Annotated in this window: 169 protein-coding genes and 1 tRNA gene (1 of these 170 only partly in view); 114 read left to right on the top strand and 56 right to left on the bottom strand. The window is 67.7% G+C overall.

All coding sequences use genetic code 11. The annotated features are described in order from the left end of the window. Positions 1–36 precede the first annotated feature (36 nt). From SL003B_RS21855 to mutM, 4 genes are all read right to left on the bottom strand, one after another. Entirely contained in the window at positions 37–477 is a 441-nt protein-coding gene (locus tag SL003B_RS21855; RefSeq protein WP_242390303.1) for a rhodanese-like domain-containing protein, read from the bottom strand. 653 nt (positions 478–1,130) lie between these two features. Continuing rightward, a complete protein-coding gene (rpsT, locus tag SL003B_RS21850; protein WP_013655048.1) occupies positions 1,131–1,397 on the bottom strand; it encodes a 30S ribosomal protein S20 in 267 nt (88 codons plus the stop codon). Positions 1,398–1,576: 179 nt separating this feature from the next. Beyond that, entirely contained in the window at positions 1,577–2,350 is a 774-nt protein-coding gene (locus tag SL003B_RS21845; RefSeq protein ID WP_013655047.1) for an enoyl-CoA hydratase, read from the bottom strand. 122 nt (positions 2,351–2,472) lie between these two features. Further along, positions 2,473–3,366, bottom strand: a complete 894-nt coding sequence (mutM, locus tag SL003B_RS21840; protein WP_041375693.1) for a bifunctional DNA-formamidopyrimidine glycosylase/DNA-(apurinic or apyrimidinic site) lyase — start codon at positions 3,364–3,366, stop codon at positions 2,473–2,475. Positions 3,367–3,534: 168 nt separating this feature from the next. Here mutM and ubiE point away from each other — a divergent pair, with 168 nt between their 5' ends. Continuing rightward, a complete protein-coding gene (gene ubiE / locus SL003B_RS21835) occupies positions 3,535–4,320 on the top strand; it encodes a bifunctional demethylmenaquinone methyltransferase/2-methoxy-6-polyprenyl-1,4-benzoquinol methylase UbiE (RefSeq protein ID WP_041376394.1) in 786 nt (261 codons plus the stop codon). A 4-nt stretch (positions 4,321–4,324) separates the two neighbouring features. Continuing rightward, the gene (gene ubiB, locus SL003B_RS21830) at positions 4,325–5,905 is read left to right on the top strand and encodes a 2-polyprenylphenol 6-hydroxylase (protein ID WP_013655044.1); all 1,581 of its coding nucleotides are present in this window, start codon (positions 4,325–4,327) and stop codon (positions 5,903–5,905) included. Between the two features lie 18 nt (positions 5,906–5,923). Here ubiB and SL003B_RS21825 read toward each other — a convergent pair whose 3' ends face one another. After that, positions 5,924–6,544: an alpha-ketoglutarate-dependent dioxygenase AlkB family protein gene (locus SL003B_RS21825; protein ID WP_013655043.1), complete on the bottom strand. Its 621-nt coding sequence runs from the start codon at positions 6,542–6,544 to the stop codon at positions 5,924–5,926. Between the two features lie 251 nt (positions 6,545–6,795). Here SL003B_RS21825 and dnaK point away from each other — a divergent pair, with 251 nt between their 5' ends. The 27 genes from dnaK (at position 6,796) to truB (ending at position 34,138) form a co-directional block, all read left to right on the top strand. Next, complete coding sequence (dnaK, locus tag SL003B_RS21820; RefSeq protein WP_013655042.1) at positions 6,796–8,709, top strand: molecular chaperone DnaK; 1,914 nt, start codon at positions 6,796–6,798, stop codon at positions 8,707–8,709. Between the two features lie 58 nt (positions 8,710–8,767). Continuing rightward, positions 8,768–9,634 carry an FkbM family methyltransferase gene (locus SL003B_RS21815; protein ID WP_013655041.1) on the top strand — a complete coding sequence of 289 codons (867 nt, stop codon included), beginning with the start codon at positions 8,768–8,770 and terminating at the stop codon, positions 9,632–9,634. A gap of 5 nt (positions 9,635–9,639) precedes the next feature. Then, positions 9,640–10,758 carry a molecular chaperone DnaJ gene (gene dnaJ, locus SL003B_RS21810; RefSeq protein ID WP_013655040.1) on the top strand — a complete coding sequence of 373 codons (1,119 nt, stop codon included), beginning with the start codon at positions 9,640–9,642 and terminating at the stop codon, positions 10,756–10,758. A gap of 70 nt (positions 10,759–10,828) precedes the next feature. Beyond that, positions 10,829–11,443, top strand: coding sequence for a class I SAM-dependent methyltransferase (locus SL003B_RS21805; protein ID WP_013655039.1), 615 nt, complete (start codon positions 10,829–10,831; stop codon positions 11,441–11,443). Positions 11,444–11,542: 99 nt separating this feature from the next. After that, positions 11,543–12,124 (top strand): NADPH-dependent FMN reductase, encoded by a 582-nt coding sequence (locus tag SL003B_RS21800; protein WP_013655038.1) that lies wholly within the window; start codon positions 11,543–11,545, stop codon positions 12,122–12,124. 135 nt (positions 12,125–12,259) lie between these two features. Continuing rightward, a complete protein-coding gene (gene hslV / locus SL003B_RS21795; protein ID WP_013655037.1) occupies positions 12,260–12,820 on the top strand; it encodes an ATP-dependent protease subunit HslV in 561 nt (186 codons plus the stop codon). Positions 12,821–12,872: 52 nt separating this feature from the next. Continuing rightward, positions 12,873–14,177, top strand: a complete 1,305-nt coding sequence (gene hslU, locus SL003B_RS21790; RefSeq protein ID WP_013655036.1) for an ATP-dependent protease ATPase subunit HslU — start codon at positions 12,873–12,875, stop codon at positions 14,175–14,177. Between the two features lie 78 nt (positions 14,178–14,255). Next, positions 14,256–14,750: a universal stress protein gene (locus tag SL003B_RS21785; protein WP_013655035.1), complete on the top strand. Its 495-nt coding sequence runs from the start codon at positions 14,256–14,258 to the stop codon at positions 14,748–14,750. 127 nt (positions 14,751–14,877) lie between these two features. Continuing rightward, entirely contained in the window at positions 14,878–15,435 is a 558-nt protein-coding gene (locus tag SL003B_RS21780) for a NifU family protein (RefSeq protein ID WP_013655034.1), read from the top strand. A 145-nt stretch (positions 15,436–15,580) separates the two neighbouring features. After that, positions 15,581–16,246: a tRNA (adenosine(37)-N6)-threonylcarbamoyltransferase complex dimerization subunit type 1 TsaB gene (gene tsaB, locus SL003B_RS21775; protein WP_013655033.1), complete on the top strand. Its 666-nt coding sequence runs from the start codon at positions 15,581–15,583 to the stop codon at positions 16,244–16,246. Further along, positions 16,243–16,731 (top strand): ribosomal protein S18-alanine N-acetyltransferase, encoded by a 489-nt coding sequence (gene rimI / locus SL003B_RS21770; protein WP_013655032.1) that lies wholly within the window; start codon positions 16,243–16,245, stop codon positions 16,729–16,731. Before tsaB ends, rimI begins: the two co-directional genes overlap by 4 nt. Before the next feature lie 44 nt (positions 16,732–16,775). Continuing rightward, positions 16,776–17,231, top strand: coding sequence for a Fur family transcriptional regulator (locus SL003B_RS21765; RefSeq protein WP_013655031.1), 456 nt, complete (start codon positions 16,776–16,778; stop codon positions 17,229–17,231). Continuing rightward, positions 17,218–18,039 (top strand): lyso-ornithine lipid O-acyltransferase, encoded by an 822-nt coding sequence (gene olsA, locus SL003B_RS21760; protein WP_041376393.1) that lies wholly within the window; start codon positions 17,218–17,220, stop codon positions 18,037–18,039. The genes SL003B_RS21765 and olsA overlap by 14 nt, the downstream gene beginning before the upstream one ends. A gap of 157 nt (positions 18,040–18,196) precedes the next feature. After that, positions 18,197–19,654 carry a tRNA (N6-isopentenyl adenosine(37)-C2)-methylthiotransferase MiaB gene (gene miaB, locus SL003B_RS21755; RefSeq protein WP_013655029.1) on the top strand — a complete coding sequence of 486 codons (1,458 nt, stop codon included), beginning with the start codon at positions 18,197–18,199 and terminating at the stop codon, positions 19,652–19,654. Positions 19,655–19,716: 62 nt separating this feature from the next. Further along, positions 19,717–20,733, top strand: coding sequence for a PhoH family protein (locus SL003B_RS21750; protein ID WP_013655028.1), 1,017 nt, complete (start codon positions 19,717–19,719; stop codon positions 20,731–20,733). Continuing rightward, complete coding sequence (gene ybeY, locus SL003B_RS21745; protein ID WP_013655027.1) at positions 20,730–21,266, top strand: rRNA maturation RNase YbeY; 537 nt, start codon at positions 20,730–20,732, stop codon at positions 21,264–21,266. Before SL003B_RS21750 ends, ybeY begins: the two co-directional genes overlap by 4 nt. 39 nt (positions 21,267–21,305) lie before the next feature. Beyond that, a complete protein-coding gene (locus SL003B_RS21740; protein ID WP_242390302.1) occupies positions 21,306–22,415 on the top strand; it encodes a transporter associated domain-containing protein in 1,110 nt (369 codons plus the stop codon). Between the two features lie 115 nt (positions 22,416–22,530). Beyond that, positions 22,531–24,150 (top strand): apolipoprotein N-acyltransferase, encoded by a 1,620-nt coding sequence (lnt, locus tag SL003B_RS21735; protein WP_013655025.1) that lies wholly within the window; start codon positions 22,531–22,533, stop codon positions 24,148–24,150. A 206-nt stretch (positions 24,151–24,356) separates the two neighbouring features. Continuing rightward, the gene (locus SL003B_RS21730; protein WP_041375692.1) at positions 24,357–24,764 is read left to right on the top strand and encodes a helix-turn-helix domain-containing protein; all 408 of its coding nucleotides are present in this window, start codon (positions 24,357–24,359) and stop codon (positions 24,762–24,764) included. Between the two features lie 91 nt (positions 24,765–24,855). Continuing rightward, positions 24,856–26,028: a methionine adenosyltransferase gene (gene metK, locus SL003B_RS21725; protein ID WP_013655023.1), complete on the top strand. Its 1,173-nt coding sequence runs from the start codon at positions 24,856–24,858 to the stop codon at positions 26,026–26,028. A 118-nt stretch (positions 26,029–26,146) separates the two neighbouring features. Then, positions 26,147–26,833 (top strand): tRNA (guanosine(46)-N7)-methyltransferase TrmB, encoded by a 687-nt coding sequence (gene trmB, locus SL003B_RS21720; protein WP_013655022.1) that lies wholly within the window; start codon positions 26,147–26,149, stop codon positions 26,831–26,833. A 180-nt stretch (positions 26,834–27,013) separates the two neighbouring features. Next, the gene (rimP, locus tag SL003B_RS21715; RefSeq protein ID WP_013655021.1) at positions 27,014–27,631 is read left to right on the top strand and encodes a ribosome maturation factor RimP; all 618 of its coding nucleotides are present in this window, start codon (positions 27,014–27,016) and stop codon (positions 27,629–27,631) included. Between the two features lie 74 nt (positions 27,632–27,705). Next, a complete protein-coding gene (gene nusA / locus SL003B_RS21710; protein WP_013655020.1) occupies positions 27,706–29,340 on the top strand; it encodes a transcription termination factor NusA in 1,635 nt (544 codons plus the stop codon). A 36-nt stretch (positions 29,341–29,376) separates the two neighbouring features. Next, on the top strand, positions 29,377–30,024 hold the full coding sequence (locus SL003B_RS21705) for an RNA-binding protein (RefSeq protein ID WP_013655019.1): 648 nt from the start codon (positions 29,377–29,379) through the stop codon (positions 30,022–30,024). Positions 30,025–30,031: 7 nt separating this feature from the next. Further along, on the top strand, positions 30,032–32,659 hold the full coding sequence (infB, locus tag SL003B_RS21700; protein ID WP_013655018.1) for a translation initiation factor IF-2: 2,628 nt from the start codon (positions 30,032–30,034) through the stop codon (positions 32,657–32,659). 111 nt (positions 32,660–32,770) lie between these two features. Further along, positions 32,771–33,172: a 30S ribosome-binding factor RbfA gene (gene rbfA / locus SL003B_RS21695; protein WP_041375691.1), complete on the top strand. Its 402-nt coding sequence runs from the start codon at positions 32,771–32,773 to the stop codon at positions 33,170–33,172. A gap of 36 nt (positions 33,173–33,208) precedes the next feature. After that, entirely contained in the window at positions 33,209–34,138 is a 930-nt protein-coding gene (gene truB / locus SL003B_RS21690; RefSeq protein WP_013655016.1) for a tRNA pseudouridine(55) synthase TruB, read from the top strand. Positions 34,139–34,172: 34 nt separating this feature from the next. On the opposite strand, the gene SL003B_RS23740 is transcribed toward truB, so the two are convergent. After that, the gene (locus SL003B_RS23740; protein ID WP_013655015.1) at positions 34,173–34,484 is read right to left on the bottom strand and encodes a hypothetical protein; all 312 of its coding nucleotides are present in this window, start codon (positions 34,482–34,484) and stop codon (positions 34,173–34,175) included. 360 nt (positions 34,485–34,844) lie between these two features. Between SL003B_RS23740 and rpsO the strand changes: the two genes are divergently transcribed. From rpsO to SL003B_RS21665, 4 genes are all read left to right on the top strand, one after another. Next, positions 34,845–35,114 carry a 30S ribosomal protein S15 gene (rpsO, locus tag SL003B_RS21680; RefSeq protein WP_013655014.1) on the top strand — a complete coding sequence of 90 codons (270 nt, stop codon included), beginning with the start codon at positions 34,845–34,847 and terminating at the stop codon, positions 35,112–35,114. A 248-nt stretch (positions 35,115–35,362) separates the two neighbouring features. After that, entirely contained in the window at positions 35,363–37,489 is a 2,127-nt protein-coding gene (gene pnp, locus SL003B_RS21675; protein ID WP_013655013.1) for a polyribonucleotide nucleotidyltransferase, read from the top strand. A gap of 147 nt (positions 37,490–37,636) precedes the next feature. After that, positions 37,637–38,449, top strand: coding sequence for a 4-hydroxy-tetrahydrodipicolinate reductase (gene dapB, locus SL003B_RS21670; protein ID WP_041375690.1), 813 nt, complete (start codon positions 37,637–37,639; stop codon positions 38,447–38,449). A gap of 36 nt (positions 38,450–38,485) precedes the next feature. Then, positions 38,486–39,106: a 2,3-bisphosphoglycerate-dependent phosphoglycerate mutase gene (locus SL003B_RS21665; protein WP_013655011.1), complete on the top strand. Its 621-nt coding sequence runs from the start codon at positions 38,486–38,488 to the stop codon at positions 39,104–39,106. Between the two features lie 81 nt (positions 39,107–39,187). Here SL003B_RS21665 and SL003B_RS21660 read toward each other — a convergent pair whose 3' ends face one another. Genes SL003B_RS21660 through SL003B_RS21650 form a run of 3 tightly spaced genes read right to left on the bottom strand, consistent with a single transcriptional unit; the run spans position 39,188 to position 41,991 of the window. Continuing rightward, on the bottom strand, positions 39,188–40,189 hold the full coding sequence (locus SL003B_RS21660) for an adenosine kinase (protein WP_013655010.1): 1,002 nt from the start codon (positions 40,187–40,189) through the stop codon (positions 39,188–39,190). A 22-nt stretch (positions 40,190–40,211) separates the two neighbouring features. Further along, positions 40,212–41,102, bottom strand: coding sequence for a prephenate dehydratase (locus tag SL003B_RS21655; RefSeq protein WP_013655009.1), 891 nt, complete (start codon positions 41,100–41,102; stop codon positions 40,212–40,214). A gap of 52 nt (positions 41,103–41,154) precedes the next feature. Then, positions 41,155–41,991, bottom strand: coding sequence for a 3-deoxy-manno-octulosonate cytidylyltransferase (locus tag SL003B_RS21650; RefSeq protein WP_013655008.1), 837 nt, complete (start codon positions 41,989–41,991; stop codon positions 41,155–41,157). 95 nt (positions 41,992–42,086) lie between these two features. Between SL003B_RS21650 and SL003B_RS21645 the strand changes: the two genes are divergently transcribed. The 7 genes from SL003B_RS21645 to SL003B_RS21615 all read left to right on the top strand — a co-directional run bounded on the left by SL003B_RS21645 (position 42,087) and on the right by SL003B_RS21615 (position 52,174). Further along, on the top strand, positions 42,087–42,632 hold the full coding sequence (locus tag SL003B_RS21645; RefSeq protein WP_013655007.1) for a c-type cytochrome: 546 nt from the start codon (positions 42,087–42,089) through the stop codon (positions 42,630–42,632). Between the two features lie 191 nt (positions 42,633–42,823). Continuing rightward, complete coding sequence (locus SL003B_RS21640) at positions 42,824–44,236, top strand: diguanylate cyclase domain-containing protein (protein ID WP_013655006.1); 1,413 nt, start codon at positions 42,824–42,826, stop codon at positions 44,234–44,236. A 201-nt stretch (positions 44,237–44,437) separates the two neighbouring features. Next, complete coding sequence (locus tag SL003B_RS21635; RefSeq protein ID WP_083812147.1) at positions 44,438–46,315, top strand: extracellular solute-binding protein; 1,878 nt, start codon at positions 44,438–44,440, stop codon at positions 46,313–46,315. Next, positions 46,312–48,189: an extracellular solute-binding protein gene (locus SL003B_RS21630; protein ID WP_041375689.1), complete on the top strand. Its 1,878-nt coding sequence runs from the start codon at positions 46,312–46,314 to the stop codon at positions 48,187–48,189. Before SL003B_RS21635 ends, SL003B_RS21630 begins: the two co-directional genes overlap by 4 nt. Positions 48,190–48,219: 30 nt before the next feature. Beyond that, a complete protein-coding gene (locus SL003B_RS21625) occupies positions 48,220–49,329 on the top strand; it encodes a microcin C ABC transporter permease YejB (protein WP_013655002.1) in 1,110 nt (369 codons plus the stop codon). A gap of 3 nt (positions 49,330–49,332) precedes the next feature. Continuing rightward, positions 49,333–50,520, top strand: coding sequence for an ABC transporter permease (locus tag SL003B_RS21620; protein WP_013655001.1), 1,188 nt, complete (start codon positions 49,333–49,335; stop codon positions 50,518–50,520). 10 nt (positions 50,521–50,530) lie between these two features. Beyond that, positions 50,531–52,174, top strand: coding sequence for an ABC transporter ATP-binding protein (locus tag SL003B_RS21615; protein ID WP_013655000.1), 1,644 nt, complete (start codon positions 50,531–50,533; stop codon positions 52,172–52,174). A gap of 65 nt (positions 52,175–52,239) precedes the next feature. Here the strand turns inward: SL003B_RS21615 and SL003B_RS21610 are convergent, their stop codons facing one another. From SL003B_RS21610 to SL003B_RS21600, 3 genes are all read right to left on the bottom strand, one after another. Next, a complete protein-coding gene (locus SL003B_RS21610; RefSeq protein WP_013654999.1) occupies positions 52,240–53,466 on the bottom strand; it encodes a lytic murein transglycosylase in 1,227 nt (408 codons plus the stop codon). Between the two features lie 142 nt (positions 53,467–53,608). After that, complete coding sequence (nudC, locus tag SL003B_RS21605; RefSeq protein ID WP_013654998.1) at positions 53,609–54,544, bottom strand: NAD(+) diphosphatase; 936 nt, start codon at positions 54,542–54,544, stop codon at positions 53,609–53,611. Positions 54,545–54,634: 90 nt separating this feature from the next. Further along, on the bottom strand, positions 54,635–55,045 hold the full coding sequence (locus SL003B_RS21600) for an HIT domain-containing protein (RefSeq protein WP_013654997.1): 411 nt from the start codon (positions 55,043–55,045) through the stop codon (positions 54,635–54,637). A 155-nt stretch (positions 55,046–55,200) separates the two neighbouring features. Between SL003B_RS21600 and SL003B_RS21595 the strand changes: the two genes are divergently transcribed. The 5 genes from SL003B_RS21595 (at position 55,201) to SL003B_RS21575 (ending at position 58,823) form a co-directional block, all read left to right on the top strand. Continuing rightward, a complete protein-coding gene (locus SL003B_RS21595) occupies positions 55,201–55,653 on the top strand; it encodes a methyltransferase family protein (protein ID WP_013654996.1) in 453 nt (150 codons plus the stop codon). Positions 55,654–55,740: 87 nt separating this feature from the next. Further along, the gene (locus SL003B_RS21590) at positions 55,741–56,619 is read left to right on the top strand and encodes a glycosyltransferase family 17 protein (RefSeq protein ID WP_013654995.1); all 879 of its coding nucleotides are present in this window, start codon (positions 55,741–55,743) and stop codon (positions 56,617–56,619) included. A gap of 137 nt (positions 56,620–56,756) precedes the next feature. Next, the gene (locus tag SL003B_RS21585; protein ID WP_013654994.1) at positions 56,757–57,248 is read left to right on the top strand and encodes an acyltransferase; all 492 of its coding nucleotides are present in this window, start codon (positions 56,757–56,759) and stop codon (positions 57,246–57,248) included. Then, complete coding sequence (locus tag SL003B_RS21580) at positions 57,238–58,059, top strand: NAD-dependent epimerase/dehydratase family protein (protein WP_013654993.1); 822 nt, start codon at positions 57,238–57,240, stop codon at positions 58,057–58,059. Before SL003B_RS21585 ends, SL003B_RS21580 begins: the two co-directional genes overlap by 11 nt. After that, positions 58,056–58,823 carry a cephalosporin hydroxylase family protein gene (locus SL003B_RS21575; protein ID WP_013654992.1) on the top strand — a complete coding sequence of 256 codons (768 nt, stop codon included), beginning with the start codon at positions 58,056–58,058 and terminating at the stop codon, positions 58,821–58,823. The genes SL003B_RS21580 and SL003B_RS21575 overlap by 4 nt, the downstream gene beginning before the upstream one ends. Here the strand turns inward: SL003B_RS21575 and SL003B_RS22540 are convergent. Next, positions 58,807–59,670, bottom strand: coding sequence for a glycosyltransferase family 2 protein (locus SL003B_RS22540; protein ID WP_013654991.1), 864 nt, complete (start codon positions 59,668–59,670; stop codon positions 58,807–58,809). The two genes, SL003B_RS21575 and SL003B_RS22540, sit on opposite strands and share 17 nt — an antisense overlap. A 140-nt stretch (positions 59,671–59,810) precedes the next feature. Here SL003B_RS22540 and rfbF point away from each other — a divergent pair, with 140 nt between their 5' ends. After that, the gene (rfbF, locus tag SL003B_RS21565) at positions 59,811–60,584 is read left to right on the top strand and encodes a glucose-1-phosphate cytidylyltransferase (RefSeq protein WP_013654990.1); all 774 of its coding nucleotides are present in this window, start codon (positions 59,811–59,813) and stop codon (positions 60,582–60,584) included. Further along, the gene (gene rfbG / locus SL003B_RS21560; RefSeq protein WP_013654989.1) at positions 60,581–61,660 is read left to right on the top strand and encodes a CDP-glucose 4,6-dehydratase; all 1,080 of its coding nucleotides are present in this window, start codon (positions 60,581–60,583) and stop codon (positions 61,658–61,660) included. Before rfbF ends, rfbG begins: the two co-directional genes overlap by 4 nt. A 21-nt stretch (positions 61,661–61,681) precedes the next feature. Here rfbG and SL003B_RS21555 read toward each other — a convergent pair whose 3' ends face one another. Beyond that, a complete protein-coding gene (locus SL003B_RS21555; protein ID WP_013654988.1) occupies positions 61,682–62,863 on the bottom strand; it encodes a pyridoxal-phosphate-dependent aminotransferase family protein in 1,182 nt (393 codons plus the stop codon). Between the two features lie 243 nt (positions 62,864–63,106). Between SL003B_RS21555 and SL003B_RS21550 the strand changes: the two genes are divergently transcribed. Beyond that, positions 63,107–63,958 carry an N-formylglutamate amidohydrolase gene (locus tag SL003B_RS21550; protein WP_339325433.1) on the top strand — a complete coding sequence of 284 codons (852 nt, stop codon included), beginning with the start codon at positions 63,107–63,109 and terminating at the stop codon, positions 63,956–63,958. A gap of 161 nt (positions 63,959–64,119) precedes the next feature. Here SL003B_RS21550 and SL003B_RS21545 read toward each other — a convergent pair whose 3' ends face one another. Next, positions 64,120–65,331 carry an acyl-CoA dehydrogenase gene (locus SL003B_RS21545; RefSeq protein WP_013654986.1) on the bottom strand — a complete coding sequence of 404 codons (1,212 nt, stop codon included), beginning with the start codon at positions 65,329–65,331 and terminating at the stop codon, positions 64,120–64,122. A 163-nt stretch (positions 65,332–65,494) separates the two neighbouring features. Between SL003B_RS21545 and SL003B_RS21540 the strand changes: the two genes are divergently transcribed. Genes SL003B_RS21540 through SL003B_RS21530 form a run of 3 tightly spaced genes read left to right on the top strand, consistent with a single transcriptional unit; the run spans position 65,495 to position 68,241 of the window. Then, positions 65,495–66,418, top strand: a complete 924-nt coding sequence (locus SL003B_RS21540) for a LysR substrate-binding domain-containing protein (RefSeq protein ID WP_041376383.1) — start codon at positions 65,495–65,497, stop codon at positions 66,416–66,418. Positions 66,419–66,437: 19 nt separating this feature from the next. After that, positions 66,438–67,397 carry a lipid kinase YegS gene (gene yegS / locus SL003B_RS21535; RefSeq protein WP_013654984.1) on the top strand — a complete coding sequence of 320 codons (960 nt, stop codon included), beginning with the start codon at positions 66,438–66,440 and terminating at the stop codon, positions 67,395–67,397. Positions 67,398–67,449: 52 nt separating this feature from the next. Next, on the top strand, positions 67,450–68,241 hold the full coding sequence (locus SL003B_RS21530; RefSeq protein ID WP_083812145.1) for an FkbM family methyltransferase: 792 nt from the start codon (positions 67,450–67,452) through the stop codon (positions 68,239–68,241). Between the two features lie 15 nt (positions 68,242–68,256). On the opposite strand, the gene rfbC is transcribed toward SL003B_RS21530, so the two are convergent. Further along, positions 68,257–68,796 (bottom strand): dTDP-4-dehydrorhamnose 3,5-epimerase, encoded by a 540-nt coding sequence (gene rfbC / locus SL003B_RS21525; RefSeq protein ID WP_013654982.1) that lies wholly within the window; start codon positions 68,794–68,796, stop codon positions 68,257–68,259. Between the two features lie 109 nt (positions 68,797–68,905). Here rfbC and SL003B_RS21520 point away from each other — a divergent pair, with 109 nt between their 5' ends. Further along, a complete protein-coding gene (locus SL003B_RS21520; RefSeq protein WP_148259360.1) occupies positions 68,906–69,655 on the top strand; it encodes a TylF/MycF/NovP-related O-methyltransferase in 750 nt (249 codons plus the stop codon). Between the two features lie 62 nt (positions 69,656–69,717). Here SL003B_RS21520 and pap read toward each other — a convergent pair whose 3' ends face one another. After that, positions 69,718–71,187, bottom strand: a complete 1,470-nt coding sequence (gene pap, locus SL003B_RS21515) for a polyphosphate:AMP phosphotransferase (RefSeq protein ID WP_013654980.1) — start codon at positions 71,185–71,187, stop codon at positions 69,718–69,720. Between the two features lie 178 nt (positions 71,188–71,365). On the opposite strand from pap, the gene SL003B_RS21510 reads away from it, so the two are divergent. The 8 genes from SL003B_RS21510 to SL003B_RS21475 all read left to right on the top strand — a co-directional run bounded on the left by SL003B_RS21510 (position 71,366) and on the right by SL003B_RS21475 (position 79,954). Continuing rightward, complete coding sequence (locus SL003B_RS21510) at positions 71,366–73,372, top strand: bifunctional DedA family/phosphatase PAP2 family protein (protein WP_013654979.1); 2,007 nt, start codon at positions 71,366–71,368, stop codon at positions 73,370–73,372. Positions 73,373–73,613: 241 nt separating this feature from the next. Then, complete coding sequence (locus tag SL003B_RS21505; RefSeq protein ID WP_013654978.1) at positions 73,614–74,045, top strand: YeeE/YedE family protein; 432 nt, start codon at positions 73,614–73,616, stop codon at positions 74,043–74,045. Positions 74,046–74,051: 6 nt separating this feature from the next. Next, a complete protein-coding gene (locus SL003B_RS21500; protein ID WP_013654977.1) occupies positions 74,052–74,495 on the top strand; it encodes a YeeE/YedE family protein in 444 nt (147 codons plus the stop codon). A gap of 79 nt (positions 74,496–74,574) precedes the next feature. Further along, positions 74,575–75,468, top strand: a complete 894-nt coding sequence (locus tag SL003B_RS21495; RefSeq protein ID WP_013654976.1) for an MBL fold metallo-hydrolase — start codon at positions 74,575–74,577, stop codon at positions 75,466–75,468. A 123-nt stretch (positions 75,469–75,591) separates the two neighbouring features. Further along, positions 75,592–76,044, top strand: a complete 453-nt coding sequence (locus SL003B_RS21490; protein ID WP_013654975.1) for a protein tyrosine phosphatase family protein — start codon at positions 75,592–75,594, stop codon at positions 76,042–76,044. Positions 76,045–76,232: 188 nt separating this feature from the next. Continuing rightward, positions 76,233–78,017: a SulP family inorganic anion transporter gene (locus SL003B_RS21485; protein WP_013654974.1), complete on the top strand. Its 1,785-nt coding sequence runs from the start codon at positions 76,233–76,235 to the stop codon at positions 78,015–78,017. A gap of 143 nt (positions 78,018–78,160) precedes the next feature. Continuing rightward, on the top strand, positions 78,161–79,228 hold the full coding sequence (locus SL003B_RS21480) for an alpha/beta hydrolase (protein ID WP_013654973.1): 1,068 nt from the start codon (positions 78,161–78,163) through the stop codon (positions 79,226–79,228). A 216-nt stretch (positions 79,229–79,444) separates the two neighbouring features. After that, positions 79,445–79,954 (top strand): MmcB family DNA repair protein, encoded by a 510-nt coding sequence (locus SL003B_RS21475; protein ID WP_013654972.1) that lies wholly within the window; start codon positions 79,445–79,447, stop codon positions 79,952–79,954. Positions 79,955–79,995: 41 nt separating this feature from the next. Here the strand turns inward: SL003B_RS21475 and polA are convergent, their stop codons facing one another. From polA to SL003B_RS21460, 3 genes are all read right to left on the bottom strand, one after another. Then, positions 79,996–82,968 carry a DNA polymerase I gene (gene polA, locus SL003B_RS21470; RefSeq protein ID WP_242390298.1) on the bottom strand — a complete coding sequence of 991 codons (2,973 nt, stop codon included), beginning with the start codon at positions 82,966–82,968 and terminating at the stop codon, positions 79,996–79,998. A gap of 76 nt (positions 82,969–83,044) precedes the next feature. Beyond that, positions 83,045–84,079: an acyltransferase family protein gene (locus tag SL003B_RS21465; RefSeq protein ID WP_013654970.1), complete on the bottom strand. Its 1,035-nt coding sequence runs from the start codon at positions 84,077–84,079 to the stop codon at positions 83,045–83,047. A 145-nt stretch (positions 84,080–84,224) separates the two neighbouring features. Next, positions 84,225–84,728 carry an FxsA family protein gene (locus SL003B_RS21460; RefSeq protein WP_013654969.1) on the bottom strand — a complete coding sequence of 168 codons (504 nt, stop codon included), beginning with the start codon at positions 84,726–84,728 and terminating at the stop codon, positions 84,225–84,227. Positions 84,729–84,975: 247 nt separating this feature from the next. On the opposite strand from SL003B_RS21460, the gene SL003B_RS21455 reads away from it, so the two are divergent. The 8 genes from SL003B_RS21455 to msrA all read left to right on the top strand — a co-directional run bounded on the left by SL003B_RS21455 (position 84,976) and on the right by msrA (position 94,330). Beyond that, entirely contained in the window at positions 84,976–85,704 is a 729-nt protein-coding gene (locus SL003B_RS21455; RefSeq protein WP_013654968.1) for a Tim44/TimA family putative adaptor protein, read from the top strand. After that, positions 85,701–86,882, top strand: a complete 1,182-nt coding sequence (mltA, locus tag SL003B_RS21450) for a murein transglycosylase A (protein WP_242390297.1) — start codon at positions 85,701–85,703, stop codon at positions 86,880–86,882. The genes SL003B_RS21455 and mltA overlap by 4 nt, the downstream gene beginning before the upstream one ends. Continuing rightward, positions 86,879–87,439, top strand: coding sequence for a Smr/MutS family protein (locus SL003B_RS21445; protein WP_013654966.1), 561 nt, complete (start codon positions 86,879–86,881; stop codon positions 87,437–87,439). The genes mltA and SL003B_RS21445 overlap by 4 nt, the downstream gene beginning before the upstream one ends. Before the next feature lie 4 nt (positions 87,440–87,443). After that, the gene (locus tag SL003B_RS21440) at positions 87,444–87,815 is read left to right on the top strand and encodes a helix-turn-helix domain-containing protein (protein WP_013654965.1); all 372 of its coding nucleotides are present in this window, start codon (positions 87,444–87,446) and stop codon (positions 87,813–87,815) included. A 158-nt stretch (positions 87,816–87,973) separates the two neighbouring features. Beyond that, positions 87,974–90,793: a [protein-PII] uridylyltransferase gene (locus SL003B_RS21435; RefSeq protein ID WP_041375688.1), complete on the top strand. Its 2,820-nt coding sequence runs from the start codon at positions 87,974–87,976 to the stop codon at positions 90,791–90,793. Between the two features lie 16 nt (positions 90,794–90,809). Further along, positions 90,810–92,387, top strand: coding sequence for a murein biosynthesis integral membrane protein MurJ (murJ, locus tag SL003B_RS21430; protein WP_013654963.1), 1,578 nt, complete (start codon positions 90,810–90,812; stop codon positions 92,385–92,387). Between the two features lie 106 nt (positions 92,388–92,493). Next, complete coding sequence (gene trpS / locus SL003B_RS21425; RefSeq protein ID WP_013654962.1) at positions 92,494–93,573, top strand: tryptophan--tRNA ligase; 1,080 nt, start codon at positions 92,494–92,496, stop codon at positions 93,571–93,573. Positions 93,574–93,688: 115 nt separating this feature from the next. Further along, a complete protein-coding gene (msrA, locus tag SL003B_RS21420) occupies positions 93,689–94,330 on the top strand; it encodes a peptide-methionine (S)-S-oxide reductase MsrA (RefSeq protein WP_013654961.1) in 642 nt (213 codons plus the stop codon). Between the two features lie 5 nt (positions 94,331–94,335). On the opposite strand, the gene recQ is transcribed toward msrA, so the two are convergent. The 3 genes from recQ to SL003B_RS21405 all read right to left on the bottom strand — a co-directional run bounded on the left by recQ (position 94,336) and on the right by SL003B_RS21405 (position 97,760). Beyond that, entirely contained in the window at positions 94,336–96,198 is a 1,863-nt protein-coding gene (recQ, locus tag SL003B_RS21415) for a DNA helicase RecQ (RefSeq protein WP_013654960.1), read from the bottom strand. A 165-nt stretch (positions 96,199–96,363) separates the two neighbouring features. Continuing rightward, a complete protein-coding gene (locus SL003B_RS21410) occupies positions 96,364–97,263 on the bottom strand; it encodes a GNAT family N-acetyltransferase (RefSeq protein WP_242390296.1) in 900 nt (299 codons plus the stop codon). Positions 97,264–97,382: 119 nt separating this feature from the next. Continuing rightward, the gene (locus SL003B_RS21405; RefSeq protein ID WP_013654958.1) at positions 97,383–97,760 is read right to left on the bottom strand and encodes an MAPEG family protein; all 378 of its coding nucleotides are present in this window, start codon (positions 97,758–97,760) and stop codon (positions 97,383–97,385) included. A 193-nt stretch (positions 97,761–97,953) separates the two neighbouring features. Here SL003B_RS21405 and SL003B_RS21400 point away from each other — a divergent pair, with 193 nt between their 5' ends. After that, a complete protein-coding gene (locus SL003B_RS21400) occupies positions 97,954–98,304 on the top strand; it encodes a carboxymuconolactone decarboxylase family protein (RefSeq protein WP_013654957.1) in 351 nt (116 codons plus the stop codon). Between the two features lie 19 nt (positions 98,305–98,323). Here SL003B_RS21400 and SL003B_RS21395 read toward each other — a convergent pair whose 3' ends face one another. Further along, the gene (locus tag SL003B_RS21395) at positions 98,324–98,701 is read right to left on the bottom strand and encodes a rhodanese-like domain-containing protein (RefSeq protein WP_013654956.1); all 378 of its coding nucleotides are present in this window, start codon (positions 98,699–98,701) and stop codon (positions 98,324–98,326) included. A gap of 214 nt (positions 98,702–98,915) precedes the next feature. Between SL003B_RS21395 and SL003B_RS21390 the strand changes: the two genes are divergently transcribed. Continuing rightward, positions 98,916–99,374 (top strand): arsenate-mycothiol transferase ArsC, encoded by a 459-nt coding sequence (locus tag SL003B_RS21390; RefSeq protein ID WP_013654955.1) that lies wholly within the window; start codon positions 98,916–98,918, stop codon positions 99,372–99,374. A gap of 7 nt (positions 99,375–99,381) precedes the next feature. Here SL003B_RS21390 and SL003B_RS21385 read toward each other — a convergent pair whose 3' ends face one another. Then, entirely contained in the window at positions 99,382–99,942 is a 561-nt protein-coding gene (locus tag SL003B_RS21385) for a GNAT family N-acetyltransferase (RefSeq protein WP_013654954.1), read from the bottom strand. Between the two features lie 191 nt (positions 99,943–100,133). On the opposite strand from SL003B_RS21385, the gene SL003B_RS21380 reads away from it, so the two are divergent. Both SL003B_RS21380 and SL003B_RS21375 read left to right on the top strand, forming a co-directional pair. Beyond that, a complete protein-coding gene (locus tag SL003B_RS21380) occupies positions 100,134–100,679 on the top strand; it encodes a protease inhibitor Inh/omp19 family protein (RefSeq protein WP_013654953.1) in 546 nt (181 codons plus the stop codon). Positions 100,680–100,756: 77 nt separating this feature from the next. After that, positions 100,757–101,533, top strand: a complete 777-nt coding sequence (locus SL003B_RS21375; protein WP_041375687.1) for a DUF7662 domain-containing protein — start codon at positions 100,757–100,759, stop codon at positions 101,531–101,533. Positions 101,534–101,552: 19 nt separating this feature from the next. On the opposite strand, the gene SL003B_RS21370 is transcribed toward SL003B_RS21375, so the two are convergent. After that, a complete protein-coding gene (locus SL003B_RS21370) occupies positions 101,553–101,954 on the bottom strand; it encodes a nuclear transport factor 2 family protein (RefSeq protein ID WP_013654951.1) in 402 nt (133 codons plus the stop codon). Between the two features lie 268 nt (positions 101,955–102,222). Here SL003B_RS21370 and zapE point away from each other — a divergent pair, with 268 nt between their 5' ends. The 7 genes from zapE to lpdA all read left to right on the top strand — a co-directional run bounded on the left by zapE (position 102,223) and on the right by lpdA (position 113,004). Next, positions 102,223–103,398 carry a cell division protein ZapE gene (gene zapE / locus SL003B_RS21365; protein ID WP_206772027.1) on the top strand — a complete coding sequence of 392 codons (1,176 nt, stop codon included), beginning with the start codon at positions 102,223–102,225 and terminating at the stop codon, positions 103,396–103,398. 159 nt (positions 103,399–103,557) lie between these two features. After that, on the top strand, positions 103,558–104,520 hold the full coding sequence (mdh, locus tag SL003B_RS21360; RefSeq protein ID WP_013654949.1) for a malate dehydrogenase: 963 nt from the start codon (positions 103,558–103,560) through the stop codon (positions 104,518–104,520). Positions 104,521–104,591: 71 nt separating this feature from the next. Continuing rightward, positions 104,592–105,791, top strand: a complete 1,200-nt coding sequence (sucC, locus tag SL003B_RS21355) for an ADP-forming succinate--CoA ligase subunit beta (RefSeq protein ID WP_013654948.1) — start codon at positions 104,592–104,594, stop codon at positions 105,789–105,791. Beyond that, positions 105,791–106,699: a succinate--CoA ligase subunit alpha gene (gene sucD, locus SL003B_RS21350; RefSeq protein ID WP_013654947.1), complete on the top strand. Its 909-nt coding sequence runs from the start codon at positions 105,791–105,793 to the stop codon at positions 106,697–106,699. The genes sucC and sucD overlap by 1 nt, the downstream gene beginning before the upstream one ends. Before the next feature lie 197 nt (positions 106,700–106,896). After that, entirely contained in the window at positions 106,897–109,884 is a 2,988-nt protein-coding gene (locus tag SL003B_RS21345) for a 2-oxoglutarate dehydrogenase E1 component (RefSeq protein WP_013654946.1), read from the top strand. A gap of 68 nt (positions 109,885–109,952) precedes the next feature. Further along, positions 109,953–111,479: a 2-oxoglutarate dehydrogenase complex dihydrolipoyllysine-residue succinyltransferase gene (odhB, locus tag SL003B_RS21340; RefSeq protein WP_013654945.1), complete on the top strand. Its 1,527-nt coding sequence runs from the start codon at positions 109,953–109,955 to the stop codon at positions 111,477–111,479. Between the two features lie 121 nt (positions 111,480–111,600). After that, on the top strand, positions 111,601–113,004 hold the full coding sequence (lpdA, locus tag SL003B_RS21335) for a dihydrolipoyl dehydrogenase (RefSeq protein ID WP_013654944.1): 1,404 nt from the start codon (positions 111,601–111,603) through the stop codon (positions 113,002–113,004). Between the two features lie 60 nt (positions 113,005–113,064). Here lpdA and SL003B_RS21330 read toward each other — a convergent pair whose 3' ends face one another. Continuing rightward, positions 113,065–113,484, bottom strand: coding sequence for a MerR family transcriptional regulator (locus SL003B_RS21330; protein WP_013654943.1), 420 nt, complete (start codon positions 113,482–113,484; stop codon positions 113,065–113,067). A gap of 101 nt (positions 113,485–113,585) precedes the next feature. Here SL003B_RS21330 and SL003B_RS21325 point away from each other — a divergent pair, with 101 nt between their 5' ends. Continuing rightward, complete coding sequence (locus SL003B_RS21325; RefSeq protein ID WP_013654942.1) at positions 113,586–114,242, top strand: cation efflux transmembrane domain-containing protein; 657 nt, start codon at positions 113,586–113,588, stop codon at positions 114,240–114,242. 286 nt (positions 114,243–114,528) lie between these two features. On the opposite strand, the gene SL003B_RS21320 is transcribed toward SL003B_RS21325, so the two are convergent. The 8 genes from SL003B_RS21320 to fsa form a co-directional block, all read right to left on the bottom strand. After that, positions 114,529–114,759 (bottom strand): hypothetical protein, encoded by a 231-nt coding sequence (locus tag SL003B_RS21320; protein ID WP_013654941.1) that lies wholly within the window; start codon positions 114,757–114,759, stop codon positions 114,529–114,531. Between the two features lie 173 nt (positions 114,760–114,932). After that, positions 114,933–115,343, bottom strand: a complete 411-nt coding sequence (locus tag SL003B_RS21315) for a hypothetical protein (RefSeq protein WP_013654940.1) — start codon at positions 115,341–115,343, stop codon at positions 114,933–114,935. A 195-nt stretch (positions 115,344–115,538) separates the two neighbouring features. Next, positions 115,539–115,787 carry a 30S ribosomal protein S21 gene (gene rpsU / locus SL003B_RS21310; RefSeq protein WP_041375686.1) on the bottom strand — a complete coding sequence of 83 codons (249 nt, stop codon included), beginning with the start codon at positions 115,785–115,787 and terminating at the stop codon, positions 115,539–115,541. A 179-nt stretch (positions 115,788–115,966) separates the two neighbouring features. Continuing rightward, positions 115,967–116,116, bottom strand: coding sequence for a hypothetical protein (locus SL003B_RS23645; RefSeq protein WP_169313688.1), 150 nt, complete (start codon positions 116,114–116,116; stop codon positions 115,967–115,969). Between the two features lie 19 nt (positions 116,117–116,135). Continuing rightward, complete coding sequence (locus SL003B_RS21305) at positions 116,136–116,360, bottom strand: hypothetical protein (RefSeq protein ID WP_013654938.1); 225 nt, start codon at positions 116,358–116,360, stop codon at positions 116,136–116,138. 141 nt (positions 116,361–116,501) lie between these two features. Continuing rightward, positions 116,502–116,708 (bottom strand): cold-shock protein, encoded by a 207-nt coding sequence (locus SL003B_RS21300; protein ID WP_013654937.1) that lies wholly within the window; start codon positions 116,706–116,708, stop codon positions 116,502–116,504. A 200-nt stretch (positions 116,709–116,908) separates the two neighbouring features. After that, entirely contained in the window at positions 116,909–117,859 is a 951-nt protein-coding gene (locus SL003B_RS21295) for a tyrosine recombinase XerC (protein ID WP_013654936.1), read from the bottom strand. A 181-nt stretch (positions 117,860–118,040) separates the two neighbouring features. Next, positions 118,041–118,694 (bottom strand): fructose-6-phosphate aldolase, encoded by a 654-nt coding sequence (gene fsa / locus SL003B_RS21290; RefSeq protein ID WP_013654935.1) that lies wholly within the window; start codon positions 118,692–118,694, stop codon positions 118,041–118,043. Between the two features lie 166 nt (positions 118,695–118,860). On the opposite strand from fsa, the gene SL003B_RS21285 reads away from it, so the two are divergent. The 6 genes from SL003B_RS21285 to SL003B_RS21260 all read left to right on the top strand — a co-directional run bounded on the left by SL003B_RS21285 (position 118,861) and on the right by SL003B_RS21260 (position 126,238). Continuing rightward, a complete protein-coding gene (locus SL003B_RS21285; RefSeq protein WP_013654934.1) occupies positions 118,861–121,056 on the top strand; it encodes a primosomal protein N' in 2,196 nt (731 codons plus the stop codon). 220 nt (positions 121,057–121,276) lie between these two features. Next, on the top strand, positions 121,277–121,837 hold the full coding sequence (locus tag SL003B_RS21280; protein ID WP_041376374.1) for a F0F1 ATP synthase subunit delta: 561 nt from the start codon (positions 121,277–121,279) through the stop codon (positions 121,835–121,837). Beyond that, on the top strand, positions 121,837–123,366 hold the full coding sequence (gene atpA / locus SL003B_RS21275) for a F0F1 ATP synthase subunit alpha (RefSeq protein ID WP_013654932.1): 1,530 nt from the start codon (positions 121,837–121,839) through the stop codon (positions 123,364–123,366). The genes SL003B_RS21280 and atpA overlap by 1 nt, the downstream gene beginning before the upstream one ends. Before the next feature lie 36 nt (positions 123,367–123,402). After that, the gene (locus tag SL003B_RS21270) at positions 123,403–124,287 is read left to right on the top strand and encodes a F0F1 ATP synthase subunit gamma (RefSeq protein ID WP_013654931.1); all 885 of its coding nucleotides are present in this window, start codon (positions 123,403–123,405) and stop codon (positions 124,285–124,287) included. Positions 124,288–124,310: 23 nt separating this feature from the next. After that, positions 124,311–125,735: a F0F1 ATP synthase subunit beta gene (gene atpD, locus SL003B_RS21265; protein ID WP_013654930.1), complete on the top strand. Its 1,425-nt coding sequence runs from the start codon at positions 124,311–124,313 to the stop codon at positions 125,733–125,735. Positions 125,736–125,830: 95 nt separating this feature from the next. Then, positions 125,831–126,238 (top strand): F0F1 ATP synthase subunit epsilon, encoded by a 408-nt coding sequence (locus SL003B_RS21260; protein WP_013654929.1) that lies wholly within the window; start codon positions 125,831–125,833, stop codon positions 126,236–126,238. Between the two features lie 344 nt (positions 126,239–126,582). Here SL003B_RS21260 and SL003B_RS21255 read toward each other — a convergent pair whose 3' ends face one another. The 6 genes from SL003B_RS21255 to SL003B_RS21230 all read right to left on the bottom strand — a co-directional run bounded on the left by SL003B_RS21255 (position 126,583) and on the right by SL003B_RS21230 (position 132,114). Beyond that, the gene (locus tag SL003B_RS21255) at positions 126,583–126,783 is read right to left on the bottom strand and encodes a hypothetical protein (protein ID WP_013654928.1); all 201 of its coding nucleotides are present in this window, start codon (positions 126,781–126,783) and stop codon (positions 126,583–126,585) included. Positions 126,784–127,066: 283 nt separating this feature from the next. Next, positions 127,067–128,689, bottom strand: a complete 1,623-nt coding sequence (locus tag SL003B_RS21250; protein ID WP_013654927.1) for an NTP transferase domain-containing protein — start codon at positions 128,687–128,689, stop codon at positions 127,067–127,069. Continuing rightward, the gene (locus tag SL003B_RS21245; RefSeq protein ID WP_013654926.1) at positions 128,689–129,384 is read right to left on the bottom strand and encodes an XdhC family protein; all 696 of its coding nucleotides are present in this window, start codon (positions 129,382–129,384) and stop codon (positions 128,689–128,691) included. The genes SL003B_RS21250 and SL003B_RS21245 overlap by 1 nt, the downstream gene beginning before the upstream one ends. A gap of 1 nt (position 129,385) precedes the next feature. After that, positions 129,386–130,015, bottom strand: coding sequence for a LysE family translocator (locus SL003B_RS21240; RefSeq protein WP_013654925.1), 630 nt, complete (start codon positions 130,013–130,015; stop codon positions 129,386–129,388). Further along, a complete protein-coding gene (locus SL003B_RS21235) occupies positions 130,015–130,371 on the bottom strand; it encodes an XdhC family protein (RefSeq protein WP_013654924.1) in 357 nt (118 codons plus the stop codon). Before SL003B_RS21235 ends, SL003B_RS21240 begins: the two co-directional genes overlap by 1 nt. A gap of 132 nt (positions 130,372–130,503) precedes the next feature. Then, positions 130,504–132,114, bottom strand: coding sequence for a phosphoenolpyruvate carboxykinase (locus tag SL003B_RS21230; RefSeq protein WP_013654923.1), 1,611 nt, complete (start codon positions 132,112–132,114; stop codon positions 130,504–130,506). A gap of 354 nt (positions 132,115–132,468) precedes the next feature. Here SL003B_RS21230 and SL003B_RS21225 point away from each other — a divergent pair, with 354 nt between their 5' ends. The 15 genes from SL003B_RS21225 to SL003B_RS21155 all read left to right on the top strand — a co-directional run bounded on the left by SL003B_RS21225 (position 132,469) and on the right by SL003B_RS21155 (position 153,081). Further along, positions 132,469–133,890: an MATE family efflux transporter gene (locus SL003B_RS21225; RefSeq protein ID WP_013654922.1), complete on the top strand. Its 1,422-nt coding sequence runs from the start codon at positions 132,469–132,471 to the stop codon at positions 133,888–133,890. Positions 133,891–133,995: 105 nt separating this feature from the next. Beyond that, complete coding sequence (locus SL003B_RS21220; RefSeq protein WP_013654921.1) at positions 133,996–134,694, top strand: response regulator transcription factor; 699 nt, start codon at positions 133,996–133,998, stop codon at positions 134,692–134,694. 11 nt (positions 134,695–134,705) lie between these two features. Continuing rightward, complete coding sequence (locus SL003B_RS21215) at positions 134,706–136,529, top strand: sensor histidine kinase (protein ID WP_013654920.1); 1,824 nt, start codon at positions 134,706–134,708, stop codon at positions 136,527–136,529. Then, on the top strand, positions 136,526–136,993 hold the full coding sequence (locus SL003B_RS21210) for an HPr kinase/phosphorylase (RefSeq protein ID WP_013654919.1): 468 nt from the start codon (positions 136,526–136,528) through the stop codon (positions 136,991–136,993). The genes SL003B_RS21215 and SL003B_RS21210 overlap by 4 nt, the downstream gene beginning before the upstream one ends. 112 nt (positions 136,994–137,105) lie before the next feature. Continuing rightward, positions 137,106–137,510: a PTS sugar transporter subunit IIA gene (locus SL003B_RS21205; protein ID WP_041375685.1), complete on the top strand. Its 405-nt coding sequence runs from the start codon at positions 137,106–137,108 to the stop codon at positions 137,508–137,510. 2 nt (positions 137,511–137,512) lie between these two features. Continuing rightward, positions 137,513–137,806, top strand: coding sequence for an HPr family phosphocarrier protein (locus tag SL003B_RS21200; protein WP_013654917.1), 294 nt, complete (start codon positions 137,513–137,515; stop codon positions 137,804–137,806). A gap of 290 nt (positions 137,807–138,096) precedes the next feature. Next, entirely contained in the window at positions 138,097–139,485 is a 1,389-nt protein-coding gene (ahcY, locus tag SL003B_RS21195) for an adenosylhomocysteinase (RefSeq protein ID WP_013654916.1), read from the top strand. 229 nt (positions 139,486–139,714) lie between these two features. Beyond that, positions 139,715–142,219, top strand: a complete 2,505-nt coding sequence (locus SL003B_RS21190) for a PAS domain-containing sensor histidine kinase (protein ID WP_083812144.1) — start codon at positions 139,715–139,717, stop codon at positions 142,217–142,219. 16 nt (positions 142,220–142,235) lie between these two features. Beyond that, positions 142,236–143,750 carry a bifunctional tRNA (adenosine(37)-N6)-threonylcarbamoyltransferase complex ATPase subunit type 1 TsaE/phosphotransferase gene (locus SL003B_RS21185; protein ID WP_013654914.1) on the top strand — a complete coding sequence of 505 codons (1,515 nt, stop codon included), beginning with the start codon at positions 142,236–142,238 and terminating at the stop codon, positions 143,748–143,750. A gap of 70 nt (positions 143,751–143,820) precedes the next feature. Then, on the top strand, positions 143,821–144,522 hold the full coding sequence (locus tag SL003B_RS21180) for a nucleotidyltransferase family protein (RefSeq protein WP_148259499.1): 702 nt from the start codon (positions 143,821–143,823) through the stop codon (positions 144,520–144,522). A 3-nt stretch (positions 144,523–144,525) separates the two neighbouring features. Beyond that, entirely contained in the window at positions 144,526–147,687 is a 3,162-nt protein-coding gene (gene addB / locus SL003B_RS21175) for a double-strand break repair protein AddB (RefSeq protein WP_013654912.1), read from the top strand. Next, positions 147,684–151,181 carry a double-strand break repair helicase AddA gene (addA, locus tag SL003B_RS21170; RefSeq protein WP_013654911.1) on the top strand — a complete coding sequence of 1,166 codons (3,498 nt, stop codon included), beginning with the start codon at positions 147,684–147,686 and terminating at the stop codon, positions 151,179–151,181. The genes addB and addA overlap by 4 nt, the downstream gene beginning before the upstream one ends. An 82-nt stretch (positions 151,182–151,263) precedes the next feature. Then, complete coding sequence (gene trxA / locus SL003B_RS21165; RefSeq protein ID WP_013654910.1) at positions 151,264–151,584, top strand: thioredoxin; 321 nt, start codon at positions 151,264–151,266, stop codon at positions 151,582–151,584. A 141-nt stretch (positions 151,585–151,725) separates the two neighbouring features. Beyond that, on the top strand, positions 151,726–152,346 hold the full coding sequence (gene grpE, locus SL003B_RS21160) for a nucleotide exchange factor GrpE (RefSeq protein ID WP_013654909.1): 621 nt from the start codon (positions 151,726–151,728) through the stop codon (positions 152,344–152,346). A gap of 117 nt (positions 152,347–152,463) precedes the next feature. Next, on the top strand, positions 152,464–153,081 hold the full coding sequence (locus tag SL003B_RS21155) for a trimeric intracellular cation channel family protein (RefSeq protein ID WP_013654908.1): 618 nt from the start codon (positions 152,464–152,466) through the stop codon (positions 153,079–153,081). Positions 153,082–153,175: 94 nt separating this feature from the next. Here the strand turns inward: SL003B_RS21155 and SL003B_RS21150 are convergent, their stop codons facing one another. From SL003B_RS21150 to sppA, 3 genes are read right to left on the bottom strand one after another with little or no spacing between them, the layout of a single operon-like run. Next, positions 153,176–153,523, bottom strand: coding sequence for a lipopolysaccharide assembly protein LapA domain-containing protein (locus tag SL003B_RS21150; RefSeq protein WP_013654907.1), 348 nt, complete (start codon positions 153,521–153,523; stop codon positions 153,176–153,178). Positions 153,524–153,551: 28 nt separating this feature from the next. Continuing rightward, on the bottom strand, positions 153,552–153,857 hold the full coding sequence (locus SL003B_RS21145; protein ID WP_013654906.1) for an integration host factor subunit beta: 306 nt from the start codon (positions 153,855–153,857) through the stop codon (positions 153,552–153,554). Then, positions 153,854–154,858 (bottom strand): signal peptide peptidase SppA, encoded by a 1,005-nt coding sequence (sppA, locus tag SL003B_RS21140; protein ID WP_013654905.1) that lies wholly within the window; start codon positions 154,856–154,858, stop codon positions 153,854–153,856. The genes SL003B_RS21145 and sppA overlap by 4 nt, the downstream gene beginning before the upstream one ends. 225 nt (positions 154,859–155,083) lie before the next feature. On the opposite strand from sppA, the gene panB reads away from it, so the two are divergent. Beyond that, positions 155,084–155,893: a 3-methyl-2-oxobutanoate hydroxymethyltransferase gene (gene panB, locus SL003B_RS21135; protein ID WP_041376371.1), complete on the top strand. Its 810-nt coding sequence runs from the start codon at positions 155,084–155,086 to the stop codon at positions 155,891–155,893. A gap of 21 nt (positions 155,894–155,914) precedes the next feature. Here panB and SL003B_RS21130 read toward each other — a convergent pair whose 3' ends face one another. The 5 genes from SL003B_RS21130 to aroA form a co-directional block, all read right to left on the bottom strand. Continuing rightward, positions 155,915–156,295 (bottom strand): hypothetical protein, encoded by a 381-nt coding sequence (locus tag SL003B_RS21130; RefSeq protein ID WP_013654903.1) that lies wholly within the window; start codon positions 156,293–156,295, stop codon positions 155,915–155,917. Between the two features lie 458 nt (positions 156,296–156,753). Then, complete coding sequence (locus SL003B_RS21125) at positions 156,754–157,887, bottom strand: 5-methyltetrahydropteroyltriglutamate--homocysteine S-methyltransferase (RefSeq protein ID WP_013654902.1); 1,134 nt, start codon at positions 157,885–157,887, stop codon at positions 156,754–156,756. A gap of 144 nt (positions 157,888–158,031) precedes the next feature. Further along, entirely contained in the window at positions 158,032–159,732 is a 1,701-nt protein-coding gene (rpsA, locus tag SL003B_RS21120; protein WP_013654901.1) for a 30S ribosomal protein S1, read from the bottom strand. Positions 159,733–160,015: 283 nt separating this feature from the next. After that, positions 160,016–160,642, bottom strand: coding sequence for a (d)CMP kinase (gene cmk, locus SL003B_RS21115; RefSeq protein ID WP_013654900.1), 627 nt, complete (start codon positions 160,640–160,642; stop codon positions 160,016–160,018). Beyond that, positions 160,639–161,994 carry a 3-phosphoshikimate 1-carboxyvinyltransferase gene (aroA, locus tag SL003B_RS21110; protein ID WP_013654899.1) on the bottom strand — a complete coding sequence of 452 codons (1,356 nt, stop codon included), beginning with the start codon at positions 161,992–161,994 and terminating at the stop codon, positions 160,639–160,641. The genes cmk and aroA overlap by 4 nt, the downstream gene beginning before the upstream one ends. A gap of 209 nt (positions 161,995–162,203) precedes the next feature. Here aroA and SL003B_RS21105 point away from each other — a divergent pair, with 209 nt between their 5' ends. The 7 genes from SL003B_RS21105 (at position 162,204) to SL003B_RS21075 (ending at position 167,891) form a co-directional block, all read left to right on the top strand. After that, the gene (locus SL003B_RS21105) at positions 162,204–162,578 is read left to right on the top strand and encodes a TIGR02300 family protein (protein ID WP_013654898.1); all 375 of its coding nucleotides are present in this window, start codon (positions 162,204–162,206) and stop codon (positions 162,576–162,578) included. Positions 162,579–162,726: 148 nt separating this feature from the next. Next, positions 162,727–162,802, top strand: a tRNA-Ala gene (locus SL003B_RS21100). 206 nt (positions 162,803–163,008) lie between these two features. After that, complete coding sequence (locus SL003B_RS21095) at positions 163,009–163,365, top strand: cupin domain-containing protein (protein WP_013654897.1); 357 nt, start codon at positions 163,009–163,011, stop codon at positions 163,363–163,365. Between the two features lie 237 nt (positions 163,366–163,602). Continuing rightward, positions 163,603–164,937 (top strand): sn-glycerol-3-phosphate ABC transporter substrate-binding protein UgpB, encoded by a 1,335-nt coding sequence (gene ugpB / locus SL003B_RS21090; protein WP_013654896.1) that lies wholly within the window; start codon positions 163,603–163,605, stop codon positions 164,935–164,937. Between the two features lie 124 nt (positions 164,938–165,061). Next, complete coding sequence (gene ugpA / locus SL003B_RS21085) at positions 165,062–165,946, top strand: sn-glycerol-3-phosphate ABC transporter permease UgpA (protein ID WP_013654895.1); 885 nt, start codon at positions 165,062–165,064, stop codon at positions 165,944–165,946. A 12-nt stretch (positions 165,947–165,958) separates the two neighbouring features. Then, on the top strand, positions 165,959–166,807 hold the full coding sequence (gene ugpE, locus SL003B_RS21080) for a sn-glycerol-3-phosphate ABC transporter permease UgpE (RefSeq protein ID WP_013654894.1): 849 nt from the start codon (positions 165,959–165,961) through the stop codon (positions 166,805–166,807). A 1-nt stretch (position 166,808) separates the two neighbouring features. Further along, positions 166,809–167,891, top strand: a complete 1,083-nt coding sequence (locus SL003B_RS21075) for a sn-glycerol-3-phosphate import ATP-binding protein UgpC (RefSeq protein WP_013654893.1) — start codon at positions 166,809–166,811, stop codon at positions 167,889–167,891. Between the two features lie 41 nt (positions 167,892–167,932). Here SL003B_RS21075 and SL003B_RS21070 read toward each other — a convergent pair whose 3' ends face one another. From SL003B_RS21070 to SL003B_RS21060, 3 genes are all read right to left on the bottom strand, one after another. After that, entirely contained in the window at positions 167,933–169,129 is a 1,197-nt protein-coding gene (locus tag SL003B_RS21070; RefSeq protein ID WP_013654892.1) for an MFS transporter, read from the bottom strand. Next, positions 169,129–169,494: an MmcQ/YjbR family DNA-binding protein gene (locus SL003B_RS21065; protein ID WP_013654891.1), complete on the bottom strand. Its 366-nt coding sequence runs from the start codon at positions 169,492–169,494 to the stop codon at positions 169,129–169,131. Before SL003B_RS21065 ends, SL003B_RS21070 begins: the two co-directional genes overlap by 1 nt. A gap of 70 nt (positions 169,495–169,564) precedes the next feature. After that, positions 169,565–170,422 (bottom strand): DMT family transporter, encoded by an 858-nt coding sequence (locus tag SL003B_RS21060; RefSeq protein WP_013654890.1) that lies wholly within the window; start codon positions 170,420–170,422, stop codon positions 169,565–169,567. Between the two features lie 445 nt (positions 170,423–170,867). On the opposite strand from SL003B_RS21060, the gene SL003B_RS21055 reads away from it, so the two are divergent. Together SL003B_RS21055 and SL003B_RS21050 are read left to right on the top strand one after the other, a co-directional pair. Beyond that, positions 170,868–171,296 (top strand): Hsp20 family protein, encoded by a 429-nt coding sequence (locus SL003B_RS21055; protein ID WP_041375684.1) that lies wholly within the window; start codon positions 170,868–170,870, stop codon positions 171,294–171,296. A gap of 43 nt (positions 171,297–171,339) precedes the next feature. Next, positions 171,340–171,612 (top strand): BQ00720 family protein, encoded by a 273-nt coding sequence (locus SL003B_RS21050; protein ID WP_013654888.1) that lies wholly within the window; start codon positions 171,340–171,342, stop codon positions 171,610–171,612. Positions 171,613–171,700: 88 nt separating this feature from the next. Here SL003B_RS21050 and SL003B_RS21045 read toward each other — a convergent pair whose 3' ends face one another. After that, on the bottom strand, positions 171,701–172,966 hold the full coding sequence (locus SL003B_RS21045) for an OpgC family protein (protein WP_013654887.1): 1,266 nt from the start codon (positions 172,964–172,966) through the stop codon (positions 171,701–171,703). A 64-nt stretch (positions 172,967–173,030) separates the two neighbouring features. Next, complete coding sequence (locus SL003B_RS21040; protein ID WP_013654886.1) at positions 173,031–174,416, bottom strand: tetratricopeptide repeat protein; 1,386 nt, start codon at positions 174,414–174,416, stop codon at positions 173,031–173,033. A 263-nt stretch (positions 174,417–174,679) separates the two neighbouring features. Here SL003B_RS21040 and SL003B_RS21035 point away from each other — a divergent pair, with 263 nt between their 5' ends. Continuing rightward, positions 174,680–175,834: a YeeE/YedE family protein gene (locus SL003B_RS21035; protein WP_013654885.1), complete on the top strand. Its 1,155-nt coding sequence runs from the start codon at positions 174,680–174,682 to the stop codon at positions 175,832–175,834. 296 nt (positions 175,835–176,130) lie between these two features. On the opposite strand, the gene SL003B_RS21030 is transcribed toward SL003B_RS21035, so the two are convergent. Together SL003B_RS21030 and SL003B_RS21025 are read right to left on the bottom strand one after the other, a co-directional pair. Then, positions 176,131–177,744, bottom strand: a complete 1,614-nt coding sequence (locus SL003B_RS21030; RefSeq protein WP_013654884.1) for a thiamine pyrophosphate-binding protein — start codon at positions 177,742–177,744, stop codon at positions 176,131–176,133. 123 nt (positions 177,745–177,867) lie between these two features. Further along, complete coding sequence (locus SL003B_RS21025) at positions 177,868–178,653, bottom strand: potassium channel family protein (protein WP_013654883.1); 786 nt, start codon at positions 178,651–178,653, stop codon at positions 177,868–177,870. 160 nt (positions 178,654–178,813) lie between these two features. On the opposite strand from SL003B_RS21025, the gene SL003B_RS21020 reads away from it, so the two are divergent. Together SL003B_RS21020 and SL003B_RS21015 are read left to right on the top strand one after the other, a co-directional pair. Then, entirely contained in the window at positions 178,814–179,302 is a 489-nt protein-coding gene (locus tag SL003B_RS21020) for a YciE/YciF ferroxidase family protein (protein WP_013654882.1), read from the top strand. Positions 179,303–179,557: 255 nt separating this feature from the next. Beyond that, on the top strand, positions 179,558–179,948 hold the beginning of the coding sequence (locus tag SL003B_RS21015) for a CHASE domain-containing protein (RefSeq protein ID WP_013654881.1). 1,253 nt of this gene lie beyond the right edge of the window; only the first 391 of its 1,644 coding nucleotides appear in the window; its start codon is at positions 179,558–179,560; its stop codon lies off the right edge, out of view.

The raw sequence follows: 179,948 nt of genomic DNA, 5'->3' as shown, positions 1-179,948 counted from the left end.
CCGCCCGAACACGCGTCCCGGAAGACCGAACCCTTGCTAACTCTGAACCCAGGGAAGGCCGACCGCCTTCCAGCCGCCGAGCCGGCCCCGATGACCCGCCTCGTCGAGAGGCCCCTCGAAACCGCCGGCGATGTTGTAACAGGCCCTATAGCCGGCCTCGGTCATGGCGACAGCCGCGTGCAGGCTGCGCACGCCGGACCGGCACAGGAAATAGATCGGCGTGTCGGGTCCGAGGCCGCGCGTGCCGAGTTGCTCCGACAGGGTCGCCACGAAGTCCGGCACCGGTGTGCCGGCCGGGAACCCTTGCCATTCGACCAGCAGAACGTCCTTGCCCTGGCCTCGAAGATCCGGAACGCCCACGAAGGACCACTCGGCGCGCGTGCGCACGTCGACGAGCATCGCGTCCTGTCGGTCCCTGAGCGCTTCAAACGCTTCTTCCGGGTCGACATCCCCGGCATAAGTCACAGAATTCGACAACAGACCCCCTTCGCAATAGTCACCTATCGCGTGTAGCCGAAATCCAAATCTTTGGAGAATTCGAGTTAGATGCTCAAGTTTACGCGGAGACGATCCTGTGCGGGACAATACTTCTTGAAGCACTGTGCGGGGCGTTGGCCGCCTGATTATTTGTCGTCACCGTGATCATTTGTCAGTCCATGCACAAAGATGTTTTCTTGATTAAGCAACTGTCTCCGTCGCCCATTGATCGGACCATACACAGGCGGGTTGGGGCGGGCAACAGCCAGTCGTTAACAAATTCCGAACCGCGCCATCCGCCCCTTACGTCATTCTTCCGCGCCCCTGCACCTGCTGCCCGACAAAGGCGTTTTGACTCAACGTTTTTTCGTCGCCCGCTTCGCGGCAGGTGCCGGAAAGCGGGTCCGGCAAAAAATTTTACGGCCGCCGTATTGACTCAAACCGAATCCGCCCCGGAGCGCAGGCGTCCGCCGGACATACCTATAAACTATTGTTTTTATTGATAAAAAAATGACACTCCGCGACCTCCGCATTTCTCGGGAGGAGTTGGCGGATTTAGCCGATTGACATCTCAGTCAATTTTTACGGCTAACAAAAAACCCGGCCGCATGGACCGGGTTTTTTGTTGTTCGAGAGGGCCCGAGACTCTGGAGTCAGGCCCCGAGAGCCTTAACCCGCGCGTTCAGACGCGACACCTTGCGCGAGGCGGTGTTGGCGTGGATGACGCCCTTGGAAGCGGCGCGCATGATTTCCGGCTGGGCGACCTTGAGCGCCTCGCTGGCAGCAGCCTGGTCGCCGGAAGCGATGGCTTCCTCGACCTTGCGCAGGAAGGTGCGCACGCGGCTCCGCCGTGCCTTGTTGGTGGCCGTCCGGCGGGCAATCTTGCGGGCCGCCTTCTTGGCCGAGGGAGTGTTGGCCATGGGCTCAATCCTGGTCCGAGTGTGAAACAAAGATCCGTTTGACGGCCGGGGCGCGGATGCCTGCAGGCGCGTGCTCCCGCGTCAAACGAATTCGGTGGCAGTTTGGCCGCCACCGATTGGGCGTGGCTTATAGTCCCGGCGGCGGGTCCCGTCAATGCCTGCCGGCCCGCGACGATGGATTATTTGTTGCGGAACTGCGGCGAACGCTTCTCGACGAAGGCGCCCATGCCCTCGCTCTGATCGTCGGTGGCGAAGCTGGCATGGAACATGCGCCGCTCGAAGCGGATGCCCTCGGCGAGCGTCGTCTCGTAGGCGCGGTTGACGCTTTCCTTGACCATCATGGTGACCGGCAGCGAGAAATCGGCGATCTTCTCGGCGACCTTCATTACCTCCTCCATGAGGTCGTCGAGCGGCACGATGCGACTGACCAGGCCGGCGCGCTCGGCCTCCTCGGCGTCCATCATGCGGCCGGTCAGGCACATCTCCATCGCCTTGGACTTGCCGACGAAACGGGTCAGGCGCTGGGTACCGCCGGCGCCCGGCACCACGCCGAGCGTGATCTCGGGCTGGCCGAAGCGGGCGTTGTCGGCGGCGATGATGAAGTCGCACATCATCGCCAACTCGCAACCGCCACCCAGCGCGTAGCCGGCGACCGCGGCGATGACCGGCTTTCGGTTGCGCGCCACGCGGTCCCAGGGCGTGATGAAGTCAGTCAGATAGGCCCGGGCGAAATCCAGCGGCTGCATTTCCTTGATGTCGGCGCCGGCGGCAAAGGCCTTCTCCGAACCGGTCAGCACCACGCAGCCGATCCGCTCGTCCTTCTCGAAGGCGTCGAGCGCCGTAGCGACCTCGGCCATCAGCGCAGAGCTTAGCGCGTTCAGTGCCTTGGGGCGGTTCAGGGTGATCAGGCCCACCTTGCCGCGTTTCTCCGTCAGGATGTTCTCGTAAGCCATGGATGTCCTCTGGTCCGTTGAGCTGGCCCCGCACGCGGCGCGCCGTGCATCAGCCGTACCCGCATGGCGGGCGAGGTGCAAGACCGGCCGGCCTCACCTTTTCGCGGGGCCGCGCGGCGCCGTCAGCGCTGGCAGCGGCGGCAGAAGAAGGTCGAACGGTTGCTCTGCACGATGCGTTCGACGGTGCCGGGGCAGCCGGGCGTCCGGCACGGCTCGCCCTCGCGGCCGTAGACGGCGAAGGTATGCTGGAAATAGCCGAGAGAGCCGTCCGTGCGGGCATGGTCCCTGAGCGACGAGCCGCCAGCCTCGATCGCTTCCTCCAGGACGTTACGGATGGCGTCGGCGAGTTTCTCGCAGCGCGCGCCGCCTCTGGGCGACCCGCCTGCAATTGAGCCCGCCTCGCGGGTCGGGCTAAGGCCGGCGCGCCACAGGGCCTCGCACACATAGATGTTGCCGAGGCCGGCGATCAGCCCCTGATCGAGCAGGGCGGCCTTGAGCGGCGCGCGCTTGCCGGCGAACAGTTGCGCCAGGACGGCGCCGTCGAGCGCGTTGCCGAGCGGTTCCAGGCCCATCCTGGCAAACAGCGGATGGTCGGCAAGGCCGGCACGCTCGGCCAGCAGCATGAAGCCGAAGCGGCGCGGATCGTTGTAGGTGATGCGAACCGCCGTTCCCTCCGACCTCTCGAGGTGGAACACGACGTGATCGTGCCTTGGATCCTTCGAGCGGGCATGGACGAAGTCGCCCGGCATGTCCGCGCCGGATCCGGCCTCGATGCGGAACGAACCGGACATGCCGAGGTGCATGACCAGCACCGTGCCGTCGTCGAGGTCGGCCAGCAGGTACTTCGCGCGCCGCGACAGGGCTGTGACGTTTCGTCCCGTCAGCCGCGCCTCGAAGTCCTCCGGGAAGGGAAACCGGAGGTCGGGGCGGTTGCGGTCGACGGCGCGGATCCGCGCGCCTTCCATGGCGGGGGCAAGTCCCCGGCGGACGGTTTCCACTTCGGGCAATTCAGGCATGGTTTCGCCTATCGGTTCCCTGCAAAAGCCTATATGGGAGGGGTGCGCGGCCACCATAGCGCCGCGCCGCCGCTTGTACTATGGTCCGCCGCAACCGCAACGGACCAGGACGCGACCGGACCGCGCCGGCGTCCGGACACGCAGAACTTCAAGGCGCGCGAGGCATCGATGGCACAGAGAACTTCGACCCGTGATCCGCAGGACATGCCGACCAGCTTCGGCTTCGCCACGGTGGCGCAAGGCGAGAAGCAGGCGCTGGTCGACGACGTGTTCCACAAGGTGGCGAGCCGCTATGACCTGATGAACGACCTGATGTCCGGCGGCATGCACCGGCTGTGGAAGGACGCCATGGTCTCGACGCTCGCCCCGCCGCGCTCGGCCGTCCGGCCCTGGATCGTGCTCGACGTCGCCGGCGGCACCGGCGACATCGCCACACGCATCGTCGAGCGCTCCGGCGGCACGGCCAAGGCCGTCGTGCTCGACATCAACGGCTCGATGCTGGCCGTCGGCCGCGACCGCGCGGCCAAGGCCGGCCACGCCGACGCGATCCGCTTCACGCAGGGAAATGCCGAAACCCTGCCGTTCCCCGACAGGAGCTTCGACGCCTACACGATCGCCTTCGGCATCCGCAACGTGCCGGACATCCCCAGGGCGCTGCGCGAGGCGCACCGCGTTCTGAAGCGCGGCGGCCGTTTCCTGTGCCTGGAATTTTCCGAGGTCGACGTGCCGATGCTCGACCGGGTCTACGACGCCTTCTCGTTCAACGCCATTCCGGCGATCGGCCAGGCGGTGACCGGCGACGGCGAGCCCTACCGCTACCTGGTCGAATCGATCCGCAAGTTTCCCAACCAGGCGCGCTTTGCCGAGATGATCCGCGAGGCCGGCTTCGAGCGCGTCACCTGGCGCAACTATTCCGGCGGCATCGCGGCGCTGCATTCGGGCTGGAAGCTCTAGCGCGATGGCCGCGATCATGCCGTTCCTGCGCCTTTTCAAGGCCGGTTTCGTGCTGGCGCGCGAGGGCGTCTTTGGCCTGGCGGTGCTGCCGGACCTGCCGGCGGGCCCGCGGCTCGCCATCCGCTGCGCCCGCCTGCTCGAACGCCGCTCGGTACGCACGAAAAGTGCGGAACGGCGGCTGTCGGACGCCATGAACCGGCTCGGACCGTCCTACGTCAAGCTCGGCCAGTTCCTCGCCACCCGTGCCGACGTGGTCGGCAAGGAGGCGGCGGCGGAACTCGCCCATCTGCAGGACCGGCTGCCCGCCTTCCCGCAGGCCGAGGCCGAGGCAAGCGTCGCCGAGCAGCTGATGCGGCCGGTCGGCAACCTGTTCGAGGTCTTCGGCGAGCCGGTCGCGGCCGCCTCGATCGCTCAGGTCCATCCGGCGACGGTGCGTCTTGCCGACGGCTCGACGCGCAAGGTGGCGGTCAAGGTGCTGCGGCCGGGCGTCGCCCGCCGTTTCCAGCGCGATCTGGAGAGCTTCTACCTCGCCGCCCGGCTGGCGGAACGCTTCCACGCCCCGTCGCGGCGCCTGCGCCCGGTCGCGGTGGTCGACACCCTCGCCCGCTCGGTGGCGTTGGAAATGGATTTCCGCCTGGAGGCGGCGGCTTTGTCCGAAATGGCGGAGAACACCGCCGGCGATCCCGGCTTCCGGGTGCCGGCGGTCGACTGGACACGCTCGGCCAAGGGCGTGCTGACCATGGAATGGATCGACGGGCGCAAGATGTCGGACGTCGAGGGGCTGCGCGCCGACGGCCACGACCTCGAGGCGCTCGGCGCCGCCGTGATCCAGAGCTTCCTGCGCCACACCCTGCGCGACGGCTTCTTCCATGCCGACATGCACCAGGGCAACCTGTTCGTCGAGCCGGACGGCACGCTGGTCGCTGTCGACTTCGGCATCACCGGCCGGCTCGGCCGCGCCGAGCGCCGGTTCCTGGCCGAGATCCTCTACGGCTTCATCACCCGCAACTACCGGCGCGTCGCGGAGGTCCATTTCGAGGCCGGCTACGTGCCGGCCGACCAGGACGTCGACGTCTTCGCCCAGGCAATCCGCGCCATCGGCGAGCCGATCCACGGCCACGACGCCAGCGAGATCTCCATGGCCCGGCTGCTGACCCAACTGTTCGAGGTCACCGAGCTGTTCGAGATGCGCACCCAGACCCAGCTGATCATGCTGCAGAAGACCATGGTGGTGGTCGAGGGCGTGGCGCGCACGCTCAACCCGCATCTCGACATGTGGAAGACCGCCGAGCCGGTTGTCGGCGGCTGGATCGCCCAGAACCTCGGTCCGGCGGCCAAGCTGGCCGACGTCGCCGGCGGCGCGTCGGCGCTGCTGCGGCTGGCCGCCGACCTGCCGCTCTATGCCGAACGGGCCGGCCGCCTGTCGGCGGAGGTCGAGCGCATGGCCGAAAAGGGCCTGCGCTTCGACGCCGCGACCGCCGAGGCGATCGGCCGCGCCGAGGCCCGCCACGGTCGCTCGGGCCGCGTGGCGCTGTGGGTGATCGCGGTCGCTGCGGTTGTTCTGGCGCTCGGGGCCTGGTCCTGACCGGCCGCGCCGCCGAGCCTATCCGGCTGTCACCCGGCGCAGCGTCAGGTTGATCCTGCCGCCGGCCTTGAGCAGGGTGGAGGTGCCGGCGAGGATGCGGTCGATGCCGTGGAAGGCGAGGCGGGCGGTGCTGGCGAGCACCGCGACGTCGCCCGAGGCGAGCCGGAGCGAGGCGGTCCGATCCTTGCGACTCAGACCGCCGATGCGGAACATCGCCGTGTCGCCGAGCGACACGGAGACGACCGGCGCGTCGAAGGTCTCCTCGTCGCGGTCCTGGTGCAGGCCCATGCGGGCGCCCGGCTCGTAGAAGTTGATCAGGCAGGCCTCGGGCAGCGGCGCGGCGGGCGCGACCTCCGCCCAGAGCCGGAGCAGGACCGGAGGGATGTCGGACCATCTCCGGCCGGTTTCCGGATGAAATTCCTGGTAGCGGTAGCCGGTGCGGTCCGACACCCAGCCGAGCGGTCCGCAGTTGCTCATGCGCACCGAAAAGGGCTTTCCCGTCCGAGGCATGACCGGACGGAACAGCGGCGCCTCGGCCAGCGCGGCGCGCAGCGCGTCGATCAGGTCCTCCTGCGCGGCGCGGTCGAGATAGCCGGGCAGCAGGCGGAACCCGGCAGGGACAGGCGACGTCTCGGTCATGGCGGCGGCTCCGGTCGATCGGACGTAAGGGTAACCGTTTTCCAACGAATCCGGGCGAAATGCTGATGCACGGGACTCGATCCGGCAAGCGCCTTGCGGCATAACTTGGCTCCACCTATATAGCGGACGAGCCACGCTTCCGGGCTAGGTGTCCGGAACCGATCCGGCGGCATCGGCCGGGGCCCTACGTGAAAAGGAGCCGGACTGACGCCGTCCCGGGTCTTTCCGGTTTGCTAGAAAGAGAGGAAAAAATGGCAAAGGTCATCGGTATCGACCTCGGCACGACGAACTCGTGTGTCGCCGTCATGGACGGCAAGGATGCGAAGGTGATCGAGAACGCCGAAGGCGCCCGCACCACGCCTTCGATGGTTGCCTTCTCGGACGACGGCGAGCGCCTCGTCGGCCAGCCGGCCAAGCGCCAGGCGGTTACCAACCCCACCAACACCCTGTTTGCCGTCAAGCGCCTGATCGGGCGTCGCTACGACGACCCGACCGTGGCCAAGGACAAGGGCCTGGTACCCTACGAGATCGTCAAGGCCGACAACGGCGACGCTTGGGTGCAGGCCAACGGCCAGAAGTACTCCCCCTCGCAGATTTCCGCCTTCATCCTGCAGAAGATGAAGGAAACCGCCGAGAGCTATCTCGGCGAGCCGGTGATCCAGGCGGTCATCACCGTGCCGGCCTACTTCAACGACGCCCAGCGCCAAGCCACCAAGGATGCCGGCAAGATCGCGGGTCTCGAGGTGCTGCGTATCATCAACGAGCCGACGGCTGCCGCGCTCGCCTACGGCCTCGACAAGAACGACGGCAAGACGATCGCGGTCTACGACCTCGGCGGCGGTACCTTCGACGTGTCGATCCTGGAGATCGGTGACGGCGTGTTCGAAGTGAAGTCGACCAACGGCGACACGTTCCTCGGCGGCGAGGACTTCGACATGCGCCTGGTCGACTACCTGGCGTCCGAATTCAAGAAGGACCAAGGCATCGACCTCAAGAACGACAAGCTGGCCCTGCAGCGCCTGAAGGAGGCCGCGGAAAAGGCCAAGATCGAGTTGTCGTCGGCGTCGCAGACCGAGATCAACCTGCCGTTCATCACCGCCGACGCCTCCGGGCCGAAGCATCTGACGATGAAGCTGACTCGCGCCAAGTTCGAATCGCTCGTCGACGATCTGGTCCAGCGCACCGTCGGCCCGTGCAAGGCCGCGCTCAAGGACGCCGGCCTGGTCGCCGGCCAGATCGACGAGGTGGTGCTGGTCGGCGGCATGACGCGCATGCCGAAGATCCAGGAAGTGGTGAAGCAGTTCTTCGGCAAGGAGCCTCACAAGGGCGTCAACCCGGATGAGGTCGTCGCAATGGGCGCGGCGATTCAGGCTGGCGTTCTGCAGGGCGACGTCAAGGACGTGCTCCTGCTCGACGTGACGCCGCTGTCGCTCGGCATCGAGACACTCGGCGGCGTGTTCACCCGCCTGATTGACCGCAACACGACGATCCCGACCAAGAAGAGTCAGGTGTTCTCGACCGCGGAAGACAACCAGACGGCCGTGACCATCCGGGTATTCCAGGGCGAGCGCGAGATGGCGGCCGACAACAAGATGCTCGGCCAGTTCGATCTGGTCGGCCTGCCGCCGGCACCGCGCGGCGTGCCTCAGATCGAGGTCGCCTTCGACATCGACGCCAATGGCATCGTCAATGTGTCGGCCAAGGACAAGGGCACCGGCAAGGAGCAGCAGATCCGTATCCAGGCTTCGGGCGGCCTTTCGGACGCCGACATCGAGAAGATGGTCAAGGATGCCGAACTGCATGCCGACGAGGACAAGAAGCGCAAGGAACTGGTCGAGGCCAAGAACCACGGCGAGGCTCTGGTCCACTCAACCGAGAAGTCGCTCAAGGACTACGGCGACAAGGTGAGCGCCGCCGACAAGGGTGCCATCGAGACTGCGCTGGAAAGCCTCAAGGGCGCCCTGACCGGCACCGACCTGGCCGACATCCAGGCCAAGACCCAGGCGCTGGCCGAGGCTTCGATGAAGCTCGGCGAGGCCATGTACAAGGCCGCCCAGGCGGAGACCGAGGCAGGCGAAGGCGGTGACGGCGGTGCGACGGCCGGTGATGACGTCGTCGACGCCGACTTCGAGGAAGTCAAGGACGACGACAAGAAGTCGGCCTGAAGACAATCCGGTCCGGCGCGGCTTTTGTGGCCGCGCCGGGCCCTGTTCCGGTCTGACGATGACCCCGCTCCCCCTCGAACCTCCCTTCGGCTCCCTGTCGCTGCCCAAGCCGCTGGAACGGCTGCGCGCGGCTGCCGAACGGTTTCCGGCGAATCGGTTCGGCCGGGTCCTGACATCGCTCGTGCGACGGCTGTGCCTCGCCGGACGACGGGACCCGCTCGACGTGTCCCCACTGCCGACCATCCATGCCCGGCTTTATCCGCGCACCAACCGCTGCGAGAAGCGGGCAATCGCCGGGCTGCAGTTCTTCGACCTGGAGGAACGCCAGGCGCTTTCGGGTACGCTGGCCGGGAGTCAGTCGGATCCGTTCGTGTTCCTCGACCTCGGCGCCAATGTCGGGCTCTACAGTCTGTGGATGGTCTCAGAGGCCCGGCGCCTGGGCAAGCATATCGCCGTCGTCGCCGTGGAACCGGACGAGGTCACCCGCGCGCGTCTTGCCGCCAATGTGGCCGCCTCGGCCGCGGCCGAGATCCGCATCGCGTCCTGCGCGGTCGGCGAACGCGCCGGGACGGGCATGATGGTCCGCAACGATCGAAATCGCGGCGAGAACACGGTTGCCGTCACCGGCAGTAGTGAGGGTTTCGAGGTTCTGCCCATTCATGAGATCTGCCGCCGGCACGACCTGACGCATATCGACGCCATGAAGATCGACATCGAGGGACACGACCATGCGGCGCTGGCGTCCCTGTTCCGCGACGGCGATCCGGCGCTGTGGCCGGACGTGATTGTCGTGGAGGCGGGCAAACGCGAGGCAGTGCCGCCGGTGATCGAACTTTGCTTAAGAAACGGCTATGAGTCGGTCCGGCGGACGCGCCTGAACATGATCCTGCGCCGGGCGCCGCGTCCGACGGCTCTTGATGAGTGAATCCGATGGCCAAGCGTGATTTTTACGAGGTTCTGGGCGTCCCGCGCGATGCCGACGAAAAGACGCTGAAGAGCGCCTATCGCAAGCTCGCAATGCAGTATCATCCGGACCGCAACCCGGACGATGCCGCGGCCGAGACGCAGTTCAAGGAAGTCAACGAAGCCTACGACACGCTGAAGGATGCCCAGAAGCGAGCGGCCTACGATCGCTTCGGTCATGCTGCTTTCGAGAACGGCGGCGGCTTTGGCGCCCATTCCCACGATTTCGCCTCGACCATGTCCGACATCTTCGAGGAATTCTTCGGCATGGGCGGTGGCCGCCGGTCCGGCGGTCGCGAACGCGGCGCGGACCTGCGCTACAACCTCGACATCACGCTCGAGGAGGCCTTTTCCGGCAAGACGGTCGAGATCGCGGTTCCGACCAGCGTGACCTGCACGGCTTGTTCGGGCTCCGGTGCCAAGCCCGGCACCAGTCCGACTGCCTGCCGCACCTGCGGGGGGGCGGGACGTGTTCGCGCGGCGCAGGGCTTCTTCACCCTTGAGCGCACCTGTCCGACTTGCCAGGGACGCGGCCAGGTCATCTCGGACCCTTGTACATCCTGCGGCGGCGCGGGCCGCACCACTCAGGAGCGCACGCTGTCGGTCAACATCCCGGCCGGCATCGAGGACGGCACCCGTATCCGGCTCGCTGGCGAAGGCGAGGCGGGCCTGCGAGGCGGCCCTCCGGGCGACCTCTACATCTTCTTGTCGATCAAGCCGCACGAGTTTTTCCAGCGCGACGGCGCGGACCTCTACTGTCGCGTTCCGATCTCCATGACCACGGCGGCTCTGGGCGGCCAGTTCGACGTGCCGACGGTCGACGGTGCGACCACGCGCGTGAAAGTGCCGGAGAGCACCCAGACCGGCAAGCAGTTCCGTCTCAAGGGCAAGGGCATGCCGGTGCTGCGTTCCAGCCAGTTCGGCGACATGTACATCCAGGTCACGGTCGAGACGCCGACCAACCTGACCAAACGCCAACGCGAACTCTTGGCCGAGTTCGAACGTGAGAGCTCGGGCGAGAACAACCCCGAATCGACAGGCTTCTTCGCCCGAGTGAAGGACTTCTTGGACAATCTTGGCGGTTGATGCCAAAGGCTGGGTTGAAACCTGCCCGGTCTTTTCCTTACATAAGTCGGACAGGAGGCGGAAAGACGACATGTCTGCCGAGAAAACGCTCAAGTCGAAGACGCTGCTGGACAAGATCCAGGATGAATTGCGGTTCTTTCGCGGTTGGGTCGACAGCCCGCTCACGATGGGCGCGATCAGCCCTTCGGGTCCCGAACTCGCCCGACGCATTGCGTCGTTCCTTCCGGTCCGGCCGGGTGGCAGATACCTAGAGCTCGGGCCGGGTACAGGCGTTGTAACCAAGGCGATATTCGACCGCGGCGTACGGCCCGAGGACTTGGTGACGATTGAATACAACGCAGATTTCTGCCGCCTGCTGCGCCAGCGCTATCCGGCCCTGACGACCATCCAGGGCGACGCCTACGCGTTGCGCAAGACCTTGGAACAGCTCGGGCCGGTCGAATCCGGGTCGCTCGCCGGTATCGTGTCGGGCCTGCCGCTGTTCACCCGACCGCCCGAGGTACGCCAGACCCTGATCGAGGAAGGCCTCGCCCTTCTCGAACCGGGCGCGCCGTTTATCCAGTTTTCCTATGCCTTCGTGCCGCCGGTCAAACCGGTGCCGGGCTGGCTGGAGTTGTCGCGTACCGATTGGATCTTCCGCAATCTGCCGCCTGCGCGGGTGTGGGTCTACCGCCGACCTGCCTGACGCGTCAGCGGACCGAGGCTCCGCCGCCCGGCGTTGGACTTTTCGCGCCGGTCCCCTTTATTTGCCTGTGCAAACCCGAAGGTCCTTTCAGGAGGTGGCATGCGTCAGCCGAGAATTCTCGTGTTCTCCGGATCGATCCGCGGCGGATCCTACAACACCCGGCTCGCCGCCCTGGCCGCCAAGCGCCTGTTGCTGGCGGATGCGGACGTTACCCGTATCTCCCTCGCTGACTATCCCATGCCGATCTACGACGGTGATCGGGAGCGGGAAAAAGGTGTGCCGGACAGCGCTCACAAGCTCAAGCGACAGATGCAGGAGCACGGCGGCGTGTTCATTGCCTGCCCGGAATACAACACCGCGGTAACGCCGCTGCTGAAGAACACTCTCGACTGGCTGAGCCGGCTGAACGATCCGGGCGAGCCGCCAGCGGCGGCTTTCAAGGATCGGGTCTTCGCCGTCGGCGCCGCCTCGACCGGCGCGCTCGGGGGCATGCGCGGCCTGATCGGCGTGCGGACCATCCTGGAAGTCGGCCTCGGCGCGCTCGTCCTGCCGGACATGGTCAGCGTTCCGAAGGCCAACGAAGCGTTCGATGATCACGGCGAACTCAGGGACGAGCGGGCCTCGGGGTTGCTCGACGTCCTGACGCGGCGGCTGATCCGTGAGGTCAGGGCGCGTGGCTGAGCGAGCGGCGCCGCAGCCGGACCGCCGACTTGGCTTTCCCCGCCTTGCCACCTAAATAGAGGGCGCGCCCGGCATACCGGGCGACGACCGTTCATTCCAGGCTATCGACAGGCCTGCTCAGCACGGGAACCGATCATGAGCGCAGAACACGGGCCTGCCGTCTGGCACGGCACGACGATCCTGATGGTACGCAAGGACGGCCGGGTGGTGATTGCCGGCGACGGTCAGGTTTCGCTCGGCCAGACCGTCATCAAGAACACCGCTCGCAAGGTCCGGCCTCTCGCCAAGGGCGAGGTGATAGGCGGCTTTGCCGGAGCGACCGCCGATGCCTTCACCCTGTTCGAGCGGCTGGAAGCCAAGCTGGAACAGTATCCGGGTCAGTTGATGCGCGCCTGCGTCGAGCTTGCCAAGGACTGGCGAACGGACCGCTACTTGCGTCGTCTGGAGGCGATGATGCTGGTCGCCGACAAATCCGTATCTCTTGTCCTCACCGGTACCGGCGACGTGCTGGAGCCGGAAGGCGGCGTGATGGGGATCGGTTCGGGCGGCAACTATGCGTTGGCGGCCGCCCGTGCACTTATCGACGGCGACCTTGACGCGGAGGCGATCGCGCGCAGGGCGATGACGATCGCCGCCGACATCTGTGTCTATACCAACGGCAACATCCTCGTTGAGAGCTTGGCGAGCGACGGTTGAGACCTCGCCGCACCGCTCCGGCCAGACCCCGAACAGACGGACCGACCCGACCATGACCACGTTTTCTCCGCGGGAAATCGTTTCCGAACTGGACCGCTTCATCGTCGGCCAGAAGGACGCCAAGCGCGCCGTGGCCATTGCGTTGCGCAACCGCTGGCGCCGCCAGCAGCTCGAAAGCCCGATGCGCGAGGAGGTCCTGCCTAAGAACATCCTCATGATCGGCCCGACCGGCGTCGGCAAGACCGAGATTTCGCGCAGGCTGGCCAGGCTCGCCAACGCGCCCTTCGTGAAGGTGGAGGCGACCAAGTTCACCGAGGTCGGCTATGTCGGCCGCGACGTGGAACAGATCGTGCGCGACCTGGTCGAGGCCGGCATCAGCCTGGTGCGCGAGGCCAGGCGGCAGGAGGTCAAGGCGAAGGCGCATGTGCTCGCAGAGGAACGCGTGCTCGACGCTCTGGTCGGCGCCAGCGCCAGCCCGGCGACGCGCGACAGCTTCCGCCGCAAGCTGCGCGACGGCGATCTCGACGCCAAGGAGATCGAGATCGAGGTGCGCGCCCAGCCGCAGATGCCGAGCTTCGAGCTGCCGGGCATGCCGGGCGCCAGCGTCGGCGTCATGAATGTCTCCGAACTGCTCGGCAAGGCCTTCGGCAGCCATACCCGGACGCGGCGCGTGTTGGTCAAGGACTCCTACGAGATCCTCATCAACGAGGAATCCGACAAGCTGCTCGACGAGGAGAAGATCGTTCAGGAAGCGATCGCCCTGGTCGAGAATGCCGGCATCGTGTTTCTCGACGAGATCGACAAGATCTGCGCCCGCGACGGCCGGGTCGGCGGCGACGTTTCGCGCGAGGGCGTGCAGCGCGACCTGCTGCCGCTGATCGAGGGCACGGTCGTATCGACCAAGCATGGGCCGGTGAAGACCGACCACGTCCTGTTCATCGCCTCGGGCGCATTCCATGTCGCCAAGCCCTCGGACCTGCTGCCGGAACTGCAGGGCCGCCTGCCGATCCGGGTCGAGCTGAAGCCCCTGACCCGCGACGATTTCCGGTCTATCCTGACCGAGCCTGAAGCGAGTCTGATCAAGCAATATGTTGCCCTGTTGAAGACAGAGGGCGTGGCGCTCGAATTCACCGACGATGCCATCGACGAGATCGCGACCATCGCGGTCGACCTCAATGCCACGGTCGAAAACATCGGCGCCCGACGTCTGCAGACGGTGATGGAGCGGATCCTGGACGAGGTGTCCTTCACGGCTCCCGACCACGACGGCAGGACCGTGACCATCGACGCCGCCTATGTCCGCGACAATGTTGGAGAACTCGCCAAGAACATCGACCTGTCCCGCTTCATCCTGTAGGCGGAAGGGGTCAACAGAAGCGGGGATGCGGCTTTCGCGCCGCTTGCCCCGCGCCCGGGTGGATGGCAGCATGCGCCCATGGTAGCCATCAGAAAGAGTTTCGAGGAAGGCCATCGGCGCAAGTTCCTCGTCGTCGTCGACGACACGCCCGAATGCGACCGGGCGATCGTCTATGCGGCCAAGCGCGCGGCGCGGACCGGTGGCGTCGTGACGCTGCTGTTCGTGATCGCGCCGGGCGATTTCCAGCACTGGATCGGCGTCGAGGACATCATGCGCGCTGAGGCCCGCGAGCAGGCGGAGGCGACGCTGGTCAAGGCGATGGACCGGGTGCGCGCGGTGGCCCGCACCGATCCGGAATCGGTCATCCTGGAAGGCAACAAGTCCGAGGAGATCGTGAAGCTGATCGAATCGGATGCCGACATCGCCATCCTTGTCCTAGCCGCCGGCATGGGATCGGAGGGGCCGGGCCCGCTGGTCACCTCCATCGCCGGAAAGGCTGCCGGGAACTTTCCCATTCCGGTGACCATCGTGCCCGGCAATCTGGACGACGAATCCATTGCGGCGCTGGCCTGACCGCCGGGTGCCGCCCCATCGGGCCTTGACCCGTGGCGAAAGCCCATTATCTGGTTTATAAGAATTCCAAACTGGGCCGAGGCCTTCCGCATGCACCCGACCCAGGCTTGCGACCGAGGATCCGATCATGTTCATCCAGACCGAGGCGACGCCGAACCCGGCGACCCTGAAATTCCTGCCCGGACGGGTCGTCCTTGCGGACGGCACCTATGATTTCCGCAGCTCCGACGAGGCCGGCGCGTCGCCGCTTGCCGAGAAGCTGTTCGCGGTGCCGGGGGTCGTGGCCGTGTTCTTCGGCCATGATTTCATCACGGTGACCAAGGACGACACCGACTGGCAGCACATGAAGCCCGCGATCCTCGGAGCGATCATGGAGCAGTTCATGTCTGGCACTCCGGTCATGCGCAGCGCTGCCGTCCAGGCCGGGGGGGAGGACGAGTTCTTCGACAGCGATGACGAAGAGACGGTGACGGTGATCAAGGACCTGCTCGAAACCCGCGTGCGCCCGGCAGTTGCGCAGGACGGCGGCGACATCACCTTCAAGGGCTTCAAGGAAGGTGTGGTCTATCTGTCGATGCGCGGCGCCTGCGCCGGCTGCCCGTCGTCGACGGCAACGCTCCAGCACGGCATCCAGAACCTGCTGCGCCACTTCGTGCCGGAAGTCGAGGAAGTCCGCGCGATCTGATCGCGTCCCGCCCCATGCGAAACGGCCCGGCATCGGTGCCGGGCCGTTTTCGTTCCTGCCGGCTGGACATGCGCAAGAGCTACCTTCGGGGTAAGTCGAAAGCTCCTCTCGACACGCCGTTCGGGCCGGACTAATCGAGAGCATCATGCGCGTCCTTGCGATCGACACCGCCCTAGCCAATTGCGCCGCAGCCGTCCTCGGCGGCAGCGCGCCTCTCGTCTCCCGCAGCGAGACGATCGGCCGCGGCCATGCCGAACGGCTGATGACGATGATCGGCGACGTCATGGCGGAATCCTCCACCGCCTTCTCGGACCTCGACCGGATCGTCGTCACCACCGGTCCAGGCAGCTTCACCGGCCTGCGGGTCGGCCTGTCGGTGGCGCGCGGCTTCGGCCTGGTGCTCGGGAAGCCGGTCATCGGCATCACCACACTGGCGGCGATCGCGGCCGGACTCGCCGCCGAGGCATACGGTCGGCCGCTCGTCGTCGCGTTGGAGGCGCGCAACGGCGAGGCCTATGTCCAGGCATTCAATGCAGCCGGACAGCCCGCGGACGAGCCGGCGGTGCGACAGATTGCGGACCTGGCCGCCAGCCTGCCGGACGGTGCCTGCCTCGCCGGTTCTGCAGCGCGGGACGTTGCGGTGTCGGCCGGCCTGTCGGACGACCGCGTGCTGTCCGACTGCGCCTTTGCGGACATCGGCGTCGTCGCCCGACTGGGCCAGGCCGCCGAGCCGGGCAGCGCGCCGGTACCACTCTATCTGCGTGCCCCGGATGCCAGGCCGCAGGTCAAGGGAAGGATCGAGCGACTATGAGCTTCTGGTGGTTCTGGTCCGCGCCGCCGGTCGTCGAGCCGGCGCTCGATGAAGACCTTCCGAGACTGGCGGAAATCCACGCGCGATCGTTCTCCCATCCCTGGGATGCGGACGAACTCGCGCGCCTGCGCGGACAGCGCGGCGCAAGCGTGCTCCTTGCCAGGCGTGCCAGTCCCTACGGCTCCCGCACGCCGCTCGGCCTGCTGATCCTGCGCATGGCGGCCGACGAGGCGGAGGTTCTGACGCTGGCCGTCGATCCGCGTCATCGCGGGCGCGGGATCGGCAAGCGGCTGATGCAGGAAGGCATGTTCCGCCTGTACGGCGACCGCTGCAAGAGCCTGTTCCTCGAGGTCGACGCCGCCAATGAGGCGGCTCTGCTGCTCTACCGCTCGCTCGGCTTCCAGCAGGTCGGCGAGCGCAAGGGATACTACCGGGCCAGCGAGGCGGAAGGCACCGCGCTTGTCATGCGGGTCGATCTTCGCTAATCGCTGCAGTCGAACAACGGTCACGAAGAACGGGCTACAGCGTTATGGCAGACGACCGGCAGTCGACGCTCGCGGACCTGTGCATCGCCAAAGGCATGCGCATGACCGAACAGCGGCGCATCATCGCCTCGGTCATCGAACAGGCCTCGGATCGCCACCCCGATGTCGAGGAGCTGTACCGGCGCGCCGCCGCCATCGACTCGCGCATCTCGATCTCGACCGTCTACCGAACCGTTAAGCTGTTCGAGGACGCCGGGATCATCGAGCGCCACGACTTCCGGGATGGTCGGTCGCGCTACGAGACCGTGCCGGACGAACATCACGACCACCTGATCGACCTGCGCACCGGCAAGGTGATCGAGTTCCGCAACGAGGACATCGAGGCGCTGCAGGAGTTGATCGCCAAGCGGCTCGGCTACCGGCTGGTCGACCACCGGCTCGAGCTCTACGGTGTGCCGCTCGCCGACGCGCGGCCGGATGCCGGCGATGATGCAGATTAGGGCCGTTCTGGTCATGCTCCTGCTGACCCTTGTGTCCCTGGTCCTCATCCCGGTCCAGTGGCTGGCGCTCAAGGCGGACTGGCCGATCAAGCGAGACCTTCCTCTGCTGTGGCACCGGATCGCGACGCGCCTGGTCGGCATCAGGATCCGGCAGATCGGCGCGCCGGCAACGAGCCGACCGTTGTTGATCGCCGCCAATCACGCCTCCTGGGTCGATATCGCCGTGCTCGGCTCCCTGATGCCGCTGTCCTTCATCGCTAAGTCGGAGGTCGCGAGTTGGCCGGTGTTCGGGCTGTTCGCCAAGCTGCAGCGATCGGTTTTCGTCGACCGCGCGCGACGCAACCACACCGGCAAGGTTGCAGACAAGATCGCTGAGCGGATCACCGACGGCGACGTCATGGTGCTGTTCGCCGAGGGCACCTCCAATGACGGCAACGGCGTGCTGCCGTTCCGCTCCGCCCTGCTCGGCGCGGCGACCAGAGCTTTGGCGGACGGCCACACGGTCTGCGTTCAGCCACTGTCGATCGCCTATACTGCTCTACAGGGCTTGCCCATGGGGCGCCAGTTCCGCCCGCATGTCGCCTGGTACGGCGACATGGAACTGGCCGGCCACCTGTGGGGCGTGTTCTGCGACGGTGCCCTTGACGTCACCGTCACCTGGGGCCATCCGGTCAGCGTCGACCCCGACCTCGACCGCAAGGCCCTGACCGGACGTCTGGAGCGGGAAGTGCGGGAAATGACCGTCGCCGCCCTGACCGGCCGGCCGTGGCCCGAACCGGAGCGGGCCCGCGAGCCGGAAGGGGCGTGAGCCTATTCTCAAGCAGCGAAAAAGCCGCTAAAGCTGGCGGATGCCCGGCGGGCCAGTCAAACTTGTGCCGGAAATCCGTCACATGTCGTGCGCTACACTACAATCCGCGGGCCCGCATTGGCGCCGTCGGGTCTGTGCAAGGCGCCGTGAGGAGTGAATGACGAGTCGTTCCACGAACAATAAGATCCTGCCGGCTGGCGAGATCGCCGGGGGGGCTGCTGGCCGGAAGGTGTTTGTACGCACCTATGGCTGCCAGATGAATGTCTATGACAGCGGTCGCATGGCCGAGGTGCTCGCGCCGCAGGGCTACAGCCAGACCGAGACTCTGGAAGATGCCGATCTCGTCATCCTCAACACCTGCCACATCCGAGAGAAGGCGGCGGAGAAGGTCTATTCCGAGCTCGGCCGCCTGCGCAAGATCAAGGACGAACGTGCCCGCGCCGGCAAGCCGACGTTGATCGGCGTCGCCGGCTGCGTCGCCCAGGCCGAGGGCGAGGAGATTTCCCGTCGCGCACCCGTGGTCGACCTGGTGTTCGGTCCGCAGAGCTATCATCGCCTGCCGGATCTCCTGGTCCGGGCGGCCGGCGGCGCCAAGGTGGTCGAGACCGAGTTCGACATCGACGAGAAGTTCGAACACCTGGCGGAACAGTCCAAGCGGATGCCGCTGGCGCGGGCGGCGTCGGCGTTCCTGACCGTGCAGGAAGGCTGTGACAAGTTCTGCACCTTCTGCGTCGTCCCCTACACCCGCGGCGCCGAGGTGTCCCGTCCGCTCGGCCAGATCCTGCAGGAAGCGGAAGGCCTGGCTGCCGCCGGCGTGCGCGAGATCACCCTGCTCGGCCAGAACGTCAACGCCTGGCACGGAGAGGGGCCGGACGGCAGGCCGTGGGGCCTCGGCCGCCTGCTGCGCCGGCTGGCCGAGGTCGACGGCCTCGACCGTCTTCGCTACACCACCAGCCATCCGCGCGACATGGACGACGAGTTGATCGCGGCCCATCGCGACATGCCCGAACTGATGCCCTACCTGCATCTGCCGGTGCAATCGGGGTCCGACCGCATTCTTGCCGCGATGAACCGCAAGCACGGCCGGGATGACTATTTCCGCCTGGTCGACCGCATCCGCGAGGCCTCGCCCGGGCTCGCCCTGTCGGGCGACTTCATCGTCGGCTTCCCCGGCGAGACGGATGCCGATTTCGCCGACACGATGGATCTGGTGCGGCGCGTCGGCTATGCCTCGTGCTTCTCGTTCAAGTACAGCCAGCGGCCCGGCACGCCGGGAGCAGCCATGGCGGACCAGCTGCCTGAGGCGGTCAAGAGCACGCGCCTCGCCGAACTGCAGACGCTGCTGTCGGACCAGCAGAGAGCCTTCAACGCCTCGCGTCTCGGCATCACCTGCGACGTGCTGCTGGAGAAGAAGGGCCGCCAGGCAGGCCAGCTGACCGGCAAGTCGCCCTGGCTGCAGGCGGTCCAGGTCGATGCGCCCGATGCCCTGATCGGCACCATCCAGCCGGTCGAAATTGTTGACATCGGTGCCAATTCGCTGTTCGGACGGCTCGCTGGCGGGCAGTATGGAAGCATATCTCCGGTTGATGGCTCCAGACAGGAGGCCGCCTTTTGACACGTGACAGCCACTCTTCGGTGCGCAGGACCCCGGATCGGGGCGCGGTTCCAGCCTCGGACATGACCCATCTCGTCCTTGCTTTCGAAGACAACCGGCTGATCGGCGACCTCTTCGGCCAGTTCGACCAGAACCTTGCCCTGATCGAGCAGAGGCTCGGCGTCGACGCCATGGCCCGCGGCAATCAGGTGACGCTGAAAGGCAAGCATCGTCAGTGCGAGCAGGCGCGCCACGCGCTGGAGGCGCTCTACCAGAGGCTGCAACAGGGTCACGAGATCCATCCGGCCGATGTCGATGGCGCCTTGCGCATGGCCGCCGCCGCCGAGGCGCAGCTGCCCCTGCCCACCCTCGAACCGCGCTCGCGCCTCGCCTTCGCCCAGATCGCGACCCGTCGCAAGACACTGGTCGCCCGGACCGCCGCGCAGGACGCCTATATCCGCTCCATGGACCGGGCGGACCTCGTGTTCGGCACCGGCCCGGCCGGCACCGGCAAGACCTTTCTCGCCGTTGCCTATGCGGCCGCGCTGCTGGAACGCGGCGACGCCGCCCGACTGATCCTGTCACGGCCGGCCGTCGAGGCCGGCGAAAGGCTCGGCTTCCTGCCCGGCGATATGAAGGAAAAGGTCGACCCGTACCTGCGCCCGCTCTATGACGGCCTCTACGAGATGATGTCGCCCGAGAAGGTCGACCGCGGTCTGCAGTCGGGCATGATCGAGGTCGCTCCGCTTGCCTTCATGCGCGGGCGAACGCTGTCCAACGCGGTGATTCTGCTCGACGAGGCGCAGAACACCACCACCATGCAGATGAAGATGTTCCTCACCCGGCTGGGTGAGAATTCCAAGATGATCGTCACGGGCGATCCGAGCCAGGTGGACCTGCCGCCGGGCCAGAAGTCCGGTCTGCGCGAGGCGCTTGGCCTGCTGCGCGAGATCGAGGGCGTCGCGCACGTTGAGTTCACCGAGGCCGATGTCGTGCGTCACGAACTGGTCGGGCGAATCGTCAAGGCTTATGACGACGCAAGCCGCGAGGCGCTGCAGGCGCGGGAGCGCCGACTGGAAGCATCAGGCGAGCCGGAATGATCGGGATCTCGGCCACGCCGGTGGGCGCCCTGCCGGAGGACCTGCAGATCGACCTGGCCGTCGAGGCCGGCGACTGGCCGGACGGAGCCCGGCTCGAGGACCTGACCCGGGCGGCGGTCGCAGCCGCATTCCGCAATGCGCCGCTGCGGACGCTGCCAGGGTCCGAGCTGTCCCTGGTGTTCCTGGACGACGACGGCATCCGCGCGCTGAACCGGTCCTGGCGCAACAAGGACAAGCCCACCAACGTCCTGTCGTTCTCCGGCGGCGATGCGGTCGGCGGTCGCTACGGTCCGATGCTCGGCGACATCGTGTTGTCGTCCGACACGCTGGCACGCGAGGCGAAAGAGCAGGGTATTTCCTTTTGTGATCATTTTTCGCATCTCGTTGTTCACGGACTTCTTCATCTTTTCGGTTATGATCACCAGATTGAGGCCGAAGCGGAGATCATGGAGGGGCTGGAAAGACGCATTCTGGCGGATCTGGGGATTGCAGATCCCTATGCCGGCGACCCCTTGACCGCGGACAAGGACTAGGATGCCCCGCGCCTTCCGGCGCAGCCCAAGAACGGACCAATGACGGTTTCTGAACCCCGAAGTAACGACACCCCCGTTCCCCAGGCCGAAGCAATGCCTGCCCAGGACACGGTGGAGCCCCGACAGCCCGAGCCCCAGTCGACGGGGCGATTGCGGACCTTTATCGACCGTCTGGCAAGGCTGCGTCGAAGCGGTGGTGGAAGTCTGCGGGAAAACCTCCAGGACGAATTGAGCCGGGATACCGGCGCCGACGCCGCCTTTTCCCCGGAAGAGCGCATGCTGCTCGGCAACATCCTGCGGCTGCGAGAACTGCGTGTCGACGACGTCATGATTCCGCGCGCGGACATCGACGCCGTCGACGACACGATCACGCTCGGCCGCCTGATGGAGGTGTTCCAGGACAACGGCCATTCGCGCATGCCGGTCTACCACGAGACCCTCGACGACCCGCGCGGCATGGTCCACATCAAGGACCTGATGGCGTTCATTGCGGCACGGGCACGGGCAAGCGGATCCGGCAACGGCGAGACCCGGCCGGAGGCCGCGGGTGCTGTGCGCAATGTCGCTCTCGACCTGTCCCAGGTCGACCTTACCCTGTCGCTTGCCCAGACCGACCTGCTCCGGCCGCTGCTGTTCGTGCCGCCGTCGATGCCGGCGACCGACCTGATGGCGAAGATGCAGGCGAGCCGCGTCCAGATGGCGCTGGTGATCGACGAATATGGCGGCACCGACGGCCTAGTGTCGCTGGAAGACCTCGTCGAGACCGTCGTCGGCGATATCGAAGACGAGCACGACGAGGACGAGGAGGCCATGCTGACGCCGGCCGGGGACGGCATCTGGATCGCCGATCCGCGCATGCCCCTGGAGGATCTCGAACAGGAACTGGGCGCGGGCTTGACCATCGGCGATGTCGCCGAGGAAGTCGATACGCTCGGCGGCCTTTTGTTCACCCTGGTCGGGCGAGTGCCTGTGCGCGGCGAGCTGATCGCCGCCAGGCAGGTGCCGGGCTACGAGTTCGAGGTTCTTGACGCCGACCCGCGACGCATCAAGCGGTTGCGGATCCGGCGGCGGCGTGCCGAGCCGCGCGCCGCCGATCAGCGCCGTCGCCCCAAACGACCAGGCGAAGCGGCTGACGAACATGTCTCCTAGACGGAGGCGGCCAGACCCGTGACGCGCCAATCTCGTTGCGCCGATCGGCCGCTTGACCCGTCCGGATACGGGTCGCATGTCTTACGTCGCTCGCCGACACGGGAACCGATTCGTCATGCTGTCGCGCTTTTCCACCTTGGGCAGCCTGCCCAACGTCTTTCTGCTCGCCTACGGCTGGCGCCGATGGGGGCTGGCCTTCGGTTCGGGCGCGGTGTCGGCTCTCGCCCTGCCGCCGTTCGGCTACCTGCCCCTGCTCCTGTTCACCTTGCCCGCCATCGTCTGGCTGCTCGACGGCGCCTGCGGTTCGGACGGGCTCGCCCAGCGACGCCGGCGGCTGTCGGCCGGCTTCGGGATCGGCTGGTGGTTCGGCTTCGGCTATTTCCTCGTCGGCCTATGGTGGATCGGCAGCGCGTTCCTGGTCGAGGCGGACAAGTTCGCCTGGATGATGCCCTTCGCGGTGACGCTGCTTCCGGCCGGCCTGGCCCTGTTCCACGGCACGGCGGTCGCACTCGCCGCCCGTTTCTGGCCCGAAGGCTGGAGCCGCGTCCTGCTGCTTGCCGGCAGCCTTTCCGTCGCCGACTGGCTGCGCGGCCATGTCCTGACCGGCTTTCCGTGGAACGCCTTCGGCTACGTTCTTTCAGACAGCCTTGTGCTGGTCCAGTCCGCCAGCCTGATTGGCATTTACGGGCTGGGGGCGGTAGTCCTGGCCGTGTTCGCGAGTCCCGCCGTCCTTGTCGACGGACGCCCCGGTACGGCGCGAGCCGTGCTTGGCGGCGCCGGGTTTGTCCTGGCAGCCATGGCCGCCTTCGGCACGTATCGGTTGCACGGCACGGCCGGCCTCGTGGATCCGACAACCAGCGTTCGGGTGATACAACCATCTATCGCGCAAAGCGAGAAATGGCGCCCCGAGAACAGGGTTTCCATATTCGGAAGCTATTTGGACCTGAGCGCCAGGAGCCGTCCGGAGACCGGCAGCGCCGCGTCACGAAAGGTGCTGGTGTGGCCTGAATCGGCGTTTCCCTTCTTGCTGACGCAGGAACCCGACGCTCTTTCTGCAATCGAAACCCTTCTTGAGCCGGATTCTACATTGATAACAGGGGCGATCCGCGCTGAAAGAAATCTCGATGGCGTTAATTACTATAACAGCATCTACGTCATTTCAGACGATGGCGTCATCCTCGATGCCTACGACAAGGTGCGGCTGGTCCCGTTCGGGGAGTATCTGCCCCTCAACGACCTGCTTAGCCGTATCGGCCTTGCGAGATTGGTAAATGCGCCGGGCGCGTTTCGCGCCGGTTACCGCCATATCCTGATGGAAACAGCAGGAATTCCCTCATTCCTGCCGCTCATTTGCTACGAGGTGATCTTTCCGCAGGTGCCGGGCCTTTTGCCGGAGCGGCCGAGCTGGATCCTCAACCTCACCAACGACGCGTGGTTCGGCGTTTCCTCCGGCCCCTACCAGCATGCGGCCCAGGCCCGCCTGCGCGCGATCGAGCAGGGATTGCCGTTGGTTCGTTCCGCAAATACCGGCATTTCGGTGGTTTTCGACAGTTTCGGGCGCACCGTTGCGGCGCTTCAGCCATTCGTTGTCGGCATTATCGATGCCCAGCTGCCGGCGGCCCTGCCGCCGACCCCTTACGCGACATTCGGCGACGTCCTATACTTCGGTATATTATGTATATTTATTATATTTTTAACTTTGGATCGCATGACGCAGCGTTCGCGCAATAATTGATGTTGAACGCAAGACTCCGCCATCATAGTGTGACACAACCGGATTTTCGAGAATGGGATCCGGAGTGGGCGAAACGACGGCAGGGGTGCCGGGTTGAACCTGGTCCTGGGCGTGCCGAATGGGCGTTCGGGAGCGTCGTTTCAGAACGTTCAAACCGCAGCGGCGGAGCAACCGCTCGTCGCGAGACCTAGAAAGAAGAGGGCCAAATGGCCAGTAAAAAGGCACCCAATCCCATCGATATCCATGTGGGCAGTCGCGTCCGGCTGCGCCGCATGATGCTGGGTATGAGCCAGGAGAAGCTCGGAGAAAGCCTCGGCATCACGTTCCAGCAAATCCAAAAATACGAAAAAGGCACCAATCGCATCGGCGCGAGTCGGTTGCAGCATATCGCGACCATTCTGAAGGTTCCGGTCGCCTTCTTTTTCGAGGACGCTCCGGGTTCTCCCGAGGAGGCGGAAGGTTTCGGGGAGGCGCAGCCGACATCCTATGTGGTCGACTTCCTGTCGTCCTCAGAAGGCCTGTCCCTCAACAAGGCCTTCGTGCGGATCGAAGACCCGAAGGTCCGCCGCCGGATCGTCGACCTAGTCCGCGCGCTGGCCGGCGACGACGCTTGACGTCGGGGGTTGCAATCTGGTTCATGACTGGATGAAGCGGCGGAGTGATCCGCCGCTTTGTTCATCTACTTTCCCAGAAGGACGCCAGGCCATGGCCCGTCAGGACTATCTCTTCACCTCCGAGTCCGTCTCGGAAGGGCACCCCGATAAGGTGTGCGACCGGATCTCCGATGCCGTCGTCGACGCCTATCTCAAGGAAATGCCCGAAGCCCGTGTCGCCTGCGAAACGCTGGCGACCACCAACCGGATCGTGATCGCGGGCGAAACCCGAGGACCGGCCACCATCACCAAGGACTACGTGGCGCATCTCGCGCGCCTCGCGGTGAAGGACATCGGCTACGAACAGGACGGCTTCCATTGGGAAAGGTGCGACATCGCCGTGCATCTGCACGGACAGTCGGAGCACATCGCCCAAGGTGTTGACGCCGCCGAGAACAAGGATGAAGGTGCGGGCGACCAGGGCATCATGTTCGGCTATGCCTGCCGCGAGACGCCGGACCTGATGCCGGCGCCCATCTTCTATGCCCACAAGATCCTGCGGGTGCTGGCCGATGCCCGCAAGTCAGGCCGCGAGCCGGCGCTGGGCCCCGACGCGAAGAGCCAGGTGACGGTCCGTTACAAGGACGGCAAGCCGGTCGGGGTGACCTCCATCGTTCTGTCGACCCAGCATCTCGACGCGTCCCTTACCTCCCACGACGTGCGCGCCATCGTGGAACCCTATATCCGCGCCGCGCTGCCGGCCGGCTGGGTCGACGCCGGCACCGACTGGCATGTCAATCCGACCGGCGCCTTTGTCATCGGCGGACCGGACGGTGACGCCGGTCTGACCGGGCGCAAGATCATCGTCGACACCTACGGTGGGGCCGCCCCGCACGGCGGCGGCGCCTTCTCCGGCAAGGACCCGACCAAGGTCGACCGGTCGGCCGCCTATGCCGCGCGCTACCTGGCCAAGAACGTGGTCGCCGCGGACCTTGCGGATCGCTGCACCATCCAACTTTCCTACGCCATCGGCGTGTCCGAACCGTTGTCGGTCTATGTCGACCTGCACGGCACCGGCCGCTGCGATGAGGCGAAGCTGGAGAAGGGCCTGCGCGAGGTCATGAACCTGACCCCGCGCGGCATCCGCCAGCACCTCAAGCTGAACGCGCCGATCTACGAGCGTACGTCGGCCTATGGCCATTTCGGCCGCGAGCCGGAAGCCGATGGAGGCTTCTCATGGGAGAAGATCGATCTTGTCCACGCGTTGCGTGACGTGGTCGCCTAGAGCGCTTGTCGATCAAGCGGAACCGCTTGATCGACAAGAATATGCTTTAGGTACCGGAACACGCATACTGTACGCAGACAGTCGCCGACCGGGTCCGGTCGGCGACGACGGATTTCGCATGACCGACCGCTATGAGGGCGCCTTCTTCGGGCGTCGCAAGGGAAAACCCCTGAGTCCGCGCCAGGTGCAGAGGATGGAAACGGTCCTGCCGCGTTTGGCGGTCGATCTGTCCCGTCCGGCGCCAGACCCGCTGTCGGACCTGTTCGACGGCGACGTCCGCGCGATCTGGCTCGAAATAGGCTTCGGCGGCGGTGAGCACCTGTTGCAGCGGGCACGCGAGACGCCGGACGTCGGGTTCATCGGTTGCGAACCCTTCGTCGGAAGCCTGGCCAAGGCGGTGAGCGAGATCGCCGACACGGGTCTTTCTAACGTCCGTCTGCACGATGACGATGCCACCGGCCTTCTGGACTGGTTGCCCGAAGCTTCGCTCGACCGGATCTTCCAGCTCTATCCCGACCCTTGGCCGAAGAAGCGCCACTGGAAACGGCGCTTCATCAACGCGGCCAACCTCGACCGCTTCGCCAGGGTGCTCAAACCGGGTGCCGAGGTCCGGTTCGCCAGCGACATCGACACCTATGTCGACTGGACGCTACGTCATTTCCGCGATCATCCGGGGTTCGAATGGACCGCGGAGCGGGCCGACGACTGGCGTCTGCCGTGGGTCAGCTGGCCGGGAACCCGTTACGAGGCAAAAGCGCTGCGCGAAGGGCGCGTGCCGCGTTATCTGACCTTCCGACGGCTCTAGCGGCAGCGCCCAGTCCTGTCGCCGGCCGTTTGCCCTTGCGTTTGCGGTCGGATCGCGTATATATCCCCTCATTCATCTTCTCTATCGGCTCTATCGGAGCAGTATGAGAGTGGGCCGGCGACGGACCCGCTCTTTTTTGTTATCCGGGGTTGCGGCGGATATCGGCAACAGGAGACTTGTTTGAGCCTTCATGAAGCACGCATCGTGATCGAACAGGGCCTCGAGGCCCGCGTGGCGGCGATCGTCGAGCCGGTGATCGAGGATCTCGGCTACCGCCTGGTGCGCGTCAAGATCAGCGCGGCCAATGGCTGCACGCTGCAGATCATGGCCGAACGCCCGGACGGCACGATGACCGTGGAGGATTGCGAGGAGGTTAGTCGCGCGGTGTCGCCGGCGCTGGACGTGGACGACCCGATCAACCGGGCCTACCATCTGGAAATCTCCTCGCCCGGAATCGACCGGCCGTTGGTGCGCGTCGGCGACTTCGACCGCTGGTCCGGCCATGTCGCCAAGGTCGAGATGTCCGTGATGCAGGACGGGCGCAAGCGGTTCCGCGGCATCCTGCTCGGGGCCGGCGACGGCACGGTCCGGCTGCGCCTCACCGATACGCCGAAGGATGTCGCCGACGAGGTGCGCCTGCCGCTCGCCGAGATCGCCGAGGCTCGTCTGGTGCTCACGGACGATCTGATCCGCGCCGCCCTGCAGGCGGAAAAGGCCACATTGTCCGACGATGTCGAGATCGAGTACGAAGACGACGCCGGCGACGGTGACGACACGGGCGGTTCCAGGACGAATTGATGGACGCAGGCCGCGGTCCGAAGGTTTATTCAGAAGACGCGTGAACACCAGGCGCGCAAGAGGAGTGGACGAACATGGCTATCAGCGCGAACCGGCTGGAGCTGCTGCAGATCGCCGATGCGGTCGCCAGGGAGAAGTCGATCGATCGGGGCATCGTCATCGCGGCGATGGAGGATGCGATCCAGAAGGCCGCGCGCTCGCGCTACGGCACGGAAACGGAGGTGCGCGCCGAGATCAACTCGAAAACGGGCGAGATCCGGCTGCAGCGCCTGCTTCAGGTGGTCGAGACGGTGGAGAACGTATCGACCGAGATCTCGCTTGCCGATGCCAAGGCCCGCAACCCCGAGGCAACCCTTGGCGATTTCATCGCCGAGCCTTTGCCGCCGCTCGACTTCGGCCGCATCGCTGCCCAGTCGGCCAAGCAGGTGATCGTGCAGAAGGTGCGCGAAGCCGAACGCGACCGCCAGTATGACGAGTTCAAGGATCGCATCGGCGAGATCGTCAATGGCGTCGTCAAACGCGCCGAGTACGGCAACGTCATCGTCGACCTCGGCCGCGGCGAAGGCATCGTGCGCCGCGACGAACTGATCCCGCGCGAGATTTTCCGTACCGGGGACCGCATCCGCGCCTATATCTACGACGTCCGCCGTGAACAGCGCGGACCGCAGATCTTCCTGTCGCGCACCCACCCGCAGTTCATGGCCAAGTTGTTCGCCCAGGAAGTGCCGGAGATCTACGACGGCGTCATCGAGATCAAGGCGGTCGCCCGCGATCCAGGGTCGCGCGCGAAGATCGCGGTGATCTCCAAGGACAGCTCCATCGATCCGGTCGGCGCCTGCGTCGGCATGCGCGGTAGCCGCGTCCAGGCGGTCGTCGGCGAACTACAGGGCGAGAAGATCGACATCATTCCGTGGAACCCGGACGCCGCGACCTTCATCGTCAACGCGCTGCAGCCGGCAGAAGTCGCCAAGGTTGTGCTCGACGAGGATGCCGAACGCATCGAGGTCGTCGTGCCGGACGAACAGCTGTCGCTGGCCATCGGCCGGCGCGGGCAGAACGTGCGCCTTGCCTCCCAGCTGACCGGCTGGGCGATCGACATCATGACGGAGCAGGAAGAGAGCGAGCGGCGTCAGAAGGAGTTCCAGGAACGTTCGACGCTGTTCATGGAGGCGCTTAACGTCGACGAGATGGTCGGCCAACTGCTTGCTACGGAAGGCTTCACCTCGGTCGAGGAAGTCGCCTATGTCGACCTTGAAGAGATCGCCATGATCGAGGGCTTCGACGAAGACACGGCCGAGGAGATCCAGGCCCGGGCGCGCGACTATCTCGCGGAGCTCGAAGCCAAGCTCGACGACGAGCGGCGCGAACTCGGCGTCCAGGACGAACTGCGCTCGATCGACGGCCTGACCACCGCCATGCTCGTCGCCCTCGGCAAGGACGGTGTCAAGACCATCGAGGACCTTGCCGGCTGCGCCACCGATGACCTGGTTGGCTGGACCGAACGCAAGGAAGGCGAAACGATTCGTCACGACGGCGCCCTCTCCGGGTTCGACGTCTCGCGTGCCGATGCCGAGGCGATGATCCTCGCCGCCCGCCTCGCGGCGGGCTGGATCACCGAGGAGGAACTCGCCAACCAGAACGACGAGATCGGGGACGCAGGCGAAGCGGCAGAAGAAGACCAGCCGGCCGGCACGATCCTGGAAGGCTGATCGGTCGGGCCGCAACGACAACCACGGAGGCCCTGGGTGCCGAGAAAGAACGAGCCGCTGGAACGGCAATGTGCCGTCACCCGGCAGGTTCTGCCGGTGTCCCGGCTGATCCGCTTCGTTGCGGATCCCGATGGGAAGATCGTTCCGGATCTGCGCCGCAAGCTGCCCGGACGCGGCGTCTGGGTGAGCGCCACGCGCGCGGCGGTCGACATGGCGGAACGCAAGCGCGTCTTCGGACGCGCGCTGAAATGCGAGGTCCGGGTCGAACCGGGCCTTGTCGACCGGGTCGAGGCGCTGATGACGAAGGCGGCGCTGTCGGCCCTGTCGCTGGCGCGCAAGGCCGGCGAAGTCGTCACCGGTTTCGCCAAGGTCGAGGCCGCTCTGCGGCGGGATCCGGTGATCGCGCTGATTCATGCCTCGGACGCGTCCGAGGACGGCATACGCAAGCTTGCGGCGGTGGCCGCAAGCCGGTTTGGAACCACAAACGGCGCTCCGGTCGTCCGTTTGTTCGATTCGACTCAATTGGATTTGGCATTGGGTCGGACTAATGTGATACATGCTGCACTGCTCGCGGGCCGGGCGAGCGAAGGCTTCCTTGCGCGGGTGCGCGAACTGGAGGCGTTCCGGGCAGAGTCCGCCGCGAAAGATCGCGGCGGCGCGGACGGTGCAGCAGCGCAGGACTGAAGGCAATATGAACGATACCAAGAATCCAGGCGACAAGACGATCAGCGTCGAGCGGAAGACCCTCGGCCTCAAGCGGGGCGGCGTGGAACAGGGAACTGTGCGCCAAAGTTTCTCGCATGGCCGGTCCAAGGCTGTCGTCGTGGAGAAGAAGAAGCGCCGCATCGTGGTGCCGGGACAGGAAGGCAGGGGCGACGCGGAAGCCGCGGCGCCGGCCCCGGTCGAACGGCCGCGCGAGCCCGCGCCCCAGCCGGCGGCCGACAGGCAGGACCGCCGCCCGGCCCAGCCGCAGAGGCCGCAGCAGCGCCCGGGCGGTGCCGTGTTGCGCACGCTGACCCAGGAAGAGGCTGCCGCCCGCGCCACTGCGCTCAAGCTCGCCCAGGAACGCGAGGTCGAGGAGCGCAAGCGCGCCGAGGAAGAGGCCAAGCGCCGCGCCGAGCAGGAAGCCATCCGCCGGGCGGAGGAAGAAGCGCGCCTCAAGGCCGAGGAAGAGGAACGGAAGCTCCGCGAGGCGGAGGAAAGCGTCGCCGCGGTCGAGAGGCCGACGGCTGAACCCGTCGCCGAAGCGCTGGCGCCCGCTGCCCCCGCAGCCAAGGCCGAGCCGGTGCAGCCCGCCATGGAACGGCCGCGCGTCACCGCCAAGCCGGAAGACGAGGAGGCCGAAGACGAAAGCCGCAAGTCGCTGCGCACGGTCAAGCGGCCGAAGGCGGCGCCTGCCCCGGTTCGCGCCCGCACCGGTGAAGACCGCCGTCGGTCGAAGCTGACCATCTCCGCCGCCACCGGCGGTTCGGACGAGCAGCGCTCTCGCTCGCTTGCCTCTCTGCGCCGCCGGCGCGAGAAGGAGAAGCGCGGCGGCATGCAGACCGTCCGCGAGAAGATCTCCCGAGATGTCGTGCTGCCGGAGGCGATCACCATCCAGGAACTCGCCAACCGCATGGCCGAGCGTGCGGTCGACGTCATCAAGCTGCTGATGAAGCAGGGCCAGATGATGAAGATCAACGACGTCATCGACGCCGACACCGCCGAACTGATCGCTGCCGAACTCGGCCACACGGTCAAGCGCGTGTCCGAATCGGACGTCGAGGAAGGCCTGTTTTCGGAAGCCGATGCTGAGGACACCCTGCTGCCGCGGCCGCCGGTGGTCACCATCATGGGCCACGTCGACCATGGCAAGACGTCGTTGCTCGACGCCATCCGCAACGCCAAGGTCGTGTCCGGCGAGGCCGGCGGCATCACGCAGCACATCGGCGCCTATCAGGTCGAGAAGGACGGCAACAAGATCACCTTCATCGACACGCCCGGTCACGCGGCCTTCACCCAGATGCGCGCCCGCGGCGCCAGGGCGACAGACATCGTCGTGCTGGTGGTGGCGGCAGACGACGGCGTCATGCCGCAGACCCGCGAGGCGATCTCGCATGCCCGCGCTGCAGGCGTGCCGATCATCGTGGCCATCAACAAGATCGACAAGCCGTCGGCCGACCCGAATCGGGTGCGCACCGAGCTGCTCAACGACGAGATCGTCGTGGAGTCCATGGGCGGGGACACCATCGAGGTCGAGGTCTCGGCCAAGACCGGCCAGAACCTCGACAGGCTGCTGGAAATGATCGTGCTGCAGGCCGAGGTGCTCGAACTCAAGGCCAATCCGAACCGCACCGCCGAGGGCCTCGTCATCGAAGCCCAGCTCGACAAGGGCCGCGGTCCGGTCGCCACCGTCCTGGTGCAGAAGGGTACCCTGCGGGTCGGCGACATTCTTGTCGCCGGCGCCGAATGGGGCCGCGTGCGCGCCATGCTGGACGAGAACGGACAGCAGGTGAAGGAGGCCGATCCGTCCAAGCCGGTCGAGGTGCTCGGCTTCCAGGGGACTCCGGAAGCCGGCGACATGGTCGCCGTGGTGGAGAACGAGGCGCGCGCCCGTGAGATTGTCGATTACCGCCAGCGCCAGAAGCGCGAGAAGGCCTCCGTGGTCCGCGCCGGATCGCGCGGCTCGCTCGAGCAGATGATGAACCGGCTCCAGGAGACCGGAAAGAAGGAGTTCCCGCTGGTCATCAAGGCCGACGTGCAGGGCTCCGCCGAAGCCATCGCGCATGCGGTGGAGAAACTGGGCACCGACGAGGTCGCCGCCCGAATCCTCCACTCTGGCGTCGGCGGCATCACGGAGAGCGACATCACGCTTGCTGCGGCCTCCAATGCGCCGATCATCGGCTTCAACGTGCGGGCCAACAAGCAGGCGCGCGAGGCGGCCGACCGCGAGGGCATCGAGATCCGCTACTACAATATCATCTATGATCTCGTCGACGATGTGAAAGCCGCCATGTCCGGACTGCTGTCGCCGGAGCGGCGCGAGACCTTCCTCGGCAATGCCGAGATCAAGGAGATCTTCCATATTTCCAAGGTCGGCAAGGTCGCGGGCTGCCTGGTTACCGAAGGGGTCGTCGAACGCGGTGCGGAAGTGCGCCTCATCCGCGACGATGTCGTCGTCCACGAAGGCAAACTCGGCACACTCAAGCGCTTCAAGGACGAGGTCAAGTCCGTCGAATCCGGCCAGGAATGCGGCATGAACTTCGTCAACTACCAGGACATGCGCCCGGGCGACATCATCGAATGCTTCCGGGTCGAGCAGATCGCACGAACCCTCTGAGGTTCGGCGTCTCGCTGCAGATCAGGCGCCGGCGCGATGCACACCGCGCCGGCGCCTTGCATTTTTGGAAGGACCGGATCTCGAGGTCCGGGATCGGATTGGACTGGTCGAATGGTTAGATCGCATGCAGACGGCGGGGGAATGCCCTCGCAGAGACAATTGCGGGTCGGGGAACTGGTCCGTAAGGAACTGTCCGACATTCTCACCCGCGGCCAGTTGGCCGATCCCGATCTGGACGGCGTGATCATCACCGTCCCCGAAGTGCGCATGACGCCGGATCTGCGTCTGGCGTCCTGTCTGGTCATGCCGCTCGGCGGCGCGCATGGCGAACGCATTGTCAAGGCGCTGAATCGGAGCGCGAAATACATCCGCGGTCAGGTCTCCCGGCGCCTCACGCTCAAGTACATGCCGGACCTGCGCTTCGTGTTGGACACCCGCTTCGACGACGACGATCGGATCGGACATCTGCTGCATTCGCCGGACGTGCAGCGCGACATCGAGTCCGACGACTGACCCCCTACACGCTCGACAGCTTGAGGAATACGAGAGATGGCGCGCCCGAAGGCCCGCAGGAACCGGAATCCCATCGACGGCTGGCTGGTGCTAGACAAGCCCTACGGCCTGACCTCCAACGACGCCCTGTCCCGGATCAAGCGGATCTTCCATCCCGAGAAAGTCGGCCATGCCGGCACGCTGGATCCGCGCGCCTCCGGTTGTCTGCCGCTCGCCTTCGGTGAGGCGACCAAGACGGTCTCTCTGGTCATGAACGGCCGCAAGGTCTACCGCTTCGAAGTCACCTGGGGCGCGGAAACTGATACCGACGACACCGAGGGCATGGTGATCGCCTCCTCGGAGCTGCGTCCCGGTCCCGACGAGATCCGTGCGGTACTGCCCGAGTTCACCGGCACGATCCTCCAGGTGCCGCCCAAGTTCTCCGCCATCAAGGTCGGCGGCGAGCGCGCCTACGACCTCGCCCGCGAAGGCGAGGTCGTCGAACTGGAGGCGCGGCCGATCGACGTGCACCGGCTCGACCTCGTCGAATGCCTCGACGCCGACCGGGCCGTGTTCGAAGCCGAATGCGGCAAGGGTACCTATGTGCGCGCGCTGGCCCGCGATCTCGGCCGCCGGCTGGGCACCCGCGGCCATGTGACCGAGCTGCGACGCCTGCTGGTCGGCCCGTTCGGCGAGGCCGACATGGTGGGCCTCGACGAGCTTGAGGGGGCGGCCGCGGAGGCGGCAGGGGTGGAGGACCTGCTCGATTTCGTGCTGCCGGTGCGCGAGGCGCTCGAAGGCTTGCCGGAGATCGAGGTCTCCGCGGATGACGCCGGCCGAATCCGTCAGGGCGTTGCGATCCTGCTGCGTGGACGCACGGCGCCACTGACCTGCGAGCAGGCCTTTGCCAGCCACGCCGGCGTACCAGTCGCCATCGGCAGCGTCGAGAAGGGGCGTTTCCAGCCGGCCCGCGTCCTGCATCTTTGAACCGTCCGTCCCGAATCCCCGGGTCTTCCGGCGGCTACCGTCTGTTGTCGCGGACGCAGTCGCCTTGGTCCGGCGGGCAGGCGACGCTCGGACTGCGCCCGCCGTACGGGTATGCGGTCCCTGGGCGATAGCCGGGGAACTCTCCGGGGCGATAGCCCGGGCGCTCGCCCGGACGGTAGCCGGGACGCACGTCGCGGCGGTCGTAGTGCCGCTGCTGCGCCGGCGCGCCTTCGACGTAGGGCGCGCCGGCGGGATCGTTGCGATAGACAGAATCCGCGCCCGCCGGCGTGGCGATCAGGCCGGCAACCAGCAGACCCACAACGGCTTTTGGCGATACCTTGGTCATCCGGCTGATATCGGTGCGCCGTGGTCGGGGCGCAAGGCGGACGGCGCCGATTCCGGCTACTTCCGCCGTCTCGCGGGATCGGCCGGAGAGGGTTCGACGCCGGGGAAACAAAAGACTGGAAAAATGGGCCGGTCTCCGTCATAGTCCCGCGCGATCGGGCCCGTGACGGGTCCGAACGCGTTTCGCCCGACCTTCGCTGGACGACATCCCGGCCCTGGCTGAACGGCAGAACGCTCATCCCACGGCGAAGCGACCGGACCTTTGCACCATTCGTATCGATTGCGGATGAGTATCGGCCCGGCCTCGTCACCGACCAAAGGTCCGCAGGCACGCCGCGGACCGAACCCGAAAGGACCACCGATGTCGATCACTGCCGAGCGCAAGGCCGAGCTGATCACGGAATACGCGACCAAGGAAGGCGATACCGGTTCTCCGGAAGTCCAGGTCGCAGTGCTGACGGAACGGATCAACAACCTGACCGAACACTTCAAGGGCCACAGCAAGGACAACCATTCCCGCCGGGGCCTACTGAAGATGGTCGCTCTGCGCCGTTCCCTGCTCGACTACCTGAACAAGAAGGACGAGAAGCGCTACAAGGATCTGATCCAGCGCCTCGGAATCCGTCGCTGATCAGGACGCAACGCAACGCGGTGGGTGGATTTGCCCGCCGCGTTTGCTTATAGGAAGTCGCATGACGGTCATGGGGCAGGATCGCCGGATGCTCTCCCGGTAGTGCCGAAGCGGCACGGGAGCGTCTCGCCGTCTTGCCCATGGCTCGTCCTGTCGGTAACCGGCCCATACGGGGCCGACCGATCCCCTGTCTGCGCGCGCCCTCCGTTTCCGTGAGCGCGCCAGGACGAAGCTGCTAAGGAATACCAATGTTCGATATTCATCGTGTGGAAGTCGAGTGGGGCGGACGTCCGCTGATCCTCGAAACGGGCAAGGTTGCCCGCCAGGCCGACGGCGCCGTGATGGCGACCTACGGCGAGACCAAGGTGCTGGCGACCGTCGTCTCCGCCAAGGAGCCGAAGCCCGGCCAGGACTTCTTCCCGCTCACCGTCAATTACCAGGAAAAGGCGTTCGCCGCCGGCAAGATCCCGGGCGGCTACTTCAAGCGTGAGGGCCGTCCGTCCGAGCACGAGACCCTGACCTCGCGCCTGATCGACCGGCCGATCCGGCCGCTGTTCGCCGAGGGCTACAAGAACGATACTCAGGTGATCGTCACCGTGCTGTCGCATGACATGGAGAACGCGCCGGACATCCTCGCTCTGGTCGCTTCCTCCGCCGCCCTGACCCTGTCCGGCGTGCCGTTCATGGGCCCGGTCGGCGGTGCGCGCGTCGGCTACATCAACGGTGAGTACGTGCTCAACCCGCTGATCGACGACATGCCGGAATCCAGCCTCGACCTCATCGTCGCCGGCACCGGCGACGCCGTGCTGATGGTGGAATCGGAAGCCAAGGAACTGCCCGAGGACGTCATGCTCGGCGCCGTGATGTTCGGCCACAGCGGCTTCCAGACCGTGATCGACGCGATCATCAAGCTCGCCGAGACCGCCGCCAAGGAGCCCCGTGGGCTGAACCTGCCGGACCATTCGGCCCTCTTCGCCCGCATCAAGGACATCGCCGCCGAGGACCTCAAGGCGGCCTACACGATCACCGGCAAGACCGAGCGGCGGAACGCCGTCGATGCCGCCAAGACAAAGGTCGTCGAGGCCGTGATCACCAATGCCGGCGACGCGGCTCCGGCCGCGACCGTGGTCGGCGACCTGTTCAAGAAGCTCGAGGCCGAAATCGTCCGCGGCGCCATCATCGAGACCGGCCACCGGATCGACGGCCGCGACCTGAAGACGGTCCGCCCGATCGTTTCGGAAGTCGGCATCCTGCCGCGTGCCCACGGTTCGGCCCTGTTCACCCGCGGCGAGACCCAGGGTCTGGTAGTCGCCACCCTCGGCACGGGCGAGGACGAGCAGTTCGTGGATGCTCTGGAGGGGACCTACAAGGCCCACTTCATGCTGCACTACAACTTCCCGCCCTATTCGGTCGGCGAGACCGGCCGCATGGGCTCGCCGGGACGCCGCGAGATCGGCCACGGCAAGCTCGCCTGGCGTGCCATCAACCCGATGCTGCCGGCCAAGCACGAGTTCCCCTACACCCTGCGCGTCGTGTCGGAGATCACCGAATCCAACGGCTCGTCGTCGATGGCCACCGTCTGCGGCACGTCGCTGGCCCTGATGGACGCCGGCGTGCCGCTCAAGGCGCCGGTCGCCGGCATCGCCATGGGCCTGATCAAGGAGGGCGACCGCTTCGCCGTCCTGTCCGACATCCTCGGTGACGAGGACCATCTTGGTGACATGGACTTCAAGGTCGCCGGCACCGCCGAGGGCATCACCTCGCTGCAGATGGACATCAAGATCCAGGGCATCACCGAGGAGATCATGAAGGTCGCCCTCGAGCAGGCCCGCGAAGGCCGCGTCCATATCCTCGGCGAGATGTCCAAGGCGATCACCGAAGCCCGTCCGGAACTGGGCGAGCACGCGCCGCGCATCGAGGTCATGAAGATCCCGGTCGACAAGATCCGCGAAGTCATCGGCTCCGGCGGCAAGGTCATCCGCGAGATCGTGGAGAAGACCGGCGCCAAGGTGAACATCGAGGACGATGGCACGGTCAAGATCGCCTCCGCTGACGGCAAGGCGATCAAGGCGGCGATCAACTGGATCAACTCTATCGCTGCCGAGCCGGAAGTCGGCATGATCTACGAAGGCACGGTCGTGAAGTGCGTCGAGTTCGGCGCCTTCGTGAACTTCTTCGGCGCCAAGGACGGCCTCGTCCACATCTCCCAGCTCGCTCCGCGCAAGGTCGCCAAGGTCACCGACGTGGTCAAGGAAGGCGACAAGGTCTGGGTCAAGCTGATGGGCTTCGACGAACGCGGCAAGGTGCGCCTGTCGATGAAGGTCGTCGACCAGGACACCGGCAAGGAAATCGAGAGGGAAAAGGACGAGGACTGATCCCCCCGTCTCTCCTGATTATCGACCGAAAGCCGGGGCCCAGCGCCCCGGCTTTTTGCTTGGCCGCGGCGCATTTCCCGCCTCGATCATCTTTCGCCGGCGCACCCCGCCTGTTATATCCCGCGCGAAGCAAGCAAGGGGAAAGCCATGAGCGATATGCGCCTTGTCGTGGTGGGAGCCGCAGGCAGGATGGGCCGTGCCCTCGTGCGCGCCCTCACCGAGATGGACGGCGTTGCGGTCTCCGCCGCCATCGAGCGGGAAGGCTCGTTGGATCTCGGCCGCGACGCCGGCGAACTCGCCGGCGTGGGGCCGATCGGCGTCCGGCTCACCGACGATCCGCTGACCGCCTTCGCCGCCGCCGAAGGCGTGCTCGACTTCACCGCACCGCGCGCGAGCCTCGCCTTTGCCGAACTGGCCGCCCAGGCGCGCATCGTCCATGTCATCGGCACCACCGGCTGGCAGGACGGCGACAGCGCGCCGCTTAAGGCGGCCGCACGTCATGCGCGCATCGTCAAGTCCGGCAACATGAGCCTTGGTATCAACCTGCTCGCCGCACTGGTCCGCAAGGCCGCGACAGCGCTTGACGAGGACTTCGACATCGAGATCGTCGAGATGCATCACCGGCACAAGGTCGACGCGCCGTCCGGCACCGCCCTGCTGCTCGGCGAGGCCGCAGCCCAGGGCCGCTGGATCCCGCTGGCCGAGCGCTCCGTGCGCGTGCGCGACGGCCACACCGGTCCGCGCCACAAGGGCGATATCGGCTTCGCCACGCTGCGTGGCGGCTCCGTCGTCGGCGACCACACCGTCATCCTGGCCGGTCAGGGCGAACGGATCGAACTGACTCACCGGGCCGAGGACCGCCAGATCTTCGCACGCGGCGCCGTCAAGGCCGCCCTGTGGGCCCGCGACAAGAAACCGGGACTTTATTCCATGGCCGACGTGCTCGGCCTTTCCGACTGACGACACGCAAGCCGCACGACGCGAGGAGTTTGCCGCATGGACCGTCTTCTGGTGCTCGTCCGCCACGGACAGAGCGATTGGAATCTCAAGAACGTCTTCACGGGCTGGAAGGATCCGGACCTGACCGAACTGGGCATCGCCGAGGCTAGGGCCGCCGGCGCCCAGTTGCGCGACCTGAAGCTCAGTTTCGACATCGCCTTCACCTCCGACCTGACGCGCGCCCAGCATACGCTCGAGCTGATCCTTGCCGAACTCGGCCAGGAGGGCCTAGAGACCATTCGCAACCAGGCGCTCAACGAGCGCGACTACGGCGACCTCACGGGCATGAATAAGGACGAGGCGCGCCAGCAGTTCGGCGAAGAGCAGGTCCACATCTGGCGCCGCTCCTTCGACGTGCCGCCGCCGGGCGGCGAAAGCCTCAAGATGACCGCCGAGCGGGTGCTTCCCTATTATCGCGCAGAGATCCTGCCGCGGGTGCTGGACGGCAACCGGGTGATCGTCGCCGCGCACGGCAATTCCCTGCGCGCCCTGATCATGGACCTTGAAAAGCTGACCCCGGAGCAGATCCTCAAGCGCGAGCTGGGCACAGGCACGCCGATCATCTACCGTCTCGACGAGGACGGCGAAGTGGTAAGCGTCGAGGACCTGGCCGACTGATCGGGCATCGCACCGGGGGGTAGAAGACATAAAAAAGGCGCCCTGCAAGGCGCCTTTTTCGTGTCTGCCTCGCGCCGTCCGTCAGAGTTCGAAACCGGCCTGGGCAGCGATGCCCTTGAGCGCTCTTTCAGGCCGGGCGCCGACGTGGCTGATCACCGAAGCCGCGCACAGGCAACCGAGCTCGGCCGCCGTGCCGAGATCGTAATCGCGCGCCAGCCCGAACAGGAAGCCGGAGGCGAACAGGTCGCCGGCGCCGGTCAGGTCGACGACCTCGGTCACCGTCTGCGCCGCGACGTGCCTGGTCTCGTCGCGGGTGATCGCCATGGCGCCCTTTTCGCCCATGGTCAGGGCGGTGAGGGAGCAGATCTGCCGCGCCGCATGGATCGCCGTGTCGAGGTCGGCCGTCTCGAACAGCGCCTTGAGCTCGTGTTCGTTGGCGAACATGACGTCGACCACGCCGTCGCGCAGCAGGCCGTGGAACTCGGAACGGTAGCGGTCGACACAGAACGAATCCGACAGGGTCAGGCCGACCTGGCGGCCGTTGTCGTGGGCGATCCGCGCCGCCCGGAGGAACGCGTCCTTGGCCGCCGGCGGATCCCACAGGTAGCCTTCCATGTAGGTGATCGCCGAAGCGGCAACGACGGCCGGATCGATGTCGGCCGGTCCGAGCTCGACGCAGGCGCCGAGATAGGTGTTCATGGTCCGCTCGCCGTCCGGCGTGATCAGGATCATGGAGCGCGCGGTCGGTGTGCCGTCGACGAGACGCGGCGTACCGAAATGGACCCCTGTGCCCTTCATGTCGTGGGCGTAGCTGTCGCCCAGTTCGTCCCTGGCGACCTTGCCGAAATAGGCTGGCTTGCCGCCGAGCGAGGCGATGCCGGCAGCAGTGTTGCCGGCGCTGCCGCCCGAGACGCGGACGGTCTGGCCCATCTTGTCATACAGGCGGATGGCCTCGGCGGTGTCGATCAGGCGCATCGAGCCCTTCACGAGGTTCTCGCGGACGAGGAAATCCTCCTCGACATGGGCGAAGACGTCGCAGATCGCGTTGCCGATGCACAGGGCATCGAAGGTAATCTCGGTCATGGTTCCTCTCGGAAGGTGGCGGTCAGATCCCGGGGGTGGGCCTGAGGGCGCGATTGGCTTCGGGCTCGCGGATCTTCTCGCGGAACGGGCTGGCCCGGTAGACGCCCAGGATCTTCAGCTCCGCGCAGAAGAATTCCAGTTCCTCGAGGGCGAGCGCGACCGACTTGTCGTCGGGATGGCCCTCGATGTCCGCGTAGAACATGGAGGCGAAGAATTGGCCTTCGAGCTGGTAGGATTCCAGCTTGGTCATGTTGACGCCGTTGGTCGCGAACCCGCCAAGGGCCTTGTAGAGCGCCGCCGGCACGTTGCGGACGCGGAAGATGAACGTGGTGATCACAGGCTGGCCGCTGTTCGCGGCGCGCATGTCCTCGCGGGACAGAATCAGGAAGCGCGTCGTGTTGTGCTCGGCGTCCTCGACGTCGCGGCGCAGGATGTCGAGGCCATAGGCCTCGGCCGCCATTTCCGGTGCGAGAGCGGCCGCAGTCAGGTCGCCGCGCTCGGCGATCTGGCGCGCCGAGCCGGCGGTGTCGGCGCCGACGATCGGATGAAGGCCGAGCTCACGGATGATCTTCCGGCACTGGCCGAGAGCCATGACGTGGCTCTGCACGGTCTTCAGGCCCTCGATGGTGGCGCCCTTGGGGGCGACCAGCTGAAAGCGGATCGGCAGGAAATACTCGCCGATAATGTGCAGGCTCGATCGCGGCAGCAGGTGGTGAATGTCCGCGACACGACCGGCCACCGAATTCTCGACCGGAATCATGCCGAAATCGGCTTCGCCGCTTTCCAGTGCGGAGAAACAGTCCTCGAAGGTCGCGCAGGGAACCGCGACGTAGTCAGGATAGACATTGCGGCAGGCCATATGGGAATTGGCGCCGACTTCGCCCTGGAACACGATCTTTTTACGGTCAGTCATCAGCGTTTCGGATTTCCTGGTTGAGGATGAGCGAGGCGGTTGCGTCCGCAGTCTACAGGGCTTCGAAAATTTTACGCACCCGTTCGAGGTCCTGCGGCGTGTTGACATCCATCGGCGCGCTGCCGACGAGGCTGACGTCGATGCGCATGCCGGCTTCGAGTGCGCGGAGTTGCTCCAGCTTTTCACGCAGTTCGAGCGGTGAGGGTGGCAGCGCGACGAAACGCTCGAGCGCGCGGCGCCGGTAGGCGTACACGCCGATATGCTGGTAGAGGGGCCCGTCGCCGGACGGGGCCGTGGCCCGGGTGAAATAGAGGGCGCGGTGGCGCGCTCCGCCGAGCGGTGTGGCGACGGCCTTGACATAGCTCGGATCGACGCGTCCCTCGGCCGTCCTGATCTCGGTCATGATGGTGCCGATGTCGACCGCCGGATCGCCTAGGGGATCGAACGCGGCGCGCAGCGCCGCAGGTTCGATCAGCGGCACGTCGCCCTGGAGATTCAGCACCACGCCGTGTCTGGCGTCGGGGTCGATGAGGGCGGCTGCCTCGAAGATCCGGTCGGAGCCGGATTCGTGGTCGGGACGGGTCATCACGGCGCTGCCGCCGTGATCGCGGACCGCCTCGGCGATGCGCGCGTCGTCGCAGGCGACCGTGACCGGACCGATGTCGGCGTTGCGGGCCTGCTCCAGGACGCGGACGATCATCGGTTTGCCGGCAATGTCGGCGAGGGGCTTTTCCGGCAGGCGGGTCGCGGCCATGCGCGCAGGGATGATGACGAGGGCGGACGTCAAGCGGTTCTCCGGATCGATCGGCGCCGACGAAAGCATTTCCGGCGCGGTCGGCGACGATTTTCGTTGCCTCGCGTCTTTTATACCTATGGACAGCGGCGTCAAAAAATTTGTAGGTTCCTGCCAAATTTGACGGAAGCAGATTATGGCGTGCGCTGTCTGGTGCGGGCCATGGACGCGTTAATCTGGAGCCTCACAGAATGGATGCCTTCGAGCTGAACAAGATCGCCGGTGCGGTTTTGATGGTCCTTCTCCTGACGATGGGCGTCGGTATCGTCTCTGACGTGATCTTCACGCCGACTATCCCGAGCAAGCCGGGCTATGAAATCGTGGTCGCCAGCGCGGAGGATGCGACGGCCGAGGGCGAAGCCGTTGCCGAAGAAATTCCGTTGGCCGAACGTCTTGCCGCGGCTTCCGTCGAAGGCGGCGAGAGGGCTGCGCGCAAGTGCGCCGCCTGTCACACGTTCGAACAGGGCGGCGCCAACAAGGTCGGTCCGAACCTGTGGGCCGTCGTCGGCCGCAAGCCCGCTTCGGTCTCCGGCTTCTCCTATTCTGCCGCCATGAACGCCTTCGCCGAAACCCACGATGCCTGGACGCTTGAGCAGCTCGATGCCTTCCTGACCAACCCGCGCGCTCACGTCCCGGGCACCTCGATGGGCTTCGCCGGCCTGAGAAGGACGGACGAGCGCAGCGACATGATCGTCTACATGAACGCCCAGTCGGACAACCCGGCACCGCTGGAGTAAGGGACATGGGCCCGCCGGACTGGCGGCGGGACATTGATGGGAAGTCGTCAGGCCGCGCCGAAAGGCGCGGCTTTTCTTTGTTGCGACAAGCCATTCTTTACAAAATTGCCGTACCGTAAAAATTGACGTGATCGGGACCGGAACCGTTGCGCCGGCAGTGCTGCAGCGTGCGGAACAACCGGGGAGAATTCGTGCAGATCAGCAACCAAGTCAATCGCCGAAAGGGCCTGTGGCCGGCCGTGGCGGTATCTCTTGCCATCTTCGCGACCGGGCTGATGCTGACAGGCTATATCGGCCACCTGATCCGCGACATCGCGATCGAGCGCCATCAGACGGCAGCTGCCGCACGTCTTTCGGAGGTTCGCGCAAGGCTCGTCGGTGCGGTCGGGGAAACCGTATCGTTGGCGCAGGGTCTGATGAGTTACGTCGCCATCCATCCGCAACCCACTGAAGTGGAGTTCCGGCGTTTTGCCGCGGAGATGTTCCTAGCCAATCGCAGCATCCGCAACGTCGCGCTTGCGCCCGGCAACATCGTGCGCCACGTCTTCCCCCTGGTTGGCAATGAAACGGCGATCGGCCTGTCTTATGCCGAGAACCGGGAGCAGTGGCCGGGCGTGCGGCGGGCAATGGAGACCCGTTCGATCGTGCTTTCCGGCCCGATGGCGCTGGTTCAGGGCGGCCGGGCTGTCATCGCGCGCATCCCGATCTTCACGTCGGGCGACCCTGCAGACTTCGGCTCGACGCGCAGCTATTGGGGCATGGGGTCGATCGTGATCGACGAGGCAGGCCTGCTCGCCGGCGCCGGTGTCGGCTCCGAAGTCGACGGCTACCGGATCGCCCTGCGCAATGCGACCGAAGGCGATCACCACGGCGAACCGATCCTGGGCGACCAGGAAATTTTCGGGCAGGATTCGGTCGAACTTGCGATCGATCTTCCGGGCGGGAGTTCGTGGCAGATCGCCGCCTATCCGCCCGGCGGCTGGCACAGGCTGTCGACCGAGGCATGGCTGGCGCTCGGCGCCGGCTACGGAGCGACTGTCCTGGTCGCCGCCATGGCCTTCCTGCTCGTCTACGAGATCTTCAAGGCCCGGCAGATGGCCCATCACGATCCGCTCACCGGTCTGCCCAACCGGCGTCTGCTGGAGGACCGCATGGAGCAACTCGCCGGACTCACCGACCGTTCCGGCATCGGCTTCCAGGTCTTCTTCGTCGATCTCAACGCTTTCAAGCCGATCAACGACCGCCATGGCCACGTGATCGGCGACATGCTGCTGATCGAGATCGGCCGGCGCCTGCGCACAGAGACGCGGCGCATGGACACGGTCGCTCGGATCGGCGGCGACGAATTCGTCGTGCTCACCCCCGGCATCATGCAGGAAAGCGATGCCGCGCTGTTTGTATCCCGTCTGGCGAAGCGGGTCGGCGAACCGCTGACGATCGGCGACGCCAGGGTCGAGGTGCGTGCCAGCGTAGGTCTTGCCTCCTACCCGCAGGACGCCTCCTCGATTCGCGAGCTTCTCGATCTGGCCGACACCCGCATGTACGCGCACAAGAGCGCGCGTATGGCCGGCCTTCCCCGCCCCGCCGTCGCCACCCTTACCTAGGCCACGATGATTTCGGGTCGGGAGCCGAGTGCAAAGCGCCCTCAACGGTCTTCCTCATCCCCTTCAGCGTCTTAAATTTCTGTCATCTTTCGCATTCGTCGGTGACGAGCGGTGGCCATCCCTCCTAAACTGAGGTCCAGATCGTCGCCGGGACCGCCGGTTCCGAAAGCCGAATGCGTTCCATATCCGGGAGAGCCGACCATGATCGCACGTCCAAGGCCGCGCAGGCGGACCGCGTGGGCCTTCGCCCTCGTCCTGGCCGTCTGCACAAGCGCGCTGGCCGGTCCGTCCCGTGCCGCCGACGAACCGGCCTGGCGTCACGCCACAGCGCTGACCGGCGAACCGAAATACGGTCCGGATGTGCCCCATTTCGACTACGTCGATCCGGACGCACCGAAGGGCGGCCTCGTCCGCCTGTCCGCGACCGGTGGTTTCGACACCTTCAACGTGCTCCTGCCCAAGGGCAACCCGGCGCCCGGGCTGGGCCTCATCTACGAAAGCCTGATGGAGTCGTCTTACGACGAGTTCGACATCAGCGCGCAATACGGCGTCATCGCGGAAGCAATGCGCTATCCGGACGACTTCTCCTGGGTGGAATATCGCCTCAACCCGGCCGCGCGCTGGCACGACGGCGCGCCGGTCACCACGGCCGACGTGCTCTGGTCCTACGAGAAGGCGGTAGAGATCAATCCGCAGCAGCGCTTCTACTATCACAACGTCGTGAAGGCGGAAGAGCGCCCCGGCGGGGTCGTCCGCTTCGAGTTCGACGCGTCCGGCAACCGCGAGCTGCCGCACATCATGGGCCAGCTCCTGATCCTGCCCAAGCACTGGTGGGAAGGCACCAACGCCGCGGGCGTGAAGCGCGACATCGCCAGCGGCACCCTCGAGCCGCCGCTCGGCTCGGGCCCCTACCGGATCAAGGACTTTGCCGCCAACCGTCAGATCGCCTACGAGCGCGTGCCCGAGTATTGGGGCAAGGACCTGCCTATCCGGGTCGGCACCAACAATTTCGGCGAGATCCGCTATGTCTCCTTCCTCGACCAGGCTGTCGAACTGGAAGCCTTCAAGGGCGACCAGTACGACTGGCGCGAGGAGCGCAGCGCCAGCCAGTGGTCGAAGGCCTACGACTTCCCGGCGGTCCGCGCCGGGCGCGTCGTGCTGGAGGAATTCCCCGACCGGGGCAGCGGCGTGATGCAGGCCTTCGTGCCCAACCTGCGGCTGGAGAAGTTTGCCGATCCGCGCGTGCGCCGGGCGCTCAACTACGCCTATGATTTCGAAACCACGAACGAGATCGTCTCGGCCAACCTGCTGAAGCGCATCGGCTCCTATTTCGCCGGCACCGATCTTGCCGCCACCGGACTGCCGCAGGGGCTGGAACTGGAGATCCTGGAGGAAGTCCGCAACCAGGTGCCGCCGGAGGTCTTTACGCAGGAATACAAGAACCCGGTCGGCGGCAATCCGCAAAACGTGCGCGCCAACCTGCGCGAGGCGGTGAAGCTTCTCCAGGAGGCCGGCTACCGGCTCGACGGCCGGCGCATGGTCGACGCCGGCGGACAGCAGCTGACCATCGAATTCATCTATGCCGACAAGAGCGCCGAGCGCTCCCTGCTGCCCTATTCGGAAAACCTGAAGAGCATCGGCATCCGCGCCGACCTGCGGCTGATCGACCTGCCGCAATACATCAACCGGATCCGCAGCCGCGATTTCGAGATGGCCACCCTGGTCTGGGGCCAGTCGCTGTCGCCGGGCAACGAGCAGCGCGACTACTGGGGCTCGGACTCCGCCGATCGGCCGCAGTCGCGCAACTATGCTGGCATCAGGAATCCGGCCGTCGACAAGCTGATCGACCGGATCGTGTTCGCCAGGACCCGCGAGGAACTGGTCGCCGCCACCCACGCCCTCGACCGGGTGCTGCTGTGGAACCACTACGTGGTGCCGCAGTTCCATTCCGACGTCGACCGCACCGCGCGCTGGAACCGCTTCGGCCATCCGCAGGAGATCCCGGAATTCACCCACGGCTTCCCGACCATCTGGTGGTACGACGAGGCGCTGGCGGCGAAGACGGGGGCGCCGCGATGAGCCGGCCCCGGGATCCCTCCCGCCGCACCGTGCTCAAGGCGTCCGCAGCCGCAATCGCCGCCGCGGCCTTGCCCGGCCCGTTCCTCGCGCCGGCCCGGGCCGAGGGACTGCGCCATGGCCTGTCGGTGTTCGGCGAATTGAAATACGCGTCGGACTTCCCCCATTTCGGCTACGTCAATGCCGAAGCCCCTAAGGGGGGGCGGATCATCTTCACCGCGCCGAGCTGGGCCTACAACCAGAACCCGCAGACCTTCAACACCTTCAACACCTTCATCCTGAAGGGCGACGCGCCGCCGCGCATGGAAATGTGCTTCGACACGCTGATGGTACGTGCCCTAGACGAGCCCGACGCCCTCTACGGCCTGGTCGCCTCCGGCGCGGAGACGGTGAACGGCGGCAACGCCATCGTCTTCCACCTGCGGCCCGAGGCACGCTTCCATGACGGTTCGCGGCTCACCGCCGGCGACGTCGCCTTCTCTCTCGAGGTGCTGAAGGAATCCGGCCACCCGCAGATCCGCCAGGCGCTGCTGGAACTGGTCGGCGCGGAAGCCCTCGACGACAGTCGCGTGCTGGTGCGGTTCAGCGGCCGGCAGACCCGCCAGCTGCCGCTGATCGTCGCCGGCATGCCGATCCTGTCCAGGCGCTACTACACCGCTTACGACTTCACCCAGTCGGTGCTGACCCCTCCGCTGTCGTCCGGCCCCTACAAGGTCGGCCGTCACGAGGTCGGCCGCTATGTCGAATACCACCGGGTCAAGGACTGGTGGGGTAAGGACCTGCCGGTCTCGGTCGGGCACCACAATTTCGACGTCATCCGGATCGAGTTCTACCGCGAGCGCACCGCCGCCTTCGAAGCCTTCAAGAAGGGCGCGACCACCTATCAGGAGGAATTCACCTCCAAGACCTGGGCGACGGAATACACCTTCCCCGCGGTTCAGGACGGCCGCGTGCTGCTCAAGGAATTCCCCGACAACCGGCCGGCCGGCGCGCAGGGCTGGTTCTTCAACACGCGCAGGGACAAGTTCGCCGATCCGCGCGTGCGCCGGGCCCTCGGCTACGCCTTCGACTTCGAATGGTCGAACCAGGTCCTTTTCTACGGTCTCTACACCCGCACGCAATCCTTCTTCCAGAACTCGGCCATGATGGCGACCGACCTGCCGACCGAGGCGGAACTCGCGCTGCTCGAGCCGTTCCGCGACCGGCTGCCCGATGCCGTGTTCGGCGAACCGGTGACCGCTCCGGTCTCGGACGGCTCCGGCTTCGACCGACGCCTTCTGCGCGAGGCAGCACGGCTCCTGGAGGAGGCCGGGCTGAAGCGCGACGGCGCCACGCTGCTCGGCCTTGACGGTAAGCCCTTCACCGTCGAGTTTCTCGACAACTCGCCAAGCTTCGATCGGATCATTCAGCCCTATCTGCGCAATCTCGAGCGGCTGGGCATCCGGGCCACGTCGCGCACAGTCGATCCCGCGCAGTATCAGGCGCGGCTCAACGACTTCGATTTCGACATCGCCAGTCGGCGTTACGCGCTGTCGGCGACGCTGAGCGATACGGTGCGCGACTTCTGGAGTTCGAAAGCCGCCGCGACGCCCGGGAGCTCCAATCTCTCCGGAATCAGTGATCCGGTCGTCGATGCCCTGATCGAAACCGCCCTTGCCGCAAAGTCGCGCGAGGCCATGTATGTTGCGGCGCGCGCCCTCGACCGGGTTCTGCGCGCCGGCTACTACTGGGTTCCGCAGTGGAACAAGCCGACTCACACGGTGGCGATGTGGGACGTGTTCGGCTATCCCGAGGAGCCGCCGTTCTACGATTTCCCGGTCGAAAGCACCTGGTGGTTCGATGCGGACAAGGCGGCGAAGATCGGCATGGCCGGTTGATTTCGGATCTGAAGGCACAAGAACGACAACATGGGCGCCTATATCCTCCGACGCATGCTGCTGATGATCCCGACCCTGATCGGCATCATGGCGATCAATTTCGTCATTATCCAGTTCGCCCCCGGCGGGCCGGTCGAGCGGGTGATCGCGCAGCTGTCCGGTACGGACGTGTCCGCCACCGCGCGCATCGGCGGCGGCGGTGGCGACATGGCTGCCGGCGGGCTGGAAGCCCGCGGCGCGGCCGACAGCGTCACGTCGAAATATCGAGGCGCCCAGGGCCTCGACCCGGAGTTCATCAAGGAACTGGAAGCGCAGTTCGGCTTCGACAAGCCGCCGCTGGAGCGCTTCCTGACCATGCTGTGGAACTATGCCCGGTTCGATTTCGGCGAGAGCTATTTCCGCGACATCCGCATCATCGACCTGATCGTGGAAAAGATGCCGGTCTCCATCTCGCTCGGGCTCTGGATGACGCTGATCTCCTACGCGGTGTCGATCCCGCTCGGCATCCGCAAGGCGGTCTCCGACGGGTCGCGCTTCGACGTATGGACCTCGGGCGTCATCGTGGTCGCCTATGCGATCCCGGGCTTCCTGTTCGCCGTGCTGCTGATCGTGCTGTTCGCCGGCGGGTCGTTCCTCGACCTCTTCCCGCTGCGCGGCCTGACCTCTGAGAATTTCGGCGATCTGCCCTGGTACGGCAAGATCGCCGATTATTTCTGGCATCTGGCGTTGCCGCTGACCGCCATGGTGCTGTCCGCCTTCGCCACGACGACGCTCCTGACCAAGAACTCGTTCCTGGACGAGATCCGCAAGCAGTATGTCATCACCGCGCGCTCCAAGGGTCTGACCGAGCGCCAGGTTCTCTACGGCCACGTCTTCCGCAACGCCATGCTGATCGTCGTCGCCGGCTTTCCGGGCGCCTTCATCTCGTCCTTCTTCGCCGGCTCGCTGCTGATCGAGACGATCTTCTCGCTCGACGGCCTCGGCTTGCTCGGCTTCGAGTCGGTCATCAACCGTGACTATGCGGTGGTCTTCGCCACGCTTTACATCTTCTCCCTGATGGGCCTCCTGGTGAACCTCATCTCCGACCTCACCTACACATGGATCGATCCGCGGATCGACTTCGAGAGCCGGGAGGTCTGAGCGATGGACCGCCGCCTCAACAAGGATCTCGAAGACGCGGGACTGGACGTGATGAACCCGCTGCCCGGAGAGACCCCTCCGCCGCCGCCCAGGCGCATGCGCCTGTCGCCGATCAACCGGCGGCGCCTGGCCAGTTTCCGCGCCAACGGCCGCGGCTACTGGTCGCTGTGGATCTTCCTGGTGCTGTTCGGCCTGTCGCTAGTGGCCGAGTTCCTCACCAACGACCGGCCGATCCTCGTCTCCTACAAGGGCGAGCTGCTGGCGCCGGTGTTCGTCGACTACCCGGAAGAAAAGTTCGGCGGCTTCCTCGCCGTGACCGACTACCGCGATCCGTTCATCCAAGAGGAGATCAACGCCGACGGCTGGATGCTGTGGCCGCCGGTGCGTTATTCCTACCGCTCCGTCAACAACGAGATCCCGGTGCCGGCCCCGGCCCCGCCGTCCTGGATGATGGACAAGGAGAAGCGCTGCTCGCGCTATGCGCAAGGCGCGGCGGACCCCAACTGCGTCATGGGCAACTGGAACTGGCTCGGCACCGACGACCAGGGCCGCGACGTGCTGGCGCGCCTGGTCTACGGCTTCCGCATCTCCGTCCTGTTCGGCCTGGCCCTTACCCTTGCCTCCTCGGCGATCGGAATCGCGGCCGGTGCGGTGCAGGGCTATTACGGCGGCTGGATCGACCTCGTCTTCCAGCGCTTCATCGAGATCTGGACCGCGATCCCGACGCTCTACCTGATCCTGATCGTGTCCTCCGTGCTGATCCCCGGCTTCTGGACCCTGTTCACCATCCTGCTCGCTTTCTCCTGGGTCGCGCTGGTCGGAGTCGTGCGTGCCGAGTTCCTGCGCGGGCGGAATTTCGAATATATCGCCGCCGCCCGGGCCCTTGGCGTGTCCAATCCGATCATCATGTGGCGGCACCTGCTGCCCAACGCGATGGTGGCGACGCTGACCTTCATGCCCTTCATCCTGAACGGCTCGATCTCGACCCTGACCGCACTCGACTTTCTCGGCTTCGGCCTGCCGCCGGGCTCGGCGTCGCTCGGCGAGATGCTGGCGCAGGGCAAGAACAACCTTCAGGCACCCTGGCTCGGCATCACCGGCTTCATCGTCATCTCGCTCATGCTGAGCCTGCTGATCTTCATCGGGGAAGCCGTGCGCGACGCCTTCGACCCGCGCAAAAGCTATTCTTGAGGATATCTGAATGACCGTCGGATCCGGCCCGTCGCCCCTCCTTTCCGTCTCCGACCTGTCCGTCGCCTTCCGCCAGGGGGCGGAGACCAACCTGGCCGTCGACCGCGTCTCGTTCGACATTCATGCCGGCGAAACCGTTGCGTTGGTTGGCGAATCCGGCTCCGGCAAGTCGGTGTCGGCGCTCTCGATCCTGCGCCTGCTGCCCTATCCGGCGGCCTCGCACCCCTCCGGCGCCATCCATTTTAAGGGCACGGAACTGCTCGGCGCGAGCGACCGGGAGATGCGCGCGGTGCGCGGCAACGAGATCTCGATGATCTTCCAGGAGCCGATGACCTCGCTCAACCCGCTGCACTCGGTGGAGCGCCAGATCGCCGAAATCCTCAAGGTTCACAGGGGCATGAGCGATACCAAGGCGCGCGAGCGGGTGCTCGAGCTGCTGACCCAGGTCGGCATCCGCGAGCCAGGGACGCGGCTCGCCTCCTATCCGCACCAGCTGTCCGGCGGCCAGCGCCAGCGCGTCATGATCGCCATGACGCTCGCCAACGAGCCGGACCTGCTGATCGCCGACGAACCGACGACGGCGCTGGACGTCACCGTCCAGGCCCAGATCCTGAAGCTTCTCAAGGACTTGCAGAACCAGCGCGGCATGGCCATGCTGTTCATCACGCATGACCTCGGCATCGTGCGCAAGATCGCCGACCGGGTCTGCGTGATGACCGACGGCAGGATCGTCGAGCAGGGGCCGGTGGCGGATATCTTCGACCGGCCGCAGCATCCCTACACGCAGCACCTGCTGGCCGCCGAGCCGAAGGGCACGCCGCCGGTGCATGACGAGACCAAACCGATCGTCGTCGAGGCGCGCGACCTCAAGGTCTGGTTCCCGATCAAGCGCGGCCTGCTGCGCCGGACGGTCGACCACATCAAGGCGGTGGACGGCGTCGACGTCACCGTGCGCGAGGGCCAAACCCTTGGCATCGTTGGGGAAAGCGGATCCGGCAAGACCACGCTCGGACTCGCCATCCTGCGCATGATCTCCTCCACCGGGCGCATCTCTTTCAAGGGCACTGAGATCGACGCCTATTCCTGGAAGGACATGCGGCCGCTGCGCGCGGACATGCAGATCGTGTTCCAGGATCCGTTCGGCGCCTTGAGCCCGAGGATGTCGGTGGCGGATATCGTCGGCGAGGGGCTGAAGGTGCATTTCCCGACCATTTCGGAGGCGGAACGGGACCGCCGGGTGGCCATGGCGCTGGAGGAAGTCGGCCTCGACGCCACCACCCGGTTCCGCTATCCGCACGAATTCTCCGGCGGCCAGCGCCAGCGCATCTCCATCGCGCGCGCCCTGGTGCTGGAGCCGAAATTCGTCATGCTGGACGAGCCGACCTCGGCGCTGGACATGAGCGTGCAGGCACAAGTCGTTGATCTGCTTCGCGATCTTCAGAAACGCCACGGCCTCGCCTACCTGTTCATCTCGCACGACCTGAAGGTCGTGCGCGCGCTCGCCAACGACGTCATCGTCATGCGCAACGGCAAGGTGGTCGAGGCCGGCCTGGCAGCCGAAGTGTTCGACCGGCCGAAGACCGACTACACCCAGGCACTGATGGCTGCGGCGTTTCGGCTGGAAACCGCGCCGGAGGGTGTGGTCAGCGAATAGCGGCCGGCTCCCGCCGCTGCTTTGCCTTCACCGATCCTCCTTGTTTTCAAGGCCTTGGTGGTCCGTTAATCGATCCAGCAGGTGGCCGGCAGGCCGGCGGCCTCCTGCGCCCTGCCGATCGAGCGGCGGGTCTTGAAGCCGATCAGGCCGTCGGCGCCGCCGACGTCGTGGCCGGCCCGCTCCAGGCGCAGCTGCAGGTCGCGGACCGCGCCGCGGGAGACGTGCTTGACCGGCCTCCAGGGCGCGACGAAGCCGGTGTTGTTGCCGTAGCGGTCGGCGAGATGGCCGACGAACAGGGCATAGACGTCGGACTCGTTATACGCCTTCAGCACGTAGAAATTCTCGGTCGCCAGGAACGCCGGGCCGTAGCGCCCGGCCGGCATCAGGATGTTGCCCGGCAACGGCAACTCGTGGGCGGGAAAGGGCTTTTCCCGAACGCGCACGATGCCCTCGCGGACGAAGTCGGCAAACGGCTGGCGGCGGTCCGGACCCTCGCGCGAACAGGATATCCCCGCCGGCACGATCACCTCGTAGCCCCAGTCGCGCCCGCTCACCCAGCCGTGGCGCTGCAAGTAATGGGCAATCGAGGCCATGGTGTCGGAGGGCGAGTCCCAGATGTCGCGGCGGCCGTCGCCGTCGAAGTCGACGGCATATTTCAGGTAGGACGAGGGCAGGAACTGGGGCTGGCCCATGGCGCCGCCCCAGGAACTTTTGAGGCGCGCGCGCGGGATCTCGCCTGTCTGGAGGATCTTAAGTGAATCAATGAGTTCCGAGAAAAAGAACGCACGTCTCTGGGAGCCCATGAAGGCCCGGGTGGCGAGCACTCGGACGGCGTCGTGGGGAATCCTGGCCGCGCCGTAGCCTGATTCGCGCGCCCAGACGGCGAGAATTATCCGCCGCGGCACGCCGTAGCGCCGCTCGATGGCATCGAGCGTTTTCTCGTGCGTCGCCAAGAGCCTGCGACCGCCGGCGACGAGCGCATCGAACTGGCTATCGCTGAAATATCCCGCCGGCGGACGGAATTCGGCCTGGAAATTGATCTCCGGCGGCGCCTCCGGCCGGTCCGGCCGGCCGAGGCCCGGCAGGTCGGTGGCCGGGGTCAGGCCGGCCAGTTCGCGGGCGAGCACGGCGTCGGACACGCCAGCCCGTTTCGCCTCCGGAACGACCTTGCGGTTCAGAAACTCCTGGAACGCGCTATCATACGGCCCGGCCTGGACCGGAGCCGAAACGGCCAGCGCAAGCAGCAGGATCGCGCGGCGCATCGCAGCTTTGCCCTTGCCGGTTATCCTCATGGTGCGTGCCTCCTGCAGCCCGTTTTCCGTCCGCGGCCACCCCGTCCCGAAACCGTCCGGACTCTATCCTACTTCCCTCCGACTTCGTGCCGGACCCCTGCCGGACCCCTGTTACACGGTGGCGGCCGCGACCTCCCGCGCGTCAGCCCTCCGCCACCCAGGTCGCGATCAGGTGATGGGCGATCGAGATCGGCGGCGGGATGCGGTGGCCGAGAGGATGGCTGCCGGCCATCATCTGGCGCACCTCGTCGCGCGAGCACCAGCGGCAGGCCTCCAACTCGTCCTGGCCGATGACGATGTCGCGGTCGAGCGCCTCGCCCCGGCAGCCGAGCATCAGGTTGGCCGGGAACGGCCAGGGCTGGTTGGCGACGAGATCGACCCGGCCGACCCGGATACGCGCCTCCTCGTAGGTCTCGCGGCGCACGGCGTCCTCGATCGTCTCGCCCGGCTCCATGAAGCCGGCGAGCGTGGTGAAGATGCCCTCGGCCAGCCGCGGCGGCCGGCCGAGCAGGACCTTGTCGCCATCGGTGATCAGCATGATGACGACCGGGTCGGTGCGCGGGAAGTGCTGGGCGGCGCAGGACGGGCAGTCGCGCCGGTAGCCGGCCTCGCGCATCACGCTCGGCTGGCCGCAGGCGGAGCAGAAGCGGTGCGACAGATGCCAGTGGACCAGCGCCCGGGTCTGCGCCAGGGCGCCGAGGTCTGCAGGCGGCAGCACGCCGCGCAGCGCCAGGGTGCGCAGGTCGATCAGTTCCAGCCCGGCGACGGCCTCGACGGCGACGTCGGGCAGAGGGCTGGCGCAGGCAAACAGCGGCCGGCCGTCCTCCAGGCCGAGCAGGATCGCCTCGGCCGGGTCGAAGCCGAGCGCGTCGGCGCGGGCGCGGGCGTGGCGCACGCTCGGCGCGCCGGCAACATCAAGCACGATCCTGCCGGCGGTCGAGACGACGAAGGCGGCGTCCGGGCGCGCCAGCAGGCCGGCGAGCCAGTCGGCGTCGCCGCGCCGCTCCGAACAGCGGTCGAGCGGGTTGACGACGAAGCTCATGTCCCCGCCCGCCGTCACGATCGCATCCGCCGCCATGTCCAGGTCTCCCGTCCGCCGATCCGGCCGGCCCTGCCGGCCGCCGTCACCGGCGCTGCCTGCGTGGGTAGCATTGCCTCGGGGGCGGCTTCAACACCCCAGGCGCTCGCGCACCGCCGCGACCAGCCGCTCGCGGTCGCCGTCGGCATAGGCGGCCGGCGGCTCCCGGCCCCAGACCGGATCGGGCCAGGCGGCGTCGCCCTGGAAGCGGGCGATGACATGGACGTGGAGCTGGGACACCTGGTTGCCGAGGGCGGCGATGTTGAGCTTGTCGCAGCCGGTGGCGCCCTTGAGCGCCTCGGCGGCTGCCGCGATCTCCTCCATCAGCACCAGCCGGTCGGCCGGCGCAAGGTCGAGGATCTCGATCAGGTCGGGTTGGCGCGGGATCAGCAGCAGCCAGGGATAGTTGGCGTCCTTCATCAGCCGCAGCGCGCACAGCGCCAGGTCGGCGACCGGCAGGCTGTCGCCTTCCAGGCGCGGATTGAGGTCGAACTGGATCATGATCGGCGTCCGGGTGTCGCTCGGGTGTCGTGTGCTTCGACCCTACACCGGCGCGGGCGCGCTTGGCGAGGGGGCGATCCGGCGGCGACACCGGTGGCAGACCGCCGCCGTCCGGCGTAGACTGCAAGACCGATCCGAGCCGCCGGAGCCTGCCCATGCGCCTTCTCGTGCCGCCGCCGCTGCAGGCGTTCCTGTTCGCCGTCGCCATGGCGCTGGCCGCGCGCGCCTTTCCAGGCCTCGCCGTCACCTTTCCCGGCCAGGTCGCGCTGGCGGTGGGGCTCGCCGCCCTCGGCCTCGCCATCGATCTGACCGCGGTCGTCGCCTTCCTGCGGTCGCGCACCACGGTCAACCCGCTGCGCCCGGCGAAGGCGCGCATGCTGGTCGCCACCGGCCTCTACCGCTTCACCCGCAACCCGATGTATCTCGGCCTGCTGCTGGTGCTGTCCGGCTGGGCGGTGTGGCTCGGCCACGGCCTCGCCGCGGCGATCGTGCCGCTGTTCGTCGTCGCCGTCACCGAACTGCAGATCAAGCCGGAGGAGGCGGCGCTGGAGGCGAAGTTCGGCGAACCCTATCGCGCCTACAGGCGCAAGGTCCGCCGCTGGATCTGAGCGCGGCCCTTGTCGAGCGCCCCGCCGACGCGCTATCAGGGCGCCGGGACCGGCGGGCCTCGCGGCGCCCGCCCCGGAGAGACGCGCGTGCGACCGGTATTCGACGGCTTCACCTTCTTCAACGAGCTTGACGTGCTCGAACTGCGCCTGCGCGAGCTGGCGCCGGTCGTCCACCGCTTCGTGCTGGTGGAGGCCGACCGCACCTTCACCGGTCATCCCAAGCCGCTGCATTTCTCCGACAACAAGGCGCGCTTCGCGCCCTTCCTGGACAAGATCGAGCATGTCGTCGTGCGCGACATGCCGGGCGAGGGCGCCTCGGCCTGGGACCGCGAGGCGTTCCAGCGCAACGCCATCCTGCGCGGGCTCGGCGCTGCCCGCCCCGACGACCTGGTGCTGGTCGGCGACGTCGACGAGATCCCCAAGCCCGAGGCGCTCCGGCGCGCCGCCGAGGATCCGACGAGCGTCGCGGCGGTGACCACCTTCGAGCCGGAATTTTTCCTCTATTTCCTGAACCTGCGCACCGACCCGGTCTACACCAGCCTGATCGGCCCGCGCCTGATCGCGCGCCGGCGTCTCGCCTCGCCCGAGGTGCTGCGCCGTTTCAAGCCGGTCTGGCGCAAGAAATCGTCGGGCGCGCTCGGCCGCCTGGTCGTCGCCCTGCGCATCCGCGCCAAGTTCGGCGCGTTTCTCGACAACCGCATCGTCCGGCGCGGCGCCTGGCATTTCACCTTCCTCGGCGGCGCCGAGGCGATCCGCCGCAAGCTCCTGTCCTACAGCCACACGGAAGTGCTGCGAGACGAGCTTCTCGACCTCGACTACCTGGAGACCATGCTGAAGCAGCGCCGTTTCATCTTCGAGGGCGAGATGGGGCTTGCCGTGGTCGAGGACTGGTCGCAGCTGCCCAGGACCCTGCGCGACGATCCCGGACCCTGGCGCGCCCATTTCGTGCCCGACGCCGAAGCCTGACCGCGGGCGCCTGACCGTGGGCTTGACCTCGGGGGATCTGCGCTCTGGACCGCGCCCGGCCGATCGACTAACACTGCCGCGACCACTGCCGCCACTGGCCCCGGGCGGGCCGGGGCCGAACCACAGGACGCTTGCCCGTGCTGCTCATCGATCCCACCGCGAACGTGTCGCCGCTGGCCGACCTGGAGCGGTCCGTGCGCGGCACCCGCATCGAGATCGGCCCCGGCGCGGTGATCGATTCCTTCGTCAAGATCAAGCCGGCCGGCGGCAGCGGCGAGGTGATCATCGGCGCCCATGTCTATCTCAATTCCGGCACCACCATCTACACCGGCAACGGCGTGCGGATCGGCGACGACACGCTGATCGCCGCCAACTGCACCCTGGCGCCGACAAACCACGAATTTGCCGATCCCGCCACGCCGATCCGCCTGCAGGGCTTCAAGCCGAGCCGCGGCGGCATCGTCATCGGCCGCGACGTGTGGATCGGCGCCAACAGCGTCGTGCTCGACGGCGCGGTGATCGGCGACGGCTGCGTCGTCGGTGCCGGCTCGCTGGTGCGCGGCACGCTCGAGCCCTTCGGCATCTACGCCGGCAATCCGCTGCGCAGGGTCGGCACCCGTGGCCGCTAGCCCCTTCACCGTCTTCGGCGCCGCAGGCTTCGTCGGCGCCCGCCTGGTCGCCCATCTCGGCGCGCTCGGCCACGAGGTGCGCGCCGTCGGCCGCGACAGCTGGCCGAAGCCCGGCGAGGCGCTCGGCCACGTGCTGTTCACCGTCGGCATGACCGCCCAGTTCCGCGGCCGGCCGTTCGAGACGGTCGAGACCCAGACCCTGCGCGCCTACGAGGCGCTGCGGTCCTACCGCTTCGAGTCCTTCCTCTACCTGTCCTCGACGCGGCTCTACCAGGGCGCCGGCGCCACCGCCGAGGAGACGCCGATCCTCGCCCGCCCGGCCACCGCCGACGCGATCTACAACCTGACCAAGGCGACGGCCGAATGCCTGTGCCTGTCGCTCGACGATCCGGCCGTGCGCGTCGTGCGCCTGTCCAACGTGTTCGGCCCGGAAAACGACTCCGAGCTGTTCGTCTCCGATGTCATGCGCGAGGCGGCGGCGACCGGCCGGCTCGTGTTCCGCTCGGCGCCGGCCTCGGCCAAGGACTACGTCCACGTCGCCGATGTCGCCGAACTGCTGCCGCGGATCGCCCTGTCGGGGCGCGAGCGGCTCTACAACCTCGCCTTCGGACGCAACGTCTCCAACCGCGCCATCGGCGATGCGCTCGCCGCCTGCGGCATCGATATCGCCTATCAGGACGGCGCGCCCGAAATCTCCTTCCCGCAAATTGACATCGCGCGGCTCATGCGGGAATTTCCCCGCCCGACGCGGGGGCTGCTTGCCGCCGTCCCGGAGCTGCTCGAGGCGGCACAGAAAAGGGTACAGACATGATTATCTTCGACGATGAGGAAGGCTACGTTGCCGAGAAGCTGAAGGACGGCACCGAACGGCGCTTTCCCCTCGAGACGCCCGAGGCCTTCGAGCTGATGTCCAGGGCGTGGCTGCGCGCCAGCTGGGACGTCAAGTACATCTACGCCTTCTCCTGGTTCGGTCGGCCGATCATCCAGCTGCCGGAAGACATGATCCGCCTGCAGGAGGTGATTTGGGAGCACAAGCCGGACGTGCTGATCGAGACCGGCGTCGCCCACGGCGGCTCGCTGGTGTTCTACGCCTCGCTGTTCAAGGCGATCGGCAAGGGCCGCGCCATCGGCGTCGAGATCGAGCTGCGCCCGCACAACCGCAAGGCCATCGACGAGCATCCGCTGCGCGACTACATCGAGATCGTCGACGGCTCGTCGATCGACCCGGCCACCGTCGAGAAGGTCCGCTCGATGATCAAGCCGGGCGAGAAGGTCATGGTGATGCTGGATTCCAACCACACCAAGCCGCATGTGCTCGAGGAGCTGCGCGCCTACGGCCCGATGGTCACCCCCGGCTGCTACATCATCGCCGCCGACGGCATCATGGAACTGGTCGCCGGCGGTCCGCGCACCAAGCCCGACTGGCCGGTGTCCAACCCCAAGGCGGCGGCGATCGAGTTCGTCAAGGAGAACCCGGACTTCGCCATCGTCGAGCCGGAATGGCCGTTCAACGAGGGCGTCGTGCGCGAGCGCGTCACCTACTGGCCGAGCGCCTTCGTCAAGCGCCTGCGCTGACCAGGCCGAGCCGCTCGGCGAGCTCCGCGCGCAGCAGGCGGTGGATCCGGAAGGTCCGCTTGCTGACGTGGCGCAGGAACACCGCCCGCAGCAGCAGCCGCTGCGCGCCGGTGAAGTCGCGCTCGCCGATCAGCCGGTTGCCGTAGGCGAGATACTGGCGGAAGATCTGCTTCTTCTCCGCGTGCGATGGCTGCGCCATGCGCCACTTGATCGGATCCTCCAGGATCTGCTGGTGGAACACCGCAGCCGGAGCCAGCACCACCCGCCGGTCGAGGATCAGCGGCAGCATGGTGGCGTGGTCGATCGCCCACAGGGCGTCGAGATTGGCCAGCGCGGCGCGGTAGCAGCGCTCCAGGTCGCGCGGGCGGAACATGCCGTAGATCCAGCTCGCATGCGAGCCGACCAGCAGCGACGCCGGCTCCAGCGCCTTGCCCGGCAGCACGCGCGGCATCCTGCGCACGATGTCGCGCTTGCGCTTGTGGGTGATCACCGTCGGCGCGGCCAGTGCCGCGTCCGGCCGGGCGTCGAGCGCGCCGGCCAGCACCTCCAGGAAGGTCGGGTCGGAATAGTCGTCGTGGGCGCGCCAGACCAGGTAGTCGCAGTCGGCGTTCTCGAAGGTGCCGAGGAAATTGTCGAGCAGCGGCACGGTCTGCGGCCGGTGCACGACGCGGAAATGGGCGTTGCGCGCGGCGAACTCCTCGGCGATCTCGCCGGAAGCGTCCTTCGAGGCGTTGTTGTAGACGATTACCTCGAAGTCGCGGTAGGTCTGGGCCTCCAGGCTTTCGAGCGCCTGTCGCAGATAGGTCGAGCCGTTGTACACCGGCAGGGCGACCTGAACCTTAGCCATTGCTTTGCCATCCTGTCCGCTTGGGTGCGTGCGCGCATGGACTTACGGGATAACGGGGGCGAAAAACAAGGCTTCTTTCCGGGCGCGGAATTGACTAAAGCTGGCACCCGAGCGAACGCGCTGGCGCATGGGAGAACGACGTGAAGGCTGTCATCCTGGCCGGTGGCCTCGGCACCAGGCTGTCCGAGGAGACCGATCTAAAGCCCAAGCCGATGGTCGAGATCGGCGGCATGCCGATCCTCTGGCACATCATGAAGATCTACGCCCACCACGGCGTCACCGACTTCATCGTCTGCCTCGGCTACAAGGGCTATTACATCAAGGAATATTTCTACAACTACTTCCTGCATTCGTCCGACCTGACCATCGACCTGTCGGACAACACCATCACCCACCTCAATTCCAAGGCCGAGCCGTGGAAGGTGACGCTGGTCGACACCGGCCAGGACACCATGACCGGCGGACGGCTGAAGCGCGTGCGCTCCTATCTCGACGCCGACGCGCCGTTCTGCCTGACCTATGGCGACGGCGTCGCCGACATCGACATCCGCCGGCTGATCGCCTTCCACACGGCGCACGGCAAGGACGCCACCCTGTCGGCGGTGATCCCGCCCGGCCGCTACGGCGCGCTCGACCTCGACGGCGACCGGGTGCGCAAGTTCACCGAGAAGCCGCCGGGCGACAACGCCTTCATCAACGGCGGCTTCTTCGTGCTGAACCCGGCCGTGATCGACCGCATCGACGGCGACGCCAGCCATTGGGAGGCCGCGCCGCTTGAGGGGCTCGCCCGCGACGGCCAGCTGTGCGCCTATCGCCATTCCGGCTTCTGGCACGCCATGGACACGCTGCGCGACCGCCGCGTGCTGGAGGACCTGTGGGCCCGCGGCACGGCGCCCTGGAAGGTCTGGGCATGACCGGCGCGCGCGTTGCCCGGCCCGATCCCGCCTTCTGGGCCGGCAAACGCGTGCTGGTCACCGGCCATTCCGGCTTCAAGGGCGCCTGGGCGACGCTCTGGCTGGCGCGGATGGGCGCCGAGGTGACCGGCATCTCGCTGCCGCCGGAGAGCGACAGGGCGCTGTTTGCGCGCGTCGACATGGCCGCGCGCTGCCGGTCCTGGTTCTGCGACATCCGCGACCGCGCCATCCTCGGCACCTTCGTCGCCGACGCCGATCCACAGATCGTGCTACACATGGCCGCCCAGCCGCTGGTGCGCCGCTCGGTCGCCGATCCGCTGCTGACCTTCTCCTCCAACGTCATGGGCACCGCCAACCTGCTCGACGCCCTGCGCGGCGCGCGCGACCTGTCGGTCGTGCTGGCCGTGACCTCCGACAAGGTCTATGCCAACAGCGACCGTGGCGAGGCCTTCGGCGAGGACGCCGCGCTCGGCGGCCACGATCCCTATTCCGGCTCGAAGGCGGCGACCGAGCACGTCGCCCATTCCTTCGACATGACCTATTTCCGCCCGCGCGGCGTACGCCTGGCGACGGCGCGCGCCGGCAACGTCATCGGCGGTGGCGACGCGGCCGAGGACCGCATCATCCCCGACTGCGTGCGTGCGCTCGAGGCCGGCACGCCGCTGGTGCTGCGCCATCCGGAGGCCGTGCGCCCCTGGCAGCACGTGCTCGACTGCCTGAGCGGCTACCTGCTCTATGCCGAGCACCTTGCCGGCGCCGGCGTCGGCGCGGCGCCGCGGGCGCTCAACTTCGGCCCCGAGGCTTCCGACATGCTGCCCGTCGGCGAGGTGGTCGAGCTGTTCTACGCGGGCTACGGCACCCGCGCCGACGTGCGCGTCGAGCGCCCCGAACGCTCGATCGAGATGAAGACGCTGATGCTCGATCCGGCAGAGGCGCTGCGCATACTCGGCTGGCGCTGTTCGCTCGGCCAGCGGGACGCCGTGGTCTGGACCGCCGACTGGTACCGGCGCGTGGCCGAAACCGGCGACGCGCTCGCCGCCACCCTCGACCAGATCGACGCCTTCACGGCGGGGTGACGCCCCGCCACCCCCTCCCCGCTAGCCGAGCGCGCCGGCCAGGTGGTCGATGGCCGCCTGCACGCCGCCGGCGCCGTAGGGAATGCCGAGCGTCTTCAGGCCGAGTTCGAGCGCCGACAGGGTGCCGAGCAGCATGACCGCGTTGACGTGGCCCATGTGGCCGATGCGGATGCCTTGGCCCGACAGCGCGCCGATGGTGCCGCCGACGGTGACGCCGCAAACCTCCCTGGCGAAGGCGCGCAAGGGCGCCGGATCGGCACCGTCGAAACGGATCACGGTGACGCTGTCGGCGCGCGCCGACGGCTCGACGATGTTGAAGTCGAGAGCGCCCGCCTGCGCCCAGACCGCGACGGCGCGGCGTGTCGCTTCGGCCAGCAGCGCGTGGCGGCGCCAGACGTTGGCAAGGCCCTCAGCGTCGATCAGTTCGATCGCCTTGCGGAAGCCGAACAGCAGGTGCTCGGGCGGCGTGCCGCAGTATTTCTGGTAGTGTTCGGGACCGTCGCGGAAGGTCCAGTCCATGTAGCTGATGCGCAGGTCCGCCGTGCGGTGCGCGGCCAGCGCGCGTTCGCCGGCGGCGACGAAGGACAGGCCCGGCGGCGTCATCAGGCCCTTCTGGGAACCGGTGAGGGCGAGGTCGACGCCCCAGGCGTCCATCTCGAACGGCACGCAGCCGAGCGAGGCGATGGTGTCGACCATCAGGAGGGCGCCGTGGCCGGCGGCGTCGATGGCGGCGCGGATGGCGGCGATGTCGTTGAGCGCGCCCGAGGCGGTGTCGACCTGCACGACCAGGATGGCCTTGATGGCGCCGGCGGCGTCCGCCTTCAGCCGGCGCTCGACGGCGGCCGGATCGACCGGCCGGCGCCAGTCACCGGGCAGCACCTCGACGTCGAGGCCGGCGAGGGTGGCGGCCTCGCCCCAGCCGACCGCGAAGCGCCCCGATTCCAGCACCAGCACCGTGTCGCCGCGCGACAGGGTGTTGGTCAACGCCGCATCCCAGGCGCCGTGGCCGTTGGCGGCGTAGATGTAGGGGCGGCCGGCGGTGCGGAACAGCCGGCGCAGGCCGTCGAGGCATTCGTCGGTGGTGCGCACCAGCGGCCCCTCGTAGATGTCGACCGCGGGCCGGTGCATGGCGCGCAGCACCTCGTCCGGCACGTTGGTCGGACCGGGGATCATCAGGAATTCCTTGCCGTTGCGCAGCGTCATGAAGAGCGACCTTTCGGAGAGGCGATCGGCGGGCGGGGCGTCGAGCCGATCTATATCGCCCGCAACCGGCGCCGACAATGCGTCCCGTCGGCGCTTTCCTGGGGATTCGCCCGCACGGCCGGTGGCCGGCCGGCGCCGGGGCGGGCACTGTGCGGTGCAATCGTGCGATTCGGCTGCGGCGCCCTGCGGCCCTTGCCAGCGGCGCCGGACCGGACAACACTGCCGTTGCGTTATCATGGGCTGATGCGGATGATTGTGGTTCAAGAGCGGACTGCGCCCCTGCTGTTGTCGATCCCCCACTCGGGTAGCCGGATTCCGCCCGCGATCGAGCGGCGGATGACCGCGACCGGGCGCCTGCAGACCGACCTCGCCTGGCACGTCGACAGCCTGTTCGAATTCGCCGCCGACATGGACGTGACCGTGGTGCGCACGCCGGTGTCGCCGCTGGTCATCGACGTCGACGCCGACCCCGCCTCGGCATCCGCGCCGGACGGCGGCCTGGCGCCGGCACTGTGCGCGCTGGAGACGCTGGACGGTAAGCGGCTGTACCAGCCCGAGGAGGATCCCGGCCCGGTCGAGATCGAGGAACGCCGCCGCCTGTTCCACGCCCCCTATCACGACGCCCTGGCGCAGCAGGTCGCGCGGCTGCGCGCCATGCACCGGCGCATCGTCGTGCTCGACGCGCAGTCGATGCGCTCGCGCATCAAGGGCGTGTTCGACGGTGAGCTGCCGCTGTTCACCGTTGGCACCCGGCACGGCCGGAGCTGCCACGAGGACGTGGCCGCGATCCTCGCCGACACCGGCCACGACCTGCCCGGCGCCAGCCACGCCGAGAACGACCTGTTTCCCGGCGGCTGGATCGTGCGCAGCTACGGCCGGCCGCAGGAAGGCATCCATGCCGCGGCGCTGACCATCGCCCAGCGCGCCTACCTGAAGCACGAGACGCCACCGTTCGAGCCCGACAAGGAGAAGGCGCGCCGCCTCAAGGCCGCCCTGCGCCAGACCCTGCTCGCGCTGATCGGCTGGGCCCGCGGCGAGGCGGCGGCACCGGCGCGCGAGCTGCTGGGGCCGCTGCCGGACATGATGATCCGCTGAAGACCGCTCGCAAGGCCGGACGATCCGGTACCGCCCTGCCGCTGCCTCCTGCACAGACACGTCGCGTCAAGGCGAGAGGGCGAGCCGCAGCGCCTCTGACGGCGGATGTCCCTGCCCTGCAGCGGGACGGGTGCGTCATGCACCCGCCCCGCCGGACGGCATCAGAAAAACGCCTGCAGGTTGGTCTGGGCGCGGCCGAGGATGAGGGCGTGGACGTCGTGGGTGCCCTCGTAGGTGTTGACCGTCTCCAGGTTCTGCGCGTGGCGCATGACGTGGTATTCCTCCTGGATGCCGTTGCCTCCGTGCATGTCGCGCGCTTGGCGGGCGACGTCGAGCGCCTTGCCGCAATTGTTGCGCTTGACGATGGAGATCATCTCGGGCGCGACCTTGCCCTCGTCGAACAGCCGGCCGACGCGCAGCGAGGCCTGCAGGCCGAGGGCGATCTCGGTCTGCATGTCGGCGAGCTTCTTCTGGAACAGCTGGGTCTGGGCCAGCGGGCGGCCGAACTGCTTGCGGTCGAGGCCGTACTGGCGGGCGCGGTGCCAGCAGTCCTCGGCCGCGCCCATGGCGCCCCAGGAAATCCCGTAGCGGGCGCGGTTGAGGCAGCCGAATGGACCCTTGAGGCCCGAGACGTTGGGCAGCAGCGCGTCCTCTGACACCTCGACGCCGTCCATGACGATCTCGCCGGTGATCGAGGCGCGCAAGGAAAGCTTGCCGCCGATCTTGGGCGCCGACAGACCCTTCATGCCCTTTTCGAGCACGAAGCCGCGGATGGCGCCGTCATGGGCCTCGGACTTCGCCCAGACGACGAAGACATCGGCGATCGGCGAGTTGGAGATCCACATTTTGGACCCCTTGAGCCGGTAGCCGCCGTCGATCTTCTCGGCGCGGGTGCGCATGCCGGCCGGGTCGGAGCCGGCGTCCGGCTCGGTCAGGCCGAAGCAGCCGACGAACTCGCCGCTGGCGAGCCTGGGCAGATACTTCTTGCGCTGTTCCTCCGAGCCGTAGGCGTAGATCGGATACATGACCAGCGAGGACTGCACCGAGTTCATCGAGCGGTAGCCGCTGTCGACGCGCTCGATCTCGCGGGCGACGAGGCCATAGGCGACATAGGACGCGCCAGCGCAGCCGTAGTCCTCCGGCAGGGTGACGCCGAGCAGGCCGAGTTCGCCCATCTCGGCGAAGATGGCGCGGTCGGTCTTCTCCTCGCGGTAGGCCTCCAGGACGCGCGGCATCAGCTTGTCCTGGGCGTAGGAGCGCGCCGTCTCCATGATCAGAAGCTCGTCCTCGGTCAGCTGCTCGCGCAGCAGGAACGGGTCTTCCCAGTCGAAGGTGCCGCCGCCGGCGGGGGACGATTTGGCATGAGCGCTCATGGGTTCCTCCTGGTCTCGGGTGACGCCGGCGCCGGGTGCGGCCCGGGCGGTCGAACGTGGCGAGAGTGTGCCGGCTGACGGGCGCGCGGAAAAGGGATATGTTTTCTCAAGTTCATTCCATCACGGAATGACCTTCGAGGACAACCGCCGAGTTTTCGCGATCATGAAACGAGCCTTCCTTCCGCCGGCGGAGGCGCTGCTGGCCTTCGAGAGCGCCGCCCGGCACGCCAGCTTCACCCGCGCGGCCGAGGAACTGCACCTGACCCAGGGCGCCGTGTCCAAGCAGGTGCGCCAGTTGGAGGAGCGGCTCGGCGTCGAATTGTTCCGCCGGGTGCGCCAGCGCATCGTCTTGACCGACGCCGGCCGGCTCTACCTGCACGAGGTGCGCGGCGCGCTGGCGCAGATCTCCGACGCGACCCGCCAGGTGATGTCTTTCGCCGGCAGCGCCGACGTGCTGAACCTCGCCGTGCTGCCGACCTTCGGCACGCGCTGGCTGGCGCCGCGGCTGGCCGAATTCCTGCGCCGCTACCCGAGCGCCGGGCTCAACCTCAGCGTCCGCCTGCGGCCGTTCGACTTCGACGCCGAGCCGTTCGACGGCGCGATCCACCACGGCGATCCGGTGTGGGCGGGCGCCATCGCCGAGCCGCTGTTTCCCGAGGATTCCATCGTTGTCGCCTCGCGCGCGTTCCGCGATCGGCACTCGATCCGCGCGCCGGCGGACCTGCTGCGCGTGCCGCGGCTTCAGCTCGCGACCCGGCCGCTCGCCTGGCGGCAGTGGTTCGAGGCGGCCGGCGTCGACACCGAGGCTGCCTATCAGGGACAGCGCTTCGACCAGTTCGGCATGATCGCGGAGGCCGCCGCGCATCACCTCGGCGCGGCCCTCATGCCGCGGCTGTTCGTCGAGGAGGAACTCGCCGCCGGCAAGCTGGTTAGACTGTTCGACACATCGCTGACGGGGCGCTCCGCCTACCACTTCGTCTATCCGGAGCGGCGGACGCTGCGGCCGGTGGTCGCCACCTTCCGCGCCTGGCTGCTGGAGGAGGCGCGCGCGGCGCGGATCGGACGCGAAACCATGCTGCCGGGATAGCGGCGGCGGAGGACGACAGATGAGCGAAACGAGGCGCCTGCGCCTGATCCTGCACGGCAAGGCGGCGGCCCGCGACGAGGTGCGCGCGGCAGTCGAGGCGGTGCGCGGCCTCGGCCACGCCGTGTCGGTGCGGGTGACCTGGGAGGAGGGCGACACGCAGCGGCTCGCCCGCGAGGCGCTGGCCGACGACGAGGCGATCGACGTGCTCGTCGCCGGCGGCGGCGACGGCACACTGAACGAGGTCGTATCGTCCGTGCTGGAGGTGGCCGGAGAGGATCGCCCGCCCTTCGCCTTCGCCCTGCTGCCGCTCGGCACCGCCAACGACTTCGCCCATGGCCTCGGCCTGCCGGTCGAGGATCCGACCGCCTGCCTGACGCTGGCGGCGACGGGACAGGCGCGGCCGACCGATGTCGGCACGGTCAACGGCCAGGTGTTCGTCAACGTCGTCAGCGGCGGCTTCGGCGCGGAGGTGACGACCGAAACCGATCCGACGCTGAAGCGTCTGATCGGTGGCGCCGCCTACCTGCTGACCGGGCTCAACAAGGTCGGCGCGATCGAGGCGGTTGCGGCGCACATCCGCGTCGACGGAGAAGACGGCTGGCGGGGCCGCTTCGTGGCGCTTGCCGTCGGCAATGGCCGGCGCGCCGGCGGCGGCGTGCCGCTGAGCCCGGATGCCGAGCTCGACGACGGCCTTCTGGACCTGATCGTGGTGCCGGAACCGGAGCGCGGCGACGTCGGCCAGCTGGTTCAAGGCTTCCTGGAGACCGGTGCGGAGGCGCTGCGCGCGCATCTGGTCATGCGCCGGGCCGCAAGGATCGAGATCGAGACGGAGCGGCCGATCCAGGTCAACCTGGACGGCGAGCCGCTTCACGCGGAGCGGCTGGACATCCGCGTGCTGCCCGGCCGCATCCGCCTGGTCCGCCCCGACGCGTCCGGACGCGGGCAGGCGCCGGTTGCGAAGGACGCGCGCGGCGGGTAAGCATCGGCTCCGACGGGACGGCCTGCCCGCCGCCCGCTGGATCGGGGATCGCATGGATACAGACACGAGGAGCGCGGCGCCGGGACCGGCCGTGGCGGCGAAGATGCTGAGGCTGAAGGCGAAGCGCTTCCGGGCCTCGCCGCTCGTCGAGGCGTGGCGCAAGCTGACGCGGCAGCGGCAGGTGCCGATCGCCGGGTTCCGGCTTGCGGTCGACGACGCGGTGATGAACGCCCGCGTGCGCTCGCAGGTCTACCGGGGCGTCTACGAGATGAGCAAGTTCGTCGTCGCCGACGCTCTGATGCGCCCCGGCGACCGGGTGCTGGAGCTTGGCGCCGGGCTCGGGCTGGTCACAGTGCTGGCGGCGAGCCGCTGCGGCGGCGACGCGGTGATCTCCTTCGAGGCGGTGCCGCGCAACGCCGAGCTGATCCGCCGCAACCTCGCCCTCAACGGCGTTACCGCCGACGTTCGGGCGCGCGCGATCGGCAAGGCCGACGGCACCATCGACTTCTTCGTCGCCGACGACGCGATCTCGTCGAGCACCAGCACGACACGCGGCGAGACCGGCATGGCGCGGATCGCCGTGCCCTGCGACGACATCCGCACCGTCATGGCCGAGGTGCGCCCGAGCGTGCTGCTGATCGACGTCGAGGGCACGGAGACCGACATCGTGCCGCTGATCGACCTGTCCGGCGTGCGCGCGGTGATGATCCAGGTCCATGGCGACGTCGTCGACGACGCGGCCGCCTCGACCATCATGCGCGCATTCCTGGAGGCCGGGCTCGACCACCTGCACATGTGCTCGATCGGCAACATCTGGGCCTTCGAGCGACCCGACAAGGCCTGATCGCCGGCGGCGGGTTCAGAGCGCGCTGCCGGAAAAGTCCGGATGGGCGCGGTCGCGGTCGGAAATCACCGCCGGTTCGTGCGGCCAGTCGATGGCGAACTGCGGGTCGTCCCAGCGCACGCCGCCTTCCGTGGCGCCGTTGTAGGGCGCGTCGACCAGGTACATGACGTGGGTGTCTGGTTCGAGCGTCAGGAAGCCATGGGCGAAGCCCTTGGGAATCACCAGCGCGTTGCGCCGGTCGGCCGACAGTTCCCGGCCGACCCAGCGGCCGAAGCTCGGGCTGCCGGCGCGCAGGTCGAGCGCGACGTCGAAGATGCGCCCGGTGATCGGGAAGACGATCTTGGTCTCCGCCGCCTCGCGGTACTGGAAATGCATGCCGCGCAGGGTGTGGCGGTGCCGGCTTTCCGACAGGTTGCTCTGGGCAAGCGCGAAGGCGAGGCCCGCCGCGCGGAACTCCTCGGCGCAGAAAAGGCGCGTGAAGGCGCCGCGGTCGTCGCGGCGGGGCGAGAGGCGGATCTCGACGACCGGGTCGAGTTCGGTTTTCAGGAAGTCCATGGCGGTTCCGTCGCTGCGATGATGGTTGCGGGCGCGGCGCAAATCCGGCAAGACCCGCTGGCTGCCCCTGTGTAGTCAATTCCGCTCGGCGAGGGTACAGGTTGAAACGATGGCATTGGGTTTTCTGAAGCTGTTTCGCAAGGACCGGCAGCGTCGGCGTCGGCTGGACTATTATGCCGACGGCCTCGGCCTGCGCGGCAAGTCTCTGGCCGCCATCGAGGAGCCGGGGTTCCGCAAAGCCTTCGACACGGCGGTCGAGCTCAACCGCGAGGGCTGGGGCGGCAAGGTGCCCGATATCCGCTGGCGCGCGCATACCGCCGTCTGGGCGGCGCGCCACGGCCTGGCGCTCGAGGGCGATTTCGTCGAATGCGGGGTCTATCTCGGCCTGCTGTCGCTGACCATCGCGCACAGCCTCGACTTCGCCCGCGTGCCCAAGCGGTTCTGGCTGTTCGACACCTGGGACGGGCTGGCGGAAGGCGCGCTGACGGACCAGGAGAAGCAGCGCTCCGACCAGGCCGGCTGGATCTATCGCGGCGTCTACGAGCTCGCGGCGCGCAACTTCGCGCCGTTCCCGAACGTGACGCTGGTGCGCGGCACGCTGCCCCAGTCGCTCGAGGGCCAGCCGATCGGGAAGATCGCCTACCTGTCGATGGACCTCAATTCGGCCGCACCGGAAGAGGCGGTGATCCGCACCCTGTGGGACCGGATCACGCCGGGCGGGGTGGTGCTGCTCGACGACTACGGCTGGACCGGCTTCGACGACCAGCGGCGGATGTGGGACGGCTTCGCCGCCGGGCGCGGCGTGCCGATCCTGTCGCTGCCGACCGGCCAGGGCCTGATCCTCAAGCCGCCGGCCTGAGCCCGGGCGCCGACGCTCGGCACCGCAGCCGGGGTGAGGGACGCACCGCAGCGTCCGCAGGCTCAAAGCGCCTTTTCCAGCCGCTTGCAGATCGCCTTCAGCACGGCGATGCGGGCATGGCGCTTGTCCTGCGAGGACACCAGCGTCCACGGCGCGTAGGCGGTCGAGGTGCGGTCGACCATGTCGCCGGCGGCGACGGCGTACTGGTCCCACTTCAGCCGGTTGCGCCAGTCGTCGTCGGTCAGCTTGTGGCGTTTGTAGTCGGTCTCCTCGCGGGCCTTGAAGCGGGCCAGTTGCTCGTCGGCGCTCACCGCCAGCCAGAACTTGCACAGCACGATGCCGAAATCGGTCAGCTCCGCCTCGAAGGCGTTGATCTCGTTGTAGGCGCGCATCCAGTCGGCCTCGCGCGCGAAGCCCTCGACCCGTTCGACCAGCACCCGCTCGTACCAGGAGCGGTCGAACAGCGCGACGTGGCCCTTGCGCGGCATGCGCCGCCAGAACCGCCACAGGTAGGGCCGCGCGCGTTCCTCGTCGCTCGGCGCCGCAATCGGGTGTACCTTGTAGAAGCGCGGGTCGAGCGCGCGCGTGACGCGGCGGATGGTGCCGCCCTTGCCGGCCGCGTCGTTACCCTGGAAGGCGCAGACCAGTGCGATGTCCCTGAACGCCTTGCGGTCGACGAGCGCCGCCAGCCGCCCCTGCCAGCGCGTAAGCTCCGCCTCGTAGGCGTCCTCCGCCAGCGCCGGCGACAGGTCGATCGCGTCGACCGCGCTGATCCGCTTGACGCCGCCGATCACCGCCGGCGCGGCGGGAGGCGGCGCGTCGGGCGCGTCCAGCGCCTTGCGCATCGCCGCCGTTACCGTCTGCGCCAGCGCCGCGTCACGGTATTGCGCGTCCTCCGAGGGCAGCACAACCCAGGGCGCGAAGGCGGTGCTGGTGTGCAGCGCCACCTGCTCGGCGACCGCCCTGGCCTTGTCGTGGTTCTTGACCCCGGTCCATTCGTCGAGCACGTGGCGGGCGGTGGCACCCCTGGCCTTCAGCGCCTTCAGCCGCTTCTTCTGCGTCTCGCGCGACAGCGCGAACCAGAACTTCAGCAGCAGAACGCCCTCGCTGGCGAGCATCTGCTCGAAGCGGACGATGGCCGCCATCTGCCGTTCGAAGCCGTCCACCGACAGGCTGCCGTCGATTCGCGCCCGCATCGGCGCCTGGTACCAGCTGCCGAACACGATCGCGGTCTGGCCCTTGGCCGGCAGATCGCGCCAGTAGCGCCAGAACGGCGGCCGTAGCCGCTCCTCTTCGCCCGGTTCGCCGTAGGCGTTGCACAGGAGATGGCGCGGGTCCATCCACTCGTAGAGCCGGGCGATCGCAGCACCCTTGCCGGCGCCGTCGATACCGGCGACCAGCACGATGGTCGACACCGGCTTCTTCTCGATGATCTCCAGCTGGGCGGCCAGCAGGTCGCGCCGCAGGTCGGGCTCGAGCGCGGCGAAGGTGGCCTTGTCGAGTTTCTGGGGCAGGGTGGCGGACTGGAACATAGGGCTCGCGCAGCTTGGGGTCGACTTGTCGATCCTCAGCCCAAACGCGTCGCCGCACAAGGCCGGCGGAGGTCTTTCGCGACCGCGCGAAACCCCTTGTTGAGCCGACCGGTGCCTGCCTATATGCAGACCGCAGCACGACCCGTTCCCGCCACGCCGCCGCGCCAAGGGGCCGACCTTGACCGACCTTCTCAACCAGCTGGTCTCCTTCATCGGCGACAATCCCGGCTTCGCCGGCGCCATCGTCTTCCTGATCGCGATGGGCGAGGCGCTGTTCATCGTCGGCCTGTTCGTGCCGAGCACGGTGGTCCTCGTCGGCGCCGGCACGCTGGTCGGCCTCGGTAAGCTCGAGGCCTGGCCGATCTTCCTGTGGACCACGCTGGGCGCCATCGCCGGCGACGCCGTCTCCTACTGGATCGGCCATGTCTACAAGGACCGGCTGAAGAGCGTCTGGCCGCTGTCGCGCTACCGTAGCCTGGTCGAGCGCGGCGAGGCCTTCTTCCTGCGCCACGGCGGCAAGAGCGTGTTCATCGGCCGCTTCGTGCCCGGCGTGAAGGCGGTCGTGCCCGGCATCGCCGGCATGGTCGGCATGAACGCCACCCGCTTCACGATCATCAACGTCGTTTCGGCAGTGGCCTGGGCGATCGCCCATCTCGGCCCCGGCTTCCTCGCCGGCACCGCCTTCAGCGCCCTCGGCGAGGTCAGCGGCCGCCTCGCCCTGGTGCTCGGCGTCCTGTGCGTGATCGTCTTCGTCGCGGTCATGCTCGGACGCTGGCTGATCCTGATCGTCCTGCCGCTGTTCCCCGGCACCCATGTCGCGCTGGTTGCCTGGTGCGCGCGCCGGCCGGACCGACTGTCGCGCTGGGTCGCGCGCACCTTCGACCCCGAGCACCCGCGTTCGGCCGGCATGCTGGTCTCCGCGCTGCTGCTGCTGGTCACCATGCCGGCGTTCTTCTGGGTGGTCGCCGAGATCGCCCCGGGCGAGGCCATGCTGCAGGCCGACGTCGCCATCCGCAATCTGTTCCAGTCCCTGCGCACGCCGCTTGGCGACCATATCATGGTGTTCATCACCATGCTCGGCGACGGCGTCGTCGTCACCGTCGTCACCCTGGCGGCGGCCGGCTACCTGTTCCTGCGCCGCGCCTGGCGCCGCGCGCTCGGCTTCCTGGTCGCCATGACCGGCGCCGCGCTGTTCGTGCCGCTGCTCAAGCTGACCGTGCTGCGCCTGCGCCCGCTCGAGCTCTACGACGGGGCCCACGCCTACAGCTTCCCCAGCGGCCACGCCACGCTCAACGCCGTGCTTTACGGCATCCTGACCGTGCTCGTCGCTCACGACCGCTCGCCGTGGACCAAGGCGGCGCTGTTCACCGTCACCGCCGCCTACGTGCTCGCGCTCGGCTTCTCGCGCGTCTATCTCGGTGCCCACTGGGCGAGCGACGTCGTCGCCGGCCTGCTGTTCGGCGTCGCCATGGTGTCCGCCTTCGGCTTCGTCTTCGGCTCGATCCACAACGAGAAGGTCGGCCGCACCGTGCTCGCCGTGCTGGTCGCCGCCGTGCTCGCCGCCGCCGGCGGCTGGCACGTGCACCGCGCCTTCGACGCTGCCGTCGCCTCCTACGAGCCGGTGCTGGTCGACGAGGTGCTGGCCGCCGACGCCTGGCTCGCCGGGCGCTGGGCCGAGCTTCCCGCGCGCCGCATCGGCCTCAGCGGCGAGGATCGTGAGCCGTTGGTGATCCAGCATGCCGGCCTCCCGGCGCGCTTCGCCGAGGTCCTGGCGGAGCACGGCTGGCGCCGGCCGCCGCGCTGGTCGATCGCCTCGGCCGCCGGCTTCGTCGCAGGCAGGACCGCAGCAGAGGACCTGCCGGTGCTGCCGCGCACCCAGAACGGCCGCCGTCCGGCCCTGATTCTCATCCGCGACGACCCGCCGGATGCGCCCGACGCCGGGCGCTGGATCTTGCGCCTGTGGCCGGCCGGCGTCGCGCTGGACGCCGGCGGCCGGCGCATACCGCTTTATGTCGGCGGCGTCCTGCACGAGAAGATCCTGCACCCGATGGGCGAGTTCTCCGGCCCGGCGACCGACCGCGAAGCCCCGGCGCCCGACGACAACCCGGCGCTGCTCATGCCCGGGGCGATCGAACGGTTGCGCCCGGACGGCGGTCCGGTGGTCCTCGTACCGCCGCCCGCCTGATATATTCAATAAATTGAAACTAAGACTTGCGGCGCCGTTTTTAATTCATATATTGCGAACTTGGAATTCAGCCGGCGACCGGGCCCTGGACGGACCCCGGCCGCCGCGTCCGTATCTGGGACCGCCGCGCGACGAAAACGATCGCCGCACGGTGGTCGCGGCATGCGGCGGTTGCGCGAACCGACCCGGATTGGTGACGGTTCGCGGGATCCTGTGTGACTTTTGTCTGAGAGGGGAAGACATGGAAACCGATTTCACGCCGATTGCCGCCCTCGCCGGCGGCGCTCTGATCGGGCTCGCCTCGGCGGTCCTGATGGCCGTCCATGGCCGCATCGCCGGGGTCACCGGCATCCTCGGCGGCCTGCTGCCGACCATGCGCGAGCGCGACTGGGGCTGGCGCGCGGCCTTCATTCTCGGCCTGATCGCCGCCCCCGTCGCCATGGCGCTGGTGACCGGCGAGATGCCGCAGATCGGCGTTCCGGTGTCGACCGCCGCCCTTGTCATCGGCGGCTTCATCGTCGGCGTCGGCGTCACCCTGGGGTCCGGCTGCACCAGCGGCCACGGCGTGTGCGGCATGTCGCGCCTGTCGGGGCGCTCGATCGCCGCGACCCTCACCTTCATGGCGACGACCGCGCTCACGGTCTTCGTCGTCCGTCACGTCGTCGGAGGCTGACCCGCCATGGCTCGTATTCTCACCGCTTTCGTCATCGGCCTCGTGTTCGGCACCGGGATCATGGTTTCAGGCATGGCCAACCCGGCCAAGGTCCTGAATTTCTTCGATTTCGCCGGCACGTGGGACCCCAGTCTGGCCTTTGTCATGGGCGGCGCCCTGGTGGTCACCGCGATCGGCTACCGGCTTGCCTTCCGCATGCCGCACCCGCTTTTGTCCAACCGCTTCGCCATCCCGACCCGCAAGGACATCGACGTCCGCCTGCTGTCCGGCGCCGGCATCTTCGGCATCGGCTGGGGTCTTTCCGGCTTCTGCCCGGGCGGCCTGGTGCCTGCGCTCGGCCTCGGCCGCAGCGAGCCGGCGGTGTTCTTCGTCGCCCTGATCGCCGGAATCCTGGCCGTGCGGGTCGCGGACATGCTGCGATCCCGGCAACGCCTTGCGGCGTCGTCCTGACGCCGGCCCCCCTGCGGCCATGCCGCCGAACCTTGTCCCCGAACGGGCGACTGCGCCCGGAAAACCGAGGAGATTGGAAATGTCCGCTACCCCCTATCCGGTTGACATGACCGTCAAGCCCGAGGTCACCGCGTTCTTCGATCCGCCGACCAACACCATCAGTTACGTGGTCAAGGATCCGGCCTCGAGCGCCTGCGCGATCGTCGACAGCGTCATGGACATCGACTACGCAGCCGGCCGCATCACCTACGATTCGGCCGACCGGATCATCGCCTTCGTCCGCGAGCACGGCCTGACGGTCGAATGGCTGATCGAGACCCACGTCCATGCCGACCACCTGTCCGCCGCCCCCTACATCCAGGGCAAGCTCGGCGGCAAGCTCGGCATCGGCGACAAGATCACCGTGGTGCAGGACACCTTCGGCAAGATCTTCAACGAGGGCACCGAGTTCCAGCGCGACGGCAGCCAGTTCGACCGCCTGTTCTCCGACGGCGACACCTACACGGTCGGCGGGATGACCTGCTTCGCCATCTACACGCCCGGCCACACGCCGGCCTGCATGACCCATGTCATGGGCAATGCCGCCTTCGTCGGCGACACGCTGTTCATGCCGGACGGCGGTTCGGCCCGTGCCGACTTCCCCGGCGGCGACGCCGGCACCCTCTACGACTCGATCCAGAAGGTGCTCGCCCTGCCCGACGACATGCGCCTGTTCATGTGCCACGACTACGGTCCGAACGGCCGCGACATCCAGTGGGAGACTTCGGTCGGCGAGGAAAAGGCGCACAACATCCACGTCGGCGGCGGCAAGACGCGCGACGAGTTCATCAAGTTCCGTACCGAACGCGACGCTACGCTCGACATGCCCAAGCTGATCATCCCTTCGATCCAGGTCAACATGCGCGGCGGCAAGATGCCGCCCAAGGACGACAGCGGCAAGACCTACCTGAAGGTGCCGGTCAACACGCTCTGACCGGCCGCAGCTGACCTGACGCCGTCCGGCCCGGCCGGGCGGCGTCCCGTGGCACCGGCTTTCGGGCGGCTCGCAGGGAGCCCCGCCAACGAGCCCCTCCAGGAGAGGCCCCAAGGAGATCCGATGGACATCCGCAAGATTTCGTCTTCCCTGTCGGTCGCGCCACAGATCGAGGTCGCCGACCTCGCCGCGGTGGCGGCGCAGGGCTTCAGGACCGTCGTCAACAACCGGCCCGACGGCGAAGCGCCCGGCCAGCCCGGCAGCGACGCGATGGAGGCGGCCGCGCGCGCCCTCGGCCTCGCCTATCTCTACATCCCCGTCGTCAGCGGCCGGATCACGGACGAGGACATCGAGGCGTTCCGGCGGGCGCTGGCGACCGTCGAGGGGCCGGTGTTCGCCTATTGCCGCTCCGGCACGCGCTCGACCTGCCTGTGGGCGCTTGCCGAGGCGGCCAGGGGCGGCGACATCGCCGGAATTGTTTCGGCCGCCGCGGAAGCCGGCTACGCGCTCGACGGCCTGAGGCCGCGGCTCGAGGCCTGCGCCCGTGCCGCGACGCTGTCTGCCGAGGGCGCCTGAGTCGTCCGCCGGCACACGCTGTGGTTACCATCCTGCGTTTCGGACTTGCAGGACCGCACGAGGAATGCGACCGTTTCCCTGTTTGGCCTGAAGAGGAAAGGGCCAGGGGATACCGGAGCCGCATGCCATGGACGGGATGGCGGCTCCGGTAGACCGCAGGGCTCCGAAACCGATCGGACCGAACTCGAATGAGCCTCTTCAAGCGTTATCTGCCCATCCTGACCTGGGGCGCGTCCTACACCCGGGATACGGCCACCAACGATCTGGTCGCTGCGGTCATCGTCACCATCATGCTGATCCCGCAGTCGCTGGCCTATGCGCTGCTCGCCGGCCTGCCGCCGGAGATCGGCCTCTACGCCTCGATCCTGCCGCTGGTCGCCTACGCCCTGTTCGGCACCAGCCGGGCGCTTGCGGTCGGCCCGGTGGCTGTGGTCTCGCTGATGACCGCCTCGGCGGTCGGCGAGCTTGCCGCCCAGGGTACGGCGGAATACCTCGGCGCCGCGATCGCGCTCGCCTTCCTGTCGGGGCTCATGCTGGTGCTGATGGGCGTCTTCCGCCTCGGCTTCCTGGCCAACCTGCTCAGCCACCCGGTCATCTCAGGCTTCATCACCGCCTCGGGCATCATCATCGCCGCGAGCCAGCTCAAGCACATCTTCGGCATCCCGAGCGGCGGCCACAACCTCTACGAGATCGTCGTCTCGGTCGCGTCCCATCTCGGCGAGACGAACCTGATCACCCTGGCCATCGGCATCGTCGCCACCGCCTTCCTGTTCTGGGTCCGCAAGGGGCTGAAGCCGTTCCTCGTCGCCCGCGGTCTCCGGCCGCGGCTGGCCGACATCCTGGCCAAGGCCGGTCCCGTCGGCGCGGTCGCCGTGACCACGCTGGTCGCCGCTGCCTTCTCGCTCGGCGACAAGGGCGTGCGCCTGGTCGGCGACATTCCCGCCGGCCTGCCGACGCCGACCCTGCCGCCCTTCGACGCCGACCTGTGGCTCCAGCTCGCCGGCCCGGCGCTGCTGATCTCCGTCATCGGCTTCGTCGAATCCGTGTCGGTCGCCCAGACGCTGGCCGCCAAGAAGCGCCAGCGCATCGTGCCCGACCAGGAGCTGATCGGCCTCGGTGCCTCCAACATCGCTGCGGCGGTGTCCGGCGGCTATCCGGTCACCGGCGGCTTCGCCCGTTCGGTGGTCAATTTTGACGCCGGCGCCGAGACGCCGGCCGCCGGTGCCTACACCGCCGTCGGCATCGCGCTGGCGACCCTGTTCCTGACCCCGCTGCTGACCAACCTGCCGCAGGCGACGCTCGCCGCCACCATCATCGTCGCCGTCCTGTCGCTGGTCGACCTCGGCGCGCTGAAGCGGACCTTCCTCTATTCGCGCAGCGACTTCGCCGCCATGGCCGCGACCATCCTGGTCACCCTCGGCTTCGGCGTCGAGACCGGCGTCGTCACCGGCGTCGTCCTGTCCATCGCGCTCTATCTCTACCGCACCAGCCGCCCGCACATGGCGGTCGTCGGCATCGTCCCCGGTACCGAGCATTTCCGCAACATCAAGCGGCACGTCGTGGTCACCGGCTCGAAGGTGCTGACCGTGCGCGTCGACGAGAGCCTCTATTTCGCCAACAGCCGCTATCTGGAAGACCGCATCTACGAACTCGTTGCCGAGCGGCCGGAGATCGAGCATGTCGTTCTGATGTGCCCGGCGGTCAACGAGATCGACGCCAGCGCCTTCGAGAGCCTGGAAGAGATCAACCGCCGTCTGTCGGACTCGGGCGTGAAGTTCCATCTGTCCGAGGTCAAGGGCCCGGTCATGGACCGCCTGGAGCGGACCGACTTCCTGCATCACCTGTCGGGCCGCGTGTTCCTGACCCAGTATCAGGCGCTGTGCGCGCTCGATCCCCATACCGCCCACGTCTCGGAGGCGCGTACGCCCAAGAAGAGCGCGCACAGCGACGTCTGGGCGGGTCCGGAGATCTGATCGGTCGGCATCGGCGGGGCTGTCACAGAAATTTCACACAAATTTCACGCCTTGGATGTGCTGGATCCGTTTTCGCGTGAAAGTTTCGACCGTCTCTGGTCGTGCCGCTTGCGGTCCGCGGCGCCACGGCGCAGTCTGCGGCCATGACCGCCGACCCGTCGTCCCCCTCCGCCTCCAGCCTCTCGGTCCGGCTCGCCGCCACCCGGCCCGGACGGCTCCTGGTCGTCGTCTTCTCCCAGGTGCGCGTGCCCGAGGGCAAGTTCGGGCTCGAGCGCCTGTTCGCCAACACCGGCCATAACTGCCTGTTTCTCAACGATTGTCGCAGTCGCTGGTATCTCGGCCAGGACGCCGCGATCGATGCTGCCGTCGAGGAGGCGCGCGCCGGCACGGGGGCCAGCGGGCTGGTCTATTACGGCTCTTCGATGGGCGGCTACGGTGCGCTCGCCGCCGGCCTGCGGCGCGGCGACGGCACGGTCCATGCCTTCGGGCCGGAACTCGTCCTTGGCCGGGCGGGCAGCCAGAGCGCCCGGTACGGCATCGCCCGTGAAATCGACGGCGCGCTGGTTTCACGCCTGTCGCGCGCCGCCCCGGCCCATCCGCTGCATCTCTATTTCGGCATCCTCGATCCGGACGACGCTGCCGGCGCGGCCGCGGCGCTCGCCTGCCTGCCGAGGCCGAACCTCGCAGTCCATCTCTTGCGCTCCTGTCACGCCAGCCACGACCACCTCTACAGCCTCAACGTCGTCCGCAAGATCATCACCACCTTCCGCCGCGATCCGGCCGTCGAGATCGTCGCGCGCGGCCTTGCCGCCGCCGCCGACCCTGCCGTTCTCGCCGCCTTCGCCCGGCTCGCCGAGGCGCTCGCCGACGGCCGCGCCGTCGATCCCGGCGCGGTCGAGGCGCTCGCCGCCGCGGCGCCCGACAACCCCGGCCCGCTGCGCCTGCTCGCCGAGGCCCTGGCCGCCCGCGGCGACTACGCCGCCGCCGTGGCGGCGCTCGAGGCGGCCGAGCGCCTGGTCGCGTCCGACCCCGTGCTGGCGACCCTGCCCAAGCGCTGGCGCAAGGAGATGCCCCTGCGCCGGGCCGGCTGGCTGATCGAGCTTGGACGGCAGGAGGAGGCCGCTGCCGTCCTCGCCGACGCCGTCGCCCGCTTCCCCGCCGACCCGCGGTTCGACGCCCTGGCGGCGCGGCTCGGCGCCGCTCCCGGGTGACGCTTCCCCGCCGGTCTCCGGTTCGCAGGCATCCGGCAGCAATCCGCATCTTTCCGGCGCCTTTCAGCAGGCAAGCGGGAACGAAGCAGGACAGGTCCCGGACACGGGTCCGGCCCTGCCACAGACCTTTCCGGATTGCCAAAAATGCCGAGGAGTCTGTCAACTTTTGCCGGAGAACATCTTGAAAAAGACGAACAAATGAGGAACTAATGCGGAATGAACGCCTCCCTCGGCCCCGCCGCCAACCGCATCGCCCTCGACGACCCGTTAACGGACGGACGCCAGTCTGAGACCGCGCTGAAGGTCTGGCGCGGCGCCGCGCGCCTGCTGAGAAGCCTTGATTTTGCTTGTCTTTCCGAAGTCGTCCTGGCCTCCGGCCGGCGCGCCGACCTGCTCGCCCTCGGTCCCCGCCACGAACTCGTCATCGTCGAAGTGAAGTCCTCGGTCGCCGATTTGCGCGCCGATTCCAAATGGCCGGACTACCGTCTCCACTGCGACCGACTCTATTTCGCCACCCATCCCGGCGTACCCGCCGAGATCTTCCCGGACGACGCCGGCCTGATCCTCGCCGATGGCTTCGGCGCCGAAATCCTGCGCGATGCTCCCGAGCACCGGCTGACCGCCGCCACCCGCAAGGCGCTCACCCTGCGCTTCGCCCGCCACGCCGCCCTGCGCCTGCACGACCTCGCCGACCCGGACGGCCGGCGCGTCGTCGACGGGCTGTAGGCGACTAAGATACTGGCAGGAAAATAGAAACAGGCTCCGGCCTAATGCGCCTCGTCCCAGTTGTCGGCCGCACGGGCATCGACCTGGAGCGGCACGGACAGCGTCAGCGCCGGCTCGGTCGCCGTCTCCATCACCCGGCGCACGACCGGAATGGTCGCCTCGACCTGGTCCTCGGGTACCTCGAAGATCAGCTCGTCATGCACCTGCAGGAGCATCTCGGCATCGAGCTTCGCCGCCGCCAGAGCCGCGTCCATACGCACCATCGCGCGGCGGATGATGTCGGCCGCCGACCCCTGGATCGGCGCGTTGATCGCCGCCCGCTCGTAGAAGGCGCGCAGGCTCGGGTTGGACGTGTTGACGTCCGGGTAATGGGCCTTGCGGCCGAACACCGTCGTCACGTAACCCTTTGTGTGGACTTCCTTCTTGATCGCTTCCATGTAGTCGCGGATGCCCGGGAAGCGCTCGAAGTAGGTCTTGATGTAGTCGCCCGCCTCGCCGCGCGAGAGGCCCAGCTGGGCGGCCAGCCCGAAGGCCGAGATGCCGTAGATGATGCCGAAGTTGATCGCCTTGGCGCGCCGGCGGACCATCGGGTCCATGCCTTCTATCGGCACGCCGAACATCTCGCTCGCGGTCATGGCATGGATGTCGAGCCCGTCGGCGAACGCCTGCTTCAGCTGCGGAATGTCGGCCATGTGGGCGAGCACGCGCAGCTCGATCTGGCTGTAGTCGGCCGAGATCAGCTTGCGCCCCTTGTCGGCGACGAAGGCCTTGCGGATCTTGCGCCCCTCTTCCGTCCGCACCGGGATGTTCTGCAGGTTCGGCTCGGAGGACGACAGCCGCCCGGTCGTCGTCGAGGCGAGCGAATAGGAGGTGTGCACCCGTTTCGTCTCCGGGTGGATGTAGCTCGGCAGCGCGTCCGAATAGGTCGATTTCAGCTTCGACAGCTGCCGCCAGGCGACGATCTTCGACGGCAGTTCATGGCCCTCGGCGGCGAGGTCGTCGAGCACGGATACGGAGGTCGACCAGGCGCCGGTCTTGGTCTTCTTGCCGCCGGGCAGGCCCATCTTGCCGAACAGGATGTCGCCCAGCTGCTTGGGAGAACCGATGTTGAAGCTCTCGCCGGCAAGCGCGTGGATCTCCGCCTCCAGCGCCGCCATGCCCTGGGCGAAGTCGCCGGACAGGCGCGACAGCATCTGCCGGTCGACCGAAATGCCGCGCCGCTCCATCCGCGCCAGTACCGGCACCATCGGCCGTTCCAGCGTCTCGTAGACGGTCGCCATGCGCTCGGCGACGAGCCGCGGCTTGAGCACCCGCCACAGCCGCAGGGTAACGTCGGCATCCTCCGCCGCATAGGCGGTCGCCTTGTCGATCGGAACCTTGTCGAAGGTGACCATCGCCTTGCCGGAGCCGGCCACCTCCTTGAACGGGATCGGCGTGTGATCGAGCCAGCGCTCAGCGAGCTCGTCCATGCCGTTGCCGCCCTTGCCGGCGTCGAGCACGTAGGACAGCAGCATGGTGTCGTCGTAGGGGGCGATCTCGACGCCGTAGCGCGCCATCACCAGCCAGTCGTACTTGAGGTTCTGGGCGATCTTCAGCACGCCGGCGTCCTCGAGCATCGGCCTGAGCACGTCGAGCGCCTCGGCGAGCGGGATCTGGCCCTCGACCAGGCCGCCGCCGCCCAGCAGGTCGCCCTCGCCGTCGACATGGGCCAGCGGCACGTAGCAGGCCTTGCCGGGCGCGGTCGCCAGCGACACGCCGACGAGTTCGGCCTGCATGGCGTCGAGCGAGGTCGTCTCGGTGTCGAAGGCGACGAGGCCGGTCTCGACGGCCTCCGCCACCCACGCCTTAAGTCGGTCGAGGCTGGTCACGGTCTCGTAGACGCCGCGATCGATCGGCTCGGCCTTCGCCGCCTCGGCGCGGGCGGCGGCGAGCGCCTGCGGCGTCATCCCTGCCGCGGCGGGAAGCTCGTCCGGGGCGGAAGACGCGGCCGTCGGCCTGTCCGCCGCCGCCTCGGCGCGCTCCATCTGCCGGCCCTTGCCGTCCGGCCTGTGCCATCCGGGGATGTCGAGGTCGAGCGGCTCGATCGCGGCGATGTCGGCGCCCGTGGCCTCGGCGACGCGGCGGGTCAGCGTGGTGAACTCCAGCGCCTTGAGGAAGCCGACGGCCTTGGGGCCGTCGACCGATGTGACGGCGAGGTCGCCGACCGGGGTCTCGACCGGCACGTCCTGCTTCAGCGTCACCAGCTTTCTGGAAATGCGCGCCTGCTCCGCGAATTCGATCAGGTTCTCGCGCCGCTTGGTCTGCTTGATCGTGTCGGCCCTGGCGAGCAGGGCCTCCAGGTCGCCGAACTCGCCGATCAGCTGCGCGGCGGTCTTGATGCCGATGCCCGGCACGCCCGGCACGTTGTCGATGCTGTCGCCGGCCAGCGCCTGCACCTCGATCACCTTGTCGGGTCCGACGCCGAACTTCTCGACCACCTCGGCCTCGCCGAAGATCTTGTTCTTCATGGTGTCGATCATGCCGATTCGCGGCCCGATCAGCTGCATCAGGTCCTTGTCGCCCGACACGATGGTGACGCGCGCGCCGGCGTCGGCGGCCTGCCGGGCGTAGGTCGCGATGAGGTCGTCGGCCTCGAAGCCCTCCTGCTCGATGCAGGCAACCGAGAAGGCACGCGTCGCCTCCCGGATCAGGCCGAACTGCGGGACGAGATCCTCCGGCGGCTCGGGACGCTGCGCCTTGTAGGCGGGATAGATGTCGTTTCGGAAGGTCTTGGCGGAATGGTCGAAGATGACCGCGAAATGGGTCGGCTCGTCGCCTTCCTCCGGCGTCAGTCCTTCGGTCAGGAGCTTCCACAGCATGTTGCAGAAGCCGGCGACGGCGCCAACCGGCAGCCCGTCCGACTTGCGTGTCAGGGGCGGCAGCGCGTGATAGGCGCGGAAGATGAAGGTCGACCCGTCGACCAGGATCAGGTGGTCGTCGGCGGTGAGGGCGGAGGCGGGGCTGGTCTTCGACATGGCGCGGATCATGCCCGCTGGGACGAGTCGAGGAAAGACCTAATCGGCCCGCTTTGCCGGCTGCGCCGGGGCAGGCCTATTCCGCGGCCTGCGGCGCGCGGGACGCCCTGTGGGTTCCCTCCAGTCGCGCCCAGGCCGGGCGCACGAACAGGAATCGGGCGAAGCCGGTTCGGCGGACGATCCACCAGGCGATCATCGGCCCGCTCACGCCGGCGAGCGTGACGACGAGCGAGGCCGTGCCGACATCGACCAGGTCGAGCTTCAGAAGCAGTATCCGCGTGACCGCCATCGGCAGGAAGAAGGCGAGGTAGACGACGATCGAGGTGCGGCCGAGCGCGGCGAGCCAGTCCGTGCCTGGAAGCCGCGCCAGCAGGCTGCCGAGGAGCACGACGGCAATCGCGCCGAGCGTGCCGAGGGCGAGCGAGACGACGGGCAGGGCGGGCACGCCGGCAAGGACCGCGGCGCCGTTGACCGTTGCCCAGGCGAGAAGGCCGGCGAGGGCCGTGGCGCGGTGTGCATCCGCCCAGTCGGCCAGGGCGAACAGGCGCGGGGCGAACAGGGCGCCGGCATAGAAATAGACGAAGCGGGCGCAGAACTCGTCGACGATGACCGATCCGGTCTCTATCGGGGCGATCTCCAGTGCCGCCGCCGCCGCCAGAACCGCCTGCCAGGGCACGCGCACCTGATGCAGCAGCTTGGCGACGACGAAGAAGATCGCCAGCAGATAGATGAACCACAGCGTGCCGAACGGCTGCACGAAACCGATCAGGTAGCCCGCCGGCACCGAGGCCCAGCCGGCCTCGGCCGCAAAGAGCGGCGCCTTGAAGCCGAACTGGATGGTCAGCCAGAGACTGTAGAAATAGGCGAAATGCACGACCTTGCGGTCGAGATAGAGGCGCCAGTCGCGGTCGAGGACACGGGCGAGGAACAGGCCGGAGATCAGGAAGAAGTCGGGCATCCGGAACGGTGCGGCGAAGGCGACCAGGCCGTGCATCCAGCCGGTCGCGCCGGCTGCCGCCTCGGTGCCGAGGACGGAATGCATCATCACCACCAGGATGATGCACAGCCCCTTGGCGTGGTCGACCCATTCGATTCGGTGTCGCTCGGCCATGCCGGCCGCTGCCTCCTCTATCGCTTCGATGCAGGCACCCTACATCAGAGCGGCCGGATGGGGGTTAATCGGACGGGTAAGCTTTCAGGATTGGTGAATAACAGGCGGTCACAAGCGCGTGAATGCGGCGGCGCCGGGCGACCGCTCAGCGGTCGGCACGCCACGGGCTGATGCGGGGCGGCGCCTCGGATGCGTCCCGAGCCGGGTCGGCCGGCTTGCCTGTCGGGCCCCATTCGGTCTCGTCCAGATCGACGACCCGGGTGCCGCGCTGCTCCCTGCGGCTGTTGACGATGATCACGTCGGCGCGCGCGACGACGAAGCCGGCGATCATCCGGCGCACGGCCGGAACGAACAGCAGCAGGCCGACGGTATCGGTGACGAAGCCCGGAATCAGCAGCAGAATGCTGGCCAATACGATCATCGCGCCGTGCAGCAGGTCCTCGCCGGGTGCCCGCCCGGCATCCAGTTCCGCCTGCATCCGGCGCAGCAGCGACAGGCCCTGCTGACGCAGCATCATGGTTCCGGCGACGGCGGTGAGCAGGGTCAGGCCGATGGTCGGCAGCACGCCGATGGCGTCGCCGACGACGATGAACACCGCGATTTCGGTCAGCGGCAGCAGGATCAGGGCGGCGAGGATCAAAAGTCCCACGGAATAGACTCGTTCGATGGACGATAACTGGCTTAAGATAGGTTGTTGGGCTATGGAATGCGAGTAGGTCGGACGCGGTTTCGCGGGCACGACAAAAAGGGTGCTTGCTCTGGCCACTGGATGCTGGTTCAAGAACCCCTACATAAGGAACCAGGACGGTCCTGGCGCGCGGACATGCGGAGGTCCTGGGCGGAAGGCCTGGCGGTGACCGCCCCGTACCGTCGGACGCAACAGCCGGTAGCACGAAATGAGTGACATTTTCGACATCTACAACATCATCTTTCTGGCACTGGCGATCTTCGTGTTCTTTCGTCTGCGCTCGGTCCTGGGCAAGCGCACCGGCAACGAGCGGCCCCCGTTCGATCCCTATTCCAAGCCGGCCCGCGACAACCGGGCGCCCGGCGGCGCGGAGGCCGGCGGTGTCGACAATGTGATTCCGCTGCCCGGCAAGCCGGTGGAGGCGGGCGCCGGCGACACCGAGCGTGGTGCCGTCGTGCTCGACAAGGTCGCTCCGTCGGGGTCGGCGCTGAACGCGGCCCTGCGCCAGATCCTGTCGGTCGACCGCAGCTTCGAGCCGGAGCAGTTCCTCCAGGGCGCCCGCGCCGCCTACGAGATGATCGTCACCGCCTTCGCCGAGGGCGACCGCAAGACGCTCAAGAACCTCCTGTCCAAGGAAGTCTACGACGGCTTCGTGACCGCGATCTCCGAACGCGAGGCGCGCGGAGAGACCATCGAATCCACCTTCGTCGGCATCGACAAGGCCGACATCGTCGAGGCCGCGCTGAAGGGCTCCGTCGCCCAGGTCACCGTACGCCTGCAGAGCGAGCTGATCTCCGCCACCCGCGACAAGGACGGTCACGTCGTCGACGGCGATCCGAGCCGGGTGACCGAGGTGGTCGACATCTGGACCTTCGCACGCGACACGACCTCGCGCGATCCGAACTGGAAGCTGGTGGCCACCGAATCCGCGGAATGAACCGATGGCGCCGCGCCCTGGCGGCTGCGGCCGCCCTCTCCATCTCGGGGCTGGCGCCGCCGGAGGCCTGGGCCATGCAGGCTGACGATGCTCCGCTTGCGCGAAAGATCGCCTTCGAGGACCTTGCCGGCTGGGCCGACGACGACCATGCCGCGGCGCTGGCCGCCTTCCTGCGGTTCTGCGGCCGGCCCGAGCCTGCAACCGGGGCCTTCGGCATAGCGGGCGCGGCCCTGCTCGACCTGTGCAACACGGGCCATGCCGCCATGGATGGCGGTCCCGATGCCGCGCGCCGCTTCTTCGAGGCAGAATTCGTGCCTGTCGCGCTGGCCGCCCCGGGCTTCGTCACGGGCTATTTCGAGCCGGAGCTGGCGGGGTCGCGCGTCCGCACGCGGGAGTTCCAGGTCCCCCTGTTGCGCGCCCCGCAGGGACTGGAGCGCGTCGACGCCGGCAATCGGCCGGACGGCTGGGACGACGGCCTCAGCCACGGCCGGCGCACGCCGGCCGGACTCGCGCCGCTGCCCGACCGCGGTGCGATCATGGACGGCGCCCTTGCCGGGGAAGGCCTCGAACTCGTCTGGCTCGCCGATCCGCTCGATGCCTTCTTCGTCCATGTCCAGGGCTCGGCCCGCATCCGCCTGCCCGACGGCGATATCCTGCGCGTCGGCTACGCGGGCAAGACCGGCCATGCCTACACCTCGATCGCCCGTGTCCTGGTCGAGCGCGGCGAGGGCGCGCCGGAAGACTTCACCATGGACGGCCTGCGCGCCTGGCTGCGCGCGCATCCCGCCGCGCTCGACCCGCTGTTGCGGCAGAACCGGTCCTACATCTTCTTCCGGGAGGTCGGGGAAACCGGCGCCGATCAGGGTCCGGTCGGCGCAGCCGGCCTGCCACTCGTGCCCGGCCGCAGCCTCGCGGTGGACTCGCAGCTGCACACCTATGGAACGCCGATCTTTATCTCCGCCGATCTTGCTGCCGCCGGCCTAGGCGATCGCCCATTCCGCCGGCTGATGGTGGCCGACGACACAGGCTCCGCGATCCGCGGCCCCGGCCGCGGCGACCTGTTCATCGGCTCGGGGACCGGGGCGGGGGACGTCGCCGGCCACATCCGGCATCGGGCCGAGGTCACGCTGCTCGTGCCCCGCTCGGCCGCCGGACCGCTCCTGGAGTGGCGCGGATGACCGCGCGCCGACGCGGCAGGAAGGACCTGTCGGACGAGGACAGGGCGTTGTGGTCGAAGGTCACCGCGACGCTGAAACCGCTCGACCCGGCCCGCGCCCGTCCCCTTGAGACATCCGCCGGGCCGACCTCCGGCGAGGCGGAGGCGCCCCCGCCGCCTGAGACCGCCACGGCGATGCGCCTGCCGAAGGTCTCCGCGCCGCCGCCCCTTGCGCCGATCGAGCGACGGGTGCGCCAGAAGCTCGTCCGCGGCACGCGCGCCATCGACGCGCGCCTCGACCTGCACGGACTGACCCAGCACCAGGCCCACGGCCGCCTGCGCGCCTTCCTGCACCGGGCGCAGGAGGCCGGCCATTCCCTCGTTCTGGTCATCACCGGCAAGGGCGGTCCGTCGGTCGAGTGGCCGGAGGAACGCGGCGTCCTGCGCCGCGTGGTGCCGTACTGGCTGGCGATGGCCGACCTGCGGTCGGTCGTGCTCGGCTTCGAGGAGGCCCACGCCAGCCACGGCGGGTCCGGCGCGCTCTACGTGCGCCTGCGCAGGAAGAAACCGGAGAGGTGACCGCATGACGCCGCTCGGCGCCAAGATCCGCGAGCTGCGCGCCAAGCGCGGCATATCCCTGAAGGAGATGGCGGCCGGCCTGTCGGTCTCCAGCGCCTATCTGTCGGCGCTGGAGCACGGCAAGCGTGGCAAGCCGACCTGGTTTCTCGTCCAGCGCATCATCACCTTCTTCAACGTGATCTGGGACGAGGCGGAGGAGATCCAGCGGCTGGCGGAGATGTCCGATCCGAAGATCGCCATCGACACCGCCGGCATGGACCCGCGCGCCACCGAACTGACCAACCTGCTGGCCGCCAAGATCGGCGGCCTGTCGCCCGAGTCCCTCGATCACCTGCTGCACCAACTTCGGGTCGTGGCAGCGCGCGACAAGGCGTGACGGAACCGGTGCGCCTTGAAAGCGCCGCCTTTGCCGCCGCTTAACGTCCCCGCGCTATGGTGCTTCCCGACAGGGGGCGGAGCGACTATGGTCCGACCGCCCGCGGCCGGACCCGACCGCTGGCGAGACCCTGGCGCGAACGGTGCAGGTTGGACGACATGAAATTTCAGGCCGAGGATTTCTCCGAGTTGATCGATGCGGACGCCCTGCGCCAGAAGCTCACCGACCTGACGGCGCCCCATGACGGCGTCGGCACCGACCCAAAGGTCCGCTCGGCCGTTCTGGCCGAGTTGAAGGCCGCCATGAAGCACGGCCGGGATCTCGCCGAGCGCCGGCTGAACGAGGACGGCGGCGGCCTGTCCTGCGCGCAGCGCCTGTCGCACCTGCAGGACGAGATCATCCGCGTCGTCTACGATTTCGCGCTCTGGCACGTCTACCGGATCACCAATCCGTCGGCGGCCGAACGCATGGCCGTCGTCGCCGTCGGCGGCTACGGCCGCGGCACGCTCGCGCCGGGTTCCGACGTCGACCTGCTGTTCGTGCTGCCCTACAAGCAGACCCCCTGGGGCGAGCAGGTGGTCGAATACATTCTCTACATGCTGTGGGACCTCGGCTTGAAGGTCGGCCACGCCACCCGCACCGTCGACGAGTGCATCCGCCTGTCGCGCTCCGACATGACCATCCGCACGGCGATCCTTGAGGCCCGCTTCATCTGGGGCGACGAGGCGCTGTTCGACGACTTGCAGGCCCGTTTCGACCAGGAGGTCGTCGCCGGCACCAGCTCCGAGTTCATCGCCGCCAAGCTGGCCGAACGCGACGAGCGGCACAAGCGGCAAGGCACCTCCCGCTACCTCGTCGAGCCCAACATCAAGGAGGGCAAGGGCGGCCTGCGCGACCTCAATACCCTGTTCTGGATCGCCAAGTATCACTACCGCGTCCGCAGCCAGGTGGAACTGGTCAGCCGCGGCGTGCTCTCGCGCGGCGAATACAACCGGTTCGTCAAGTCTGAGGACTTCCTGTGGGCGGTGCGCTGCCACCTGCACTTCCTCACCGGCCGGCCCGAGGAGCGCCTGTCCTTCGACGTCCAGCGCGAGATCGCCATCCGCCTCGGCTACACCCAGCATCCGGGCATGAAGGATGTCGAGCGGTTCATGAAGCACTATTTCCTGGTCGCCAAGGATGTTGGCGATCTGACCCGCATCCTGTGCGCGGCGCTGGAGGCCCAGCACGTCAAGTCGCCGCGCAGCCAGGGGTTCGGCGGGCTGATGCTCAAGCTGCGCGGCGCCCGCGGTCCGGCGGCGCAGCCGATCCGCGAGGCGCCCGGCTTCGTCGTTGAGAACGGCCGCATCAACGCCGCCGGCGACGGCGTGTTCAGGGATGATCCCGTCAACCTCATCCGGGTGTTCCAGATCGCCGACCGGCTCGAGTACAGCCTGCATCCCGAGCTGATGAAGCTCATCCACCGCTCGCTGAAGCTTATCAATGCGGCGCTGCGCGACAATCCCGAGGCGAACCGACTGTTCCTGTCGATCCTCACCTCGCGCAACGCCCCCGAGGCGACCTTGCGGGCCATGAACGAGGCCGGCGTGCTCGGCCGCTTCGTGCCCGATTTCGGCAAGGTCGTGGCGATGATGCAGTTCAACATGTACCACCACTACACCGTCGACGAGCACCTGATCCGCTCCATCGGCGTGCTGGCGGAGGTCGAGCGCGGCAGGTCGGGCGAGGATCACCCGCTGGCGAGCCGCCTGATCGGCACGATCCAGAACCGGCGCGTTCTCTACGTGGCCATGTTCCTGCACGACATCGCCAAGGGCCGGCCGGAGGACCATTCGATCGCCGGGGCGCGCATCGCCCGCAAGCTCTGTCCGCGCTTCGGGCTGAACGACAACGAGACCGACACCGTCGCCTGGCTGGTCGAGCATCACCTCGACATGAGCACCATGGCCCAGTCGCGCGACCTGTCGGACCGCAAGACGATCGCGGACTTCGCCAGCATCGTCCAGAGCATGGAGCGGCTGAAGCTGCTGCTGATCCTCACCGTGGCCGACATCCGCGCGGTCGGGCCGGGGGTCTTCAACGGCTGGAAGGGTCAGCTGCTGCGCACGCTCTACTATGAGTGCGAACCTCATCTGAGCGGCGGCCACAGCGAACTGTCGCGCAAGGAGGTCGTCTCCGAGGCCAAGGCAGCGCTCGAGGCACGCCTCGCCCATTGGCCGGAAAGCGAGCGCAAGGCCTATGTCGGCCGCCATTATCCAGCCTACTGGCTGCGTGTCGATCCCGACCGCACGGTTGCCCATGCCGAACTGATCCGTCGGGCCGATGCGGAGAACCGCAAGTTCGCCGCCGAGGTGACCACTCACGCTTTCGAGGGCGTCACCGAGATCACCGTGCTCGCCCCCGACCATCCCCGCCTGCTGTCATCGATCGCCGGCGCGTGCTTCGTCACCGGCGCCAACATCGTTGACGCCCAGATCGACACCACCACCGACGGCTTCGCCCTCGACACGATCTTCATCAGCCGGGAACTGCCCGACGACGCGGACGAGCGTCGGCGCGGCGAGCGCATCACGGACCTGATCCTGAAGACCCTGCGTGGCGAGGCGCCCCTGCCGGACACTGTCGCCAGGAAGGCCGCCGCCAAGGGCCGCATGAAGGCGTTCCGGGTCGCCTCCGACGTCATTGTCAACAACTCCTGGTCCGATGGCTACACCGTCATCGAGGTGACCGGGCTCGACCGTCCTGGTCTGCTCTACGATCTTACCCGCGCCATCGCGACGCTGAACCTCAACATCGGCTCTGCCCATATCTCGACCTTCGGCGAGCGTGTCGTCGACGTCTTCTACGTCACGGACCTGACCGGCCAGAAGATCGCCAACGTCGGACGCCAGGATGTCATCCGCGAGCGGCTGCGCGACGCGGTCGAAGGCCGGCCCGAGGCCGGTTCCGGCGCTCTCGTGATGCAGACTGCGCCCTGAAGGATCCTGCAACGCCATGAGCCTGCTGCACAACTTCGCCACCGTCGGCGCCGCGACCCTCGCCAGCCGTGTGCTCGGCTTCCTGCGCGACGCCACGCTCGCCGCCGTGGTCGGCACCGGGCCGGTCGCCGACGCCTTCGTCGTCGCCTTCCGGCTGCCCAACCTGTTCCGCCGGCTGTTCGCGGAAGGCGCGTTCAACTCCGCCTTCGTGCCGCTGTTCGGCCGGACGGTCGAGGAACGGGGCGAGGACGGCGCGCGCCGCTTCGCCGGCGAGGTCGCGGCCGTGCTGTTCTGGACCCTGCTCGGGCTGACCGCGGTCGCCCAGATCGCTATGCCTGCGGTCGTCTGGGTCCTTGCACCGGGCTTCCTTTCCGATCCGGCGAAATTCGACCTCACGGTGCTGATGTCGCGGATCGCCTTTCCCTACCTGCTGTTCATGTCGCTGCTCGCCTTTGTCGGCGGCATCCTCAACACCTACCAGCGGTTCGCCGCCGCCGCCTTCGCCCCGGTCATGCTCAACGTCGTCATGGTCGCCGTGCTGGCCGTCGTTGCGGTCGTCGGCGTGCCCGACGACGTCGCGCTGGGAGCGATCCTGGCAGCCGGTGTCGCGCTGGCCGGCGTCATCCAGCTGCTGTTCGTGGCTGCCGACCTCAGGCGGCTGGGCTTCTCGATCCCGATCCTGCGGCCGCGCCTGACGCGGTCGGTCCGCCGCCTGCTGATCCTCGGCCTGCCCGGCGTGGTCGCCGGCGGCATCACCCAGATCAACATTGCCGTCGGCCAGATCATCGCGTCCATGCAGGCCAGCGCCAACGCCCTGCTCTATTACGCCGACCGGCTCTACCAGCTGCCGCTCGGCGTCATCGGCATCGCCATCGGCGTCGTCCTGCTGCCGAGCCTGACCCGGCAGCTGCGGTCCGGTCACGAGGCCGAGTTCCAGCGCACGTTCAACAACGCGCTCGAATTCGCCCTCGCCCTTACCTTGCCCGCCTCGGTGGCGCTGGCCGTGATCCCGCACGAGATCGTCGCGGTGCTGTTCCAGCGCGGCGCCTTCGACGCCGCCGCCGTCGACGGCACGGCGGCCGCACTCGCTGCCTTCTCCTTCGGCCTGCCCTCCTTCGTGCTCATCAAGGTGTTCTCGCCCGGCTATTTCGCCCGCGAGGACACCAGGACGCCGATGTGGTTCGCTGGCGTCGGCGCGGCGGTCAACGTGGCGCTGTCGCTCGCCCTGTTCCCTGTTCTTCAGCATGTCGGCATCGCGCTTGCGACGACCATCGCCGGCTGGGTCAATGCGGCCCTGCTCGGCATCGTGCTGTGGCGGCGCGGCCATTTCGTGCCCGACGGCACCGTCCTGCGCCGGACGTCCCTGCTGGTGCTCGCCAGCCTGGTGATGGGCGTCGTCGTCCATTTCGGCGCGCTCGCTGCCGAGCATTGGCTGACGGCCCCGGCCTTGGCCGTGCGCTTCCTGACGCTCGCCGGGCTGGTCGTGCTCGGCATGGGCGGCTTCGTCGTCTTCGTCCAGATCACCGGCGCGACGGATCTGGTCGGCCGGTTCCGCACACTGAGGCGGCGCCAGGGCACGCCCCGCGATCTGTAGCGCGCGCGGCCCTTGCGTTGCCGGGGCCGCTTCGCCATAAGACGCCGGCAAGTCGACTCCACCCGCATCAGGCCCTTCCAACCGGCCGCATCCAAGGGACCAGCATATGAAGGCGTTCGAGCCCCGTGTCTTCTCCGGCGTCCAGCCGACCGGGAACCTTCACCTCGGCAACTATCTCGGCGCCGTCTCGCGCTGGGTGCCGCTGCAGGACGAGATGCCGTCGATCTTCTGTGTCGTCGACCTGCACGCCATCACGGCCGGCTTTCCGGATCCGAAGGAACTGTCCGCGGCCACGCGCGAGGTGACGGCCGCCTACATCGCGTCCGGCATCGATCCGGCGAAGTCGATCATCTTCAACCAGAGCCAGGTCAAGGAACACGCCGAACTGGCCTGGATCTTTAACTGCGTCGCGCGCATGGGCTGGCTCAACCGCATGACCCAGTTCAAGGACAAGGCCGGCAAGAACCGCGAGAACGCCTCGGTCGGCCTGTTCGCCTATCCGAACCTGATGGCCGCCGACATTCTCGCCTACCGCGCCACCCACGTGCCGGTCGGCGACGACCAGAAGCAGCATCTGGAGTTGACCCGCGACATCGCGCAGAAGTTCAACAACGACTTCGCCGAGCGGATCAGGGAGCTCGGCATCGGCGTGCCCAATCCGACGCCTTCGCCCGAACTGCCGGACGAACTCTACCTGCCGCTGACCGAGCCGGTGATCGCGGGTCCCGCGACGCGCGTCATGAGCCTGCGCGACGGCACCAAGAAGATGTCCAAGTCGGACCCCTCCGACCTGTCGCGTATCAACCTCACCGACGACGCCGACGCCATTTCGAAGAAGGTGAAGAAGGCCAAGACCGATCCGGAGCCGCTGCCGGGCGAGATGGACGGCCTGAAGGATCGTCCCGAGGCCGACAACCTGGTCGGCATCTACGCCGCGCTCGCCGGCATGGCCAAGGAGGCGGTGCTGGCCGAATACGGCGGCCAGCCGTTCTCCGTGTTCAAGCCGGCGCTGGCCGAGATCGCGGTGATGCGGCTGGCACCGATCGCCGGCGAGATGCGCCGCCTGATGGCCGACCCGGCCGAGATCGACCGGGTGCTGAAGGACGGCGCCGAGCGGGCTTCGGCGATCGCCCAGCCGGTGCTGCGCGACATGCGCCGCATCGTCGGGTTCCTCGACGTGCGCTGAGCGGTCGCGGGGCCCGTCACGTCCGATCACAGCCGCGCGAGCGCCGTCCGGCGGGGGCTGACGCCGCCGCCCGATGCCCCTATTGCTGGGGTATCCGCTTCAAGGGAGATCTTCGATGCGCCCGCTCCGCGCCCTGTTCGCCGTCGCCGTACTCGCTGCCGGTCACGCCCTGCCCGCCGCAGCCGAGACCGCGATCTTCGCCGGCGGCTGCTTCTGGTGCGTGGAAGCCGATCTCGACAAGGTCGACGGCGTCACGGCCACGGTCTCCGGCTACACCGGCGGCACGACCGAAGGCCCGACCTACAAGACCTACGAGGCCGGCGGTCACCGCGAGGCGGTGCGCATCGAGTTTGATCCGGCCAGGGTCGGCTACCGGGATCTCGTCGCGATCTTCCTGCGCACCGTCGACGTGACCGATGCCGGCGGTCAGTTCTGCGACCGAGGTCACGGCTACACCACGGCGATCTACGTCCTCGACGAGGCGCAGCGCCGGGCCGCCGAGGCGGAACGCGCCGCGGCGGAGCAGGCCCTCGGACGACCCGTCGTCACGCCGGTCGAGGACGCAGCGCCGTTCTGGCCCGCCGAGGACTACCATCAGGACTACTATCGCAGCCAGGAACGCACGCTCACCCGCTTCGGCTACGTCACTCGCGCCAGTGCCTACAAGGGCTATCGCGACGCCTGCGGCCGGGACCGTCGGGTGAAGGAGGTCTGGGGCGACGATGCCTACAAGGGACTGCCGAAGGCAGGCTCCTGAAGGCGCTACACCCCGGCCTCGAAGGCCTCGACGAGGTCGAGGAACGCCTCGCCGTAGCGTTCCAGCTTGGACTGGCCGACGCCGGACACGGCCAGCAGTGCGTCGGGCGTCACCGGCCGCGCCCGGGCGATGCCGGCGAGTGTCGCGTCCGGGAACACCACATAGGGCGGCACCGCGTTATCGCGGGCGATCTGCGTCCTCAGCCGGCGCAGCCGCTCGAACAGAAGCCGGTCCTCCTGGTCCAGGTCGTCGGCGAGACTGCCGGCCTGGCCGCCGCGTTCCCGCTTCAGGCTCGCCGCCGCCCGGTCCCGGCGCAGCATCACCTGCCGCTCGTTGCGGAACACCGCGCGTGCCTCGTCGGTCAGCACCAGGGCGCCGAAATTGGCGTGGTCGACGCCGACCAGCCCCATCGCCACCAGTTGGCGGGCGACCGACTGCCAGGTCTTGGCCGGATGCTCCTGGCCGATGCCGTAGACCGACAGTCGGTCGTGGCCGAAGCGGGCGATCTTGTCGTTCTCCCTGCCCAGCAGCACGTCGATGACATGGGCTGAGCCGAAGCGCTGGCCGGTGCGGTAGACCGCAGACATGAACTTGGCCGCCGCCTCCGTCCCGTCCCAGGTCTCCACCGGCGACAGGCAGGTGTCGCAGTTGCCGCAGGGCTTGGGATAGTCCTCGCCGAAATGGGCGAGCAGGGCCTGGCGCCGGCAGCCGGCGGTCTCGCAGATGCCGAGCAGGGCGTTCAGCTTGGCCGTTTCCGCCCGCTTCACCTCGTCGGGTGCGTCGCCTTCCGCGATCATGCGCCGGCGCTGCACCATGTCGGCCATGCCATAGGCCATCCAGGCTTCGGCCGGCGCGCCGTCGCGGCCCGCGCGGCCGGTCTCCTGGTAATAGGCCTCGACCGAGGACGGCAGGTCGAGATGGGCGACGAAACGCACGTCCGGCTTGTCGATGCCCATGCCGAAGGCGACCGTGGCGACGAGGACGAGGCTTTCCTCCAGCAGGAACGCGTCTTGGTTCGCCTCGCGCGTCTCGCGCTCCAGGCCGGCGTGATAGGGCAGGGCGCGAATGCCCTTTTCGGTCAGCCAGCCGGCGATGTCGTCCACCTTCGCCCGCGACAGGCAATAGACGATGCCGCTCTCGCCCTTGTGGCGGGCGAGGAAATCGAGCAGCTGCTGGCGCTGGTTGGCCCGCTCGACGATCTCGTAGCGGATGTTCGGCCGGTCGAAGCTGGTGGTGAACACCTGTGCCGTGTCGAGCTTCAGCCGCAGGCGGATATCCTCACGCGTGTGCGGGTCGGCAGTCGCCGTCAGCGCCACGCGCGGCACGCCGGGATAGCGCTCGGCCAGCGATGCCAGCATCAGGTATTCGGGCCGGAAGTCGTGGCCCCACTGGCTGACACAATGCGCCTCGTCGATGGCGAACAGCGCGATCGGCACGCCCTCCATCAGCCGGGCGAAGCCGATGGTCGCCACCCGCTCCGGCGTCACATAGAGCAGGTCCAGCTCGCCGCGCCGCAGGGCCGCGCCGATGGCCGCCTGCTCCTCGGTGGAAATCGCCGAATTCAGCGCGGCGGCGCGCACGCCGGCTGCCTTCAGCGCGCCGACCTGGTCCTTCATCAGCGCGATCAGCGGCGAGATGACGATGCCGGTACCCGGCCGGCACAGGGCCGGGATCTGGTAGCACAGCGACTTGCCGGCGCCGGTCGGGAACAGCACCACCGCGTCGCCGCCTGCCATCAGCGTGTCGACCACTTCCTGCTGCCGGCCGCGGAAGCTGGCATAGCCGAACACGTCCTGCAGGATCCGGTGCGGATCCGCGACGGTTCGCGGCGCGGGCGTGTCGGCTAGAAGCGGCTGCGGTGACGGCATGAGCGGCTGATTCCCTGATTCGGGAACCTTCCCCTATTCGTGCCGGCGGGGCAATCTCCGTCTGTGGACGACGCGCCGCTAGGAGCGCTTTCCGATCAAGCGGAACCGCTTGATCGGAAAGCGCTCCAGCATATTCCGACCGGATCGAATCGGTCGGAATATGCTTTAGGGGCGAAACTCCGCATCCGGATCGCGACCGAGCGTCTCGGCGCAATGAACGCGCAGACGGTCGGTCTGCTCGGCCGCATCGCCGTCCAGGGCCTCGGGCGCGATCGGCTTGCCGAAATGAACGCGGAATCGTGCGCTCTTCTTGTTCAGCAGCTCGTTGAACACCGTCATGTCGCGCAACTCGGTCGATACCCGGGCGAGGAAATAGAACAGGCCGGAATTGCGCCCGCCCATGTGCATCGGGATGATCGGCACCCGGTGCTTGCGGGCGAGCGCCAGCGCCGATGTCATCCACGGCCGTTCCGTCAGCTTGCCCTCGTGCCAGTAGGCGAGGCGACCGGAGGGAAACAGCACGACGGCCCGCTCCTGGGCAAAGGCCCGCCCGGCATTGCGCAGCGTCTCCTTGGTCTTTTCACGGGTCTTGAATTCTGCGCGCCATTCCACCGGCACGATCATCTCGGCAAGCCGCGGGTTGATGCGGATCGCGTCGCGGTTGGCGAAGATCGACAGGTCGCGGCGGCGATTCTTGATCGCGTCGTAGAGCACGACGCCATCGGCGATCCCGGTCGGGTGGTTGGAGACCAGAACGACGGGACCGCGCTCCGGTACCCGCTCCAGCCCGAGCGTCGTCACGTCAAGGCTCAGCAGCGCGCTGAGATGGGCGAACACGTCGTCGGCGGACATGGTCGCGATCGCGTCGGCCATGTCGACCGCGTCGCGGTAGCGCAGGATCCTGTGCGCCAGCGGCCGGATCAGCGGCCACCAGGGGCTGGCCATGACCTGCCGGCCGCGTTCGGCAATCAGCGTGTCGACGATGTGGCGTTCGGCAGGTGACAGCGCTGCAGGATCTGCGGAGGAGGTCATCAACGCGGACGCGTTGTGGTTGGGACTGGGCACGAAGGCTCCCTTACCGCCTGCAAGACGCTCGGTGTCTATCGACATGGTTATCGAATGCCCGCCCTGCAAGCAATGGCAGGCGGGTCACTCCGGCGCGAATTGCTGATCCGGGAGGCGGATCAACTCCAGACGGGGCTTGTGAAAATTGCCAAGGATGTGGCCGTTGCCGCAAGCCAGGCGAGCGAGCGCGGGGTCGCCCGGTCGAGCCAGTAGCAGGCCGTGTAGACGACCCTCAGGGCGACGAACAGCACCGCCAGCCGGTCGATCCAGCCCGCATCGCCGCCCTGGCCGAGGCCGACGATCACCGAGATGGCGAACAGCGGAAACGCCTCGAAGCCGTTCTCCTGCGCCCACTGCGCCCGCGCCCGGAAGCCGTCCGCCCAATAGGCCGGATCGCGCGGCCGGGCGTTGTCGAAGCCCTTGTTCATCTTCGCCGGCAGGACGGCGGCCATCGGCAGGAAGGCGGCGAGGAGGATGCACCAGACAGCGACGGGCATGAGGGACGTGTCCTTTTCGGCGATAGGGTCTTGCGGACGTACGGCCGGGGTGGGACCGGGCCGTCTTGCGGCGTGGAAGAAGATGTGGCCGGGTTTGAGCAAGGTCAATCGTCGCCTGGCGCGCACCTGCTAGGGCTGTGCCCGCAGCATCGACGGGCCGGACGGGCCCTGTCAGCATCACGAGGAGATCGAAATGGCGGTCAGCGACTGGCAATCCTTCATCGAGCAGACCGATGGACGCATGGCCGACCTGCGCGGCGGCATTCCGGCGGTGACCAAGGGCTTTCACGAACTCGCCCGGGCCGCGATCCAGCCCGGCGTGCTCGATTCCAAGACCAAGGAACTGATCGCGCTGGCCATCGGCATCGCGGCGCGCTGCGACGGCTGTCTGGCCTATCACACCAAGGCGGCCGCGAAATACGGCGCGACGCGTGAGGAGGTGATGGAGACCATCGGCGTTGCCGTCTACATGGGCGGCGGCCCGTCGATGATCTACGGCGCCGAGGCGCTCGCCGCCTTCGACGCCTTCACGGCCAAATCGTGAAAGTCCGGCCCGCGTCCCGTCAGGGACGTGGAACGTGCGCGCCGGTCGCGGGATCGGTGCCGAGGAAGCCGTAGCCGGCCTGCTTCCAGGCGCCGAAGCCGCCGCCCATGTGGCTGATCCTGGAAAAGCCGGCCTCGATGCATTTCTCCGCCATCCGCCGCGACCGCACTCCCGAGCCGCAATGCAGCACGATCGGCCGGTCGCCACCGCTCGGCAGGCGCGCCGGATCGAAGCTCGACATCGGTGCCAGCAAAGCGCCGGCGATGTGCTCGAACGCATATTCGCCCGGCGTCCGCACGTCGATCAGGATGATCGAGTTGGCGTCGTAGAGCGCCTTGACTTCCTCGGCGCTGAGCGTTTCCAGCGTGCCGCCGCCGATCGTTTCCGTTGTTGCCATGTGGTGTCTCCGCTGATGGGTGGTCCGTCGCGGAACTATAGGCAAAACAGTCGGGCCGTCATGCGGCAACGCTGCCGCAGCCCGTGAAAAAAATGTCCGGTCCGCGCCGCAGGCGCCCCGACCTGCCCGTCCGCCGCCCGCGAATGTCATATGTCCGTTGCGTCACCGGCCTAGACCGCAGGGCGTGGGGCATTGATTCGTGCGAGGCGCTGCCATGTCGATATCCACCGTGCTGTTCGTCTGCCCGGACAACGCGTTGCTCGGACCGCTCGCGGAAGCCTATCTGAATGCGGTCGCCGGCCGCCGGATCAGGGCCTTCTCGGCCGGTCCGCGACCCGGCTCCGCGCTGCATCCGCATGCCGTCCGGCTGCTGGACGAGCACGGTCTGTCCACCGCCGGTCTGGCGCCCAAGAGCTGGGACGTGTTTCTGCTGCCGCACGCGCCGCAGCCCGATCGCATCGTTGCCCTGGCGGCGGCCGTCGCATCGGACAGTCAGCCGTGCTGGCGTGGCGATCCGGCCCGGACCCTGTGGGACATCGCGGACCCGCAAGCCATGGCCGACGTGTCCGGCCGTCCGGCCGAACTGTTCCGGCGCATCCGGCTGTGCATCGACCGCTGCCTGTCGGCGACGGGGCGCCGGCCGGGTGCCGCCCGTCTGCTGCGGGCCGGGTGATTCCGGCCTATCGCGCCGCCGATCGATCGCCGGCAAGCGCCTGGCGCAGCATCTGCGCCTTCTCGCGCAGCCAGGCGCGCGGCTGGTCCCAGAAGCCCGGTGCCGGCGGGCGCAGATGGCCGACCACGTCGCCCGATTCGAACGTCAGGTCGGCGGCGAACTTGCGCGCCAGCGCCTGCATGCTGCGGTTGGTCGCCAGGCAGTTGATGTAGATGTGCTGGTAACCCCGCGCCCGTGCGGCGACCAGGGTCAGTTCCATGAGCGTGGTACCGAGGCCCTGGCCCCGCCAGCCTGACTCGACACAGAACGCCGCCTCGGCCGAATCGGGGCCTCCGATCGGACGCAGCTCTGCGGAGCCGCGCAACGCGCCGTCCTCGAAATAGCCGTAGATCAGGGTGTCGAGCGAGAACGACGTTTCGACATAGGCCCGCAGGAACGTGTCGCTCGCGAGCATAGCGAAACGGCTCCGCAGCGTCTCGGGATCGAGGCGCAGCAGGTGGTCTCGGAACAGGTGCTTGTCGGCGCTGCCAAGCTGGCGGATGCTGCCGTTTCTTGAAAGGTGCGGCATGTCTCGTTCCTTGCCGGAGTTACGAGCCGCCCTTGGGTCCTCCTAAGACTTATAGACATTATATCGGGTCGGTCGCTGGCAATTCAATTGCCGAGCACCAACATCGTGAATAGGCCGTTTGCCGGGGACGCAATTATCCACCATAAGCGCTAGACTATAAACAAGCGCGGCGGAATGAGGACTGATTCGATATGAAACGTGTAGCGACGATCGCGGTGGTATGTTGCCTGCTCGGCGTGGCCGGCTGCCAGCGCCTCGGCATCGGCTCGCAGCGCCAGTACGCAGCGCCGCTGCCGGCGACGCCGACCACGCCCGTGGCCGGAGGCCAGTTGCAGCCGCTCGAGCCGCTTCCCGGCACCGTGACCGGCGAGCCCTTGTCCGGGCAGCCGCTCGACGGCGCGCCGGGCACGGAGGTCGCGGCGGCGGGCCCGCTGCCCGAGCCCACGGATGCGCGGGAAATCGGTCGAAACGACATGCTCGGCGGCTGGAAGCTCGCCTCCGGCGCCGACAATTGCATGCTGTTCATGACATTGACGACCTGGACCGGCGGCTATCGCGCCAACACCCGCGGCTGCTCCGATCCGGCGCTGGCCGGCATCTCCGCGTGGGATCTGAACGGCAAGCTCGTGGTCTTGAAGGGGGCCGCCGGCGATCAGGTCGCCCAACTCTACGCAAGCGGCGGTGACCGCTTCAGCGGGCAGACCGCGACCGGACGTGCGATCTCTTTCTCGCGCTGAGGCGGTGGCCGGTTTCTCGCAAATTTCACGCCCCGCGTGCAACCCTGCCCGGCGACGAGCATGGGTAATGGGTGCAGATGGCGAAATACGATCCCTTGCGGGCACATCTGGCGCGGCTCGACGAAGTGCTGTGGGCCGCCCGTCTGGAGGACGTCGAGCAGATACTCGGCTCCGATCTTCCCAAAAGCGCGCGTGAACACCGGACCTGGTGGGCCAATTCCGGCGGCAGCCTGGTGCACCAGAATGCATGGCTCGACGCCGGCTGGAGGGTCGAGCGCACCGACCTGAAGCGCAGCCTCGTCGTGTTCCGGCGCCTGCGTATCGGCGGCACCGCCGTGGCGGAGCGGGGGCAGCGCGAGAGTGCGGTATTGCTGCAGGTCGATGCCGATAAGGCATCCGGCAGCCTCCAGCGACTGCGCAAGGCCATGCAGGCGCTGCGCGATCCGGTCACAGTCACCGTGCGGGCGGAATGGACTCCGGTCGGCGATCTGGCGGCCAGCCCTTGCCGGTCGGACATCATTCCAGACGGGCCCGGCATCTGTCGCCTTGCGACCCTGGCCGGCGAGGGCCTGCGCACCACGGTCGTCGACGCCCGGGATCTGGCCGGATTCCACCGCGCCTTGCGGCGCGTCGCCGCCGGCGACGGCAGCGATGATCTGTTCGGCAAGCTCGGTCTCGATCCGGCCGATCCGGTCGAACTCGACATCGTGCGCGCCGGCAACGCCTGGATTCTTTCCGACGGCCGCGGCCGGGGCGCCGATCTCGCCAAGCCGGGCGAACGCGAACTGGTGGCCCGGCTGCTTTCCCTCCAGGAGCGCCAGGCCGGCCGGGCCGGCCGGCTGGTCCGCTGCTGAGCCTGCGCGCCCCCTCGCTTCACCGTTCGCCGTCGGGGCCGCCGCTGACGGAGATCATGGTCCACTCGCCGTTCCGGCGCAGATACACCTCGCTCCATCGGCCGGTGACGCTTCGACCTGCGCCAGCTGTGGTCTCGACGTCGGCCTCATAGCGGTAGTGAACGACGCCGACCATGTCCTCGAATACGGACACCGCCAAAGGCTCCAGCCGATGGCCGAGGATGCGCGGCGAGCCGGGGCCGACCGAGGCCACGGCAGCCGCCCGGTCGTGCGGCGCATCCGTCCCGGTCACCCAGCCGCAATAGTCGGGATGCAACGCGCGCCGCACCGGCTCCGGATCCTGCGCGATGCCGAGCTGCCAGAGCTCCTCGACCCTCGACCACAGGCTCCGCTGGACTGGCGTCAATGCTGTCAGGTCCATGGGATGTCTCGTGCACGGGCGGGCCGGGGCCCACGTCTGCCCAGACTATTCCCCAAGTCGCCGCGCATGCCTTGATCCGCATCATGTGCTTCGCGTTTACCTCCCGCTGGCAGTAATCTGCTAAAAACCGGGCGCCGGTCGGAATAGGGCTTGCGCGCGGGCGCCAATCTCCGTATCGCAACACCGGACATTGTATGCACGTGTGCGCATTCTTGCGGTGCGCTCGACCGGGCCCGGCCCGGGTGCACGCGGAGACCTGACGTTGACGGTGGATCTGCCGGCCAGTCGTGCCCTTGCCGTGCGCTACGACGCCCTCGTGGCGTCGGGTGCGATCGCCGAGGACGCTGCACAACGAGAAGCCGTGCGCCGCCTCGACCTGCTCAACGCCCGCCTTGCGGAAGCCCGCCTCGCGTCCAAGAAGAGCTCGCTCGGCTGGCTGTTCGCGCGCAAGAAGAACGAACTTTGGGCCTCGGTGCGCGGCCTCTACCTGTGGGGCGGGGTCGGCCGTGGCAAGACCATGCTCATGGACCTGTTCATGGAGGTGACGGTCATCCGCCGCAAACGGCGGGTGCACTTCCACGAGTTCATGGCCGAGACGCACGAGCGCATCCACGCCTGGCGCCAGGCGCTCAAGCGCGGCGAGGTCAAGGGCGACGATCCGATCCAGCCGGTCGCGGCGCAGATCGCCGAGGAAACTCGTCTGCTGTGCTTCGACGAGTTCTCGGTCACCGACATCGCCGATGCGATGATCCTCGCCCGGCTGTTCTCGCAGCTCTTCGCCCGCGGCGTCGTGGTCGTCGCGACCTCCAACGTCGAGCCGGATTCGCTCTACAAGGACGGGCTAAACCGCCAGCTGTTCCTGCCCTTCGTCGACCTGCTCAAGCGCCATGCCGACGTGCTGAAGCTCGATTCCCCGGTCGACTACCGGCTGGAGAAGCTCGGCGGCGCCCCGGTCTACGTCAGCCCGCTCGGCCCGGCGACGGACCGGGTGATCGAGGACCTGTGGTCCAGGCTGACCCACGGCATGCCCGAGCACAGCGAGCACCTGGAGATGAAGGGGCGTCGGATCGAGGTGCCCCGGGTCGCTTCCGGCGTCGCCCGCTTCGCCTTCGCCGACCTGTGCGGCCAGCCGCTCGGCGCCGCCGACTACCTGCGCATCGCCCATGCCTACGGAACGGTGTTCATCGAGGGCGTGCCGGCGATGGACCTGTCCCGCCGCAACGAGGCCAAGCGTTTCATCACCCTGATCGACACGCTCTACGACAACGGCGTCAAGGCCATCATCTCGGCGGAGACCGAGCCGGACGGTCTCTACCGCGCGCCGAGCGGGCCGGAAATCTTCGAGTTCGACCGCACGATCTCCCGGCTCATCGAGATGCGGTCGGAGGCCTATCTGGGGGGCGAGAACCGCGGCAATGCGCGCTTTGGTACGCATTCCGTTTAGGTCATGCACGCAGGCGCGCAAGGGGCGCCGGAATGTGGTCTGTCGTTGCGTAATATGCTTTCGATTAGCTTGCGTGACGGGGCCAAAGAGAGTAGTGCCATCCGCAGTCATCGGCGGATGGCGTGAAGTTCCATCTTACGTAAAGGGAAACTTTCGGACATGGCGCGGAACAAGATTGCTTTGATCGGCTCTGGGCAGATCGGCGGAACGCTCGCTCATCTTGCCGGTCTCAAGGAACTCGGGGACATTGTCCTTTTCGACATCGCCGAGGGCGTGCCGCAGGGCAAGGCGCTCGACATCGCCGAATCCTCCCCCGTCGACGGCTTCGATGCCAAGCTTGCCGGCGCCAACAGCTATGAGGCCATCGAGGGCGCCGACGTCGTCATCGTCACCGCGGGCGTGCCGCGCAAGCCGGGCATGAGCCGCGACGACCTGCTCGAGATCAATCTCAAGGTGATGGAACAGGTCGGCGCCGGCATCGCCAAGTATGCCCCGAACGCCTTCGTCATCTGCATCACCAACCCGCTCGACGCCATGGTCTGGGCGCTGCAGAAGTTCTCCAAGCTGCCCGCCAGCAAGGTCGTCGGCATGGCCGGCGTGCTCGACAGCGCCCGCTTCCGCTATTTCATCGCCGACGAGTTCAACGTTTCGGTCGAGGACGTTACCGCCTTCGTGCTCGGCGGCCACGGCGACACGATGGTGCCGCTGACCCGCTACTCCACGGTTGCCGGCATCCCGCTCACCGACCTGGTCAAGATGGGCTGGTGCACGGCCGAGCGCCTGGAACAGATCGTCCAGCGCACCCGTGACGGCGGCGCCGAGATCGTCGGCCTGCTCAAGACCGGCTCGGCCTTCTACGCGCCGGCCTCCTCGGCCATCGCCATGGCCGAATCCTACCTGAAGGACAAGAAGCGCGTGCTGCCCTGTGCCGCTGCCCTCGACGGCCAGTACGGCCTTAAGGACACCTACGTCGGCGTGCCGGTGGTGATCGGCGCCGGCGGCGTCGAGCGCATCATCGAGATCGACATGAACGCCGATGAGAAGGCCATGTTCGACAAGTCCGTCGCCTCGGTCGACGGTCTGGTCGAGGCCTGCAAGAAGATCCAGCCGGCGCTCGCCTGATCGGCTGACCTCATCAAGTCAACGGCCGACGCCGATTTCCGGCGGCGGTCCTCCGAACGACGGGGGAGACAATGAACATTCATGAGTATCAGGCCAAGGCGGTCCTGAAGGAATACGGCGCGCCGGTCGCCGAGGGCGTCGCGATCTTCTCGGCCGACGAGGCCGCGGCCGCGGCCCGCAAGCTGCCTGGACCGCTCTGGGTCGTGAAGTCCCAGATCCACGCCGGCGGCCGCGGCAAGGGCAAGTTCAAGGAACTGCCCGCCGATGCCAAGGGCGGTGTCCGTCTCTCCTTCTCGCTGGAGGACGTCGTCAAGAACGCCAGGGAAATGCTTGGGCATACCCTGGTGACCGCCCAGACCGGCCCGGCCGGCAAGGTCGTCAACCGTCTCTACATCGAGGACGGCGCCGACATCGAGCGCGAACTCTACCTGTCGATCCTGGTCGACCGCTCCGTTGGCCGCCCGGCCTTCGTCGTCTCGACCGAGGGCGGCATGGACATCGAGGCCGTCGCCGAACATACGCCCGAGAAGATCGTCACCGTCGCCATCGATCCCGATACCGGCGTGACCGAGGCGGATGCCGCGAGGCTGTGCGACGCGCTCGAGCTGGAGGGCGCCGCCCGCGCCGATGGCATGACGCTGTTCCCGATCCTCTACAAGGCGTTCATGGAAAAGGACATGAGCCTTCTGGAGATCAACCCGCTGATCGTCATGAAGGACGGCCGCCTGCGCGTCCTCGACGCCAAGGTCTCCTTCGACGGCAACGCCCTGTTCCGCCATCCCGAGATCGTCGCCCTGCGCGACATCACCGAGGAAGACGAGAAGGAGATCGAGGCCTCCAAGTATGACCTCGCCTACGTCGCCCTCGACGGCAACATCGGCTGCATGGTCAACGGTGCCGGCCTTGCCATGGCGACCATGGACATCATCAAGCTCTACGGCGCCGAGCCGGCGAACTTCCTCGATGTCGGTGGCGGCGCCTCCAAGGAAAAGGTCACTGCGGCTTTCAAGATCATCACGTCCGATCCGAACGTGAAGGGCATCCTGGTCAACATCTTCGGCGGCATCATGCGCTGCGACGTGATCGCGGAAGGCGTGTTGGCCGCCGTGCGCGAGGTCGGCCTGCAGGTGCCCCTCGTCGTCCGCCTGGAAGGCACTAACGTCGAACTCGGCAAGAAGATCATCGCCGAAAGCGGTCTCAACGTGATCGCCGCCGACGACCTCGACGACGCCGCCAAGAAGATTGTCGCTGCCGTGAAGGGAGCCGCCTGATGTCCATTCTCGTCAACAAGGACACCAAGGTCATCGTCCAGGGCCTGACCGGCAAGACCGGCACGTTCCATACCGAACAGGCGCTGCAGTACTACGGCACCAGGATGGTCGCCGGCGTCCATCCGGCCAAGGGCGGTGAGACCTGGACCTCGGGCGTCGACGCCTCGGCAACGCTGCCGATCTACGCCTCCGTCGCCGAGGCGAAGGACGCCACCGGCGCCGACGCTTCCGTGATCTACGTCCCGCCGGCAGGCGCGGGCGCGGCCATCATCGAGGCGATCGAGGCCGAGATCCCGTTCATCGTCTGCATCACGGAAGGCATTCCGGTCGCCGACATGGTCAAGGTCAAGGCCCGACTGGAGAAGTCGAAGTCGCGTCTGCTCGGGCCCAACTGCCCCGGCATCCTGACCCCGGAAGAGTGCAAGATCGGCATCATGCCGGGTTCCATCTTCAAGAAGGGCTCGGTCGGCATCGTCTCGCGGTCGGGCACGCTGACCTACGAGGCGGTGTTCCAGACCTCCAACGCCGGCCTCGGCCAGACCACGGCGGTGGGCATCGGCGGCGATCCGGTCAAGGGCACCGAGTTCATCGACGTGCTGGAGATGTTCCTCGCCGACGACGCCACCCAGTCGATCATCATGATCGGCGAGATCGGCGGTTCGGCCGAGGAGGATGCCGCCCAGTTCCTCAGGGACGAGGCGAAGCGCGGCCGCAAGAAGCCGATGGCCGGCTTCATTGCCGGTCGCACGGCGCCGAAGGGCCGCACCATGGGTCATGCCGGCGCCGTCATCTCCGGCGGCAAGGGCGGGGCCGAGGACAAGATCGCGGCCATGGAGGCGGCGGGCATCCGCGTCTCCCCGTCGCCGGCCAAGCTCGGCGAGACGCTGGTCGAGGTTTTGAAGGGCTGATTGGCCCGCTTGCCTTAAAAACCGCGCAATTTGTTTACGGTTAGTAAGGCATGATGAAGGATGCGGGGGAGGCGGTCGTCTCCTCCGAAGTTTGAGAGGGTCCGCGTCCCTGGCGCGGGTCCAAAGGCGGAAACCAGGGTGTGCTTACCGGTGCATCCGGCAATAAAAAGGGCGGAGAGACCCTCCGCTGAGCGGACATGGCACGGCAGGACGCGAACAATGTCTTCGCGCTGACGTCGTTCCTTTACGGCGCCAACGCAGCCTATATCGAAGAACTCTACGCGCAGTATCAGGAGAATCCCGCCTCGCTCGATCCCGAGTGGCAGGATTTCTTCGGCGCGCTCCAGGATGAGAAGGCCGACGTGCTCAGGGAAGCGCGCGGCGCCCCCTGGAAGCGGGCGGACTGGCCGTTGCCGGCCCACGGCGACCTCGTCAACGCCTTCGACGGCAACTGGGCGCCGGTCGAGAAGGCGCTCGGCGACAAGCTGAAGAAGCAGGCCGAGGCGAAGGGCGCCAGACTATCGGACGCCGACGTCCATCAGGCAACGCGCGATTCCGTGCGCGCGCTGATGATGATCCGCGCCTATCGCATGCGTGGCCATCTGCACGCCGACCTCGACCCGCTGCGCCTGTCGCCTCCGGGCGACCACGAGGAACTGCATCCCTCGTCCTACGGCTTCTCGGACGAGGACTGGGACCGGCCGATCTTCATCGATCACGTGCTCGGCCTCGAATACGCGACCATCCGCGAGATGCTCGAGATCCTCAAGCGGACCTATTGTTCCACGCTCGGCGTCGAGTTCATGCACATCTCGGATCCGGCCGCTAAGGCCTGGATCCAGGAACGCATCGAGGGCCCGGACAAGCACGTCGAGTTCACGCCGCGCGGCAAGCGCGCGATCCTGAACAAGCTGGTCGAGGCTGAGGGCTTCGAGAAGTTCCTCGATGTGAAGTATACGGGCACCAAGCGCTTCGGCCTCGATGGCGGCGAGGCGCTGATCCCGGCGCTTGAGCAGATCATCAAGCGCGGTGGCCAGATGGGCCTGAAGGAGATCGTGCTCGGCATGGCCCACCGTGGCCGCCTCAACGTCCTGTCGCAGGTCATGGCCAAGCCGCACCGGGCGATCTTCCACGAGTTCAAGGGCGGCTCCTACGCCCCGGACGATGTCGAGGGCTCCGGCGACGTCAAGTATCACCTCGGCGCTTCCTCCGACCGCAGCTTCGACGGCAATGACGTGCACCTGTCGCTGACGGCCAACCCGTCGCACCTGGAGATCGTCAACCCGGTGGTGCTCGGCAAGGCACGCGCCAAGCAGGACCAGCATTCGGCTGTCGACGGCCACTGGGTGACCGACACCACGACGATCGACCGTTCCAAGGTGCTGCCTCTGCTGCTGCACGGCGATGCCGCCTTCGCCGGCCAGGGCGTCGTGGCCGAATGCTTCGGCCTGTCGGCCCTGCGCGGCCATCGCACCGGCGGGTCGATCCACGTCATCATCAACAACCAGATCGGCTTCACCACCAACCCGCGCTTCTCGCGCTCCTCGCCCTATCCCTCGGATGTGGCGAAGGTCATCGAGGCGCCGATCTTCCACGTCAACGGCGACGATCCGGAAGCGGTGGTCTATGCCGCCAAGATCGCCACCGAGTTCCGCCAGATCTTCGGTCGGCCTGTCGTCATCGACATGATCTGCTACCGCCGCTTCGGCCACAACGAGGGCGACGAGCCGGCGTTCACCCAGCCGATCATGTATCGCAAGATCCGCAAGCATCCGACCACGCTGCAGATCTACGCTGACAGGCTCATCGCCGAGGGCGTCATCACCGCTGAGGAGGTCGAGGAACTCAAGGCCGCCTGGCGCAAGCATCTCGACGAGGAGTTCGAGGCCGGCCAGACCTACAAGCCGAACAAGGCCGACTGGCTCGACGGCAAGTGGGCGGGCCTCAAGCGAGCCGCCGACGAGGAAGACCCGCGTCGCGGCTCGACCGGCGTGCCGGTTTCCGAGTTGAAGGAGATCGGCCGGCGCCTGAGCACGGTTCCGGACGGCTTCAACGTTCACCGCACGATTGGCAGATTCATGAGCAATCGCGCCGCCATGATCGAGACCGGCGAGGGCATCGACTGGGCGACCGCCGAGGCGCTCGCCTTCGGCAGCCTGCTGCGCGAGGGCCATCCCGTCCGCCTGTCCGGCCAGGACTGCGAGCGCGGCACCTTCTCGCAGCGCCACAGCGTGCTCTACGACCAGGAGGACGAGGGCCGCTACATCCCGCTCAACCACCTGTCCGACGACCAGGCCCGCTACGAGGTCATCAACTCAATGCTCTCCGAAGAGGCGGTGCTCGGCTTCGAATACGGCTACTCGCTTGCCGAGCCCAAGGCGCTGACCCTGTGGGAGGCGCAGTTCGGCGACTTCGCCAACGGCGCCCAGGTGCTGTTCGACCAGTTCATCTCGTCGGGCGAACGCAAGTGGCTGCGCATGTCCGGCCTCGTCTGCCTGCTGCCGCACGGCTACGAGGGCCAGGGGCCGGAACACTCCTCCGCCCGTCTGGAGCGTTACCTCCAGCTCTGCGCGGAGGACAACATGCAGGTCGCCAACTGCACGACGCCGGCGAACTACTTCCACATCCTGCGCCGGCAGCTCAAGCGGGACATCCGCAAGCCGCTCATCCTGATGACGCCGAAGTCGCTGCTGCGCCACAAGCGGGCCGTGTCGACTCTGGCGGAACTCGGTGAGACTTCGAGCTTCCATCGCCTGCTGTGGGACGATGCCCAGTATCTGGCCGACAGCCCGGTCAAGCTGGTCGCGGACGACAAGATCCGCCGCGTCGTCATGTGCTCGGGCAAGGTCTATTTCGACCTCTACGAGGAACGCGAGAAACGCGGCATCGACGACGTCTACCTGCTGCGCGTCGAGCAGCTCTATCCGTTCCCGAAGAAGGCTCTCGCCCAGGAACTCGCCCGCTTCCGCAACGCCGACATGGTCTGGTGTCAGGAGGAGCCGAAGAACATGGGCGGCTGGACCTTCGTCGAGCCCTATATCGAATGGGTCCTGACCGAAGTCGGCCACAAGGTGCGCCGGCCGCGCTACGCCGGCCGTGCCGCCATGGCCTCGACGGCCACCGGCCTGATGTCCCAGCATCTCGCCCAGCTTCAGGCATTCCTCGACGAGGCGTTCGCAGACTGACGCCGGCCCGCGTCGGCGGGCCGGCTCCAAGACCGGAAATGGTCAGGCAGAGTTAAGAGAAGGCGACCATGGCAACCGAAATCCGCGTGCCCACCCTGGGCGAATCCGTATCCGAGGCGACCATCGCCCAGTGGTTCAAGAAGCCTGGCGAGGCCGTCACCGCCGACGAGCCGCTGGTCGAGCTGGAGACCGACAAGGTGACCGTCGAGGTGCCGGCGCCGGCTTCCGGAACGCTGGAGAGCATCGTGGTCAACGAGGGCGACACCGTCGAGGTCGGCGCCCTGCTTGGCCGCATCGCCGCCTCCGGCGCCGCCAAGCCGGCTGCCGCCGCCCCGGCAAAGAAGGCCGAATCGGCCCCGGCAGCGGCCCCGGCAGCGGCCAAGCCATCGGCCGCGCTGGTCGACGTCGTCGTGCCGAGCGCCGGTGAATCCGTCACCGAGGCCGGCGTCGGCGGCTGGAGCGTCAAGGTCGGCGACGTGGTCAAGGTCGACGACATCCTGGTCGAGCTCGAAACCGACAAGGCGGCCCAGGAAGTGCCGGCTCCGGTCGCCGGCACGGTGGTGAAGATCGCCGCCGCCACCGGCGACACCGTCACCCCGGGCCAGCTGCTGGTCCAGATCGACCCGAGCGGCGCGGCCGCCCCGGCCGCCGCCCCGGCGCCTGCTGCCGCGCCGGCCCCGGCCGAGCGCACCGGCTCCGCCATGCCGCCCGCGCCGTCCGCCGCCAAGCTGATGGCCGAGAAGGGCCTTGCCGCCGACCAGGTCGCCGGGTCGGGCAAGCGTGGCCAGGTGCTCAAGGGCGACGTGCTCGCCGCCGTCGCGGCCGGCGTCTCCGCCGCTCCGGCTGCGTCCGCCGCGCCCGCCGCCGTCCGCGGCCCGGTCGCGGTCGAGGACGAGGCGCGCGAGGAACGCGTGCGCATGACCAAGCTGCGCCAGACCATCGCCCGCCGGCTGAAGGATGCGCAGAACACCGCCGCCATGCTGACCACCTACAACGAGGTCGACATGGGTCCGGTGATGGAGCTGCGCTCGGCCTACAAGGACGTGTTCGAGAAGAAGCACGGCGTTAAGCTCGGCTTCATGGGCTTCTTCACCAAGGCGGTCTGCCACGCGCTGAAGGAGATCCCGGCGGTCAACGCCGAGATCGACGGTACCGACGTCATCTACAAGAACTTCTGCCACATCGGCGTCGCCGTCGGCACCGACAAGGGCCTCGTCGTGCCGGTCGTGCGCGACGCCGACCAGATGTCGATCGCCGAGATCGAGAAGGAGATCGCCGCGCTCGGCCGCAAGGCCCGCGACGGCAAGCTCGGCATGGCCGAGATGCAGGGCGGCACCTTCACCATCTCCAACGGCGGCGTCTACGGCTCGCTGATGTCCTCGCCGATCCTCAACGCGCCGCAGTCGGGCATCCTCGGCATGCACAAGATCCAGGACCGGCCGATGGCCGTCAACGGCCAGGTCGTCATCCGGCCGATGATGTATCTCGCGCTGTCCTACGATCACCGCATCGTCGACGGCAAGGAGGCGGTCACCTTCCTGGTCCGCGTCAAGGAGAGCCTTGAGGATCCGCGCCGCCTGGTGCTGGACCTCTGATTCCTTCGCCGGGGCTGCGGCTGGCGGCCCCGGCCCGAGTTTGCAGCGTGAACCTCGCGCCCGACGCCCCGCAGCCGCCCTGCTTCGCAACGAAGCGGCTCAGAAATAAAGAGGCGACCCCATGTCCCAATACGATCTCGTCGTCATCGGAACCGGCCCTGGCGGCTATGTCTGCGCCATCAAGGCGGCCCAGCTCGGCCTCAAGGTCGCGGTGGTCGAGAAGCGTGCGACCCATGGCGGCACTTGCCTCAACGTCGGCTGCATCCCCTCCAAGGCGCTGCTGCATGCTTCCGAGATGTTCGAGGAGGCCGGCCACGGCTTCGAGAGCCTCGGCATCAAGGTCGGTAAGCCCAAACTCGACCTCGCCGCGATGATGGCGCACAAGCAGGCGACCATCGACGCCAACGTCGGCGGCATCGCCTTCCTGCTGAAGAAGAACAAGATCGACGCCTACCATGGCCTCGGCCGCATCCTGTCGGCCGGCAGGGTCGAGCTCACCGCCGAGGACGCCAAGGTTACCGAACTGGCCGCCAAGGCGATCGTCATCGCCACCGGCTCCGATGTCATGCCGCTGCCCGGAGTCGAGATCGACGAGAAGCAGATCGTTTCCTCCACCGGCGCGCTCGCCCTCGACAAGGTGCCCGGCAGGCTGGTCGTCGTCGGCGGCGGCGTCATCGGCCTGGAGCTCGGCTCCGTCTGGAACCGCCTCGGTGCCAAGGTCACCGTGGTAGAGTTCATGGACAAGATCCTCGGGCCGATGGATGGCGACGTGTCGAAGCAGTTCCAGCGCCTGCTGGCCAAGCAGGGAATGGAGTTCAGGCTGTCGTCGAAGGTCACCGGCGTCGAGAAGAAGGGCAAGGGCCTCGCGGTCAGCGTCGAGCCGGCCGCCGGCGGGGCCGCCGAGACGATCGAGGCCGACATCGTGCTGGTCGCGATCGGCCGCCGTCCCTACACCGCGGGCCTCGGCCTCGACGAGGTCGGCGTCAAGCTCGACGCGCGCGGCCGGGTCGAGATCGACGACCGGTTCGAGACCAGCGTTCCCGGCATCTATGCCATTGGCGACGTCGTCGTCGGTCCGATGCTCGCCCACAAGGCCGAGGACGAAGGCGTCGCGTTGGCCGAGATCCTCGCCGGCCAGGCCGGCCACGTGAACTACGACGTCATTCCGGGCGTCGTCTACACCGCGCCGGAAGTCGCGTCCGTCGGCCGGACCGAAGAGGAACTGAAGGCCGCCGGCGTCGCCTACAAGGTCGGCAAGTTCGCCTTTGCCGCCAACGGCCGCGCCCGCGCCATGAACCGCTCCGACGGCTTCGCCAAGGTGCTTGCCGATGCCGAGACCGACCGCGTGCTCGGCGTTCACATCGTCGGCCACGGCGCCGGCGAGATGATCCACGAGGCGGCGGTGCTGATGGAATTCGGCGGCTCGGCCGAGGATCTGGGTCGCACCTGCCACGCCCACCCGACCATGTCGGAAGCCGTCAAGGAAGCCGCTCTGGCCGCCTTCTTCAAGCCGATCCACAGCTGATCGGTACGGCAGTCCCGAAACCGCGCAAGGCCGGGCGCCCCGCCCGGCCTGTCCTGTTCGTCAGTGGTCGCCGTCGCACAGGGAATGGTCGGCAAGCGCCCGGATCACCTGGCAGTCGGCGACCGAATGGTCTCCGTCGCAGCTCGTTGCGATGCGCTCAAGCTCCGTCTCCAGCCGTTGCAGCCGGGCGATCTTGTCGCGCACGGTGTCAAGTTGTGCCCTGGCGATCCGGTCGGCCTGCGCGCAGGGCCGGTCGGGATGGGCGGCGAGGTCGAGCAGGTCGCGGATCGCCGCCATCGGCAGGCCGAGGTCGCGGGCATGGCGGATGAACTGCAGCCGGTCCAGCTCGGCCTGGCCGTAGCGGCGCTGGTTGCCGTCCGTGCGTCCGGGCGCCGGCAGGAGGCCCATCTGTTCGTAGTAGCGGATCGTGGGCACCTTCACGCCGGTGCGGCGCGACAGCGCGCCGATGGAAAAATCCATGCCGCCCCCTTGAATCTCTAGTCGCTGGAGAAACTACATTGCCTTCCGGGAGGATGCAATCGCGGCGCGGCGCGCGCCGCCGAGGTGGAAAGGAAAGCGTCATGGGCGCCTGCTGCGGCCACGAACATGGACCCTTCGACGGCGTCTCGGCCGACTACAGGCGCCGGCTTTGGCTGGTGATCGCGATCAACGCGGCCATGTTCGCCGTCGAGATGGGCGCCGGTCAGGCGGCGGGCTCGCAGGCGCTGCAGGCCGACGCGCTCGATTTTCTCGGCGACGCGCTGACCTACGGTCTGTCGCTCGCCGTCATCGGCGCGCATCTCAGGATCCGGGCCGCGGCCGCGCTGGCCAAGGGACTCAGCCTGTTCGCCATGGGCGCCTGGGTGCTCGGGCAGACCGTCTGGCGCAGCCTCTACGGCGGCGTGCCCGAACCCGCGGTCATGGGCGCGGTCGGCGTCCTCGCCCTGGCCGCCAATGTCGCCAGCGTGCTGCTTCTGATGCGCTACAAGGACGGCGATGCCAACGTGCGCTCGGTCTGGCTGTGCTCGCGCAACGACGCCATCGGCAACGTCGCCGTCATGGTCGCCGCCCTTGGCGTCTGGGGCACGGCAAGCGGCTGGCCGGACCTGATCGTCGCGGCCATCATGGCCGGCCTGTTCCTGAGTTCCTCGGCGCAGATCGTTCGCCAGGCGCTGGCGGAATGGCGTGCGTCCGGCGAAGCGTCCGCGCCGCGGACCTCCGATCCCGGCCAGTCCTGATGCGGTGCGGGCCACCGCCGGACCTCGTCCCTTCGTCGCGGCGACGCGGTCGCGCGACGCGAAGACGAGCCATTGTCGACGAGCCATTGTCGTTGGCCTCGAGCGGCGGCTTCCGAAGACGGGGTCTCCGACGGAACACGCGCCACCGAGGTCGCAAGTGTCTACAGACCGAAACCGCCCGGCGGTCATGCTTCAGACGGTTGATTGCACATATCTTTGAAACGCGCGCCAACTGGCGCGCGCCGAGAATCGCACGGAGGAGCCGGTAGGGGCCGGCGCGCGACGCTTACCTCTGCAGCGGCGCCTTGGCCGTCGCCGGACGCGAGGTCTCGCTGGCGCCTGCGGCGTCGGTCATGTCGTTGGTCGCGATCAGCACCTCGGGTGCGGTCGGCATGGCCTGCGCCACCGACATATTCTGCTTGGCTTTCACCGACTTCATGTAGTCGCAGGCGCTGGCGGGCGCGGCGGCGAAGGCGGTCAGGGCCGCGGCGGCGGCAAGGCTGGCGAGAACGCGCATGGTCCATCTCCTTGGTCTGGCAGTCTGCGGCATGTCAGTCTGGAGGCGGGTCCGGCACGGCCGGGCCACCTAATCTACAGGGTACGGCTTGCGGGCGCAAAGGCAAGCCCGAATGCCGCTCACCTTGCGCCGCGCGGAGGCTGCCTGACGACGGATCGCCTTGCCGGATCTCGCTATTTCCGGCGCAGGATGTGGCTGGTCACATTTTCCTGAACCGTCCGGTCGTGCGGGATCTCGGTGACATAGGCCTCCAGGTGGCCGTCGAAGGCGCGCATGTCGATCAGCCGCGAGCCGAAGAAGCCTGACAACTGGACGCGCACGCCGCCGCCGCCGGGCCTGAGGCTGGCATCCGTCCAGCCCCATTTGCAGTCGCGCGGGCTGCAGCGCATGAACGCCCGGGCGCGCAGGATCACGCGGTCGTCGATGCAGCGGCTTTCGACCTCGATGCGGGAGACCTGCTTTGGCTTGGCCTTGGGGTCGACCCAGATCCCGTGTTCCGGGATCGGGCAATAGATGCGCGTGCCCTGAGCGAGGGTCGGGCTTGTCAGCAGGATCAGGAACAAGGCAAGAGCGGCCGGGTGCATGGCGACGCCTCCTCGTCCATACCGTGCAGGGACGACGTTAAGGAGTAGTTAATGCGTCGCCGGGCGCCTGCCGGACCCGGGCCGATGTCGGGCGGAGAATGAGGAACCGGAAGGGATGTGCCGTCCGGGTGCTGCGCGGACCGCAAGGGCCCGGCGCAGAACGGGGAGCCGGCTCCCGGCGGGAGCCGCTGGCGCTCAGGCGCGGCTACGGGCCGCGGGGGCCTTGCGCTTCGGACCCGGAATCAGGCCTTCGCGCTGGGCGAGCTTGCGCGCGGCCTTGCGGGCGCGGCGGACAGCTTCGCCCTTTTCGCGGGCGCGCTTTTCGGACGGCTTTTCGTAGGCGCGGCGGGCCTTCATTTCACGGAAGACGCCTTCGCGCTGGAGCTTCTTCTTCAGGACGCGGAGCGCCTGCTCGATGTTGTTGTCGCGTACGAGAACCTGCAATTGATTTCCTTCGCTCATGCCTGCGCCGCATCGCCCTGCGAGGGCGGCAGGCGGTTGATCTTGGCGCCGAGAGGGCACGGAAGGCCGGCACCCTAACAGATCCCGCGCCAAATGCACGTCCCCTGAGGCGTTTTTTTTGCCGCCGCGCCGGATTTGCGCCGAATTCGCGTCGGCTGAGGTCAGGCCTTGCCCTTTCCGGACGGCTTCTTGCCGGCGTCGGGCTGCTGGGGCTTCCAGGCGAAACCCGTCTCCGGTTTCGCTGGTGCGGCCGACCTGTCTTTCTTCGGCTTGCGGATCTCGCGGTTGCTGCGCAATTGGCCCTTGGCCATGGCGTGTCTCCTTGCAGGCTTATCGGGTGCGGAAGAACGGCTGCTGGGTCTTAACCGCTTCCAGCGTGTCCTCGCTCGCCACGCGGTCGTGGCGCTCGTCGTCGTTGCGGATCCGGTACTGCGGATAGTTGTCGCGCGTCGGCAGGGTCGCGGTGATCCGGTAGGTGTCGCCGGACCGGGACGGACCACCAGTGCCCGTGTTCAGGCGGACCGACTGGCCGATGGCGTAACGGTGTGTCGACATTGACGTCTCCTGGTCGCTTGGCCGGCGGCGGAAACAAAAAAAGCGGGACTGGATCCCGCTTCGTTCGTCCGGCCTAGGCCGGCAGGGCCGAGAGGCGACGCCGCCAGTACATCCGTGGTCGGCATCGCCATGGCGTCGGCCTTAGAGGAGCTGCAGGTTCGCAGCCGAGCTGCGGCCCTGACGGTCCTGTTCCAGTTCGAACTGAACCTTCTGGCCTTCGTCCAGGCGGCCGATGCCGGAGCGCTCGACGGCGCTGATGTGAACGAACACGTCGCGGCTGCCGTCTTCCGGCTGGATGAAGCCAAAGCCCTTCTGGCCGTTGAAGAACTTTACGGTTCCAGTTTTCATGAGAGTAGTACCTTGATATAGAGTAGATCCGCGCGGCCCCGCTCGGGCAGCGCGTTGAAGCATCGGTCATTTGGAAGAGAATGGCGGGTCGAGATCGTATGACGCCGCGAGAAGCCAAGCCTGGCCCAAAAAAACGATAGGGGTTTCTAGCCCTCAATTGCGGTCTAAATGAGGCGGGATCGGAAATTTTTCCGACGGACCTAGCGCCGCGGGTGGGCCTTGTCGTAGGCCTCGAGCAGCCGGGCGGTGTCAACCTCGGTGTAGATCTGGGTGGTCGACAGGCTGGCGTGGCCGAGCAGTTCCTGGATGGTTCTCAGGTCGCCGCCGCCGGCCAGCAGGTGGGTGGCGAAGGAATGCCGCAGCGCGTGCGGCGTCGCGCTGTCGGGCAGGGCGAGCGCGCTCCTCAGCTTCTGCATGGCCAGTTGCACCAGCCGCGGGTTGAGCGGCCCGCCGCGCGCGCCGAGGAAGAGCGGCCCGTCCGGCTCCGGCGTGTAGGGGCACAGCTTGAGATAGGCGTCGACCGCCTCGCAGACGACCGGCAGCACCGGCACGATGCGTTCCTTGCCGCCCTTGCCGCGGATCGTCAGCGTCTTGGTGCCACGCCGCGGCGCCGTGCGGCCGGTCAGCGACAGCGCCTCGGCGAGGCGTAGCCCGCAGCCGTAAAGAAGGGTCAGCACGGCGGCGTTGCGCGCCTCGATCCAGGGCTCGGCCTCCATCGCCAGCTCGCCGCTGACGATCGCCCTCGCATCGGCCGCCGACACCGGCTTGGGCAGCGAGCGCGGTTGACGCGGCGGGCGTATGGCGCCGGCCGCGGCCGCGTTGACCTCGCCGCGCCTTTCCAGGAAGCCGAGGAACGAACGGATGCCGGCCAGTCCGCGCGCCAGCGACCGGCTCTGCGCGCCGGCGCGTCGCCGGCGGGCGAGGAAGGCGCGGAAGTCGGCCGGCCGCAAGTCGCGCAGCTCGGCCATGCCCGGCGTCCCGCCGAGATGGTCGGTCAGGAAGCGCAGGAACTGCCGCACGTCGCGCTCGTAGGCGACCAGCGTCTTGTCCGACAGCCGCCGCTCGTCGCCGAGATGGTCGAGCCAGGCGCCGATGCGGGCGTTGAGCTCCGGCGTGGCGGTGACGAGCAGCGAATCGGGATCGACGGTCATGGAAAAAGCTTAGCGCAGAATCGCGGTCAGGGCGGAGCGGGGCAAGGACGCCGGCCGTCGGCCCGCAATCCTGGCACCTCTCCGGAGGGTCTCCGGCGGGACTCCGGACCCATGTAGGACGCTTTTGCACCGCTTGTACGACGCTGCGATGGTCGCGACGTCAAGAGCGGCCTGGTCGTGGTCAGAGAATGCTCTGGCCGGTCTTCGCCCAGTCGGTCAGGAATGCCTCGAGGCCCTTGTCGGTCAAAGGATGCCTGACCAGGGCCTTCAGCGTTGCCGGCGGGATGGTGGCAACGTCGGCGCCGGCCAGCGCGCAATCCTTGACGTGGTTGACGGTGCGGATCGAGGCGGCGAGCACTTCCGTGCCGAAGCCGTAGTTGTCGTAGATCACCCGGATCTCGCGGATCAGCTCCATGCCGTCGAGGTTGATGTCGTCGAGGCGGCCGATGAACGGCGACACGTAGGTCGCCCCCGCCTTGGCGGCGAGCAGCGCCTGGTTGGCGGAAAAGCACAGCGTCAGGTTGGTCTTGCGGCCTTCGCCTGTCAGCGTCTTGCAGGCTTTCAGCCCGTCCAGGGTGATCGGCAGCTTGATGACGACGTTGTCGGCGATGGCGGCCAGCACGCGCGCTTCCCGGATCATGCCGTCGTAGTCGGTCGCCGCCACCTCGGCCGACACCGGACCGGGAGTAATCGCGCAGATCTCGGCGATCACCTCCTTCATCGGCCTGCCTGCCTTCATGACCAGGGAGGGATTGGTCGTCACGCCGTCGAGCAAGCCGGTCGCCGCCAGCTCCGCGATTTCGCCCGTGTCTGCCGTATCGACAAAGAATTTCATCGCTCCAAGGACTCCCTTCGCCGGGCGACCGAAGCGCCGGCCCGGACATTGCCTGTCTGCTCGCCGTCTCTTTACCGTAGGATGGCGCCGAGCGACACCCCCGATTCGTGCCGCTCCGGCCGGCGGGACAGCCCCGCCCGGACAGGCTTCAGGAAAAGATCGCCACGTGCTGTTCGATAACGATAGGGACGGATCGGGAACGATCGCCAGCGTTCTGGTGCCCGTCGCCGTCCCCGGCCCCTATACCTACAAGGTGCCCCCCGGCCTCGCCGTGTGCCCGGGCACGATCGTGCGCGTCCCGCTCGGCCCGCGCGAGGTCGTCGGCGCCGTCTGGGACGGCATGCCGGAGCCGGGCATCGATCCGCGCAAGCTGAAGGCGATCAGCCATGTCTATCCGGCCGGCCCGCTCGACGCGGACATGCGCCGCTTCGTCGACTGGGTCGCCAACTGGACGCTGTCGCCGCCGGGCATGGTGCTGCGCATGGTGCTGCGCTCGGAGGAGGCCCTGGAACCCGAGCCGCCGGTCGCCGGCGTCGCCCGCGTCGAGGGCGCGGCGCCGGATCGCCTGACGCCCGCGCGCAGACGCGTTCTCGACACCATGCAGGACGGTTTCGCCTGGACGAAGTCCGGCCTCGCCGGTGCGGCGGGCGTCAGCGTTTCGGTGATCGACGGCCTCGTCCATCAGGGCGTTCTGGAGATCGTGTCGATGTCGGCGAGCCCGGCGCCGCCGGCGCCGGATCCTGCCTACAACGCGCCGGCGTTATCGCCGGCCCAGGCGGCGGTCGCCACGGGCCTCGTCGCCGCCTTTGATCGTGGCTACGCGGTCTCGCTGATCGATGGCGTTACCGGCTCGGGGAAGACCGAGGTCTATTTCGAGGCGGTGGCCGAGGCGGTGCGTCGCGGCCGGCAGGCGGTTGTGCTGGTCCCCGAAATCTCGCTGACCGCGCAGTTCCTCAAGCGGTTCGAGCAGCGCTTCGGCGTGCTGCCGGCGGAATGGCATTCGGAAGTTGCGCCGCGACGGCGGGCGCGGGTCTGGCGCGGTGTGGCCTCGGGCGACGTCCGTGTCGTCGTCGGCGCCCGCTCGGCCCTGTTCCTGCCCTTCCACGAGCTCGGCCTGATCGTCGTCGACGAGGAGCACGACACGGCCTTCAAGCAGGACGACCGGGTTCCCTACAATGCCCGCGACATGGCTGTGGTGCGCGGCCATCTGGCGCAGTTCCCGGTCATCCTCGCCTCGGCCACGCCGTCCATCGAAAGCCGCGTGAACGCCGATCTCGGCCGCTATACCCGCTTCGTCCTGCCGGAGCGGGCTTCCGGCGGCGCCCTGCCCGAGCTTCATGCCATCGACATGCGCCGCGACGGCCCCGAGCGCGGCCGGTGGCTTGCGCCGGCGCTGGTCGCCGCCATGCGCGAGACGCTGGCCGACAACGCCCAGTCGCTGCTGTTTCTCAACCGGCGCGGCTATGCGCCGCTGACCTTGTGCCGGTCATGCGGTCACCGCTTCCAGTGCTCCCACTGCAGCGCCTGGCTGGTCGAGCACCGCTTCCGCGGCCGCCTCGTGTGCCATCACTGCGGCCACAGCGAGCCGGTGCCCCAGGCCTGCCCGTCCTGCGGCACGGTCGATGCGCTGGTCGCCTGCGGGCCGGGCGTCGAGCGGATCGCGGAGGAAGTGGAGGCGCTGTTTCCGCAGGCGCGTACGCTGATCCTATCGTCGGACCTGCCGGGCGGACCGGAGCGGCTGCGCCGGGAGATGAAGATCGTCGAGGAGGGGGGAGCCGACATCGTCATCGGCACGCAGCTCGTCGCCAAGGGACACAACTTCCCCCTGATGCGGCTGGTCGGCGTCGTGGATGCCGACCTTGGACTCGCTCACGGCGACCCGCGCGCCGCCGAGCGGACGTTCCAGCTGCTCGCCCAGGTGACCGGCCGCGCCGGCCGCTTCTCGGGTGGCGGCAAGGGCTACCTGCAGACCTATTCGCCGGACCATCCCGTCATCAGGGCCCTGCTGTCGTCGGATTCGGAAGCCTTCTACGCCGCCGAGATCGAAGCGCGCCGCGTCGCCGGGCTGCCGCCCTTCGGGCGTCTCGCCGCGCTCGTCGTATCCGGTCCCGACAAGCCGGCGACGGAGGGTTATGCCCGCGCGGTCGCGCGCGCCGCGCCGCCGGATGCGGCGGTGACGGTGCTCGGGCCGGCCGAAGCGGCGCTGGCGATGGTGCGCGGGCGCCACCGGTTCCGGCTGCTCGTGCTGGCGCCGCGCCAGTTCGACATGCAGGGTTACCTGCGAGGCTGGCTTTCCCGGGTGCCGCGCGCGGCCGGGGGACTGAGGCTCCAAGTCGACATCGATCCGCAGCAGTTTTTGTAAGCTCTGCGCGGCAGTGCAGCAAAAAACCGCCCGATTTGCCCGGTTCGGGCCTTTAGGCGAAGTTGCACACCTTCAAACGCTGTGCTATTCGAGGCGCGGCTTTCGGGGGAACGGCTCTGCCGTCAAACCTTGCGCCCCTAAAATATCACGAAATTTCAAGGCTTTGCGATCGCCGATCGGGTCCGCAGTGCCGCGAAATATGTCAGAGAGCTCGGACCTGGTGACAGACAACGTATCTCTCGTTTCCGGCGTAGCGAAACGGTATGCCTCCGCCCTTCTGGATCTTGCAGAGGAGTCTGGCGCGACGGCCGACGTGGAGCGCGACCTCGGCACCTTTGAGCGCATGCTCGGTGACAGCGCCGATCTCGTGCGGCTCGTTCGCAGCCCCGTGTTCAGCGCCGAGGAGCAGCTTGCCGCCCTCGACGCCCTGCTAGCCAAGGCCGGGATCTCCGGACTTGCTGCCAATTTCGTGAAGCTGGCCGCCAGGAACCGGCGCCTCTTCGCCCTTCCCGACATGATCCGCGCCTTCCGGGCGCTCCTCGCGGAGAAGCGGGGCGAGGCAACGGCCGAGGTGGTCTCGGCGGTGGCCCTGTCGGATGCCCATGTCGCGGCCCTGAAGGACGCCCTCGCGGCCTCCACGGGCAAGACCGTCAACATCTCGGCACGCGTCGATCCGGCGCTGATCGGTGGCCTCGTGGTCAAGGTCGGCAGCCGCATGATCGACACGTCGCTGCGCACCAAGCTCAATTCTCTCAAGTTCGCAATGAAAGAGGTCGGCTGATGGATATTCGGGCCGCGGAAATTTCCGCTATCCTCAAGGACCAGATCAAGGGTTTCGGCCAGGAGGCCGAAGTATCCGAAGTCGGTCAGGTTTTGTCCGTCGGTGACGGTATCGCGCGCGTCTACGGTCTGGACAACGTCCAGGCCGGTGAGATGGTCGAGTTCCCGGGCGGTGTCAGGGGCATGGCCCTCAACCTGGAAACCGACAACGTCGGCGTCGTGATCTTCGGCTCCGACCGCGAGATCAAGGAAGGCGATACGGTCAAGCGGACCGGTGCCATCGTGGAAGTGCCGGTCGGCAAGGGCCTGCTCGGCCGCGTCGTCGACCCGCTCGGCAATCCGCTCGACGGCAAGGGGCCGATCGAGGCCGCCGAGCGCCGCCGCGTCGACGTCAAGGCGCCGGGCATCCTGCCGCGCAAGTCCGTGCATGAGCCGATGTCCACGGGCCTCAAGGCGATCGATGCCCTGATCCCGGTCGGCCGCGGCCAGCGCGAGCTGGTCATCGGCGACCGCCAGACCGGCAAGACCGCGATCATCCTCGACACCTTCCTGAACCAGAAGCCGCTGCACCAGGGCGACGACGAGGGCAACAAGCTCTACTGCATCTACGTCGCCGTCGGCCAGAAGCGGTCGACCGTCGCGCAGTTCGTCAAGACGCTTGAGGACGCCGGCGCGATGGCCTATTCCATCGTCGTCGCCGCGACCGCGTCGGATGCCGCTCCGCTGCAGTTCCTCGCCCCGTTCGCCGGCTGCGCGATGGGCGAGTACTTCCGCGACAACGGCATGCATGCCGTGATCGGCTATGACGACTTGTCCAAGCAGGCCGTCGCCTATCGCCAGATGTCCCTGCTGCTCCGCCGTCCGCCGGGGCGCGAGGCCTTCCCGGGAGACGTCTTTTACCTGCACTCCCGCCTGCTGGAGCGCGCGGCGAAGCTGAACGAGGACAATGGCTCCGGCTCGTTGACCGCCCTGCCGGTCATCGAGACCCAGGCCAACGACGTCTCCGCCTACATTCCGACCAACGTGATCTCGATCACCGACGGCCAGATCTTCCTGGAGACTGACCTGTTCTATCAGGGCATCCGTCCGGCCGTGAACGTCGGCCTGTCGGTGTCGCGCGTTGGCTCCGCTGCCCAGATCAAGGCGATGAAGCAGGTTGCCGGCCCGATCAAGGGCGAGTTGGCGCAGTACCGTGAAATGGCGGCCTTCGCGCAGTTCGGCTCGGACCTCGACGCCACCACGCAGCGCCTGCTGAACCGCGGTGCTCGCCTGACCGAACTCCTTAAGCAGCCGCAGTTCTCGCCGCTGAAGACCCAGGAGCAGGTCGCAGTCATCTTCGCCGGCGTGAACGGCTACCTGGATAAGATCCCGGTCGAGCGCGTGCGCGAGTTCGAGTCCGGCCTGCTGCTGTTCCTGCGCGGCGAGCATGCGGACCTGCTCGATGCGATCTGGCAGAAGAAGGCGCTGGACGACGACCTGACGGGCCGCCTGCGCTCGGCGATCGACACGTTCGCGAAGAACTTCGCCTAACCCTGAACGCAGTCGGGATAAGGAGCAGGGGCGGCCATGCCGAGCCTGAAGGACCTACGAAACCGCATCGCCTCGGTCAAGGCGACGCAGAAGATCACCAAGGCCATGAAGATGGTGGCCGCGGCGAAGCTGCGTCGTGCCCAGGAAGCTGCGGAGGCCGCCCGGCCCTATGCGGAACGCATGGAGCAGGTGCTGGCCAATCTCTCCGCTGCCTTCGAGGGCCGCGACGATGCGCCGAGGCTGATGGCCGGCACCGGCAACGACCAGGTTCACCTCCTGGTCGTCGCCACCGCCGAGCGCGGCCTGTGCGGCGGCTTCAACAGCTCGATCGCCAAGCTGGCGCGCGAGCGGGCGCGCAGCCTGATCGCCCAGGGCAAGACCGTCAAGATCCTGTGCGTCGGCAAGAAGGGCTTTGACGCCATCAAGCGCGAGTTCGGTCAGCACGTCATCAAGACGATCGAGCTGCGCGGCGTGAAGTCCGTCGGCTATTCGAACGCGGCCGACATCGCGTCCATCGTCCTCGGCATGTTCGAGGCCGGCGAGTTCGACGTCTGCACGCTGTTTTTCGCGCAGTTCAGGTCGGTGATCAGCCAGATCCCGACGGCGCAGCAGATCATTCCGGTCAAGCTGCCGGAGCGCGCCGCCGCTGCGGAGTCGGGCGCTTCGCTGGTCTACGAATACGAGCCCGACGAGGCCGCCATTCTGACCGACATCCTGCCCCGCAATGTGTCGGTGCAGATCTTCCGCGCGCTCCTTGAAAACGCCGCGTCCGAGCAGGGTGCCCGCATGTCCGCCATGGACAACGCGACCCGCAACGCCGGCGACATGATCCAGAAGCTGACGCTGCGCTACAACCGCCAGCGCCAGGCGCAGATCACCAAGGAACTGATTGAAATCATCTCGGGCGCCGAGGCGCTCTGACCGGACGAGACGAGGATTTAGGGATGGCTGACAAGAAAGTCGGACAGATCACCCAGGTTATCGGCGCCGTGGTCGACGTCAAGTTCGACGACCACCTGCCGCAGATCCTGAACAGCCTGGAAGTTGACAACCAGGGCACCCGGCTGGTGCTCGAGGTGGCCCAGCATCTCGGCGAGAACACCGTTCGCACCATCGCGATGGACTCCACCGAGGGTCTCGTGCGCGGCCAGAAGGCGGTCGATACCGGCGAGCCGATCGCGGTGCCGGTCGGCGACGGCACGCTCGGACGCATCATGAACGTCATCGGCGAGCCGGTCGACGAGGCCGGTCCGATCCCGCATGACGCCAAGCGCGCCATTCACCAGGAAGCCCCGTCTTTCGTCGAGCAGTCGACCGAGGCCCAGATCCTCGTCACCGGCATCAAGGTCGTCGACCTGCTGGCTCCTTACGCCAAGGGCGGCAAGATCGGCCTGTTCGGCGGCGCCGGCGTCGGCAAGACCGTTCTGATCATGGAACTGATCAACAACGTTGCCAAGGCGCACGGCGGCTATTCCGTGTTCGCCGGCGTCGGCGAGCGCACCCGCGAGGGCAACGACCTCTACTGGGAAATGATCGAGTCCGGCGTGAACAAGAAGGGCGGCGGCGAAGGCTCCAAGGCCGCACTCGTTTACGGCCAGATGAACGAACCCCCCGGGGCGCGCGCCCGCGTCGCGCTGACCGGCCTGACGGTTGCCGAGCACTTCCGCGACCAGGGTCAGGACGTGCTGTTCTTCGTCGACAACATCTTCCGCTTCACCCAGGCGGGTTCGGAAGTGTCGGCGCTGCTCGGCCGCATTCCCTCGGCGGTGGGTTACCAGCCGACTCTTGCCACCGACATGGGTGCGATGCAGGAACGCATCACCACCACCACCAAGGGCTCGATCACCTCGGTGCAGGCCGTCTACGTGCCCGCCGACGATCTGACCGACCCGGCACCGGCCTCGACCTTCGCCCACCTCGATGCCACGACGGTGCTCAACCGCGCCATCGCCGAGAAGGGCATCTACCCGGCGGTGGATCCGCTCGACTCGACGTCTCGCATGCTCGATCCGCGCATCATCGGCGATGAGCACTACACGGTCGCCCGCAAGGTCCAGGAGACCCTGCAGCGCTACAAGGCCCTGCAGGACATCATCGCGATCCTGGGCATGGACGAACTGTCCGAAGAGGACAAGCTCACCGTGGCCCGCGCCCGCAAGATCGAGCGCTTCCTGTCGCAGCCGTTCTTCGTCGCCGAGGTGTTCACCGGTTCGCCGGGCAAGCTGGTCGCGCTCGAAGACACTATCAAGGGCTTCAAGGGCCTTGTCAGCGGCGAGTACGACCATCTTCCGGAAGCCGCCTTCTACATGGTCGGCAACATCCAGGAAGCCGTCGAAAAGGCGCAGCGTCTGGCCGCCGAAGCGGCCTGAGCCAGAACCGGCAGCCGTAGGCCGGCTACCGGTCCGGTCCGGACGGTGCGCGGTGACGCGCCCGTCCGCCTGCAGACGAACAAAGGACGTGCCAAATGGCAGAGCCATTCCAGTTTGAGCTGGTCTCTCCGGAGCGCCTGCTCCTGTCGGACAAGGTACTCGAGGTCGTTGTCCCCGGCACCGAAGGCGAGTTCGGCGTGCTCAAGGACCACAGCCCGTTCATGTCGACCATGCGTCCGGGCCTGCTCAAGGTCCGCAAGGACGGCGACAAGGTGACGGAATATTTCGTCCGCGGCGGCTTCGCCGACGTGTCGTCGGCCGGTCTGACCGTGCTGGCCGAATTGGCCATCCCGGTCGAGGAGATCAAGCCCGACGACATCGCAGCGCAGATCCGCAATGCCGAGGAAGACCTTGCTGACGCCAGGGACGACGAGGCTCGGCGCGCCGCAGAGACGGTCCTTGCTCAATTGCGCGAGGTGCAGGCGGCACTCAAGGCCGCCTGACGGCTGTGACCGGATCGCGACGGGAGGCCACACTCGAAAGGCGCGGCCCCGGGCCGCGCCAGACTGTTGCCAAACGTCCAAATTCGTCATCCCGCACGAAGCGGGGATGCGGGATCGGAGAGCCGGAGTCTCTCGTTCTTCTTCATTGAAACCATTGAAGCCCTGGCTCTTCGCTTCCGGCTCGCGCTCCGCTTGGCCAGAATGACACTGGAGAGGCTGCAGGGTTGTCGACACGCTGGCGCGACCCTGATCGCGCCTTCTTTTTTCCGGCAGAGAAGAAAAACCCGACCTTTCGGCCGGGTTCGACTCCGTGATGGGGCCACGTGATCTGCCGCGTTGTTGTCTTATGCGGCAATCTTCTTCAACGCAGGCACGGCTGCACGGTTCCGCCGCCGCTCTTCCGGCGGGATGTAGACGAGCGCGCGATGGTCCGTGCAATAGGACGAACCCGCGTCGATACGGTTGTTGCACGGGAAGGTGTAGTTCCCGGCATCGCCCTCGGCCCATTTGCAGCGGCCGGCGCGGGGAAGCCTCAGGTTGTCCATTGTTCTTCCTTCTTGTCGGTTTCAACGGCTGGGCCGGACATCGAACTCTTCAGCCTTCCCGGAGCGGTTCCGAGGGCGGGTCGACGCGGCCTGACGTTCCGGATGCGTGACTGCGCGGTCAGTTCGGCAGCCGGAAGAGGCCGCTTTTGCGCCGCAGCAATGTCGTGGAGTTGGTATTAAAGGCAGAGAATTTCAAGTGCAACTGTTTTGCCGTCATATGAGCTTTGCACAAAGCTCATAGCTTGCCCGCTGGTTAATCGTCCGTCGCTTACCTCCCGCACCTCTATTCCTCGTCTCCGCCGGCCGTCAGGCGCGCACCGGCCGCGCGCAACGCCTCCGGCGTGTCGAGGTCGATGCGCGCCGCCGCGCCGATCTCGACCGTGGCCACGAAACCGGCATTGTCGGCGATGAGATGGCGGGCCCCGACATCGCCCGAAAGGCTCTTGAGGGCATCGAAGAAGCGCCGGTCCCAGAGGACCGGATTTCCTCTCCTGCCATCGGCTGTCGCGGTGACGATCAATCGGTTCGCCGAGGGATCGTAGGCGTCGATCATCTGATCGATCATGGTTGCGTCGATCCTCGGCATGTCGGCGAGCAGTACCAGTACGGCATCGCTGGTCTCGGGGATGGCCTGGAGCCCGTAGCGGATCGAACTCGCCATGCCTTCCGCAAAGTCCGGATTGTAGACGGTCCGCCCAGCACGCGGCCCCGCCGCTTCGCCGACCTGGTCGGCCATGTGGCCGGTCACGACGGTGACGCTTTTCGCCTTGCTGGCGGCGGCGGCGTCGACCACGTGCCGGACCAGGGGCTTGCCGTCCAGGTGCGCCAGCAGCTTGTTGGGCCCACCCATGCGGCTGGAGCGCCCGGCCGCGAGCACCAGCGCGGCGACGGCCGGCGCCCTGGCCGTGCGGATCGTCTCGCGCGGTTGGGGGCGCGTGGCGATTTCCATCAGCAGGCCGCCGACGCCGAGGCCGGTGATATCGCCCGGCCCGACCGGGACGTCGGCCAGCAGGCGGTTTAGAACCCAGTCGAAGCCGTTTTCCTTCGGGCTGCGCGCGCAGCCCGGTGCGCCGATGACCGGCACTCCGTCGAATTCGCCGAGCAGCAGCAGATTGCCTGGATCGACCGGCATGCCGAAATGCACCACCCGTCCGCCGGCCGCCTCGATTCCGCGCGGCAAGATGTCCTTGCGGTCGACCACCGCGGAGGCACCGAACAGGATGAGGAAGTCGGCTCCCTGCCGCTTCAGCTCGTGCAGCGCACCGGCGACCGCCTCAATGGTGTGCGGAATGCGGCATTCGCCGACAATGCTGCTGCCGGATGGCGCGAGCCGTTGCTCCAGGACCCGGCGCGTCTTGTCCATCGTCGCCGGCTTCAGGTGATCGAGCATGGTCGCGACAAGTCCGACCGTGCGGGCACGATAGGGCCTGACCTCGATGGCGCCCGACACCACGGCGGCAGCCTCCGCGCACAGCCGGCTTGGAACGCCGTAGGGGATGATCTTGACGGTCGCCACCATACGGCCTTCCGAAACGGCCGCGAAGGCCGGCAGGGTGGCGATGGTGATCGAAGGGTCGATCCGGTTCATGGCGTCGATCGCGGCCCTGTCGATGACGAGGACGCCAGAATGCGCCGCGTAGAGATTGACGCGGCCGGTGAAGGGCGTGTCGAACGTGACGCCGCCGCCGTCGGCGGCCCGGGCGATTCTGTCGGCGGCCGGGTCTTCGCCGATGTCGCCGTCGGCGAGGCGTGCGACCGTGACGGTCGTGAAGCCGGCCGCCGCGAGCCGGTCGAGGTCCGCCGCCGTCAGCCGGCGGCCCTTCTTCAGCGTGCCGTCTTCGACCTTGGCGGAATGGGCGAGAAGCGCCCCTTCCGCCTCGCCGACGGCAACCGGTCCGAACTCCATCAGCCGGCCTCCGGGCCCTTGCGGAAAGCCGATATGATCTTTGCCAGCACGGCGACGGCGATCTCGGCGGGTGACGCCGCGCCGATGTCCATGCCGATCGGCGCGTCGATGCGGGCGATTTGCGCGTCGGACAGGCCGGCGTCCCTCAGCCGCTCGACGCGTCTGGCGTGGGTCTTCCGGCTGCCGAGGGCGCCGACGTAGAAGCAGCCGGCTTTCAATGCTTCGATCAGCGGGTGGTCGTCGATCTTCGGGTCGTGGGTGACGGCGGCCAGCGCGGTGTAGGCGTCGAGCGGCATTTCCTTCAATACGTCTTGCGGCCATTCGGCGCGCAGCACGTTGCCGGCAAAGCGCTCCGGTGTGGCAAAGGCCGTCCGCGGATCGATCACGACCACGTCGAAGCCGGCGAGCCGGGCCATCGGTAGCAGCGCCTGGGTGATGTGAACCGCGCCGATGATGACGAGGCGCGGCAGCGGGACGCTGACGGTCAGGAAGCTGCTCGATCCGTCGTCGCTCTCGACAAGCCCCGATTTTCCCGACCGGAAGCGCCTCTCCAGATCCGCGGCAAGGGGATCGCCGGCGAGCGGGTCGGCGTGTTTCACCAGCCTCTGCGTGCCCGACGCCATGTCGGTGACGAGGATGGCGGCGCGGCGGGCGGCGCGCTCCGTGTTCAAGGCACTCAGCAGGTCCAGTCGCATGTCAGTTCCGATCGAGGGCGAGGCGCGCGCCGAGCCCCATCAGCACGCTGCCGCCCAGCCAGCGGCTGACGTCCTGCCATCGGGCGGAGCGCGCGAAGGCACCCTGCAGGCGCGAGGCGAAAACCACGGTAAGGAGATCAGCCGAGGTGAACGTCAGGTTGACCAGTGCCCCGAGGATGAGGAACTGCGCCCAGACCGGCAGGCTGGCGGCTGGGTCGACGAACTGCGGCAGGAAGGCGATGAAGAAGATCGCCACCTTGGGATTGAGCAGTTCCACCAGCATGCTTTCGGCAAAGGCACGTCGGCGCGATCTGGCGGCGATCTTCGGCATGGCGGCGCCCGATACCTGGGTGCGGATCATCCGGTAACCGAGATAGACCAGATAGGCGCCCCCGATCAGCTTGAGCGCCGCATAGGCCGTCGGCACCAGCGTGAAAACGGCTGACAGGCCGAAGGCGGCGGCCAATACATGGCCGTAGCAGCCGACGTGGATGCCGAGCGCGGCCTGGAAACCGGCCGCGCGGCCCCGGGCGACGGTCTGCGCCGCGGTATAGAGCAGGGCGGGGCCGGGCATGTAGGCGAAGACCAGCGTCGCCACGGCGAAGGCGGCCAGGGTCTCGAACGGCGGCATCAGGCGGCGCCTCCCGAGACGACGGGCTCGACATAGACCCGTATCCGGCCGCCGCAGGACAGCCCGACCCGCCAGGCGGTCTCGTCGGCGACGCCGAACTCCAGCATCGTCGGCTTGCCGCTGCCGATCACGTCGAGCGCCTCGGAGACAACGGCTCCCTCGACGCAGCCGCCGGACACCGAGCCCTCGAAATTGCCGTCCGCGTCGATGACGAGGTGCGACCCGATCGGCCGTGGCGCGGAGCCCCAGGTTTCGACCACGGTCGCCAGCGCCACCTTGCGTCCCGCGTGGGCCCAGGCCTCGGCGGTGCCAAGCACGTCGAGCTGGGCCATGGTATCAATCATGCCGTCCGTCATGCTGGTCAGCCTTCCTCAATCGCTGGCCCGACTATACGCCAGTTCCCGCGCGAGAAAAGCGTCACCCTGCCGAAATGCAAACGGCGCGCCGGGGCAGGCCGGCGCGCCGTCGCATCGAGAAGGCAGAGGCTTCTATTCGGCCGCCGCCTGCAGCGCCGGGGCCGCCTCGCGCACCGCGCCATCGACGTGGCTTTCGAACTTGGCGAAGTTGTCGATGAACATCTGAACGAGCCTGGCCGCCTGCGCGTCGTAGGCCGCCTTGTCGGCCCAGGTAGAGCGCGGGTCGAGGATCGCCGTGTCGACGCCCGGCACCGCCTCGGGGACCGCAAAGCCAAAATAGGGATCGGTGCGGAAGGCAACGGTCTTCAGCGAGCCGTCGAGCGCGCCGCGCAGCAGTGTACGCGTCGCCTTGATCGGCATGCGCGAGCCGACGCCGTAGGCACCGCCGGTCCAGCCGGTATTGACCAGCCAGCAGTCGACGCCGTGTTCGGCGATCAGATCGCGCAGCAGGTTGCCGTATTCGGTCGGATGGCGCGGGATGAACGGCGCTCCGAAGCAGGTCGAGAACGTCGCCTGCGGCTCGGTGACACCCTTTTCGGTACCGGCCACCTTGGCGGTGTAGCCCGACAGGAAATGGTACATCGCCTGCGCCGGCGTCAGCTTGGCGATCGGCGGCATGACGCCGAACGCGTCGGCCGTCAGCATGATGATCGTCTTCGGCTGGGGCGCGAGCCCGGTCTCGCTGGCGTTGGAGATGAAGTGGATCGGATAGGCGGCGCGGGTGTTCTCGGTCTTCGAGCCGTCGTCGAGATCCGGCATGCGGCTTTCGTCTAGCACGACGTTTTCCAGAACCGTGCCGAAGCGTTCGGTGGTCGAGTAGATCTCCGGTTCCGCCTCGCGCGACAGCTTGATGGTCTTGGCGTAACAGCCGCCTTCGAAGTTGAACACGCCGGTCTTGCCCCAGCCGTGCTCGTCGTCGCCGATCAGGGTGCGCTCCGGATCGGCCGACAGCGTCGTCTTGCCCGTGCCGGACAGGCCGAAGAAGATGGCGGTGTCGCCGTCGGGGCCGACGTTTGCCGAGCAGTGCATCGGCATCACGCCCTTCGGCGGCAGCAGGTAGTTGAGGAAGGTGAACACCGACTTCTTCATCTCGCCCGCATAGGACGAGCCGCCGATCAGCACGATCTTGCGGGTCAGGTCGCAGGCAATCACCGTTTCGGTGCGGCAGCCATACTTGGCCGGATCGGCCTTGAAACTCGGCAGGTCGATGATGGTCATTTCCGGCACGAAGGTCGCCAGTTCGGAGGCTTGCGGGCGCAGCAGCAGGTTGCGGATGAACAGCGAATGCCAAGCGTATTCGGTGTAGACGCGCACGGACAGACGATAGGCCGGATCGGCGCCGCCGTAGAGATCCTGGGCGAACAGGTCCATGCCTTCGGCATGGGCCAGGAAATCGGCGAAGAGTTTCTCGAAGTTCTCCTGCGACATCCGGTTGTTGTTGTCCCACCAGACCTGGCTCTCGGTCTCGGCGTCGGCGACGACGAACTTGTCCTTCGGCGAGCGGCCGGTGTGGACGCCGGTGTCTGCGACCAGCGGACCGTTGGCGGCGATCTGCGCCTCGCCGCGCCTGACGGCGTGCTCGTACAGCAGAGGCTCGCTCTGGTTCCAATAGATCGCGCCAAGACCCTTCAGCCCGATCGTGTCAACGCCGAAGGAAGGATTCCTGACACCTGTCTCGTTCATGATCACGCAATCCCTATAGATCTATCGGTTATATTTTGCCGGTTCGCCGGAGCGCGCCTCTGCATGTGCCGACAAGTTGTCCCGGAGCGGCGTGACCGTAGTAGATCCGATTTGTGGCAACAAGTGTCCCGAAAGGATGAATCGTTTGTTAAATCGATTAAAAAGCAGGAACCTCGAAACATGCTTTATTTCGCCTACGAAAATAATATCGGCGAATTGGGTCGCGGCGACGCCTGAGACGTCGCGACGGAAGATCCCGGCTGCACGGAAAGCCCGCAGCACCTATAAGGACCAGGTCTCCGGACCGGCGCGGTCGGCTGCGGTGGCGCCTTGATCGGAGATCCGTCGGCAGCGATGAGCGAACCTCTGCAGCAAATCTTAGGCACGGCCCATACGCCGTTGCATCGTCACCTCTGGCGCACCCTCGTCCTGGCCGTGCCGATCATTGTCGCCCGCACGGCCGTCATCGCCATGTTTGTCGTCGACACCGTGATGGTTGGCTGGTCGGGAGAACGTGAACTCGCCGCCTTCGCCCTCGGTTCGGCGCCCCTGCTCACGGCGATGATGGTCTGCATTGGCGCCCTGCAGGCCTGCGCGGTGCTCGTGGCGCAAGGCCAGGGTCGTGGCGAGGCCGCCGTCGTCGGCGCGGTGCTGAGGGCATCCCTGGTCCATGCGCTTCTCCTTGGTGCCCTAGTCCTGGTGCTTTCCGCCTACGCGGAAAACCTGTTCTTATTGACCGGCCAGGACCCCGGCTTGGCCGCCGCCGCCGCCGACGTTTCGTTCCTCTTCGGGCTCGCGATGCCGCTGTTCCTGGTCTTCGTGACGGTCAACCTGTTCCTCGAAGCGATCGGCCGGCCGAGGGCGGGCATGGTCGTCCTGCTCGTCCTCAACGCGGTCAACGTCGTGCTGAACGGGATCCTGGCGCTCGGCTGGGGCGGCCTGGTGGTGCCGATGGGTGCGGAAGGGGCGATGGCCGGCAGCTCGGCGCTGCGCTGCGTGGCGGCGGTCGTCCTCGGCGGCTATGCGGCGCTGGTCGTCCGCCGCCACCCGGAATGGCACCTGTCCGGTGTGGGTGCGGTGCGTGTCTGGGCGGGTGACCTGCTGCGCTTCGGCGGCGCCGAGGGCAGAGCGCTGCGCCGGCTCGGCCTGCCCATGGGCATCGCCCAAGGCATCGAAAGCGCGGCCTTCTCGACCATGGTTTTCTTCGCCGGCCTGCTCGGCGCGGCGCATCTGGCGGCCTATCAGGCCGTGATGAGCCTGGTCACGCTTGCCTACATGATGGCCGTCGGCACGGCCGGAGCGACCGCCATCCGCGTCGGCCGCGCGGTCGGCCGTGGCCGGCCCGAGGAGGTGTTGGCGGCCGGCTGGACCGGGATTGCCGTGTCGATGCTGCTTCCCCTACCAATCGCTGCCGCATTTCTCGCCGTTCCGGACGACATCGTCGGTCTCGTGGTATCCGACGGCGAGGTGATCGCCTTTGCCGCGGCGGCGATGGCCGTGGCTGCCGTCATGCTGCCGTTCGATGCGGCCATGGGCGTGTCGCTCGGCGCGCTGCGCGGCCTCGGCGATGTCTGGATGCCGACGCTCCTGCAGATCGCCGCCTTCTGGATCCTCGCGGTGCCGGCAGGGTGGCTGCTGTCCGTCCATGCCGGCCTTGGCGCAGCCGGCCTCGTCGGCGGCCTGCTGGTCGGCGTGGTGATCTCCCTCGTTCTGCTTGCGGCGCGCTTTCCCCTTGTCGCCCGACCGACGAATCCGGTCTACGGATTTGCCACTTAGGGTTTGGACCCGGGACCGCTTTGCCTTATTTTATGCGCATTTGCGGGGCCAAAGGCTGGATAGAAAGATGGGACGTTGACTGGACAGAGGACTAAGACCCGCATCATGCCGACTATCGCGTTGGTCGATGACGACCGGAACATCCTGACGTCGGTGTCCATCGCCCTCGAGTCCGAGGGCTACCGCGTGCAGACCTATACCGACGGTGCCTCGGCCCTTGACGGCCTGCAGGGCGATCCGCCGAACCTCGCCATTTTCGACATCAAGATGCCGCGTATGGACGGCATGGAACTGCTGCGCCGGCTGCGCCAGACCTCGGACATCCCGGTGATCTTCCTCACCTCCAAGGACGACGAGATCGACGAACTGTTCGGCCTCAAGATGGGCGCGGACGATTTCATCCGCAAACCGTTCTCCCAGCGCCTGCTGGTCGAGCGCGTGCGCGCCGTTCTGCGCCGAGTACAGCCGCGTGAGGCCGGCGCCGTTCGCGAGGACGCCGACAAGCTGCTCGAACGCGGCCAACTGGTCATGGACCAGGAGCGTCACACCTGCACGTGGAACGGCAAGCCGGTGACGCTCACCGTCACCGAGTTCCTGATCCTGTCCTCGCTTGCGCAGCGGCCGGGCGTGGTCAAGAGCCGCAATGCGCTGATGGACGCGGCCTATGACGATCAGGTCTATGTCGACGACCGCACCATCGACAGCCACATCAAGCGGCTGCGCAAGAAGTTCAAGATGGTCGACGACGACTTCGACATGATCGAGACCCTCTATGGGGTCGGCTACCGGTTCAGGGAGGCCTGAGAGCCAGCCTTATGGCGATCGAGACGGAGAAGGAGGACGGCCCCGCGGGGCCGGCCGAGGTTTCGGGCGAACGTACTTCCGGGTCGCTTCGCCGCCTCGGAAATCCGCGTCTGCGGCGCCACTTCCTCAGCAAGGTCGGCGCGCTGCTCGGAACCTATGTCTTTTCCTCGCTGACCAAACGCATTGTGGTCCTGAACCTGGCCGGCCTGATCGCGCTGGTCTCGGGCATCCTCTATCTGAACCAGTTTCGCGCCGGGCTGATCGATGCGCGGGTGCAAAGCCTGCTCACCCAGGGCGAGATCATCGCCGGTGCCATCGCCGCCTCCGCCACCGTCGACACGGGCGCGATCACGGTCGATCCGGAACGGCTGCTGCAGCTGCAGGCGGGCGAGAGCATCGCGCCTGGGTCCGATTCACTGGACACGCTGGACTTCCCGGTCAATCCGGAGCGTGTCGGGCCGGTCCTGCGCCGGCTGATCTCACCGACCAAGACCCGCGCCCGCATCTACGATCCGGAAGGCATCCTGATCCTCGATTCGCGCCATCTCTATTCCAGCGCGCAGATCTTGCGCTTCGACCTGCCGCCGCCGACCGCCGAGGAGGAGGATTTCTTCGACACCCTGTGGCAGAAGGTGAAGCTCTGGTTCCGCGGCGGCGACCTGCCGCTCTATCAGGAGGTCGGCGCCGGCGACGGCCGGGCCTATCCGGAGGTGGAGGCGGCGTTAGCCGGGTCGCCCGCCAGCGTGGTACGAGTCTCCCAGCGCGGAGAACTGATCGTTTCGGTCGCGGTACCGATCCAGCGCTTCCGGGCGGTCCTCGGCACCTTGCTGCTGTCGACTCAGGGCGGTGACATCGATGCGATCGTCCATGCCGAGCGAATCGCCATCATGCGCGTGTTTCTGGTCGCCGCTGCGGTCATGCTGGTCATGTCGATCCTGCTCGCCGGCACCATCGCCGGGCCGGTGCGCCGCTTGGCCGCCGCCGCCGAGCGCGTCCGCAGGGGCAGCACGTCGAGGCAGGAGATTCCCGAGTTCGCCGACCGCCAGGACGAGATTGGCCATCTGGCGCGCGCGTTCCGGGAAATGACCAACGCACTCTACAACCGCATGGACGCGATCGAACGGTTCGCCGCCGATGTCGCCCATGAACTCAAGAATCCACTCACGTCGCTGCGCAGCGCCGTCGAAACCCTGCCGCTCGCCAGGACGGACGCTTCGCGCGCGCAGCTGATGGACATCATCCAGCACGACGTGCGCCGGCTCGATCGGCTGATCACCGACATTTCCGACGCGTCGCGCCTTGACGCCGAACTCGCCCGCGGCAATGCCGAGCTTCTGGATGTGGCGACGCTCCTGCGCACCGTCACCGACCTCGCCAACCAGCGAGCCGCTCCGGGCGCGCCGAGGGTCCTGCTGACGGTTGCCGACAGCCGCCTTGACAAGGCCTACGAGATCCTCGGGCACGACAGCCGCCTCGGCCAGGTCATAAGCAACCTGATCGATAACGCCCGCTCCTTTTCCCCGCCCGGTGGTACCGTGCGTGTGGGTGCCGAACGGCGGGGATCACAGATCCTGGTCACCGTCGACGACGACGGTCCGGGTATCCGGGCGGAGACTATCGAGCGCATTTTTGAGCGATTCTACACCGACCGGCCCGAGGGGGAGGGTTTCGGCAACAATTCGGGTCTCGGGCTTTCGATCTCGCGCCAGATCATCGAGGCGCATCGCGGCACGATCCGGGCGGAAAACCGGATGGAGGCCGATCCCGAGACCGGACGGGCTCGCATTGCCGGCGCCCGGTTCGTCGTCGCGCTGCCGGCCGGCCGCCCGGCATGACGGCCGCGACCGTCCACGCCGGTTGCGTGGTCCTCGGTACGGCGGGCGTGCTGCTACGCGGGCGCTCGGGCAGCGGCAAGTCGGCGCTGGCCGAGGCTCTGGTTAGGGCCGCAGCCGTGGCCGGCAACTTCTCCGCTCATGTGGCGGACGACCGGGTGATGTTGAGCGCCGGCGCGGGACGTCTGGTCGCCAGGCCCGCGGCTCCGATCGCAGGCCTTCTGGAGGTACGCGGGCGTGGCATCGTTGCAGTGCCGCACGAGCCCGCGGCGTTGGTGCGTCTGGTCGTTGACCTCGTTCCGCATGACCAGCTGCCGCGGCTGCCGGAACCCGCCGATCTGCTCGCCGACGTCGCGGGCATCCGGGTTCCGCGCCAGATGGTCCCCGAACGCAGCACGGCGCGCGCCGTCGACCTTGTCCGCTGGGCGCTCCGCGACATCTTATCCGCTCGGGAGGCGCCGATTTGACGGGAATTCAGTCGAAAGCGCTTGCTTTGGTCGCTATGCTTGCCGACAGTGCGCCAAACCGGCGATGACCGAATGGTCGGGGACAACGGGCAGAAACCAGGTCGGGCAGGGCATGATCGGACTCGTACTCGTCACGCACGGGCGATTGGCTGAAGAATTCAAGTCGGCGCTGGAGCATGTGGTCGGACCGCAGGAACAGGTCGAGACCATCTCTATCGGCCCGGACGACGACATGGAACGGCGGCGCCAGGACATCCTGTCTGCGGTCGAAGCCGTCAACACCGGTTCCGGGGTGGTGCTGCTGACCGACATGTTCGGTGGCACGCCCTCGAATCTGGCGATTTCCGTCATGGACGGAAAATCGGTCGAGGTGGTTGCGGGCGTCAACCTGCCGATGCTGATCAAGCTGGCGAGCGTGCGCGCCGACCGCAATCTTCAGGACGCTGTCGACGAGGCGCGCAAGGCGGGACAGAAATACATTTCCGTCGCCAGCCAGGTTCTGTCCGGGCAGGGATGACGATGGACGCTGCCACCGCCATGCCGAGGCTCGAACGGGACCTGAAGATCGTCAACCAGCGCGGTCTGCATGCGCGCGCCTCCGCCAAGCTGGTCAAGCTTGTGGAGACCTTCGACGCCGCTGTCGAAGTGTCCAAGGACGGTCAGACCGTCGGCGGGACGTCGATCATGGGCCTGATGATGCTGGCCGCCAGCCCCGGCTGCTGCATACGCGTTGCCGTCGAAGGCCCGGATGCCGAGCAGGCCATGGCCGCCATCGCGGCGCTGATCGGCGACGGCTTCGGCGAGGAAGACTGAGCCCTCCCGCCGGCCGCTTCCGAGACAGACCGGTTCTCAACCCTGTGGCGCGACATCCTCCGTGGGCTGCTCCGACCGTGGCTGGTCCGGTGCGGCCCGTCCGTATTCATGGCCTCGAAAGGATATAAAGGAATCTTTATATCCGCATTGATAGGTCCGGAACGGCGCGCTATAAGGTGCCGAGCAATTTCGAGGGCGCGGCCCGACCCGTTCTGTCACGAGAGCGGGTCACCGGTGTCCGAACGTCAGGCTTCGTCCGATCCGGCCGGGGCAAACCACAGGACCATTGCATGACCGACTACATCGTCAAGGACATCAAGCTCGCCGACTGGGGCCGCACCGAGATCGAGATCGCCGAGACCGAGATGCCGGGCCTGATGGCCTGCCGCGCCGAGTTCGGCGCCGCCAAGCCGCTCAAGGGCGCGCGGATCGCCGGTTCCCTGCACATGACCATCCAGACCGCGGTGCTGATCGAGACCCTCGTCGCCCTCGGCGCGGAAGTGCGCTGGGCGTCGTGCAACATCTTCTCCACCCAGGACCAGGCCGCCGCCGCAATCGCCAAGGCCGGCATCCCGGTCTTCGCGGTCAAGGGCGAGACCCTTGAAGAATACTGGGACTACGCCGACAGGATCTTCGACTTCCCCGACGGCGCGAACATGATCCTCGACGACGGCGGCGATGCGACCCTCTACATTCTCCTCGGCGCACGGGTAGAGGCCGGCGAGACGGATCTTATCGCCAACCCGAAATCCGAGGAAGAGGAGTGCCTCTTCGCCCAGATCAAAAAGCGCATGGCCAAGAACCCGGGCTGGTTCACCAGGCAGCGCGGTCTGATCAAGGGCGTTTCCGAAGAGACCACCACAGGCGTGATGCGTCTCTATGAAATGCAGAAGAAGGGCCAGCTGCCGTTCCCGGCGATCAACGTCAACGACAGCGTCACCAAGTCGAAGTTCGACAACCGCTACGGCTGCCGCGAGTCGCTGGTCGACGGCATCCGTCGCGGCACCGACGTCATGATGTCTGGCAAGGTCGCGGTCGTCTGCGGCTATGGCGACGTCGGCAAGGGCTCGGCACAGTCGCTGGCCGGCGCTGGTGCACGTGTGATCGTCACCGAGATCGATCCGATCTGCGCCCTGCAGGCGGCCATGGACGGCTTCGAGGTCAAGACCATCGAGCAGGCGCTGCCCGAGGGCGACATCTATGTCACCGCCACCGGCAACAAGGACATCATCACCCTCGACCACATGCGGGCGATGAAGGACATGGCGATCGTCTGCAACATCGGCCACTTCGACAACGAGATCCAGGTCGCCGCGCTGAAGAACTTCAAGTGGCGCCCGGTCAAGGACCAGGTCGACATGATCGAGTTCCCGGACGGCAAGCGCATGATCCTGCTGTCCCAGGGGCGCCTGGTGAACCTCGGCAACGCCACCGGTCATCCGAGCTTCGTCATGTCAGCGAGCTTCACCAACCAGGTCCTGGCACAGATAGAGCTCTGGACCCGCGGAGAGGCCTACAAGAACGAGGTCTACGTCCTGCCCAAGCACCTCGACGAGAAGGTAGCGCGGCTGCATCTGGACAAGCTCGGCGTCACGTTAACGCAACTGACCGACGACCAGGCCCAATACCTGGGGATTAGCAAGACGGGTCCGTTCAAGGCGGAACACTACAAATATTGATCTTGCGGGGCCGCAATACAATATATTGCGCGTATCGCAAAAATTCCGTAGCGGCATAAATCGTTAACAGGCCCCGGTCGCAAACCGGGGCCTGTTAACTTTTCAGCAAGAGACTCTTCTGCGCGATTCGCAAACGGGGTATGGTCGAGACGAATCAGGGGAGCCGTGGCGGACCCCCTCGATCGGCCCCTTCAGGCGGGTCAAGAGGCGGCTAAAGAGGATCTCGAACATGCCGGCAGGCGGCGGGGCACGCGTGCGCGATCGCGCGACGTGGGGAGGGCGGATTCTGAGGACGGCGTCCCTGTCGGGCGTGAGCGTCCTTGCCCTGGCCTGCCAGTCGACGCTTGCCGCCGCCGCTCCCCTGGCCGAGATCGGACTGAGCGCCGACAAGATCGTCTGGCTCGGCGCCCTTGGCGGCGCCTGCGCCTTCGCCGTCACGGCTGCCGTTGCCTTCCTGCGCACGCGCCGGGCCGGCGATGTCCGGATGGAGGCGCTTGCGCGCGAAAGCCGCGACCTCAGGCTCTATGTCGACCGGCTGGAATCCATGCTCAACACGGAAGAGCAGCGAATGATCGCCTGGGTCGGCGCCGAGGACAGGCCGCGCGTATGGGGCGTGATGCCCGAATCGAGCGGCGCGCCGCGCGCTCCGGGCCAGTTGCTCGCCTTCGGAAGCTGGCTCGAGCCGAAGTCGGCCGAAGTGCTCGAGGCGCATCTCGGCCGCCTGAGGAGTGCGGGCGATGCCTTCGCCGTGACGCTGACAACCCGCAAGCGCACCTATGTCGAGGCCGTCGGCCGGACCGCCGGCGGCGTCGCGGTGCTGCGCCTGCGCGACCTGACGGGCGAGCGCCAGGCGCAGGCGGAGCTTGCGGCGCGCAACGCCCGCCTGTCCGGCGAGTTGCACATGCTTCATGCCCTCCTGGAGGCCATGCCCGCCCCAGCCTGGCAGCGCGACGCCGAAGGGCGGGTGACGTGGGCCAACTCCGCCTACGCGTGCGCCGTCGACGTGGCGGATGCCGCCACGGCGGTGCGTGACAACGTTGACTTCCTCGACGCAGCCGGCCGTGAGGCGATGAGCCGCGACCGAGACGACGATGGCTGCTTCCGCGCCCGCATGCCGATCGTTGCCGCCGGCGAACGCCGCGTGTTCGAGGTCACCGACGTTTCCGCCAATGTCGGCGGGGCTGCCCTGGCGATCGACATCAGCGAGCTCGACCGACTCAAGAAGGAGTTGCGCCGGACCGAGGAGTTCCACGGCAGTACCCTCGACCAGTTGGCCACCGCGGTGGCGATCTACGGCGGCGACCGCAAGCTGCAATTCTACAATTCGGCGTTCCGCGCGCTGTGGAATCTCGACACTGCCTTCCTCGACGGTCGTCCCGAAGATGGCGCGGTGCTCGATGCCCTGCGCGCCGCCCGCAAGCTGCCCGAGCAGGCCGACTATCGGGTCTGGCGTACCAAGATGCTGGAGAGCTACCAGTCCCTGGAGGCGCGCGAATCCTGGTGGCACCTGCCCGACGGCCGCACCCTGCGCGTCATCGCCAACCCGCATCCCCAGGGCGGCGTTACCTATATCTACGAGAATGTCACCGAACGCCTGGATCTGGAGAGCCGCTACAACGCGCTGATCCGCGTCCAGGGCGAGACGCTGGACAACCTGTCCGAGGCCGTTGCCGTGTTCGGGTCCGACGGACGCCTGCGCCTGTGGAACCCTGCCTTCGGCAGCATATGGGACTTGCCCGAGGACCAGCTTGCCAACATGCCGCATATCAACGACGTGGTCGAATGGTGCGCGGCCCGTCCCGACGAGGTCCAGGCATGGAGCCAGCTGGCTGGCAGCGTGACCGGCCTTGTCGACAGCCGCACCCATCTCGCCGGCCGGATGGAACGTCGCGACGGTACCGTGCTCGACTACGCCACCGTGCCGCTGCCCGACGGCGGCACGCTGGTGACCTTTGTCAACGTCACAGACAGCGTCAACGTCGAGCGGGCCCTGGTCGAGAAGAACGAAGCGCTGGAGCAGGCGGACCAGCTCAAGAACGCCTTCATCCAGCACGTCTCCTACGAATTGCGCTCGCCGCTGACCAATATCATCGGCTTCGCGCAACTGCTGTCCGACCCCAAGTTCGGCGAACTGTCGCGGAAGCAGGGCGAATACGCCGACTACATCCTGTCGTCGTCCTCGGCTCTGCTGGCCATCATCAACGACATCCTGGATCTCGCGACCATCGACGCAGGGATCATGGAGCTCGATCTCGGCGAGGTCGACGTCGCCGATACAGTGGCCGCGGCCGTCGAAGGCCTGAAGGATCGCCTGGCCGACGCCAAGATCGTGCTGCGCACTCATGTGCCGGGCGACATCGGCACCCTTTATGCCGACGAGCGTCGCTTGCGCCAGGTCCTGTTCAACCTGATCGCAAATGCCGTGCGCTATTCCGACGAGGGCGGCGTCATCGACGTCACCTGCGGGCGCAAGGACGGTGCGGTCGTGTTCACGGTCAAGGACCACGGCTGCGGCATCCCGCAGGAGATGATCGACCAGGTGTTCTCCCGCTTTGTCGGTCACGATGCAGGTACCAAGCGCCGCGGTGCGGGCCTGGGCCTGTCGATTGTCAAGAGCTTCGTCGAACTGCATGGCGGGCAGGTCGAGATCCAGTCGCGGGAGGGTGTTGGCACGACCGTCACATGCACCTTTCCTGCCGTGCCAGAATCGTCCGGTCGCGTGGCGGCCGAGTAGCAGGCGCGTGCCCCGGATGACGATCCTGACCGCCGACTCCCCCATCGTGCGCGACCTTGCCGACGAGGCGGCGACGGTCCGGCTCGCGGAGGACCTTGCCGCCATTCTGGCGCCGGGCGATGTCGTCACGCTTTCCGGTGACCTCGGCGCCGGCAAATCGACCTTCTGCCGGGCGTTGCTGCGCGCGCTCGCCGACGACCCGGACCTGGAGGTTCCGAGCCCGACTTTCACCCTCGTCCAGCACTACGATCTGCCGCGCCTACCGGTCGCGCATGTCGACCTCTACCGGATCGAAGATCCGGAGGAGCTGGACGAACTCGGCCTTGACGAGGGGCTCGAAACGGGTGCCGCTCTGATCGAATGGCCTGAACGGGCGCAGGGCCGCATTCCGGCCGGTGCCCTCTCGATCACCCTGGCGCAGGCGGGCGGGCCCGACCAGCGCACGGCCACCATCCGCTGGCAGGGCGGCGATTGGGGCGTTCGCCTGGCGCGCAGCTTTGCCATCCGGGCATTGCTCGGCCGCTCCGGCTGGCCCGCCGCGCAGCGCCGGCATCTCAAGGGCGATGCCTCGGCGCGCTCCTACGAGCGTATCCGGCAGGACGGCCGCACGGCCGTGATGATGAACGCGCCGGCGCTCTATGCCGAACCGCAGCTCGGTGCCGAACTGAGCTACAGCCAGATCGTCCATCTGGCGCAGGACGTCCGCCCCTTCGTCGCCGTCGGGAGCGAATTGCGCCGCCGCGGCTTCGGCGCGCCGGACATCCTGGCCGCCGACATGGACCTGGGCCTCCTTCTGCTGGAGGACCTGGGCGCGAAGGGCATCGTCGCGGAGGGCGAACCGGTCCCGGAGCGCTACGAGGAGGCCACCCGCCTGCTCGCGCGCATGCACGGCCAGTCCTGGCCGGAGTCGGTGTCGCTGCCGGACGGCACGAGCTACCGTATGCCGGCCTATTCTCGCCGCGCCCTGCTGGCCGAGGCGGATCTGTTCCTCGACTGGTACGTGCCCGAGATGACCGGATCGCCGGCGCCGGCGACGCTGCGTGATGAGTTCCATGGGCTGTGGCAGGCGGCGTTCGAGCGGATCGCGGACGCACGGACCGGCTGGGTACTGCGCGACTACCATTCCCCCAACCTGCTGTGGCGCGCCGAACGGCGCGGCATCGACCGGATCGGCCTGATCGATTTCCAGGATGCGGTCGTCGGCCCGGTCGCCTATGACGTCGCCTCGCTCCTGCTCGACGCCCGGGTGCCGGTGTCGCCGGCGCTGGAGGCGCATCTGTTCCACCTCTATTGCGCCGAACGGCAGGCCCAGGATGCGGACTTCGACCGCGACGCCTTCGCGACGACCTATGCGGTCATGGGCGCGCAGCGCGTCACCAAGATCCTCGGCATCTTCGTGCGCCTGGCCCGGCGCGACGGCAAGCCCGATTACATGAAGCACCTGCCGCGGATGAACGGCTATCTTGACCGGGTGCTCGCCCATCCTGTTCTGTCGGCCCTCAAGCTCTGGTATGACAGCAACAGGCCCTGACCGCAGGTCGAGGGGAGCAAGGGAGCGTTCCGCCGTCATGACTGCAGACCGGTTTCGTCCGAACAACGCCATGATCCTGGCTGCTGGCCTGGGTAAGCGGATGCGGCCGATCACGGCGACGACGCCGAAGCCGCTGATCGAGGTCAACGGCAAGGCTCTGATCGATCACGGTATCGACCGCCTGGTCCAGGCGGGGGTGAAGACCTGCGTCGTCAACGTCCACTACCTGGCCGATCTGGTCGAGGTCCATGTCCGCCACCGTCGCGATATCGACGTCGTCGTCTCCGACGAGCGCGACCAGTTGCTGGAGACCGGCGGCGGCATCCGCAAGGCCCTGCCCTTGCTCGGCAGGGAGCCGTTCTTCCTGCTCAATGCCGACACCGCCTATTGGATCGAGGGCGTCAAGCCGAACCTGGAACACCTGATCGAGGCGTGGGACGAAAACCGCATGGACGCCCTGCTGCTCATCGCGGAAGTCGTCAACAGCGTCGGCTACTCTGGCCGCGGCGACTTCCTGATGGACAAGGAGGGGCGGCTGACCCGCCGCCCCGAACGGCAGATGTCGCCCTTCGCCTATGCCGGCGCCGCGATCCTGCACCCGCGCCTGTTCGAAGGCGGGCCCGATGGCAGGTTCTCGCTCAACGTGCTGTTCGATCGCGCAATCGGGGAGGGAAGGCTCTACGGCGTCCAGATGGAAGGAATCTGGCTCCACATCGGCACGCCGGAGGCGATCCGCGAGGCAGAGTGCGCGGTGCGCGAAAGCGCAGCCTGAACGATGCGCGGGCCTGGCCGCAAGGGATGTCTGTTCTCAATCCCGCCGTCGGCGCCCTTTGCGCACACGCTGGTCCGTGCGCTGGTCGACGGTACTCTGATCGAGAGCTTTCGGCCGATCGAGGATCCCCTGAGCCTCTCGACCGCGACGCTCTACCTGCCGACCCGCCGCGCCGCCCGCACCCTGCCGGCTGTCTTCCAAGAGGTGTTCGGCGGCCGGCCGGTGCTGCTGCCCGCCATCCGTCCTCTCGGTGATGTCGACGAGATCGAGCAGTTTCTGCGCGCGGAGCCCGACGGCGAGCCCTTGCCGCCGCCTCTGCCGGCACTCGAGCGGCGTCTCGCCCTGACTCGCCTGGTCATGGCCTGGAAGGGTGCGTTGCGGCGCGACGTGCTGCGCCTGAAGCCGGACGATCCGCTCGGCCTGCCGGCCTCGGCTGCCGACGCGGCCTGGCTGGCCGCCGACCTGCTGGCGCTGATGGACGAGGTCGAGACCGAGGAGGTCGACTGGTCACAGCTTGTCGGCTTGGTGCCCGACGACTATGCCCGCTACTGGCAGATCACCCTCGACTTCCTGTCGATCGTGCGGGACGCTTGGCCGGCCTATCTGGCCGAACGCGGCGCCATGGACCCGAAGGCGCGCCGCTCGGCCCTGATCCGCCGCGAGGCCGAGCGCCTGCGCCGCGCACCGCCTGCCGGTCCGGTGATCGTCGCTGGCTCGACCGGTTCGGTGCCTGCCACGGCGGAACTGCTCCAGGTCGTCGCCGGCTTGCCCAACGGCGCCATCGTCCTGCCCGCGCTGGACATGGAACTAGACGACGCGTCCTGGACGGCACTTGGCGGGCCGCTGCCGTCACGGATCGGCGCGATTGGCCGACCAGCCGGCGTGGCCGAAACGCCGTCGGTTCCCGGTCATCCGCAATACGGGCTGAAGCTGCTACTGGACCGGTTAGGCCTCGGCCGCGACCGTGTGGCGCCGCTTGGCGGGCCCGAAACGGCCGACCTCGCCCTGCGCGACCGGATCGTGTCGGAGGCGCTGCGGCCGGCCGAGACCAGTGACGCCTGGACCGGCTTTCTCGAGCGCACGCCGCTCGCCGCCCGCAGGGCCGCGCTGTCCGACGTCGCGCTGCTGTCTGCGCGCAACGAGGTCGAGGAAGCACTCGCGGTTGCCGTCGTTCTGCGCGAGGCGGTCGAGCGGGGCGAAACCGCGGCTCTCGTCTCGCCGGACCGCATGCTTGCCCGCCGCGTTGCCGAGGATCTCGGCCGCTGGGGCATCGCCGTCGACGACAGCGCCGGCCGGCCGCTCGACCAGACACCGCCGGCGATCCTGGCCGGGCTGGCCGCCCGGCTGGCGCTAGAGGGCTGCGCGCCCATCGACCTGTTGTCGCTGCTCAAGCATCCGCTGGCACGCCTCGGCCTCACCGCCCGCGAGATCCGCGCCGCCGCCCGCGCGCTCGAACGTGGCGTCCTGCGCGGGCCGCGTCCCTTGCCAGGGACGAAGGGGTTGGTGCTGGCGGTGGTCGCCGCTCGTGACGCGGCCGAGAGCGACCACACCCCGCGCTGGCGCAAGCTGTACGACGCCGACTGGGTCGCGGTCGCCGATCTGGTCGACCGCCTCGCCCATGCGCTCGAGCCGCTGGAGGCACTGGCCGAGGCAAAGGACGCGCTGCCGGTGGAAACGCTCGCCGCCGCGCATGCCGAGGTGCTGTATCGCCTCGCCGTCGACGAGGCGGGAACCGACGCCGAACTCTACAGCGGCGAAACCGGCGACGCGCTGGCCCTGTTCCTCGCTGGCCTGCTGGAGGCGGGCGGAGCGGGCCTGTGCATCGTTCCGGCGGAATGGCCGTCGGTGTTCGCCGCTCTGATGTCGGGAACGGCGGTGCGTCGGCGCCTGCCGGGCGATCCGCGCATCCAGATCCTCGGCCCGATGGAGGCGCGCCTGCTGCGTCCTGACCTGGTCGTCCTCGGCGGCCTCAACGAAGGCGTCTGGCCCCAGCGCACGCGCAACGATCCCTGGCTGAACCGGCCGATGAAGCGCGATCTCGGCCTTGATCCGCCGGAACGGCGCATCGGGGCTGCCGCGCATGACTTTGCGCAGGGGCTCGGTGCCCGTCGCGTGGTCCTCGCGCGCGCCGAGCGCGCCGACGGCGCGCCGACGGTCGCCTCCCGCTGGCTGCAGCGGCTGGTCACCCTTGTCGGTCCCGAGATCGAGGCGGAGATGACGGCGCGCGGCCGGACGTATCTTCGGCTCGCCGGGCTGCTCGACCGGCCCGAGGGACCGGTGCGGCCGGCGTCGCGGCCAGAGCCCCGGCCGGCGCTTCCTGCCCGCCCGAAACGCCTGTCGGTGACCGAGATCGAGCGCCTCGTCCGCGATCCCTACGCCATCTTTGCCCGGCGGATCCTCGGCCTCGAACCGGTCGACCCGGTCGGCGGTGTGCCCGGTGCCGCCGACAAGGGCACTCTCATCCACGACGCGCTGGCACGCTTCCTGACTGACTGGGACGGCCCTTACGACGACAGCGCCGTCCGCCGCCTCGTCGAGATCGGCGAGACGATGTTTTCGCCGCTCGATGCCTTCCCTGCGATCCGGGCGCTGTGGTGGCCGCGCTTCGAGCGCATCGCCCGCGGCTTCGTCGCCTTCGAGGCTGCCAGGGCCGCGGGGCTGCGCGAGCGGTTCCTGGAGATCGGCGGCGGTGTCGACCTCGCCTTGCCGGGCATCGAGTTCCGCCTGACCGGCCGTGCCGACCGCATCGATCTGCTCGATGACGGAACCTATGCCGTCATCGACTACAAGACCGGCCAGGTTCCCTCAGGCAATCAGGTGGCTACGCTGCTCGCTCCGCAGTTGCCGCTGGAAGCCGCCATGATCCGCCGCGGCGGCTTTGCGGACGTGCCGGCCGGCCGGCCGGTGTCCGACCTGCTCTACATCCAGCTGAAGGGCGCGCGCGAGGCACTCAAGGTGGAGACGCGCGCGCCCAGGGACGGGTCCGTGGAGGATCTTGCCGAGGAGGCCTGGAAACGACTCGAGGCGCTCGTCGCGGCCTATGCCGATCCGGCGCGCGGCTATCTTTCGCGCGCTCGCGTCCTGCAGGAGCGGGCGATGGACGGTCCCTATGATCATCTGGCCCGCGTGCGCGAGTGGTCGGTCGGCTCGGAGGAGGGAGAATGAGCGCCTCCGGCATTCCGGCTCGCACCCTCGAACGCCAGGACCTCGCGTCCCGACCCGAGGCTTCGGCCTGGGTCAGTGCCAACGCCGGCTCTGGCAAGACTTTCGTGCTGTCGCGGCGCGTCGTGCGGCTGCTGCTCGACGGCACTGACCCGTCGCGTCTGCTCTGCCTGACCTTCACCAAGGCGGCCGCCGCCGAGATGGCGACCCGCGTGTTCCGCATCCTGGGCCAGTGGGTGGCGCTCGACGACGCCGCCCTTGCCCGCGAAATCGAGATGCTCGACGGCCGCCGTCCGGGTGCGGACCGGCTCAAGGCCGCCCGTCGGCTGTTCGCCAAGGCACTGGAGACCCCCGGCGGACTGAAGATCCAGACCATCCATGCCTTTTGCGAGGCCCTGCTGCACCAGTTTCCGCTGGAAGCCAACGTCGCCGGCCATTTCACCGTGCTCGACGACCGCGTCGGCGCCGAACTGATGGCGGAAGAGCGCGCGCGGGTGCTTCACCGGGCCGAAAGCGATCCGCACAGCCCGCTTGGCGCTGCGCTCGGCAGCCTGATCCGCCTGATGCCGGATGCCACCGTCGAGGCCGCGCTCGGCGAACTGATCGGCCGCCGCGACGCCCTGCGACGCTGGATCGTCGATGCCGGCGACCTTGAGGCGGCCCTGGCCGAGCTTGCCGGCGATCTCGGTGTCGCACCGGGCGAGACCGGCGCTGCCGTCGATGCGCGCATGCGGGACGAGACGCTGATCCCTCTGGACACGGCGACTTCGGTCGCCGAGGCGCTGCGCCGGGGTACGAAGACGGATTGCGACAAGGCGGATCGCCTCGTTGCGGCCGGGGCGACGACCGATCCTCAGGCATGGTGCGAAACATGGCTCGGGGTGTTCCTCAAGCAGGACCTGACGGCGCCGAAATCGCTGGTCACGAAGCGGATCGCCGAGGAGTTTCCGGACGTTCTCGACCTGATGTTGCGCGAACAGGCGCGCCTGCTCGCCCTTGTCGAGCGGCGCCGGGCCGCGGTGACGCTGGAGGGAACCGCCGCGATCCTGCGTCTGGCGGATGCGGTGATCGCCGATTACGAGGCGGTCAAGGCGCGCCGGGGCCTGCTCGACTTCGAGGACCTTGTCGTGCGCACCGCCAACCTGCTTTCCGTCTCGGAAGCGGCACAATGGGTGCAATACAAGCTGGATCAAGGGCTTGACCACATCCTGGTCGACGAGGCACAGGACACCAGCCCGCGTCAGTGGGAAGTCGTGAAGGCGCTGGCGGAAGAATTTTTCGCCGGCGAAGGCGCGCGGACGCGGGCGCGGACGATCTTTGCGGTCGGCGACGAAAAGCAGTCGATCTATTCCTTCCAGGGGGCGGTGCCGGCCTATTTCGACGAGATGCGCCGCTATTTCGAGCGTCGGGCACGCGAGGCGGCGCGCGATTTCCACCCGGTCGAGCTGCAGTTGTCCTTCCGCTCGACGCCCGACGTGCTGGGCGCCGTCGACCTGGTTTTCCAACAGCCGGAAGTCCACAAGGGCCTGTCGCAGGTCGCCCGGGCGCCGGTGCACGAGGCGATCCGCCGGGAGCCCGGACTGGTCGAGATCTGGCCGCTGGAGCTGCCGGACAAGACGGTCGAGCCGGACGACTGGACGGCGCCGATCGACCGCATCGGCGAGGGCAACCCGATGCTGCGGCTGGCGCGCAGGATCGCGGAAACCCTGCGTATCTGGATCGACGAGGGCACCGCCGATGCCGGCGACGTGCTCGTCCTGGTGCGCAAGCGCGGCGCCTTCGTCGAGGCGCTGAACCGCGAGCTGAAGCGTCTCGACATCCCAGCCGCCGGCAGCGATCGGCTGGTCCTGACCGACCACATCGCGGTCAAGGACCTCATTGCCCTCGGCCGCTTTATCCTCCTCCCGGAGGATGACCTGTCGCTCGCCTGCGTCCTCAAAAGCCCCCTGTTCGGCCTCGACGACGACGCGCTGCTGGAGATCGCGCGCGATCCCGTGGACCGGCTGCGGGCCGGCACCCTGTGGCAATCCCTGCTGCGGAAATCGGAGACGGAAACCCGCTGGCTTTCTGTGCGAAAGGCGCTGGAAACCTGCCGGTCACGTGCCGACTTCATGCCACCGTTCGAGTTCTATGCCCGCCTGCTCGCTGCCGACGATGGCCGCCGGAAGTTCCGCGCTCGCCTCGGCGCGGAAGTCGACGACGTCCTCGACGAGTTCCTCGCCCTGGCGATGAGCTACGAGCAGACCGGCACGCCGGGACTGGAGGGCTTCCTCGCCTGGCTCGAGGCGGCCCCGACGCAGATCAAGCGCGAACTGACCAATGCTGGCGGGCTGGTCCGCATCATGACCGTTCACGGCTCCAAGGGTCTTGAGGCGCCGATCGTCATCCTGGTCGACCCGGGCAGCGCGCCGGCCGTGGCGCGGCACGACCCGGCCCTCCTGGAACGGCCGCGCGGCACCGATCCGATGGTCCCCCCGGCGCTGGTCTGGCTGCCGACCAAGGCGGACCGAACCGGCTGGCACGCCGAGGCGGTCGACGCCGTGCGCGAAGCGGCGGAGGAGGAGTATCGCCGGCTGCTCTATGTCGCCATGACACGGGCCGAGGACCGGCTGCTGGTGTGTGGTTGGGCGCCGTCGCGCGGCGCGCACGAGGCTTGCTGGCACTCCCTCGTCGCGGCGGCGCTGGTGCCGCAGGCGGAGGAGATCAAGGATGCCGCGGGACGTACCGTCTGCTGGCGCTGGCAGAAGGCCGGCGCCGAGCCGCCGCCACGGGTGAAGGCCGAAGCCGCGCCGGCCGCGGAACCGCCCGCGCGGCCCGACTGGCTGGTACGCCCGGTGCCGCCCGCGCCGCAGGTGCCGCGCCTTCAGCCCTCGCGCGCCTTCGAGGCGATGGAGCAAAAGGAGGGCATCGAGCCGGTCGCCGGGCGCACCGCGCTGGAGGCGATCCGTCAGCCGGCCGGCTGGGCGCTCGAGCGCGGCCGGCTGATGCATCGGTTGCTGGAGACCTTGCCCGACCTGCCGGCGGCCGAGCGGGCGGCGGCCGCCGTCCGCTTCGTCGAGGCCGCGCTGCCACAGCGCTTCGCGCAGCATCGCGACGCCCTGCTGGACGAGGCGGAGCGGATCCTGGCCGGCGCGGACTTCGCCCCGCTGTTTGCCGCGCGCGGGCGCGCGGAGGTGGCGATCGTCGGCACCCTGACCGGCCCGGACGGCAGGCAGGTCGCCGTCTCCGGCCAGATCGACAGACTGGTGGAGGAACCGGGCCGCGTGCTGATCGTCGACTACAAGACCAACGCCCGGCCTCCGGCGCTGCTTGAGGGCGTGCCGGAGGAATACCTCGCCCAACTCGCCGTCTATCGCCGCCTGGTGCAGGACATCTTCCCCGGCCTGCCGGTGGAGGCCGCGCTGCTGTGGACGGCGGCGCCGTCCCTGATGCCGCTGCCCGGCGACCTGCTCGACGCGGCCTTTTCGCGCCTCTGGGTCCCGCAGCCGCGCGCTTGACGGACGCCGGCCCACTTCCTACGTTCGGGGCGACGAAACAAGGGGCGACTCGCCCCTTTCCAGCGCAAGAGAGACCGAGATCATGGCAACCAGCAAGATCACCGACGCGAGCTTCGAAGCCGACGTCCTCAAGTCCTCAGAGCCTGTCGTGGTAGACTTCTGGGCCGAATGGTGCGGTCCCTGCAAGATGATCGCTCCCGCGCTCGAAGAGATTTCCGAAGAGATGGCGGGCAAGGTGAAGATCGCCAAGCTGAACATCGACGAGAACCAGAACATGGCGATGAAATACGGCGTGCGCTCGATTCCGATGCTCATCCTGTTCAAGAACGGCGAGCCGATGGCTACCCAGGTCGGTGCGGCGCCGAAGGGCAAGATCGCCGACTGGATCAAGAACGCGCTGTGACAGACACGGCCGGCCGTCGGCCGGCCCCGTCTTCATGATGAGGCTGCCATCCCGGCGCGGTCGGAACGGCAGCGGGCCGGATCAGGGCATGGCTGGTCCTGAGCTGCAGGTCCGGCCGAAACCGTATGTGGTGAAAGAACGATGAGCGACGAGAACAAGATCGCGGACAGCCAGGAGCCCGAGGCGAGCGCGCAGGCTGCTGCCGGCGAAGCGGCCGAGGTCGATCCCGTCGAGGCGCTGCGCGCCGAGAACGCCGACCTCAGGGACCGTACGCTGCGCGTCATGGCGGAGATGGAGAACCTGCGCCGACGCACCGAGAAGGAAGTCAAGGATACCCGGCAGTTCGCCATCGCGGGCTTTGCCCGCGACATGCTGGCCGTGTCCGACAATCTCCGCCGGGCGCTCGACTCGCTGCCCGAGGACGCCCGCCAGAGCGCCGATGCCGGCCTCGTTGCCCTGATCGAGGGCGTCGAGATGACCGAACGCGAACTGCTCAACCAACTCGAGAAGCACGGCGTCAAGCAGCTCGATCCGTCCGGGCAGAAATTCGACCCGAACTTCCATCAGGCGATGTTCGAGATTCCCAACACCGAGGTGCCCAACAACACCGTGGTCCAGGTGGTGCAGGCCGGCTACGTCATCGGCGAGCGCGTTCTGCGGCCGGCCCTGGTCGGCGTTTCGAAGGGCGGTCCGAAGGACGCTGCGCAGCCCGCCGGCAATGCCCAGGGCGAAGCCGGCCAGACGGTCGACAAGAGCGCCTGACCCTCAACCTGAGTCCGATCCGACCGGTGCCTCTCGGGACGGGCTTTCTCGAGGCGGCCTCGATGGGCTAGCCTGATCGCGGCCGGCGGACCGCCGCAGGGCCACGGGAGGAAAGCCATGCTGCTGCTTCAGGTGCTGGACTATCTGGGCGTTGCCGTGTTCGCCGTCACCGGCGCCATCGTCGCCTCGCGCAAGGGCATGGATTTCATCGCCTTCCTGTTCTTCGCCACGATGACCGGCGTCGGCGGCGGCACGCTGCGCGACGTGCTGCTCGGCGTGCCGGTGTTCTGGACCCGCTCGGAAGGCTATCTGCTGGTCTGCGTCGGGGTCAGCGTGCTGATGTGGTTCGCCGCCCATGTCGTCGAAGGCTGGGGCAAGCCGCTGCGCTGGGCCGATGCGGTCGGCTTGTCGGCCTATTGCGTGATGGGCGCCGCCAAGACGCTGTCCGTCGGCGACATGCCGGTGGTGGCGGTGCTGATGGGCGTCTTTTCCGCGACCTTCGGCGGCATCCTGCGCGACGTGATCGCCGGCGATCCGTCGGCGATCGTCAAGCCGGAAATCTATGTCACGGCCGCCTTCGTCGGGGCCGGACTGTTCGTGGTGCTGAGCAGCCTGGGGCTGGACCTCTGGCCGGCGGCGATTGCCGGCGGGCTTGCCGCCTTCGTCCTGCGCGGCGGCGCGATCCAGTTCGGCTGGACCCTGCCGGGCTATGCGCCTCCGCCGAAGAGGGACTGAAAGAAGACCGGCTGAAGTCGGTTCGCGTGCCAATCAGCACGCGGGTCTGCTTCCGCGGTTCTGATCCTGTCCGGGGGCGCAGGCGCCCGACGGTTCAGGCGGCGTGACGGCTGTCGGGGGCCGGCAGAGTGGTCCTGACCTCGGCGATCTCGCGCAGATGGTCCGCCTCGCGGTGCCACTTGTCGGCTTCCGAGCGCTTCTGCCGAGCCTCGCGCCGCCACTTGCCCTGCCTTGCCCAGGTGGCGAGCCCGCCGACCAGGATGCCGACGCCGAGAGCGGCGAAGATCACCCAGAACAGCGGCACGTCGGTGACGGCCAGCCGCGGATCCTGCGGGTCGAACGGGTTGAGGGACAGGTGCACGGTGTGTCGGTTGGCCACCGACAGCGGCACCAGAACGATGGCGACCGCAACGAGGATCAGGGTCTTCAGGAAACGGGTCACGGCTGTCCCTCGCGCTTGTCCATGCCGGTCAGTCTTCGTCCTCGCCGTGGTCGACGCCACCGTTCAGGCGCTCGCGCATCTCCTTGCCGGTCTTGAAGAAGGGGACGTATTTCTCGTCCACATCGACCTTCTGGCCGGTTCTCGGATTGCGGCCGACGCGGGCCGGGCGGTTCTTGACCGAAAAGGCGCCGAAGCCCCTGAGCTCCACGCGGTCGCCGCGCATCAGGGCCTCGGTGATCTCGTCCAGGATCGCGTTCACGATGTTCTCCACATCTCGCTGATAGAGATGCGGGTTCTGTTCCGCGATGCGCTGGACCAACTCTGACTTGATCATTCGCCGCCCCCTCGTTGTGTAGAATTATTGGCCGCGTCGCGAGCGTGCCAAACCGAGACGAGACCGTCAAGCGTAAGGCTCGGTGAAATCAGTCCTTTCGCCCCTGAAAGGGCGTCGAGCGCGCCCTCCGCCAGACCGGCGCCGATGCTCCCGAACAGTTTCGAGGCGAAGGGAACGGACCCGGTCTCCGTTTTGGCTTTCCAGGTGATCACCGGCAGGTCCGCCTTCAGGCCCTTCTCCCTCGCCAGCCAGGCGATCGCGGCCTGTTCGCCGCCAAGCTCGTCGACGAGGCCGCTCTCCTTCGCGCGGAAGCCGGTGACGATGCTGCCGTCAGCGACCCTGCGGGCTGCCGTCTCGTCCAGGCCGCGCCGCTCGGCGACCAGGCGCACGAACCAGTCGTAGGATTCCCCGACCAGGGCCTCGAGCATCGCCCGGGCGTCCGGAGAGGCCTGCGAATAGAAATCCGGTTCGGCCTTCAGCGGGCCGCTCTTGACCGCATCCATGGCGACGCCGAGCGTGTCGAGAAGGCGCTCGATGTTGCCGAACTGGAACAGCACGCCGATCGAGCCGGTGATGGAATTGTGGCGCGCCACGACGTGGTCGGCGGCCAGGGCGACCATGTAGCCGGCCGACGTGCCGAGCGTGCGGATCTCGGCGACCATGGGCTTCTTGCCGGCCAGGTCGCGCAGGGCCTCGTAGAGCGCCTCGCCGCCGGTGGTGCTGCCGCCGGGCGAGTTGATCGACACGATGACGCCCTGCACCGCCCTGGACTTGCCGATCCCTGCGATCATCCTGCGCTGGTCGCGGTCGTCGAGGATGACGCCCTCAATCTCGATGCGGGCGATGTGGGCGGAGCGCTTCGTCGGTCCGTAGACGTCCGACAGGCTCACCAGCGCGGCGATCAGCGCCGCGGCGAGGATGACGAAGGCGGCGACCCGCCAGAAGGTCAGTTTGCGCCGCAGGCGGCGCCGGTCGACGATCGCATCGGCATCAAGGCTCATTGGATCCCACTCCCACAGGCTCGGCCGCTTCATCGCTACACAGGACGGAGCGGAATGGAAAGCCCAAATGCGGCCAACGTCTTGTGCGACCGGTTGTCCCGCCGTCGCAGGCGCCGCGGTGCGCGGCGGCGCGTTGTGCATCGCAGCGCCGGCCGCTATACCGGCCGGAGCGACAACGATGCCGGCGACGGGGAGCCGCCGGCCGGCCGCAGGGAGGATCCAGGATTGGCCAGGACGACTTTGTCGACGCTCGACCGGATAAAGGCGCAGGGCGAGCGCTTCGCCGTGCTGACGGCCTACGACGCCAGCTTTGCCGCCATGATGGGGCCGGCCGGCATCTCGGTGGTGCTCGTCGGCGACAGCCTGGGTATGGTCGTGCAGGGCCGCGGCGCGACGACGCCGGTAACGCTCGACGAGATGGTCTATCACACGCACTGCGTGGCACGCGGCATCGGCGAGGGCGCGGCCGACGCGCCGCTGATCATGGCCGACCTGCCGTTCATGACCTATGCGACGCCGCAGGACGCCGCCCGCTCGGCCGCCGCGCTGATGCGCGCGGGCGCCAGCGTCGTTAAGCTGGAAGGCGGCGCCTGGCTCGCCGACACGGTCTGCTTTCTCGCCGAGCGCGGCATTCCGGTCTGCGCCCACCTCGGTCTGACGCCGCAGACCACCGATATGCTCGGCGGCTACAAGGTGCAGGGCAAGACCGACGAGAGCGCGGCGCGGATCGTCTCCGAGGCGACGCTGCTCGACGCCGCCGGCGCGCGCCTGGTGCTGCTCGAATGCGTCCCGGACGCGGTCGGCAGGGCGGTGCGCGAGACCGTGGCGGCGCCGCTGATCGGCATCGGCGCCGGTCCGCACACCGACGCCCAGGTGCTGGTGCTGCACGACATGCTGGGCCTGTCGCCGGGACGCAAGGCACGCTTCGTCAAGAATTACCTCGCCGGCCGCGACAGCGCGCAGGCGGCCATCGCCGCCTTTGCCGAGGATGTGCGCTCTGGCGCCTATCCGGCGCCGGAGCATTGCTACGGCTAGACAACCTCGGTCAGGCGACCGTCAGGCCGCAGCCGGGACGCGCCGGCTGCGCAGGAGGATCCACAGGAACAGCAGCGTCGCGGCGACCGTCAGGATGGAGCCGAGGGCGGCGAAGGCGTCCGTGCCGCCCTTGAGCACCAGCACGATGCCGGGCACCATCAGCCACAGCCCGAGGGTCGCCAGCGCGAAATGGATCCTGGGCAGCAGACCTGCGCCGGCCTGCGGCACGAGGTGATAGAACAGGCCGAAGATCGCCATCATCACGAAGCCGACCAGGTTGAGATGGGCGTGGGCGGGCGCCAGCGTGTATTCGTGCGCCGCCGACATGTGCATGCCGAGGGCCATGCCGGCCAGAATGTACAGGATGCTCGATGCAAAGAACCAGAACGCAATGCCGCGCATGATGTGTCTCCCTCCAGGGGCGCGCGCATTTCTCGCGCAGGCGCCGTGACAATGGTCGAGCGGCGGGACTCCGTCCAAGATGTCCCGTGCCGGCCCGGAGGAGAGCCGTAATCCGGCCGGACCCAGCCGGTTGTGTCGGGGGTCACACTTGCGTCGAAACCGTGCGCGGCGGTGAGGCAGGGAAAACGGCGCCGGGCAAGAAAAAGGGCGGCCGGTGGCCACCCTCAGACGGCCGACAACCCTCCAGACGCATTATCCCGCGCGCAGCGAAGCGCAGATGAGGGATCGGTGAGCCGGGGCTCTCGGTCTCGTTCATCGAGACCATCGACGCCGCGGCTCTCCGGTTCCGGCTCGCGCTCCGCTTGGCCGGAATGACGCCGGAGAGGCTGCGGGTGTGTCAACACGTTGAAGGCGGCCCGAAGGCCGCCCTTTGTCGTTTCCGGCGCAGAGGCGCGCGCTTACTTGTCGACGCCGCCCCAGATCGCCTCGGCGGTCTGGACGACGAGTTCCAGCTTGCGGCGCTGGTCGTCGAACGTCAGCGCGTTGCCTTCCTCGGTCGAGGCGAAGCCGCACTGCGGCGCGATGCCGAGCTGGCCGATGTCGCAGAACCGCGACGCCTCCTCGAACTTCCGCTTGATGTCGTCGAGCTTCTCCAACTGCGGCGTCTTGGTGGTGATGAAGCCCGGCAGAACGCGCTTGTCGCCCTTCGGCAGCAGGCGCAGCGGCTCCAGCGAGCCGGCGCGCTCGGTGTCGTATTCCATGAAGTAGATGTCGATGCCGGTCTTGTTGAAGATGGCGTCGGCGGCGAGATCGTAGGCGCCTTCGGCGGCGTGGGTGGAGCGGAAGTTGCCGCGGCACAGGTGCATGCCGATCTTCATGTCGGCCGGGCGGTCCTTGATCGCCTCGTGCATCATCCAGGCGTAGCGGTCGATCAGCCAGTCCGGATCCTGACCGAGGGCCTTCTTGGCCTCGCGGTGCTTGGGGTCGCACAGATAGGCGAAGAAGATGTCGTCCATCTGCAGGTAGCGGCAGCCGGCGGCGTAGAACGCCTTCACGGCCTTGGCATAGGTGCTGGCCAGGTCCGCGAACAGGACGTCGAGGTCCTTGTACTCGGGCACCGTGATGTCCTTCGGGTCGGTGCGGAAGTGGCAGCAGGACGGGCCCGGGATCGAGATCTTCGGCTGCACCTTGGTGACCGTGGCGAGGTACTTGAAGTGCTCGAGCATCGGATGGTCGTCCGGAAAGTCGAGCTTGCTGGTGATTGTCGGCGACACGGCGCGCAGCTTGACGCCGGCGAACTGCACGCCCTGCTCCGGCGGGCGCTCGTCGAGATCGAGGCCGGTGAGCATGCCCATGAAGTCGTAGTGCCAGAACGAGCGGCGGATCTCGCCGTCGGTCACGCACTTCAGGCCGACCTCCTCCTGCATGCGGACGGCGTCGATGATCGCCTTGTCCTCTTCGCCCTTCAGTTCCTGGGCGGAGATCGACTTGTCGCCGTAATAGGCCTTGCGGGCCGCCTTGACGTTGTCCGGCCGCAGCAGGCTGCCGACGTGATCGGCGCGATAGGGCGCCCCGGTTACTGGCTTGGTCATTTCCGTCTCCCCGTTTCCGCGGCAGCTTGCTGGCCACGTCAAGATTCCGGCCCCTTTCCTATCGCGGCTCCGGGTGCCCGTAAAGGGTCACAAAAAAGCCCGGCGCGAGGCCGGGCTTTTCCGCATTCTTGCTGGCGGCGACGATCAGTCTTCGTCGCGCGCCTTGAGGGCCGCGCCCAGGATGTCGCCGAGCGAGGCACCCGAGTCGGACGAGCCGTACTGGGCGACCGCTTCCTTCTCCTCAGCGATTTCCAGCGCCTTGATGGAGACCGACACGCGGCGGGTCTTCTTGTCGAACTGCGTGACGCGGGCGTCGAACTTGTCGCCGATGGCAAAACGCTCGGGACGCTGTTCGGCACGCTCGCGCGACAGGTCGGCGCGGCGGACGAAGGCGGTCAGGTCGCTGTCGGCGATCTTCACTTCAAGGCCGCCGTCTTTCACCTCGATCACTTCGCAGGTGACGATGGCGTTCTTGCGGATCTCGCCGCCGGCGGCCGCCGACTCGAACGGATCGCCGCCGAGCTGCTTGATGCCGAGCGAGATACGTTCCTTGTCCACGTCGACGTCGAGCACCACGGCCTTGACCACGTCGCCCTTCTTGAACTCCTCGATGACCTGCTCGCCCGGACGGTTCCAGTCGAGGTCGGACAGGTGCACCATGCCGTCGACGTCGCCTTCCAGGCCGATGAACAGGCCGAACTCGGTCTTGTTCTTGACCTCGCCCTCGACCTCGGTGCCGACCGGGAAGCGCTCGGCGAAGGCATCCCACGGGTTCTGCAGGGTCTGCTTGAGGCCGAGCGAAATGCGGCGCTTGACCGGATCGACTTCCAGCACCATCACGTCGACTTCCTGCGAGGTCGACACGATCTTGCCCGGATGGACGTTCTTCTTGGTCCAGGACATCTCCGACACGTGGATCAAGCCTTCGATGCCCGGCTCCAGCTCGACGAAGGCACCGTAGTCGGTGATGTTGGTCACGCGGCCGGTGAACTTGGCGCCGATCGGGTACTTGGCCTCGATGCCGTCCCACGGATCCGTCTCGAGCTGCTTCATGCCGAGGCTGATGCGGTGGGTGTCCTGGTTGACGCGGATGATCTGCACGCGGACGGTCTGGCCGATGCTGAGCACTTCCGACGGATGGTTGATGCGGCGCCACGCGATGTCGGTGACGTGCAGCAGGCCGTCGATGCCGCCGAGGTCGACGAACGCACCGTAGTCGGTGATGTTCTTGACCACGCCTTCCACGGTCTGGCCCTCTTCCAGGCTCTGCACCAGTTCGGAGCGCTGCTCGGCGCGGGTCTCTTCGAGCACCACGCGGCGCGACACGACGATGTTGCCGCGGCGCTTGTCCATCTTGAGGATCTGGAACGGCTGCGGGGTGTGCATCAGCGGCGTGACGTCGCGCACCGGGCGGATGTCGACCTGCGAGCGCGGCAGGAAGGCCACGGCGCCGTCGAGGTCGACGGTGAAGCCGCCCTTGACCTGGTTGAAGATCTGGCCGGTGACCTTGTCGCCCTTCTCGAAGGACACTTCCAGACGCACCCAGCTTTCCTCGCGGCGCGCCTTCTCGCGCGACAGGACGGCTTCGCCGAGCGCGTTCTCGACGCGCTCGAGGTAGACCTCGACCTCGTCGCCGACCTTCAGTTCGCCGTCGCGGCCCTTGACGCCGAATTCCTTGAGCGGAACGCGGCCTTCGACCTTCAGGCCGACGTCGATGACGGCAAGGTCCTTCTCGATGGCGACGATGATGCCCTTGACGACGGCGCCCTCGTAAAGGTCGCTCGTCTCGAAGGACTCGTTCAGAAGGGCAGCAAAATCCTCGGTGGAGGGGTTCAGTTCGGTCATTGAAACTCCTGGAGCCATTCCTGGCGTGCGCCGGCCGGTTCGTGTTGCAGTCTGGATCCTGGCCTCCCGGGGAGCGCTGCTGCGGTCCCTGCCATCCTCGCGAAAGAATGGGCCGGCGGGGCGGGAGACGGGGATCCGGTCTCACCTTCGATGAAGACGGGCTGTCGGCCCGTCCCGGATTGTGTCTGGTGTCCCGGGAGGACGCGGTCCGGCCAATCCGGATCGGCGCCATCCAATACGGCCCGGCGGCGTGCCGCCGGCAGAGGTCCGGGTAAGGTCTCTGTTACGTATCGCAGGCTGCGGAAACGATATCCACAGCCGCCTGGAACGCCGCTTCTATATCCATTTCCGTCGTGTCAAGCAAGTGCGCGTCCGCCGCCGGTTTCATCGGTGCGACGCTGCGGCTGGCGTCGCGCTCATCGCGCCGCCTGAGGTCCTCCAGCACCGAAGCGAAGTCGGCCTCCGTGCCGTTGGCCAGCATCTCGTCGGTGCGTCGGCGCGCCCGCGCCTCCGCGGCGGCGGTGACGAACAGCTTCACCGCTGCATCCGGGCACACCACGGTGCCGATGTCGCGGCCGTCGAGCACCGCGCCGGGCGGGATGTGGGCGAAGGCGCGCTGCAGGCGCACCAGTTCCTCGCGCAGGCCCGGCAGCACCGCGATGCGCGAGGCGGCCTCGCCGATCTCGTGCGCCGACAGCACCGAACGGTCCATCACGCCGAGATCGAGGTGGCGGGCGATCTCGACCGCGACGGCCTCGTCGCCGAGCGGCAAGCCATTGGCGAGCAGGGCCGCGGCGACCGCCCGATAGGTCAGACCCGTGTCGAGGTGGCGCAGGCCGAAATGGGCGGCGAGGCGGCGGGCGAGCGTGCCCTTGCCGGAGGCGGCGGGTCCGTCGATGGCGATGATCATGCCGTCAGTCCTTCCCTGTCGGCGATGTCCGCGCCGAGCCCGGCGAACAGGCTGGTGAAGGTCGGGAAGGAGGTGGCGATGACCGCGCCGTCGTCGACGGTCACGGGCCGCTCGCCGGCCAGGCCGAGCACCAGAAAACTCATGGCGATGCGGTGGTCGAGATGGGTGGCGACGGTGCCGCCGCCGATGCGCCCGGCGCCGCCGGTCACGGTCAACTCGGCTTCGCCCTCGCGGCACGGCACGCCATTGGCTTCCAGGCCGCGTGCGACGGCCGCCAGCCGGTCGGATTCCTTCACCCGCAGTTCCTCCAGCCCCGGCATGTGGGTGTCGCCCTGCGCGAAGGCGGCCGCGACCGCCAGCACTGGATATTCGTCGATCATCGACGGCGCCCGCTCTGCCGGCACGGTGACTCCCTTCAGCCGGCTCGACCGGGCGCGGATGTCGCCGACCCGCTCGCCGCCGGCGCTGCGCTCGTTGAGGATCTCGATCTCGGCGCCCATCTCGAGCAGGGTGGCGATCAGGCCGGTCCTGTGCTCGTTGAGCAGCACGTTCTCCACCGTCACGTCAGAGCCCGGCACGATCAGCGCCGCCACGATCGGGAACGCCGCAGACGACGGGTCGCCGGGCACGTCGATGTCCTGTGGCTTCAACTCCGGCTGGCCCTTGAGACGGATCACCCGCGCGCCGGCATCGTCGAGCGTGACGGAGATGTCGGCGCCGAAGCCGGCGAGCATCTTCTCGGTGTGGTCGCGGGTAGCGACCGGCTCGACGACCGTGGTCTCGCCTGGCGCGTTGAGGCCGGCCAGCAGCACCGCCGACTTCACCTGCGCCGAGGGCATCGGCACCCGGTAGGTCAGCGGCAGGGCAACCTCCGGCCCGCGGATCGACAGCGGCAGGCGGTCGCCGGAGCGGGCGATCACGCTGGTGCCCATCTGGCGCAGCGGGTCGAGCACCCGGCCCATGGGCCGGCGCGACAGCGACGCATCGCCGACGAAGGTGGCGGCGATCGGATGGGTGCCGAGGATGCCCATGGTCAGCCGCACGCCGGTACCGGCGTTGCCGAAGTCGATCACGTGCTCGGGTTCCAGCAGGCTGCCGAGACCGGCGCCGTCGATCGCGTAGACGCCTTCCGCGCTGCGCTCGATGCGGGCGCCGACGGCGCGCATGGCGCCGGCCGTGTTGAGCACGTCCTCCGATTCGAGCAGCCCGCGCACGGTGGTGCGTCCGACGGCGAGGGCGCCGAACATCAGCGCCCGATGCGAGACGGACTTGTCGCCGGGCACGCGGATGCGCCCCTGGAGGGCGGAGCCGGCACGGGCGGTCATCGGCCGGGGCGACGAAACGTGGGACATTCTCACTTCCGGGGTTGCGGTCGTCGAAAAGTCGTTTCTCCTATCATGGGAGGTTCCGCTCGTCATCCGGCCCCGCATTGGGGAGCCGTTTTTTTGCTTGTACGGCGGATGAGTTTGCTTCAGACAACGGGACCGGCGAATTTGGCTTTGACAATGGGCAGTCCTGAGAGTAAGGGCGCCCGCTTGAAGGACGAACGAAGGGTAGCACGGTGGCAAAACCTGAACTCGGCACGAAGCGGCTCTGCCCCAGCTGTGGCGCCAAATACTACGATCTCAACCGCGACCCGATCACCTGCCCGAAATGCGGCACGATCTTCGACGTCGTCTCCTCCGCCCGGGCCGTCAAGGCCTCCCGCGTCATCGAGACCGAGGAAGAGGACGAGGAGGAGGACATTGCGGCGCCCGAACTGGTGACGCTCGAAGAGGCGGACGCCGAGGCTGAGGGCGACGGGGTGCCGGAACTGGAGGACGAAGAGGACCTCGGCGACGACACCGCGGAGGACATCTTCATCGACGACGAGGACGAGGACGACGAATCCGTGCCGGGAATCGTCCTGGAGGTCGACGACGACACCGACCGGTAGGACCGGCATTTCCGGCCGCCCTCAGGGCGACCGGATTGTCCACAGGGGCTTTTTCGATTTCGGTCGGAATTCCTCTTGATCAACGCGGACGGCCCGACTATAACCCGCCCGCATCGACGCCGGTCACCCAAGCCGGCTGACGAAATTCGGGGCCATAGCTCAGTTGGGAGAGCGCTTGAATGGCATTCAAGAGGTCGTCGGTTCGATTCCGATTGGCTCCACCATCTTCCCGGATCTGATCCGGCACAAGGCAGGCCCGGCGTAGCACCGGCCTGCCTTTTGGTTCCCGGTCGGCGCAGGCTTCCCCTGCCGGACGTAGCGCCGAGATCGCCGTGTCCCCGCCTGTCCTGCCTGTCCTGGCCTGCCTGCTCTGGCCTGTCTGTGCCGGCGAAAGCGGGATAGGATGCGGCAAACCGCGACCGGAGATCCCATGAGCGCCGTCTTCCTGCCCTTCGACCTCGACGCCGTCACACCCGAGGAGGACGCGCCGGCTCCCGACAGGGTGCTGGCCGGCGATCCGCGCTTCACCACCTGGCTGGTCGAGGCGCGCGACGGCGACACGCTGTTTGCCGGCGTGTGGCAGGCAACGCCGGGCAAGTGGCGGATCTCCTACGACGAATGGGAGTTCTGCTCGATCCTCTCCGGCCGTTCGGTCGTCACCGGCGCCGACGGCGTCGCCCGCGAGCTGAAGCCCGGCGACAGCTTCGTCCTCCGGCCCGGCTTTTCCGGTACGTGGGAAGTGCTCGAGACGACCCGCAAGCTGTTCGTCATCCGCCTCTATCCCTGATCTGCCAGCATCCGGGCAAGTTCTTGAAAGTCATCGGGATCCTGGCTCCGGCCGACGGTCAGCCACAGCCCGGCCGGCCGCGTCATCGAATGTTCATGTGAGCGACATCGCGCTTTCATATGAAATGCCTACCAAGCCGGGGCGTTCCGAACCGAGCTGCGCGCGCGATCCGGCGCGGCCGTGCGGACCGCATGCAGCCAAGGGGCGTCTGCCCCGGTACCTGGGAGCAAGATTCAGATGGCTTATCGCAACATCGTTGCCGGTCTCGTCGCTGCGGCGGCCATGGCCGGCACCTCGACCGCCGCGCTCGCGGTCACCGAGATCGCCTGGTGGCACGCCATGGGCGGCGAACTCGGCGCCAAGCTGGAAGAGATCGTCGCCGGCTACAACGCCTCGCAGGGCGACTATAAGGTCGTGCCGGTCTACAAGGGCAACTACGCCGAGACCATGACCGCCGCGATCGCCGCCTTCCGCGCCGGCGAGCAGCCGCACATCGTCCAGGTGTTCGAGGTCGGCACCGGCACCATGATGGCCGCCAAGGGCGCCATTTATCCGGTTTACCAGCTGATGGCGGACGCCGGCGAGCCGTTCGAGCCGAAGGACTACCTGCCGGCGGTGGTCGGCTACTACACCGACACCGACGGCAACATGCTGTCGATGCCGTTCAACTCGTCGACCCCGGTCCTCTACTACAACAAGGACGTCTTCGCGAAGGCGGGCCTCGATCCGGAAACGCCGCCGAAGACCTGGGAAGAACTCGAGCAGTTCTCCGCCAAGATCATGGACAGCGGCGCGGCCAAGTGCGGCTTCACCACCGGCTGGATCTCCTGGGTCCAGCTCGAGAATTTCTCCGCCTGGCACAACCAGCCGATCGGCACCCTGGAGAACGGCTTCGGCGGTCTGAAGACCGAGCTGACCGTCAACGGCCCGGCCCAGGTCAAGCACTGGACCAACCTGAAGAAGTGGCAGGACGCCGGTGTTTTCCAGTACGGCGGTCCGGTCGGCGGCAATGACGCGCCGCCGAAGTTCTACGCGCAGGAATGCGCCATGTACATGAACTCCTCCGCCTCGCGCGCGGGCGTGGTCGCCAATGCCAAGGACTTCCAGGTCGGCATGGGCATGCTGCCCTATTACGCCGACGTCGACGGCGCGCCGCAGAACTCGATCATCGGCGGCGCCACCTTGTGGGTGCTGCAGGGCAAGGCGGACGCCGAATACAAGGGCGTGGCCAACTTCTTCAGCTACCTGTCCTCGGCCGAAGTACAGGCCGCCTGGCACCAGGCGACCGGCTACCTGCCGATCACCCAGGCCGCCTACGACCTGAGCAAGTCGCAGGGCTTCTACGAGAAGAACCCGGGGGCCGACGTGTCGATCGAGCAGATCACCTTCAAGGCCCCGACCGCCAACTCCAAGGGCCTGCGCTTCGGCAGCTACGTGCAGATCCGCACCATCATCGACGAGGAGTTCGAGCAGCTTTTGAGCGGCGCCAAGACCGCGCAGCAGGCGCTCGACGATCTGGTCAAGCGCGGTAACGTGCTGATCCGCGAGTTCGAGAAGGCCAACGAGGGCTGAGCCCTTTCCGGCTGCACGCGCCCGCGCCGGTTTCCGGCGCGGGCGTCGCCATTCGCGTGCCGCGAGCGATTCCGGCCGCGGCCCCGGATCGGCTCCCTGATCGGCCCCCAGACCGGATCTCCCGATGCAGACCAAGCGCACCGTCTTTCCCAACCGCGTGCTGCCCTACGCGCTGCTGCTGCCGCAGCTGGCAGTCACGGCGGTGTTCTTCTTCTGGCCGGCCGGACAGGCCGTCTGGCAGTCGTTCCTGCGCGAGGATGCCTTCGGCTTCAGGACCACCTTCGTCGGCCTCGAGAACTACGCCCGCCTGCTCGCCGACCCGACCTACTTGAACGCGCTGTCGGTGACCGCGGTGTTCGCGACATCGACCGCGGCGCTGTCGCTGCTGCTGGCGCTGGTGCTGGCGGTCGCCGTCGACCGCCTGGTGAAGACCGCCGGCGTCTACACGACCCTGCTGCTGTGGCCCTATGCGGTCGCCCCGGCCGTCGCCGGCATCCTGTGGTGGTTCCTGTTCAACCCGACCATCGGCCTGTTGCCCTACCTGATGGACATGGTCGGCTACCGCTGGAACCACAGCCTCAACAAGACCGATGCCATGATCCTGGTCATCCTTGCGGCGAGCTGGAAGCAGGTCTCCTACAACTTCCTGTTCTTCCTCGCCGGCCTGCAGTCGATCCCCGCGTCGCTGCGCGAAGCGGCGGCCATCGACGGCGCCGGCCCGGTCAAGCGCTTCTTCACCATCACCCTGCCGCTGCTGTCGCCGACCAGCTTCTTCCTGCTGGTGGTCAACATCGTCTATGCCATGTTCGACACCTTCCCGATCATCGACGCGACCACCGAGGGCGGACCGGCCCAGTCGACCAACGTTCTGGTCTACAAGGTCTATGTCGACGGCTTCGTCGGCCTCAACCTCGGCTCCTCCGCAGCCCAGTCGGTCGTGTTGATGGCGGTCGTGATCGCGCTCACCGTCATCCAGTTCCGCTTCGTCGAGCGGCGCGTGGCCTATTGAGGAGACCGGATCGTGGTCGAGAACAGGCCCTGGCTCACCGCCCTTGCCCATCTGGTGCTGATCGCCGGCGTCGTCGTCGTCGCCTTCCCGGTCTATGTCGCGCTGATCGCATCCACGCGCGGCGCCTTCGACTTCATGTCCGGCGTCGTGCCGCTGCTGCCCGGCCCGCATGCGGCGGAAAACTACCTGACCATGCTGAATTCGGGCATCAGCACCTCGGGCGCACCGCCGCTGGCGCCGATGATGCTGAACTCGCTGGTCATGGCGCTGGTCATCGCGTCGGGCAAGATCGCCATCTCGATCCTGTCCGCCTTCGCCATCGTCTATTTCCGCTTTCCCTTCCGCCAGGCAGCCTTCTGGATGATCTTCGTCACTCTGATGCTGCCGGTCGAGGTGCGCATCCTGCCGACCTTCAAGGTCGTCGCCGACCTCGGCATGCTGAACAGCTACGCCGGCCTGACCGTGCCGCTGATCGCCTCGGCGACGGCGACTTTCCTGTTCCGCCAGTTTTTCCTGACCGTGCCGGACGAACTGATGGAGGCGGCGCGGGTCGACGGCGCCGGACCGATGAAGTTCTTTCGCGACATCCTGCTGCCGCTCAGCCGCACCAACATGGCCGCGCTGTTCGTCATCCTCTTCATCTACGGCTGGAACCAGTACCTGTGGCCGCTGCTGGTGACCACCGACACCGGCTACTACACCATCGTCATGGGCATCAAGCGCATGGCCGATGTCGCCGATGCCTATCCGCAGTGGAACGTCGTCATGGCGGCCGCCGTACTCGCCATGCTACCGCCGGTCGTGGTGGTGGTCGCCATGCAGAAGTTGTTCGTCAAAGGCCTCGTGGAAACGGAAAAATAACATGGCAACGATCACCCTCGACCAGGTGCGCAAGGTCTATGCGGGCAACGTGGAGGCGGTGAAGGGCGTCTCCCTCGACATCGCCGACGGCGAGTTCATCGTTCTGGTCGGCCCGTCCGGTTGCGGCAAGTCGACCCTGCTCAGGATGATCGCCGGACTGGAGGCGATCTCGGCCGGCGACGTGAGGATCGGCGATCGTGTCGTCAACAGGATCGACCCGGCCGAGCGGGACATCGCCATGGTGTTCCAGAACTACGCCCTCTATCCGCACATGACCGTCTACAACAACCTCGCCTACGGCCTGAAGAACCGCGGCGTGAAGCGCGACGAGATCGACCGGCGCGTGAAGAAGGCGGCAGACATCCTGGAAATCGGCGCCTTTCTCGATCGCAAGCCGCGGGCGCTTTCCGGCGGCCAGCGCCAGCGCGTCGCCATGGGTCGCGCCATCGTGCGTGAACCGGCGGCGTTCCTGTTCGACGAGCCGCTGTCCAACCTCGACGCCAAGCTGCGCGTGCAGATGCGCGTCGAGATCAAGCGCCTGCAGAAGGCGCTTGGCACGACCAGCGTTTACGTCACCCACGACCAGCTGGAGGCAATGACGCTGGCGGACCGGCTGGTGGTGATCAACGGCGGGATCATCGAGCAGGTCGGCGCGCCGATCGACGTCTACGACCGCCCCGCCTCGACCTTCGTTGCCGGCTTCATCGGGTCGCCGGCGATGAACCTTGTGCCGGTGCATGCCGCTGACGGCCGCCTGCGCGTGGAGGCCGGCGACGGCCTCGACGCCGCGGCGCCGGCCGGGGTGGACCGGGCTGTCCTCGGCGTCCGGCCCGAACACCTGCATATCGTGCCGGACCGTCCGGTCGAGACCGACGGCGTCGTCCTGGACCTCGAGGTCGCCGCGGTCGAGCCGGTCGGTGCGGAGAGTTTCGTCCACGGACGTCTCGGCGCCGGCGGACCCGAACTCGTGGTGCGCGCGCCAAGTGCGGCCCGCTACGAGCATGGCGCCAGGATCCTGCTCCACGCGCCGGCATCCGCCCTGCATCTGTTCGATCGCGCCACCGGCCGCCGTCTCGACGCCTGAGCCGACTGAGCGCTCCGGGCCGGCGTGTCCGGCCGGACCGGTCAGGCCGATTTCAGCGCCTTCAACCGCAGCATGGCGACAATGCCGAGGGCCGGACCGACTGCCATGATCAGGAACACGCCGGGCCAGCCGATCTGTCCGGCCAGGACCGGCGTCGCCTGCACCGTGAGGAAGGTCAGGGCGAAGCCGAGCGCGGTCTGGAAAGTCATCAGGCTGCCGGCCCTGTCCGCGGGCGAATGATCGGCGACCAGCGCCGAGAACTGCGCGGAGTCGGGCAGGATCGCGGCACCCCAGACCAGCACGCACAGGATTGTCAGCCAGGGCGGTCCACCGAAGCTGGCGGCGCTCGCCACCGCGGCCGAGGCGCTCGCCGTGAGCGCGATCAGGGCGATGGTCTCTTTGCCGGCGCGGTCGGCGTACAGGCCGCCGATGATGCAGGCGACGCCGCCGGCGGCGATGGCGGAGAAGGCGACCAGGCGTCCGAGGGCGACCGCCTCGGCCTCGGCCATATGCGCGGCGAAGGACCCCGTGAGGGCAAGCCCGATCCATGCCCACATGGCATAGAGCTCCCACATGTGGCCGAGATAGCCGGCATAGGCGAGGCGGATCTTGCGGTTGCTCCAGGCGAGGCCGATGGCGCGGATGTCGAAGCGGGCCGCGGTGCCGTGATGGGGCCCGAGCCCGGCGGCGAGACACAGCAGGCCGCCGCCGGCGGCCGCGAACGAGGCGGCGCCGACCGCCCATCGCCAGTCCGTGCCGCCGGCGAGCGCGAGCAGATGCGGTGCAGCCGAACCGAAGGTGAGCGCGCCAACCAGCGTCCCGACCAGGAAGCCCCGGTCCTCCCGACCCCAGCCGACGGCGATCTTGAGCCCGACCGGATAGACCCCGGCGAGCAGCGCGCCGGTGGCGAAGCGGGCCAGGATGGCAGCATTGCCGCCGGGCTCCAGCGTCAGCAGTGCCGCGTTGGCGAGGGCGGCGGTGACGGCGCACAGCGCGAACAGCCGGCGCGGATCGAAGCGGTCGGGCAGGCCGAGGATCGCCGAGGCGAGGGCTCCGACGACGAAACCGGCCTGCACCGCGCTTGACAGCGCCGCCTGGCGCAGGGCCGAGAAGGGATGTTCGGCGATCATGTCCGGCAGGATCGCGGCGGATATGAACCACAGGCTCATGCCGGCGATCTCCGCCACCATCAGGATCGACAGGGCCCGCGCCTTGGCGCCGTGCGACGCGACGGGCATCAGGCGCCGGCGTCCAGTCGCAGCTGCGCGCGCAGCCGCTTCGGCAGCGTTGCGGCGACGAGGTTATGGGCGGCGGCGAGATAAGACCTGAGATCGTCGTCGCCGAGCGCGTCGGACGTCTGCATCTGCACCCATTTGGCCCGGGCGAGATAGGGCGCCGGGGCGAATCCGTCCTGCTGGACCAGCAGCGCATAGGACAGGTCGGAGCACTTGAAGCTGATCCGCTCGCCGGCGCCTGCGTCCCAGCTCGAGCAGATCGCGAAGATCTTGCCGCCGACCTTCCACACCGAGGCGCCACCCCACTGGATGACATGGGTGGCGGCGGGAAGCACGGCACACCAGGCGTCGAACTCGGATCGGGTCATCGGGGTCCTTTGACGGGGAAGAGGTCTGGCAACACCCTGCCTGCGCCGCGGCGCCGGTGCAACCGCCGTTTCACCCGGTTGCCAGCAGCGCGACGCCGGCGACGATCACGCCCGCCCAGGGCAGCCGCCGGCGCAGGTGGCCTTCGCCGAGCAGGATGGAGCCGGCGACGACGGTGAGCAGCACGCTGAGTTCGCGGGTCGGCGCCACGTAGACGACCGGCGTGAAGATCAGCGCGTGCAGCACGAGGATATAGGCGAGCGGGTTGAACAGGGCGATGGCGACGACGCCGCCGCGATGGTTGCGCCAGTGTTGCGCCATCAACTGCCGCCGCCGCATGGCGAGCGGGGCGAGCAGGACGATCCGCCCGCAGGTCGACACATAATCGAGCAGCAGCGGCGGAATGGCGAGGGCGGCGACGGCATGCGCGTCCCACACGGTATAGCTGCCGATCAGCAGGCCTGCGCCCAGGCCGAAGCCGATCGAGGCGACGACGGACCGCACGCTACGCCGGATCCCGCCGGTCAGGAACAGCACGCCGACGATCACCGCGAGGCCGCCGAGGGCGATCTGGCCGCTGATCCGTTCGCCCAGGAAGGCGACGGCAAAGCCCGTCGACAGGAGCGGCCCGGTCGCCCGCGCGACCGGATAGACCAGCGACAGGTCGCCGACGCGATAACCCCGCTGCAGGAGGAGGAAATAGGCGAGGTGGAGCACGGTGCTGCCGGCGAGGAAGCCGATCTGCTCCGGTCCGAACTCCGGCGCGGCCGTGACCAGGAGGTAGAGCGCCAGCGGCATGTAGAGCACGACGGAGACGACGGAGAACAGCCAGACCAGTTCCGGCCCGCCGCCGATCCGCTTGACGAAGAAGTTCCAGGTCGCGTGGCAGAAGGCTGCGGCAAGAACGAGAGTCAATCCGAACAAGGACATGCGTGACACCTGAGAGCGGCAAGGTTGAAGACGCGCGCCGCCGCGCCCCGCCATCTCTCTGGATAACGACGGGGACGGGTCGGACCGACCTGAAATCGTCGTGACCGGTTCGAAGAACCGCAGCGGGATGCGGGCGGAAAACCGCGCGCAGCTGTCCCCATCCCGCCAGGGTCTCGGTGCCTTTCAGGTGTCTGACTGTCGGGGCTCATATCGGCGCTCGGTTCTGCCCGGCTTTGCCGGCGGAACCCCCTGGCCGCACATGGTTGGGCAGGCGGATACTAGACGCCCGCGACGCGTCGTCAAGCCGGCTTGCTAGCCGCGCAGGGTCGCTTGAAACCTTGTCCCCCAGTTGCCATATTCCAGTTCGAAACGGGGTGATGGCACCCCGGTCCGGATGCCTTGAAAGGGTCCGGGTCTCAAGGTCGCTTGACAGAGGACTTTGACGATGACGCGTATGTCTGCGTTTTCAAGCCCGTTCATGCTCGGCTTCGACGACATCGAGCGGGTGCTGGATCGGGTCTCGAAGGCCGCCAATGACGGCTATCCGCCCTATAACATCGAGCGTCTGCCCAAGTCGGACGAGCACGGCGAGGTGATCCGCATCACGCTTGCGGTGGCCGGCTTTACCCGCGACCAGCTCGATGTGTCGGTGGAGGAGCGCCAGCTCGTGATCCGAGGCCGGCAGGTCGACGACAAGAGCCGCCAGTATCTCCATCGCGGCATCGCGGCCCGTCAGTTCCAGCGTGCCTTCGTGCTGGCCGAGGGAATCGAGATCCTCGGCGCGGACCTGAAGGACGGCCTTCTGTCGATCGATCTCGTCCGACCCCAGCCCGAGCGCATCGTGCGCAAGATCGAGATCACGGCGCGCGATTGAGTCCCGCCCGGCCTTCCGGCCCCTCAGGATTGGAGAACCAAGCATGACGCGTGAATGTGATCCGCGCGGCGACCAGTCGCGCACCATGACGCCCGAAATCCTGGCGCAGCTCGGCACCGGCACGGTGGCCTATGTGCGCGAGATCCGCTCGGAGGACCTGTCTCGCCTGTTTCCGGGCGCGCCCAGGGTCGCAGGCGGCATGAAGCTGTGGGCGCTGCTCAACGCAGACGGCACACCGATCGTGGTCGCCGACAGCCGCGAGGCGGCGCTCGCCAACGCTTTCGAGAACGAGCTGCACACCGTCAGCGTCCACTGACGCGGGCGCCGTGGTGATGTCTTCCGACGCCGGCCTTCGGGCCGGCGTCGTCGTTTGCGGGCTCAGCGCCCCGGTTCAGCGCTCTGGTTCAGCGCTCTGGTGAGGCCGGAACGCCGGTGAGGCCGCTTCTGGCGCCGACGGCCGGTCCGGCGCGCGTCGTCTTGGTTCCCGCCGGCAGCAGGTCGCGCGCCGAGGCCGGCCGCTTCCACGGGCTGCTCTTGAACCAGGCGACCGTGTAGGCGACCGCGATCAGGCCGGCAAAGCCGCCGAGGTTGGACAGGATCTGCGGCCAGACCTCGCCGCGGCCCCAGACCATGTCGCGCAGGATGGCGACGGTTTGCGCCAGCACTAGGCTCGCCAGGAAGACCGCCAGCGACTGCTGGCCGACCTTCTGGACGACGCGCACGAAGCCGTCCCACAGCCGGCCGTGGCCGACTAGCCGGCGACCGCGCTCGCCCGCTGCCGCCCAGGCGAGGTAGGCGAGGGCCAGGAAATGGACGTAGCGCAGGAGGCCGAACTCGGTCTTGATCCACAGCGGCTCGATGGCTGTGCGCAGCGCCATCAGGGCCGGCGAGCCGTCGAGGATGCGGAAATAGGCAAAGGGTACGCTTGCGACCACGACGGCGACGGCGAGGGCGACCAGCCGCCGGTCGACCGGCGGAGCCGGGATCCAGCCGCGCATGAAGGCGAAGCCGGTGAAGAACACCAGTTGCCAGGCGAAGGGGTTGAAGAACCACGGCCGGTCCGACCACGGCTCGGCCGGCAGCGACAGGTGGCCGAGGCTGGCGAGCAGCCACAGGCCGCCGCACAGGGCGAACACCGCGCCGCGGCCCGCCTTGGCGGCCAGCATCACCGCCGGCAGCAGGGCGAGGATGACGATGTACATCGGCAGGATGTCGAAGTAGTTGGGCACCCAGGTCAGGGTGAACAGCCCTGGCAGCGCCTCGCCGGTTCGCTCGAACAGGAGCCGCATGTTGAGGCTGGCGACATAGTCCTCCGTGAGCCCGCAGCAGCGCTGCAGGTAACCGCTCTCCTGCAGTGCGACCAGCCCGGCGACCAGCAGCAGGATCTGCCCGATATGCGCCCAGTAGACCTGCCACATGCGGTGGGCGACGCGCGCGACGCCCATGCCCCAGCCGCGCTCGTCGAACACCTTGCCGAAGGCCAGCGCCGAGGCCATGCCCGAACAGAAGACGAAGATCTCGGTCGCGTCGGAAAAGCCGAAGCGGGCCGGAATCCACAGCGTCAGCCAGTTCCACGGCACATGCGCGATGAAGATGATGAACATCCCGAGGCCGCGGAAGAAGTCGAGGCGCGGATCGCGCTGGCGGAGGGCTGGGGCAGAAACGGTCACGCTTGCTTCGTCCTCGCTGGGGGCGGTGCGCGGAGGGTCTCGATAGTCCCGCGGGCCGGTGCGGTCAACCCGGGCCGGCACGCAGGCGCTCGTCCTGCATCACCAGCGCGGCGCGGCGCATGCGCGCGCAGATCTCGAGGCGGCATTCGGCGAAGCCGTCGAGGCCGCCGCGCCGGCGCGTGCGGTCGGCGAGCAGGTCTTCCGCCTCATGGGCAAGGCCGGCGCGCAGCGCCGCCTCGACGGTCAGCCGTTCGAACACGTCGCGTTGGGCATGCGAGCCGCCGATCGCCGGCAACGCCTCGCGCACCGACAGCAGGCCGAAATAGGCTGAGGCGTAGTTGCCCTTTCGGTACTGTTCAAGCGCCAGCGCCGTCGGCAGGCCCGCCCGCGCCGCCGCCCGGGCCATGTCGCCCTCGGTCTCCGCCGCCCGGCGCGCCAGGCCGGCGATCAGCCGTTCGGCGCCGGGCCGCCGGCCGCCGGCCTGCAGCGCCATCAGGTAGTGCAGGTCGGCGAACACGCTGCAGCCGTCTTCCGCGCGCCGGTCCGACAGCTGCGCCAGATCCTCCCAGCGCGTGCCGGCGTCGACGCCGGCGAGCTCAAGCCGGACCAGCAGCGACACCGCGTTGGCGATGTCGCGGAAGTCGTCGGTGCGCTCGCGCCGGATTTCCATGTCGTAAAGCTCAAGCGCCTTGCCCGTGTCGCCGCGGTCGAGATGCAGCAGCGCCAGGTGCCACCAGACGTGATAGCCGAAATTGTTGCAGTGGGCCCAGCCGTGCGGGTGCGCCTCCAGCCAGCGGATGCCGTCCTCGGCACGCCCGGTCATGTCGTGGACATGGGCGACCGCATGCAGGCCCCAGGCGTCGTCGGGCGCAAGGCCGAGACCGCGCCGTCCGGCGCGTTCCGCGCGGTCGTGGTCCCCGGTCTCCTCCAGCGCGAAGGCATGGCAGCCGAGCACGTAGCCGAAGGCCGGATGGCCCTCCCGATAGGCCGGCAGCACCGCCTCGATCGAGGCGCGCATGCCGCGCGCGTCGCCGATCAGAAAGCGGATCGCATGCACGAGCTTGAGCAGGAAAGCGTCCGTCGGCGCCTCGGCCAGCGCCCGGTCGAGCCGGTCGGCGGCTGCCGACGGCCAGCCGTCGAGCCAGTCGCGCAGCGCCGCCGTCACGGCCACCTCGCGTCGGGTCACGGGCCGGGCCTGCTGCGCGCGCTCGGCACTGCGAAGTGCCTCGCGCGCCGGGGCGACCAGTTCGCGCCGCGCAAGCAGCAGCAGGAACAGGCCGCGTGCGGCATGGCCGAGAGCGAAGTCGGGCGCACGCGCGAGCGCATCTGCGAGATGGACCGGCGTCGTCCGGCCATGGGCGAGGAACGCGGTCACCGCCGCGTTCCAGGACGCCAGGGCCTCCCGGTCCGCGAGCGTGACGTCGTATCCGAACTGGTCGCTCAGGCGCATCGTCGGTCCTTCGGTTCGCCGGTGGTCGGCCGGCTGTTGCAGGCGGCATGACCCGGCTGCCGCCGGGCATGCGGGAGCGCGCCCCCCAAGCCTTGGCATCGTGCCAAAGGTCGGAAACCGGCCGATGACGCGCAACACACAATGCGGTGTCCGCGTCGGTTTTCCGCCGGGCCGGTTTTCGCGCAAACGCTTTCCACACGCGGTCGGTTCCATGGAAGCGCTTTGCTTGCTCGCGCCTTGGCCAGGCCCTAAATCCTGATCGCATGGAAGCTGTATCGACCTCATCCTCGCAGAAGATCGTTTTCGCCGCGGCGCTGTCCGGTCTTGCCCTCGTCACCTATGGCGCCTGGGCAGTGGCCGGGCCGAAGATGGCTGGCGCCGCGCTGATCGGCGGCCTGGCCGGCCTGTCGCTCTATCACGCTAGCTTCGGCTTCACAGCCGCCTGGCGCCACATCGTCACCGAGCGGCGCGGCACCGGGCTGCGTGCCCAGTTCGTGCTCATCCTGCTGACCGCCGCCGTCTCCTTCCCGCTGATCGCCTGGGGCGCGGAGATCGGCTGGCCGACCGGCGCCTTCGTGTTCCCCTTCGGCGTTGCTGGCGTCGTCGGCGCCTTCATGTTCGGCCTCGGCATGCAACTGGGCGGCGGCTGCGGCTCCGGAACGCTGTTCACCGCCGGCGGCGGCTCGACGCGCATGGTCGTCACGCTCGTCGCCTTCATCCTCGGCTCGGTCGTCGCCACCGCTCACCTGCATCTGTGGAACCGGCTGCCGGCCCTGCCCGCCTATTCGCTGGTCCAGGACCTCGGCCCTCACTGGGCGTTTCTGGTCACCGCCGCCGTCCTCGGCCTGCTCGCCCTGGCCACGGTGGTGATCGAGAAGCGCGCTCATGGCCGTCTGGTGCCGGCACGGCGCACCGAATCCCTGCTGGCCGGCCCCTGGTCGCCGATGGCTGGCGCGCTGATGCTCGCCGTCGTCGGCATCCTCACCTTCCTGGTCGTCGGCCGGCCCTGGGGCATTACCTCCGCCTTCGCCCTGTGGGGCGCCAAGGCCTTCCACGCGATCGGCGTCCCGGTCACCGACTGGCCCTACTGGTCCGGCCAGGTCGCCGCCATCGAGGGCAGCGTGCTGCGAGATGCCACCTCGGTGATGGACTTCGGCATCATCTTCGGCGCCATGGCAGCTGCCGCGCTTGCCGGCAAGTTCGCACCGCTGTGGTCGCTGTCGCGCCGCGACGTGCTCACCGCCATCGTCGGCGGCCTGCTGATGGGCTACGGCGCGCGCCTCGCCTTCGGCTGCAACATCGGCGCCTACCTGGGCGGCATCGTCTCCGGATCGATGCACGGCTGGCTGTGGGCCCTGTTCGCCTTCGCCGGCAGCCTGACCGGCACGCGCCTGCGCCTCAAGCTCGGAATGGGCTGAGCGGGCGTCCACGCCCTTCTCCGTTCAGACGGCCGGTCCGCCTCCGCCGAATTGCCGATTGCGTCGCGGCCGGCATCGGCTAAGCTGGATTTGTCTGCAACAACCGAAAGGAGGTGAGCCCATGTCGAGTGAGACCCCGAGAGCGGCCCTGGCGTCTGGGCGGGAAATCGTGGTGCTGGAGCAGCCTCTGGCAGCAGGAATTTTCGCCGGGATCTGATCCGGACCCGAGGTCGCATCGATCTCACGGGAGGGCCGCGCATGCGGCCCTCTTTGTTTTTGGTCGCCGGCCGAGGCTGTCAGATCAAGCCGTCGTAGGCGCGGCGCGGGATGCGGCAGGCGAGCAGGGTGAAGCTGTCGCGCGCAAGCGCGGCCTCGGCCTCGCGGGCGAGCGTGTCGCGATCCTCGATCCACACGCCGTGGCCGCCGAAGCCGCGGGCCAGCGCGGGGAAGTCGGTCTCGCCGAAATCGACGCCGACGTTGGGTCGTTGGGTCGACCGCTGCTTCAGTTCGATCAGCGCCAGGCTGGAGTCGACCAGGACGCAGACGATGACGGGGAGCTTCAGATCGCGCAGGGTGGCGAGTTCGCCGAGGCCCATTTCCAGCCCCGCGTCGCCGACGAACACCACCACCGGCGCCTGCGATTGTGCCAGCCGGTGCCCCATGGCGAGCGGCAGCGCGCAGGCCATGGTGCACAGCGCCGAGGATTGCAGCATCCCGCGCGGGGCAGCGCAGCGCCAGATCTGGCTGGCGAGGATGCGGTGCGCGCCGCTGTCGGCGGTGGCCACGGTCGCCTCGGGCAGCGCCGCGCGCAGCGTGTGGATCACCGTCGCGGGGCCCCAGCCAGAGGGCTCGGCGGAGAAAGCCTCCTGCAGCGCGGCACGCGCTACGCCCGGCGCGCCGTCGGGCCAAGCATTCGCCGGCCCGCGCGCCTCCGACAGCAGGGCGAGCGACGCGGCGACCCCGCCGGCGAGTGTGTGGCGGACGGCGTGCATGCCGTGCGTGCGCAGCACCGGCGTCACCTCGACCACCGGCGCGTCGGCCGGCCACGGGTTTCTCCAGTTGATCCGCATCTCGATCGGATCGTAGCCGACAAGCAGGATGCAGTCGCTCTGCCGGATCAGCGGCAGCAGGATAGCGTCTGCCTTGGGCGACAGGCCGGCGCCGCCGAGCGCCAGCGGGTCGGCCTCGTCCATCAGCCCCTTGCCCTTGTAGGTGGTGACCAGCGGCACGCCATGGCGCCGGCAGAAGGCGGAAATGGCGGCACCCGCGTCCTCGTTGACCGCGTCGACGCCGGCGATCGCGATCGGCCGCCTTGCGCCGGCGAACAGGGCGCGCGCCGCGGCAAGTTCGCGCCCGCAGGGTTGCGTTTGCGGGATCGGGGCAACGGTCGGTGCCGGACGGATCGGCTCGGCGGCCTCGCTTTCCGCGACGCCGATCGGCACGTCGACATGCACCGGTCCCGGCTGGCCGGACTGCGCCAGCGCGATCGCCTTGTCCATCATGGCTGCGAGCGCGCCCGGCGCGGCGCGGAAGCTCGCCTTGACGATGGGCCGCAGCAACTGTTGGTGATCGAACACCTGATGCGTGTAGGTCTCCGCTTCCGCAGCGTCGACGCACCCGGTTAGGAAGATCAGCGGTACCCGGTCCTGGAAGGCATTGGCGACGACGTTGACGGCATTCGCGACGCCGGGGCCGAGGGTGGCCAGCAGCACGCCGGGCGCGCCTGTGGCATGCCATGTCCCCTCGGCCATGAAGCCGCCGGCGTTCTCGTGCTTGACCAGCGCGAAGGCAAGGCCCGCCCGGTCGAGCGCGTCCATCAGCGCCAGCACCTCGCCGCCGGGAATGCCGAAGGCGTGCCGACAGCCGGCAGCGTGGAGTTTCTTGGCGATCAGATCGGCGCCGGTGGTCATGGCTGTCTTTCGAGATGCCCCTGATTGCGATGCTGGCTTGCAGATGAGGGCCGCGGCGCCGGCCGGTCAAGCCGGGTCGGCGCAAGGGCCATGGTGCGCCCGGTCACGCTTTCGTCAGGAGCGCTAGGTCCATTCGCCCGTGGTCGGGATGTTCAGCACGCGACCGCAGTGCTTGCAATGGACCGCGTCCGGGTCGTGGCGGTTGAGGCCACAGTCGGGGCAGGCGTATTTCACCTTGGCCGGTCGGAAGATGGTCTGAATCAGGCGCAGGAACAGCGCGACGCCGATGATCATGATTCCGACCGCGAGCAGTCGGCCCGCGCTGTCGGTCATGGTAATGTCTCCGAATCCGGTCGTCGTCAGCGTGGTGACCGTGAAATAGAGCGCGTCGAGATAGGTGTTGATCTCGTCGTTCTGGTGCACCTCGACCACATAGACGAGGGCCGTGACGACGAACAGGAATACGACGAGATTGATCGACGACTGGATGATGTCCTCGTTGCGCCTGAACCAGTGCGAGCCTTCGCGCAGTTCCTTCAGCAGGTGATAGGACCGCATCAACCGCAGCATGCGCACCACCCGCAGGAAGCCGAGATTGTCGACGAAGGCCGGAGCGAGCAAGGAAAAGATGACGACCATGTCGGCGAACGAGGTGAAGCTCAGCACGTAGCGGCTCGCCCGGTTGGCCGCGAGCATTCGCGCGACGTAGTCGGTCGCCAGCACAGCCGCGATGGCGTAGTCGACTTCGTGATGTGCCCGTTCGGGATCGAGCATCGATGCTACGACGAAATAGCTGATGGTGATCAGGTCGAAGACGAGCAGCATGTAGCGCCACGCCGTCGCCCTGGACGAGGCGCCGTAGTAGAGCTCGCGGACGGTGGCGCGCAGAGAATCGAGCCTGCTTGTCATGACGAGATCAAGATCGGGTTTTTGAGCGCGGCGCAAGCCGAATGATGCAACCGGCGCTTTCGCGTGGTTCGGCGGAACCGTGCCTGAACTGCGGCGTTGAGCCTCGGCACGTCGAAGTGCCTGGCGGTCCCGCCCGAACAGTTTTCAAGAGGAGTCGAAGATGACTATCAAGACGCTGGACGACCTGTTCCTTCACACCCTCAAGGACGTCTATTTCGCCGAGAACCACATCACCAAGGCCCTGCCGAAGATGATCAGGAAGGCCGGCGACGACAAGCTGCGCAAGCTGTTCGAGGATCACCTCGAGGAGACCAAGGGCCAGATCGAGCGCCTGGAGAAGGTGTTCAAGAGCCTCGACGAGAAGCCTGCCGGCGAAGAATGCCCGGCGATCGAGGGCATCACCGAGGAAGCCGAGGAACTGATGGGCGAGATCAAGGACGCCGAAACCCTCGACGCGGCCATGATCGCCGCCGCCCAGGCGGTCGAGCACTACGAGATCACGCGCTACGGCACGCTGGTGACCTGGGCCAAGCAACTCGGCCACGACGAGGCGGCCAAGCTGCTCGGCGAAACCCTCGACCAGGAATACTCGGCGGACAAGAAGCTGTCCAAGCTGGCCGAAAGCAGCCTGAACAAGAAGGCCGCCTGATTCGGAAGGCGATCGGGCGGTCGCCGAAGGCGGCAGTCCGCTCCCCGGCGGGGCTGTTTGGCGTCGCGCAGGCGGTGAGGAAGGGCGGGGTGTCGGCTGCGGTCGCTCCCGCCGTTCCTGTATCTACGCCGCGCCGTGCGTAGGGGCCGCGGCGGCGGGAAAACTCGCAAAATGCCGCAACGACATGTCTGCAGGTGCATATTGTCACCGCAATTGCATGGCTCTAAGCGTGAGGAAAGCAACCGGAAATTTCAGATGCACCGCCTCCTCCCGCCGCTCGTGTTCGTCTTCGTCTCCGCGATCGGCCTCGGCATGACGTGGACGGTTTACCGATCCTCAGCCACCGACGAGAACGCGCGGTTCAAGGAAACCGCCAACGAGGTCGTCGACCGGATCACCGGCCGGATCGGCCAGCACGTGTCGATGCTGCAGGCGACCCATTCGCTCCTGGCCGCGGTCGACGGCAAGGTCGACCATGACCATTTCCGGACCTTCGTCGCTGGCCTGGATCTCGCCGGCACCTACAGCGGCGTCCAGGGCCTCGGCTATGCCGAACTGATTCCAACCGGCGAGGAAGAGCGCTCGGAACGGAACTTGAAGGCCTATTACGGTCTCGACCGCAAGGTCTGGCCGGAAACCACGGTCG

This window comes from Polymorphum gilvum SL003B-26A1 (assembly GCF_000192745.1).
In the GTDB taxonomy this organism is placed as follows: domain Bacteria; phylum Pseudomonadota; class Alphaproteobacteria; order Rhizobiales; family Stappiaceae; genus Polymorphum; species Polymorphum gilvum.
This window is presented reverse-complemented; position numbering and strand designations above follow the sequence as displayed.

What these genes read in the sequence shown, in the direction of transcription:
- fsa (WP_013654935.1), bottom strand. Translation starts at nt 118,694, where the DNA reads ATGAAATTCTTTGTCGATACGGCAGACACGGGCGAAATCGCGGAGCTG.
- SL003B_RS21315 (WP_013654940.1), bottom strand. Translation starts at nt 115,343, where the DNA reads ATGCACCCGGCCGCTCTTGCCTTGTTCCTGATCCTGCTGACAAGCCCG.
- ugpB (WP_013654896.1), top strand. Translation starts at nt 163,603, where the DNA reads ATGGCTTATCGCAACATCGTTGCCGGTCTCGTCGCTGCGGCGGCCATG.
- SL003B_RS21490 (WP_013654975.1), top strand. Translation starts at nt 75,592, where the DNA reads ATGGACATCCGCAAGATTTCGTCTTCCCTGTCGGTCGCGCCACAGATC.
- atpD (WP_013654930.1), top strand. Translation starts at nt 124,311, where the DNA reads ATGGCTGACAAGAAAGTCGGACAGATCACCCAGGTTATCGGCGCCGTG.
- SL003B_RS21025 (WP_013654883.1), bottom strand. Translation starts at nt 178,653, where the DNA reads ATGACAAGCAGGCTCGATTCTCTGCGCGCCACCGTCCGCGAGCTCTAC.
- SL003B_RS21020 (WP_013654882.1), top strand. Translation starts at nt 178,814, where the DNA reads ATGACTATCAAGACGCTGGACGACCTGTTCCTTCACACCCTCAAGGAC.
- SL003B_RS21370 (WP_013654951.1), bottom strand. Translation starts at nt 101,954, where the DNA reads ATGGACCTGACAGCATTGACGCCAGTCCAGCGGAGCCTGTGGTCGAGG.
- SL003B_RS21030 (WP_013654884.1), bottom strand. Translation starts at nt 177,744, where the DNA reads ATGACCACCGGCGCCGATCTGATCGCCAAGAAACTCCACGCTGCCGGC.
- SL003B_RS21595 (WP_013654996.1), top strand. Translation starts at nt 55,201, where the DNA reads ATGCGCCTTCTCGTGCCGCCGCCGCTGCAGGCGTTCCTGTTCGCCGTC.
- SL003B_RS21380 (WP_013654953.1), top strand. Translation starts at nt 100,134, where the DNA reads ATGAAACGTGTAGCGACGATCGCGGTGGTATGTTGCCTGCTCGGCGTG.
- SL003B_RS21390 (WP_013654955.1), top strand. Translation starts at nt 98,916, where the DNA reads ATGTCGATATCCACCGTGCTGTTCGTCTGCCCGGACAACGCGTTGCTC.
- SL003B_RS21235 (WP_013654924.1), bottom strand. Translation starts at nt 130,371, where the DNA reads ATGACGGACGGCATGATTGATACCATGGCCCAGCTCGACGTGCTTGGC.
- murJ (WP_013654963.1), top strand. Translation starts at nt 90,810, where the DNA reads ATGAGCCTGCTGCACAACTTCGCCACCGTCGGCGCCGCGACCCTCGCC.
- SL003B_RS21295 (WP_013654936.1), bottom strand. Translation starts at nt 117,859, where the DNA reads ATGACCGTCGATCCCGATTCGCTGCTCGTCACCGCCACGCCGGAGCTC.
- grpE (WP_013654909.1), top strand. Translation starts at nt 151,726, where the DNA reads ATGAGCGACGAGAACAAGATCGCGGACAGCCAGGAGCCCGAGGCGAGC.
- SL003B_RS21125 (WP_013654902.1), bottom strand. Translation starts at nt 157,887, where the DNA reads ATGACCAAGCCAGTAACCGGGGCGCCCTATCGCGCCGATCACGTCGGC.
- SL003B_RS21055 (WP_041375684.1), top strand. Translation starts at nt 170,868, where the DNA reads ATGACGCGTATGTCTGCGTTTTCAAGCCCGTTCATGCTCGGCTTCGAC.
- SL003B_RS21300 (WP_013654937.1), bottom strand. Translation starts at nt 116,708, where the DNA reads ATGAAAACTGGAACCGTAAAGTTCTTCAACGGCCAGAAGGGCTTTGGC.
- SL003B_RS21620 (WP_013655001.1), top strand. Translation starts at nt 49,333, where the DNA reads ATGGACCGCCGCCTCAACAAGGATCTCGAAGACGCGGGACTGGACGTG.
- SL003B_RS21095 (WP_013654897.1), top strand. Translation starts at nt 163,009, where the DNA reads ATGAGCGCCGTCTTCCTGCCCTTCGACCTCGACGCCGTCACACCCGAG.
- yegS (WP_013654984.1), top strand. Translation starts at nt 66,438, where the DNA reads ATGAGCGAAACGAGGCGCCTGCGCCTGATCCTGCACGGCAAGGCGGCG.
- SL003B_RS21245 (WP_013654926.1), bottom strand. Translation starts at nt 129,384, where the DNA reads ATGCGACTGGACCTGCTGAGTGCCTTGAACACGGAGCGCGCCGCCCGC.
- pnp (WP_013655013.1), top strand. Translation starts at nt 35,363, where the DNA reads ATGTTCGATATTCATCGTGTGGAAGTCGAGTGGGGCGGACGTCCGCTG.
- rpsT (WP_013655048.1), bottom strand. Translation starts at nt 1,397, where the DNA reads ATGGCCAACACTCCCTCGGCCAAGAAGGCGGCCCGCAAGATTGCCCGC.
- SL003B_RS21060 (WP_013654890.1), bottom strand. Translation starts at nt 170,422, where the DNA reads ATGTCCTTGTTCGGATTGACTCTCGTTCTTGCCGCAGCCTTCTGCCAC.
- SL003B_RS21185 (WP_013654914.1), top strand. Translation starts at nt 142,236, where the DNA reads ATGACGATCCTGACCGCCGACTCCCCCATCGTGCGCGACCTTGCCGAC.
- infB (WP_013655018.1), top strand. Translation starts at nt 30,032, where the DNA reads ATGAACGATACCAAGAATCCAGGCGACAAGACGATCAGCGTCGAGCGG.
- SL003B_RS21600 (WP_013654997.1), bottom strand. Translation starts at nt 55,045, where the DNA reads ATGATCCAGTTCGACCTCAATCCGCGCCTGGAAGGCGACAGCCTGCCG.
- SL003B_RS21740 (WP_242390302.1), top strand. Translation starts at nt 21,306, where the DNA reads ATGACGGTTTCTGAACCCCGAAGTAACGACACCCCCGTTCCCCAGGCC.
- SL003B_RS21395 (WP_013654956.1), bottom strand. Translation starts at nt 98,701, where the DNA reads ATGGCAACAACGGAAACGATCGGCGGCGGCACGCTGGAAACGCTCAGC.
- SL003B_RS21785 (WP_013655035.1), top strand. Translation starts at nt 14,256, where the DNA reads ATGGTAGCCATCAGAAAGAGTTTCGAGGAAGGCCATCGGCGCAAGTTC.
- mltA (WP_242390297.1), top strand. Translation starts at nt 85,701, where the DNA reads ATGAACCGATGGCGCCGCGCCCTGGCGGCTGCGGCCGCCCTCTCCATC.
- SL003B_RS21520 (WP_148259360.1), top strand. Translation starts at nt 68,906, where the DNA reads ATGGCATTGGGTTTTCTGAAGCTGTTTCGCAAGGACCGGCAGCGTCGG.
- SL003B_RS21500 (WP_013654977.1), top strand. Translation starts at nt 74,052, where the DNA reads ATGGCTCGTATTCTCACCGCTTTCGTCATCGGCCTCGTGTTCGGCACC.
- SL003B_RS21155 (WP_013654908.1), top strand. Translation starts at nt 152,464, where the DNA reads ATGCTGCTGCTTCAGGTGCTGGACTATCTGGGCGTTGCCGTGTTCGCC.
- SL003B_RS21455 (WP_013654968.1), top strand. Translation starts at nt 84,976, where the DNA reads ATGAGTGACATTTTCGACATCTACAACATCATCTTTCTGGCACTGGCG.
- SL003B_RS21230 (WP_013654923.1), bottom strand. Translation starts at nt 132,114, where the DNA reads ATGAACGAGACAGGTGTCAGGAATCCTTCCTTCGGCGTTGACACGATC.
- SL003B_RS21445 (WP_013654966.1), top strand. Translation starts at nt 86,879, where the DNA reads ATGACCGCGCGCCGACGCGGCAGGAAGGACCTGTCGGACGAGGACAGG.
- SL003B_RS21270 (WP_013654931.1), top strand. Translation starts at nt 123,403, where the DNA reads ATGCCGAGCCTGAAGGACCTACGAAACCGCATCGCCTCGGTCAAGGCG.
- SL003B_RS21485 (WP_013654974.1), top strand. Translation starts at nt 76,233, where the DNA reads ATGAGCCTCTTCAAGCGTTATCTGCCCATCCTGACCTGGGGCGCGTCC.
- SL003B_RS21260 (WP_013654929.1), top strand. Translation starts at nt 125,831, where the DNA reads ATGGCAGAGCCATTCCAGTTTGAGCTGGTCTCTCCGGAGCGCCTGCTC.
- tsaB (WP_013655033.1), top strand. Translation starts at nt 15,581, where the DNA reads ATGCGCGTCCTTGCGATCGACACCGCCCTAGCCAATTGCGCCGCAGCC.
- SL003B_RS21660 (WP_013655010.1), bottom strand. Translation starts at nt 40,189, where the DNA reads ATGACCGAGATTACCTTCGATGCCCTGTGCATCGGCAACGCGATCTGC.
- SL003B_RS21220 (WP_013654921.1), top strand. Translation starts at nt 133,996, where the DNA reads ATGCCGACTATCGCGTTGGTCGATGACGACCGGAACATCCTGACGTCG.
- SL003B_RS21610 (WP_013654999.1), bottom strand. Translation starts at nt 53,466, where the DNA reads ATGAGGATAACCGGCAAGGGCAAAGCTGCGATGCGCCGCGCGATCCTG.
- ubiB (WP_013655044.1), top strand. Translation starts at nt 4,325, where the DNA reads ATGGCCGCGATCATGCCGTTCCTGCGCCTTTTCAAGGCCGGTTTCGTG.
- addB (WP_013654912.1), top strand. Translation starts at nt 144,526, where the DNA reads ATGCGCGGGCCTGGCCGCAAGGGATGTCTGTTCTCAATCCCGCCGTCG.
- SL003B_RS21505 (WP_013654978.1), top strand. Translation starts at nt 73,614, where the DNA reads ATGGAAACCGATTTCACGCCGATTGCCGCCCTCGCCGGCGGCGCTCTG.
- SL003B_RS21075 (WP_013654893.1), top strand. Translation starts at nt 166,809, where the DNA reads ATGGCAACGATCACCCTCGACCAGGTGCGCAAGGTCTATGCGGGCAAC.
- SL003B_RS21635 (WP_083812147.1), top strand. Translation starts at nt 44,438, where the DNA reads ATGATCGCACGTCCAAGGCCGCGCAGGCGGACCGCGTGGGCCTTCGCC.
- SL003B_RS21765 (WP_013655031.1), top strand. Translation starts at nt 16,776, where the DNA reads ATGGCAGACGACCGGCAGTCGACGCTCGCGGACCTGTGCATCGCCAAA.
- SL003B_RS21190 (WP_083812144.1), top strand. Translation starts at nt 139,715, where the DNA reads ATGCCGGCAGGCGGCGGGGCACGCGTGCGCGATCGCGCGACGTGGGGA.
- sucD (WP_013654947.1), top strand. Translation starts at nt 105,791, where the DNA reads ATGTCCATTCTCGTCAACAAGGACACCAAGGTCATCGTCCAGGGCCTG.
- sppA (WP_013654905.1), bottom strand. Translation starts at nt 154,858, where the DNA reads ATGAGCCTTGATGCCGATGCGATCGTCGACCGGCGCCGCCTGCGGCGC.
- SL003B_RS21130 (WP_013654903.1), bottom strand. Translation starts at nt 156,295, where the DNA reads ATGCGCGGCATTGCGTTCTGGTTCTTTGCATCGAGCATCCTGTACATT.
- hslV (WP_013655037.1), top strand. Translation starts at nt 12,260, where the DNA reads ATGAGCGCAGAACACGGGCCTGCCGTCTGGCACGGCACGACGATCCTG.
- SL003B_RS21210 (WP_013654919.1), top strand. Translation starts at nt 136,526, where the DNA reads ATGACGGCCGCGACCGTCCACGCCGGTTGCGTGGTCCTCGGTACGGCG.
- nudC (WP_013654998.1), bottom strand. Translation starts at nt 54,544, where the DNA reads ATGGCGGCGGATGCGATCGTGACGGCGGGCGGGGACATGAGCTTCGTC.
- SL003B_RS21465 (WP_013654970.1), bottom strand. Translation starts at nt 84,079, where the DNA reads ATGGCCGAGCGACACCGAATCGAATGGGTCGACCACGCCAAGGGGCTG.
- SL003B_RS21555 (WP_013654988.1), bottom strand. Translation starts at nt 62,863, where the DNA reads ATGACGCTGCGCAACGGCAAGGAATTCCTGATGATCCCCGGTCCGACC.
- SL003B_RS21255 (WP_013654928.1), bottom strand. Translation starts at nt 126,783, where the DNA reads ATGGACAACCTGAGGCTTCCCCGCGCCGGCCGCTGCAAATGGGCCGAG.
- SL003B_RS21405 (WP_013654958.1), bottom strand. Translation starts at nt 97,760, where the DNA reads ATGCCCGTCGCTGTCTGGTGCATCCTCCTCGCCGCCTTCCTGCCGATG.
- SL003B_RS21575 (WP_013654992.1), top strand. Translation starts at nt 58,056, where the DNA reads ATGATTATCTTCGACGATGAGGAAGGCTACGTTGCCGAGAAGCTGAAG.
- SL003B_RS21215 (WP_013654920.1), top strand. Translation starts at nt 134,706, where the DNA reads ATGGCGATCGAGACGGAGAAGGAGGACGGCCCCGCGGGGCCGGCCGAG.
- mdh (WP_013654949.1), top strand. Translation starts at nt 103,558, where the DNA reads ATGGCGCGGAACAAGATTGCTTTGATCGGCTCTGGGCAGATCGGCGGA.
- sucC (WP_013654948.1), top strand. Translation starts at nt 104,592, where the DNA reads ATGAACATTCATGAGTATCAGGCCAAGGCGGTCCTGAAGGAATACGGC.
- SL003B_RS21625 (WP_013655002.1), top strand. Translation starts at nt 48,220, where the DNA reads ATGGGCGCCTATATCCTCCGACGCATGCTGCTGATGATCCCGACCCTG.
- ubiE (WP_041376394.1), top strand. Translation starts at nt 3,535, where the DNA reads ATGGCACAGAGAACTTCGACCCGTGATCCGCAGGACATGCCGACCAGC.
- recQ (WP_013654960.1), bottom strand. Translation starts at nt 96,198, where the DNA reads ATGCCGTCACCGCAGCCGCTTCTAGCCGACACGCCCGCGCCGCGAACC.
- SL003B_RS21345 (WP_013654946.1), top strand. Translation starts at nt 106,897, where the DNA reads ATGGCACGGCAGGACGCGAACAATGTCTTCGCGCTGACGTCGTTCCTT.
- SL003B_RS21750 (WP_013655028.1), top strand. Translation starts at nt 19,717, where the DNA reads ATGACCCATCTCGTCCTTGCTTTCGAAGACAACCGGCTGATCGGCGAC.
- SL003B_RS21035 (WP_013654885.1), top strand. Translation starts at nt 174,680, where the DNA reads ATGGAAGCTGTATCGACCTCATCCTCGCAGAAGATCGTTTTCGCCGCG.
- SL003B_RS21435 (WP_041375688.1), top strand. Translation starts at nt 87,974, where the DNA reads ATGAAATTTCAGGCCGAGGATTTCTCCGAGTTGATCGATGCGGACGCC.
- SL003B_RS21040 (WP_013654886.1), bottom strand. Translation starts at nt 174,416, where the DNA reads ATGCGCCTGAGCGACCAGTTCGGATACGACGTCACGCTCGCGGACCGG.
- pap (WP_013654980.1), bottom strand. Translation starts at nt 71,187, where the DNA reads ATGTTCCAGTCCGCCACCCTGCCCCAGAAACTCGACAAGGCCACCTTC.
- cmk (WP_013654900.1), bottom strand. Translation starts at nt 160,642, where the DNA reads ATGATCATCGCCATCGACGGACCCGCCGCCTCCGGCAAGGGCACGCTC.
- rbfA (WP_041375691.1), top strand. Translation starts at nt 32,771, where the DNA reads ATGGTTAGATCGCATGCAGACGGCGGGGGAATGCCCTCGCAGAGACAA.
- SL003B_RS21250 (WP_013654927.1), bottom strand. Translation starts at nt 128,689, where the DNA reads ATGGAGTTCGGACCGGTTGCCGTCGGCGAGGCGGAAGGGGCGCTTCTC.
- SL003B_RS21065 (WP_013654891.1), bottom strand. Translation starts at nt 169,494, where the DNA reads ATGACCCGATCCGAGTTCGACGCCTGGTGTGCCGTGCTTCCCGCCGCC.
- SL003B_RS21630 (WP_041375689.1), top strand. Translation starts at nt 46,312, where the DNA reads ATGAGCCGGCCCCGGGATCCCTCCCGCCGCACCGTGCTCAAGGCGTCC.
- dapB (WP_041375690.1), top strand. Translation starts at nt 37,637, where the DNA reads ATGAGCGATATGCGCCTTGTCGTGGTGGGAGCCGCAGGCAGGATGGGC.
- aroA (WP_013654899.1), bottom strand. Translation starts at nt 161,994, where the DNA reads ATGTCCCACGTTTCGTCGCCCCGGCCGATGACCGCCCGTGCCGGCTCC.
- rimI (WP_013655032.1), top strand. Translation starts at nt 16,243, where the DNA reads ATGAGCTTCTGGTGGTTCTGGTCCGCGCCGCCGGTCGTCGAGCCGGCG.
- SL003B_RS21325 (WP_013654942.1), top strand. Translation starts at nt 113,586, where the DNA reads ATGGGCGCCTGCTGCGGCCACGAACATGGACCCTTCGACGGCGTCTCG.
- trpS (WP_013654962.1), top strand. Translation starts at nt 92,494, where the DNA reads ATGAAGGCGTTCGAGCCCCGTGTCTTCTCCGGCGTCCAGCCGACCGGG.
- addA (WP_013654911.1), top strand. Translation starts at nt 147,684, where the DNA reads ATGAGCGCCTCCGGCATTCCGGCTCGCACCCTCGAACGCCAGGACCTC.
- olsA (WP_041376393.1), top strand. Translation starts at nt 17,218, where the DNA reads ATGATGCAGATTAGGGCCGTTCTGGTCATGCTCCTGCTGACCCTTGTG.
- SL003B_RS23645 (WP_169313688.1), bottom strand. Translation starts at nt 116,116, where the DNA reads ATGGCCAAGGGCCAATTGCGCAGCAACCGCGAGATCCGCAAGCCGAAG.
- lnt (WP_013655025.1), top strand. Translation starts at nt 22,531, where the DNA reads ATGCTGTCGCGCTTTTCCACCTTGGGCAGCCTGCCCAACGTCTTTCTG.
- SL003B_RS23740 (WP_013655015.1), bottom strand. Translation starts at nt 34,484, where the DNA reads ATGACCAAGGTATCGCCAAAAGCCGTTGTGGGTCTGCTGGTTGCCGGC.
- SL003B_RS21050 (WP_013654888.1), top strand. Translation starts at nt 171,340, where the DNA reads ATGACGCGTGAATGTGATCCGCGCGGCGACCAGTCGCGCACCATGACG.
- SL003B_RS21330 (WP_013654943.1), bottom strand. Translation starts at nt 113,484, where the DNA reads ATGGATTTTTCCATCGGCGCGCTGTCGCGCCGCACCGGCGTGAAGGTG.
- dnaK (WP_013655042.1), top strand. Translation starts at nt 6,796, where the DNA reads ATGGCAAAGGTCATCGGTATCGACCTCGGCACGACGAACTCGTGTGTC.
- SL003B_RS21375 (WP_041375687.1), top strand. Translation starts at nt 100,757, where the DNA reads ATGGCGAAATACGATCCCTTGCGGGCACATCTGGCGCGGCTCGACGAA.
- SL003B_RS21645 (WP_013655007.1), top strand. Translation starts at nt 42,087, where the DNA reads ATGGATGCCTTCGAGCTGAACAAGATCGCCGGTGCGGTTTTGATGGTC.
- SL003B_RS21305 (WP_013654938.1), bottom strand. Translation starts at nt 116,360, where the DNA reads ATGTCGACACACCGTTACGCCATCGGCCAGTCGGTCCGCCTGAACACG.
- mutM (WP_041375693.1), bottom strand. Translation starts at nt 3,366, where the DNA reads ATGCCTGAATTGCCCGAAGTGGAAACCGTCCGCCGGGGACTTGCCCCC.
- polA (WP_242390298.1), bottom strand. Translation starts at nt 82,968, where the DNA reads ATGTCGAAGACCAGCCCCGCCTCCGCCCTCACCGCCGACGACCACCTG.
- SL003B_RS21805 (WP_013655039.1), top strand. Translation starts at nt 10,829, where the DNA reads ATGTCTGCCGAGAAAACGCTCAAGTCGAAGACGCTGCTGGACAAGATC.
- SL003B_RS21480 (WP_013654973.1), top strand. Translation starts at nt 78,161, where the DNA reads ATGACCGCCGACCCGTCGTCCCCCTCCGCCTCCAGCCTCTCGGTCCGG.
- SL003B_RS21205 (WP_041375685.1), top strand. Translation starts at nt 137,106, where the DNA reads ATGATCGGACTCGTACTCGTCACGCACGGGCGATTGGCTGAAGAATTC.
- SL003B_RS21225 (WP_013654922.1), top strand. Translation starts at nt 132,469, where the DNA reads ATGAGCGAACCTCTGCAGCAAATCTTAGGCACGGCCCATACGCCGTTG.
- rfbC (WP_013654982.1), bottom strand. Translation starts at nt 68,796, where the DNA reads ATGGACTTCCTGAAAACCGAACTCGACCCGGTCGTCGAGATCCGCCTC.
- ugpA (WP_013654895.1), top strand. Translation starts at nt 165,062, where the DNA reads ATGCAGACCAAGCGCACCGTCTTTCCCAACCGCGTGCTGCCCTACGCG.
- SL003B_RS21655 (WP_013655009.1), bottom strand. Translation starts at nt 41,102, where the DNA reads ATGACTGACCGTAAAAAGATCGTGTTCCAGGGCGAAGTCGGCGCCAAT.
- SL003B_RS21815 (WP_013655041.1), top strand. Translation starts at nt 8,768, where the DNA reads ATGACCCCGCTCCCCCTCGAACCTCCCTTCGGCTCCCTGTCGCTGCCC.
- odhB (WP_013654945.1), top strand. Translation starts at nt 109,953, where the DNA reads ATGGCAACCGAAATCCGCGTGCCCACCCTGGGCGAATCCGTATCCGAG.
- SL003B_RS21200 (WP_013654917.1), top strand. Translation starts at nt 137,513, where the DNA reads ATGGACGCTGCCACCGCCATGCCGAGGCTCGAACGGGACCTGAAGATC.
- trxA (WP_013654910.1), top strand. Translation starts at nt 151,264, where the DNA reads ATGGCAACCAGCAAGATCACCGACGCGAGCTTCGAAGCCGACGTCCTC.
- lpdA (WP_013654944.1), top strand. Translation starts at nt 111,601, where the DNA reads ATGTCCCAATACGATCTCGTCGTCATCGGAACCGGCCCTGGCGGCTAT.
- SL003B_RS21665 (WP_013655011.1), top strand. Translation starts at nt 38,486, where the DNA reads ATGGACCGTCTTCTGGTGCTCGTCCGCCACGGACAGAGCGATTGGAAT.
- truB (WP_013655016.1), top strand. Translation starts at nt 33,209, where the DNA reads ATGGCGCGCCCGAAGGCCCGCAGGAACCGGAATCCCATCGACGGCTGG.
- ybeY (WP_013655027.1), top strand. Translation starts at nt 20,730, where the DNA reads ATGATCGGGATCTCGGCCACGCCGGTGGGCGCCCTGCCGGAGGACCTG.
- ahcY (WP_013654916.1), top strand. Translation starts at nt 138,097, where the DNA reads ATGACCGACTACATCGTCAAGGACATCAAGCTCGCCGACTGGGGCCGC.
- SL003B_RS21550 (WP_339325433.1), top strand. Translation starts at nt 63,107, where the DNA reads ATGCGGATGATTGTGGTTCAAGAGCGGACTGCGCCCCTGCTGTTGTCG.
- rpsA (WP_013654901.1), bottom strand. Translation starts at nt 159,732, where the DNA reads ATGACCGAACTGAACCCCTCCACCGAGGATTTTGCTGCCCTTCTGAAC.
- SL003B_RS21615 (WP_013655000.1), top strand. Translation starts at nt 50,531, where the DNA reads ATGACCGTCGGATCCGGCCCGTCGCCCCTCCTTTCCGTCTCCGACCTG.
- SL003B_RS22540 (WP_013654991.1), bottom strand. Translation starts at nt 59,670, where the DNA reads ATGGCTAAGGTTCAGGTCGCCCTGCCGGTGTACAACGGCTCGACCTAT.
- rfbG (WP_013654989.1), top strand. Translation starts at nt 60,581, where the DNA reads ATGACCGGCGCGCGCGTTGCCCGGCCCGATCCCGCCTTCTGGGCCGGC.
- dnaJ (WP_013655040.1), top strand. Translation starts at nt 9,640, where the DNA reads ATGGCCAAGCGTGATTTTTACGAGGTTCTGGGCGTCCCGCGCGATGCC.
- rpsO (WP_013655014.1), top strand. Translation starts at nt 34,845, where the DNA reads ATGTCGATCACTGCCGAGCGCAAGGCCGAGCTGATCACGGAATACGCG.
- SL003B_RS21540 (WP_041376383.1), top strand. Translation starts at nt 65,495, where the DNA reads ATGAAACGAGCCTTCCTTCCGCCGGCGGAGGCGCTGCTGGCCTTCGAG.
- SL003B_RS21545 (WP_013654986.1), bottom strand. Translation starts at nt 65,331, where the DNA reads ATGAGCGCTCATGCCAAATCGTCCCCCGCCGGCGGCGGCACCTTCGAC.
- SL003B_RS21475 (WP_013654972.1), top strand. Translation starts at nt 79,445, where the DNA reads ATGAACGCCTCCCTCGGCCCCGCCGCCAACCGCATCGCCCTCGACGAC.
- atpA (WP_013654932.1), top strand. Translation starts at nt 121,837, where the DNA reads ATGGATATTCGGGCCGCGGAAATTTCCGCTATCCTCAAGGACCAGATC.
- SL003B_RS21730 (WP_041375692.1), top strand. Translation starts at nt 24,357, where the DNA reads ATGGCCAGTAAAAAGGCACCCAATCCCATCGATATCCATGTGGGCAGT.
- nusA (WP_013655020.1), top strand. Translation starts at nt 27,706, where the DNA reads ATGGCTATCAGCGCGAACCGGCTGGAGCTGCTGCAGATCGCCGATGCG.
- SL003B_RS21780 (WP_013655034.1), top strand. Translation starts at nt 14,878, where the DNA reads ATGTTCATCCAGACCGAGGCGACGCCGAACCCGGCGACCCTGAAATTC.
- SL003B_RS21800 (WP_013655038.1), top strand. Translation starts at nt 11,543, where the DNA reads ATGCGTCAGCCGAGAATTCTCGTGTTCTCCGGATCGATCCGCGGCGGA.
- msrA (WP_013654961.1), top strand. Translation starts at nt 93,689, where the DNA reads ATGCGCCCGCTCCGCGCCCTGTTCGCCGTCGCCGTACTCGCTGCCGGT.
- SL003B_RS21845 (WP_013655047.1), bottom strand. Translation starts at nt 2,350, where the DNA reads ATGGCTTACGAGAACATCCTGACGGAGAAACGCGGCAAGGTGGGCCTG.
- SL003B_RS21180 (WP_148259499.1), top strand. Translation starts at nt 143,821, where the DNA reads ATGATCCTGGCTGCTGGCCTGGGTAAGCGGATGCGGCCGATCACGGCG.
- miaB (WP_013655029.1), top strand. Translation starts at nt 18,197, where the DNA reads ATGACGAGTCGTTCCACGAACAATAAGATCCTGCCGGCTGGCGAGATC.
- SL003B_RS21530 (WP_083812145.1), top strand. Translation starts at nt 67,450, where the DNA reads ATGGATACAGACACGAGGAGCGCGGCGCCGGGACCGGCCGTGGCGGCG.
- SL003B_RS21825 (WP_013655043.1), bottom strand. Translation starts at nt 6,544, where the DNA reads ATGACCGAGACGTCGCCTGTCCCTGCCGGGTTCCGCCTGCTGCCCGGC.
- trmB (WP_013655022.1), top strand. Translation starts at nt 26,147, where the DNA reads ATGACCGACCGCTATGAGGGCGCCTTCTTCGGGCGTCGCAAGGGAAAA.
- SL003B_RS21495 (WP_013654976.1), top strand. Translation starts at nt 74,575, where the DNA reads ATGTCCGCTACCCCCTATCCGGTTGACATGACCGTCAAGCCCGAGGTC.
- SL003B_RS21320 (WP_013654941.1), bottom strand. Translation starts at nt 114,759, where the DNA reads ATGCGCGTTCTCGCCAGCCTTGCCGCCGCCGCGGCCCTGACCGCCTTC.
- hslU (WP_013655036.1), top strand. Translation starts at nt 12,873, where the DNA reads ATGACCACGTTTTCTCCGCGGGAAATCGTTTCCGAACTGGACCGCTTC.
- SL003B_RS21145 (WP_013654906.1), bottom strand. Translation starts at nt 153,857, where the DNA reads ATGATCAAGTCAGAGTTGGTCCAGCGCATCGCGGAACAGAACCCGCAT.
- SL003B_RS21400 (WP_013654957.1), top strand. Translation starts at nt 97,954, where the DNA reads ATGGCGGTCAGCGACTGGCAATCCTTCATCGAGCAGACCGATGGACGC.
- SL003B_RS21240 (WP_013654925.1), bottom strand. Translation starts at nt 130,015, where the DNA reads ATGCCGCCGTTCGAGACCCTGGCCGCCTTCGCCGTGGCGACGCTGGTC.
- SL003B_RS21385 (WP_013654954.1), bottom strand. Translation starts at nt 99,942, where the DNA reads ATGCCGCACCTTTCAAGAAACGGCAGCATCCGCCAGCTTGGCAGCGCC.
- metK (WP_013655023.1), top strand. Translation starts at nt 24,856, where the DNA reads ATGGCCCGTCAGGACTATCTCTTCACCTCCGAGTCCGTCTCGGAAGGG.
- SL003B_RS21070 (WP_013654892.1), bottom strand. Translation starts at nt 169,129, where the DNA reads ATGCCCGTCGCGTCGCACGGCGCCAAGGCGCGGGCCCTGTCGATCCTG.
- SL003B_RS21440 (WP_013654965.1), top strand. Translation starts at nt 87,444, where the DNA reads ATGACGCCGCTCGGCGCCAAGATCCGCGAGCTGCGCGCCAAGCGCGGC.